The organism is Treponema bryantii (assembly GCF_900113965.1).
Lineage (GTDB): Bacteria > Spirochaetota > Spirochaetia > Treponematales > Treponemataceae > Treponema_D > Treponema_D bryantii_A.
The window spans coordinates 1-230686 of sequence record NZ_FORI01000004.1; the positions used below are offsets into that span (position 1 = coordinate 1).

Annotated in this window: 192 protein-coding genes, 4 tRNA genes and 1 other RNA gene (1 of these 197 cut by a window edge); 124 read left to right on the top strand and 73 right to left on the bottom strand. The window is 38.7% G+C overall.

The window, feature by feature from the left end:
* Positions 1-39 precede the first annotated feature (39 nt).
* Both BM161_RS06065 and BM161_RS06070 read right to left on the bottom strand, forming a co-directional pair.
* A complete protein-coding gene (locus BM161_RS06065; protein WP_083425697.1) occupies positions 40-927 on the bottom strand; it encodes an IS3 family transposase in 888 nt (295 codons plus the stop codon).
* Positions 858-1427 (bottom strand): helix-turn-helix domain-containing protein, encoded by a 570-nt coding sequence (locus BM161_RS06070; RefSeq protein WP_074931124.1) that lies wholly within the window; start codon positions 1425-1427, stop codon positions 858-860. The genes BM161_RS06065 and BM161_RS06070 overlap by 70 nt, the downstream gene beginning before the upstream one ends.
* Positions 1428-1600: 173 nt before the next feature.
* Here BM161_RS06070 and fliF point away from each other — a divergent pair, with 173 nt between their 5' ends.
* From fliF to fliJ, 5 genes are all read left to right on the top strand, one after another.
* Positions 1601-3304: a flagellar basal-body MS-ring/collar protein FliF gene (fliF, locus tag BM161_RS06075; protein WP_074931125.1), complete on the top strand. Its 1704-nt coding sequence runs from the start codon at positions 1601-1603 to the stop codon at positions 3302-3304.
* A 3-nt stretch (positions 3305-3307) separates the two neighbouring features.
* Positions 3308-4420, top strand: coding sequence for a flagellar motor switch protein FliG (gene fliG, locus BM161_RS06080; RefSeq protein WP_022930906.1), 1113 nt, complete (start codon positions 3308-3310; stop codon positions 4418-4420).
* Between the two features lie 20 nt (positions 4421-4440).
* Entirely contained in the window at positions 4441-5373 is a 933-nt protein-coding gene (gene fliH, locus BM161_RS06085; RefSeq protein WP_074931126.1) for a flagellar assembly protein FliH, read from the top strand.
* Positions 5374-5397: 24 nt separating this feature from the next.
* The gene (locus BM161_RS06090) at positions 5398-6816 is read left to right on the top strand and encodes a FliI/YscN family ATPase (RefSeq protein WP_074931127.1); all 1419 of its coding nucleotides are present in this window, start codon (positions 5398-5400) and stop codon (positions 6814-6816) included.
* A gap of 93 nt (positions 6817-6909) precedes the next feature.
* Positions 6910-7326 (top strand): flagellar export protein FliJ, encoded by a 417-nt coding sequence (gene fliJ, locus BM161_RS06095; protein ID WP_074931128.1) that lies wholly within the window; start codon positions 6910-6912, stop codon positions 7324-7326.
* Positions 7327-7359: 33 nt separating this feature from the next.
* On the opposite strand, the gene BM161_RS06100 is transcribed toward fliJ, so the two are convergent.
* On the bottom strand, positions 7360-9027 hold the full coding sequence (locus BM161_RS06100) for a nucleoside kinase (protein WP_074931129.1): 1668 nt from the start codon (positions 9025-9027) through the stop codon (positions 7360-7362).
* Positions 9028-9324: 297 nt separating this feature from the next.
* Between BM161_RS06100 and BM161_RS06105 the strand changes: the two genes are divergently transcribed.
* Positions 9325-10068 carry a YebC/PmpR family DNA-binding transcriptional regulator gene (locus tag BM161_RS06105; protein ID WP_074931130.1) on the top strand — a complete coding sequence of 248 codons (744 nt, stop codon included), beginning with the start codon at positions 9325-9327 and terminating at the stop codon, positions 10066-10068.
* A 181-nt stretch (positions 10069-10249) separates the two neighbouring features.
* Positions 10250-10732 carry a crossover junction endodeoxyribonuclease RuvC gene (gene ruvC, locus BM161_RS06110; protein WP_074931323.1) on the top strand — a complete coding sequence of 161 codons (483 nt, stop codon included), beginning with the start codon at positions 10250-10252 and terminating at the stop codon, positions 10730-10732.
* Positions 10733-10745: 13 nt separating this feature from the next.
* On the opposite strand, the gene truB is transcribed toward ruvC, so the two are convergent.
* From truB to BM161_RS06135, 5 genes are all read right to left on the bottom strand, one after another.
* Complete coding sequence (gene truB, locus BM161_RS06115; RefSeq protein ID WP_074931131.1) at positions 10746-11771, bottom strand: tRNA pseudouridine(55) synthase TruB; 1026 nt, start codon at positions 11769-11771, stop codon at positions 10746-10748.
* Between the two features lie 122 nt (positions 11772-11893).
* Positions 11894-12949 carry a metal ABC transporter substrate-binding protein gene (locus tag BM161_RS06120; protein WP_074931132.1) on the bottom strand — a complete coding sequence of 352 codons (1056 nt, stop codon included), beginning with the start codon at positions 12947-12949 and terminating at the stop codon, positions 11894-11896.
* A gap of 85 nt (positions 12950-13034) precedes the next feature.
* Complete coding sequence (locus BM161_RS06125; RefSeq protein WP_074931133.1) at positions 13035-13334, bottom strand: hypothetical protein; 300 nt, start codon at positions 13332-13334, stop codon at positions 13035-13037.
* Positions 13327-13758: a Fur family transcriptional regulator gene (locus BM161_RS06130; RefSeq protein ID WP_074931134.1), complete on the bottom strand. Its 432-nt coding sequence runs from the start codon at positions 13756-13758 to the stop codon at positions 13327-13329. The genes BM161_RS06125 and BM161_RS06130 overlap by 8 nt, the downstream gene beginning before the upstream one ends.
* Before the next feature lie 94 nt (positions 13759-13852).
* Positions 13853-15238 carry a FliM/FliN family flagellar motor switch protein gene (locus tag BM161_RS06135; protein WP_074931135.1) on the bottom strand — a complete coding sequence of 462 codons (1386 nt, stop codon included), beginning with the start codon at positions 15236-15238 and terminating at the stop codon, positions 13853-13855.
* A gap of 281 nt (positions 15239-15519) precedes the next feature.
* On the opposite strand from BM161_RS06135, the gene ruvA reads away from it, so the two are divergent.
* Positions 15520-16137 carry a Holliday junction branch migration protein RuvA gene (gene ruvA / locus BM161_RS06140; RefSeq protein ID WP_074931324.1) on the top strand — a complete coding sequence of 206 codons (618 nt, stop codon included), beginning with the start codon at positions 15520-15522 and terminating at the stop codon, positions 16135-16137.
* An 18-nt stretch (positions 16138-16155) separates the two neighbouring features.
* Here ruvA and BM161_RS06145 read toward each other — a convergent pair whose 3' ends face one another.
* The gene (locus BM161_RS06145; RefSeq protein ID WP_074931136.1) at positions 16156-17049 is read right to left on the bottom strand and encodes a YkvA family protein; all 894 of its coding nucleotides are present in this window, start codon (positions 17047-17049) and stop codon (positions 16156-16158) included.
* A gap of 54 nt (positions 17050-17103) precedes the next feature.
* On the opposite strand from BM161_RS06145, the gene ruvB reads away from it, so the two are divergent.
* Positions 17104-18153: a Holliday junction branch migration DNA helicase RuvB gene (gene ruvB, locus BM161_RS06150; protein ID WP_074931137.1), complete on the top strand. Its 1050-nt coding sequence runs from the start codon at positions 17104-17106 to the stop codon at positions 18151-18153.
* On the opposite strand, the gene BM161_RS06155 is transcribed toward ruvB, so the two are convergent.
* Positions 18150-19373 carry a metallopeptidase TldD-related protein gene (locus BM161_RS06155; protein WP_074931138.1) on the bottom strand — a complete coding sequence of 408 codons (1224 nt, stop codon included), beginning with the start codon at positions 19371-19373 and terminating at the stop codon, positions 18150-18152. The genes ruvB and BM161_RS06155 overlap by 4 nt on opposite strands.
* 12 nt (positions 19374-19385) lie before the next feature.
* A complete protein-coding gene (locus tag BM161_RS06160) occupies positions 19386-20732 on the bottom strand; it encodes a TldD/PmbA family protein (RefSeq protein WP_074931139.1) in 1347 nt (448 codons plus the stop codon).
* 85 nt (positions 20733-20817) lie between these two features.
* Here BM161_RS06160 and queA point away from each other — a divergent pair, with 85 nt between their 5' ends.
* A complete protein-coding gene (gene queA / locus BM161_RS06165; RefSeq protein WP_074931140.1) occupies positions 20818-21891 on the top strand; it encodes a tRNA preQ1(34) S-adenosylmethionine ribosyltransferase-isomerase QueA in 1074 nt (357 codons plus the stop codon).
* Here the strand turns inward: queA and BM161_RS06170 are convergent.
* Genes BM161_RS06170 through BM161_RS06190 form a run of 5 tightly spaced genes read right to left on the bottom strand, consistent with a single transcriptional unit; the run spans position 21884 to position 28256 of the window.
* Positions 21884-22681: an FAD binding domain-containing protein gene (locus tag BM161_RS06170; protein ID WP_074931141.1), complete on the bottom strand. Its 798-nt coding sequence runs from the start codon at positions 22679-22681 to the stop codon at positions 21884-21886. The two genes, queA and BM161_RS06170, sit on opposite strands and share 8 nt — an antisense overlap.
* A gap of 21 nt (positions 22682-22702) precedes the next feature.
* The gene (locus BM161_RS06175; protein ID WP_074931142.1) at positions 22703-23179 is read right to left on the bottom strand and encodes a (2Fe-2S)-binding protein; all 477 of its coding nucleotides are present in this window, start codon (positions 23177-23179) and stop codon (positions 22703-22705) included.
* The gene (locus tag BM161_RS06180) at positions 23176-25467 is read right to left on the bottom strand and encodes a xanthine dehydrogenase family protein (protein WP_074931143.1); all 2292 of its coding nucleotides are present in this window, start codon (positions 25465-25467) and stop codon (positions 23176-23178) included. The genes BM161_RS06175 and BM161_RS06180 overlap by 4 nt, the downstream gene beginning before the upstream one ends.
* A gap of 3 nt (positions 25468-25470) precedes the next feature.
* Positions 25471-26718 (bottom strand): DegT/DnrJ/EryC1/StrS family aminotransferase, encoded by a 1248-nt coding sequence (locus BM161_RS06185; RefSeq protein WP_083425700.1) that lies wholly within the window; start codon positions 26716-26718, stop codon positions 25471-25473.
* 20 nt (positions 26719-26738) lie between these two features.
* Entirely contained in the window at positions 26739-28256 is a 1518-nt protein-coding gene (locus tag BM161_RS06190) for a polysaccharide biosynthesis protein (protein WP_074931145.1), read from the bottom strand.
* Positions 28257-28380: 124 nt separating this feature from the next.
* On the opposite strand from BM161_RS06190, the gene BM161_RS06195 reads away from it, so the two are divergent.
* Together BM161_RS06195 and BM161_RS06200 are read left to right on the top strand one after the other, a co-directional pair.
* Positions 28381-28887, top strand: coding sequence for a hypothetical protein (locus BM161_RS06195; protein WP_074931146.1), 507 nt, complete (start codon positions 28381-28383; stop codon positions 28885-28887).
* A gap of 14 nt (positions 28888-28901) precedes the next feature.
* The gene (locus tag BM161_RS06200) at positions 28902-30578 is read left to right on the top strand and encodes a hypothetical protein (protein WP_074931147.1); all 1677 of its coding nucleotides are present in this window, start codon (positions 28902-28904) and stop codon (positions 30576-30578) included.
* Between the two features lie 80 nt (positions 30579-30658).
* Here the strand turns inward: BM161_RS06200 and BM161_RS06205 are convergent, their stop codons facing one another.
* The gene (locus tag BM161_RS06205; RefSeq protein ID WP_074931148.1) at positions 30659-31681 is read right to left on the bottom strand and encodes a branched-chain amino acid aminotransferase; all 1023 of its coding nucleotides are present in this window, start codon (positions 31679-31681) and stop codon (positions 30659-30661) included.
* 93 nt (positions 31682-31774) lie between these two features.
* On the opposite strand from BM161_RS06205, the gene BM161_RS06210 reads away from it, so the two are divergent.
* Entirely contained in the window at positions 31775-32536 is a 762-nt protein-coding gene (locus tag BM161_RS06210) for an FAD synthetase family protein (RefSeq protein ID WP_074931149.1), read from the top strand.
* Between the two features lie 76 nt (positions 32537-32612).
* Here the strand turns inward: BM161_RS06210 and BM161_RS06215 are convergent, their stop codons facing one another.
* The gene (locus BM161_RS06215) at positions 32613-34280 is read right to left on the bottom strand and encodes a putative bifunctional diguanylate cyclase/phosphodiesterase (protein ID WP_083425701.1); all 1668 of its coding nucleotides are present in this window, start codon (positions 34278-34280) and stop codon (positions 32613-32615) included.
* A 350-nt stretch (positions 34281-34630) separates the two neighbouring features.
* Between BM161_RS06215 and rpsO the strand changes: the two genes are divergently transcribed.
* On the top strand, positions 34631-34900 hold the full coding sequence (gene rpsO, locus BM161_RS06220; protein ID WP_074931151.1) for a 30S ribosomal protein S15: 270 nt from the start codon (positions 34631-34633) through the stop codon (positions 34898-34900).
* A gap of 233 nt (positions 34901-35133) precedes the next feature.
* Entirely contained in the window at positions 35134-35571 is a 438-nt protein-coding gene (locus tag BM161_RS06225) for a hypothetical protein (protein ID WP_074931152.1), read from the top strand.
* Between the two features lie 63 nt (positions 35572-35634).
* Here the strand turns inward: BM161_RS06225 and BM161_RS06230 are convergent, their stop codons facing one another.
* Positions 35635-36483, bottom strand: coding sequence for a hypothetical protein (locus tag BM161_RS06230; RefSeq protein ID WP_074931153.1), 849 nt, complete (start codon positions 36481-36483; stop codon positions 35635-35637).
* Positions 36484-37326: 843 nt separating this feature from the next.
* On the opposite strand from BM161_RS06230, the gene pnp reads away from it, so the two are divergent.
* From pnp to BM161_RS06270, 8 genes are all read left to right on the top strand, one after another.
* Positions 37327-39432, top strand: a complete 2106-nt coding sequence (gene pnp, locus BM161_RS06235; protein ID WP_074931154.1) for a polyribonucleotide nucleotidyltransferase — start codon at positions 37327-37329, stop codon at positions 39430-39432.
* An 81-nt stretch (positions 39433-39513) separates the two neighbouring features.
* Complete coding sequence (locus BM161_RS06240; RefSeq protein WP_074931155.1) at positions 39514-39933, top strand: hypothetical protein; 420 nt, start codon at positions 39514-39516, stop codon at positions 39931-39933.
* 98 nt (positions 39934-40031) lie between these two features.
* The gene (gene dut, locus BM161_RS06245; protein ID WP_425319047.1) at positions 40032-40475 is read left to right on the top strand and encodes a dUTP diphosphatase; all 444 of its coding nucleotides are present in this window, start codon (positions 40032-40034) and stop codon (positions 40473-40475) included.
* The gene (locus BM161_RS06250) at positions 40476-41699 is read left to right on the top strand and encodes an LptF/LptG family permease (RefSeq protein WP_083425702.1); all 1224 of its coding nucleotides are present in this window, start codon (positions 40476-40478) and stop codon (positions 41697-41699) included.
* A gap of 20 nt (positions 41700-41719) precedes the next feature.
* On the top strand, positions 41720-42796 hold the full coding sequence (locus tag BM161_RS06255) for an LptF/LptG family permease (protein WP_074931156.1): 1077 nt from the start codon (positions 41720-41722) through the stop codon (positions 42794-42796).
* Between the two features lie 9 nt (positions 42797-42805).
* Positions 42806-43945, top strand: coding sequence for a tRNA guanosine(34) transglycosylase Tgt (tgt, locus tag BM161_RS06260; protein ID WP_074931157.1), 1140 nt, complete (start codon positions 42806-42808; stop codon positions 43943-43945).
* A 3-nt stretch (positions 43946-43948) separates the two neighbouring features.
* A complete protein-coding gene (locus BM161_RS06265) occupies positions 43949-45451 on the top strand; it encodes a HEAT repeat domain-containing protein (RefSeq protein ID WP_074931158.1) in 1503 nt (500 codons plus the stop codon).
* The gene (locus tag BM161_RS06270) at positions 45417-46796 is read left to right on the top strand and encodes a PP2C family protein-serine/threonine phosphatase (protein WP_074931159.1); all 1380 of its coding nucleotides are present in this window, start codon (positions 45417-45419) and stop codon (positions 46794-46796) included. Before BM161_RS06265 ends, BM161_RS06270 begins: the two co-directional genes overlap by 35 nt.
* A gap of 25 nt (positions 46797-46821) precedes the next feature.
* On the opposite strand, the gene BM161_RS06275 is transcribed toward BM161_RS06270, so the two are convergent.
* The 3 genes from BM161_RS06275 to purA are packed head-to-tail and all read right to left on the bottom strand — an operon-like array spanning position 46822 to position 51917.
* Complete coding sequence (locus BM161_RS06275; protein ID WP_244882717.1) at positions 46822-49461, bottom strand: helicase-related protein; 2640 nt, start codon at positions 49459-49461, stop codon at positions 46822-46824.
* Positions 49452-50681 carry a CapA family protein gene (locus BM161_RS06280; RefSeq protein WP_074931160.1) on the bottom strand — a complete coding sequence of 410 codons (1230 nt, stop codon included), beginning with the start codon at positions 50679-50681 and terminating at the stop codon, positions 49452-49454. Before BM161_RS06280 ends, BM161_RS06275 begins: the two co-directional genes overlap by 10 nt.
* 12 nt (positions 50682-50693) lie before the next feature.
* Positions 50694-51917 carry an adenylosuccinate synthase gene (gene purA, locus BM161_RS06285; RefSeq protein WP_074931161.1) on the bottom strand — a complete coding sequence of 408 codons (1224 nt, stop codon included), beginning with the start codon at positions 51915-51917 and terminating at the stop codon, positions 50694-50696.
* A 260-nt stretch (positions 51918-52177) separates the two neighbouring features.
* Here purA and BM161_RS06290 point away from each other — a divergent pair, with 260 nt between their 5' ends.
* From BM161_RS06290 to BM161_RS06325, 8 genes are all read left to right on the top strand, one after another.
* Positions 52178-53683, top strand: a complete 1506-nt coding sequence (locus tag BM161_RS06290) for an IMP dehydrogenase (protein WP_074931162.1) — start codon at positions 52178-52180, stop codon at positions 53681-53683.
* Between the two features lie 263 nt (positions 53684-53946).
* On the top strand, positions 53947-56781 hold the full coding sequence (uvrA, locus tag BM161_RS06295; protein WP_074931163.1) for an excinuclease ABC subunit UvrA: 2835 nt from the start codon (positions 53947-53949) through the stop codon (positions 56779-56781).
* 22 nt (positions 56782-56803) lie between these two features.
* On the top strand, positions 56804-60244 hold the full coding sequence (locus tag BM161_RS06300) for an LPS-assembly protein LptD (RefSeq protein ID WP_074931164.1): 3441 nt from the start codon (positions 56804-56806) through the stop codon (positions 60242-60244).
* Between the two features lie 222 nt (positions 60245-60466).
* Positions 60467-61402 (top strand): PhoH family protein, encoded by a 936-nt coding sequence (locus tag BM161_RS06305; protein WP_074931165.1) that lies wholly within the window; start codon positions 60467-60469, stop codon positions 61400-61402.
* Positions 61389-63230 (top strand): HD family phosphohydrolase, encoded by a 1842-nt coding sequence (locus tag BM161_RS06310; protein ID WP_083425703.1) that lies wholly within the window; start codon positions 61389-61391, stop codon positions 63228-63230. The genes BM161_RS06305 and BM161_RS06310 overlap by 14 nt, the downstream gene beginning before the upstream one ends.
* Positions 63227-63703 carry an rRNA maturation RNase YbeY gene (gene ybeY, locus BM161_RS06315; protein ID WP_074931166.1) on the top strand — a complete coding sequence of 159 codons (477 nt, stop codon included), beginning with the start codon at positions 63227-63229 and terminating at the stop codon, positions 63701-63703. The genes BM161_RS06310 and ybeY overlap by 4 nt, the downstream gene beginning before the upstream one ends.
* Entirely contained in the window at positions 63700-64485 is a 786-nt protein-coding gene (locus BM161_RS06320) for a hemolysin family protein (protein ID WP_074931167.1), read from the top strand. The genes ybeY and BM161_RS06320 overlap by 4 nt, the downstream gene beginning before the upstream one ends.
* Positions 64478-66565: a tetratricopeptide repeat protein gene (locus tag BM161_RS06325; protein ID WP_177206213.1), complete on the top strand. Its 2088-nt coding sequence runs from the start codon at positions 64478-64480 to the stop codon at positions 66563-66565. The genes BM161_RS06320 and BM161_RS06325 overlap by 8 nt, the downstream gene beginning before the upstream one ends.
* Positions 66566-66569: 4 nt before the next feature.
* On the opposite strand, the gene BM161_RS06330 is transcribed toward BM161_RS06325, so the two are convergent.
* Positions 66570-67445, bottom strand: a complete 876-nt coding sequence (locus tag BM161_RS06330) for a tetratricopeptide repeat protein (protein WP_143090504.1) — start codon at positions 67443-67445, stop codon at positions 66570-66572.
* Between the two features lie 65 nt (positions 67446-67510).
* On the opposite strand from BM161_RS06330, the gene prfB reads away from it, so the two are divergent.
* The 15 genes from prfB (at position 67511) to BM161_RS06405 (ending at position 84815) form a co-directional block, all read left to right on the top strand.
* A protein-coding gene (prfB, locus tag BM161_RS06335) for a peptide chain release factor 2 (protein ID WP_143090505.1) occupies positions 67511-68648 on the top strand; the annotation gives its coding sequence in 2 pieces (ribosomal slippage) (positions 67511-67579 and positions 67581-68648; 1137 coding nt in all).
* Between the two features lie 16 nt (positions 68649-68664).
* On the top strand, positions 68665-70317 hold the full coding sequence (locus BM161_RS06340) for a hypothetical protein (RefSeq protein WP_074931171.1): 1653 nt from the start codon (positions 68665-68667) through the stop codon (positions 70315-70317).
* Complete coding sequence (gene ftsY, locus BM161_RS06345) at positions 70314-71186, top strand: signal recognition particle-docking protein FtsY (RefSeq protein WP_074931172.1); 873 nt, start codon at positions 70314-70316, stop codon at positions 71184-71186. The genes BM161_RS06340 and ftsY overlap by 4 nt, the downstream gene beginning before the upstream one ends.
* A gap of 133 nt (positions 71187-71319) precedes the next feature.
* Positions 71320-72396 carry a hypothetical protein gene (locus BM161_RS06350; protein ID WP_143090506.1) on the top strand — a complete coding sequence of 359 codons (1077 nt, stop codon included), beginning with the start codon at positions 71320-71322 and terminating at the stop codon, positions 72394-72396.
* Positions 72393-73709 carry an ABC transporter permease gene (locus tag BM161_RS06355; RefSeq protein ID WP_074931174.1) on the top strand — a complete coding sequence of 439 codons (1317 nt, stop codon included), beginning with the start codon at positions 72393-72395 and terminating at the stop codon, positions 73707-73709. The genes BM161_RS06350 and BM161_RS06355 overlap by 4 nt, the downstream gene beginning before the upstream one ends.
* Positions 73699-74373: an ABC transporter ATP-binding protein gene (locus tag BM161_RS06360; protein ID WP_177206217.1), complete on the top strand. Its 675-nt coding sequence runs from the start codon at positions 73699-73701 to the stop codon at positions 74371-74373. The genes BM161_RS06355 and BM161_RS06360 overlap by 11 nt, the downstream gene beginning before the upstream one ends.
* Positions 74370-75683, top strand: a complete 1314-nt coding sequence (locus tag BM161_RS06365; RefSeq protein WP_074931176.1) for an ABC transporter permease — start codon at positions 74370-74372, stop codon at positions 75681-75683. The genes BM161_RS06360 and BM161_RS06365 overlap by 4 nt, the downstream gene beginning before the upstream one ends.
* A complete protein-coding gene (locus BM161_RS06370; protein ID WP_074931177.1) occupies positions 75683-75997 on the top strand; it encodes a UvrB/UvrC motif-containing protein in 315 nt (104 codons plus the stop codon). The genes BM161_RS06365 and BM161_RS06370 overlap by 1 nt, the downstream gene beginning before the upstream one ends.
* Complete coding sequence (locus tag BM161_RS06375; protein WP_074931178.1) at positions 75966-77117, top strand: ATP--guanido phosphotransferase; 1152 nt, start codon at positions 75966-75968, stop codon at positions 77115-77117. The genes BM161_RS06370 and BM161_RS06375 overlap by 32 nt, the downstream gene beginning before the upstream one ends.
* Entirely contained in the window at positions 77098-79710 is a 2613-nt protein-coding gene (locus tag BM161_RS06380; protein WP_074931179.1) for an ATP-dependent Clp protease ATP-binding subunit, read from the top strand. Before BM161_RS06375 ends, BM161_RS06380 begins: the two co-directional genes overlap by 20 nt.
* A 24-nt stretch (positions 79711-79734) precedes the next feature.
* A complete protein-coding gene (locus BM161_RS06385) occupies positions 79735-80718 on the top strand; it encodes an ABC transporter substrate-binding protein (protein ID WP_074931180.1) in 984 nt (327 codons plus the stop codon).
* Positions 80699-81469, top strand: a complete 771-nt coding sequence (locus BM161_RS06390; protein ID WP_083425705.1) for an ABC transporter permease — start codon at positions 80699-80701, stop codon at positions 81467-81469. The genes BM161_RS06385 and BM161_RS06390 overlap by 20 nt, the downstream gene beginning before the upstream one ends.
* A 37-nt stretch (positions 81470-81506) precedes the next feature.
* Positions 81507-82124 carry a phosphoribosyltransferase gene (locus BM161_RS06395; RefSeq protein WP_074931182.1) on the top strand — a complete coding sequence of 206 codons (618 nt, stop codon included), beginning with the start codon at positions 81507-81509 and terminating at the stop codon, positions 82122-82124.
* Between the two features lie 30 nt (positions 82125-82154).
* Positions 82155-84251, top strand: a complete 2097-nt coding sequence (locus BM161_RS06400; protein ID WP_074931183.1) for a right-handed parallel beta-helix repeat-containing protein — start codon at positions 82155-82157, stop codon at positions 84249-84251.
* Between the two features lie 3 nt (positions 84252-84254).
* Positions 84255-84815, top strand: coding sequence for a ribonuclease HII (locus tag BM161_RS06405; protein WP_074931184.1), 561 nt, complete (start codon positions 84255-84257; stop codon positions 84813-84815).
* Here the strand turns inward: BM161_RS06405 and BM161_RS06410 are convergent.
* The 6 genes from BM161_RS06410 to tmk form a co-directional block, all read right to left on the bottom strand.
* The gene (locus BM161_RS06410) at positions 84805-86160 is read right to left on the bottom strand and encodes an MATE family efflux transporter (RefSeq protein ID WP_074931185.1); all 1356 of its coding nucleotides are present in this window, start codon (positions 86158-86160) and stop codon (positions 84805-84807) included. The two genes, BM161_RS06405 and BM161_RS06410, sit on opposite strands and share 11 nt — an antisense overlap.
* A gap of 73 nt (positions 86161-86233) precedes the next feature.
* Entirely contained in the window at positions 86234-86647 is a 414-nt protein-coding gene (locus tag BM161_RS06415) for a PUR family DNA/RNA-binding protein (RefSeq protein WP_074931186.1), read from the bottom strand.
* 182 nt (positions 86648-86829) lie between these two features.
* Positions 86830-87975 (bottom strand): cysteine desulfurase family protein, encoded by a 1146-nt coding sequence (locus tag BM161_RS06420; RefSeq protein ID WP_074931187.1) that lies wholly within the window; start codon positions 87973-87975, stop codon positions 86830-86832.
* Between the two features lie 8 nt (positions 87976-87983).
* A complete protein-coding gene (locus BM161_RS06425; RefSeq protein WP_074931188.1) occupies positions 87984-89108 on the bottom strand; it encodes a 3-dehydroquinate synthase in 1125 nt (374 codons plus the stop codon).
* A gap of 12 nt (positions 89109-89120) precedes the next feature.
* Complete coding sequence (locus tag BM161_RS06430; RefSeq protein WP_074931189.1) at positions 89121-89735, bottom strand: hypothetical protein; 615 nt, start codon at positions 89733-89735, stop codon at positions 89121-89123.
* A 237-nt stretch (positions 89736-89972) separates the two neighbouring features.
* Complete coding sequence (gene tmk / locus BM161_RS06435) at positions 89973-90593, bottom strand: dTMP kinase (RefSeq protein ID WP_074931190.1); 621 nt, start codon at positions 90591-90593, stop codon at positions 89973-89975.
* Between the two features lie 75 nt (positions 90594-90668).
* Between tmk and BM161_RS06440 the strand changes: the two genes are divergently transcribed.
* The 12 genes from BM161_RS06440 to BM161_RS06495 all read left to right on the top strand — a co-directional run bounded on the left by BM161_RS06440 (position 90669) and on the right by BM161_RS06495 (position 108701).
* On the top strand, positions 90669-95036 hold the full coding sequence (locus BM161_RS06440; RefSeq protein WP_074931191.1) for a translocation/assembly module TamB domain-containing protein: 4368 nt from the start codon (positions 90669-90671) through the stop codon (positions 95034-95036).
* A gap of 21 nt (positions 95037-95057) precedes the next feature.
* Positions 95058-97457 carry an outer membrane protein assembly factor BamA gene (gene bamA, locus BM161_RS06445; RefSeq protein WP_074931192.1) on the top strand — a complete coding sequence of 800 codons (2400 nt, stop codon included), beginning with the start codon at positions 95058-95060 and terminating at the stop codon, positions 97455-97457.
* Between the two features lie 68 nt (positions 97458-97525).
* A complete protein-coding gene (locus tag BM161_RS06450; RefSeq protein ID WP_074931193.1) occupies positions 97526-98050 on the top strand; it encodes an OmpH/Skp family outer membrane protein in 525 nt (174 codons plus the stop codon).
* Between the two features lie 21 nt (positions 98051-98071).
* Entirely contained in the window at positions 98072-100693 is a 2622-nt protein-coding gene (gene mutS / locus BM161_RS06455) for a DNA mismatch repair protein MutS (RefSeq protein ID WP_074931194.1), read from the top strand.
* A 272-nt stretch (positions 100694-100965) separates the two neighbouring features.
* Complete coding sequence (locus BM161_RS06460; protein ID WP_074931195.1) at positions 100966-101526, top strand: ComF family protein; 561 nt, start codon at positions 100966-100968, stop codon at positions 101524-101526.
* 72 nt (positions 101527-101598) lie between these two features.
* On the top strand, positions 101599-102072 hold the full coding sequence (locus BM161_RS06465) for a chemotaxis protein CheW (RefSeq protein WP_074931196.1): 474 nt from the start codon (positions 101599-101601) through the stop codon (positions 102070-102072).
* Between the two features lie 5 nt (positions 102073-102077).
* Positions 102078-103133, top strand: coding sequence for a DegT/DnrJ/EryC1/StrS family aminotransferase (locus tag BM161_RS06470; RefSeq protein WP_074931197.1), 1056 nt, complete (start codon positions 102078-102080; stop codon positions 103131-103133).
* A 12-nt stretch (positions 103134-103145) separates the two neighbouring features.
* Entirely contained in the window at positions 103146-103988 is an 843-nt protein-coding gene (locus BM161_RS06475; protein WP_074931198.1) for an NAD(+)/NADH kinase, read from the top strand.
* Positions 103981-105723, top strand: coding sequence for a DNA repair protein RecN (gene recN / locus BM161_RS06480; RefSeq protein ID WP_074931199.1), 1743 nt, complete (start codon positions 103981-103983; stop codon positions 105721-105723). The genes BM161_RS06475 and recN overlap by 8 nt, the downstream gene beginning before the upstream one ends.
* On the top strand, positions 105723-106526 hold the full coding sequence (locus tag BM161_RS06485) for a hypothetical protein (RefSeq protein WP_074931200.1): 804 nt from the start codon (positions 105723-105725) through the stop codon (positions 106524-106526). Before recN ends, BM161_RS06485 begins: the two co-directional genes overlap by 1 nt.
* A gap of 11 nt (positions 106527-106537) precedes the next feature.
* Positions 106538-107761 carry an HD domain-containing protein gene (locus BM161_RS06490; RefSeq protein WP_074931201.1) on the top strand — a complete coding sequence of 408 codons (1224 nt, stop codon included), beginning with the start codon at positions 106538-106540 and terminating at the stop codon, positions 107759-107761.
* Positions 107762-107792: 31 nt separating this feature from the next.
* Entirely contained in the window at positions 107793-108701 is a 909-nt protein-coding gene (locus BM161_RS06495) for a LysM peptidoglycan-binding domain-containing protein (RefSeq protein WP_074931329.1), read from the top strand.
* On the opposite strand, the gene BM161_RS06500 is transcribed toward BM161_RS06495, so the two are convergent.
* The 5 genes from BM161_RS06500 to BM161_RS06520 form a co-directional block, all read right to left on the bottom strand.
* The gene (locus BM161_RS06500; RefSeq protein ID WP_074931202.1) at positions 108698-109258 is read right to left on the bottom strand and encodes a 3'-5' exonuclease; all 561 of its coding nucleotides are present in this window, start codon (positions 109256-109258) and stop codon (positions 108698-108700) included. The two genes, BM161_RS06495 and BM161_RS06500, sit on opposite strands and share 4 nt — an antisense overlap.
* Complete coding sequence (locus BM161_RS06505) at positions 109242-110987, bottom strand: phospho-sugar mutase (RefSeq protein WP_074931203.1); 1746 nt, start codon at positions 110985-110987, stop codon at positions 109242-109244. The genes BM161_RS06500 and BM161_RS06505 overlap by 17 nt, the downstream gene beginning before the upstream one ends.
* Before the next feature lie 50 nt (positions 110988-111037).
* Complete coding sequence (locus BM161_RS06510; RefSeq protein ID WP_074931204.1) at positions 111038-112789, bottom strand: phosphoglucomutase; 1752 nt, start codon at positions 112787-112789, stop codon at positions 111038-111040.
* 118 nt (positions 112790-112907) lie between these two features.
* Positions 112908-113771, bottom strand: a complete 864-nt coding sequence (locus BM161_RS06515) for a peptidoglycan DD-metalloendopeptidase family protein (protein ID WP_074931205.1) — start codon at positions 113769-113771, stop codon at positions 112908-112910.
* Between the two features lie 3 nt (positions 113772-113774).
* Entirely contained in the window at positions 113775-114833 is a 1059-nt protein-coding gene (locus BM161_RS06520; protein ID WP_074931206.1) for a WD40 repeat domain-containing protein, read from the bottom strand.
* Positions 114834-114971: 138 nt separating this feature from the next.
* Between BM161_RS06520 and BM161_RS06525 the strand changes: the two genes are divergently transcribed.
* Positions 114972-115619 carry a PTS sugar transporter subunit IIA gene (locus tag BM161_RS06525; protein WP_074931207.1) on the top strand — a complete coding sequence of 216 codons (648 nt, stop codon included), beginning with the start codon at positions 114972-114974 and terminating at the stop codon, positions 115617-115619.
* 8 nt (positions 115620-115627) lie between these two features.
* On the opposite strand, the gene BM161_RS06530 is transcribed toward BM161_RS06525, so the two are convergent.
* Positions 115628-116824, bottom strand: a complete 1197-nt coding sequence (locus tag BM161_RS06530; protein ID WP_074931208.1) for a hypothetical protein — start codon at positions 116822-116824, stop codon at positions 115628-115630.
* 34 nt (positions 116825-116858) lie between these two features.
* Between BM161_RS06530 and BM161_RS06535 the strand changes: the two genes are divergently transcribed.
* Genes BM161_RS06535 through mtaB form a run of 5 tightly spaced genes read left to right on the top strand, consistent with a single transcriptional unit; the run spans position 116859 to position 121170 of the window.
* The gene (locus BM161_RS06535) at positions 116859-117515 is read left to right on the top strand and encodes an RluA family pseudouridine synthase (protein WP_244882720.1); all 657 of its coding nucleotides are present in this window, start codon (positions 116859-116861) and stop codon (positions 117513-117515) included.
* A gap of 24 nt (positions 117516-117539) precedes the next feature.
* The gene (gene rfbB, locus BM161_RS06540; protein WP_074931210.1) at positions 117540-118673 is read left to right on the top strand and encodes a dTDP-glucose 4,6-dehydratase; all 1134 of its coding nucleotides are present in this window, start codon (positions 117540-117542) and stop codon (positions 118671-118673) included.
* A 60-nt stretch (positions 118674-118733) separates the two neighbouring features.
* The gene (locus BM161_RS06545; protein WP_074931211.1) at positions 118734-119108 is read left to right on the top strand and encodes a bactofilin family protein; all 375 of its coding nucleotides are present in this window, start codon (positions 118734-118736) and stop codon (positions 119106-119108) included.
* Positions 119098-119730 carry a tetratricopeptide repeat protein gene (locus BM161_RS06550; RefSeq protein WP_074931212.1) on the top strand — a complete coding sequence of 211 codons (633 nt, stop codon included), beginning with the start codon at positions 119098-119100 and terminating at the stop codon, positions 119728-119730. The genes BM161_RS06545 and BM161_RS06550 overlap by 11 nt, the downstream gene beginning before the upstream one ends.
* Before the next feature lie 6 nt (positions 119731-119736).
* Positions 119737-121170 (top strand): tRNA (N(6)-L-threonylcarbamoyladenosine(37)-C(2))-methylthiotransferase MtaB, encoded by a 1434-nt coding sequence (gene mtaB / locus BM161_RS06555; RefSeq protein ID WP_074931213.1) that lies wholly within the window; start codon positions 119737-119739, stop codon positions 121168-121170.
* Between the two features lie 264 nt (positions 121171-121434).
* Here the strand turns inward: mtaB and BM161_RS06560 are convergent, their stop codons facing one another.
* The gene (locus BM161_RS06560) at positions 121435-122058 is read right to left on the bottom strand and encodes a helix-turn-helix domain-containing protein (protein WP_074931214.1); all 624 of its coding nucleotides are present in this window, start codon (positions 122056-122058) and stop codon (positions 121435-121437) included.
* Positions 122059-122272: 214 nt separating this feature from the next.
* On the opposite strand from BM161_RS06560, the gene BM161_RS06565 reads away from it, so the two are divergent.
* The 7 genes from BM161_RS06565 (at position 122273) to BM161_RS06600 (ending at position 126610) form a co-directional block, all read left to right on the top strand.
* A complete protein-coding gene (locus BM161_RS06565) occupies positions 122273-122662 on the top strand; it encodes a hypothetical protein (protein WP_074931215.1) in 390 nt (129 codons plus the stop codon).
* A gap of 166 nt (positions 122663-122828) precedes the next feature.
* Positions 122829-123275 (top strand): DNA replication protein, encoded by a 447-nt coding sequence (locus BM161_RS06575; RefSeq protein ID WP_143090507.1) that lies wholly within the window; start codon positions 122829-122831, stop codon positions 123273-123275.
* 29 nt (positions 123276-123304) lie between these two features.
* Positions 123305-124003: a hypothetical protein gene (locus BM161_RS06580; RefSeq protein ID WP_074931218.1), complete on the top strand. Its 699-nt coding sequence runs from the start codon at positions 123305-123307 to the stop codon at positions 124001-124003.
* The gene (locus BM161_RS14355) at positions 124000-125019 is read left to right on the top strand and encodes a hypothetical protein (protein WP_074931219.1); all 1020 of its coding nucleotides are present in this window, start codon (positions 124000-124002) and stop codon (positions 125017-125019) included. Before BM161_RS06580 ends, BM161_RS14355 begins: the two co-directional genes overlap by 4 nt.
* 414 nt (positions 125020-125433) lie before the next feature.
* Positions 125434-125778 (top strand): HU family DNA-binding protein, encoded by a 345-nt coding sequence (locus tag BM161_RS06590; protein ID WP_177206214.1) that lies wholly within the window; start codon positions 125434-125436, stop codon positions 125776-125778.
* Positions 125779-125919: 141 nt separating this feature from the next.
* Entirely contained in the window at positions 125920-126153 is a 234-nt protein-coding gene (locus tag BM161_RS06595) for a hypothetical protein (RefSeq protein ID WP_074931221.1), read from the top strand.
* Between the two features lie 384 nt (positions 126154-126537).
* Positions 126538-126610, top strand: a tRNA-Ala gene (locus tag BM161_RS06600).
* Here the strand turns inward: BM161_RS06600 and BM161_RS06605 are convergent.
* From BM161_RS06605 to BM161_RS06645, 9 genes are read right to left on the bottom strand one after another with little or no spacing between them, the layout of a single operon-like run.
* Complete coding sequence (locus BM161_RS06605; RefSeq protein WP_074931222.1) at positions 126592-128703, bottom strand: KAP family P-loop NTPase fold protein; 2112 nt, start codon at positions 128701-128703, stop codon at positions 126592-126594. The genes BM161_RS06600 and BM161_RS06605 overlap by 19 nt on opposite strands.
* Before the next feature lie 21 nt (positions 128704-128724).
* Positions 128725-129174: a hypothetical protein gene (locus tag BM161_RS06610; protein WP_074931223.1), complete on the bottom strand. Its 450-nt coding sequence runs from the start codon at positions 129172-129174 to the stop codon at positions 128725-128727.
* A gap of 14 nt (positions 129175-129188) precedes the next feature.
* On the bottom strand, positions 129189-130361 hold the full coding sequence (locus BM161_RS06615; RefSeq protein ID WP_074931224.1) for a PDDEXK-like family protein: 1173 nt from the start codon (positions 130359-130361) through the stop codon (positions 129189-129191).
* Positions 130362-130374: 13 nt separating this feature from the next.
* On the bottom strand, positions 130375-131337 hold the full coding sequence (locus BM161_RS06620) for a hypothetical protein (RefSeq protein ID WP_143090509.1): 963 nt from the start codon (positions 131335-131337) through the stop codon (positions 130375-130377).
* A gap of 16 nt (positions 131338-131353) precedes the next feature.
* A complete protein-coding gene (locus BM161_RS06625; protein ID WP_074931226.1) occupies positions 131354-134461 on the bottom strand; it encodes a type I restriction endonuclease subunit R in 3108 nt (1035 codons plus the stop codon).
* Positions 134454-135302: a DUF5677 domain-containing protein gene (locus tag BM161_RS06630; protein WP_074931227.1), complete on the bottom strand. Its 849-nt coding sequence runs from the start codon at positions 135300-135302 to the stop codon at positions 134454-134456. The genes BM161_RS06625 and BM161_RS06630 overlap by 8 nt, the downstream gene beginning before the upstream one ends.
* A gap of 2 nt (positions 135303-135304) precedes the next feature.
* On the bottom strand, positions 135305-136483 hold the full coding sequence (locus tag BM161_RS06635; protein ID WP_074931228.1) for a restriction endonuclease subunit S: 1179 nt from the start codon (positions 136481-136483) through the stop codon (positions 135305-135307).
* Positions 136483-138054, bottom strand: a complete 1572-nt coding sequence (locus BM161_RS06640) for a type I restriction-modification system subunit M (protein ID WP_074931229.1) — start codon at positions 138052-138054, stop codon at positions 136483-136485. Before BM161_RS06640 ends, BM161_RS06635 begins: the two co-directional genes overlap by 1 nt.
* A 47-nt stretch (positions 138055-138101) precedes the next feature.
* Positions 138102-138368, bottom strand: a complete 267-nt coding sequence (locus BM161_RS06645) for a helix-turn-helix domain-containing protein (protein WP_074931230.1) — start codon at positions 138366-138368, stop codon at positions 138102-138104.
* 151 nt (positions 138369-138519) lie between these two features.
* Between BM161_RS06645 and BM161_RS06650 the strand changes: the two genes are divergently transcribed.
* Positions 138520-139026, top strand: coding sequence for an HNH endonuclease (locus BM161_RS06650; RefSeq protein WP_074931231.1), 507 nt, complete (start codon positions 138520-138522; stop codon positions 139024-139026).
* A 122-nt stretch (positions 139027-139148) separates the two neighbouring features.
* Here the strand turns inward: BM161_RS06650 and BM161_RS14360 are convergent, their stop codons facing one another.
* The 7 genes from BM161_RS14360 to thrS form a co-directional block, all read right to left on the bottom strand.
* A complete protein-coding gene (locus BM161_RS14360) occupies positions 139149-139322 on the bottom strand; it encodes a hypothetical protein (protein WP_177206215.1) in 174 nt (57 codons plus the stop codon).
* A gap of 24 nt (positions 139323-139346) precedes the next feature.
* Positions 139347-139667: a helix-turn-helix domain-containing protein gene (locus BM161_RS06655; RefSeq protein WP_074931232.1), complete on the bottom strand. Its 321-nt coding sequence runs from the start codon at positions 139665-139667 to the stop codon at positions 139347-139349.
* Positions 139660-140019 carry a type II toxin-antitoxin system RelE/ParE family toxin gene (locus tag BM161_RS06660; RefSeq protein WP_074931233.1) on the bottom strand — a complete coding sequence of 120 codons (360 nt, stop codon included), beginning with the start codon at positions 140017-140019 and terminating at the stop codon, positions 139660-139662. The genes BM161_RS06655 and BM161_RS06660 overlap by 8 nt, the downstream gene beginning before the upstream one ends.
* Positions 140020-140081: 62 nt before the next feature.
* Positions 140082-141227, bottom strand: coding sequence for a tyrosine-type recombinase/integrase (locus BM161_RS06665; RefSeq protein ID WP_074931234.1), 1146 nt, complete (start codon positions 141225-141227; stop codon positions 140082-140084).
* A 101-nt stretch (positions 141228-141328) separates the two neighbouring features.
* Positions 141329-141401: transfer RNA gene (locus BM161_RS06670), tRNA-Pro, on the bottom strand.
* A gap of 82 nt (positions 141402-141483) precedes the next feature.
* A complete protein-coding gene (locus BM161_RS06675) occupies positions 141484-143301 on the bottom strand; it encodes a methyl-accepting chemotaxis protein (protein ID WP_074931235.1) in 1818 nt (605 codons plus the stop codon).
* 85 nt (positions 143302-143386) lie between these two features.
* Complete coding sequence (gene thrS / locus BM161_RS06680; protein ID WP_074931236.1) at positions 143387-145141, bottom strand: threonine--tRNA ligase; 1755 nt, start codon at positions 145139-145141, stop codon at positions 143387-143389.
* Between the two features lie 83 nt (positions 145142-145224).
* On the opposite strand from thrS, the gene BM161_RS06685 reads away from it, so the two are divergent.
* Entirely contained in the window at positions 145225-146193 is a 969-nt protein-coding gene (locus BM161_RS06685) for an Hsp33 family molecular chaperone HslO (protein ID WP_074931237.1), read from the top strand.
* Between the two features lie 47 nt (positions 146194-146240).
* Positions 146241-146625: a transfer-messenger RNA gene (gene ssrA, locus BM161_RS06690) on the top strand.
* Positions 146626-146655: 30 nt separating this feature from the next.
* On the opposite strand, the gene BM161_RS06695 is transcribed toward ssrA, so the two are convergent.
* The 7 genes from BM161_RS06695 to BM161_RS06725 form a co-directional block, all read right to left on the bottom strand.
* Positions 146656-148650 (bottom strand): PP2C family protein-serine/threonine phosphatase, encoded by a 1995-nt coding sequence (locus BM161_RS06695; RefSeq protein ID WP_074931238.1) that lies wholly within the window; start codon positions 148648-148650, stop codon positions 146656-146658.
* A gap of 99 nt (positions 148651-148749) precedes the next feature.
* On the bottom strand, positions 148750-149304 hold the full coding sequence (locus BM161_RS06700; protein ID WP_022930792.1) for an ATP-binding protein: 555 nt from the start codon (positions 149302-149304) through the stop codon (positions 148750-148752).
* A gap of 60 nt (positions 149305-149364) precedes the next feature.
* On the bottom strand, positions 149365-149703 hold the full coding sequence (locus tag BM161_RS06705; RefSeq protein ID WP_022930791.1) for an anti-sigma factor antagonist: 339 nt from the start codon (positions 149701-149703) through the stop codon (positions 149365-149367).
* 29 nt (positions 149704-149732) lie between these two features.
* On the bottom strand, positions 149733-151406 hold the full coding sequence (locus BM161_RS06710; protein ID WP_074931239.1) for a GAF domain-containing SpoIIE family protein phosphatase: 1674 nt from the start codon (positions 151404-151406) through the stop codon (positions 149733-149735).
* A 135-nt stretch (positions 151407-151541) separates the two neighbouring features.
* Positions 151542-152477, bottom strand: coding sequence for a transcriptional regulator (locus tag BM161_RS06715; RefSeq protein ID WP_074931240.1), 936 nt, complete (start codon positions 152475-152477; stop codon positions 151542-151544).
* A 1-nt stretch (position 152478) separates the two neighbouring features.
* Complete coding sequence (locus BM161_RS06720) at positions 152479-153210, bottom strand: metallophosphoesterase (protein ID WP_074931241.1); 732 nt, start codon at positions 153208-153210, stop codon at positions 152479-152481.
* Complete coding sequence (locus BM161_RS06725; RefSeq protein WP_074931242.1) at positions 153210-154568, bottom strand: tetratricopeptide repeat protein; 1359 nt, start codon at positions 154566-154568, stop codon at positions 153210-153212. Before BM161_RS06725 ends, BM161_RS06720 begins: the two co-directional genes overlap by 1 nt.
* Positions 154569-154669: 101 nt before the next feature.
* Between BM161_RS06725 and BM161_RS06730 the strand changes: the two genes are divergently transcribed.
* Both BM161_RS06730 and BM161_RS06735 read left to right on the top strand, forming a co-directional pair.
* A complete protein-coding gene (locus tag BM161_RS06730; protein ID WP_074931243.1) occupies positions 154670-155884 on the top strand; it encodes a tetratricopeptide repeat protein in 1215 nt (404 codons plus the stop codon).
* A 1-nt stretch (position 155885) separates the two neighbouring features.
* Positions 155886-158006: a tetratricopeptide repeat protein gene (locus BM161_RS06735; protein WP_074931244.1), complete on the top strand. Its 2121-nt coding sequence runs from the start codon at positions 155886-155888 to the stop codon at positions 158004-158006.
* Here BM161_RS06735 and mutL read toward each other — a convergent pair.
* From mutL to xseA, 3 genes are read right to left on the bottom strand one after another with little or no spacing between them, the layout of a single operon-like run.
* Complete coding sequence (gene mutL / locus BM161_RS06740) at positions 158003-159880, bottom strand: DNA mismatch repair endonuclease MutL (protein WP_074931245.1); 1878 nt, start codon at positions 159878-159880, stop codon at positions 158003-158005. The two genes, BM161_RS06735 and mutL, sit on opposite strands and share 4 nt — an antisense overlap.
* Positions 159877-160137 (bottom strand): exodeoxyribonuclease VII small subunit, encoded by a 261-nt coding sequence (gene xseB / locus BM161_RS06745; protein WP_074931246.1) that lies wholly within the window; start codon positions 160135-160137, stop codon positions 159877-159879. Before xseB ends, mutL begins: the two co-directional genes overlap by 4 nt.
* A 23-nt stretch (positions 160138-160160) precedes the next feature.
* Complete coding sequence (gene xseA, locus BM161_RS06750; RefSeq protein ID WP_074931247.1) at positions 160161-161372, bottom strand: exodeoxyribonuclease VII large subunit; 1212 nt, start codon at positions 161370-161372, stop codon at positions 160161-160163.
* Between the two features lie 81 nt (positions 161373-161453).
* Between xseA and BM161_RS06755 the strand changes: the two genes are divergently transcribed.
* From BM161_RS06755 to BM161_RS06805, 11 genes are all read left to right on the top strand, one after another.
* Complete coding sequence (locus tag BM161_RS06755; RefSeq protein ID WP_074931248.1) at positions 161454-162962, top strand: spiro-SPASM protein; 1509 nt, start codon at positions 161454-161456, stop codon at positions 162960-162962.
* Positions 162937-163902: a hypothetical protein gene (locus tag BM161_RS06760; RefSeq protein ID WP_074931249.1), complete on the top strand. Its 966-nt coding sequence runs from the start codon at positions 162937-162939 to the stop codon at positions 163900-163902. The genes BM161_RS06755 and BM161_RS06760 overlap by 26 nt, the downstream gene beginning before the upstream one ends.
* Positions 163886-166363 carry a cytidylyltransferase domain-containing protein gene (locus tag BM161_RS06765; protein ID WP_244882722.1) on the top strand — a complete coding sequence of 826 codons (2478 nt, stop codon included), beginning with the start codon at positions 163886-163888 and terminating at the stop codon, positions 166361-166363. Before BM161_RS06760 ends, BM161_RS06765 begins: the two co-directional genes overlap by 17 nt.
* Positions 166364-166429: 66 nt before the next feature.
* A complete protein-coding gene (locus tag BM161_RS06770; RefSeq protein WP_244882723.1) occupies positions 166430-168076 on the top strand; it encodes an ATP-grasp domain-containing protein in 1647 nt (548 codons plus the stop codon).
* 8 nt (positions 168077-168084) lie between these two features.
* Entirely contained in the window at positions 168085-169116 is a 1032-nt protein-coding gene (locus BM161_RS06775; protein WP_074931251.1) for an N-acetylmuramoyl-L-alanine amidase, read from the top strand.
* Positions 169113-169592, top strand: a complete 480-nt coding sequence (locus BM161_RS06780) for a GerMN domain-containing protein (protein ID WP_074931252.1) — start codon at positions 169113-169115, stop codon at positions 169590-169592. Before BM161_RS06775 ends, BM161_RS06780 begins: the two co-directional genes overlap by 4 nt.
* 84 nt (positions 169593-169676) lie before the next feature.
* Positions 169677-170765, top strand: a complete 1089-nt coding sequence (locus BM161_RS06785) for a flagellar filament outer layer protein FlaA (protein WP_074931253.1) — start codon at positions 169677-169679, stop codon at positions 170763-170765.
* 93 nt (positions 170766-170858) lie between these two features.
* Complete coding sequence (locus tag BM161_RS06790) at positions 170859-172106, top strand: tetratricopeptide repeat protein (RefSeq protein ID WP_074931254.1); 1248 nt, start codon at positions 170859-170861, stop codon at positions 172104-172106.
* Positions 172107-172198: 92 nt separating this feature from the next.
* A tRNA-Glu gene (locus BM161_RS06795) sits at positions 172199-172270 on the top strand.
* Between the two features lie 56 nt (positions 172271-172326).
* A complete protein-coding gene (locus BM161_RS06800) occupies positions 172327-174780 on the top strand; it encodes an ATP-dependent DNA helicase (protein ID WP_074931255.1) in 2454 nt (817 codons plus the stop codon).
* 145 nt (positions 174781-174925) lie between these two features.
* Positions 174926-175591: a lysophospholipid acyltransferase family protein gene (locus BM161_RS06805; RefSeq protein ID WP_244882726.1), complete on the top strand. Its 666-nt coding sequence runs from the start codon at positions 174926-174928 to the stop codon at positions 175589-175591.
* A 74-nt stretch (positions 175592-175665) separates the two neighbouring features.
* Here BM161_RS06805 and BM161_RS14240 read toward each other — a convergent pair whose 3' ends face one another.
* The gene (locus tag BM161_RS14240; protein ID WP_143064140.1) at positions 175666-175839 is read right to left on the bottom strand and encodes a hypothetical protein; all 174 of its coding nucleotides are present in this window, start codon (positions 175837-175839) and stop codon (positions 175666-175668) included.
* Between the two features lie 156 nt (positions 175840-175995).
* Here BM161_RS14240 and rpsT point away from each other — a divergent pair, with 156 nt between their 5' ends.
* The 6 genes from rpsT (at position 175996) to rpmE (ending at position 181135) form a co-directional block, all read left to right on the top strand.
* The gene (gene rpsT / locus BM161_RS06810) at positions 175996-176271 is read left to right on the top strand and encodes a 30S ribosomal protein S20 (RefSeq protein WP_074640283.1); all 276 of its coding nucleotides are present in this window, start codon (positions 175996-175998) and stop codon (positions 176269-176271) included.
* A 118-nt stretch (positions 176272-176389) separates the two neighbouring features.
* A complete protein-coding gene (locus tag BM161_RS06815; RefSeq protein ID WP_074931257.1) occupies positions 176390-176704 on the top strand; it encodes an HU family DNA-binding protein in 315 nt (104 codons plus the stop codon).
* The gene (lnt, locus tag BM161_RS06820; RefSeq protein WP_074931258.1) at positions 176694-178382 is read left to right on the top strand and encodes an apolipoprotein N-acyltransferase; all 1689 of its coding nucleotides are present in this window, start codon (positions 176694-176696) and stop codon (positions 178380-178382) included. The genes BM161_RS06815 and lnt overlap by 11 nt, the downstream gene beginning before the upstream one ends.
* Before the next feature lie 14 nt (positions 178383-178396).
* On the top strand, positions 178397-178828 hold the full coding sequence (locus BM161_RS06825; RefSeq protein WP_074931259.1) for a bactofilin family protein: 432 nt from the start codon (positions 178397-178399) through the stop codon (positions 178826-178828).
* Between the two features lie 155 nt (positions 178829-178983).
* Positions 178984-180747, top strand: coding sequence for a transcription termination factor Rho (gene rho, locus BM161_RS06830; RefSeq protein ID WP_074931260.1), 1764 nt, complete (start codon positions 178984-178986; stop codon positions 180745-180747).
* A gap of 178 nt (positions 180748-180925) precedes the next feature.
* Entirely contained in the window at positions 180926-181135 is a 210-nt protein-coding gene (rpmE, locus tag BM161_RS06835; protein WP_022930765.1) for a 50S ribosomal protein L31, read from the top strand.
* A gap of 48 nt (positions 181136-181183) precedes the next feature.
* Here rpmE and BM161_RS06840 read toward each other — a convergent pair whose 3' ends face one another.
* Positions 181184-182326 (bottom strand): class I SAM-dependent methyltransferase, encoded by a 1143-nt coding sequence (locus tag BM161_RS06840; protein WP_074931261.1) that lies wholly within the window; start codon positions 182324-182326, stop codon positions 181184-181186.
* Positions 182327-182363: 37 nt separating this feature from the next.
* Here BM161_RS06840 and BM161_RS06845 point away from each other — a divergent pair, with 37 nt between their 5' ends.
* From BM161_RS06845 to BM161_RS06855, 4 genes are all read left to right on the top strand, one after another.
* Positions 182364-182567, top strand: a complete 204-nt coding sequence (locus BM161_RS06845; RefSeq protein ID WP_143090510.1) for a hypothetical protein — start codon at positions 182364-182366, stop codon at positions 182565-182567.
* A 71-nt stretch (positions 182568-182638) separates the two neighbouring features.
* The gene (locus tag BM161_RS14365) at positions 182639-182788 is read left to right on the top strand and encodes a hypothetical protein (protein ID WP_177206216.1); all 150 of its coding nucleotides are present in this window, start codon (positions 182639-182641) and stop codon (positions 182786-182788) included.
* Between the two features lie 134 nt (positions 182789-182922).
* Positions 182923-184581 (top strand): DEAD/DEAH box helicase, encoded by a 1659-nt coding sequence (locus tag BM161_RS06850; RefSeq protein ID WP_074931263.1) that lies wholly within the window; start codon positions 182923-182925, stop codon positions 184579-184581.
* 18 nt (positions 184582-184599) lie between these two features.
* On the top strand, positions 184600-186252 hold the full coding sequence (locus BM161_RS06855) for an ABC-F family ATP-binding cassette domain-containing protein (RefSeq protein WP_074931264.1): 1653 nt from the start codon (positions 184600-184602) through the stop codon (positions 186250-186252).
* An 80-nt stretch (positions 186253-186332) separates the two neighbouring features.
* Here BM161_RS06855 and BM161_RS06860 read toward each other — a convergent pair whose 3' ends face one another.
* Positions 186333-188327, bottom strand: a complete 1995-nt coding sequence (locus tag BM161_RS06860) for an ATP-dependent helicase (protein ID WP_425319048.1) — start codon at positions 188325-188327, stop codon at positions 186333-186335.
* Between the two features lie 232 nt (positions 188328-188559).
* On the opposite strand from BM161_RS06860, the gene BM161_RS06865 reads away from it, so the two are divergent.
* The 6 genes from BM161_RS06865 to flgE all read left to right on the top strand — a co-directional run bounded on the left by BM161_RS06865 (position 188560) and on the right by flgE (position 196215).
* Positions 188560-190653, top strand: a complete 2094-nt coding sequence (locus tag BM161_RS06865; RefSeq protein WP_074931266.1) for a methyl-accepting chemotaxis protein — start codon at positions 188560-188562, stop codon at positions 190651-190653.
* 105 nt (positions 190654-190758) lie between these two features.
* Positions 190759-192048, top strand: a complete 1290-nt coding sequence (locus BM161_RS06870; protein ID WP_074931267.1) for a hexokinase family protein — start codon at positions 190759-190761, stop codon at positions 192046-192048.
* An 89-nt stretch (positions 192049-192137) separates the two neighbouring features.
* Positions 192138-192767 (top strand): periplasmic-type flagellar collar protein FlbB, encoded by a 630-nt coding sequence (locus tag BM161_RS06875; protein WP_074931268.1) that lies wholly within the window; start codon positions 192138-192140, stop codon positions 192765-192767.
* Positions 192768-192812: 45 nt separating this feature from the next.
* Positions 192813-194219, top strand: coding sequence for a flagellar hook-length control protein FliK (locus BM161_RS06880; RefSeq protein WP_074931269.1), 1407 nt, complete (start codon positions 192813-192815; stop codon positions 194217-194219).
* A gap of 116 nt (positions 194220-194335) precedes the next feature.
* Entirely contained in the window at positions 194336-194797 is a 462-nt protein-coding gene (gene flgD / locus BM161_RS06885) for a flagellar hook assembly protein FlgD (RefSeq protein WP_074931270.1), read from the top strand.
* A 26-nt stretch (positions 194798-194823) separates the two neighbouring features.
* Complete coding sequence (gene flgE, locus BM161_RS06890; protein WP_074931271.1) at positions 194824-196215, top strand: flagellar hook protein FlgE; 1392 nt, start codon at positions 194824-194826, stop codon at positions 196213-196215.
* 181 nt (positions 196216-196396) lie between these two features.
* Here flgE and BM161_RS06895 read toward each other — a convergent pair whose 3' ends face one another.
* The gene (locus tag BM161_RS06895; protein ID WP_074931272.1) at positions 196397-197305 is read right to left on the bottom strand and encodes an ankyrin repeat domain-containing protein; all 909 of its coding nucleotides are present in this window, start codon (positions 197303-197305) and stop codon (positions 196397-196399) included.
* Positions 197306-197430: 125 nt separating this feature from the next.
* On the opposite strand from BM161_RS06895, the gene BM161_RS06900 reads away from it, so the two are divergent.
* A complete protein-coding gene (locus BM161_RS06900; RefSeq protein ID WP_143090511.1) occupies positions 197431-198090 on the top strand; it encodes a hypothetical protein in 660 nt (219 codons plus the stop codon).
* Between the two features lie 33 nt (positions 198091-198123).
* Positions 198124-198810 carry a hypothetical protein gene (locus tag BM161_RS06905; RefSeq protein ID WP_143090512.1) on the top strand — a complete coding sequence of 229 codons (687 nt, stop codon included), beginning with the start codon at positions 198124-198126 and terminating at the stop codon, positions 198808-198810.
* Between the two features lie 49 nt (positions 198811-198859).
* Here the strand turns inward: BM161_RS06905 and BM161_RS06910 are convergent.
* Positions 198860-198932: transfer RNA gene (locus tag BM161_RS06910), tRNA-Phe, on the bottom strand.
* A gap of 134 nt (positions 198933-199066) precedes the next feature.
* Here BM161_RS06910 and murG point away from each other — a divergent pair.
* From murG to BM161_RS06935, 5 genes are read left to right on the top strand one after another with little or no spacing between them, the layout of a single operon-like run.
* A complete protein-coding gene (murG, locus tag BM161_RS06915) occupies positions 199067-200236 on the top strand; it encodes an undecaprenyldiphospho-muramoylpentapeptide beta-N-acetylglucosaminyltransferase (RefSeq protein WP_074931275.1) in 1170 nt (389 codons plus the stop codon).
* Between the two features lie 9 nt (positions 200237-200245).
* Positions 200246-200725 carry a CvpA family protein gene (locus BM161_RS06920; RefSeq protein ID WP_074931276.1) on the top strand — a complete coding sequence of 160 codons (480 nt, stop codon included), beginning with the start codon at positions 200246-200248 and terminating at the stop codon, positions 200723-200725.
* Positions 200718-201944 carry a DNA polymerase III gene (locus tag BM161_RS06925; RefSeq protein ID WP_074931277.1) on the top strand — a complete coding sequence of 409 codons (1227 nt, stop codon included), beginning with the start codon at positions 200718-200720 and terminating at the stop codon, positions 201942-201944. Before BM161_RS06920 ends, BM161_RS06925 begins: the two co-directional genes overlap by 8 nt.
* Positions 201929-203143: a two-component system sensor histidine kinase NtrB gene (locus tag BM161_RS06930; RefSeq protein WP_074931278.1), complete on the top strand. Its 1215-nt coding sequence runs from the start codon at positions 201929-201931 to the stop codon at positions 203141-203143. Before BM161_RS06925 ends, BM161_RS06930 begins: the two co-directional genes overlap by 16 nt.
* Positions 203144-203172: 29 nt before the next feature.
* Positions 203173-204513 (top strand): sigma-54-dependent transcriptional regulator, encoded by a 1341-nt coding sequence (locus tag BM161_RS06935; RefSeq protein WP_074931279.1) that lies wholly within the window; start codon positions 203173-203175, stop codon positions 204511-204513.
* A 120-nt stretch (positions 204514-204633) separates the two neighbouring features.
* Here the strand turns inward: BM161_RS06935 and BM161_RS06940 are convergent, their stop codons facing one another.
* Both BM161_RS06940 and BM161_RS06945 read right to left on the bottom strand, forming a co-directional pair.
* Positions 204634-205113, bottom strand: a complete 480-nt coding sequence (locus BM161_RS06940) for a J domain-containing protein (RefSeq protein ID WP_074931280.1) — start codon at positions 205111-205113, stop codon at positions 204634-204636.
* A gap of 60 nt (positions 205114-205173) precedes the next feature.
* Entirely contained in the window at positions 205174-206466 is a 1293-nt protein-coding gene (locus tag BM161_RS06945; protein WP_074931281.1) for a glucose-1-phosphate adenylyltransferase, read from the bottom strand.
* A 222-nt stretch (positions 206467-206688) separates the two neighbouring features.
* Here BM161_RS06945 and BM161_RS06950 point away from each other — a divergent pair, with 222 nt between their 5' ends.
* The 4 genes from BM161_RS06950 to BM161_RS06965 all read left to right on the top strand — a co-directional run bounded on the left by BM161_RS06950 (position 206689) and on the right by BM161_RS06965 (position 211276).
* Positions 206689-208770, top strand: a complete 2082-nt coding sequence (locus tag BM161_RS06950) for a SpoIIE family protein phosphatase (protein WP_074931282.1) — start codon at positions 206689-206691, stop codon at positions 208768-208770.
* 177 nt (positions 208771-208947) lie between these two features.
* Positions 208948-209745 carry a flagellar basal-body rod protein FlgF gene (flgF, locus tag BM161_RS06955; protein WP_074640341.1) on the top strand — a complete coding sequence of 266 codons (798 nt, stop codon included), beginning with the start codon at positions 208948-208950 and terminating at the stop codon, positions 209743-209745.
* Positions 209746-209858: 113 nt separating this feature from the next.
* Positions 209859-210653, top strand: coding sequence for a flagellar basal-body rod protein FlgG (flgG, locus tag BM161_RS06960; RefSeq protein ID WP_074931283.1), 795 nt, complete (start codon positions 209859-209861; stop codon positions 210651-210653).
* A gap of 107 nt (positions 210654-210760) precedes the next feature.
* On the top strand, positions 210761-211276 hold the full coding sequence (locus tag BM161_RS06965; protein WP_074931284.1) for a rod-binding protein: 516 nt from the start codon (positions 210761-210763) through the stop codon (positions 211274-211276).
* A 103-nt stretch (positions 211277-211379) separates the two neighbouring features.
* Here BM161_RS06965 and BM161_RS06970 read toward each other — a convergent pair whose 3' ends face one another.
* Entirely contained in the window at positions 211380-212756 is a 1377-nt protein-coding gene (locus BM161_RS06970) for a GGDEF domain-containing protein (protein ID WP_074931285.1), read from the bottom strand.
* A gap of 113 nt (positions 212757-212869) precedes the next feature.
* On the opposite strand from BM161_RS06970, the gene BM161_RS06975 reads away from it, so the two are divergent.
* From BM161_RS06975 to BM161_RS06990, 4 genes are all read left to right on the top strand, one after another.
* Positions 212870-214459, top strand: a complete 1590-nt coding sequence (locus tag BM161_RS06975) for a UDP-N-acetylmuramate--L-alanine ligase (RefSeq protein ID WP_074931286.1) — start codon at positions 212870-212872, stop codon at positions 214457-214459.
* A gap of 1 nt (position 214460) precedes the next feature.
* Positions 214461-215327 carry a YicC/YloC family endoribonuclease gene (locus BM161_RS06980; RefSeq protein ID WP_074931287.1) on the top strand — a complete coding sequence of 289 codons (867 nt, stop codon included), beginning with the start codon at positions 214461-214463 and terminating at the stop codon, positions 215325-215327.
* A gap of 97 nt (positions 215328-215424) precedes the next feature.
* On the top strand, positions 215425-215970 hold the full coding sequence (gene cmk / locus BM161_RS06985) for a (d)CMP kinase (protein ID WP_074931288.1): 546 nt from the start codon (positions 215425-215427) through the stop codon (positions 215968-215970).
* Positions 215971-216045: 75 nt separating this feature from the next.
* Positions 216046-218082, top strand: a complete 2037-nt coding sequence (locus tag BM161_RS06990; RefSeq protein WP_074931289.1) for a glycoside hydrolase family 31 protein — start codon at positions 216046-216048, stop codon at positions 218080-218082.
* Positions 218083-218245: 163 nt separating this feature from the next.
* Here BM161_RS06990 and thrC read toward each other — a convergent pair whose 3' ends face one another.
* Both thrC and BM161_RS07000 read right to left on the bottom strand, forming a co-directional pair.
* Positions 218246-219658, bottom strand: coding sequence for a threonine synthase (thrC, locus tag BM161_RS06995; protein WP_074931290.1), 1413 nt, complete (start codon positions 219656-219658; stop codon positions 218246-218248).
* A gap of 18 nt (positions 219659-219676) precedes the next feature.
* A complete protein-coding gene (locus tag BM161_RS07000) occupies positions 219677-220639 on the bottom strand; it encodes a hypothetical protein (RefSeq protein ID WP_074931291.1) in 963 nt (320 codons plus the stop codon).
* Positions 220640-220778: 139 nt separating this feature from the next.
* Between BM161_RS07000 and alr the strand changes: the two genes are divergently transcribed.
* Both alr and BM161_RS07010 read left to right on the top strand, forming a co-directional pair.
* Positions 220779-221927 carry an alanine racemase gene (alr, locus tag BM161_RS07005; protein WP_074931292.1) on the top strand — a complete coding sequence of 383 codons (1149 nt, stop codon included), beginning with the start codon at positions 220779-220781 and terminating at the stop codon, positions 221925-221927.
* 61 nt (positions 221928-221988) lie between these two features.
* Positions 221989-224514: a DUF1266 domain-containing protein gene (locus tag BM161_RS07010; protein ID WP_083425709.1), complete on the top strand. Its 2526-nt coding sequence runs from the start codon at positions 221989-221991 to the stop codon at positions 224512-224514.
* On the opposite strand, the gene BM161_RS07015 is transcribed toward BM161_RS07010, so the two are convergent.
* Entirely contained in the window at positions 224495-225844 is a 1350-nt protein-coding gene (locus BM161_RS07015; RefSeq protein ID WP_074931294.1) for a bifunctional folylpolyglutamate synthase/dihydrofolate synthase, read from the bottom strand. The genes BM161_RS07010 and BM161_RS07015 overlap by 20 nt on opposite strands.
* Before the next feature lie 160 nt (positions 225845-226004).
* Between BM161_RS07015 and trpS the strand changes: the two genes are divergently transcribed.
* The 4 genes from trpS to BM161_RS07035 form a co-directional block, all read left to right on the top strand.
* Positions 226005-227105 (top strand): tryptophan--tRNA ligase, encoded by a 1101-nt coding sequence (gene trpS / locus BM161_RS07020; RefSeq protein ID WP_074931295.1) that lies wholly within the window; start codon positions 226005-226007, stop codon positions 227103-227105.
* Positions 227106-227198: 93 nt separating this feature from the next.
* Positions 227199-227906, top strand: a complete 708-nt coding sequence (locus BM161_RS07025; protein ID WP_074931296.1) for a LytR/AlgR family response regulator transcription factor — start codon at positions 227199-227201, stop codon at positions 227904-227906.
* Positions 227907-228015: 109 nt separating this feature from the next.
* The gene (locus BM161_RS07030) at positions 228016-230100 is read left to right on the top strand and encodes a methyl-accepting chemotaxis protein (protein ID WP_074931297.1); all 2085 of its coding nucleotides are present in this window, start codon (positions 228016-228018) and stop codon (positions 230098-230100) included.
* A gap of 17 nt (positions 230101-230117) precedes the next feature.
* On the top strand, positions 230118-230686 hold the 5' portion of the coding sequence (locus BM161_RS07035; RefSeq protein ID WP_074931298.1) for a substrate-binding domain-containing protein. 511 nt of this gene lie beyond the right edge of the window; the window shows 569 of its 1080 coding nt (coding positions 1-569); its start codon is at positions 230118-230120; the stop codon falls past the right edge of the window.

The window sequence follows — 230686 nt, forward strand, 5'->3', positions numbered from 1 at the left end:
AAGTGATATGTACCCATAATTCTGGACACATATTATGAATTAGGCCGAATGAATGGATGCTTCCCTGTATTTTGCGGGAGGCATCCATTTTGTTTTAGCCTGTATTCGCTTATTGTTATAATAGTCTATATATTCTGCAACTGCTACAGAAAATTCTTCAAAAGATTTAAAATCCTTTTCATGTCCATAATACAATTCATTTTTCAAACGTCCAAAGAAAGTTTCCATAATGCAATTGTCATAGCAATTTCCTTTACGAGACATAGATTGAATAACGCCATGATTAATCAATCTCGTTCTGTAATAAATATGCTGATACTGCCATCCCTGATCAGAATGAAAAATAAGGCCATTAACTCTTTGGAATTTTTTAAAAGCTTTATCCAACATTCGTTTTACTTGTTCCATGTTTGGACTTAATGATAAATCATAAGAAATTATCTCGTTTGTATGCATATCAAGAATTGGAGAGATGTAGCATTTGCCCCAGGAAAAATTAAACTGTGAAACATCAGTTGTCCATTTCTGAAAGGGCGCAGTTGTACTGAAATCCCTGTTAATTAGATTAGCAGCAATTTTTCCAACTTCCCCTTTGTATGAATGATACTTTTCTTTTGGTCGTTTTCCAAATAGTCCCAGAGAATGCATTATTCTTTGAACTCGTTTGTGGTTTACAGTTTTGCCACGGTTTAGAAGTTCTCTGTAAACACGACGTACGCCATATCTTTCTTTGTTTTCTGTAAAAATCTCCAGTATTTCTTGTGCCATAGCGACATTTTTTTCAGCAATAACATCCTTTTTGCTTATTTCAAAGTAATATGTCGATTTTGACATTTTTGCAGCTTTTAAAAGATACCTTAATCGGTATCCTTTTTCTTGGAGTTCTTTGAGGACTTTTGCTTTTTCGCCTTGAGATGTTCGTCCCATTCTGCGTGTCTCAAGGCTATAGATTTTTTTATTACTTCGTTCTCTGCTTTCAGATATTCATTTTCATTTCGTAACCGTAATAGTTCATCTCGTTCTTCTTCTGTAAGAGGTTTCGTGTTTTTTGATTTTTTTTTCATAACTGGATTTTTCCTTGGACGTCCTATTGAAATGCTCTTTAATCCATCATAACCGTTATCTTTATATTTTTTAACCCATTTATGAAGCAGGCCTGAAGCTATACCTGCATTACATGCCGTTTCTTGAATAGAGTTTCCTGCTAAGACTTTTGAGACAAGATTAAATCGTTCTTCTGGCGTCCATTGTTTTTTATGAGACTTATGATGTAATGCTGTTATTCCTTTATGTTCTTCTATCCTTTTCCATCGACGTATCATCTTATGGAAATCTTGTGGATCTTTTATTCCTTCTGGTGTTTCAACCCAGATTCCTTGTTTGTAAAGTTCAATGCATCTAAGCTTGAACTCTAATGTGTAGCGCATAAAAATACCCCTTTTACTTTTGTCCAGTAAAAGGGGTACATATCACAAGTTCGGGGTGACACTTCAACTAACTAACTTTCGTTAACATTTTTATTGTCAAATTTCTCTTCCTATGTTATACTTAATTAAATTTAGTACAAATTTCTTTAAAATTCGTTCACGGGAGGGGACAGATGAACGAATGGCTTAAAAAGGTAACCGATGGACTAAAAAATATGTGGTCCAAATGGAAGCCGATTCAAAAAGTCATATTAATTGGCATAATCGTAGTAGTAATCATAGTCATTGTTGCGTCCGTGAAGGTATCTTCAAAGCCTTCTACTGTCCGACTCTTTAATGCTCCAGTTACAGATCAGACTGCTCTTACACAGATTCTTGACCGTCTTTCTCAGGAAAATGTAAATGCATATACAAATGATGCAGGTTATATTTCAGTTGATGATGATAAGACAGCACGCCGAATGCGTGAAATCCTCATCAGTGAAAATCTTGTTCCTTCATCAGTTGATCCTTGGGCTGGTTTTTATGATAGAAGCTGGTCTACAACAGATGCAGATCAGAACGTAAAACTCAAGAATACAATTCAGAAACAGCTCAAGCAGCATATTGAATCAATCGCAGAAATTCAGCTTGCAGATGTAAATATTGTTTTGCCAGATAATCAGCTTTTTACAGCAGATCAGAATCCTGTAACAGCAAGTGTAATCATTAAAACAACCCCTCAGAGTAACCTGCTTCAGGATAGAAAACGTGTACTTGGTATTCAGCGCCTTATTCTTTCTGCTGTTGAAGGTCTTAAAGAAGAAAATCTTATCATCACAGATGTGGATGGTAATCAGGTAAATGATTTTGAAGGCATGGCAGAAAGTGACCGTGTAAGCATTATCGAAAAGCAGCAGAAGCTTATCCGCAAACAGGAAGTTGAGCTTCGTGCAAAAATCCTTAAGGCTCTTCAGAAAACTTTCCGCGAAGACCGCTGCCGCGACATGAACGTTGCCATTGAAATGGATATGTCTCAGAAGACAAGTGAGGCAACAGTTTATTCTCCAATCGAAATTAAAGCTGATAACCCTGATACTCCTTATGATGACTCAGAATATCGTGATACACTGCCAATCAGTCAGCAGACTGTAACAAAAGAGTGGCAGGGTACAGGTTATAATCCGGAAGGACCAGCCGGTGTAGAAGGACAGACTCCTCCGGTTTATTCTGATATGTCTAACGTAATCGGAAAATCTACAGAGACTGGCGTTACTCAGAATAACGTAATTAATACAAAACAGACATCAGAAATATCTTCTCCAAAAATCGATAAGATTTCGGTTTCTGTCAACCTCGACGGAAAATGGAAGAAGGTAAAAGATAATAACGGAAATCTCATTATTGAAGACGGTGCAATTAAACGTGAATATACTCCGGTTTCTGCAGAAGAAATGGCAGAGGCTGTTCGTCTTATTCAGGGTGCAATTGGTTATGACAGAACCCGAGGCGACAGAGTAGAAGTAACAAACATTGCTTACGACCGTGATGATGAGTTTGAAGCAGAAGATGCAGAGTACTTTGCAGCTATTCAGCGCAGACGTACAATACTTCTTATTCTTATTGCAATTGTTGTTGTTCTTGTTGGCTTTATTCTCTTCCGTATTATCAGCCGCGAAATGGAACGCCGCCGCCGCGAAAGAGAAGCTCGTCTTCTTGCAGAGCAGCAGGCAGCCCGCGAACGCGCACTTTGGGAGGCGAAGGACGACGGTATGGAAGTTACAATGTCCGTCGAAGAAACCCGCCGTATGGAACTTCAGGAAAATGCAATTTCCATGGCAAAGGAACATCCGGAAGATGTTGCTATGCTCATAAGAACATGGTTGATGGAGGAATAGTTTATGTCAGACGAAGCTACAGAAGCACCGAAATCAAATCCAAAGCCGGTACCAAAGCCTGGGCAGCTTAAGCCAGCAGGTTCTGGTTCATCATCAAAAAAAGGCAATAAGGATTATAAAAGTTTAACAGGTCGCCAGAAGGCTGCCATCTTCCTCATTTCGCTTGGACCTGAGGTTTCTGCCGAAATCATGAAGCACCTTCGCGAAGACGAAGTTGAAACACTTACCTTTGAAATTGCACGTCAGGAAAAAGTAAATCCTGAATTTAAAGACGCCGTACTTGAAGAGTTCCAGGAGCTTATGAATGCTCAGAACTTCATCACGACCGGTGGTATCGACTATGCCCGCGAGCTCCTCGAAAAATCTCTTGGTTCTCAGAAAGCCATCGATATCATCAACCGCCTTACTTCAAGTCTTCAGGTTCGTCCGTTTGACTTTATCCGCCGTACAGACCCGGCACATCTTTTGAACTTTATTCAGCAGGAATATCCGCAGACTATTGCCTTGATTCTTGCTTACCTGGAACCTGGAAAGGCTGCCGTAATCATGCAGAACTTGCCAGAAGATATGCAGGCCGAAGTTTCAAAGCGACTTGCAACAATGGACCGTACATCTCCAGATGTATTGCGCGACGTTGAACGCGTATTGGAAAAGAAACTTTCTACACTGTCTTCAGAAGACTACACTGCTGCCGGTGGTGTTGAAGCAATCGTTGAAATCCTCAACCTTGTTGACCGTTCTTCTGAAAAGTCTATTATCGAATCTCTCGAAGAGGACGATCCGGATTTGGCAGAGGAAATCAAAAAGCGAATGTTCGTATTCGAAGATATCGTTATGCTCGACGACCGTGCTATTCAGAAGGTACTCCGCGATGTCGACCAGCAGGAACTCGCAAAAGCGCTTAAATCGGTTGATACCGAAGTACAGGATAAAATCTTCCGTAACATGTCTAAGCGTGCCGCATCTATGCTTAAGGAAGATATGGAATTCATGGGACCTGTTCGCTTGAAGGACGTTGAAGAGTCTCAGCAGAAGATTGTATCTATCATCCGTCGTCTTGAAGACAATGGTGATATCGTTATTGCTCGTTCTGGTGAAGACGAACTTGTATCATAATTTATCAAAAGGAATAAAGTATGGCAAAGGCAGTATTCAGACCTGGTGAAGCAAAGAATATAGAAGAAAAAGTTATGCTTCCTCTCTACAAGGACTACTCTCCAATTGAAGATGTAGAAGTTCAGGAGGAGGAAGAATATACAGGTCCAACTGCAGAAGATTTACGTCGCGAAGCTGAGGAATACAAGGCTCAGTTTGAAGTTGAAAAACAGCAGATGAAAGCTGATGCTCAGAAAGAAGCAGAGCGCATTATTAAAGCTGCAGAAGATACAGCCTTTGCAGAAGTTAAACGCCAGACAGACCAGGCAGCCGTTATTAAAGCTGATGCAGAAAATGACGCAGCCGCAATCATAGAAAAAGCAAAAGCCGAGGCTGCGCAGATTGTTGCAGAAGCTCAGGCTCAGCATGATAAGCTTGTTTCAGATGCCCGTTCAGAAGGTTTTGAGCAGGGAAGTGCAGAAGGTTACGAAAAGGGTAAGGCCGAAGTAGAACGTCTTATTGAAAGAATGCACAAGGTGCTCGAAGCAGTTATGCAGCGCCGCGAAGAAATCCTTCAGGATACAGAAAGTCAGATTGTTGAACTTGTAATTCTGATGGCTCGAAAGGTTATAAAGATTCTTTCTGAAAATCAGAAGAACGTTATTATGGCAAATACAGTTGCTGCTTTGCGCAAAGTAAAGACACGCGGTAATGTAACTCTCCGTGTTAATATTGAAGATGTAAAGCTTACAACTCAGCACGCAGATGAGTTTATTCAGCATGTTGAAAATGTACAGGGCATTACTGTACAGGAAGACTCTGCAGTTGAGAAGGGCGGCTGTATTGTTGAAACAGACTTTGGTGCTATTGATGCACGTATCTCAAGTCAGCTTACAGAACTCGAAAATAAGATTCTTGAAGTTTCTCCTGTTAAAAATATCAAGCGTCAGGATCCTCTTACTTCGGCTGAATAATTCTGTAAAGGGTGGGGGTGTGCCGTGCGTTCTACATATACCGGTGAATTTGATTTCAATAAATATCTCGAAAAAGTTGTTGATGCAGAAACCATTCTTTATACAGGCCGTGTAACTGCAGTAAAAGGTCTTGAGGTTGAAAGCGAAGGCCCTCGTTCTGTAATCGGTGAAATGTGTACAATTAAACTGCGTGATGGAAAACTTCTTCAGGCAGAGGTTGTTGGTCTTAATGAAAAAATCGTAAAGCTTGCTCCGTTTGGTGAAACAAAGGGAATTGAAGTTGGCTGTGAAGTTGTTGCTTCTGGCCGCAGTCTTATGGTTCCTGTTGGACCAAAGCTTTTAGGAAGAATGATTAACGCAATTGGTCGTCCTTGTGATGATAAGGGCGAGATTGTTCCAGAAACTTACTATCCTGCAGTTGCAAATCCTCCGTCTCCAAATGAGCGTACAGATATTAACCGCCGAATCACAACCGGTGTTCGTGCTATAGACTCTCTGCTTACAGTTGGTAAGGGACAGCGTCTTGGAATCTTTGCAGGTTCAGGTGTTGGTAAGTCAACTCTTCTGAGTATTATTGCGCGTAACACAGATGCTGATATAAATGTTATCGGTTTGATTGGTGAGCGTGGTCGCGAGGTTCTGGACTTCGTAAACCGCGACCTTGGTGAAGAAGGAATGAAGCGTTCTGTCCTCGTTGTTGCAACCAGTGATGAGCCTTCGATCTGCCGTCTCCGTGCCGCCCAGGTTTGTACAGCCATTGCAGAATATTTCCGCGATCAGGGAAAAGACGTTATGCTGATGATGGATTCAGTTACCCGTTTTGCTCATGCTCAGCGCGAAATCGGACTTGCAAATGGTGAGCCTCCTGCACAGAAGGGATATCCGCCAAGTGTATTTGATATGATTCCAAAGCTGCTCGAACGTTCGGGTACAAATCAGAAAGGTTCTATTACAGCTTTCTATACAGTTCTTGTTGATGGTGATGATATGAACGAGCCTATTACAGATAAGGTTCGCGGTACTCTTGATGGACATATCGTTTTGAACCGTAAGCTTGCTCAGTCTTATCATTACCCTGCAATTGATGTGCTGCAGTCTATTTCGCGTTTGTCAAAACGTGTAAGTGGTGCGCAGACCCGCAAGGCTGTAGGACGTCTCCGCACCTGGATGGCAACTTACTCAGAAAATGAAACAATGATTACAGCCGGTATTTATGCGAAGGGTAACTCTCCGGAAATTGATGAAGCAATCGACAAGCATATGGCAATTGAAGAGTTCCTCAAGCAGGAAGAATACGAGCCATGTCCAATGCCAGAAACTTTGAAAAAACTTTCGGCTCTCACAGAAATTGAGATTCCAGAAGAAGAGTACGTTGAAGTACCGGCAATTGGAATTCCAACTACCGCGCAAATTGTTGATGCGAATACTCCGGTGGTTGAGTAGCCCGAAGGGCGTATCGAAACCACCTTATGAGCCGAATTTTGTGGTGGTTTCGATACGCCGCTACGCGGCACTCAACCACCGTATTATAAGTTTATGAAGAAATTTACCTTTGAACTCGAAAAAGTCCTCGAATATCGCAACTTCGAAAAACAGCAGGCCGAAGGTGAACTTGCTAAAGCCATTTCTGTAGAAACTGAAATCAATGACAATCTAAAAAAAATCGCACAGAACTATGCCGCCGTAAAAGCTCAGATGAAAGGCAGCCTGAACTTTCAGGATATGATGGCGCAGAGTCAGTACAATAATCTTTTGGAATATCAGAAAGAAGAACTTCTCAAACAGCTTGCCCAGGCCAAACTCGTAACCGAACAAAAACGCGCAGTACTCCGCGAATGCATGAAAAAAACAACCGCTCTCGAAAAGTTAAAAGAAAAGCAGCTTGCCGAATGGAAGCAAGCTGCTGATTACGAGGAGGCCGAGCTCCTCGATGAAGTTAAGAATAAGTTATAGCGGTGGTTTCGACAGGCTCAACCACCGTATTTTCTAATACTTGAAAGCACTACCGCCGATGAACTCGCGGATGATTGAGCGAGGTGGAACGGCGCTTGGCGAGATTGTTGAAAAGTTCTCGAGGAACTGAAGCAGACGTCTTGCCTCAGCATATTCCTTCTGCATTGGTGTTACCTGGCGAAGCAGTGGAGCTGCATAAACACGCAGAACCGCAAGTTCATAATCCAAAGCTGTATTCAAAACTGCATCCGCATTATTCTGGAACGGGAAGATATGAAGCTCTTCACCGCGGCGAACACTCGGCCACATTTCGATAGTTCCAGCAGCTGGTTTACCGCGGAAATTATTGTCGCGTACGATACGGCGAATCAGGCGGTTGTCAGAAGTAGAAATGCGGTTGTGGTCATCAAGATTTAACTGAGTCAGGGCAGAAAGATAAATCTTAAACTTCAATTCTGGAGCAACCTTTGGTGTGAGCTTATCGTTCAAACCGTGAATTCCTTCAAGAATCAAAATCTCATTTTCTTTCAAAGACAATTTATTTTTGTCTTCAAAATATGAAGTTCCTGTATGGAAATCGTAGCTTGGAATTATAACTTCCTTACCGTTGAACAAATCTACAAGCTGATTATTCAAAAGTTCAATATTGAGCGCTTCAAGACATTCATAGTCTGGCTTACCGTCTGCATCAAGCGGAGTTTTGTCGTGGCCAACATAGTAGCAGTCAAGACTGATTACCTTAGGCTGGTAACCCATAGCCTGAAGTTCGAGTGCTAGCTTTTTAGCAGAAGTTGTTTTTCCAGAAGAAGAAGGACCTGCAATCAAAACTACGCGGACTGTTTTTTTATCAACAATCTGAGACGCAATTTTTGAGATGTTCTTCTGCTGATAGATTTCTGTAATTTCGATGAAGTCATTAATCTTACGGCTTCCAATAAGTTCGTTGAGAGAAGCCGCAGAAGTAACGTTCATACGCTTTCCCCATTCCTTATACTTACTGTAAATCTCAAAGAGCTTTGGCTCATCTACAAATTTTGTAAGCTTGTCTGGATCTGAAGATTTAGGGAAGCGAAGAAGGAAGCCTTCACCATATTTCATAAGTTCAAAGGTCTTTAAAACTCCAGTTGAAAGGACAAGAGGTCCAAAATACAAATCAGAAAAATCACCAATTGTGTTAATTTTGATTGTTGGCGGACAGTTGTATTTTATCTGTTTACGTGTTTCTACAAGATTAAGCTTTTCAAAGAGTTCTGCAGCCTTTACGTATGGAATTGTCTCTGTTGTAATTGGAATATCCTTTTCAACAAGAGCCTTCATTTCATCTGTAAGCTGTTTGATTTCTTTTTCTGTTACCTTTTTAGCGCCTTCCAGAGTGTAGTAATAACCGTAACCAAGGCTGTGTCCTACAAGCAGACGTGCCTTTGGAAAAAGATTATGCGCAGCAGCAGCCAGCAAAAGACAAAGTGAGCGGCGATAAACGGCTGCTCCATCCTTTGATTTTGCAGGAATCGGTTCAAGTACTGCGTCATACGTAAGCGGCATATCAAGTGGGCAGATTTCATTGCTGATTCTTACTGCATAAATTTCTTTATCTGGAATACCAAAGTTTCCTGTAAGTACAGAAACTGGTGTGCCATAAGGTACCAGTTTTTTACTAATTTCATTTCCGTCTTTTATAAATGTAATGCTGATGTCATTCATGATTGTTACCTCTCAGTTGTTAATTTTCTCTCCGTTTCTACTATTATAAGGGGTAAAATCTGATTTGTGAAATAAAATCGTGAACGGTGAGGCGCCCCAAGCGTGGAGCCATGCCGAAGGCAGCCACCGCAGTACCGGTGGTTGAGCTTGTCGAAACTACCGGTGCGAGGAGGCCGACCGAAAGGGAGTGGCGGAAGGCGTGTTGGACGGGGGATTTGGGCCTATAATATTGAATAAATTTTGCTTTTGTGGTATTTTATGTTGATAAACTTGTAAATCAAATTTAAGGAGTTCCTAATGTCAGGACATAGTAAATGGGCCACCATTAAACATGCAAAGGGTTTGGCCGATGCAAAGCGTGGTAAGATTTTCACAAAATTTATTAAGGAAATTTCTATTGCTGCACGTATGGGCGGAGGGGATCCTAACTCTAACCCTCGCTTGAGAACTGTAATTATTAAAGCTCGTGCTGCAAACATGCCTAAAGATAACATTGAACGTGCTATCAAGAAAGGTACTGGTGAAGACGGTGGAGCAGCATACGAAGAGTACCTCTACGAAGGTTATGCTCCAGGCGGAGTTGCTGTAATGGTTGAAGTTCTTTCTGATAACAAGAACCGTGCAGCTGCTGACGTAAAAAACATTTTTGCAAAGAACGGTGGAAACCTTGGAACTTCTGGTTCTGTTTCTCGTATGTTCCAGCGCAAAGGTACAATCGAACTTGATGCTGAAAAGGTAAACGAAGACGAAGTAATGGAAGTTGCTCTTGAAGCAGGTGCTGATGATATCGTAAACGAAGATGGAATCATCACTGTAACAACAACTCCAGATGCATTCTCTGGTGTTGCTGAAGCTCTTCAGGAAAAAGGATTTGAAACACTTTCTGCTGACGTAGGAATGGTTCCAGATGCTTATACTCCAGTTGATAAGGATACTGCTGCTAAGGTTCAGCGCCTCATCGATCGTCTTGAAGACAACGATGATGTTCAGAACGTATACCACACAGCTGAATATCCTGATGACTTCGAGCCTGAGGCTTAAGTAATCGCGGTGGTTGAGCCTGTCGAAACCACCAGCTGTAAGAAATCCGTTCCTCTTAAGGAGCGGATTTTTTTTGTCCGATACTATCTATATGAGTGAAAAGTTTACTTCTCTGCCGGGGAGTGAAAAAGCAGATAATATTAGTTCTCAGAATGCAGCCGTGGGGGTGAGGTCTCATGGAATGAACCGTGTGCGCCGAGTGCTTGGAATTGACCCTGGACTTGCGAATACAGGTTTTGGCCTTGTTGATTTTTGCGATGGACGCTACCGCATGGTGAGCTATGGCTGTATCACAACAAAAGCTGACCAGCCGCATGGGGAGAGACTTCTAACTATATATAGCCGTTTATGTGCGGTGATTGATGAGTTTCAACCGGATGAAGCTGGAATGGAAACTCTGTATTTTGCACGAAACGTAACTTCTGCATTGAGCGTGGCAGAGGCGAGGGGCGTGGTAACGCTTTGTCTTGCGCAGCATAATATAAAACTCGGCGAGTATCAGCCGAACCAGATTAAGCAGGCGGTGACCGGAACGGCCGCTGCGGACAAGGAACTGGTGGAGCGGTATGTTAAGATTCTGCTGGGATTAAAAACTGAGCCCAAGCCGGATCATGCGGCCGATGCACTGGCAGGTGCAATTACTCACTTACATTACTCGAATTAGCCGTGGGCCGGTTTTAATTCAGAACAAAACGGTAGCCCGGGCGGCCTTTTTCGTCTTTGTATATTAATCCTAAGAACTGATTATTTTCGTTGAACACGGCGATCTGTGTGTCGGGTGCGAACTCTCTGATGTTCTGGGTGAACATTGAAGTAGTAATTTTTTTGCCGTTGAAGAAGTCGGCCTGTGCCTGGGCGGACGAGATGGTGATGGACTTGAAGCCGCACTCCGCCGCGGTGGAGTGGTCGAAGGAAAGGAGCTTTGTGCGGATTTCTTCCTGAAGAGCCTGTTCTTCTGGTGTCATTACAAAAGGCTTTTTTTCTGATGGCTCTGCTTTGTAGTTTGACGCTTCTTCAACTGCTGAGTTAATTGTAAATGGCTTTAATGCATTGAGTCCTGCGGCATCTTCTATCTTAAAGTTTCCAACCTTTGTTCTGTAGAGGCCTGTAAGGTGTGCTGCGCTTTTGCATTCGTAAGCAATGTCGCGGGCAAGACTTCTTATATAAGTTCCTTTTGAAACTGAAAAATCTATGAGAGCGTATTCTATGAGGCCTTCCTTGTTGGTTTTGAGTTCTTTAATTTCTGCTTTGTAGATTTTTACTGGGCGTGCAGGGATTTCTGCCTGAGCGCCTTTTCGCGCGAGGTCGCTTGCACGTTCACCGTTGATATGAATTGCACTGAAGGTTGGTGGAACCTGCATTGTCTGCTGGCTGATCTTTTCTACAGCTTGGCGGAGGGCGTCTTCTGTTGGGAGTGCCGCTTCCTTAATAACGTTTCCTGTGTATTCGAGTGTATCTGTCTCTTTTCCAAAGTGGATTACTGCCTGGTATGATTTGTCGAAGGCTGTGATGTTTCCTGCGAGTTTTGTGAGGCGGCCGGTGCACACTACAAGAAGTCCTTGTGCAAAACTGTCGAGGGTGCCGGTGTGTCCGACCTTTGTTGTATTTAATGATTTTTTTACGCTGTTAAGAGATGCAAAGGATGTTGGTCCCGGTCTTTTTGCGAGAAGAACTATGCCGTCTGGTGATGATTTTTTTTCCACGGATATAATATAGCATAAAATGAAAGACTCGGGGAATACGGCAGGCAGTTGAGTCTGCGGTGGTTTCGACCCTTCGACCAGGCTCAGGGACCGCAGGCTCAACCACCGTATTCACAAATTTATCACTTTAATGCTTCTTCGAGTACTGAGAGGTTGGCTTCCATAATCGTAAGATATGTTGCCCCGGCTGCAGCCTGCTTTGCAGTTGTAGACTGAATTGAGTCCATTGTGAGAACCTTTGCGTTTTTGTTCTTGCTGTTCTGGATTATTGTGCGGGCAATTTTTCCGTCACCGCTTTCAATTTTAAGAACGCTGTTGAGTCCAAGCTCGTCTACCTTTTTTGCAAGGAAGATGATTGTTTCAAAACTTGCTTCTGTTTCTGCAGAACATCCTACGAAGGCTGCGTAGTAATCGAGGTTGTAGTCGTCTACGAGGTAGCGGAATGGGAAACGGTCGCCAAAGAGAATTGTATTCTTTGAAGCTGACTTTACTGCGGCTGCGAATTTTGAATCGAGGGAGTCGAGACGGGCAGTGTAGGCAGCGAGGTTTGCTTTGTAAGCTGCGGCGTTGGCTGAATCTTTTTCACAGAGAGCTGAGGCGATTTCTGCACTCAGGATTTTTGCGTTTCGGAGCGAGAGCCATACGTGCTCGTCGTATTCAACTTCTTCTTCATCTTCGTCGTCATCGTGATGATGGTGGTGATGTTCTTCTGCTTCGTCGTGGTCATGCTCATCGTGGTCGCCATCGTGGTGATGATGCTCTTCATCTTCGGCCTGCATACCTTCTTTTACTTCTTCGGCTTTTACTTTGTCGCCGAGAGTTTCGAGAAGGTTGATTACTTTCATGTTTTTGTTCTTTGCATTTTTGAGTGCGTCGGCTACCCATCCGTCGCTTTCGCCGCCTACGTAGATGAAAATGTCGGCGGTGGAAATTTTGGCGATGTCCTGGATTGATGGCTGGTAAGAGTGAAGGTCTACACCGTTTCCGAGAAGAAGGGTGAGTTCAACATTGCTTGCCTTGTCACCGAGGATTTCGCGGGTCCAGTCGTATTCCGGGAAGATTGTTGTTACAACTTTTAATTTGTTTGTATTCTTTTCTGTCTTTTTTGCCTTTGCAAAAACTGATGTTGTGAGTAATGTAAGAATTATTAATCCTAAAAATGTTTTCTTTGCTTTCATTTTTTTATCTCCTTTTTGATTCCTTGTGATAAACGTTTTTTAAATGGGCTTGCCCTTCGACTCTGCTCAGGGACCGCCCGAAAAGCTAAATCACAAGTTTTACTTTCTGCTTAACGAGAGTTGCTGGGGCGAGGAGAAGTGCAGAAAGAATAATTACATTAATAAAGAAGATATTGGTAAACTCTACCGATGTCAGAACTGCATTCTGGCCGATTTTTTCTGTGCTATGAATTATCTGAAGTACAAGGCAGATTGGACAGTCTTCCTCATGGCAGACTGCTTCGTGTCCTGTATAAAAAGCTTCGAAGGTGAGGGCGGCAAAAAGTGAGATTGCTGAAATCAGTGCGACAGTTCGCAGAAGTCGGAAAAATTTTTGATTATTCATCTTCCTTTACCTTTTTGTCTGCACAATCTGTGCAAAGTCCATAGAAAACAGTGCGCAACGGATTAATTACAAAACCGTGTTCTGCCTTTAAGTGACCTCCGAGTTCTTCAAGCTCATCGCATTCAAGGTGAATAAGACGGCCGCAGAGTTCGCACTTCAAATGAAAGTGATGGTCATTTTTACTGCATTCTTCGCCCGAGTACTCAAAACAGGCTGCAGAATGGTCATCTATAAAATACTTCTGGATTTCTCCTTCGTTTACAAGCTTTTCGAGCTGGCGGTAAATTGTTGCAATTCCGATTGAGATATTTTTTGCTTCAAAGTGAGCGCGGACATCTTCTGCAGTAAAATGTTTTCCCTGCATTTCGCGAAGATATGAAAAAAGAAGTTCCTGCTGTTTTGTTTTGTAAGCTGCCTTCTGCATTTTATGAAAAGCTCCAATTTGATAACGATTCTCAAATTATACGAATTGCGTAAAAAATGTCAACTGAATTTGAGAATTATTATCAAATTTGAAATTAATCAATAATCTTTATAGCATACATTTCATCGATAACTAAAACCTCGCCTCGCGCAACACTTACTCCATCTTTGATAATTGAGACTGGTTTACCGGGAGTTGTGTCTAAAGGAATTATGTGACCTTCATGAAGCCTCTGTATCTTTTCTGATGGCAGGTATGTTCCTCCCAGTCTTAGCGCAATATAGTGTTCTTCATCATAAGATATTGCTTCTTCTTTTTTTTCGTCATAGATTCTGATGGCATAATTTTCATCTGCTACACATACTTCACCTGTGAACATCACTTTATTATCAACAACTACATTTAATGGTGTGTTATATTTAATTGAAGTCATCAGAATTGTTCCTGGTTCAAGGTTTACTGAATCAGAAATAAAGCGTCCAAATTCAGCATATACATTGTTTTCGTGGGGACGTGATTTTATATCTGTCAGTTCCTGAAGATTTGTATTATCCTTGCCAAAAAGACCTGCTTTACGACACAGGTGTGAAAAGTACGCATAGTTAAACTGAATGTTCATCATGCCACCATCGTTGTCACTTGTGAGTTCAAGAGTTACAAGAACACACATTTCTTCTGGAATCTGACCTGTGGAACATGGAAACAGTGTGTTTATTTCGCTGCTAAAGCTTTTCTCGAATTCTTCCCATGGAATAGATTTATCTGTGTTCTGATAAATTAACTCCTGCATCATTTTGATGAAATGATCAATGAAAATAAGTTTCATACAGTCACTGTCATTTTGTGTAACTTCTGGAAATTTTTCGGTATCTTGTTTTAATAAGATTTTTCCGAAGTGCGGGTCTACTTCAACTGCAAAGCCAGCATTATTATAATCATAAGTATAGAAAAAAGCTCTCTGTGGCACGCATCTCATAAACTCATCATTTTTAAGCTGATCAACTGATAGAATCTGGATTCTAAGCAAATCTGGTCTGTTATTGAATAATTCATTTTTGATTTTTTCACAGAGTAATTCAAACATATTCCAGATTTTACGAAGCTCGTATTTTCCAAATAAATCAGGACGTTTAAAATCATATAGCTTAATTCTGCAGTTAGGATTTTTTAAAAGACTTCTTGATGTATCGGAGTCTTCTCCTGTACTTATTGCGTGAAGTAACTGTTCTATTTCAGAAGCTGTTAACGATTTGTTAGAATTATCTATTTCTTTTAATTCACCTTTAAGCAGGGAATCAACATCTGTGCCGAGAGCTTCTGCAAGGGCGGGGAGGGTGCCAATATCCGGGCAGCCGTCTCCGCGTTCCCATTTACTTACGGTTTTGTCGCTTACGTTTATCTGCGCGGCAAGTTCTTTTTGTGTGAGCCCTTTTTTTGATCTGAGGTAATTGATGATTTTTCCAGTTCTCTGTGCGTCCATAAGCTTCTCCTTATGATTTAAGTATAAGCGGAGAATTTGAAATTGTCACCCGACTTTTCGTAGGATATAGTAGAATTCTACTGTGTGTAGGTAGAATTCTCTGCGTTAGGCTATGGAGCACCTGCGAAGCAGCCGACCGCAGGAAACGGTGGTTGAGCCTGTCGAAACTACCGTTTTCGAGGACGGTGAGCGTAGCGAAGTGCGGAACAGCCGACCATGCGAAGCATGGGAACGCCCAAAAACTTATTCACGAAAAGAAGATTTTCAACTATAATAAATTTATGTTTAACTCACTCACTGGAATTATTACTGGAAAATTTCCGAAACAGGTTTTTATAGATACGAACGGTGTGGAATGGGATCTCTGCGTGCCGGATTCTAACCTCGATATGCTGCCGCCGGTTGGTAATGAGGCGAAGATTTACACCTGGCTGCAGCACACAGACCAGCTTATGGCTCTGTATGGTTTTGCGAGCGCCGATGAACGCAGTGTTTTTCTTGACCTTCTGAAGGTTGACGGTGTTGGTCCTAAGGGCGCTGTAAAAATTATGAGTGCGGTTTCATCTGCGCGACTTATGGATGTGCTTGAAAAAGGTGACCTTGAAATGCTCGAAAAGATTCCGGGTGTTGGAAAGAAAACTGCCGGCAAACTGCTGCTTACTCTCAAAGGCAAGCTTAAGCTTCGTGAAGAAGAAGGAAGCCTTGCTCGTGTTGCAGCTGCTTCTCCTTATTCTGATGTTGTTACTTCTCTTGTTGGAATGGGCTATGATAAACGCCTTGTTGAACAGAAGGTTGCTCAGCTTGTTGAAGTGCTTACCAACGAGGCTGACTTTGCAGGCAAGTCTCAGAAGGAGCGTGAGGATATTCTCTTCCGCCGTGTTATTGTTGAACTGGCCTAGTGCATGGTGGTTTTTCGTCTATCTGAGCAGAAGGAATTTTGTGAGCCAGATAAGCGCGGTATATAAAGCAAAAAGTATTACAAATAAGAGTACGCGCTTTTTGTAATGCTTTTCAAAAGTTTTGATGATTTGCGGAAGGTCTGGGATTTCCGGCATTTCAGGAACAAAATTTTTTGCAATTTCAATTCCCGCATAGATATAATTGATATAGATATATTCTTCTTTTACAAAATCTGAAAGACCTTTTGAAATGCTGCGGCGATGCCATATTGCTGCGGCAATTTTTTTTGTGGTTGCGCCATACTGAACCAGGTAGCGGATTATGCGGAAAATTGCCCAGGCGGCGGTGAGGCCAAAGACTACATATGCTACATAACGCGAGTAAAGAGTGCCGAAAGGTTTTATTACCAGAATTGCACAGCCGAGTGCGTTTGCAAGGAATGTCCAGAGGGTATTCAGTAAAGTTGTCTTGAAAATCAGAGAGAGTTTTTCGTCTATTTTTTCGTAGCAGGTGTCGTAGATTTTCTGTTCTATTTTCTTTTCGATTTTTGGAAGCACGTATTTTGAGACTTCTCGGAAAACGATGAGGATTACTGAAAGATCATCTACAAGGCCAATGCCTGGAATTACATCCGGTAGCACATCGGCAGGAAGAATAAGATAGAGCAGGGCTCCTACGATTGTGACTTTAAGACGAAGCGGAACTTCGGGAGACTTGAATTTATCCCAGAGAAAAAGAACCTTGTCCCAGACTTTTTTGATTGGCCCACGCTTCATTGAGGGAAGTTTTTCTTCAAGTTCTGCCTGGGCCTGGGGCAGAGAATCTGTGTCTGCTGCCTTCTTGCCGAGTTCTTTTGATCGTTCGAGTGCCTTTTGAGTTGTTGTAATTTCTGGAAGCTTTGTCTTTTTCATTGTTCTTATTCTAACTTACTGTAAATCTACCATAAAATATGCTATAATTAAAGCATGAGTGAAAACGAAGATTTTTCTGCTATTGTACGCGCAGATTTAAAAGACAGATATGATGAACAGGACAACAAGCTGCGCCCGACTATGCTCTCGGATTTTCTTGGTCAGGAGAGTGTAAAGAAAAATCTTTCTACTTTTATTGAGGCAGCAAAGCTCCGCGAAGAGCCACTGGATCACCTTCTTTTGATTGGACCTCCGGGTCTTGGAAAAACCACTCTTGCACAGATTACCGCACATGAACTTGGCGTTGATTTTAAGGTTACCAGCGCTCCGGCTTTGGATAAGCCTAAAGACCTTGCCGGCATCCTTTCAACTATTACTCCGCGAACTGTTTTCTTTATTGATGAGATTCACCGCCTTAAGCCTGCCATTGAAGAAATGCTTTATATTGCAATGGAAGATTTTGAGCTGGACTGGATTATCGGTCAGGGAGCAGCTGCCCGTACGGTTCGTATTCCGATTCCACCGTTTACTCTGGTTGGGGCAACTACAAAGGCCGGTTCAGTTTCAAGTCCTCTGAGAAGTCGCTTTGGCTTTATTCCTCGTTTTGAGTTTTATACACAAAAAGAGCTTTCTTCAATTATTAAGCGTTCTGCAAAGATTCTTGAAATTGGAATTGAAGAGGATGCTTCTATGCTGCTCGCTCAGTGCTGCCGTGGAACTCCTCGTGTTGCTAACCGTGTTCTCCGCCGTATGCGAGACTTTGCTCAGGTAGCAGGAAGTAATGTTATTACTCTTGATATTGTAGATGACGGCTTAAAGCGCCTTGAGATTGACGGCATTGGTCTTGAAAAGTATGACCGTGAAATTCTCCGTTCAATTATTGAGAACTTTGGAGGTGGCCCGGTTGGTGCTGAGACTCTGGCAATTTCTATTGGCGAAAGTATGGATACCCTCGAAGATTATTATGAGCCTTATTTAATTCAGTGCGGCCTGTTACAGAGAACTCCGCGAGGCCGCATGGTAACAGAGAAGGCTTATACACATCTTGGTCTCACACACGCCGCCGACTCAAAAGACGGCGTCGCACAAGGAACCTTGTTCTAGAGTTTTCCTCTTTCCATTTTTACGAGTATCATATTTTTGTTCCAGATTTTTGTGTATTTAGAAACACCAATTAAATCTTTTCCGAACATATCAAACATATTACTTCGCATAGTGAATGGTGGAAGGAGTCCCAGAATCTTTTCTCCGTCTGTAAGGTAAGAGGCCTGGACTGGCATCGCATAAGTTCCGTCTTCCTTAAAACCACCGCCACTGTAAAGTAAAGGAAGAATTGCATACTGCTTGCCGGCTTCTTCAAGTATTTCTTTTGGAGTTTTTCCTGTCTCTTTTAAAGTACAGCTCATCCAGCCATTTTTGGGGATATCCTGAAAATCCTGCCAGGCACTTCCTGTGCACTCAACATTGTATTTATCTGCAATTCTCTTATCTGCGTATCCGCGAAGAATCTTTCCTTTGCTAATGAACGTTAGTTTGTCTCCTTTGTGAACAATTCCGTCTGCATCCCAGAAAGTATTCATCCACATTTTTGAATCAGAAACGTTGTGTGAAACTGTAAGCTTATCTGAAAAAACTTTTTCGCCGACTTTGCCGGAGAGCAGTGATGTTCCAAGAGCAAGATTTTCTGCATTCAGACTTTGTTTAAGCATGCCCGTTAATTCCCAGGTTGGCATCATAATAATGCAGTCCTTTGGAAATTTTACTTTTGTAGAGTAATTTGCAAGATAATTATCTGCAATTTCTTTAATGGTCTTTGTACTCCAGTTTCTTAGATTTACAGAAAAATAACCGTTGTTAATATCCTTGCTTTTTTTGTGCTTAAAACTTATTTCAATTCCATTGTGTCCGTCTGTTGTTGAATAATCCATACCAGCACTGTTTTTCTGAGCATCTGTTTCGTTCTGTGCGTAAACAGTTCCTGAATAAATAAAATCTGGATAAGTCTTTGTAAGATATGCAAGAATACTTTTAGTCTTGCTCATAAGCTCTGCATCTGAAAGAATCTTACGTTTTTTATCGCGGCTTCTTTTACCACCTTCGAGCTTAAATGGATATGGGCGCTGAAGTTCAAGGTTTTTCTCTGCAAGTGCATAGCCTTCCTTGTCACTTATTTTTCCCTGCTGATAATGAACACCAACAAAGCCATCCTTGTAAACACGGAAGCTGGTTGAAGTATGATCCACCTTATTAAAAGAAACAATTTTGCTTTCTTCTATCTTTACTGTTGAATATGTAGTTTGACAAAAATATTTTTCTTTCTGCATTTTTAAATCTCCTTAGTTTATTGTCAGTTTCTTTACGCGAATAGTCGGGCCGCCTGTTGCTGTTGGCATGCTCTGTCCATTCTTGCCGCAGGTACCGCTAAAGAATTCCAGATCAGTTCCAACTGCATCAATATCAAAGAGAGTCTGGAAAACATTTCCTGTAACAACATTTACTAAGAGTGGTTCTGCAAGTTTACCATCTCGGATTCTATAGCACTTCTGAGGCTGAATTGTAAAGGTTGACTGACCAGTTCCATAGTTCCAGTCGTAAACATAAATACCGTCTTTTACACCTTTTATTATGTCTTCCGGTTTGTCATTACCGGCAAGCATATAAGTGTTAGTCATTCGAACCATTGGACCATAATTGAAGTCCTGAGCACGGGCATTACCGGTTGGCTCTTCTCCAAGAGTGGCTGCAGATTTTGCATCGTGAAGTCGTCCGCTTAAAATTCCATCTTTAATCAGATAAACTTCTTTTTTCTTGTTGCCTTCATCATCATATGGACAGTAACCGTGGTGCAGACTATCGCCTTCATCAACAATTGAAACTTTAGGATTTGCAACCTGCTTTCCCATTGTCCATTCTTTCTGAAGAGTTTTATCATTGAGCATAAAATCTGCTTCGCTCTTATGTCCAAAACTTTCGTGAGTGAAAACTGAAGTAACAGTAGGGGCGAGTACACAGACATATTCTCCAGGAACTACAGGAGTATTATTTTTTGCAAAGTCTACTGCGCGGTCTCTTGCTTCTATAATTTCAGCTTCATGTTTTTTTAGTTCATTGAAATTAAAGCCCCAGAGTTGTTTACCTCCGCCATAGGCAACTCCTTCGCGGCCGGTAATTTCATACCAGAGATTAAAACAACAGCGCTGATAATCCTGTTTAAGCTCGGTACCTTTGCTGGTATAAAGCTCTTTGATTTTTGAAAAGTAATAAAAGTTTGGATAAGTAACTTTGATTTCTGGAATTGATTTATCAATACATTTTTTTCTGTAATAATTTACAATGTCTTCTCTGTCTTTTTTAGTGAGATTGCGAAGGTTGTTCTTACCCTGAAATTTTAGGATTTCTGCTTTATTTACAGAAAAGTTCTTTACAATAGGATTATCAAGAATAGCTTTGTCAGGTGTTGCGATTGCTGCTAGTTCATCAATCTTTTTCTGAATTGATTTTGTGTCTGTATCATTGGTCTGGGCTGTATACCAGAGATTTCCATCGAAGACGCGAATCATTGCGCCTTTGATCATTGTTTCACTGTTTGCAAGAACATCATCGTTCTGCATGCTGTAGCAGGCATTTTTTGTATCTTCGATTCGCACTTCTGTATACAAATCTTTTGGAAATTTATACTTCACTTTTTAGCATCTCCTTTTTTATATCTTAATATTATTGTAACACAGGATTTTGAAAAAAGATATTTTTTGTGATAATATAACGCTCATGTTAACATCAGATTTTAATTTTGACCTGCCGGAAGATTTGATTGCGCAGCATCCAAGTGGAGTGCGCGGGCAGGATAAGCTTATGCTTTTGAACCGTGCTACCGGCGAAGTAGAACATCATATGATGGACGACCTTCCAGATTTAATTGAGCCGGGCACCCTCATGATTTTTAATAACAGCCGTGTACGCCGTGCCCGTGTTTACGGAATCAAAGAGACTACCGGCCGTGAAACTGAATTCATGTTCCTCAACACAATCGATAAAGACTGCTGCATCTGGAATACAATGGTAAAGTCTGCAAAAAAGCAGAAGCCTGGAATGCACTATAAATTCCCGGACGGAACTGTTGCAGAAATTGTAGAACACGAAGGAAATGCCGGAACAGAATTCCGTGCACTCAAATTTGATTTTGCAATTGATGAAGACTGGTTTGAAAGAAATGGTCATATTCCTCTTCCTCCATACATTAAGCGTGGAGACACAGAAGAAGATTCAGAACGATATCAGAATGTTTATGCGACAAACACAGGAAGCGCTGCCTGTCCTACTGCAGGCCTTCACTTTACAGAAGACATGCTTGCCCGCCTGGATGCCAAAGGAATTGAGCGCCGCTTTGTAACTCTTCATGTTGGTCTTGGAACCTTCCTTCCTGTTCGCGAAGAGAATATTGAAAATCATAAAATGCACGAAGAATGGTACACTGTTCCAAAAGAAACTGCTGATGCAATTAATAAGGCTAAGGCAGAGGGAAGACCAATTCTTGCGGTAGGTACTACTAGTGTACGTACTCTTGAAAGTGTTGCTCAGAAGATAGAGCAGGATGGCGGTGTTGTTGGAGCTAATAACGAGTGGGTTCGTGCAGGCACAAACTCAACAAGTATCTTTATGTATCCGGGCTTTAAGTTTAAGGTTGTAGATAAGATGTTCACAAACTTCCATACTCCAGAGAGTACACTGATTATGCTCGTTTCTGCCTTTGCCGGCCGTGAGCACATTTTGAATGCCTATAAAACTGCAGTTGAAAACAGATATCGCTTCTTCAGCTATGGTGACTGTATGTTTATTAGGTAAGCTGCTCAAAGCTATATCGTGCCAGATTGAAGAACTGCTGTCGCATAACATCAGTAATCATCTGGTCGGTGGCGGCCTTCTGGAACTGCTCGGAAACTGCTTCTTCTAGCTGAGAAATATCTTTCTGTGAAAGAGGCAGGCGGTGTCCACTAATAAAGTTTTCAAATTCCTTGCTGTGGAAAGTGAATGGTCCTGCAAAGGCAAGGTGTGCATTAAGAAGCGTATTCTTTTCTGTATCAGCAATAAATGCAAAAGATGCCGACTGTTGGGTAATGGAATGTTCTAGTCCAACTCGGCGGAAAATTGAAAGCTCTGCATCTACAAGCGGAATGCGGATATTTGAAAGAATAAAGCCTTCTGGTACAGTCTTAAAAGTTCTGATATTTTCTGTTCTTGTTTCTGTCTGATTTTTGAACTCAAGTTTAGCATCCAGTGCCATAAGCGGAGCAAACAAAGTAAGTTTATGATTTTCAGAACAGATGTTTCCGCCAATAGTTGCAGTGTTTCTGATTAAAGGATTTGCGATACAGTTGAGCGCTTCGAAAAGAATCGGCGGAAGGTGAGTCTGACCAATTGCAAGAATCTCTGAAAGGGTAGCGCCCGGTCCAACATCAATATAGCGTTCGTGGCGGGAAATGTGAGAAAGATCTTTGATTCCATGTGTTGAGATAAATTTGTCCGGCAGAGTTTCAATACGTGTACAGCCGCCAACAACTTTTGTACCCGGATTGTTGTTCAAAATCTTTATGAGTTCAGCCGCATTTTTTGCATATAATATAGTCTTTCCCATTTACTTCCTCATGTATGGCAACTAACTGCGCTTTTGTCTCCTGTTCGAAATCTGAATTGCGTAAATAATTCCGTTTACAAGAGTCTCAATGTCTGTGCAGCATGGTGACAAGGCTTTTACGTAATCTGTAATTTCCTGGCGGGTTGGCATTTTTGTCATCTTTAAAATCTGATAAGCAGAAAAAACTTTTCCGGCTGTGCAGTAGCCGCAGAGTTTTATTCCGGCCTTCTGGAAGCCACCCATTATAGTGTTGTATTCTTCTGTTTTTACAAAGTAGTCTAAAGTTACAATATCACTGTTGCGGACAATGCCTGCAGGAATTTTGCAGGATGCAGCCGGCTTGTCGTCAAGCAGAATTGTGCATGCACCACAGAAGCCTCCGCTGCAACCGCTTTTTACAGATGGGCAGCCGTTTTTGTGAAGCACCTTCATAAGTGATTCGTCTGCATGAGCATCCAGAATTGTTTTTGTTCCATTCAGTGTTACTGGTATTTTCATTCTGCTGCTCCTTTAGATTCTGTTTTTGCTTCGTTCTTCTGTTTTGTACGGTCGCGGATAAGCTGGAAGAGAAGGTCTTCTGTACATGGAATTTCTGTAAGCTGAGTTGTAAGTGCAAGTGAAAGAGCAGAAGAGAAAGCCGCTGGCAGAGAGTTGTGAATGAGTCCGCCAACCTGACCTGAGCGGTTATTCGACTGAATAAAGCTGATGTTAATTGCATCACAAGGAACTGTCTTTCCTTTTACAAGCATTGTCAGTTCCTGCTGAATTTCCAGACGGATAGTTCTGCGTGCGGCAGCTTCATCAAAAAGTTCTCCACAATCAACCGTTACCCAGATTCCTTTAATTTTTTCGTTGTAGGTATAAGTATCAAGTTCAACTTCTACAACAGTTGTGATAAAGGAAGTTGTATAGAAAGGACTTCCGGAGAAGTTTTCCTTATCCCATTTTGTTTTTGTATTTGCAGGGCCGCCGCGTTTTGCTGTAATTGGAAGCGGCTGATGGAAGCGCTTTTTCTGAATGTCGGTACAGCATTTTCTTACAAGCTCATTCATAATACTGATAGAACTGTAAGAGTCTTCCGGTGCTTCTGGAATCTCATCATAAGAAAAATCTGAATTAATCTGAATGTTCTGCTTTGGGATCTGTAAGATTTCTGCAGCCGAAGTTTTCCAGATGTCCTGAATTACGTCTGAAGGTTTTATTGCATGAATAACCAGTTTTTCTTCTGCACTAAGAGTTACTTCAAGTTTTGCGTCATTTGAAAAACTTGTCTGTCCGTAATAACCGGAAGGAATGTAAGCAGTGGCAACTCCAATTCCACGGAGTGGAAGCGCGAAGAACGGCTTACTGTCTTTTTCAGCACGGTCAATCGCATCCATGTGGAACGACGCATACTTTCTGTTAAAGTCGCTTGCGGCAAGTGCTGTTTTTATTACGTTCTGAACATCGCCGGTTGGAATCTCAAAAGGAAACTTTGTGATTTGAGCTTCTTCTTTTGCGGCAGTTTTCTTTGTGCGCTTTGGCTTTGCAGTTTCTTCTGGAACTGCTTCTTCTGCATTAAGAAGTCTTAATTCATCCGGGAAGATAGTAGAAAGATTACTGATTTTCTGAATCTCATTTTCAATTGCAAAGAAAGCCTGTGATTCAATTATCTGCATTGAAATTGAAGTCGGCGGATTTTTTGATGTATGTGCTTTTGCGTAAATATAGAGATTTTCCGGTTTATAATAACTTGCCGCTGCAATTGCAATACGGTCTGTAATTTCCTGAGCAAAAGGGTTCGAACAGCCAATATCAATATCAATTGAAATCTTAAGAGCTTTTAAGCGGCCGTCTTTGTTCAGGGCTGTACGGTAAGTAATTTCTGTAAGAACGCCAGGAACCATAAAGTTTTCCTGCTCGAACTGAGAAAGAACAAGTTTTACCGGTTTTTTAGAGAGCCATGAAGCGGCGGCAATCTGAATTGCAAGCTGAGTTGTGCGCGCAAGTCCTGAAGGGTAGATTCCTGCAGATTTTGTTTTATGAATAAATACAAGAGATTCTTCTATATTTAATGCAGCGGCTACAGACTTTTGTGTAAAGCTCGTCCAGCGGGTTGGAACAAATACATGAATCTTTTCGCCTTCGGTATAAGCAAAGGCACCTTCTGTTTCCTGCCATTTTGGAGTGAGCAGTTTTTCTTTCCAGGTATCTGTAGAGGTGAAGTCTGCACTTTCAAAAATTTTTGAATCGGCCTGTGCAAGTGAAAGCTTATTGTACAAGCCATATTTGATTTCGCGGGTTGCTATAATTACATTCGGATTTTCTTCTACATGAGACTTATCAATTACAGTATCAAGAGAAGGCATTTCATTAATCTGTTCAACGAACTCCTTAAAGTTTGAAGCTTCGTCTGTCTGATTATTGATTACATTGTGAAGGGCAGATTCAAGGTTTTCAACGTCAAAGTTAATGCTTGCTGTATCCAGAAGTTTATAAACTTTTTCTTCATCTGGTCCAAAAAGAATTCCAAGAGGTTCACCGGCATAAGAAACATTCCCGTAGCCGAAAATCTTTATTGTGGTCTTATTTGCAGTAATTGCCTTTATGCCTGGTAAATCCTTACTGGTATATGCAAAATATCCTTCGGGTAAATCCGGCACAGTGACATTTTTGATTTTTCCGGCTGGGGCAGGGCTTCTGATTAAAACTGCATAGAGACAGCCATCTTTTTCAAAATCACTGTAAAAACCTGAGGCTTCAAGAGAACGTAAACTATTTTTTGAACTTGTTTTCTTTACTGCCATATTTTATTTATCGCTCCGGTTCTCGTTTCCTATTGAAGTAACTGTATCAATTACAAGCTGTGCCTGTTCGTCTGTCATATCAGGGAAGAGAGGAATAGAAATTGTTGTGCAGTACTGATGTTCTGCATTAGGATAATTTTCTGCAGTAAAATCAGGATAGAGTTCTTTCCAGTAAGTAAAATGGAAGATTGGAATAAAATGAACTGAGATTCCAAGTCCCGCTGCCTGCATTTTTTTAGCAAACTCGTCGCGACTGATTTTCAGTTTTTCTGGCACAATGCGCATAAGGTACAAGTGCCATGAGTTTCCTTCGCCGTCTGGCGGAAGTTTTATAAAGTCGAGCTTTGAGAATGCCTTGTTATACATATCTACAATGCGTTTTCTCTGTTCGTAGAAAAGCTGTGCGCGGTCTACCTGGCAGCAGCCGATTGCGGCAAGTACATCTGGAAGATTAAACTTATAGCCTGGGGCTACAATGTCGTATTCCCAGCTTGCACGTGGACTTGTGTAGCGGTCCCAGGTGGTGCGGTCCATTCCATGCATTCGCATAACTGTCATGCGGCGGGCAAGCTCTGGATCTCTTGTGCAGACCATACCGCCTTCTGCTGTTGTAATTGTCTTAGTTACATAGAAAGAAAATACACCGGCATCTCCAATTACTCCGGCGTATCCGAGTGAGGTTGGAGAAGGGAAGGAATGTGCTGCATCTTCAATTACACGAATGCGGTTATCGGGAGTTGAATATTTTTCTGCCAGTTCAAGAATGCGCTTCATGTTACAGATATTTCCTGCAATATGCACCGGAACAATTGCGCGGACACGGTGTGCCCCCTTGCCGTCATAACCTCCCGGCTGGCTGTCTTTCTTCAGGATTTCTTCTATCTTATCTGGATCAATACTGTAGGTGTCTTTTTCAACATCTGCAAAGAAAACGTCTGCATTAAGATGGCGTGCACAGGCAGCAGTTGAGACAAAGGTATATGGAGTTGTAATTACGGCAGTTCCTTCGTGAACTCCGCAGGCTTCCATGGCAAGAATCATTCCGCTTGTGTTTGAGTTTACGGCAAGGCTGATAACCGGAGCTCGGCCAGCGGCTTCATCTCCGGCACTTACAGCAGCGCTGAATTTTTTTTCAAACTCCAGTGCATAACGACCGGTAGTTAGCCAGCCGCTGCGAAGTACATCAAGAACTGCATCTTCTTCATCTTTTGTAATTGCCGCTCTGTGGAACGGAACCTTTATTTCTGCCATTTGTTGCCTCTTGTAGAAATCTATAGTAAATCAGTGCGTAACTGATTGTCATTTTTTATTTCTTCATAAAAGTCGCGAAGGCTTTCACAGTCATCGCATAAAAGTTTTACAAGCAGAGCCTTGTCGCGGAACTTGTCTTCTTCACCTTCAGTCCAGAAACAGATTGGGTGCAGGGCTTCCAGAAGTTTTTCAAGCCGCTCGCTTTCATATTCTTTATTATCAAGCTGTAAAAGTTTTTTGTACTTTGTTGGAGTTGGATTTTCTTCTTCGAGCCAGAGCGGTTCAATAAGGCGTTCTCCCTTGCGTGCTCCGACAATCTTAATATCAATATCTTTATATGGTTCAAGGCCAGAGAACTTAATAATCTGTTTTGCAAGGTCTATGATTTTTACAGGCTCTCCCATATCAAGAAGATATGATTTTCCGTTTTCGCCAACACCGCCGGTCTGCAAAACAAGAGAACAGGCTTCCGGAATAGTCATAAAGAAGCGTTCCATTTTGTCATCGGTAACTGTAATAGGACCACCGGTTTTAATCTGATCCTGGAAGAGAGGGAGAATAGAACCGCGGCTTCCAAGTACGTTACCAAAGCGAACGAACATAAAGGACTGTGCCGTGCCGTCTGCAGTCTTTCCGGTTTTCTTAGCGGCATCAAGTACAAGCTTTTCACAAAGCATTTTCGAAACACCGTAAACACTGACAGGAGCAACAGCCTTATCAGTTGAAATTAAAACAAAACGGTCTACCTTATGTTTAAGAGCTGCGTCCAGAAGATTCTTTGTCCCGAATACATTGTTTTCAACAGCAGCAACCTGATTTTCTTCCATCATTGGAACGTGCTTATATGCAGCACAATGGAAAATTACGTTACAGTGAGTCTGGCGGATAATGTAATCAACATATTCACGGTCGCGCATATCACCAATAATCGGGACAATGGTAGCCTTTTCACCAACGCCTTCTGCCTGCAAAAGACGAAGCTCGCGGTAAATACTGCAGATTGAGTTTTCGCCATGACCAAAAAGGTAAAGACGCTCGGCACCACCGCTTAAGAGCTGGCGTGCAAGTTCCGAACCGATAGAACCACCGGCACCTGTAATAAATACACGCTTTCCGCGAAGGTAGCCAAGACTTTCCTTAAGGGAAATGGTAACCGGAGTACGGCCAAGAATATCAAGAGGATCAATTTCACGTGTTTGAACAAGATGTGCAGTTCCTTCTATTACCTGGCTTATTCCCGGAAGGATTTTGATATGATTAAAACCGTTTTGAGTAAGGGTTTCGTAAATTTCACGGATTCTTTCGGTTGGGGCGGAAGGAATAGCAATAATTGCTTCGTCTAAATCTGAATTGGAAAGAATGGAAGTAACACCGCTGATAGGACCAAGAACAGGAACTCCATCAATTACAGTTCCTATGATGTCTTTATTATCATCAATAAATGCGTTTACTTTTCCAAATATCTTTTTTCGCTTGATATCATCGGCAATAGTTTGTCCGGCAAAGCCTGCTCCGATGATGTATATACGTTTATCCATTATCCCAACCCTTTTGATTATTTTATCACATGCAGGGCAATTTCGCAACGTTCGAAAAAAACGCTAAACCCAAATCTTTTTTTTTCCGATGAATGAAATGATAGTCGATATACGGGGTGTAATAATGGGGAACCTTAAAAGACTTAGTATTCTTGCCGTTCTGTTGATTGGCAGTTCACTTTGTTTTGCAAATCAGATTTCGTTTCAGATTGTACAGCATGATGACTGCCTGGACAGCGTTTCAGAAGACTCTCTTACAATCGAAGATTCTGTACTCAACAACTTTTTTGAGTATGGTTTTATTGTAACAAACTCTGATGCCGCAATTTCAGAATCTGCAGCGCAGGATGAAAAGCTTTATAAAATCGGACAGGGCGATGCCTTCAATGGATTTTCTGATTATTTTATTCAGATAAGGCTCTATTACGAACGTACAGATGAGACTACAAGTGCAAATGCAGATCTTTGCGAAATTGGTTTTTCAATTACTTCCGTAAAGACCGGCAAAAAGATAGCGGACAAAACTATGAAGAATATCAAGATTGACCGCACAAAGAAAAACAATCTGGTGAAAATCTCATCAGATCTTGTTGATGAAATAAGTAAAGCATTAAGAGCATATAAAGCCTAAGGATGGGTAGGGGTATGAAAAATAAATTAAAGAACATTGTTAAGATTCTGGTTGTTACTGCAGGATGTCTTATGTTTGCATCTTTCAGTCCTTCTTTAGACGGAAGGGCTGTAGTTGTTGATGAAGGAGTTTTTCCTCAGGGACTTTTCGCTAAAACTGTAGGTTATCTTCCTGGTGATATTATCAGTGTGACAAATATTGCCGGCGATACAACAATCGACCTGCTTGTAATTGGTGCTCTTGATCCTTCTGAAGGCGTTGCAATTATGCTTTCACCTGAAGCAGCCCAGGCAATGGGAATTGATAAGGGTGCAAATAATATCGTAAAAATCACAAAACGTTCCGGCCAGGACGAACGCGTTTACGGCAATGCAGTGATTTCAAAATCTGCTGCAGAAATTAATGACTGGGACGACAGCAGCTTTGAAAATATCAGTGCTGAAGAAAATACAGAAGCTTTTGATGAAGAAGAGAAAGCAGAATTGCCTGAAGATTCTTTTGATACAGAGGCTGAGGATGAAGCTTTAGACGAAGAAGCCTTTGACGAAGAGGATTCTGAAGATTTCGAAGAAGCTGAAGACTTTGAGGAAGCTGAGGAGTTCAAAGATTCTGAAGAGGCAGAAGACTTTGAAGAGTCTGAGGAAGCTGCAGATTTCGAAGAGGCTGATGAAGAGTTTGATGATGAAGAAGCCTTCGATGAAGAGTTTGAAGAAGATGCTGATTTTGAAGATGAAGAATCAGATGAATCAGAAGCCTTTGAAGACGAAGAATTCGATGATGAAGAATACATAGAAGAAACTCCTGCAGAAGATGATTCTGAAGAAGAGTTCACAGACGAAGCTCCAGATGCTCTTGAAGAAGATGCAGAAGAAGAAGCTTTTGATGAAGAAGAACTTGACGCACTTCCAGCTGAGGAAGAAGAAACAGAAGAGTTTGATGAGGAAGCAGAAGATTTCGATGAAGAATTAGAAACTGAAGCTGAAGAGGAAGAGGAAACTCCTGCAGAAGAGAGTTTTGATGAAGAAGCTTTCGATGCAGAAACTCCAGATGAACTTCCTGCCGAAGAGGCTGAAGAAACAGAAGAACCTGAAGATGAAGCTCCAGCAGAAGAAGCCTTTGAAGAAGATGAACTTGATGCTCTTCCAGAAGAAACAGCTCCTGAAACTGAAGAGTTTGCAGAAGAGACTTCAGAAGAGTCTGAAACAGAAGAATATGAAGCAATCGTACTTGTTCCTGTAGATTCTAATCCTCCAGAGAACAATGAAGATGAAGTAGAAGATGTTGTTGAAGCAGACGAACTTGAATCAATTGATGAGCCAATAATTCTTACACCAATTGCTTCTTCAAGTAAATCAGCTACTACACCTGTTACCGTAACACCGGTTACTCCGGTAGAAACAAAGAAACCTGGTACAAGTGCTACATCTTACGATAAGTACATTGTTCCAAGCCTTAAAGACCTTGAAGCTGGAAAGTATTACATTCAGATTGCAGTTTATGCTTCTGATGATAATATTCTTGAAGTTATCAACAAGTATGGAAGCAACTATCCAATTACTATCGTGCCAATGGCAGGTGGAAATAAAAAGCAGGTTCTCGTAGGACCTGTTACAATGGATGAATATAAGGTTGTTCTTGAAAGATTTAAGTCGTATGGATTTAAAGATTCATTCTTGCGTAAGGTAAAATAGGCTGGGGATATACAAACAAAACTATAATATAAAAAAACTGGCGGAGTTCCGACTCCGCCAGTTTTTTTTGTTATGGTGTATTAAATGGTGTAAACCCAACCCTCTGGAGCTGGAAGTCTTCCCATCTGAATACCAGTCAAAGTGTCGTAAATCTCCTTCAACTTAGGACCCATTTCCTGTTTTCCTTCGTTATAGATAATCTGCTTTCCGTGATCGTCAATTTCGCCAACAGGTGAAATTACAGCTGCAGTACCACAAAGACCGCATTCTACGAAGTCACCAAGTTCAGATTTATTAATCTTTCTCTCTTCAACTTCCATGTGGAGGTATTCTTTTGCAACAATTACAAGCGAGCGGCGTGTAATTGAAGGCAAGATAGAGTCAGATTTTGGAGTAACAAGCTTTCCATCCTTTGTGATGAAGAGGATGTTTGCTCCACCTGTTTCCTCAAGGTAAGTGTGAGTAGCAGGATCAAGATACATATTTTCTGCGTAGCCGTTGTTATGAGCGTCTACGATGTTGTGCAAAGACATAGCATAGTTCAAACCAGCCTTAATATCACCAGTTCCGTGAGGAGCTGCGCGGTCGAGGTCTGAAAGGCGAACCTTAATAGGTTTTACTCCGCCCTTGAAATATGGTCCTACAGGAGTTACGAGAATGCGGAACTGATATTCCTCAGCTGGCTTTACACCAATAACTGCGCTAGAACCGAACATATATGGACGGATGTAAAGAGTAGCACCGCTTCCATATGGTGGAACCCAGTCCTTGTTTGCTTCAATAGTCTGAAGAACAGCTTCAATAAAGCGCTCTTTTGGGAAAACCGGCATTTCAAGACGCTTACAAGAGTTTTCCATACGCTCAGCGTTTAAGTCTGGGCGGAAAGTTACGATATCACCGTGTTCAGTTGTATATGCTTTAAGGCCTTCAAAACAGGTCTGTGCGTACTGCAATACGCCTGCACATTCGTTGATTTTGACTGTATGGTCAGAAGTCAATTTTCCTTCATCCCATTCACCGTTTTTCCAGTTTGCTACATAACTTTTTGATGTTTCCATGTAGCCGAAAGGCAAGTTGCCCCAGTCCAATTTTTTAGTTGCCATATTATTGCTCCTTTAATTATATTAAAGTTCTTTATTATTACTAAATTATTATATAACTATTTTATTTATTAGTAAAGTGTTATAATATAAATTATGAAAATTTACACATGGAACGATATTCTTGCAATATTAAACGGTGACTCAAACGAAAATTTTCCGAAAACCGGAATCTCTACGGGCTGTTTTGACGGCCTGCATAAGGGACATCGTAAGCTGCTGTCTGCGCTTATTGATGCCTGCCGTGCTAAGGGGCTTTCGGCCGGGGTTGTAACTTTTGCGCGCCCGCTGCCAGGTATAAAACATAGTAATGATTATAAGGGCGATCTCACAACTTTGAATCAGCGCCTTAACCTTTTTGAGCAGCTTGGAATTGATTTTGCCATTATTGTAGATTTTGATGATTCTTTTGCCAGCATGATGGGGGCTGATTATCTGAATATCCTTTTGAATGTGTGTAATATGGAGCTTTTAGCCGAAGGAATTGATTTCCGCTGCGGTTTTAAGGGCGCTACAGATGCTCAGGCTATCCGTTATTGGGCAGAAAAGAATAATGTAGAAACTATTTTTGTTGACCCGGTATATTTTAAGGAAGGAACTGATGAAGAAGAAAGAATCAGCTCTTCATACATCAGAACAATGCTGAGCCGCGGCTTTTTTACCACTGCATGTGAACTTCTGGAACGTCCATACGAAATTGATATTGCAGCCCTTCGCCGCGACCCTCAAAGTGCGCAGCTTCTCCCACCTGACGGCCTTTACCGCACCGAAAACGAGAAGGGGGAACTGGTAAGGCTGAAAATAGAAAACGGCCGCATCAAAGAACTTCCCGTTTGTGAAAGAGTAAGGTTTATATAAAATGTGGTTTCGATACACTCGCTTCGCGAGCACTCAACCACCGTGGTGATTGAGTAAGCCGAAGGCTGTATCGAAATCATATCCCAAACTCTTCCTGCGAGCACATATTCTTTGCGTCTTCAAAATCAATCGGCTTGCCCCAGACAAAGCCCTGAATAAAGTCGCATTTATGTTCGCGCAGAATATCAAGCTGAGCTTCTTTTTCAACGCCTTCGGAAATAACTTCGCAGTTCATAACATGGCCCATGTAAATTACTGAATCAACAACATCGCGCATGCTCTGGCTGGTTTCAATATCATCAATAAGACTCTTATCAATCTTAAGAAGGTTGATAGGAAGAGTCATTAGAGTTTTGATAGAAGTATAGCCCGTTCCAAAATCATCAAGCGCAATCTTAACACCAAGATCTCTCAGTTGCTTAATATTTGAAATGGTGGTTTCCATAGATTCAGAGAAGGAGTATTCAGTAATTTCTAGTTCAAGTTTTTCTGGCGGGAACTGAGTTTCTTCAAGAATCTTTGTGAGTCTGGAAATAAAGTCGCGGCTGCTCATTGTTTTGGCAGATATATTTATAGAAATAATTATATCATTTTCATCATTTTCAAGAACTGGCTTAAACTCTGTCATTGCAGTCTGAAGAACAAAATCATCAATCTTCATAATGAGGTTAGAGCGTTCAGCGGCAGGAATAAACTCCACTGGGCTTACAATTGAACAGTCAGGCTTTCTGCAGCGGATTAAAGTTTCAAATCCACGGAGCTTTTTATCATCAGTTGTAAACTGTGGCTGATAAACAAGATAAAAATACTTGTGTATAAGCGCTTCTTTTACAAGGAATTCTGCTTCACGCTGTTTTTCATCTGTATTCTGCATATTTTCATTGAAAATACAGATTTTGTGGTCGGCAAGGTTACGCGTTGCGGCAAGAGCTGTTTCGGCATTTCGCAAAATTGAAGAAGCGGTTTTTGTGTAATTATAAGGAGGATGTGAATAAACAAGCCCCGCACCAAGATTTACAGTGCAGGTAATTTCAGTTTTTCCATCATCAGATGGAACAATGATTGTATCGGACATAATTACACTTTTAAGGCGCTCTTCTGGAGATTCGCCGGGTTCAAAAAGAATTGCAAGCTTTGAACCGGTAATTCGGAACATCTTGTCCTTTTTATCAAGAATTGAGGAAATCTTTTCGGCAGTTTTTTTGATGAGGTAATCACCAGTCTGAATGCCGTAAACATCATTTGTGTGCTTAAAATCTTCAAGCTCAATATAGGCGAGGGTAAAAGACTTTTTTGCTTCTATATGTTCATTGATTTCTTTTACATAACTACGGCGGTTACCCTGTTTTGTAATATAGTCGGTCATGTTGCTGACAGAAAGGCGGCTATAAAACGAATAAATTGTCAGAAGAGTTACGATTGAAACGATGTTTGTTACCATTCCAGGCATAGAAACAATGGAGTGGGACATAATCATTGTAAACAAAAGGTAGACTGTAGCAATAATATTCATTCCCAGTCCAATTCTGAAACCTATTTTATAATCTGTAAAAATAAGAAGAATATAGATTAAAGAAAGTATACCCGAAAGAATTCCACTTTTTGTAGAAGACGGGATTCTAAGTGCGCCAATCTGAAAAAATGGTTCAGCCTTCATTCCAGATGAGCGGAGCGCCCAGAAGCAGACAAAGCCCAGCAAGGTCAGGATAATCAATCGTATGTTTTTTCTAGTTATGTGCCGCATCTACCACTCCCGAATGAAAGTTCAATATGTTAAAAGTATAAGTCATGAACTGCCCGTTGTAAATCAAAAAATAGGCAGTGCTAAATATCTCAAAAATTGAGAGTGCTTGAGAATTCACTAGTGCTTGTATAACCGGTTGCAGTGGTGGTACTGCATCTTACGAGGTAGCTTATGGTTGGTATGAAAAATAAATAGTTGATTAACTTAAACTTTTTATATAATATATTTAAATCTGTTTTACGAACTTTCTGTGATTACTTCCTAGAAACCCAGGATTTGACCTGCAGAGTTTTCGCTCAGACAGAGTTTTCGGCCTGGCCGGAAATCATAATTTTTTAAGGGGTTCCAATATGGCACTTTCTAAAGAAACTACTTCTGCAACAGTAAAGAAGTACGGAGCAAAAGATACTGATACAGGTAATGTAAAGGTACAGATTGCTATCATGACACAGCGTGTTCAGCAGCTCACAGAGCACAACAAGCAGTTCCCAAAGGACGCTAACGCTAAGCGTGCTCTCCTCAAGGTTGTAGGACAGCGCCGCAAGATGCTCCGCTATTTTGAACGCACAGACCTCGAAGGCTACCGTGCATTCATCAAAGAGCTCGGACTTCGTAAGTAGAGCCACGATGGTTGAGTGCCTGCAAAGCAGGTGTATCGAAACCATCATTACAAATCCCGCCAGTTTCGCACTGCGCGGGATTTTTTTTGCCCGGCGTAAATTCACTACCATGAATTTGGTTGGTTATAACGCTATTTGCATTTTATTCGCGTCCATAGTATAATAACAAAATGTTATATAATAAAATAAACACTGAGTTATAAGCTCTATGTTTATTATAAAGGAGATTTTTTATGAAAAAACTATTAGGTATCTTGTTTGGGCTTGCTGTTTTGGGAATGACAAGTGTGTTTGCTGCAGAAGGAAAGAAGATTGCTGATTTGAAAACTCTTTATCCTGATACTGATGTGACTTATACTTTTAATATTAATAATAAGTCAGCAAATGATGTATCTTTCTTTTTGATTAAATTTGTTGGTAATACAAAAACAGAAGTATATGAATATGTAGTTTCTGCAAAATCAAAAGATGTAATCGATTTTTCTACCAAGATTGATAATGTTGCAGGTGACTGGTGGGGCTTTGGCTGGGTAAATGAGAATGGCGGCGTTGGAAATGGCGGTGCTGAATGGTGGTCTCAGCAGAAAGAAATTGTAATTGATAAAGATGGCTGGCTTACATATAAAGATAACGGTTCAACCCAAAAAATGGCAAAGATTAAGAAGTTTTAATCTTATCAGATAATGAAGCAACTCCCGCATAGCCAGGTGCCGTGCGGGAGTTTTTTTTATAAATTACAATAAGAATTCTTCGATAAGTTTTTCAAGAGACTTAATGGAAGGCGGCTCGGTCTGTGTTTCCATGGTGATGATGAGATTGCGGCCGGCGAGAATTCCGTTTTCGGTGTAGAGGCGGAGCTTGCCGGCCGCATTGTTTGAGTATTCGTTGGAGTCCATGAGGCCAAAGTGTTCCCAGAAGAACTCGGTACGGGTGCGCGTGTTGAGGCAGAGGAAGTCGGGGTAGAGGGTGATGGAGCTGCCGAAGTTGCCTCGAATGTCGTCAGGGTTGATGCGTTTCAGTGTAATCGGGAACTCGTAACGATAAGGTATGTTGTAGCGGAAAAGTGTATCTGCGATTATTACTTCGGATTTTGAGCGCACCCGTTCGCCATGGGCAGTACAGATGTAAGGTGCATCCGGCGCGAAGGGCCGGCCCGTCCAGGAGATTTCCTGCCAGTGGGCTGCGTACTCTTCATTTGTGAGTGTCGCCGGAGTAATGAGGTCTCGGCGGGCCGGGCAGAGGTTTTCGTAGAGTTCAGGAATGGCGCGGCCATTGTCTGTCTGCTTCAGATAATTTTGAAGGGCGGAAATTTCTTTTTGCAGTTGCTTAATAAGGCGGGCGTCGTAGTCCTTTTGTGCCAGCTGGCGGGCAAGAGTTTCTTTAGAGTGAGGCAGATATTTTCCTCTTAAGCTTCCGCGCTCAGTTATCAGATAAAATTCCGGGTGTCCGCCATTTTGAGAGATGCGGATGCGCCCCTGAGGGGATTTTTCATAAGACTTCTTTTTGGAGTCCAGTAACTTTTGCAGCTCTGTGAGTCTCTTTTCTATAAGGTGCGTAATTAGATTTGGAGACAGTTCTTCCATAATAACTCCTCGTGGCTTTTGTGAGCTTCTTTTATGTGTTTTTATCCAACTTAACTGAGAGTATGTTTTGTTAAGTCGGACGTTTTGGAGATTTTTTAGCTATGGGGCCGCTTTTTATTGGAATGGAGTCCGACTTAACCTGGAAAAGTCGTTGTTAAGTCGGACAAAATCACTGCTTTCGGCGCTTGGCGGACCTGTTTTTACCAATTTCCCTTTTGAGGCGTCCGACTTTACGCGGCAGTTTTGTTGTTAAGTCGGAGACTGAAAGGTTGTAGCCCCACAATTTATAATTCTCCACATATAATATAGGTGCGAACTGCACATTTTTGACAAAAATCCCAGAAAATTTATAGATAATTCCGGCGCAAATCCATTACCAAATATACATTCTTTGTGAAGTAGTTTATGAAAAAACTATTTATGATCTTGGGAACTCTAGCTGTTTTAGCTGTATTTGTCGGATGTTCAAATTCAAGTAATTCCTTTTGATATAAATAGAATAATCCCGCGCAGCCAGTCTCTGAGCGGGATTTTTTTATTTGAATCTTCTATATATTAACATTGATTATTCTCCTGTTATGGATTAAAATTAATCATTATTATTTTTTATTAGCCAGCGCGCCGGGGAATTGGGGCCTTGCGGGGGTTTGCCCTGGGAATAATGCGATGTCTTTTAATTTTTGTGACTGGCGATGATTTACCCCGCTGGGTGGGGTAGCCGAAAACACCGAAGGTGGTTGAGGCGTAGGGCGGGGCTCCGCCCTCCTTAATTAAGTATATTAGTTTTACTAATAAATAGATAAAAACATGCGTCGGATGTAGTGACGTGTGTAGGAGAAAATTATGTCTGTAGAAAGAGTAACCTACAAACTTGGAGATGCCGATCTCATCTTGGAAACAGGAAAAATCGGTAAGCAGGCTAATGGTTGTGTTTACGCTCAGTGGGGCGGAGCAGCTATTATTGCAACAATTTGTGCTTCATCTTCTGTTACAGAAGGTCAGGATTTCGTTCCTGTTACTGTAGAGTACAACGAAAAATTCTATGCTGCCGGAAAAATCCCTGGTGGCTTTGTTAAGCGCGAAGGACGCCCTAAGGATAAAGAGATTTTGGTATCTCGTCTTATCGACCGCCCTATGCGTCCACTTTTTGAGCCGTCTTTTGGTCATGAACTTCAGATTGTTCCAACTTGTGTTTCTTGCGACGGTGTTCATACTCAGGATATTCTTGCTGTTATTGCCGCTTCAGCTGCTACTTGTATTTCTGATATTCCATTCCACGGACCAGTTGCTGCTTGTCGTGTTGGATACTTGAACGGTGAATACATTATCAACCCAACTTTCGAACAGATTGAAAAGGGTGAACTTGAAATCGTTGTTGCCGGAACTAAAGACGGCTTTACAATGGTAGAAGGTGGTGCTAACGAAGTTTCTGAAGAGCTTATGCTCGGAGCTTTGGAACGCGCTCAGAAGTTCATCACTGATATGTGTCTTCTTCAGGAAGAACTTGTTAAGAAGGCTGGTAAGGAAAAGCTTCCTTTGAACCCTCTTGATGTAACTCTTGATAACGCTGAAGCTATCGAAGCTGAAGCAACTCCACTTCTTAAGGAAGCATGCTTCAAGGGTAGCAAGATTGAACGCGGTAAGGCAATTTCTCAGGTTCAGAGAGACCTCGCTGCAAAATATGCTGAACAGCTTTCTGACCCTATTCAGGCAAAGCTTTTCTGTACTTTGATGGACGACATCCAGTACAAGCTTCTCCGCAAGTCTATTCTTGACGATGGAGTTCGTGTTGACGGACGTAAGGTTGACGAAATCCGCCCAATCACTTGTGAAGTAAACGTATTGCCAACTCCACACGGAAGCGCACTTTTCACTCGTGGTGAAACTCAGTCTCTTGCTGTATGTACTCTTGGTACTGCAATGGACGAACAGTCTTATGATGATATCGATGGAGACCGCTCAGAGCACTTCATCCTTCACTATAACTTCCCACCATACTCAGTTGGTGAAACTGGTAAACTTACAACAGGTCGTCGTGAAATTGGTCACGGAAACCTGGCTCGCCGCTCACTCGCTGCTATGGTTCCAAGTCGCGAAGAGTTCCCTTACACAATCCGCGTAGTTTCAGAAATCATGGAATCTAACGGTTCATCATCACAGGCTTCTACTTGTGGTGGTACTCTTTGTATGCTCGCTGCCGGTGTTCCAATGAAGAAGATGGTAGCAGGTATTGCTATGGGTCTTATCACAGAACCAGAGGGAGACAATCCTTATGGCCGCTATAAGATTTTGAGCGATATTCTTGGTGAAGAAGACCACCTTGGTGATATGGACTTTAAGGTAGCCGGAACAAAAGACGGTATTACCGGATTCCAGATGGATATTAAGATTGCCGGTGTAACAACTGAAATCATGAAGAAGGCTATGGAACAGGCTCGCCAGGGTCGTCTCCACATCCTCTCAATCATGGAGAAGTGCATCGACAAGCCGGCACCTCTTGCTAAGAACGCTCCACAGATCCTCACTATGAAGATTCCTGTAGACAAGATTGGCGCTCTCATTGGACCAGGTGGAAAGAATGTTAAAGCTCTCTGCGCTCAGTATGATGTAACAATCAACACTGAAGACGACGGAACTGTAACAATCTACTCAAAGAATGGCTTGAATGCAGAAGCAGCAAAGAAGGCTGTTAAGGGCATTACAGAGGATCCAGAGGTTGGAACAATCTATCAGGGTACTGTAAAGCGCATTATGGACTTTGGTGCATTCGTAGAAATCCTTCCAGGAAAAGAAGGACTCTGCCACATTTCAAAGCTTTCAAAACAGCGCGTAAACAAGGTAACTGACGTTCTTACAGAAGGTCAGGTAATTCCTGTTAAGCTGCTCGAAGTAGACAAGCAGGGAAGATTGAACCTTTCTTACATTGACGCTCTTGATGAGCAGAAATAATTATTTATTTATACAGTAAATAAGATGGTGGTGGTTGAGCCTGTCGAAACTACCACCATTTTTTTATAGGAGGAAAGATTTATGGCAACAAAAACTAACAGAGGACTCGGTGCATTATTCCTGCGAATAGCACTGGCTTGTTATTTCATTATCACCGGACTTTGTATGCTAGGAGTTGGTGGTTCAATCAAGTCTAGCGAAGCAGGCGCTGCAATTTATGAAATCTTTAGTGGTGACCTTGCAAAAATCGTTGCAATTATTGTTGCAATTGTTCTGCTTATTGGCGGTGTTTGCATTGCAATCACAATTTTCCGCGACCTTGGAAGCTGGGACAATACAGTAATGCTCATTCTTACTATCATCTGGATTATTATTGCTGTTGTTGCAGATGTTTTCAGTCGTTCTTTCGGTGTAAACAAACTCGACGGTGATGCGATGTTCTGGATTTTGAATGTTGCAAAAGATCTCTTGATTATTGGTGGGCTTCTTTCTATTCGATAAAAGAAAGACAGTTAATGTTTTAAAAGCGGTGTCTGGCAATGTTCTGGGCACCGCTTTTTTTATTTGTATACTTCTGCTATAATAGAAGAATGAATACTGTGAATATTAAATGCGTAGCTTCTAAGGGGTCTACGATTCCAGAATATAAAACTAAGGGCGCGGCAGGTGCAGACCTCTGCGCCCTGCTTAATGAACCTCTCACAATTCCTGCCGGTAAGTTTGCAATGGTGCCGACAGGACTTTTCTTTGAGATTCCCGAAGGGTATGAAGTGCAGGTGCGTCCTCGCTCAGGCCTTGCGGCAAAGAACGGTGTAACTGTTTTAAATACACCGGGAACTATAGACAGCGATTACCGTGGCGAAATCAAAGTAATCCTTATAAATCTTGGTGATGCAGATTTTACGATTAATTCGGGAGACCGCATTGCTCAGATGATCATTGCACCTGTAACACAGGCAAAGTTTACAATTACAGAAAGTCTTAGTGAGACAGAACGTGGAACCGGCGGGTTCGGCTCTACTGGAGTTTCGGCAGGCAAGTAAATGAATGTAAAACCCGTGATTGCAAAAATCAGACAAAGCCGCCTTGTAAAAACAATCTGGCCTTTTATCAGGAAAATTAAAGAATACAACGATCGTAGAAAAAGTGTTCTTCGAAATCATATCCTCATTAAATATCTGTTTAAGGATTTGTTTCTTTATTTTCTTGTATCCTTCTTTTTCTTCTTTATGATTTTCTTTGTAAATCAGATTCTGCTGGATGTAGAAAAACTGCTTGCTAAGTCTGCACCTTTTGTAGATGTAATGCACATTATGATTTACAGTCTTCCGTTCATCATTGCGCAGTCGGCGCCTTTTGCAACGCTTGTAGGTTTCCTTATGAGCCTTGGCGGAATGATGAGCAGTAATGAGATTTTGATTTTCAGAGCAGCCGGACTTTCTTTCTTTAAGATTTTTGTTCCTGTTGCTCTGCTTGGAATTATTATTTCCATTGGTTCGTTTTTTGTGAACGACTATCTGCTTCCACTTGGAACAATCAAATATAATCAGCTGATGCGAAAAATTGTAAACTCAACTCCGTCTATTGAGCTTGAGTCGAACAGTGTTAAGCATCTTGATTCAGCAAATATTGTTTTTGGAAATGTAGAAGGAAACACAGTTTCTGATATTGTAATTATAGATCCAAAAGAAGGAGAAGACCGTCTTATTGTTGCTGGCGAGTCTGTTTTAATTGGTGCCAAGGAAGAGGGCGTTCTTATGCAGTTTGATATGAATGATGCAACCGTCCTCACAATTAAATCTAATAATAGAAACAATTATGATATTCTGCGCTCGGCAAGAACTGTTATGAACGTTTTTGATTCTACGTTCCTTGGTTCTAATTCTCAGAACCCGCGCGAGATGACAACTTATGACCTTACAAAAAGACTTAATGAGATGAAGTCTGAGCATTCAGAAAATCCAAGTACAATCCGCAAAATCAATTTATGGGGAATGGAATGGCACAAGAAATTTGCAATTCCGTTTGGTTCAATCTTTTTTGCGCTGCTTGCTTTTTCAATGGCCTTTCTGTTTGGTAAAAACAACGGACAGATGATTGGACTTTTCCTTGGTCTTGTCATCTGCGTTTTATACTGGGCCGTTCAGATTGTAGGCCAGCTGCTTGTAACAAAAGTTGGTCTGAATGCGTTTTGGTGTATATGGACGCCAAACTTTTTGATTGGTGGTTTTGGTTTAATTTTCTTAACGAGACTTATAAAGAAGTAGTGGTAAAGAAGTAGGAAATTATGAAACTTATAATTTATCTGTTGAAAAAAGTACTTCCTCTTTTTTTTGGCGCAATGTTCTTTTTTGCGCTTGTACTCAATCTCGTTGACCTTTTTATGAATATTGCAAATTATCTTCAGAATAACTGCGCGGCAAAAGATATTCTTATGGTTATGGCATATTATGTTCCAAAAACTATATGGTATGCGGTTCCGGTAGCTATTCTGTTTTCAACATCTTATGCGCTCAGCGAAATGTATGCGGCAAACGAGATTCAGGCGCTGCTTGCGTCTGGTGTTTCGCTTTTCCGTTTTACACTTCCGCTTCTCGTAATTAGTCTTGCAATGGCTTACGGACTTTTCGTGTTTGAAAATAAATTTGTTGTTCAGACTTACGAAAAGAAAACAACCATGCAGGAAACTCTTCTTCAGAAAAAGAAAAATGAAAATAACACAAATGTAATTGTACTTTCGGATAACGGAAGAATTATTTATTCTGCGGCACGTTATCTGGAAAGCCAGAAAAAGCTTCGTACCTGTTATTTTGTTTTTCGTGGAGAGGAGCGCGAACTGCTTGCAATAATTTACAGTAAGCAGGCTGTGTGGAACACTGAGCGGCAGGTTTGGGAGCTGGAGGAGCCGGTGCAGTATGAGCCGGTAGAAGATACACTCAAGGTTACAAACGTAAATTATGATTATGTTAATTCGCTTACCGAGTCGTATGAAATCTTCCGTAAAACAAACGTAGATGTTCAGTCAGTTTCGGCAGAAGAGGCAAAGCTTTATATACAGCATCTTAAAAAAGCTGGACTTCCGTATAATGAAGAGCTTTCAGAATACTATAAGAAGTTTGCGTTCCCATTTATTGTGTTTATCGTTGTGTTCCTTTCAATCGGGCTCACAGGTAAAACACGAAAGAATGTGCTTCTTATAAGTCTTGCATCTTGTATTGGTGCATCAGTTCTGTTTTATGTTACAATGATGGTAACTATGGTTCTTGCAAAGCATGGTTATATTTCTGCTTTTGCTGGAGCCTGGTCGCCGGTTATTTTCTTTACAGTTATCAGTGTTGTGCTTCTAAGATTTGCACGCACATAAGAGGTTAGAATGAGTGAAGTTTTAAAGATTTTTGATATTAAACACAAGAATAAAGACAGCCGTGCAAGAACAGGAACAGTACATCTTCCACATGGAGATGTAAGAACTCCTGTTTTTATGCCTGTAGGAACAAACGCTACAGTAAAGGCAATGCCAAAAGATTTTCTTGAAGAAATTGATTTTGATATCATCCTTGCAAATACCTATCATCTTTTCTTAAGACCAGGTCCGGATCTGATTAAAGAAGCCGGCGGACTTCACGGATTTTCTCAGTGGAAGAAAAACTTCCTTACAGATTCCGGCGGGTTCCAGGTTTTCTCTTTGAGCAAGCTCCGCAAGATTACAGATGAGGGCGTACGCTTTCAGAGCCACATTGACGGAAGTTATCATATGTTTACTCCGGAAAATGTTGTTCAGACTCAGACAAAATTTAATTCAGATATTCAGATGCAGCTTGATGTATGTTCGGGCTGGGGTGTAGAACGCAAAGAAGCTGAACGTGCACTTAAAATTACAAGCGACTGGCTGCTACGTGCAAAAGGCGAGTGGGAAAAACAGCGCGAGGCCGGTTATGAAGGAATGCTCTTCCCGATTGTTCAGGGAAACTTTTTTGAAGACCTCCGACAGAAGAGTGCAGAATTTGTAAGCTCTCTTGATATGCCGGGAATTGCAATTGGTGGTCTTAGCGTAGGTGAGCCTCCTGCAGAGTTTACAAAATATTTGAACTATACAGTGCAGTATCTGCCGGAAGATAAACCAAAGTATGTAATGGGAATTGGTACTCCAGAATATATTCTTGATGCAGTACAGGCTGGAATTGATATGTTCGACTGTGTACTGCCAACAAGAAATGCGCGCAACGGCTCATACTTTACTCGCCGTGGAATGCTCAGTATTAAACAGGAAAGATGGATCCATGACTTTGGTCCGATTGATCCTGAATGTAACTGTAAAGTTTGCCGCACTTATTCCCGAAGTTATTTAAGACATCTTTTTAAAGAACAGGAAATCTTAAGCAGTATTCTTGCAAGCTATCATAATCTTTATTTCCTGAACAATATGCTCAAGGAAATAAGAGTTGCAATTGATGAAGACAGATTTGAAGAATATAGAAAAGAGTTCCTTGAAAAGTTTCATACAGGAGTCTGATTTATGAGAAAGGTAGTTTTATTTTTATTAATTCTTGCATCAGTGAATTTCTGTTTTGCTCAGGAAGAAGATTCTGAAAAAGAAACTCAGAGTATTTCCGCATCAAAGGGCGGCATTTCTGAAGTACCTGCTTCAAAACGTCCAAAAGCAATAGATAAGGAAAAGGCCGAGAAAGCAGCAGAAAAAGATGAAAGCGAAAAGGATTACGAAAATAAATCTAATACCATCAAGTATGGGGTTCCTTCAGAAATCTCAACTCTCATAGATGAGCTCATTAAAAATGATGATCCTCGTTTTACAGAAGAGATCTACGATGTTTTTCAGGTAACAAAAAATACCGTAATTAAACAGAAGGTTCTCAATTATTTTAAGCAGCTTGAGGATCCGTGTCTTGAAGATTATGCAGTAGAAACTCTCAATGATCCTTATGAAGAAAAAAATGATTTAGTAAAAGCCTGCTTTCAGTATATTTCTGCAGTCAAAACTAAAGAAGCAATTCCGGCCGTGCTTGCACTCATCGAATCAGAAAATGAGTCTTATTTCAATGATGCTATTGCAACCATTGGTGAAATTGGTGGACCGGAAGAGGCAATGTTCCTTGTTGAATATCTTGAACGCGAAGACTTAAGCGATGCTCAGCGTCAGACTCTTATGCGCACCTGCGGAAAGATGCATGCTGTTCAGACCTGGGATAAGGTTGTAGAAGTTGCAGAAGATGAAGATGAAAACCTTTACGTAAGAATGTACGCAGCCGAATCTCTTGGCCTTATGGAAAAGAAAGAATCTGTTCCGATTCTCGTAGAGCTGTTTTCAGAAAATGATCCTAACCTCAGACAGTATGTAATAAAAGGTCTGTCTCATTTCCCTGGTGTTGTTGAAGCAGAAGAAACAATTATGCAGGGAATCCGTGATGAGCACTGGCGTGTAAGACAGGAATCAATCAAAACTGCAAAAGAAATGAAGCTTAAAGATGGAGTTCCTTATCTTATTTACCGCGCAAAAAATGACAGCGAAAAAGTAATTAAAGATGAAGCTTATACAACTCTTGCTGCTCTCAATACAGATGAAGCAAATGATTTTCTTATTGCTCAGCTTCAGGAGAAAAAACTTGGAGATGCAACAAAGAAGAAAATTGTTGAAGTTCTTTTGAAGGAAGGACATGCCGGAGAAAAAGAGATTCTTGAACTTGCAGATGAGTGTCTTAAAGATGACAAGAGAAAAGACCTCCGTTATGCGATTGGAAAAGAACTTGCGAAGTATGAAAATTCGGCTTATGATGAAATATGTATAAAGTATTTGAGTTCAAAGGATTCTACAACACAGAGCCTTGGACTTGATATGTATAAAACAAACAAGTTTTCATCAGCAGTATCTGTAATGAGAACAATTTATGCAGATAAGAAAGCCAACACTAGTGTGAAAAACCGCATTAAGACAATGCTTTCAATTGAGGACGAAGAAGAGTTTAAGAATGAAAAATCTAATGGAGATGCTGACGCCAAATAAACAAGGATCTGCAGAATATATTTCAAAAAATAATTATTCAATGACATGTTTTATCTGCCTTGTGATTGTCGCGCAGGGCACGATACTCGCCTTAATTTCTTTAATCGATTCAAATTACGCAGTTGTATTTTCAACATTAGCATATACACTGTTAATGCTTGCAACCTTCATTTATACAAAAATCACAAAGAAGCTGAATTTCTTTTACGTTTCTGCTTCTATTATGGTAACCTGCCTTACTTTGTGGTTTTTATATTCCGGTGGAACAGAGGGCTTTGGAATTATCTGGATTGCCGTGGTTCCTCTTTTTACAGTTTATCTGATTCCGTATACAGAGTTTATAATTCTTAATTTCTGCGTGCTTTTGCTTCTTATGCTGGGCTTGTGGACACCTCTGTGGCAGACTGAATTTATTTATGATTTTACTCAGGTGTTCAGAACACGCTTTCCGCTTGTGTATCTTTTTGAATTAATTTTTTCTGTTTTCCTTAAGCATAGAATTATGAAAACAGAAAATGAACTTATTGAGCAGAAAGATCTTCTTTCGTCTGAAAACAAAATGGCAGCGCTGATTCAAAAATCATTTTTCAGACATGAGGTAAGTAAGTTCAAAAGATGGGATATCGCAAGTACAATTATTCCTCTCGAAGGCATTTCTGGAGATTTGTATGATTTGTATCCAGTAGTAAAAGAAGATGCGAATGGAAAGGGAAAATCTACAGATGAAATTTCTGAAATAAAAGGACTTGGAATTTTTGATTCTTCGGGGCATGGAATTACAACCGGTATTATCACTATGCTTGCAAAAAATATTTTCAAGCAGGAGTTTTATGAGGGAGATAATAAAGAGCTTCCAGAACTGATTGAAAAAATCAACACACGTTTTAATGTTGAAAAAGGCGAGGTTGATACCTTCCTTACTGGAATTTTCCTTCGTATGAAAGGAACTGATGAATATGGAAACGGGCAGATTGAATTTGTAAATGCCGGCCATCAGACTCCTGTAATCTATAGAAAACGAGATGAATCTTTTACAGTGATTAATAATTCAACACTTTCTGTTGGAGCAATCGGGCTTACGGTAATTGAGCCTTATTATGATGCAATCAATGTTACAATGGAAAAAGGTGATGAACTGATTCTTTATACCGACGGCGTTATTAACTGCTGTGCGCCTGGCGGAAGACGGCTTGGTCAGCAGGGCTTAATCAACATACTTGCTGCAAATATTGATAAGCCTGTAGATGACCAGTTGAATGATGTAATTTCTGATATTGCATCCTTTAAAGGTATGGAGCCTTCAAAGGATGATATGACAATTATGCTGCTGAGATATCACGGTTAGCTTAGAGCGTGGCAAACTGCCTGCTTTATTTGTACAGGTTATTAACCAGTGCCAGTGCTTTGTTGATTGCGGCTTCTTCTTCTTTACTGAACTCAACGTTTTCTTCAATCAGAGTTTCAAGACTTGAATGACTTTCCATAAGCGCAGTTGAGAAACCTCTTGATACTTTAAACCAGTAGCTTCCGTTTCCGTTGTTGTAAAGAGTGATGAATCCATATTCGCGGCCTTTCTGTTTTGCAATTGCAGTGCGCAGAATAAAGCTTAAGGAATCAATAAGCTGTTCTTTCTGAATAGGATCATTCACATTTACGTTCATGTGGCGGTTCCATTTCTTTTCTGGAACAGGGCGGAGTTCTACAGAGTTTGCAATATCAAAAATCAAAGAAAGCTTTTCGCCGTTGAGCATTGAACCGTTGTCACTTGTGATGACAGAGCCTTTCATCTGACCGGCGTTGTTCAGCTTGTTTTTATTCTTTTCAACTTTGAGAGCTTCAAGCAGTTGTTCGAGTGGGAGCAGGGCAGTTTTCTTTCCTTTGATTTTCTTTGTAGGGAAGAGGAAGCCGCCGAGTGAAAGTGAATCCTCTGGAACTGGGCTTTCTTCACTGTCGCCGGCTTTTCCTTTTTTGCCTTTCTTTTTCTGCTGTTCTGCTTCCTGACGGCGCAGCGCTTTTGCGTTGCGGTTTCGCTCCTGCTCAAGCATGCGGGCTTCTCGGGAACTGTCGCGTTCTTTCTTACATGCCATAAGGCGCTCAAACAAATCTGGATTAATTGTGTCGAGCATAGGGCGGGTAAGAGGAGAAACGCTTGAAGCAAAAATACGGCTTGTGCGGATAATTTCTCCGGCAACAATAAAGACAGGATCTTTCTTGAACATTACGCTGCCAGGGTGAATTGAGATATGGTCTGCTGTGAGTGAGCGGTAGCTTTCGCGGCCGGTGCGGATACATACAAACTGCATCATACCAGCGGCAATACAGCAAAGATAATCCTGCATGCTGCCTTTTCCTTCAACAACAGGAATACCCATTTTTTCACTTACAATTTCTATAAGCTGTTCGTTAATGTTTTCTATTTCAGCCATTACGCGTTCATCAAGATAATTTTTCTTGCAGAACTTTTCACGGTTATCTGTGTCTTTAAATGCCTTGAGAATATTGAGATAGGTACAGAAGTCGCCCTGAATATCCTGAAAGCGGTGGTGTGCCTTGCGGGCTTCCATCTCTTCATTAGGCGGAAGAACAAAAGGTGAGTTTGCACTAAGGAACGCAGCGGCAATGAGCGCCTTATCAAGAACGTCCGGAAATCGCATAATTGCCTCGACAATAATACGGCTGATGCGCGGCTCCAGCGGAAACTTAACCATCATCTGACCAATTGCAGAAAGTGTATTGTCTTCTTCAAGTGCGCCGAGAATGTGCAGTGTATCAACCGCACCGATAATTCCTTCACGGCCCGGGTTCGCAATAAAATCAAAGTCGTAGAAATCTGTAATGCCAAGCTCGCTCATGCGCAGTACAACTTCACTGAGGTCTGTGCGGTAAATTTCTTCTGTTGTATATTCCGGACGGGTGTCGAAATCTTTGCGAGAGTAGAGACGGTAGCAGGTACCCGGCTGAGTACGTCCGGCACGTCCTTTTCTCTGATTGCACGAAGCACGCGAAACTGCAGACTCAATAAGACTTGAAGTAAAGTTTTTTGGATTGTAAAAGTTCAGCTTACAAAGTCCTGAGTCAATTACAGTTGTAACGTCGCTGATGGTAACCGAAGTCTCTGCAATATTCGTAGAAATTACAACCTTGCGTTTTCCTTCCGGCGCTTTTTCAAAAACGCGTTCCTGTTCTTCTTTTGGAAGGCGGCCGTACAGCGGAAGAATATGGAGCTTTCTGCCAATAGGCGAGTAGTAAAGTTTATCCATACAATCTTTGATGATTTTTTCACCTGGAAGGAAGATGAGGATAGCACCACCGCCGTCTTTTTCGTCTTCGTCGTTGTCCAGAACGCGGTCTACAGTATTGTAAATCTTGTTGAGAATCTGGTCGCAGCCGCTATCTGTAGTTGTAGTTGAACCGCCCGGAACAGGATCATATACCAGCGCTACCGGGTAAGTAACTGTATCAATTGAAACGATAGGCGCATTATCAAAATACTCGCTGAAAACCTGAGTGTTCATTGTTGCAGAACTTACGATAACACGGAAGTCGCTGCGCTCTTTAAGAACTCGTTTTACAAGTCCGAGTACAAAGTCAATGTTCAGGCTTCGCTCATGTGCTTCATCAATCATAAGAACACTGTATTTTGAAAGCCACGGATCAAGCTTCATTTCCTGAAGAAGAATTCCGTCAGTCATGATTTTGATTCTTGTGTCCTGATTTGTGTAATCTTCAAAACGCATTTTGTAGCCGACAAGACCAGGGTACGAAGTTCCAAGCTGTTTTGAAATAAACTCGCTTACGCTGAGGGCTGCAATACGGCGTGGCTGAGTAACGCCAATCATTCCGTTTGTGGCATAACCGGCTTCATACAAAATAACCGGAATCTGAGTTGTCTTACCAGAGCCTGTAGGGCTTTCTACAATTACTACCTGATTGTTTTCGAGGCAGTCCAATATTTTCTGTTTCTGTGCGTAAACTGGAAGTGATTTGTAATCAATCTGATTTATTGCCATTCTATTAAATCCTTTGTTGCTTCCTTATTGATTTTGATGCGGCGTTCAATATACTTTGCCCAGTTTGTTCGGGGAACGTCGTAAAGATAATCTACAAATTCCTGATTGAGCGGTTTTACTACATACTCATTTGCAGTATTAATGTAGGTTGTTATAAACTGCGGTTCACATTTTTTGATTTTGATTGAACCGTCTTTTTCTTTGTGGAAAGTTACGTTGTAAAAAAGTCCGTCTCCTGTGTTGTCGCGCTCTCCGTTCGGATTCTTTGAAGTAAGCTCAGGCTTTGTGCGCTGTCCGCTGATTGTGTTTCCGTTGGCGTACATAATCAGCTTGTCGTGGCCGGTCTGTGTATTAACAACGATTTTTCTGTCTTTGATGATGTGAGCATGATTTGCCCAGACAACGTCTGCACCAGAATCCAGAAGGTTCATATAAAACTCGTTCTGTTTATCTGTGATAACGCGGGTATATTCAGGCTCGCTTGTGTGAACTGAAATTATAAAAAGGTCACAGGGATTAGCCGCGCGAAGGTCTGCTACATATTTCTGAAAGGCTTTGCGCGAGTCATCATCAGGTTTTATAAAATTGATATAGTCTGAAGCATCTGGTCTGTTCAATAATTCTGTAATTGGCAGAAATAGAATTTTCCAGGAATTGGCTTCAAAATAATTATAGGTAAGGGACGCTTGTGGAGAATCTTTCAGACCAGAAAAATAAACCTGATTTCCAGTTTGGTCCAGAGTGTCCTGAGTAATTGCCTTAGTTGTTTTTATGGTTTCAAGAATTCCGTTTTTATACTGGTCATTCGAGTGATTGTTGCAAAGTGAAAATACATCAAAGCCTGCGTCTACTGCGGCCTGAACGTATTTTTGAGTCATATTAAAGTTCGGGTAAGATGAGGCTTCCCGAGTTGTGTCTATCGGCGCTTCAATATTTGCAAAGGCAAGATCTGGTTCTTCAATCAGATATTTTACATCGCGCCAGATTTTTGAATAAGTAGTGATATAGTAATTTACCGAGTGCGCCATAATGTCACCGGCAAAAAGAAGATTGATTGTATTTTTATCGTGATTTTTGTGCTGCGGCTCAGTTTCTGGAGCCTGTGCGGTGGGCTGGTTTTCTGCGGGTTCAGCTATGATTTTAGATGTAGTCCCGCAGGCAGTAAGGAGCACAGTGAAAAGAATGGTGAAGAAAACTGTGATGTATTTTATTCTTTTCACTGCGGCCTCGTGTTAGCGCCAGATCTTCTCGCGAACAAAAGTCTGATTGCGGTCTGCACCTACAGAAACGATTCCAACTTTTGTACCTGTGAAGTCTTCAATAAATTCAACGTATTCGCGGGCAGCCTTTGGAAGCTTCTTGTAAGAAGTACACTTTGTAATGTCTGCCTTCCATCCTTCAAACTTCTGAAGAACTGGTTTTGCGCGGTTGAGTTCTGGAATTGAAGCAGGGAAGTCTGTTACGATTTTTCCGTCGATGTTGTAAGCAACACAAGCTTCAATTTCATTCATATCATCATAAATATCAAGGTGAGTAAGAACAAGGTTGTCGATTGAGTTTACGTGACATGCATAGCGGAGAGCTACGAGGTCGAGGTAACCACAGCGGCGTGGACGTCCTGTTGTTACACCGAATTCGTTACCTGTGTTACGAACGTAATCACAAAGTTCTCCTTCTGTATCTGCATCAAACTCAGATGGCATAGGACCGTTTCCTACACGAGTTTCATAAGCCTTGAATACACCGTAAATCTTGTCGAGGGCCTTAGGACCAATTCCAGAACCTGTAGCAGCACCAGCTGAACATGAAGCTCCAGAAGATACATATGGATATGTACCTGAATCGAGGTCGAGCATAGCACCCTGAGCACCTTCGAAAAGAATGTTGTCGTTGCGGAACTCATACATCTTTGCAGCGATATTTACGCGCATAGAAAGGAGCTTGTCTTTGAACTGTTCAAGGAATTTCTTGTCTGCATCGTCGAGGTCATTCCACTTTTCATCCCAGTCAAGGTCTGCAAGACGGATACCATCACGTTCAGATTTCATAGAATAAGTTGTTCCGATTCCGCGGCCTGTTGTACCGATAGGGCGCTTACGAGCTGCGTCGCGAGCCTTATCCATTTCGCGGTATCCAGGAAGTGTAAGGTGAGCACGGTCAGAAATGAATACACGACCTTCCCAGTTAATTCCGTTGTCCTTGAGCATCTGGAGTTCCTTGAAAAGAGCTTCAGGGTCAATTACCATACCACTACCGAGGAAAACTGATTTTTCAGGGTAGAGGATTCCAGACGGAACCTGATGGAGAGCATACTTCTTTCCATCTACTACAATTGTGTGACCTGCATTAGCGCCGCCCGCAAAACGAACAACGTATTTAGCATCCTGTGCAAGGTAGTCAACGATTTTTCCCTTGCCTTCATCGCCCCACTGGGCACCCATAACAACAACGTTCATGGTTTTCTCCTTTCCGCAGAGTCATCGCGGAAATCAGATAATGTGTCATCCCGAACTCGATTCGGGATCTGAATGCAAAAATGCCGACGAATCATCTCAGCAGTTTTTACTATAGCAATATATCACAAAAGAGATTTTGTGTGTAGCGGTGGTTGAGTGCGCGAAGCGCGTATCGAAACCACACGTACTTCCATAATTTTCAATTCTATAGTATAATTCTCGATTAATATTTTTATTCAGATTTTATTAAGGAGAACCAAATGGCTTACATTTTTGAAGAACCATCACACACTTTTGATGAGTACCTTTTAGTTCCGGGCTACACCGGTCCTGACTGCATTCCTGCTAATGTTACTCTGCAGACACCTGTTGTCCGCTATAACAAGAAAGCTGGCGAAAAATGTCCGCTTACGATGAACATTCCAATGACATCGGCTGTTATGCAGGCGGTTTCTGATGACAAGCTTGCTGTTGCTCTTGCAAAGGAAGGTGGCATTTCTTTTATCTTTGGTTCTCAGACTATAGAAAATCAGGCAGCAATGGTTGCCCGTGTAAAAGCTTACAAGGCAGGTTTTGTTTCTTCTGATACAAATATCCGTCCTGAGCAGACACTCGGTGAACTGGTTGAAGCAATCGAAAAAACAGGTCACTCAACAGTTGCAGTAACAGAAGATGGTACAGCAAACGGTAAACTTGTTGGAATCATCACAGAACGCGACTTCCGTATTGGTCACTGCGAAATGAGCGAAAAGGTTAGCACTTATATGACACCTCTCAGCTCACTCGTTATGGGAAAAGAAGGAATCACACTTGATGAAGCAAATGATTTAATCTGGGAAAAGAAGGTTAATCAGCTTCCAGTTGTTGATAAAGACGGAAAACTCCTTTACCTCGTATTCCGTAAGGATGCTGCAAGCCACGAAGAGCATCCTCTTGAGCTCCTCGACAGCCAGAAGCGCTATATTGTAGGTGCCGGAATCAACACACGCGACTACATGGACCGCGTTCCAGCATTGCTTGCTGCCGGAGTAGATGTAATGACACTCGACTCATCAGAAGGCTTTACAGAATGGCAGCGCCGTGCTTTGCACGATATTCACGAAAAATGGCCAAATGCAAAGATCGGTGCCGGTAACGTAGTAGATGCAGACGGCTTCAACTTCCTTGCAGATGCCGGTGCAGACTTTGTTAAGATTGGTATTGGCGGTGGTTCAATCTGTATTACACGTGAACAGAAGGGTATTGGCCGCGGTCAGGCTACAGCTACAATCGAAGTTGCTAAGGCACGCGACGCTTACTATGAAAAAACAGGTATCTATATTCCAATCTGTTCAGACGGTGGTATTGTTTACGATCATCACGTTACTCTTGCTCTTGCAATGGGTGCAGATTTCGTAATGCTCGGCCGCTACTTTGCACGCTTTGATGAGTCTCCTACAAACAAACTCATTGTAAACGGCAACTACGTTAAGGAATACTGGGGTGAAGGTTCAAACCGCGCCCGCAACTGGCAGCGCTACGACCTCGGTGGAAAGAAAGGTATGGCATTTGAAGAGGGTGTAGACTCTTACGTTCCATACGCTGGAAGTCTCCACGACAACGTAACTCTTACAACAAGCAAGGTAATACACGCAATGTGTAACTGTGGTGTTACAAACATTCCAGACCTCCAGAAAAACGCAAAGATTACCCTCGTAAGTGCAGCTTCACTCCGCGAAGGCGGCGCTCACGACGTTATTGTAAAAAATACAGTTAAAGCTAATTAATTTACCGTTCATATAAAAACACGGATTAAAATTGCGGGTCCCAGCGACGGCAAAACCGAAAAAGTAATCCAATTAGGTAAAGCTAAAAAATGCTTTCGCATTTTTTTTAACGCTTTGCTATCAAACACCGGCCGCCAGCGGCCTTACACACCTTTTTCGTTTTGCCTGCGTCCCACAATTTTAATCCGTGTTTTTTATTTCACCGATATCCTTAGCCTCAATTGCTTTCAATAAACATCTTATTCTGATATAATCATTAAAATATGAACGACAACATGATTGTAATCCGCGGGGCGAGGGAACATAATCTTAAAAATATTAATGTTACTATGCCGAGGGATAAGCTGGTTGTAATTTCTGGTTTGTCTGGTTCGGGCAAGTCTTCGCTGGCTTTTGATACGCTTTTTGCTGAAGGCCAGCGTCGCTATATGGAAAGTCTTTCAAGCTATGCACGTCAATTTCTTGGCCGAATGGATAAGCCTGATGTTGATATCATAGAAGGTCTTTCTCCTGCAATTTCTATCGAACAGAAATCTACAAATAAGAATCCCCGCTCAACCGTTGGTACAATTACTGAAATATATGACTTTTACCGCCTGCTTTACGCGCGCTGCGGACATGCGCATTGTCCGGAATGCGGTCGCGAAATCCGTGAGCAGTCTGTTGACCAGATTATTGATACTGTAATGTCGTGGGAAGACGGCACTAAGATGCAGATTCTCGCTCCTGTTATCCGCGGTAAGAAAGGTGAACATCAGAAGATTTTAGATGATGCAAAGGCATCCGGCTTTGTCCGCGCCAGAATTGACGGCGTTATGGCAGAACTTGATGACGCAATCAAACTTGATAAGCAGAAAAAACATACAATCGAAATTGTTGTAGACCGAATCATCAAAAGTGACGAGGTTAGAAGCCGTCTTGCAGATTCTATCGAAATCGCACTGAAAAACGCAAACGGTATTGTAATTGTTACCCGCCGTGTTGAAGATAAGGACGAAGAGGTTTTCTTCAGCCAGAAGAATGCCTGCCCGGACTGCGGTATTTCTATCCCGGATCTTCAGCCGCGTCTTTTCTCATTCAATAACCCATTTGGTGCCTGCCCGGAATGTACAGGTCTTGGCGAAAAGATGGAATGGGACTTCAATAAGATTCTCCCGGACCGCTCTTTGTCTTTCAACGAGCGTGCATTCCCATTTTTTAATCCGGACAGTGAATGGAATCATACAATGTTCCAGGCTGTTGCCGAAGCAGAAGGCTTTACTCTGGATACACCAATCAGCCGTCTGACTGCCGAGCAGTTTGATTACTTATGGAACGGAGACCCGGAGCGCAAAATCCACTGGGTATACAAAAAGCAGAGCGGGGAAGGCTACAGCGAATATAACCGCCCATGGCCTGGAGTATTAAACGAAATGAAGCGCCGCCACGCAGAAGCCTGGGGCGATTCAATGCGTGCTAATATAGAAGAAAAGTTTATGAAGGTTGGTCACTGTTCCTGCTGTAACGGTCAGCGCCTTCGTAAAGAAGCCCTTGGTGTTACTGTGGGCGGTAAAAACATCTGGGAACTCTGTTGTCTTTCTGTTGCAGATTCCATCACTTTCTTTGATGAACTAGAACTTACCGAAAACGAGCAGCAGATTGCAGTTCAGATTCTTAAGGAAATCCGTGCCCGCCTTCGCTTCCTCCGTGATGTAGGACTCGACTATCTTACAATGGAACGCGCTGCTGAAACCCTCAGTGGTGGTGAAGCACAGCGTATCCGTCTTGCAACTCAGATTGGTTCAGCTCTCTGCGGCGTTATGTATATTCTTGATGAGCCTAGTATCGGACTTCATCAGCGTGATAATCAGCGCCTTATTGATACACTGCTCAGTCTTCGTGATAACGGAAACACTGTAATTGTAGTAGAACACGACGAACAGACTCTGCGTACTGCGGACTATCTTATAGATATCGGTCCGGGCGCGGGTGTCAATGGTGGGCAGGTTGTAGCTGCCGGAACTCCGGAAGAGGTTGCCAAGGTAAAAGAAAGTCTTACAGGTCAGTATCTTGCCGGTACTCTCCGCATGGATGTGCCTAAGACCCGCCGCCCTGGTAACGGAAATTTTATCAAGGTAAATGGTGTTACTGAACATAACCTCAAAAATGTAAGCATTCAGATTCCTCTTGGAACTTTTACCTGTATAACCGGTGTAAGTGGAAGCGGTAAATCTACCCTTATGAGCGATGTTCTTTACCCGGCTCTCAGCAACCGCATTATGAGAACAAATTATGATGTAGGTGAATGCGAAAGCATTGAAGGCGAAAAGTTTATTGATAAGGTAATCAATATTGACCAGAGCCCGATTGGACGTACTCCTCGTTCTAACCCTGCAACTTATATTGGCGTATTTGATGCAATCCGTGATCTTTTTGCGAGCCTTCCAGAAAGTAAAGCCCGTGGCTACCTAAAAGGCCGTTTCTCTTTCAACGTAAAAGGCGGCCGCTGTGAAGCCTGTCAGGGTGCTGGTGAAAATGTAATCGAAATGAACTTCCTGCCGGACGTTTATGTTCAGTGTGAAGTCTGCGGCGGTAAGCGTTTTAATAAAGAAACTCTTGAAGTAACTTATAAAGGAAAGTCTATTAACGACGTTCTTAATATGAGTATTGATGAAGCCTGCGATTTCTTTGCAAGTATTCCTCATCTTTCACGTAAGCTGGAAACAATGAAGTCTGTAGGACTTGGTTATATCCAGCTTGGTCAGAATGCGCTTACTCTCAGTGGTGGTGAAGCACAGCGCGTAAAACTTGCAAACGAGCTTGCCCGTGTTTCTACAGGTAAAACTCTCTATATAATGGATGAGCCTACAACAGGTCTTCACTTTGCAGATGTTAAACAACTGATGACTGTAATTCAGCGCCTTGTAGACCAGGGAAATACCGTTGTTATGATCGAACATAACCTTGATGTAATCTGCCAGGCGGATTATATAATTGACCTTGGACCTGAAGGCGGCTTCCGTGGCGGTAACATAATTGCTACGGGAACTCCGGAAGAGGTTGCAAAAGTGCCGGGAAGTTATACCGGACAGTTTATTAAGCAGCAGCTGGGTATTTAGGCAACAGGTGTCAGGTTTTTAGATGACAAAACGTTTATTAATTGCAACATTTTTATTCAGTCTCTTTACAACGACAGTTTTTGCACAGAATAATGGAGAAACTGAGAAAAAAGAGCCTGAAGTTACAATAATCACAATTAATAACGCACGCCAGTCGGCGTATAAAAAGAACGAAGATACCGGCAACGACTGTATTATTCTGGAAGGTTCAGTTTCGCTGACTGTTGAAAAAGGTAAAACTACAAACGAAATTAAAGCAGATAAAATCGTCTACGACCGCAATACAGAAATGCTTTATGCAGACGGTAACGTAGAGATCCTTATGAAAGGCGGTTCTTCTGGTAATGATGCTGCTACGGCAACTTCACTTATCATGAACACTTCTACACTTGAAGGCATTTTTGATAATGGCCGTATTGTACAAAAACAGTCTGATGCCTTAAATCTTCCTTCCGGCTCAACCCTGATTGTATTTTCAGAGATTTTCGGAAAAGGTAATGAAAACGTAATTACCTTTAAAAACTCAAGCCTTACTTTCTGTGATGAAGATCCTCCACACTGGCATATTGATGCAACCAGAACCTGGCTTCTTCCTGGCGGTGAGTTTGCCTTTTTTAATGCCTTGCTTTATGTAGGTGTTATTCCGGTTCTGTATTTTCCGGCCTTTTATTATCCAAAAGACGAGCTGATATTTAATCCTGTTTTTAATTATACAAAACGCGGCGGTTATTCCATTCAGACAACAACTTATCTGTGGGGCCGTAAGCCTCTGGATAATACAGATACAAGTTCTTCAAGCTCAAGTGATTCTAGTCAGAAAGACAGTACCTCTGCAGAATCTTTAAGAGCTGTTTATAATTTTATTAAGCCTAGTACATTAAAGGAACAGGTTCGCGAAGGTATTGTGCTTCATAATCTTGATGAGGATTTTACCGGTGACTCTTCTCATTACGTAAAGTTTATTGCAGACTGGTATTCAAATCTTGGTTATATGATTGGTGTGGACGGAATTATTAATCCGCTTCCAGCTTATATTTCTAAACTCAATTTTAATACTTACCTTGGTTTTAGTAATACCGTGTTCAAGGCAACCGGAAGCGAGCTTAATTATCATCCATATTCTTCAAATGGTATTACTTATAAAGATGAATCATCATTTTTAGGACTTAAGCTTCCATTCAGATATGCGGCTAATTTTGATATTCAGGTTTCAAAGCCTTTTCAGTTCAGTCTTTCGTTTCCGGTTTATTCAGATCCTTTTTTCTCAAATGATTTTCTGTCTGACCGCCATGAAACAATGGACTGGATTTCTTATCTTCTTGATAGTGCAAACAGAGATGATGAAGATACCACAACAGATTCTACAACTACAGCTAACACAGTTTCATCATACCAGTGGAGATCTTCGGCTTCTTATTCTCCGTCACTTCCATCTGTGTTAAAGCCATATCTTTCATCAGTATCTTTTTCTATGACAAACTCGGTTAGTATTTCTTCTAAAGATACAGTTTTTAGTTATAAAGATGATAATCAGGAAGAACAGTACACTTATGATCGGAATCTCTACGAGGAAGAATGGACAAAATATACTCCAATGCGCCGCTTCTACTATCCATCCCTTGTAACTCCAATTCAGACAAATATTTCTGCAAGCGGTACAATCTTTTCATGGCCTTTTAAAAAGGAATCTTCTTCGGGGTCAAAGCAGTTTGTAATTTCACTTAATAAACCAGATGAATTAAAGACAGACAAGCAGCTGGAAGAAGACCGTAAAAAGAAAGAGGAAGAAGAAAAGAAAGAAGCTGGAGAAGAGGGTAAAGCTCCAGAAGAAAAAGCTGTTGCAGAAGCACCGGATAAAAAAGAAGATGAAGCTCAGAAGGAAGGGCTTTTTGATTATTATCTTCCAGAACTTGATTACACCGCTACAAAAGAAACTATTGATGACGGAATATCTTATAAGCTTACCTATAATGTAGGCTTAAATCTTACTACCCAGATGTCATATTCAGACACAAATCTTAGAAACTCTGATGATTTTGACTGGAATAATATCCGTTCTTCTATGTATAACATGAAGATTCCGCTTTCTATTTCGAGCCTGTTCAATTATGGCGGAAACTTCTTCTCTGTTGAAAATAAGTTTGCATATTCTCCGGTTTTCCAGGATCACCCGTATATTTCTGAAAATGAAGATTATGGTTATACAAGTGAACTGGAAATCAAAAAAATCAAACTTGCTGACTTAAAAACAGAATCACGGGATGTTACAAATACAAATACGGTAACTTTTAAACCGCTTTTGTTCTATCCAGTTTTCAGTGATACAAGTCTTGCATGGAATTCTTCTATCAGATTGTACCGTCGCTCTTATATTGGAGATGCGGATACTCCGGACTGGGAAGAGCATTATGCAGACTGGACAGATGAAGACAGCGTTACAGTAAACTCGCTTGCTGCGGATATCAAGGCAAAGGAATTTAATAATAAGCTTACTCAGTCTATGCGCCTTGAAATGATAATGCCTCCGCAGAAGAAAAAGTACACAACAACCTTTACTCTTGGCGTTCCGTATGCCAGTGCTTCAGTTAGTACTGGTTTTGAAGAAATCCGTGATAAAGATTATGAGAAAATGAGTGAAAAGGATAAGGAAAAGTATGAAAATGTAAAGTGGAAAAAAACTCCGCTTACACAAAACTTTACCTTAAATCTTTTTGATTCAAAACTTAAGCTTTCTGAATCATTTACTTATAACATGGAAGATGATAATCCGGACAATCTTAAGCTTACAGCTTCTTTGTTCGATGTTCAGATTTCTTATGTTCAGTCTTATGTTTTAGGCTATGAGTTTGATCCTGTAAAAGGCTGGTATATTCCGGAAGATAAAAAGGAAAATGAGGAAAAGGAATTCCTACCATATTCATTCTCGCTTTCTTATTCGCTTCCGGGAACTACTTATTACAAATGGTTTAACAGAGTTTCATATTCGTTTGGCCTGAATACAAGTATTGTTGCAGACCTTTTGCGTCCTACAAACAGTTATTTCCTGTTTACTCCGTCAATTAAATTTAAGGTTTTTGAATTCTGTGAAATTACCTTCTCGGCTTCATCAAGAAACTCAATTCTTTACTGGTACTTCCATAATGAAGCGGGTGATATGTACAGCGACTGGGGCGGCTTCCCGGGCAATATTCTTAAAGACTTAATTGATTCTTTCAGATTTGATGATGAAGAAAAGCGCCAGAATTCAGGCTTTAAGCTGAAATCCTTTAATATGACAGTTTCCCACGACCTCCACGACTGGAAAGCAAACATGACAATGAAGATTGAGCCAAGAATCATCACAGAAAACGGCAAAAAAATGTACGACTTTAAGCCATATATCACTATTGGAGTTGTATGGAACCCAATGGAGAGTATGAAGACTACGATTATTGATGATTATGGAGAGTGGAAACTCGAATAAACTTAAGCGTAACACCTTAAAAAGGCTCCCGTAGAAAACATCCCTTGTAACCGAGGTGCCTCGACGCTTCGCTCTGTATTGTATGCGAGGACAGATTTTCAGTATCGGCACCAAATGTTACAAGGGCGTGTTTTCTACTCCGCTTTTTTAAGGTGTATATACTATAATTTGTTCTAATTGACATTTGCCCATTGATAATCAATAATATAAACAGAGGTATTTTTGAACGAATATACAATAGTAGTTCCAGACAATGACGTGCTTTCTTGTGTTTGCGGAACTAATGATAAAAATTTACAGCTCATTGAAGAACATCTGGGGGTTCCTGTATTTACTAAGGGCAACGAGCTTTCTGTGGAAAATGCAGCACCCGAAATCTGTCAGAAATTCCAGTTTATTGTAGACCGCATTGTAGATGAAGTTCAGTCTGGCGGAAAAAACAGTGATGATATTATTCTTACTGTTTTAAATACAAAACGAAAAATTAATGCAGATGAAATGGTTATAATGGTGCCCGGCGCGGTTCGTCGTGTTTATCCGCGTACTCAGGGACAGGCAGAATACGTAGATCTTCTTCAAAACCGAGACATGGTATTCTGTACAGGTTCAGCTGGTAGTGGAAAAACCTACCTTGCAGTTGCAGAAGCACTCCGTCTCATCCTCACACATAAAAAAACAAAGTTAATAATAACACGCCCTGTTGTAGAAGCCGGCGAAAGTCTTGGTTTTCTTCCGGGTGACTTGGAAGATAAAATAGACCCGTATCTGCGCCCACTTCGTGATGCTATGGAAACAATTCTGCCTACAGAATCTGTAAAAAGACTTTTTGAGGCAGGAATTGTTGAGGTTGCGCCTCTTGCTTATATGCGCGGCCGTACACTTAATAACGCAGTTGTTATTCTTGATGAAGCTCAGAATACAACCTGTGCGCAGATGAAAATGTTCCTTACCCGTATGGGAGAAAACACTAAGGTCTTTGTTACAGGAGATCCGTCTCAGATAGATCTTCCTAAAAAGATAACTTCGGGTCTTATGCATTCAATCAGCATTTTAAGAAAAATAGAAGATATTGGATTTATGGAGCTTACTGCAGAAGATGTTGTAAGAAATCCATTGGTTAAGAAAATTGTAAAGGCGTATGAAAATGAAGAAGAATAATTCTGAAAAAGAAAACAATAAGCCTGGAACCGCCAAATTTGTAATGAAGGGCATAGGCGAGTACATGAGACACAACTATCCGTTTCTCATTCTCTTTTTCGCAGGATTACTTGCTGTTTCTGCATTGAACTTTGTAAAAATCAGTACCGCAGAAACAATCGCAAACTTTTCTCTCGAGGATTTTGAAATTGGTCAGATTGCAGACCGTACAATTATTGCAGACAGAAGCCTTCCTCCAGATAATATTGATCCTGTTTCTGTAACAAAAGGTGAAAAAATTATTAAGAAGGGATTTGCCATCACAGAAGAAGGTTTTGCAAAGCTCAAGAAAATGTCTGCTTCTCCGCTTTATATTGATTACCGTGCATTTGCAAACAGTGAGCTTTATCTTCTGCTTCTTTCTATTATGTGGTATCTTCTGTTTACGTTTATTTCTGTAAACAGAAAACTCTTGTTTAAAGAGCCGCTGCTGCAGGTAATTTTCTTTCTCGCAGTTTATGCGGTAACAGCGTTCTGTGGAAAGCTTTCTCTTTTCTCAAGTCCTTACAGCATCTGTATTGCAATTCCTTCTGCCTTGTTCATTATGATTGTAACAATCCTTTACGGAAATCTTTCTGCATTGCTTCTTTCAATCGTATTGTCTATCGGAGTTTTGTGTGCAACTAACTGGCAGATTCCAACCTTCCTTTTGACACTTGCATCTTCACTTACAGCTGCCGCAATTGTTCGTAAAATTGAACGCCGTCTGGACCTTGTTTTTGCAGGTCTTATGATTGCTGTTTTCAATATTGTTTACGTTCTTTTGTTCTCTGTAATCTTTAATGAAACTTTTGAAGAGCTTCCAAAGCTGATGATTGGCCTTGCCATCAATGGCTTCCTTTCTGGTATTTTAACTTTAGGTTTCCTGACACCGCTCGAAATCATGCTTAATACAGCTTCTGTTTTCCGTCTTATGGATTTGAGTGATACAAATACTCCTATCTTTAAGCAGATGCAGATTCAGGCAAATGGAACTTACAATCACTCTATGATGGTTGCACAGCTTGCAGAAGTCGGTTGTCGTGAAATTGGCGCTAACTCACTTCTTGCCCGTGTTGGTGCTTACTATCATGATATTGGAAAGATGGATCAGAGCGAGTACTTTGTAGAAAATCAGGTAAACGGAATGGAAAATAAACATAACGACCTGAACCCGACTCTTTCTGCATCTGTTATTAAAAGCCATGTTCGTAAGGGAGTTGAAAAAGCACGCCAGCTTCATCTTCCACAGGCTGTAATTGATATTATCGCTGAACACCACGGAAACAGTATCATCACTTATTTCTATAATAATGCGAAAGAAAAAGATCCTTCTCTTGATGAAGATGATTTCAGATACCCGGGCATTCCACCTGTTACAAAAGAGTCTGCAGTTGTAATGCTTGCAGATACTGTTGAAGCTGCCTGCCATACTCTTGAAAATCCGACATCTCCACGCCTTGAGAAATTCATCACAATTCTTATTAATCAGAAAATGGAATTGAAACAGCTTGATAACTGTGACCTTACCTTCCATGATATTTCAAGAATTAAGGCTGCGTTTGTAAACCTTCTTACAGGTTACTATCACAATAGAATTAAATATCAGAATCAACAGGATCCTGATGAAGCTCCGGCAAAAACAGAAGAAGCTCCTGCAGCAGAAGCACCAAAGGCTGCCGCTAAAGAGCCTGCAAAACCTGCTGTAAAAGAAGCTCCAAAGGCTCCTGCAAAAGAAGCCGCTGCTCCAAAAGCCACTGCTGAGAAAAAGGCATCGGCCGCAGCAAAAACAGTAAAGGAAAAGAAATGAACAGAGTATATGTAGCAATGCAGGACGGTGTAGAAGAGCCCGACTGGTTAAACAATGTAGAACCTTTTGTTCAGAAGGCACTTTCTGAATTTAAGTTTGATGGTGAAGAAATCTCTATGCTTTTGTGCAACGACACATATATGCAGGAGCTCAATAAAACTTACCGCAACATTGACAGCACAACAGACGTGCTTTCTTTTGAAAATGATGAAGAATATGAGGATGAAGAAGGCAAGTGGAAATGTGTAGGTGATATTGTAATCAGCCTTGATACTTTGCCTGTAAATGCCGATTATTTTGAAGAGAGCAGAAACGATGAACTTAAACGTCTTATTGTTCACGGACTTCTGCACCTGAACGGAATGGACCACGGCGAAGAGCATATTGAAAAAGGTGCTGAGCCGGTTTGTGAAATGCTCGTTCTTCAGGAAAAAGTTTTAAATAAATTAAAGGATGAAAAAATAATAAAATGAGTTTTTTTAAGAAAAAGAAAAAGAATGCTGCAGAAGAAGCTGAAAGTATACAACAGGAAATATTAAACGAAGAAAAAAAAGACATGATTCAGGGTGTAGAGGATTTGTCAAAAACTTCTGTAAAAGAAGTTATGATTCCCCGCATCGACGTAGATTTTATTTCAAGCGATACACCACAGGAAGAACTCTTTACTAAAATAGTTGCCAGCGGACATTCACGCTTTCCGCTTTATACAGATTCCATTGATAATGTAATTGGTGTTCTTTATGTAAAGGACATCATTAAATGTCTTGCCGAGAAAAAAGAAATCAATCTTACACAGATGGCCCGCAAGGCTTACTTTGTTCCAGAAAGCAAACGCATTGACTCGCTTCTTCGTGAGTTCCGCCGTCATCATCTTCATATTGCAATTGCAATTGATGAATACGGTGGAGTTTCTGGTATTGTAACAATGGAAGATATTATTGAGGAAATTGTCGGCGATATTCAGGACGAGTTCGATAAAGAGCAGGAAGACATCTTAAAGGTAAGCGACAACGTATGGCTTTGTGATGCCCGCGTTGACCTTGATGATTTAAATGAAAGCCTTGAAGCAGAATTCCCTAACGAAGATTTTGATTCGCTCGGCGGTTTTGTATTTGATTTATTTGGTAAAGTTCCTGTAAAATATGAAAAGGTGAGCTGGAATGACTACGACTTTATTGTTCAGGACATGGAAGGTCACCGAATCAACATGGTTAAAATTATAAAAAATACAGATGACGGAAAGGATGATGAGTAAAAAATTAGCAGGGGTTTTATTATCGTTGATTTTTGGATTTGTGGCAGGAGGTCTTTCGCCTCTGGCTGCTGCAGAATCAAAAAATGTTCTCAAGCTTTATAATGAGGCAGTAGAACTTCAGAACGAAGAAAACTGGTATACTGCTTCTCAGTATTTTATTGAGGTTGTAAACTCAAACCCCGCTTTCAGTGATGCATGGTTCCGCCTTGCAGACTGTTCTTATCATCTTGGAGAATTTGACCTTGCCTTTCAGTATCTTGAGAGCGCAGAAAAATACGAAAAAGACAGAAGTGAAATTAAGAACCTTAAGGGAATGATTCTTCTGGCACTTGGCCGTACAGATGAAGCCCGACAGATTTTCAACGAGGTTCTAAAAAAATACCCTAACGACATTGATGCACATTTTGGTCTTGCAGAAATTGAACTTTACGACGGAAAGTTTTCCGGAGCAGAAAATCAGTATGCAGAGGCTTTAAAGCGCCAGAATACTAACAGAAAAGCTTTGCTTTCGCTTGCTCTCGTATGTGCAGAAACAAAACGCTATACACAGTCAGAAAAATATTTGCGTCAGGCAATGCAGTATTATTCTGGAGAACCGGAAGTTCATTATCTTGCTGCAATAATATACACAATGAAAGGCGACTATAAGAGTGCTGAAAAGCATGCCCGCATTGCTGTTGAGATTCGTGGTGGTTATGAACAGGCTTACGAGCTTCTTGCTCAGATTGTTTACCTGCAGCACCGTTATAGCGAAGTAATTGACCTTTGTGATTTTATTATCAGCCGCAACCGCAATGCTTCTTCTGCCTGGTATCTTAAAGGTACAGCTCAGGCAAAACTTGGAAATGCAGAAGATGCAATTTCTACCTGGGATACCGGTTTGAATATAAATCCGCAGGATGAGCTTATGCGCATGATGCTTGAGCTTACTGCAAAGAACGAACTTGATTTCGATGATGCCCGCAGAAAGCAGTGGGCTTCTTATCATCTTAATAATGCACGCCAGTACGACAGCCGTTATGACAAGGCAGGAAGTACTTATGAATATCAGCGTGCCCTTATGCTCGATCCTTCAAATACAGCGGCTCGTCTTGCTTATGCAGATATTCTTGAATTGAACGGAATGCATGAGCTTTATCTTGATCAGTTAAAGTTTGTAAAGGAAAATTCTGAATCAGGCATTTCAACATCTCTTAGTGATACAATTGAAGCTTATGATTCTCTTCTAAATAATACTCTTGCAAAAAGATGGAAGGTGGATGCGTTCTATCTGGATAAAATAAGATGGAACATTGCCGTATTCTACACAGAAAATACTTCTACCTTTAATCATGCAGATTCAGACAGACTTACAGCTCTTGCTTGCGGTGATGTGTTCAGTGGTGTTGCTATTACTTCTGTAAAAACTCAGGTAACTCCTGTTTCTGGTTATGGCGAAGCCTTTAAGAATGCCCGTGCAAATAATTTTGATTACTTTATTATGGTTTCGCTTAGTGAAGGAGAAGATGATGTAAGCCTCAGCGCTACCATGTATTCTGGAAGAACCGGAACAGAAACCTTCAATGAAAAATATTACGCTACAGGAAACAACCGTTTTTCAACAGTACTCAGACGTTTCCGTAATTCAGTTCTGGAAAAGCTTACAGTACGCGGAAAAATTCTTCAGCGAAACGGTAAGACTGTACTTATAGATCTTGGCCGCTCTGAAAATATTATTAAAGACGCAGAGTTTAAGATTGTTCGCAAGGGCGGTGTAAAAACTGCTGATGCGGGAAGCGGTCTTTTCTTTAGAGATGATGATGTTGTTGGTATGCTCGTTGTTACAGAAGCCGGAGAAGAGGTTTCTGAAGCAGTTATTACAAGCCATGGTTTTTATGACAGAATAAATGAAAATGATGAGCTTGTACTTGTAAGCATGCCTGCTCAAAATACAGAAGCTGGAATGGATACTGTTCCAAATGCAGATGAAGAAGGTAACCCTGTTGTTAATAACAGCGTAAAGGGTGAGGAACTTGTCGCAGAAATCAAAAAGGCAGTAGAGAGACCGGCAATTATTGATTTATTGAGAAAGATAAGATAGAAAATTAGATTCTATCCAGCGACGCTTCCAGCCATTTCTGAGAAAGGGTTGGGAAAGCCTGCTGAACTTTTACAAAACTCTTAACAGCTTCTTCATAATCATGATTAAAATACTGTGACTCGCCAAGGTAGAAATAAGCACGGTTTCTTGTTTCATCACTGATATTTGTTCCAATCAGATTATTGAGCTTATCAACTGTTTCCTTGTATTTTTTTGTAACAAAGGAAGTTTTAAGAATCTCAAAAAGAAGGTATGCATCTCCTCCATCTGGAGAAACTAAATCTTCTTCAAAAATATATGGAGTAAGAACGGCTGCTTTAGAAGGCTTTCTGTTTCCGCCGGTAAGACTTGAAACCTTTGATGCTGTATTGTCCGAAACAAGAGGTTCTGCGCCAACACCTTCAATAATATCAAGATAAGGAAGAGGAGTTTTACGCAAAGTTCCGTCAGGGTAAACAGTTTCGTAATCCTTTTTTGCAGGCGGTTCAGAAGCGGATTTTTTTGCATTTAGATGAACGCCGGTTACTGTAGAATTGAAAGAAAGTAAAACTACATCATAAGGGCCTTTATCTGTTTCTGAAATTACGGTGTAAAAATAGTCGCGGAGGTCTTCTACCTGGTCGGTGTAGCCCGAGCGGTCTGGAGTAAGGGTTGCAACCGGTTCAAGATCTTTAAGCTGGCTGTATGAAGTAATCTGCTCTGTTGTTCTGTAAAGAAGAAGATTGTATAAAGAAGGCTCTGGAGACTGTGGAAGCTGCCATGTTATACGGATTTTCTTGCCGTTTCCTGAGCGGGCCTGAATATCGCGAACAAGTGGGCGTTCTGCAAAGGCAAGAGCTGCAATGAGAGTCAAAAAAATCGAGCAAATAGTTTTCTTCATATATATAATAATAGCACGTAAAACACGGCAATGACAAGTTTTGAAATTCATGCTATTCTAAGCGTATGTTAGAAGAAATTAAGTTACCGATTGAACAGTTGAGAGAAGAAATCATGAACGTTTGGGGGCGTCTTTGACTCTGCCGCAATTGAAAAAGCAATAGCAGAAAAAGAAAAGCTTACCGAAGCAGACGGCTTTTGGGATGATCATGAAGCCGCAGAAAAGGTGATGAGCCAGATCAGAAAGCTCAAGAACCGAATAGAACCCTGGAAAAAAATCATTGCAGATATGGATGACCTCGAAGCCATGTATGAACTTGCTTCAGAATCTGGAGAAGCCAGTGACGAAGATGAAGTTCGCACAATGTATGAGGCCGCAAAACAGCAGTTTGACAAACTGAATGTATTAAATCTTCTTTCTGGCGAAGTTGACCAGAACGATGCCTTCCTTACAGTACATGCAGGAGCTGGTGGTACAGAAGCCTGTGACTGGGCATTTATGCTCAGCCGTATGTATTTAAGATGGGCAGAACGCCACGGATATAAAACAGAAGTTGTTGATGAACTTGAAGCAGAAGGTGGAATCAAATCAATCACAATTCAGATTTGCGGAGACTTTGTTTACGGTTATCTGAAGGGCGAAGGTGGTATTCACCGCCTGGTACGTATTTCGCCGTTCGACGCTAATGCGCGCCGTCACACAAGTTTTGCATCGGTTTACGTTTATCCTGTTCTGGATGATACAATTGAAGTTGACATTAAACCTGAAGACCTCCGTGTAGATACTTACCGTGCCGGTGGAAAGGGCGGACAGCACGTAAACAAAACAGACTCTGCCGTTCGCTTTACTCATATTCCAACCGGTATTGTTGTTGCCTGCCAGACAGAACGCAGCCAGCTGATGAATCGTCAGACCTGTATGAACATGCTTAAGGCAAGGCTTTACGAATACTACCGCGAACAGAAGGAAAAAGAGAACTCAAAGTTCATGGCAGAAAAAAAGGATATTTCTTTTGGAAGCCAGATCCGCTCTTATGTTTTCTGTCCTTATACAATGGTAAAAGATCACCGCACCCGTTTCTCTGTTGGAAACATTCAGGCAGTAATGGACGGCGACCTCGATGATTTTATGAACGCATACCTTGTTGCAAAATGGAAGGGCCTTCCTATGGACGGCTCGGGGGATGATGACGAAGAGGTTTAGTGCGTTAATCCTTTATATGCTTCTCTGCAGTTCCTGCCTCTGCTTACCACTCTTTTGCGAGAGCGGTAAGTGGGTTATTGCCGCACAGAAATTTACAGCAGACGCAGGAACCCAGAAAGACGCTGTAAACGACACAACCGGAGAACTCTTACCTTCTGATATTCTTGAGAAGATTGGTACTTCGGTTGTGCGTAACGTATTTCCAGAAGAACAGTTTGAACGTACAAAATATAAACTGCGTACTGAACGCCAGTCTTTGTTTTTGCAGCTGGCCGCAGAATATAAAAAAAGAGATTCCCTTGTTCTGAGTAATTATTCAGATTTTAAGCTTAAATCAGCGCTTTCTGATTCAAACAAAAAGATTAAAGATATTCAGAAAAAAATTGATGCTAATCTGGAATCCTTAAAAAAGGCTGAAGAAGAAAATCAGAAAAAGATGGCAGAAGTAGAAGCCGGAAACTTTTCTGAGAATAATCAGGATTCTGAACTTTTACGCTTCAAGAATCTTTTTAAGAATATTTTTAAGAAGGATGAAAGTTTAATCCAGAAAGAACAGATTGCTTTTTACAAGGATAATTTTACAGAACTTTACCGTCCTTCAGAAGATATAAAAGATCTGGAAGTAACTGATCCTGTATTTTCTAAAAAGATTTCTGATGCTGGCATTAATACACTGCTTACAGGACACTTTTCTAAATACGGAGATTACATTTCTGTTTATGTAGATATGTATTCATTTCCAGGTGGAAGGAAAATCGGTTCAGTTGCAGAAGTTGGAATTGTTCAGGATCTAGAAATCTTAACTACAAGCATTGCAATGCAGCTCGTTCCACTGATTTCAAATTCTTTCCCTGTAAAATTACAGCTTACAATTACACCGGAAGAAGCCGTTGCTAAAACAGACATTTATATTGATGATGCGCTTCAGAAGGTTGAAGGCGGAAATATAATTATTGATTCGGGCATTCATACAATTCAGTTTATTAGTGAAGGTTATAAAAACGCCGGAACAACTTATTCCTTTGAAGGAAACAGATCTTATAAGATCGAAGTAAATTTTGAAAAACCAAAATCAGGCTTTATTCAGGTGGGGTTAAGAAAACCTCTTGAAGGAGACATTCTGATGAACGGTGAACGTGCTTTAGAGATAGACGGAAAAAAATCTCAGATTGCAATTAACGGAAAAGAGATTCTTGGAGAGTTTGTTTCTGAAAATGGTGAGACTGCATTTTTTTATATTCCAAAAAAACTTACCTTTGACGGCAGTTATGTGACAATCAAACCAAAACCAATGGACAGAATGTCTTACATAGATAAACGCCGCAAAATAATGTATGCGTCTTACAGTGCATTTATGGTTTCTTTAATTCCAACTTTTTATACTTACGGAAATTATTTGAACTATGTAGATTTGTATAAAAATTATCAGGTGGATTATGAAACTGCAAAACAGTGGCAGAACGCAACAAATATCACCAGAGCAATTTCAATAGGGCTTGGAGTTTTCTGGGGCTATGAGCTTGTAAGATATCTGATTGCAGCTAACTCAGTTCTTCCGCAGAATGCTCGACCTGGAGATTTATCACAATTTGAATTATACGTGCCTCCAGAACCTGGAGATGACTCTAACGATAATACAGAAAATAAAAATGGAGAAACAGAAAAATGAAACAGTCGTTTGGTGAAAAATTAAAAGCTTTGTTTTCGAAAAGCAGCTCAATTAATGAAGACTTTTTTGAAGACCTTACAGATATGCTTGTTGAAGGAGATATCGGTGCAAAAACAGCCTTTGAGGTTGTAGATGAACTTGAATCAATCTGCGATAAAGAAAAAATAAATGATCAGGCTGGAATTGTTGCAAAACTGAAAGAGCTTTTGTTAAGAGATGTACGCGCAGTTTCTCTTGCACCTGAAGCTGGAAAGCAGAATGTATGGATGATGCTTGGAGTTAACGGAGTTGGTAAAACTACAACTGCTGCTAAGCTTGCAAAATATTTTAAGAATAACGGCACTGAAAATATTGTACTTGCAAGTGCAGATACTTTCCGCGCAGCTGCAATTGAACAGCTTGCTTTACACGGAGAGCGTCTTGGTGTTCGTGTTGTAAGCCATCAGCATGGATCAGATCCTTCTGCTGTTGTTTATGATGCAGCAGATGCTTTGAGAGCCAGTGGTCCTGGAATGGTAATTGCAGATACTGCAGGCCGTCTTCACAACAAAGAAAATCTTGTTCGTGAACTTCAGAAAATTGACCGTACCTGTTCGCTCAAGGCTGATGAAGGCTGTTATAAAAAGATTCTTGTAATCGATGCAACCACAGGACAGAATGCTTTGCGCCAGGCAGAAGTGTTTAATGAAGCAGTAAAGATTGACGCAATCATAATGACAAAATATGACTCAACAGCAAAGGGCGGAGTTGCAGTTTCAATTGGCCGTGAACTTGGACTTCCTGTTGCTTTTGTATGTACCGGCGAAGCTTATGAAAACATTCAGCCGTTTAATGCAGAGTCATATATAGACGATTTTCTTACAATGTAACGGGTAAGGTAGCAAGGCTGTTTTATTAAAGATGACAGGACACTTTATTTCCAGAATCAGATTTTCTCTTTTTTTCTTTGTGGCAGTAATATTGTCTTTGTCTTTGATTTCCTGTAAGAAAAAAAATCCTCTTGTGGACGAAATAAATTCAGATACAGCGAAAACTACAGAACCATCTGATGAAGAGCTTTATAATTTTTACAGTCCCGCAGAAGATGATGCTTCGTGGGTAGAAAGCCTTTTGATGCAGATAGAAGAAGAGCGAATTGCAGAAGAACTTTCTAAAATGGAAAGCACCCTTGAAGATTATCAGGTAGAAGATAATCAAAGTGGAAGTGAAGCTGCTGTCTCAGATAATACAGAGCCGCAGGAAGAATTAAATCCTGTTGAAAAGTTTTTTGAAGAAGCAAAAGAAGGAAAAGTAATAACCGGAAAAAATAACGAGCTTCGTTTTTATGAGTTTGATAAAGAGATTCTTGCACCACAATTTACAGCTGACGGGCTTGTTGTAGTTCATTCAAATGACAGCAGCGTAACAAGAAACTTTTATGATTTAAAATATCAGCTGGTAAAAAAAGAAGAATGGACTATCAAATCTGCAAGCGATGCAAAGAAACTAAAATCAGAAGAGTTTGAATATTCAGAAGAAAACGGAAAGGTTATAAAAAAAGATATTGTTACAGAAAAAACTCGAGAGTCAGTTTTGTATAACGCCGAAGGTTTACCATCAGCTTCGAAAAAATATGCTGTTGCAGATGATAAGAATTATATTCTGATGGAGAGAGTGTGGACTTATAACGAACAGAATAAAGTAATTAAAGATGTTCAAAATGAATATCTTTATAAGACTAATGATTATTCAGATAAGCCTGAGCTTTTTAGCAGACGTTATGAATATACATTTAATGATACAGTAAATCAAAATGAAGAAGGTGAAACAGAAGAAAATGAGATTCCACCTGATTCAAAATATTATGAGAATAATGTCCTTAAGATGAAAAAGATTTATACCGCACAAAAGGGAGCCTATTATACCTGGGTATATTTTGATGAAAACCTTGCGGTAAAAACTTATTATGAAGATGATATAAGAGTTCGGGATGAGTTCTATAATAACGGAAAACTGTTCAGAATTAAGACTTATGAAAAACTTCAGACTCAGGAAGAACAGACTGACGGACAGACTGTAGTGCAGGGGGAGCAAAGATGAAAGACGGATTTATAAAAAATCTAAGATGGATTTCTGCAGTCTCAAGAAGGTTTGCCCGTGTAGACAGAAAGGGGCGCTCTGCCGTAACTTCAACTCTCGCTACTCTTGGAATCTGTTTTGGCGTTATGACCCTTACAGTTGTAATGAGTGTTATGAACGGCTTTCAGATGAGTTTTATAGATGCAATTCTTGAAGTGTCTTCATATCATATTCGTGCAGTTGATGTTCCATCAAATGAAGAGCCTTCGTTAATAGCTGCCTGTAAAGAAAACAAATATGTTTCTGCATGCGTGCCCTTTTATGAAGCGCAGGCTTTGATGACTGGCGATAAGGGCGGGGCAGTTGCCGTAAATGTTCGTGCTGCAGACGAATCAATTTATTACGAAGATCCTGGTTTTCAGAAACAGCTTAAAATGGTTTCTGGAAGTTTTGATTTTTCTGATGCGGATTCAATTGTGCTGGGAAGTACCCTTGCAAGAAATCTTGGAGTGCGAGTAGGAAGTACTGTAAATCTTCTTGTTATGAGCGGCGGAAGTGATGTTGATTTATTTTCGTCAGACAGAATCTTTACAGTCAGAGGAATTTTTTCTACCGGCTATGCAGAAATAAACAGCGGTTATGCGTTTGTTGGAACTCAGGCAGCAGAAAAATATTTTGGAAACTCTGCAAAAAAAATCTGGGGAATCAAACTTAAAAAGTATGATGATGACTTAAGGGCAGTGTCTTCTCTTAATAAACAATTACAGTGGTCTGAAGGAGCGAAATCACAATTAATCTCCTGGCGTAATTTCAACCGAACCTTCTTTGGTGCACTCAGAATTGAAAAGAACATGCTTCTCTTTCTTGTTGCCTTAATCTTTGTTGTTGTTGCAATAAATATTTATAACGGTATGCGCCGCCTTGTGTTTGAACGCCGTACAGAAATTGCAGTACTCTCTGCGCTTGGAGCCCGAAAGTCTGGAATCAAATCAATCTTTATAATGCGCGGACTTATAATGGGAACAGTCGGAGCCCTTACAGGCGTTGTGCTTGGTATTTTAATCAGCTTAAATACAGATGCAGTTTTCCTTGTTGCGGCAAAACTGATGTATGGAATTCAATATCTTGTTACAGCAATTACAGATCGGCAGAATCTTCAGTATGTTCAGGTCAATTCTTCTTATACACTTTACGCTACAATTCCAGCCCGAGTATTTCCGGGTGAAGTTGCAGCAATCACACTCTTTGGAATTTTCTCTCCGCTTATTGCATCACTTGCGGCCAGCAGAAATGTTTTAAAGATGACAGTTTCGGAGGTACTTCATAATGAGTAATATCCTTACAATAAAAAATCTTGAAAAAGTTTATGTAACAGACAGCGAAAAACTTACCGTTTTAAAAGACCTGAACCTCAGTGTTGAGGAAGGTTCAAAAATTGCAGTAGTAGGTGAGAGCGGTAGTGGAAAAAGTACACTCCTTAATATTATTGGTGGAATTGATTCTGCAACCAGTGGAACTGTAAAGGCTGGTGAATGGGAAGTTACTTCTTTGAATGAAGCAAAAATGTCTGAATATCGTTCTCATTTTCTTGGCCTCATTTTCCAGTTTCATTATCTGCTCAAAGATTTTACTGCTCTGGAAAATGTTTATATGCCGGCTTTAATTGCTGGTGCTTCAAAGAAAGAAGCAATTGAAAGAGCAACCGGTCTGCTGGAAGATGTAGGAGTTGCAGACAGAATCAATCATCTTCCTTCTCAGCTTTCTGGTGGTGAGCGACAGAGAGTTGCTGTTGCACGCGCCCTTGTAAATGACCCGAGCCTTATTCTGGCCGATGAACCGACTGGAAACCTTGATCCTGCAAATGCAGAAAAAATTGGTTCATTGCTTTTTTCAATGGCAGACAAATATAAAAAGACTCTGATTCTTGTAACTCATGATATGAAGCTTGCGGCAAACGGAGACAGACAGTTTAGTATTGTTGAGGGGCGGCTTAAATGACTTTTTCATATTCTCTGAAATTTGCAAAAAGCCTCATCTTCCCAAAATCTGAAAAGAAGTCTATCGCGCGAAAAAGTCTTTTCGGAGCTGTGCTCTGCATTGGTCTTAGTATTGTTCCTCTGATTGTTGTTACCTCAGTTACAAACGGAATGATAGATGGAATGACAGAAAGAATCATAGGGCTTTCTTCTTCACACATACAGGCCTATGTTTCTCCGAATATCAGCAAGGTAAAAACTGTAGAAGAGTTTATTGAATATGCAAATGATACAGCGTCAGTTAAAGGCATTACTGGTATTTATCCTGAGGTGGATATTTCTGCAATTGCCGCCGGTAAAAAAGGCCGAAGCGGAATTGAAATCAGAGCTGTAGAAAAAGATATTTTTGTACGCAATCAATCCTTTGCAAAGCTTTTTGAAGTTTCAGAAGGTGAAATTGATTCATTTGTAAATCCTGGTGAGGACAGCAGAGCCGGTGCAGTAATCGGAAAAAAACTTGCAGAAGATCTTGAACTTCATGCAGGGGATAATTTTAGAATAATTACGACAAAAACTTCCGGTGAAAAAATGGTTCCAAAGCTTACAACCTTCCGCATTGCCGCCGTAGTTTCTTCGGGCTATCAGGAGCTTGATCAGTTCTGGGTATTTGTTCCTATTGAAGCAGCCTATTCTTCGCTTTCAATGGAAAGTGCAACTTATAATGTCATGCTCGAAACTGAAGATGCTTTTGCACCGGAACTGGTTGCAATTCAAAGACGGGTTGGAGAACGATTCGGCCGTTACGCAAATGTTTACCGCTGGGATCAGATTCATACCGCAGAGTTTGAAAACTTTTCTTCAACAAAGGTAATGCTTGTTTTTGTTATGATGCTGATTGTTCTGGTTGCTACAGTAAATATTTCTTCTGCAATCGTAATGCTTGTAATGGAACGCCAGAAAGAAATTGCAATTTTGAAGAGTATAGGTGCAAAGCCTCGTGGAATCACCTTTGCTTTTTTGACTGCCGCTTTTGCATGTGGGGCTGGGGGGCTTGTATTAGGACTGCCAATCGGTATAATTCTTACAGTTTTTTCAAATCAGATTGTACATGGGCTTGAAAAACTGATAAATATGTTTGCTGTTATGGGTGGGCACGCAGAAGTACATCTTATGGATCCGGCTTATTATTTAGCTGAAATTCCAGTTGAAATTCCTGTAATTCAGATTATCCTTATAGCAGTGTCAGTTTTGATTTTATCAGTGCTGGTTTCTTATATTCCTTCCAGAAAAGCAGGACGTGAGAAGCCGCTGGAGATTTTGAGGAAAAATTAATGAAATGCTGTAGTGTGTGCGGATGCACCTTTGATCAGATTGTAAAGTCTCAGAGAATTGGTTGTGCGGAATGTTATTATACTTTTGCAGAAGAATTCCGCGCAACTCTTGAAACATACGGAATATCTGGTGAATATAAGGGCTCTCTTCCAAAACGCCTCAAAGGTTACCGCTCAACTCTCGTAGACCGCATGACAATGCAGATCAAACTAGAGGAAGCCGTGGCGGCCGAAGACTACGAAAAAGCAGCATTGTATAGAGACTATCTTAAGGTATTGAATCATGGCACGGAAACCAAAGACGGACAACAATAAAATAGACGATGCGGGGACATCGGGAAAGTCAGGGATATCGACACCGTCGGCCACAGCCGGTGAAAATGTCTGGTTTTCCTTACCTGGTAACAACGACGATGTTGTTATTTCAACCAGAGCCCGCATAGTAAGAAATCTTGCAGATTTTCCTTTTCCCTCAAAAATGTCTGATGATGACAGACGCCGCGTTCAGTCGCTGGTTTATGACGCTTTTTCGGGCGTTGAAAACTGGCGTTTTATTGAAATGAGTGGTATTTCAGAGCCGGGAAAGGAAATTCTCCGCGATAAAAATGTTTTAGATGAGGAATGCGGGGCTGTTGTAATTAATTATGGTGATGAAAGCTCTTCCTGCCTTGTAAACGGTACCGACCATATTAAGCTTTCTTCTTTTGTAGCGGGCCTGGACTGCGAAAAAGCAATGAAAAAGGTCTACCATACAGACGAAATGCTTCAGGAAAAGCTGCAGTTTGCGGCAAGTATAGACTTTGGCTACCTTACTTCCATGGTAAAAGACTGCGGAACCGGCTTAAAGTTCAGCGTAAGAATGTTCCTTCCGTCTATTGTGCTCTCGGGGCAGTTTGAATCGGTTGTTTCTCTTGTACATTCAAAAAAAATGTCTATAAAACCGGTATTTAAGAGCGATCAGATTGCGGATTTCTCAAACTGCCTGTTTGATGTGAGTACGGTCAGTTGTGCCGAAGGCACCGAACTCGATCAGATGGCTGGAATTCACTCAATTGTAAGTGTTATTTTAAAAAAGGAACGCAAGATTCGGTCAAATTTTGCCGATAATAATCCTACAGTAGTCTTGAATTTTTTTAAGCAGAGCTACGCGCGGGCAATGTATTCACTGCTGCTTTCTTATGAAGAGGCAGTGAGCATTATATCAGCGGTAAAATGGGGCTTGCAGCTCAAGCTCATCAAGGGCATTTCAGAGTGCGAATTGAACGGATTATATTACCGGGTAAAAGACGGTCATCTGAAATATCTTTGCGATAACTATGCGTTTACCTTCGAAGATGATGTAAAGTCCAGCCTGCAGCTTCAGATTAAAAGACTCAGAACTATTGTAATTCAGCAGGCCTTTGAGGGAATTGTTAATGAAAAACCTGTCTCCTAGAGCAAAAAAAATCTTAATGGTACTGGCACAGGATGAAGCCAGAAAAATTGGAAGCAGTCAGTTATTACCTGAACATGTGCTTCTTGCAATCCTGAAATCAAAGGAAGGACTCGGATACGCAGCAATTTCAGAACTCGGATTAGATACCTCTAAACTTGAATCTGCAATTGAAACCTTTTTCCGTGATGACATTCATTCACCGACTCTGGACGCTATTCCAAAGAGCCGTCGTTATCAGTTTATGATTGATATTGCAGATATTGAATCGTCTGCATTGCATAATAATTATATTGGTACAGAACATCTTCTGCTTGCGGCTATCCGCGATGAAGGAAGTGTAACAGCAAAGTTCTTTGCAAATGAAGGATACACAATTATGGATGCCCGCTTTACTGTTATGGAACTTCAGGCAGATGGTGGTTCTTCTATCCGTCAGCAGAACGCAGAAAGTCTAGTAGATTCTGTATTCCGTTCGCTTTTGAATGACGATGCGGGCGGCGGACTTTTCGGAGTCTTTGAAGAAAAGAAATCAGAAAAACGCCAGCCTATAGATAAATCAAATTCAGGTCAAAAGCAGTCTTTCCTTGCAGAATACAGCCGTGACCTTACAAAGCTGGCCCGCGAAAATAAGGATGACCCTGTTGTTGGCCGCGATAAAGAAATTCACCGCGTAATTCAGATTCTCTCCCGCCGCACAAAAAATAATCCTGTACTCACAGGTGAACCTGGCGTTGGTAAAACTGCAATTGTAGAAGGTCTTGCTCAGCACATTGCCGCAGGTAAGGTTCCTGAAGGTCTTTTGAACAAGCGCATATTGTCTTTGGATTTGGCTGCCATTGTTGCTGGTACAAAGTACCGCGGTGAGTTTGAAGAGCGCATGAAAAAAATGATGAAGGAACTCCAGGATAATAAGGACATCATCCTCTTTATCGACGAACTTCATACAATCATTGGTGCCGGTGGTCCTGAAGGAACAATGGACGCTTCTAACATAATGAAGCCTGCTCTTTCACGCGGAGAAATCCAGATTATCGGTGCAACAACAACTAAAGAATATACCCGCCATATTGAAAAGGATCTGGCACTTGAGCGCCGCTTCCAGGTTGTTAAGGTTGAAGAGCCTGGTGACGAAGAAACAGAAGAGATTCTCAACGGAATCAAAACTAAATACGAAAACTATCACAGAGTAATTTATGATGATGCAGTAATTCCTGCCATTGTAAAACTCAGCCGCCGCTATATCCCGGAGAAGGTTTTGCCGGATAAAGCAATTGATATTCTTGATGAAGCAGGAGCTGCAAAAAAGATTCAGGAAGAAGCAAGACCAACAGAGCTTGCAGAGCTTGAGCAGAATATCAGCCAGCTGATTGAAGAAAAAACTGCCCTGGTAAAAAATCAGGATTATGAAAGTGCGGCCCTGGTTCGCGACAAGGTAATTGACCTCAAGCGCCGCCTCAACGTTTACAGCGATCTTTGGAAGCAGAACGGAAACAGCGGAACAAAACGCGTTACAGTTTCTGATGTTGAACATATTATTTCTGAGATGACCGGAGTTCCTGTAGAGCGCCTTTCTTCTTCAGAAGCAGAACGTATTGTTCATATGGAAGACGAGCTTCACAATACTGTAATCGGCCAGAATGCCGCAGTAAGTGTGATTTCCGGCGCAATCCGCCGGGCCCGCGCAGGCATTTCTTCTCCAAAACATCCGGTCGGTAGTTTTATATTCCTGGGCCCTACAGGCGTGGGTAAAACTCAGCTTGCTAAGGCTCTGGCAAAATATCTTTTCGGCAGTGAAGATTCATTGATCCGAATTGATATGTCGGACTATATGGAAAAGCATACTGCCAGCCGCTTAGTTGGAGCGCCACCGGGATACGTCGGTTACGAAGAGGGTGGTGTACTTACAGAAAAGGTCCGCCGCCATCCATACTCGGTTGTTTTGTTAGACGAAATTGAAAAGGCACATCCGGATATTTTCAACCTCCTGCTTCAGTTGCTTGAAGAAGGAGAGCTTTCTGATAATCTTGGCCACACTGTAAACTTCCGCAACACTGTCATCATAATGACAAGTAATGCCGGTGCCCGCCAGATTACAAACGAAGGTCGCGTAGGCTTTGGAATACTTGCAAATGCCGACGGCGTTATGCCTTACGAAGAAATCAAGGCTGGTGCTATGAATGAGCTTAAAAAACTCCTCAGCCCTGAGCTTATAAACCGCATTGACGACGTAATTGTATTCGATGCCCTTTCTAAAAAAGAGGTTGCAAAGATTCTGGATATTCAGCTTGCAGAGCTCGAAGAACGTCTTAAGGAAAAAGGCCTTACAATCAGCCTTAAGCCAAAGGCAAAAGAATACCTTATTGAAAACGGATATAACCCTGCAATGGGAGCCCGCCCAATGAAGCGCCTCCTTCGTAAGGAAATTGAAGATCCTCTTTCTATGGAGCTTCTTTCAAATGCCGGAAAAGATTTCAATACAGTATCAATCGAATGCAATTCCGGAAAGATAAAGGTTCATCTGGAAAAGATTGAAGAAGAAAAAACGATGGTTTCGATACGCCCTTCAGGCTACTCAACCACCGGAAAAAATTAATAAAAAACAATCAGGAGAGATATAATGAAACGTATTACAACTTTTGTAATTGCACTTTTAATCGCCACCGCTGCCTTTGCTGAATCAATTCACGTAGGCGTATTGAACGGCCCAACATGTATTCCAGCAGCTTATATGATCGAAAACAACAAGACCATATCTGCTGGTGACACTACTGCAGACGTTACATACGAAAAGTTTGCAGACCCGCAGGCACTTCTTCCAAAACTGATTAAGAAGGAAGTAGACATCGGTTTTATGCCTGTAAATGTTGCCGCAAAGGTTTACAACTCTGGTAACAAGTCACTTTTGCTTTGTGCAGTTACAGGTCTTGGAAATCTCAGTCTTATTACAACTGATGAATCAGTAAAAAGTTTTTCAGACCTTAAAGGAAAAACAGTTTATGTAGCAGGACAGGGAGCAACTCCTGAATATATGTTCCGCTATATTCTTGATGAAAATAAAATCTCCTATTCAACTGACGGAAGTTCTGCCGACGTTCAGATTGATTTTTCAATTCCAACAGCACAGATTGCCGCTCAGATGATTTCTGGAAAAATCCAGTATGCTGTAGTTCCAGAGCCATTTGCAACAATTGCGCAAACAAAATCTGAATCTGTAAAAAGAACCTTAAATCTTCAGAATGAATATCTTGCTTTAAGTGGTGCAAAAGAAATATATCCGCTTTCAGTAATGGTTGTTCGTGCAGACTTTACAAAAGAAAATAAAGAGCTTTTCGAAGCATTCCTTTCAGAATATGAAAAGTCTGCTGCATGGACAGTTGCTAATCCTGCAGAAGCTGGAAAACTCACAGAAAAGGCAGAGCTTGGTCTTGCAGCCGGTGTAGTTACAAAAGCAATTCCTGTTTCAAATTATGTATACATCCCAGCTGACAAAGCAAAAAAACAGATTGAAGCAATGCTTTCAATTTTCCTGAAGTGTGACAAAACTTCAATCGGTGGAAAGCTCCCGGACAAAAACTTTTATTATGGATCAAAAAAGAAATAATATTTTCAGTAGAGTATTATCACCTTTTCTTCTTTTATTAATATGGTATGCGGTTGCCTTAATCATGAAGGCTCCGCTTATTCTGCCATATCCACATACTGTTCTTGTAAGACTTTGCGAGCTTGCAGGAACAGCTCTTTTCTGGAAAAGTTTTTGCATAACTTTACTTCGTGTAATCCTTGCCTTTATAATTTCAGTTCTTGCAGGTTTTTGTCTTGGACTTTTATCTGCAGATTATAAGCTTTTTAATTCGTTTTTACAGTTTCCATTAAACGTTATAAGAGTTACTCCAATTATTGCGTTCATTCTGATTGCTTTATTCTGGTTTAAATCTGGAACTGTGCCTGTAGTTATTGCCACAGTGATGTCACTCCCTGTAATGGTTACTGCCTGCGAAAAAGGTTTTGAAAGAAATGCAGAAAATATAGAAAAATTATTTAAGGCAAACAGTTATGGTTTTACAGGTTTCTATGCATTCAGATATATCAGATTTCCCTCAGCTCTGCCTGCCATTTTAAGTGGAGCGGAATCTTCTTTCGGCTTGTGTTGGAAAGTTGTCGCTGCCGGTGAAGTTTTGAGTGTTCCAAGATTTGCAGCCGGAACTCTTATGCAGAAAGCTCAAGTCCATCTTGATACAGCAGATGTACTTGCTGTTACAGCTGTTCTGGTAATTGTAAGCAGCCTTTGTCAGTGGTTTTTGAAAATCCTGATTAATAAATTCAGTAGTAAAAAAGGCGAAAAAGCATTATAATTTCTTGATATATAAGGTGTTATAATCGAGGTTTTAAATGATTAAAGAATTTCTTCCATACGACGTTGTTAGAAATGATGCGCTCAAACTGGCACATAAAATCTATAAAGATGGTTTTATTCCAGATGTAATTTACTGTTCACTTCGTGGCGGCGCATACATGGCAAACGTTATCAGTGAGTACTTTAAAATTATCAGTAAGAGAGAGAAATTTCATCCTGTTTTGTATGCGGGAGTTGTTGCACGTTCATATTCTGATGTTGCTCAGCACACTAAGGTTTTTATTGACGGCTGGACTTATCCGCCGGAGAATCTCAGACCGGGAGATAAGATTCTTCTTGTCGATGATATTTTCGACTCAGGACGTACAATCAATTCCCTTGTTGAAACTCTTATCAACAGCCGTGGTATGCCACGCGAAGATATTAAGGTAGTTGTACACGACTACAAATATTTTACTTATCAGGAAGAGCAGCTTCCAATTCAGCCGGATTATTACTGCCGTAAATTTGTAATCAATACTCCGGATGAAAACCGTTGGATTCACTATATGAGCCATGAGCTCGTAGGTCTTTCAAAAGAAGAACTGGAGAAGAATTATTATTCACAGGATCCAGAGCTTCGTGATATTCTTGGACCTTTCCTTGAAGCATAGTTTACTGAAAAATACAAATTAGGACGGGATATGAAAAAAAAGTTTCTTACAAGTTTTATCTTTTTATTTGCGCTGATTCCGCTTATTGCCGAAATTAATCTGCTAAGTCCTGCCGAAGGTGTGTGGGCCAACAGACAGATGCTTGTAATTGATAATTCTTCTGGGGGAGACTTTTTTTATTCAATTGATGGAGCAGATCCGGAGACTTTCGGTTTTGCTTATGATGGTCCTGTTCTTCTGGATGTTGAAGGTGACGTTCAGCTCTTTGTAACACGAATTGCTGACGGTGGAAAAAAAGAAAAAGCTTCTGTTTCTTATACAGTAAAAGAAGATGATGCTGCTGGTACTTCATATAAAGATTTTATTCAGACCTTCTATGAAGGAGGAATTTTAAATTACAGCGCCGGAAGCGAATTAGAAATTCCTTCTGATTTTTCTTTCTATCTTGGCCTTCCTCCTGAAAATTATATGCCGGCCCGTACACTCAAACTTTCTGCTGCGAGTGTACTTTCACGATACATCCCTTGTACAATTTTTGACAGCAAACGAGATGTAAAGTACCGTTTTATTATTAAAACATATCCCCAGTCTGCAGGCGTTTACAGCCGCCGTGATGTTCCTTTCGAAATTACAGATTGGGAAACTATCAGTTTTCTTGATGATAATCTGATTTATAAAGTTGATTCAGAATACTGGGAGCTCCCAAAAGAGCCACGCAAGATTGACCGTACAACAAGTCATATGATTTCATGGCAGCCACTTGAATATGATGCTGGAAATCCTATTGAATTCTTTGTTCTGCCACCAAGACCAGAAATTATAAAAGATGAGTTTGAAGACGGTAGTATTGTTTATTCACTTCGCGGTGATGATGCTTATGCACTTAGCGTTTTAAATGAAACAGACGGAACTTATTCAGAACTTTTCAACCAGATTGGTATTGATGCTTTTTATGGTGATGGCGTTTCTGGAAATCTGACTCTTGGAGTTTTTGCAAACTCTGTTTATCAGGGAAAACTTTCTGTTTCCTATAATATCAATAGACGTCCACCTCAGATTCCTGTAATCAAAACAAATGCAGAAGGCTTTGTTTCAAGAGGTACAGTTGATGTAAGAATTACCGGTACAAAGGGTGCAGATTTATACATTGCACTCAGTGAACCTGTAAACTTAGATGAATCTGAATATTCCTACACACCTGATAATGAAATCTTTAAGGATATTCCGCTTGGTCAGTACAAAAAAGTAAAGGGAGAAAGCTTTACAATAAAATGGTCTCAGAATGGACTAAAGCCTGTTTATTATAAGGTTGCCGCATATTCTAAGACAGAAGAAAATGCAAGCAGCCCCGTAGAGTTTGCAGTTGTCATTGACCAGTCAAATTATTATTTTGATGCAGAAGCTGATTCAGAACTTGCAGACGGAACTTCTTCTCATCCTTTTACAGATTTTAAGCAGCTTACAGATGCACTTACAAGACAGCGAGTTGTTAAATTATGCGTTAAGGGTGAAATGCAGATTAATCAGCCTTATAATGTTTCTGCAAATTTCGAAATCATAAATAGTGGTGATGCACGTCTGAGCTTTGGACCGAATGGCTCTCTTTCTATTAAGGCTTCTACCTTTGAGATTTCAGACTGTCGAATTCACAATCTTGCAGATATAAACAAAAAATCTATTGTTCCAATTATAAAACTTGAGAATTCTGTTTTGACAATGAGTAATTGTGTGATTGGAGCAGAGTTTTCTCGTAACGGAACTGTAATAGATGCAAACAATGCAATAATAAATATTTCAGATACAATTGCTTCTGCAAATGCTGTTTCTTATATTTCATTTATTTCTGCTGTAAAATCAAGGATGTCTATCCGTAATTCTTCAATCAGTACAAACGCAGAAACTTGTGTTGTCATTTCTGCTAATGGTGGAAATCTTACAGCTCAGAAAAATGATTTTACTGTAATTGGCGGAAGCGGACGAATAGCAGAACTTTTTGGAGTAACTGCAAACTTAAAAGAAAATATTTTTAAGGCTCAGCTAACAAATACTACAAGTAAGAATCAGCCGATTTACACAAACAAGACAAGTAAACTTACGGAAGAAAAAAATTCCGTTCAAGGCTTTTAATTTATGCTGCTTGTTGGTTTTGATGAAGCGGGCAGAGGCCCTTTAGCAGGACCGGTCTGTGCCGCCGCCGTAATTCTCCCGGCCGACTTTCCTATTGAAATCTTAAACGACTCTAAAAAACTTTCCGAAAAAAAACGAGCGGCGGCCGAAGTCGTAATCAAAGAAAAAGCGTATTGGGGAATTGCCCTTGTTGATCATAAAAAAATCGACGAAATAAATATTCTCGAAGCAAGCATGCTTGCAATGAAACTTGCCTTTGAAAATATGCTGAAAAAAGCGCCGGAGCTGAAACTGGACGAAATCTCTGGAATCACCGACGGTACCCGTTGTCCGGACGTCCTGATTGAATGCCGCTGTGAGCCTAAGGCCGACGGAAAATATCCCTGTGTTATGGCGGCAAGCATTCTTGCGAAAACCTGCCGTGACCGTTTAATGCTTGAAATGGACAAAAAATATCCCGAATACGGTTATGCAAAACACAAAGGGTATCCTACAAAAGCACATCGGGAAATCTGTCATAAGCTTGGACCATCACCAATCCAGAGACTTACGTTTAAGTATTAAGATCGCGGGTAATATTTCTTAACCAGCCTTTCTTAAAGTAATGTCTGATTACAAAAGGCAGCTTTTCAAACTCATCAAGATACAAAATAAAATATACCCAGAGAGGTGGAAGCTTAAAAACAAAGGCTGCAAGTAGTCCGAGCGGAACTGAAACTGCCCACATGTTGATGCAGTCTGCAACAAAGCCGAACTTTGAATCTCCACCGGCACGGAAAATTCCACAAATCAAAACAGTATTGATTGAAGCGCCAATCAAAGATACTGAATTGATAAACAGAAGGACGTTTCTGTAATGGGCTGCAGTTTCGTTAAGGTCTGCAATAAAGGGAAGAACAGGGTAGAGACAAATCAGAAGTAGGGCACCAAGCAGACCAGAAAGAATTGTAACTCTGGCAAGGCGGCTGGCATTGCGTTCTGCAACTTCCATATCACCAGCTCCCATATATTTTCCGAGTACAATTGCTCCACCATAGGCCATACCAAAACAAAGAACTGAACCGAGCTGACGTACAGTGTTTACAACAGAGTTTGCCGCAACAATGTCTTCTCCAAGATGTCCCATAATTACAGAGTACATTGCAAATGCCGACCCCCATACAAGCTCGTTGCCAACGGCCGGCAGCGAATAACGGAAAAAGTCTCTGGTAAGAACTGCATTACGGCGGAACATACAGGTAACAGAAAAACGTACATCCTTCTGCCGGCCTGCATAAATAAAGCAGATTACCATTTCGATAAAGCGTGCAATGGAAGTCGCTATACCAACTCCGGTAATTCCCATTTTAGGAACTCCGAAAAGTCCAAAGATGAAAACTGCATTTAAACCGATGTTCAAAAAAAGACTTGTTGTAGAAGTGATAGTTACGATTTTTACACGTTCAATACTCTTAAAGCCTGCCTGGAACATCTGTGAAAATGAAAGACAGACATAAGAAAAACTTGCGGCTCTCAGGTATTTACAGCCTTCGATAATAAGAGTTTCTTCCTGAGTAAAGATGAGCATTAAGATTCGCGGGTAAAAGGCTGCTATAAGAGCTACAATAATTTCGACTGTACAGCAGATTCTAAGGCCAATTCCAAGCAGGGTTTTGATTGATTCGGTATCTTTCTTTCCCCAGTATTGGGCTCCTAGCATAACAAGACCAGAGGAAAGTCCTGTAGAAACCATAAAAAGAATAAAAGCAACGTTTCCGGCTAAGGAAGACGCTGCGATTGCCGTCTGTCCAATGTAACCAAGCATGATTACATCGGCAGAGTTTACGGCTGCGGAAATAAGATTCTGAATCGCCATCGGTTGAACGACGTTTCGTAAATCTTTATAAAATGTTTTTGCTTCGTTATTCATGTTTAATCGTCATCCCGAACTTGTTTCGGGATCTTGTTTATAGATGCTGAAACAAGTTCAGCATGACGGTGCTCTATTCAGAGTCAGCCGTTTTCTTACTTACGATGTGAATTACTTTTCCTGTTCTTTTAATTCCATCGTCAGCGCGTTTTTCAACTTTTTCGCCTTTGTCTGATTTTACACGGTAAACTTTTTTACCGGCACCATATTTAGCATCTTTTTCAGCTCTCTTTTCTTTAGCTGCTTTCTGACGCTGTTTTCTGTCTTTTTCAACGTAATCAAGAGATTTTTCGAGCCCCTGAAGGAACTTCTGCATATCATCAGCAAAAATTGCAATCTGATGACGATCTGCCTCAACTCCGTCTCGGTTCTTGCTTTCTACAATCTGCAGAAATACATCACCTGTACGGTTTTCTTTTACATTGAAAAAATATGAACGATTTTCAAGATAGATTTGTGTTGTGAAAAGTTCTCCACGTGCTCCCATAATAAAACTCCTTATAAAAAAAATCTAAAAGGGGAGAGCCCTTAAAAACAAACGTAAAGAACCTTCCCTTGTAATTTTATGAATTGTGTCGCATTTAGTGCGATTTCTTGTAATTTATCACAATCTAAAGAAAATGTCTATAAATATCGTCTCGTCATTGCGAGCACGAAGTGCGAAGCAATCTATTTATTAAACTGCCCGTTTACTTCCGAAACAGCCGCCAGCAAGTCTTCCACGCCTTTATCTGTTGTATGTGGTCCAAAACTAAAACGTACTGCATTTTCACGAAGCTTTGCATCCACATGCATTGCTTCAAGAACAGGACGTTTGTTTTTCTTTGCTGAACATGCGCTGCCAGTACTGATTGAAAAACCTTTAGAGTCGAGTGCACGAAGCATTACATTGCCTGGAATATTCTTGAAGGCTGCCTGAACAACGTATGGTGAAAACAAATCCTTCTTTTCAAGACGGCTTGGTGGAACTACAGTACAACCGGGAAGGGCTGCAAGTTTTTCAACAAAAGTATTTGTGCGATCTGCGTCAGAAGTTTTTGCCTTGTTGTAATAGCGCTCAAGACATTTTGAAAAAGCTACTGCGCCATAAACATTTTCTGTTCCGCTGCGAAGTCCTTTTTCCTGTCCGCCACCGCGCAAGAAAGGCTCACAGGCATCCTTCATATAAAGAATACCGATTCCGCGTGGACCGCAGATTTTATGAGAACTAAGGGCTGCGCTGTCTATTCCCTTGTATGAAAGATTAAGATTGATTTTACCTGCTGCCTGAACACAGTCTACATGGAACTTAGGACGTCGTTTTCCTTCACTGGCTTTTGTGATTGCATCAGCAATTTCGTAGATTGGCTGAATAACACCAGTCTCGTTATTTACTGCCATAATGCAGATAAGAACTGTATCGCTTGTGATGAGGCCTGCAACAGTTTCTGGCTTAATGATTCCATCAGAATCAGCTGGAATCTGAACAACCTTCCATCCGCAATTTTTCAAAGCTTCTGACTGTTCACGAATTGCCGGGTGCTCGATTGAACTTACAAGCACAGTGCCTTTCATAGGTTTTGTTAAAACTGAAAGAAGAGGAATTTGATCGCTTTCTGTTCCGCCGGAAGTAAAATAAACGGTTTCTGGTTTTACACCAAGAGCAGCAGCGGCACGAGAGCGGGCAGCTTCAAAAACTTCGCGGGCTTTTTTTCCAACATCGTGAGTGCTTGAAGGGTTTCCCCAGAACTGTAAAGTTTCTTCAAGAGATTCTCTTAAAATATCTTCGTCTGCGGGGCTGGTTGCAGCCCAGTCAAAATAATGTTCTTTATCCATACGTCGATTTAAGCCTTCAAGACAGAAGAAATCAGTTTTTCATCAACTTCTTCAATTTGAATATCAGTGATTGCCTTGCAGATTATTAATCTGATTTTTTCTGAAATGTTTTTCTTGTCTGTACGCATGATTGTAATGAGACGCTCGCTAAAGCCACCGCCTTTTACAAATGATGGTACAGGATCTGTGTCCCAATTGTAGGCTTTAAGAATATCAAAAACTTCATCGCGGAATGCCTGCATGCAGTATTCTTTTTTATATGCAAGTTCAACAGCACGGCCAATTCCCCAGGCAACAGCAGCACCGTGAGTAATTGAACCAAGTCCTGCTACTGTTTCCAGAGCGTGACCAAAAGTATGACCAAGATTCAGATAAGCGCGAATTCCCTGTTCTGTAAAATCCTGTTCAACAATGCTTCCTTTTGCTTTTACGCATTTGTGAATGATTGTTTCAAGAGTTTTACTGTCACGGGCATTAATCTTATCTGCTTCATTCTTAAATAAATCATAAAGTTCTTTATCAAAGAGAAGGGCAGTTTTAAATGCTTCTGCAAGACCTGAGTTATACTGATTTTCTGGAAGATACTGAACAAATTCCGGGAAGTAGAAAAGCTTTGTTGCAGGGAAGAAGGTTCCAATGATATTCTTGTAATTTTCAAAATCACAGCCAGCCTTTCCACCAATAGATGCATCTACCATAGCAAGAAGGGTTGTAGGTACAAACTGAACGGAAGTTCCACGCTTGTAAATAGAAGCTGCGAATGCTGTGGTATCACAAATTACACCACCGCCAATACCAATGAAAATATCCTTGCGGGTAAAGTTAGCGTCAAAAGCAGCGCGTACAATATTCAATACGCTTTCAATTGTTTTATATGGTTCTCCTGAACCAAGAATCAAAAGACAGTCCTTTCCGCATACTCCATCATCAAACTTAGAAATAAAAGACTGCATGCATTCAAGGCTTGCAACTGTAGCATCGGTTACGAAAAAGCGGCGTCGTGTTTCTTTAGCTTCTTCTCCTTCAAAAAAGAGAGCAGCCAGATCCGGCCTTCCTGAAATGAAATTGATAAGAGATTTGTCGGTGCCCGAATGAAGGGCTGGATAAGAAATAGTGAAACTGTTTTGACTCATAATGAGCCTATTTTAGTATTTTTTATCCATTTCGTTAAGTTCTTTTATGTTTTTTTCCAGACGTTCTATTTCACGGTTGAGCATTTTCTCATAATCAAGCTTACCTTCTGCAATGCGCTCGCGCTCATCTTCCCAGTTCTGCTTTGCTGTTATAAATAAAAAGTTGAAAGAAGCCGAGTTAGCCTTTTCCTGCCAGACTTTAGCTTCCTGCCAGTAGTAAAGCCCAGCCTTATAGCAGGATAAAGCTTTTTCCATATTGCGAAGATATTCGTCTTTCCATGGTGCATCGTAAAAATAAATACACTTTTTGTCGTAGGTACGGCCAAGACGAAGGTGCTGTTCTATGAGTTTGAGATTTATATGCATCTGGAAAAGATATCTGTATTTTTCCCATTCTTTTTCAGTTGTGATTTTTGCGTCGGTAAACTGAGGATTGCAAAAATCTGCCTGAGCAGCTTTTTCAAGCCAGTAGATGTTTTCAATACAGTCGTCAGGATACTGCTGGTAATGAACGTGATAAAGCTTATACCAGTCTTCCTTGAATTTCACCATATAGGCGAATGTCGGAGTGGTGTGGATGAAGATAATGATAGATGTCAGAAGAATTGCAAATAAACGCTTTTTCACGATTAAATTATCGGAAAATATGAAAAATAGTTTAATAAACAGATTCTACGGAAAATACAGAAAAAAAGGGCGTAGTGGGAAAACATATTGCGCTGCCTCGAGGAGTTTTGGCGTTTAGCCATCGAAAACAATCCGAGGATTTTTGCGTGCAAAAACCGCAGGATTGTTAACACAAAAAACTAGCTCGCGAGCAGCACAATGTGTTTTCCCACGGGAGCCCGTTTTTTCTGTAAGATTTCAGTTTTTAATATATTCCCAGATTATTTTTGCAATATTCTCAATCGTATCTGCGGCATTAATTCTAACAATTTTCATACCAGTTTCGCCTGCAGTTTTTTCATATTCAGAAATCACTTTCTCATACTGTGCCGCAATAGCTTTCTGCTTTTCAATTGTTTCGTAGATTTCCTTATTTTCACCACGTGCATTAACACGTCCCAGCGAAATCTCAGGATTAATCTCAAAATAAAACAGAATTTCCGGCAATGGGAAAGGTGAGTTCAGCAGTCTTGGTAACTCATCACCACATGAAACTGACTGATAAGCCATGCTGGAAAAGAAATATCTGTCGCTTACAACGATTTTTCCGCTTTCGCATAGTTCTTTTACGCCCTTTTTGCCAAAAATGTGTTCACAGCGGTCTGCGGCAAAGAGATATGCGTTGGTTTTTTCATCAACACTGAACTCGCCACCAAGCATACGACGCAAAAAACGGCCGGTTTCACTGCCTGTTGGTTCTGCAGTAGCTACAAAACGGCCTTCGCAACAGCTGTTCCCGCGTTCTACAAGTTTTTTTATCTGTGTCGAGGTTCCAGCCCCGTCTATTCCCTCAAATACAATAAAGTTTTTCAAAATCATAACATTCATTATAAAGGGTTGTTTGTTTTTATACTATATTATAAACAAAAATTCCGATATAATAGATAGGCTAAAATGGGCTCATTATACAAAAACGGCCGTGTCCGCAGTTACATTATGATTCTCCTCGTCCTTGCAGCACTGCTGATTTCTGCCCCGGTAAAGAAAATCATTACCAGTGGCGTAAATGAAAGAATTAACGGCTTTACAACTCTGCTTCACGAAAAAACTGGGCTCAGCATCTCTTATGAAAAGCTTTCTCCATCTCTTCTTTCCAACTTTTATATTCACAATATCAAGGTTTTTGATGATGATGGAAATCAGCTGCTGTCTGTAAATAAAACAAGGATAACCTACAGTATTTTTAATCTGCTTAAAAAGGATTTACAGAAGGGGATTTCCAGCGTAGTTATTGATGGTATTAATCTTGATGTTGATGAACTTGTAAAACTGGCAGAAAAGTTCAGTACTTCAGGGGAGTCTTCACAGGGGCTTGCGGAAATCAAAAAGATTATTCCGGGTAATATCAAGCTTAAAAATATCTATCTTGAATATAACGATGAGAATGTCAGCGCGCTTTTGAACCTCAAAAATATTGGCGTAAGCAATTCTCTGAAAAAAAATACAATTGATATTCAGGCTGATGCGGTTTTGAATACCAAGATTGCGGCAATTAAGCGCAATATTTCCGGTAAACTTGCGCTTTCGGGCTCTGTAACTGATGTTTTTGACGGTTCTCAGCTTAATCTTAAGCTCCGCGACTTTACAGACGGTGATTTCAGGCTTAATAAACTGAATCTACACGCTTCTTACACCGGCGGCACTGTGGAAATGCACACTATTCAAGCGGTAAATCCTATTTCGCTTGGTGTTTTTTATGATTTTAATAAGGGCGACGTAAATGCTCAGCTTCGCCTTGAAAAGCTTAAGCCTCTTTCGCTGCTTACAATTAACTCTAAACAGATGGAACTCAGAAAGTTTCGCGACCTTACTGTCACAACAAACACTATCGTAAAGTGTAATATAAATAATAAAACTCTGAACTTTATTACAGACACAAATGCTTTAGTGCCTGACGAAGTTTTCCCTGGCGGAGCAGAGCTTAGTCTTTCACTTTATGGAGACGAAAAAAAGGCTGAATTAACTAAACTGTCTGTAAATGGAGAACGCTGTTCTGCCGCGGCCAAGCTTTCGCTGGTATATGATACTGCGCAGATTTCGGGATACATTGAAGTTCCGGAATATCAGCTTCCAAACGGAAATATCATTTCTACAGAAGTTTATTTTGACCCTCTTGATAAGGGCTTTATGGCTTTTTCTCCTCAGCTTTTTGTGGGTAACCGCTCTTTGTCTGCGCTTCAGCTTAAGGTTCTGCCTCAGTCAGACTCCTATGATTTTACCTTTGAGATTTATGATTACTCACATCTGGAAGAACTTGAGCCTGGAATGATTAAGGTTGACGGAAGTTATCTTAATGCTTCAAGTTATTTCCAGACAAATATCACTTTGAGCAGTCTTTATCTGGACAGTATGGCAGCACTTGCGGCTCAGTTCCTGCCGGAAGATGATGCTCAAACCGTTACTTCAATTCAGAAAAATCTTGAGCCGTATCTTTTATCTGGTGATATTTATGCATCAACAGACTTAAAGACCTTCTCGTATAATATTCCGTACGTTCTGCTTGCTAACACACAGGCCGATAACCAGGCGCTTATGTTTGCGCTCAACGGTACAGATTCAAGCATTCAGCTTAATCAGCTTTCCCTTATCGTTGGAAACTTTGCCCTTGAAGCCTCAGCTTCCCTGGACAGCGCACCGGATTCTTCAGATAAGTTCTTTACTGCAGATATTAATATAGATTCCATTCCATATCATTTCTCCGGAACAATCATGCCAGAAATCATAACAGTTACAGGCGATTACGGAACTGATATAGAAATGCGAATTAAGGAAAATAATGCCTTTGACGGACATCTTTTATTTAAGAGCATTCCGGTAAAGTTTCTGGATAAATCAATAATCTTTTCTACAGCTGCAAACTTTGCTTATGATAAGGAAAACGGCCCCTCTCTTCAGATATCTCAGCTGGAAGTTGAACTTGCAGATGGCAATGTTTCTGTAAATCCAAAGCTTGTAGTGTCGGGTAGTGCAACTAAATATGGCGCTCGAATGGACACAATTGCCTATTCAGACTTTTATTCAGTGCTTGAAGGTACAGCAGACGCCATTTTGAATATAAATGAAGATGTTTTTGATTCTATTGGTCTTGCAATGAATCTTCATAATCCTATTACTGATGAAATGATTATTATTGATGGAAGTATTTCGAACCCTGAACATCTTCCAATGACAAAGGATAATATCCTTAAATATATCTATCTGAATCTTCAGATGCAGCTTAAAAACTTCAGCCTCAGCCGCTTTGTAGAGCAGAGTAACGATAATAATATAATTTCTGGAATGCTTTTTACATCGGGAACGCTTGAACATCCTTACATCGCATTAAATGTAGATTCCCTCTCAGTTCTTGTCGCCGCTGAAATGCTTACAGGAAAAGGAAACATAGTAGTAGAAGACCGCGATATCACAATTTCAGATTTGAGCATTAATTATGATGGAATGGATTTCTCTAATATTCAGGCAACTGCATCACTTACAGATATGACTGTAAACGCAACCGGTGAGTTTAATTATGGAGTAATGGATAAAACTCTGTATGCACCGCTTACTTTGACAATGGATAATGCAATTGTTCCAGAGGGAAAACTGCTTCCAGATTCGTTTACAGTAACTCTTACAACGCCGGCGTTCGGCGGTTCTCTGATCAAAAAGCCGTTCCCGCTTTCATTCTCATTCCTTTATGCTAATGATATTTTCTCTATTTATTCTTCAGATAACTGCGGCCTTTATGGAACTTATACAAAAGACGGACTTCTTGAGCTGAACCTTGATAATAAGAACTTTATCTCTGCAAAAATGGATGGACTTGTAGACCTCAGGGTAATGAATCTTGAGATGTACGATATTTTAGTAGATATTCCGAAAGCCTGTGCAAATCTTAATATTGATGATCTTTTGGTTGCCGAAAGCGGTCTGTTTGCCGGAGACTTTGTAATTACCGGAACAATCAATGATCCGGAGCTTAACGGAAGTGCAAATATTGTTTCTCCGGTAATTAAATGCCCTATGGTATTCAATAAACAGAAAATATCTGCTCCTCAAATTTCAATGAATATCATAAGTAATGAAATTCAGATTCCAGAGACCATACTTTCATTAAAGAATAATCAGCGGCTCCTTGCGGCTCTTACTATATATCTTAATAAGTGGAATCTTGACCATCTGGAAGGCACCTTCAGTTCATATAAAACAGACCTCATTCCTGTCAACTTTAAGACAGACGTAGTTTCTCTCAACGGAAATGTTTCTTTGAATGTTGATATGTATATGGAAAATGATGTTGTTGAACTGACGGGTAATATTGCCGGTGAAAATGTAGACCTTGCCGTCCAGTTGTTCGCGCTTGCTAATCTTTCTTCGGGCGCGGAAGATATGGCAATGCCGGTACAGGTAGTTACAGACCTCGATATTACTCTTGGAACCCATGCTTCGGTACGTCTGGATCCAGTTTTGAGATGTGTTTTTGTTCCGAATACAACTATGAAGGTGGTTGTAAATCAGCCGGAAGATTTGTATATGATAGACGGAGAGCTTAAATTCAAGTCCGGAGACATTGCATATCTGAACAGAAGCTTCTATATAAAATCTGGAAATATTAAATTCAATAAAGATGATATTGCAAACCCGACAATTACTGTAAACGCAGAAACTCGCGAAAAAGATGACCGCGGACAGACAGTAAAAATCGTTATGGCTGTAGAAGAGCAGGAACTTCTGGATATGCAGCCTCGATTCTCATCAATTCCTGCAAAATCTGAAAACGAAATTCGTTCACTTTTAGGTCAGATTGTTATGGCAGATTCAGATACAGCCGGTGACTTCCTGTTTGCCGCATCAGACTATGCAATCCAGTCTACCGTAGTTCGCCAGGCAGAAAACAAGTTGCGGGATTTGCTTAATTTTGATATATTCTCTTTACGAACAAATGTATTGCAAAATACATATAACTATAGTATTGAAAGAAATTCTACAAAAGAAAAGATTTCTATTGGTAACTTTCTTGATAATACAACTGTTTATATAGGTAAATACCTCGGCAGTTCATTATATGTTGACGCCATGCTTCATGTATCTTTTGAAGATGGTGATGCAAATAATATTGCAGCTGCTGGTAAAATGTTGTTCCAGCCAGAATTTGGTATGGAACTGGAGTCTCCATTTGCAAATATACGTGTAAATATGGCTCCTGATATTAATGCTTTATTAAAAAATCAATTTGTTCCTTCTACGTCAGTAACGCTTTCATGGAAATACGCTTTTTGATGTGGGAAGTAGGAGTTTTTAATGTATCGAAAAGTTTTAGCAGCTCTTTTCTTAATGTTTGTATCTGTATTTGCACTTTCGGCACAGAGTGATGAATGGTATTGGAATCAGCCAATTTCAAAGATTGATTTCAATGGACTTAAGAATGTAAAAAAATCAGATTTGAATGGTGTTGTAAGTTCATATATTGATTCACCTTTTACAGATGAAGTTTATAACGATATTCTTGACCGTCTTTACAGTCTTGAATTCTTTGAGGATATTACTCCTTACGCAAAGCATGCTTCTAGTGATAAGTCAGATGTACTTCTCGTTTTTGAAGTAGTTGAAAGACCAACAATTAAAGACATTAACTTCCTCGGAAACCATAAAATCAGAAATGGTGAACTCCGCGAAACAATCAAAAATAAAACAAGTGATATTTATATTGAATCAAAAGTTCTTATTGATGAACGACTTATCCGTAACTTCTATCTTAAGAAGGGATATAACGCTTCATACGTAACTCATAGTATTGAAGAAACTCCTGAAGGAATTATCATCAACTTTGAGATTTCAGAAGGAAGCAGTTCTGTAATCCGCGAAATTCAGTTCTCAGGAAATACAATTGTTTCAAGCCGTGCTCTTAAAAGAAAGCTTGCCTTAAAGGAAGTTGGTCTTTTTAAGGACGGTGCATATCAGCCTTCTACAATGGAGCAGGATAAGCAGACTATTATTAAATACTATCAGGAACATGGTTATGCAGATGCCAATATTCTTGATGTAAAAATCGATACAACCTTCAATGAAGAAAAGCAGAGAGATGAACTTACAGTTCTCTTTGTAATTCAGGAAGGTGCTCAGTATACCTATTCAGGACTCAGAATTTCTGGAAATGAAGTTTTCTCAGAAAAAGAACTCCTCAAAAATAAAAAGCTCAAGGAAGGACAGATTTACAACGGAACAAAGTTCCAGGAAGATTTGCAGAATATCCAGAGCGTTTATCATGAAAATGGTTACATGATGAATGAGTTCTATACAGTTCCTGTAAAAGATTCTGACCGTCATGAAATTTCTTATGACATTACAATCAAAGAACATTCCCGCAGCCACATTGAAAACATCATTGTTAAGGGAAATACAAAAACAAAAGACTTTGTAATTAAACGTGAAATTCCTATTGAGCCGGGTGATACATTCTCTAATGATAAAATCATCAACGGTATGAGAAACCTTATGAACCTGCGCTACTTCTCAAGTATTGTTCCAGAAGCAAAGCAGGGTACAGAAGAAAACCTTGTAGATTTGATCTTCTCTGTAGAAGAGCAGTCTACTTCTTCGGTTCAGTTTGGTTTGACTTTCTCTGGTGCTACAGAGCAGGCGGGAAGCGCACTTCCAATCTCTTTGTTTGCAAAACTTGAAAACTCAAACCTCTTTGGTGAAGGTCGTACAATTGCAGCTGCTACAACAATTGCAACTGGTGAACAGTCAATTGACTTCTCTTATTCACAGAACTGGATTGGTAAATATCCTATTGCTTTCCATTCTGCAATTTCATTCAGCCATGCAAAAACAGCAAGCCTTGTAAACTTCTGGTCTCCTAATCTGGAACTGGTTCAAAACAGATACTATATGTCTTACCACGATTGGAGTACAACATTCAGTACAGGTCTTTCAAGAAGATGGACTCCTGACTATGCTGTAATTACTCTTGCCGGTGGTCTTTCAACTTCTTTGCAGCGCAATGTATTTGATGAATCTGTTTATGTTCCTGTTGAAACTACAGTTTCTTCTTATGCTAACCGCTGGGGTGTTTCTAACTCAGTTTATGGAAGTTTGTCTATCGATAACCGTGATTTGAACTATGACCCAACTAAGGGATGGTTCTTAAATGAAAGAGTTACCTGGTACGGTCTTATTCCAAACCTTGAAAAAGAATTCTTTATGAGATCAGATACAAAGCTTGAAGGATATCTTAAGCTCATTGATCTTCCTGTAACTGAAAACTGGAGCTTTAAGCTTGTTCTTGCAGGTTATACTGGTTTGTCTACAATCATTCCTGTTCAGAATGGTATTAATACTAAGAATGCACTTTATATCGATGGTCTTATTAATGGTCGTGGATGGAGTGAGGCCTATTCAGATGCAACTGGTCTTGCTATGCTTTCAAACAGACTTGAGCTTAGAATTCCAATTGTTCCTGGAATTGTAGGAATTGACGGTTTCTGGGATGCAGCTGCAGTAACTCCAAAACTTCAGGATATGAAGAACCTTGGTATTGATGACTTCTATTACAGCTTTGGACCTGGAATCCGCTTCCTTATTCCACAGCTTCCATTGCATCTCCTGTTTGCATGGAGATACAGAGTTGAAGACGGAAAGCCAAAGTTTGCTGATCAGCCATTCAACTTTGTACTTTCATTTAATATTGTGAACTATTAAATTTTGTTATAATATAACAGTAACGACGGTGGTTGAGCTTGTCGAAACCACCAGAAAAGGATTACGAAATGAAAAAAAATTTTAAGATAATTATTTCTCTTTGTATTTTTGCTCTTTGCAGTCTTCCTGCATTCTCTCAGCAGATTACAAAGTTTGGAGTAGTAGATACAGCAAAGGTTTACCAGGCTTATTTTACAAGTTCAGCTCCTATCAGAAGCTATGAAAAAAAGAAAGCTGAATTCCAGGAAGAAATTAACAATCAGGTTGAGCAGATTAAAAAGCTTCAGCAGAAAAAGGTTGAATTAACAAATTCCGGTAATGAAGCACAGGCTTTAAAGATTGAAGCAGAAATCACCAAGAAAACAGACTATCTCACTGAATATACAAACGCAAAAAACTTTGAGCTTGAATCTATGCAGAAAACTCTGCAGAACTCAGATGAATTTTACAAAAAGCTTTATAACACACTCGCTAAAATTGCAGAGAGTGGAAGCTACAGTATGATTTTGAGTCTGCAGGAATCAAATGCAATTCTATGGTATTCTTCTTCTGTAGATATTACCAATCAGGTTATTCAAGAGTTAGGATACTAAAATCAGGCCAGGATAAAGGAAATGGCTGACGAAGAAAATCTCACCCCGATGATGATTCAGTATCGGGGAATTAAAGAAAAATATAAAACCGAGATTGTGTTTTTTCGCCTCGGTGATTTTTATGAAATGTTCGATGAAGATGCGGTAGAAGTATCGCGTCTTTTGAATTTAACATTAACACACCGCGCTTCCAGACCTATGTGCGGTATTCCTTATCATGCAGCAAAAATCTATATTGCACGCTTACTCCGTCTTGGGAAAAAGATTGTTATCTGTGAACAGGTAGGTGAAATTCCAAAGGGCGGAAAAGGCATTACTGAACGCAAGGTAGTAGAAATAATTACTCCTGGAACTGCAGTAGAAGCTGAATATCTTGACGGTAACCGTGCAAATTATCTTGCAGCTCTTTCAATCTCAAAAGCAAAAGCAGGTTTCGCATTTATTGATGTAACTACCTCAAGCTTCCGTGCAACCTCATGGCCAGCTTCTAAGATGGCAGAAAACTTTGGAAAGGAATTAAACAGAGCAGCTCCAAGAGAACTTCTTCTTCCAGCTTCACTAAAAAATAATGAAGCAATAAAAACTGTTCTTTCTGCTTACGGTTCAATTTCTGTTTCTTATTATCCAGACTGGGATTTTTCTGCAGAGGTTTCATACAAAAAACTTATAGCTCAGTTTAAGACTGCTAATCTTAAAGCCTATGGTCTTGAAGAAGACAGCCCTGAAGTTGTTCCTGCTGGCTTCCTTCTTGATTATCTTGAAAAGACAACAAATGCCGCTCTTCCTCACGTAAGTTCAATACGTGTTTACAGTGACAGCGAATTTTTAATTATGGATGATTCTTCACGCCGCAATCTTGAAGTTATTTCAAATATGCGTGATGGAACTTCCCAGTATACACTTTTAGAATGCGTGGACTTTACAAAGACTGCTATGGGAGGAAGACTTCTCCGTAACTGGCTTTTGTTCCCGCTTACAAATCTTCGTCAGATAGAAGACCGTCAGAGCAAGGTTGCAAGCTTTGTAGAAAACCGTCAGCTGCTGGACAAAGTAAAAGCTGATTTAAGCGGTATCCTTGATGTTGAACGTCTTGCCGGCCGCATTGCAATGGAACGTGCTCATGCAAAAGATCTGCAGGCACTTCGTTTCAGTCTTGAAAGCTGGAGTCGCGTAAAAGAATATCTTGGTCAGTATGATTTTTCTTTTGTGTCTGATGAAAACAGTCATGCAATCTGTTCTCTGATTGAAAAAGCAATTCTCGATGATCCTGCAACTTCTTTAACTGACGGCGGAATTATTAAGGCAGGCTGGTCAGAAGAACTTGATCACTGGCGTGGTGTACACGATAACTTTAATCAGATTCTTGCAGAATACGAAGCAGAAGAAAAACAGAAAACTGGTATCTCAACACTTCGTGTAAAATATACAAACGCTGCAGGCTATTTTATAGAAGTCAGCAAGGGAAAGCTTTCAAGTGTGCCTTCGCATTTTATTATGAGACGCGCTCTTGTAAACGGTGACCGCTATACTACTGAACGTCTTCAGCAGCTTGAACAGGAACTCAACGAATCCTCAACAAAAATTCTTGAACTGGAGCGAGACCTTTTTGTTGAAATCAGAACTTCTCTTGCAAAATACATTCCTTATCTTCTTCAGATTGCAGATGAAATTGCAAATACTGATGCAGCCTGTTCTTTTGCACAGGCTGCAATTGAACATAACTGGGTAAGACCAGAAATTGAAGATACTCCATATTTTGATATTAAAGATGGCCGCCATCCGGTTGTTGAAAATCATCTTCCTACCGGAGAGTTTGTTCCTAATGATGCGCTGCTTTCTGCTAAAGATGAGGCGGTTCCTTCCTTCGCTTTGATTACTGGTCCAAATATGGCCGGTAAGAGTACTTACCTAAGACAGAATGCTCTTATAGCGCTTCTTGCACAGACAGGTTCTTATGTTCCTGCAAAATCTGCAAGACTTGGAATTGTTGACCGTATTTTCTGCCGTGTAGGTGCTTCAGATAACCTTGCAAAGGGTGAATCTACCTTCCTTGTAGAAATGACCGAAACTGCAAATATTCTTCATGCTGCAACCTCACGTTCTCTTGTAATTATGGATGAAGTAGGGCGTGGTACTTCTACAGAAGATGGTCTTGCAATTGCCCGTGCGGTTTCTGAATATCTGCTTGATACAATCGGCTGTAAAACTTTCTTTGCGACACATTACCACGAACTTTCAAGAATGGAACATCCTCAGCTCAAAATGCTTTGTATGGACGTTCTTGAAAAGAATGGTTCGGTTGTATTCCTTCGTAAGGTAAAAGAGGGTGTTACAGAAAACTCATATGGTATTCATGTAGCAAAGCTTGCTGGTATTCCGCAGAATGTTATAGACCGTGCCAATGTAATCCTTGCTCATATCCAGGAAATGGCAGCGGATAATCCTATCCTTCTTGATGATCTTCCAAAAAATACAAAGACAGGTGGAGCACAGGCTGCGCAGCCGGCACCTGTAACACCAGGACTTTTCAGCGATGAAGAAATTATTATTTCAGAGATTCTTTCAACTGATACAGATAACCTTACTCCGCTGAACGCCCTTCAGGCTATTGCCCGCTGGAAAAAAGCACTCTCCGGCCTTTAATATTTTTCATTTTTTTCTCAAAAAACTTCCGTTTTTCTTAATGTTTGCACCATAGTATATATGTGAGAAAAATATTTTTCGAAGTAAAACAATTCTTTGTTTCAGCATTACGACTCCTTTATGTTTTCATAAGCGGCGGGCGAAAATGTGCGGTATGCGGTTCTCTTGTGTTCTTAAGACCAGTCTGCAGTTCCTGCATGAAAAAGCATTTTTCTGTAAGTCGACTTCTTGAAAAAGAGCGGTGTGAATGCTGCGGCAGGGAGTTAATCAGCATGAAAGACAAATGCATGATTTGTCGTGAAAACCCGGTACTTAAAAATACCGACAGGGTTATTCCGCTTTTTTCTTACAGACTATGGAACAGAGAACTTATGTTCAGATGGAAAATGTCTGAAGAAAGAGAGTTTTCACCAATCTTTGCAAAGCTTTTATGTGAAGTACTTAGAAAAACAGACAACAGAGTAATTGTACCTGTTCCGCCAAGAAAGGGAAAAATCCGGAAAAATGGCTGGGATCAGATAGATGAACTTTGTTCTTTTCTCGAAAAACGCTATGGCTTTAAGGTACTGAAAATCCTTGAAAGAAATTCTTCGAAGCAGCAGAAAAAATTATCCCGCATTCAAAGATTGGAATCGATAAAGTCTGCTTATTCCCTATGTTCTTCTAAGGTAATTGACCGTGCCCTAAAGCCTTTTTCCGGCCGCCTGCCGAGTTCTGTATGCATTATCGATGATGTTTGTACTACAGGTTCTACTTTGGAAAGCTGTGCCGAGATCTTAAAAAAGGAGGGTATAACAGTTGTAAATGCGGTGACGCTTTTTACTGTGGATTGAAGAATTGCATTGCAAAACCTTGATTTTAGGAGTATTATTATAAGGATAGGTTTTATTATCTTGGAGGATCGCATGGCTAATGATGTACAGTATCAAATGGTAACGTTTCATCTTGGAGAAGAATTATATGGTGTTAACATCATGGATGTTAAAGAGATTGTAAGACTCCAGAATGTCCGCGTTATTCCTAATGCCCCATATTATGTTGAGGGTATTATCAATCTTCGTGGTGAGATTATTCCTATTATAGATTTGCATAAACGCTTCAAGATTCAGGCTTCTACAAAGTCTGAAGACATAGAAATGGAAGGTGGTTTTATTATCCTTAATATAGATGGTAGCAAAATCGGTATTATTATCGATAAAGTTGAGCGCGTTGTTACCGTAAAAGGTGAGGATGTAAAGGACCCTCCACAGATGTTAAGCGGAATCGGAACAGAGTATATCGAAGGCGTTGTACGCGAGGAAACAGGCTATCTTATTATGCTGAACACCCGCAAGCTCTTCAACGCTAAAGAATTACAGAAAATTATCGATATCCAGTAAATTAAATGATACAGACTTACAGTACAACTATTCGTAGAAAAGAAATGGATGCGGTTTTAACCTGCATGGTAGACGAAAAAATTGGTCCCGGCGAGTTAAACGCAAGATTGATCCAGACGGTAAAGGAATTTACTAAATGTGACGGCGCAGTAGCTCTCAGAAGCCCTGCAATCGCTTTAAAATATGCTTTACAGGCCCTTGATTTTGAAAAGGGCGGAAAGATTATGATTTCGGCTCTGGCTCCAGCCTGGCAGTATCAGACTGTTGAAAGCCTTGGATATGAGCCTCTCGTACTTGATGTAGACGAGGTTTCTGGCCTTGTAACTGCAGAAATTGTTTCCAAAGGAATCCAGGCTGGTGGACGTCTTCTTATTCTTCATGAAACAGAAGGTATTCTCCCAGATTTCGAAGGCATTATGGCTCTTGGTATTCCTGTAATCGAAGATATTTCACAGAGCGCAGGTGCATCAGTTCCAGTAAAGAATGCTGAAGGTGTACCAACAGAAGAACGTAAGCTTGCTGGTTCTTTTGGTATTTACACAATTATGGGACTTGAAGAACGCGATGTTCTTACAGCCGGTGGTGGAGCTGTGCTTATGGCACCTGGCCGCCGTGAATGGATTGTTCTTAAGAAGTTCTCTGATGCAGCACCTCTGACAGACCTTTTACCTGATATTAACTGTGCACTTGCATGGGTTCAGGTTCGTGAATATCCTCGTAACGAAAAGACAAGAAAGGAACTGTTTTCTATGTTCCATCAGGCTTGTCTTATTGGCCGTCATAAAATGTATGCACGCGAAATGGAAGAGGGCTCTACTATGAGCTGTTTCCCATTAATTCTTGCAAGTTCATTTAAGGACGTTAAGCAGTATGCTTCAAGAAAAGAAATTGAAGTTCAGCTTGCATATGATAACTCTGTAATTGCCTTAAAGGATGAATTGTCTGAATCCTGCATTCATGCAAAATCGCTTTATCTGCGCTGTGTTCATATTCCGCTTTATCCGCGTTTGACTCACGCAGAGAGTGCAAAAATTGTTAAGGTTTTGAGCTCCCTGCCATAAAAAAAGGAACGAATGAAAAAGGCTCTTTTAATTATAAATGTAAGCAAAGATGAATCGATGACTCTGGCACAGGAAATTGCAGAATACCTTTCTAAAAAAGGTATTGAACATGATTTTCTGAGCTTTGACGGCTTTGTTGATAATACAGATTTTAAGGGCTATGATTTTGTAATTTCTCTTGGCGGCGATGGAACTGTTCTTTACGCTGCCAGAAATGCCTCTAAATACGGGCTTCCTGTTTTTCCTGTAAATCTTGGTGAATTCGGCTTTATTGCTTCTGTACAGCCAGATGAATGGAAGAAAGAACTCAAAGTTTTCCTGGACGGTAAATCCTCTTTTGAAAAGAGATCAATGCTTAAGGTTGAAGTTCTTAGAGAAGGAAAGAAAATCTATTCTTCTCTAAGTCTTAATGACGCTGTTATTTCAACTCAAAGAGGAGTATCTACTGTTATGCTTTCTGTAAAACGTAATTCACTTCCTCTTTGCCGCTTAAAGGCAGACGGCCTTATTTTAGCAACACCAACAGGTTCTACAGCTTATTCTGCAGCTGCGGGGGGACCAATTGTTTCTCCTGATCTGGAAGCATTTGTTCTTACTCCGCTTAATTCATTTTCACTTTCAAGCCGCCCGGTTGTATTAAGCCCGGACAGCGTTCTTGAAGTAACTGTAGAAAAAAGCCGTGCAAAAGATATGTTTTTCACAGTAGACGGACAGGAACCTTTCCCAATTAAATGCGGAGATATTATTTCGGTAGTTTTGAATAAAAAGAAAGCAATGCTTGTAGCAGGCTCCGCAGAAAAATTCTATAACGCGCTCAGATCAAAATTAAACTGGTCGGGGGTACCTCATGCTTGAAGATTTAACCATTAAAGATTTTGCACTTATAGATTCAGACTATCTGGAATTTACAAAAGGTTTTACAGTTTTATCTGGTGAAACAGGTGCTGGTAAATCCATTTTGATTGGAGCGCTTTCATTTTTGCTTGGCGGTAAGGCAGATGTTCAGCAGATTCGAGCCGGAAAAAAAGAGGCTAGTGTAAGCGGAACCTTTTTGATTCCTTCAGGACTTCCAGTCCGCACTGAATATACAGATGAAGATGAGCCACGCAATGCACTTGAATGGCTTTCTTTCCACGGTATTGAAATTGAAAATGACCGTGTTCTCTTACGCCGTATAATCCGCGATACAGGAAAAAATGGTGCCTGGATTAATGATACACCGGTAACCCGCGGAGACCTTGCACAGTTTTCAGCTTTTCTTGTAGATATTCACGGCCAGCATGAGCATCAGTCGCTCATGAAAGTTGCTGAGCACAGAAAATATCTTGATGCCCGAGCCGGAATTACAGCAGAAGTTGAAGCCTTTACTCAAAAATATGCAGAACTTGTACAGAAGAGAAAACAGCTTGCTCAGTACAATATGTCTGACAGTGAGCGTCTTCGTAAGCTTGATATGATGACCTTTGCTGTTCAGGAAATTACAGAGGCTAAACTAAAGCCACATGAAGATGCCGATCTTGAAGACGAACAGGCTCGTCTTGCTTCATATGAAAAGATTTATTCAGATGTAGATTCAATCAACCAGCTTCTTTCAGATGATGAAAATGGTGTAATTGGTCTTTTGAAAAAGATTCGCAGAGACTCAAATCACGTTACAGATCTTGATAAATCTCTTGCAACTCTTGATGACCGTGTTGAATCTGCCTTTTATGAGCTTTCAGATATCGCCCAGGAGTTTTCTTCATATCAGAATGCCCTGGTTTATGATCCTTCAAGACTTGCTGTTGTAGAAGAAAGACTTTCACTTATCTACAACCTTAAGAAAAAATATGCAGAGTCTGTAAACTCTTCTCTTAGTCAGGTGTTTGCATATCTTGAACAGGCCCAGAAGTTTATTGAAGAAAATGCTGATGGAAACAGTCGTCGCGAAGCCCTCATGGCAGAAATCAAAGTGCTTGAAAAAGAAGTGCTTGAAGATGCAGAAAAGCTTTCAAAAGCCCGCAAGGCAGCAGCTTCTACAATGAATGAAGAAGTTGATCAGATTCTTGCAAAGCTTGGAATGAAGGGAACAACCTTTGCCGTACAGATTAATCAGAAGGCTGGCAGCGATGTTGAACAGCTTTGTGGTCCGTATGGTAAAGATGATATAGAGTTTATGATTAGCGCAAATCCAGGAAATCCTCCGCTTCCTCTTGCAAAAATTGCTTCTGGTGGTGAACTTTCCCGAGTTATGCTTGCGCTCAAAACAATTTTTGCCCGTACAGACAGCGTAGAAACTCTTGTATTTGATGAGATAGATACAGGTATTGGTGGAGAAGTTGCCGTTGCAGTAGGTGCTCATATGAAGAATTTGTCTAAAAACAGACAAATTTTCTGCATTACACATCTAGCGAGCATCGCAGTTTATGCCGATAATCAGATTAAGATAGAGAAGAGTGTCTCTGGAGAAATTACCTCTTCAAATGTTTATCCAGTGGAAGGCGAAGCTCGTGTGGCTGAAATTGCACGTATGCTTTCCGGTGATTCTGATACATCGCAGTCTCTGGAGCATGCACGTTCTCTTCTTGCTAAATATAGCGGAGGTAACTGATGTCAAAGATCTCAGAAGAAACAAGACTTCATTTCAGCGAGGCAATTCAGCCTTACAAGGGAAAAATTACTGCAACTCTCGAAAAAGAAAAGACCATGCTCAATGGTATGCATAAGGGTGATATTGATTACGAAAATAAAAAACTCCTCTTATGTGAAGATATGATTTATGCAGCATCTCTTTATATGGCACAGAACAGTCTTTCACTTCGTCTTATGGAAGTAAAGAACAATGATGCCCTTAATGATGCGCGTAAGCTTTTATATAAGGCAATTATTTATCTTGAAGAGATTGTTTCTGATACTATTGATGTTCCTTATGCTGATCTTACACCTCTTCTGGAACCAATTCATAATGTACCTATTATCCGCCGTTATACAATTATCCGTAAGCTCGGACTTGCAATTACCATGCTTAAAGATGCTTTCGGTGATAACAGTAAATGGAAATGGTCATTTGTAGAACTTGAAGGACGTTTCGCAACAGTTTCAAAGAACTTTATTGATATGAAGGCTGCATACAAGGATTATTTTGATCCTTCATGTGGTGAGTATGAAACAACAGTCCTCTATATCAGAATGATTCAAAAACAGCTGAATGATTCTGCAACTGCATACCGTGATAAATACGAGCTTTCGACACGTCGTATTGATGACATGCGAAATGCTATTAAATATCTGCTTGCACTCCGCAAGCTTTATATCGCTATAGGCGACTCAAATCAGGCAGAAGAAGTAAAGAAAAAGGCTGTTGTCTGGAAAGATAAGATGGACGCAGACCATAAGGCCGGCTTGAGTAACTAACGGAATTTAACATGAATAAGAAACTCGCACTGAAAATCTTCGAAGGATTCTCAATTCAACGATGGAATGATTTAATCCGTCCTTTTGACCTTGTAGAAATGGACAAAGCAGCGGAAAAAATGGTTCTTGCATACATCATTGGAAAATACGAAGAAAACAAAGGAAACTACATCGACTGGAAATGGATGATTTATGCTTCTTTGTTTGACCTTCTGCGTAAGATTTCTCTGTGTGACATTAAGGCTCCTGTTCAGCAGATGCTGCGCCGTCAGTTCCCGAATGAATACATGCATCTGAATGAATGGGTTTTGAATCAGTACAAACAGATTATGCCTGATGAACAGTTGTTCTCTGAATTTACAATTTACGTAGGACGACAGGCAGGATCTTTCCCTGTTCCAGAAGAATTAAAAACTTCAATGGATGTTTACCGTGCTGCTCACAAATATTCAACAATGCGAGAGCTTGAAATGCTTGCTGTTGTAAACGAAAAAGAGCGTCTTAAGAATATCCGTAATGATCTTGAAGCTGAGATTCAGCCTTATCTTTATCTTGAAGGATTGCAGAAGTTAGTAACACATCAGAAAGCTTTTGATTTTATCCTTAAAATTGAACAGCTTCGTTTCCAGACAAGATGGAATCAGACTCCGCGTATTCCTGCGACTTCTGTATTAGGACACTGTTTCTACGTTGCAATCATGACTCTTTTACTTGGCCGTGAATCAAATCCAGATATGTGCGACCGCCGTGTAATCAATAATTATTTCAGTGCATTATTCCACGATCTTCCAGAATCTGTTACCCGTGATATTATTTCGCCTGTAAAGACTGCTACAGATGATTTACCAAATATCGTAAAGAAGATTGAAGATGAAATTGTAAGCAAAGAACTTGTTCCGTTGATGGAGCCGTTCTTTGCAGATGAATTGATTTATTACACAAGTGATGAGTTTACAGACCGCATTCTCGATAAGAAGGGTAAAATAGTTCACGTTTCCTGGGAAGATTTGAACAAGAAGTATAATGCAGCAGAGTTTGAGCCAATTGACGGACGTCTGGTTAGAATCTGTGATCATTTTTCTGCGCTTATGGAAGCTGATATTTCTATTAAGCATGGTATTACTTCGGAGCATCTTACTAAGGGACGTGACGGTACGCTTGCGCATTATAAAGAAAATGAAATTATCAGCGGTATTAATGTAAATAAATTATTTACAGAAATAGTTAGTGATTAACTATGTAAATAAATTTGCCGATAATAAAAATATGAAAACATCTTTTAGTAAATTATTCTCGCTTATTTCAATCTTTTTTATCATGCTTACAACTCTTTATGCAGACATTACATACAAGGTTGAAAAGGGCGATACTCTATATTCAATCAGCCGTAAATATCAGATTACAGTAGCAGAACTTCGTACGGCTAATAACCTTTCTGAAAATGACGTTATCAAAGTTGGACAGAAGCTCATCATTCCAGATGCTGATATCGGAACAGCAGCGGCTCTTTCTTCAACTAAGAACTCAGCTTCTTCAGCACCTGCCGGAAAAACTGTTGAATATGTAGTTGCTAAAGGTGATACTCTTTACGGAATTGCACGTAAAAACGGAATGTCTGTGGCAGACCTTATGTCCTTGAATAATCTTGATTCTTCTGCAGTTATTAAGGTTGGACAGAAACTTAAAGTTACTGTTGGTACTCCTGCAAGTTCAGATAATACAAAGAAAACTGAACCTGCAAAGTCTGGTGAGACAGTAATTAAGGTTAATGAGCCTGCTCCGGATACACGCACTTATGGTACTACAGTAAATGCTGATGCCAATACAAAATGGCCTGTTGCTTCTCCAAAAATTACTCAGGTAAAGGGTAAGATTTCTGGTGTACAGCTTTCCGCAAAAACAAACGAGCCGGTTCTTTGTATTCATGAAGGAACTGTAATGTATGTTGGTGTTTACCGCGGATTTGGTCAGGTTGTTTTTGTACAATCTAAAACAGGTTTAATTTATGCTTATACAGGTCTTGGTTCTGTAAAAGTTCGTAAGGGTGAATATGCAATTTCAGGAAGCGAGCTTGGAACTGCCGGACTTGATTCATTAAGTCAGAAATATCAGATTACCTTTATGGTATTCCAGAACGGCCAGCCTATTGATCCTGCAAAGGCTCCTAGAAACTAGCGTTCCATACACTTCTTAAAAAGTTCCATACAGGTTACCGCATCGTCAAAGGCTCTGTGAGAAGAGCCTTTATCTATTCCAAAATAATCTGCAAGAAAATCTAATTTATGTGATTCAGTTTCGGGAAAAATAATTCTTGAAAGCTGAAGTGTATCTACTGCATGATTTTTTGTTACAGGCATGTGACAGAGTTCGCATTCTGCATTCAGAAAATTAAGATCAAATTGTGCGTTGTGGGCAACGAGAATTGTATCTTTAATAAAATCAATGAAAGAAGGAAGATGCATTGAAATAGGATCTTCTGCATCAACCATTTCCTGTGTTATATGAGTAAGTCCGATTATAAAAGGTGAGAGTATCTGATCCGGATCAAATAAATGAGTCCATTTAGAAAGAATGCCGTCCTTTGTAAAGCGGACGGCACCTATTTCCATTATCCTGCTGTTTGTCGGAGACACACCTGTTGTCTCCGTATCAAAGGCAGTGAAGACTGCGCCGTCTTCGTAAAGCTTGCGCAGTCTTCTTAAATCAGTAATTTTCTTATTTGGATGCTGCATCGATAATCTTCTGAATATCAGCAGTAATTCCGTCGCAGAGAGCTCCTGCCTTCTTCTTTGCATCAGCGAACCATGCATCAGAACCGTCTCCGGCTGGAACCATAGAGTTGATGTAGAACTTAATCTTAGGCTCTGTTCCAGATGGACGTGCACTTACGATTGTACCGCTTTCAAGATAGAACTGGAGAACGTTGCTCTTTGGAAGATCTGGATCGCACATAAGGTCGCGAACCTTAACTACCTTCTGTCCGCCGAGAGTTGCTGGTGGGGTGCTTCTCATGTTAGCCATCATAGCCTTCATTGTCTGGCCACCCTGTGCTCCTGGGAAGTTCTGTGAAATAGCGCGGTCTTCAAAGTAACCGTACTCTTTGTACATATCATCGAGGTGCTCGAGGAGGCTCTTTCCCTGGCTTCTCCAGTAAAGAATCATTTCTGCACACATAGCAGCAGCAGAAACACCGTCCTTATCCATTACTTCGCGTTCAATCTTGTAACCGTAGCTCTCTTCAAGACCGAATACATATTCGTGTGTTCCAGCCTTTTCGAACTCTGCTTCTTTAGCAGCAATCCACTTAAAGCCTGTAAGACAGTCGAACATTGTTACGCCGTATTTCTTACAGATGTAGTCACCAAATGGAGATGTTACGATTGAGCGTACACATCCAGGATTCTTTGGCATTTTTCCAAGTTCTGTGCGTGAGCGGAGAACATAGTCCATAAGGAGGGCACCCATCTGGTTTCCGCTGAGAAGAACGAAGTTTCCGTCCTTGTCTGGGAATGCTGTACCAAAGCGGTCTGCATCTGGGTCAGTTGCCATTACACCGTCTGCCTTTTCTTTCTTTGCAAGTTCAACTGCAAGAGTAAGAGCAGGCTTTTCTTCTGGGTTTGGCTTTTCAACAGTAGGGAAGTTTCCGTCCGGCTTTCTCTGTTCTGGAACAGTAATAATGTTCAAGCCGAGGTCACCGAGAACCTTTTCAACATGCATAGCACCAGTTCCGTGGAGTGGTGTGTATACAATGCGAACGTCCTTAGCCTTTTCCTTGATGAGGTCAGGGCGGAAGAGCTGTGCCTTACACATAGCCCAGAACTGTTCGTCGATTTCTTTATCAATCATTACAAGCTTACCAGATTTGATAGCCTCGTCCTTAGACATAGACTTTACTTCTGTAACCTTGTTTACTTCTTCAATAATTCCAACATCATGTGGCTCAATTACCTGCGCACCGTCGTCCCAGTATGCTTTGTAACCGTTATACATTCTTGGGTTGTGAGATGCTGTAACAACAACACCAGTCTGTGCACCAAGCTTGCGGATTGCAAATGAAAGTTCTGGAGTTGGGCGGAGACCACTGAAAAGGTATGCCTTAATTCCGTTAGCAGCAAAAATGAGGGCTGTAGCTTCAGCAAATACATCTGAGTTCAATCGGCTGTCGTAAGCAACAACTGCGCTCAATGTGCCGTCTTTTGCCTTTTCTGGGAATGCCTTAAGAACATAGTTAGCAAGTCCCTGTGTAGCCATGTTGATTTCGAGGGTGTTCATACGGTTTGTACCACCACCCATAATTCCGCGGAGTCCACCAGTACCAAACTCAAGTGTCTGATAGAAGCGGTCTTCAAGTTCCTTATAATCTTCTTTTGCGATAAGCTCTTCAACTTCCTTGCGGAATCTTTCATCTTTTTCAGCGGCGATATAATCTTTTGCACGCTTCAAGATTTCTTCTTTTTCCATATATTAAACTCCTGTATTAAAAGGTATTATATACTTTTATCTGTTTTTTGTCATTTATCAGACTTTTTAATCAAATCTGTTTCCCACTCAAGCAGTGCCTTTTCCATTTCAGCATTGTCGCCTTTTACATCACACATGATGCGGAAAACAGGTTCTGTACCGCTGCCTCTCATCCAGATAAAGGCAAGTGGCTTTTTATCTTTATCCTTAAAGATAACTTTAAGTCCGCCTTTTCCTGATTCTGAGAAATCCTTTACATCGCGGGTTTCTTTTGTACCCTTTGTGATTACTGCTTCCCAGCTTTCAATACCGTATTTCTTTTTAAGGTCAGAAGACTTTTTCTTCCAGTCTGCTTCAAAGGCTTTCTGGAAAGCGGCCTTAAGTTTTGTATGGTCGGTTGTCTTTACTTTAAGTACGGCACGTGGTTCTGAAACTCCGGTTGTAGTATAAACCGGCAGAGATGCAATAATATCTGTAAGAGTAAAATCTTCTTTATATTTATGACCAGATTTATTGCACCACATTTCATAAAGACCGCCTTCTCTCATCATAAGAAGCTTTAGAAGTGCAAAGATTGTATTAAGAGGATCGCGAACTGCAGCAGGGTAAGTAATTGTACCGCCGTTTGAACCTTCACCAAGAATACGAACTGTATAGCCTTCCTCGCGTTTTTCACGTGCAAGATTTACTACATTTGCTTCACCAACTTCTGCGCGGAAAACCTGTGCTCCGAGTGCCTGTGCAATTTCTTCAATACGCATTGAAGTAGGGCAGTTTACAGCAACTGCAGCCTTAAAGTCTTTTTCATCACTGTGCTGCCAGATTGAATAGGTAAGTTCAGCAAGAACAGAAAGACTGAAAACTTCCTGTGCCTTAAGAATTACTGCCTTACTGGCTTTTTCATCCCAGTAAACAATATTACCGCGATCGCCGTCGCAGTCCGGCATGTAGCCGAGAACAACTTCGTTGTAGCCTTCCTTATGGAGACGCTCCATTTCAGCTGCTACGTGTACAAGGTTCTCTGCTTCCGGAATGATTTCATGGGCAATTTCAAAATCATTTATAGAATAGAAATTGATATGGCGCTCTTTAAAATAATCACGGTCAATACTCTGATATCTTGAGCTGCCATTAAAGTCGCAGACAACTCCAAGAGGATGAGCAGTAATATAACTATCCAGCATTCCAAAGAAATCTGTCTGATATTCTTTGTTATCTGTACCAGTAATAGTCTCGTTGATAAAGTTTTTATATGCGGCAAGGGCATTGTGTTTTGAACTGTCCTTTACATCATATACAGACTTAAGTTCTGAAGTTGTACATGAGTAGGCTTTTTTTACAGCTTCTGCAACACCTGCATCATCAGAAAGTCGTTTCAGAAAATCTTCAACGAGTTTTGCATTTTCCTGAGCACAGAGAACTCCGCCGTCATTGGTACCGAATTTAATACCATTATGACCAACAGGATTATGACTTGCAGAAATGTAAATAAAGCCGTCAAGCTTCTTTGCATAAGCCATAATTTCTGGTGCTGAGGTAACTGCTGAATACTGGATTATTGCACCCTTTTTGATAAGGGCGTGAATCATTGCATCTGCAATTGCTGGACCTGTTGGACGTGCGTCAATTCCAAGGGCAATTACAGGACTCTCCTGACCGGCTTGTTTGCTGATATAATCAAAAAAAACATCTGCCGCAATTACGGCAATGCTTCTGTCAGTTTCTGTAATTTCAGGACTTTTATCCTGCTCGTCTCCGGATGCTGCAAATACCTTACGCCAGCCGGATGCTGACAAAATCATATTATGTTCCAAGTTTATACTCCCATTAAACTTTGATTTTATAATTTTAACACGGAATTCTGTATTTTACAAATTAAATATGGAGAACCAGAAAAATGCTTCTTTGCGGACTTACACTTTATTTAATTACAATGTTGTAATTAAGCTGCTTCACATTACCAAGAACATCTGAAATAGAGAGTCCAAGAGTTGCGCGGCCCGGAGTAAACATTACTTCTCCAAGCAGCTGAAGCTCGTCATTTGGATAAATATCTGCATCTGTGTATTTCTTTTTACCGATGATACAAAGCTTATTATTTTCCTGAATAATCATGTCATAAGAAAGCTGGTCTACAATTACACCGTTAATTGAAACTGAAGTTTTATAAGGTGCAGCAATAGGATTTCTTTTTGAATAAACTTTATACAAACCTGATGAATAAGTTTTGTAAACGTTAATATCATAATAATCATTATTTTTATTAACAATCATAATGCCTGAAAGAGAAAGTGGGATTTCTTCTTCTGCACGTGGCATAAGAACTGTAGGATTAATTGCAGATTTGTTTTTAGCATCAATGATTTTAAATTCAAGGTTACCGTTGTTTTCCTGATAGCCTGAGTTACCGCTGGAAGCGATAATGGCTCCTGCATCAATTGTATGTTCATTTTCATTTTTGATTGTAAGAGTGTCTGCATCAAGATTGCCATATACAGAAACCAAATCATCATTATGAGCAAGAATTACTGCTGTACCAAGAGTAGAAGGGAAGAAGGCAGAATCATCTGAGTTCTCTGTTAGAATGGCTGTAATAAAACCTTCATCTGCAGCTTTTACTTCTTCCGGCTCAGAAAAGATTACAGAAGTGCTTAATATACCACCTCTGTTCTGGCCAAAATAAGAATTAAAAGAATTCTTAGATATTTCTGTTTGAGGCCAGTCAAAAGCAAAGCCGCTAAAAACTGAAAAAATAACTGCTGTAGTTAAAATTGTTTTTTTCATATATTATTCCCTTGAGATTGAAAGCTTAGAAATTGAATTATCTTTTCCAAGATAAATATTGTTGTCTGCGGCATGTATAAATGCTGAATCAGCGGTGAAAGAGAAAGAACCTTCAAGTGTATCTGTATTATCAATTATTGAAACTGTATAAGTATTCTTTTCTTTCCCAATCAAAACTGTAAGATCGTCGGTTTCTTCAATATTTAAAAGCTTATCTTTTAAATCAAGTGTTTTTTCTTCTTTTGTATCAAGATTGTAGATTCCAAGGCCTTTATAGAAGTTATAGAAAACCCGTTTTCCATCTTTGCTGAAGTGAACAATTGTGCGGTATGGAGAATCATGCTCAAAGAATCTGTGGTAAATTATTTTCTGCTGATTTTCTTCGCGATGAGATAAAACAAAACGCTGCTGTTTATGTCCTGAAATAGAAGCAATGTACTGTCCATCTTCTGAAATATCAATTCCAAGAATTATAGGATAGTCACTTCCGCCAGGAGCAAAATCAATTTCTGTAGAACCATTTTCATTATTCAGCACTTTGATGCTTCCGTTTGAAAGTCCTACAGCAGTATATTTTTCTTTTGCAACAAATGCTGTAATAGGGAAAGTACCTTCAAAAGTCCACAAAACCTTACCTGTATCATCACACTTTGAGAATGAACAGCCGCCTGGTAAAAATACATACACTAAAGAATCGCAGAAATAAGGAAAACCATTTGCTTCAATTGTACCGGCTTTTGTACCATCTGCTTTAAAAAAATCTGTATTTTTTGCTTCAGAATTGTAAGTTGCAAAATAAGAATCTGAAATTGAAACTTTAGAAGGGAAGGTCTTATAAAGGGAGATGTTTCCATCTTCATCAAAATAACCGAGAGTCTGTCCAAGGTGGAAATAAGACTGTGCCTTAGAAGATTCTTTTATAACAGGATTTGCTGTACTGATTTTCCATACAGGAGTTAAACTATATTCTTTATTTAAGGGTTTTGCTGTCAAAAGTATATAAATGATTGAAATTAACAGAATTAAAAATAATGCAAGGCCAATGTGTTTTTTTGCTTTCATAATTAAATAATATAGTATAAACGTTATAATTTCAATTAATTGATAACCGCTAATCTTGACAAAATACCGTAAAGTATGCAAAATATTCTAAAGATTTCAAGGGAAATGATTAAAAAATAGTCAAGCGAGGTAAATCAAATGGAAGACGATATCCTTACAATTGAGGAAGTAGCAAAATATCTGCGTGTATCAGACAGAACTGTATATGATTGGGCTCAGAAAGGTGAGATTCCAGCTGGAAAAATTGGAACTGTATGGCGTTTTAAGAAATCAGAAGTAGAAAACTGGGTAAATGCACGCCTTTCTTCAGATTCTGCAAAGCAGGCTGAACAGACTGTTCAGGTTAGAAATATTCTTTCTCCAGATAGAATTGTCTTCATTAATCAAACTTCAAAACATGATTCTCTTGTAGAGCTTGCTGATGTTCTCGCTACTGCACCACAGGTAAAAGATGGTGCTGAGCTTACTCAGGAAATCCTTAAGCGTGAAGAACTTATGTCTACTGCTATTGGCCGTGGAATTGCTATTCCTCACGTACGACTTTCTTCTGTAACTGATCTTGTTATGGCAGTTGGTGTTTGCCGTAAGCCTATTGCAGATTTCCAGACTATTGATGATCAGCCTGTAAATCTTCTTTTTATGATTGCTGCAGCTTATAACCAGCACTCATATTACCTTAAGACTATTTCTCACTTCAGTGCTAAGTTCAAGGATAAGGATTTGCGTGATGCAATGCTTTCTTCTTTGAATGAAAAAGAAGTTTACGACCTTTTGATGAAGGCATAAACCGGCTTCTATTCATTAAAAGTCACCGGAATCCATTTTGTTCTGTCGGCGTGGTCTTGTGAGATCATGCCCCAGGTAACTTTGGCCGTGGTTTCACCAATCAGGTATTCACGGCCATTTTCCATTGTGTATGTCTGGCCTGGGGCAGGGATATCAGTTACAACCACGGCGTGAGAATATTCCTGGGAAATTAAAATCGCTGTATCTATTCCTGTATAATTTATTAGTGCACTTATCAGCATACTGCGGCTGTCACAATCATTTCCTTTTCCACAAAGTACACCAGGAAGGCTTGTAAAATCTGATTCATTTTTACTTTTAGCACGTTCATAACTAAAGGTCTGTACCCAGCTAAGAAGGGCTTGAGCATATTTTATATCTGCATCATGTGGATATGATTTTTTAAGTTCCGGGTAAAGTGCTTTGTAGATGTCTGCGGCAGACTGCTGAATTCTTCCGGCATTATCGCGGTAAATCATTCTATAATAACGCTGCCATGCTTCCTTCCAGAGTTTGTGTTTTCCGTATAAAGTCAAAACTGCATATTCAAGGTCTACAACAAATTTAGCTGCATCTTCATCACTTTTATCGACAGAAGTTTTAATCTGCTTTCCTCCAATGTTTAAGGAAATGGCTTTACGGCCTTCTGGAGGAAATGCATAACTTGTGATTATTCCCGGTGTGTTATAAAACTCATCATTTATACAAAGCGAGTTCACAGTAGATATAATAAACTGCTCGCAGGCTCTCTGCGCTTCTGGTGCATAACAGAGCAAAAGAACATAATAATTCTTTTCTCTTAATGGAGCGGTTACTGCCCAGCCAAAATAATTATCATCAAGAGTCATAGTAAAGGTGCTGATTCCGCATTCTGCTTTATTCCACAAAAATGAATCTGTATCACCTGTGGCACTAAGCTTTGTAAGATTTTTCTTGAGAACCTCTGCAGATGTTTTTGCATCCGGTTCTTCAGTTATTTTCATAACAAGGGTAACGGGGAGGTTAGGATGGGAAAAAACGTAAGACATTCCATCCTGTGTATAATCTGCAATTTCAAAGCCTTCCGGAATATCAAGTGAAAAGCCAAAATCCCTGTCTGTTATTTTTTCTGCAAAAGAAAAGCCTGAAAATAATACAAATGTGATTAAGAGAAAAAATATGCGGTGCAAGGTATTGTGAGTCATTTTATTGTAAAATCTTGTCATTTTGGAAAGCCTCCGTTATGATTATCGGATGAATATGATTCCTATTATATATGAGAATGACGAAATAATAATTATAAATAAACCGGCAGGGCTTGCTGTTCAAGGCGGGCAGGGGGTTGTTCACTCTGTAGACCGGGACTTTGCCGAGCAGGTTGGATATAAAATTTATCTTGTACATCGTCTTGATAAAGACACCGCAGGCCTTATGGTAGTTACAAAAAATCCTGTTGCTGCCGGAAAATGGACAAAACTTATCGGTTCAAAAATCGTAAAAAAAGAATATTTAGCTTTATGTGCCGGAAAAATGCCTGCAAATAAAGGTATAATTCATGAAGATATTGTGCAGCATGGAGATCAGAAGTCTGCTGTTACACATTATCAGGTAGAACAGGAAACTGATGTTGCCATTGATAATGAGGCTTCTGAAATAAAATCTGTTCATTTATCTTTAGTACGCCTGGTTCTCGAAACTGGTCGTATGCATCAGATTCGTATTCACCTTGCAAAAAACAACTGCCCGATTGCCGGAGATGACCAGCACGGAAACTTTAAGGTAAACAAGATCCTCAAAAAAGCCTGCGGTATAAAACGTCTTCAGCTTGCGGCCGTACGGCTTACTGTTCCACTTGATGGAAAAGAACGAATCTTCGAGATTCCAAATCCCTTGAATTTCTCTGCCTTCCAAAATTAATAAAATAATGCTATAATAGAAGATATGAGAAAACTTCAAAACATACTTATCACTGGTGGAGCCGGATTCATCGGTTCAAATTTCATTCATTATCTTTTTGGACAATCTTCCGCAGAAGGAAATCTTTTTAATGATGCTAATTTCACGGGTAAAATAGTAAACGTTGACTGCCTTACATATGCAGGTAACCTTGAAAGCCTTGCAGATATAGAAGCAAAGTTTGGAAGCGGAGTAGCAGAAGCAGACCGCCGATATTTCTTTGAAAAAGTTGATATCTGCGACCGCCCTCAGATTGAGCGTATTTTCAAGCAGTATGATATTGATACAGTAATTCACTTTGCTGCAGAAAGCCATGTAGACCGTTCTATTCTTGGTCCAGAAGCTTTTATGAAAACAAACGTAATGGGTACATTCACTCTGCTTGATGTTGCCCGCAATTACTGGAAGAAGGAAGACGGTAGCCTTCGTGACGATGTTCTTTTCCATCATATCTCAACTGATGAAGTTTATGGTTCTCTTGGAGAAACAGGATATTTCCGTGAGGATACACCTTATGATCCAAGAAGTCCTTATTCATCTTCAAAGGCTTCGTCTGACCACGTTGTAATGGCATATTTCCATACTTACGGTCTTCCAATCACACTTTCAAACTGTACAAATAACTATGGTCCATATCAGTTCCCGGAAAAACTTCTTCCTTTGATGATCAGCAATATCCGTGATGGAAAGAATCTTCCTGTTTACGGAAAAGGCGACAATATTCGCGACTGGATTTATGTAGAAGATCACAACCGCGCAGTATGGCTCATTGTAAACAAGGGCGTAACTGGTGAAAAATACAATATTGGCGGTGAAAATGAATGGCAGAACATCAAACTGCTTCATAAGGTAATTGAACTCACTGCAGCTCAGACTGGTAAAAAGGTTGAAGATGTTGAAAAGACAATTACTTACGTTAAAGACCGCCCTGGCCACGACAAGCGTTATGCAATTGACTGTACAAAAATTAAGACTCAGCTTGGCTGGGAAAGAAAGATGACTTTTGAAGAAGGTCTTTTGGAAACAGTTAAGTGGTATCTTAAGAACAGCGAATGGATTAATAATATCCTTAATGGTTCTTATAAACAGTGGGTTGAAAAGAACTACGCCAACCGCTAACACTGAAACTGCAGTTTTGGATTTATTGATAAAAACAAGGTAAAAAGGTAAACTAAGAATATGTTTGATGTAAAAGATACTGATTTTTTTGACATGGAAGATGAAGCTTTTGATACAATTGTAGAAAAAGACATTTCATTTACCGGTTCAATTAAAATGAAAAAAGCATTTATGATTCGTGGAAAAGTAAATGGTAAAATAGATTCAACAAGTGATCTTGTAATAGATTCTGATGCTGTTGTAAATGCTGATATTACAGCAGAACGTGTTCTTATTCGCGGTAAAGTAAAAGGAAATGTAATTGGTAATAAACTGATTTTCATTACTGCTTCAGGTGCACTTGATGGTGATATTACAACTGGTAAAGTTGTGCTCGAACCTGGCTGTATTTTTACTGGAAAATGTTCAATGGTGAGAAGCGAAAATGAAAAATAAAATAGTTTTTTGTGTTGTTTTTTTGATGTCTTTTACAGGCCTGTTTGCACAGACTACAGCTGCAAAACAGGATGCCCTTGTTTTATATCATAACGGAAAATATCGTGAAGCTGTTCAGGTTTGTGAAGAAGAGCTTGCTAATAATCCAAACCGTATTGAGTCATATGTTGTAATGTGCTGGGCTCTTGTAAAAAACAAGCAGTACGCAGAAGCAGAAGAGCGTGCATCAGAAGGTCTTGAAGTAAGTCCTTATGATTTACGACTTATTGAAGTTCTTGGTGAAGCAAAATATTATCTTGGTAAAAATACAGGTGCAATGGCACAGTTCCAGAAATATGTTGCCAGTGCTCCGGAAAGCGGTTCCAGAGTAGGTGTAGCCTATTATTACATGGGTGAAATTTTTATCCGTCAGGCACGTTATCAGCATGCAGATATTGCTCTTTCTTCTGCTGTAAAAAAAGAACCTCTTCTTGATACCTGGTGGGTAAGACTTGGTTATGCACGCGAAATGGCTGGAAATTATTACGAAGCTGTTGCTGCATATGATGAAGCATTAAGATTGAATTCTTCTTCTGTAGATGCGTCTCGCGGAAGAGAACGCGTAAACGCAAAATTACAATAGAATATCGTGAGTGAAATTCATATAGAAACACTGGGCTGCAGGCTGAATCAAATTGAAAGTGAAGCTACAGCCCGTTTTTTTACAGATGATGATTTTTCAGTAGGCATGGAAGGCCTAACTTCTTCTTCTGAAACAAATAATCAGATTCTGATTGGTATAATCAATACATGTACAGTTACTCAAAAAGCAGAGCAAAAGGCAAGACGCTTAATCCGCCTTATGCTCAAAAAATATCCACAGGCTTTAATAATTGTAACTGGCTGTTACGCTCAGATTTCTGCAAAGGAAATTGAAGCTATAGATCCAAGAATTTGTGCAATCGGCGGACAGATGAAAAGCAGACTTTCTGCAATTCCTTCATTACTTAATGATTTCAAAAACAAAAACAAATGGAATGCTGTTGATTTTGCAGAAGTTATTAAGAATAACGTTACTTCGCAGCCTCAGGTAAAACCAGGCTTCCCGGAAGATTCATTTAAATTATCTGCCTCTTCATTTCTTTCTCACAGCAGAGCAAGCCTTAAGATTCAGGACGGCTGTAATAATAACTGTGCTTTTTGTGCCATTCATATTGCACGAGGTCACAGCGTTTCTCTTGATGTACAGTCTGCTATTGATCGTGTTCGTGAGCTTGAAGAAAAAGGGCATGATGAAGTAGTTCTTACTTCGGTAAACATAGGACAATACAAAGCTCAGTACAAAGGTGAATATTACAACTTTACAGAGCTTCTGGCTTTGCTACTTGCGAATACCAAAAAGATACATTTTAGAATTTCAAGTTTGTATCCAGATGTTGTAGATGAAAAATTCTGCAGAGTAATTTCAGATGAAAGGGTACAGCCTCATTTTCATATTTCAGTTCAGAGCGGAAGTTCAAAAATTCTTGAAGCAATGAACCGACCATACAGTGCTAAGTCTGTATTGGATGCCTGCAACAGATTAAAGAAAGCAAAGAAAAATCCATTCCTTGCATGTGATATTATTACAGGTTTTCCAGGCGAAACAGACGAAGACTTTGAACAGACAATGAAGCTTTGTAATGAGTGTGATTTTGCCTGGGTACATGCTTTTCCATATTCAGAAAGACCTGGTACAGCCGCTGCAGTTATGAAAAATAAGGTTCCGCAGTCAGTTTCAGGAGAACGAGCAAAAAGAATTACTGAATGGGCTGTTGCACAGAAAATTAAATATGTAGAAAGCTTTATAGATACAGAACATGAAGCTGTTCTTGAAACTGTAAAAAGACCGTTAGCTCTTGCAGCCGGCGGAAAGTCTGGAAGAATAATCTATCACGCCGTAACAGATAATTTTATCCACTGCGAAATAATCTCAGAAAATCAGATGCCTGCAAATCAAATGGTAAAAATAAAAATCACAGGCGTCCTCTCCGAAAGAATCAAAAAAGGCGGTGACATAGAAGCCGCTGCAATGTTTATTTAATTCCAAAAAATTACAGAGCGAGGCGACAACCGAAGGAATTCGGTGATAAGAAATCTGTGGTTAAATAAAAAAGACTCTCGATATTGAGAGTCTTTTATCGGGCAAGAGGGATTTGAACCCCCGACATCCTGGTCCCAAACGGCATATATGTTCTATTTGTTATGTTTTGTCACTATTTACTGCCTAAAACATACCTTTTAAGGCTTTTTATGTCAATGTTTTGGTGGGGATTGTTGAAAACATTAACAATTTATTAACAATGATTTATTTCTTTTCATTCTGATTTATTTGTTCATTAAAATACAAAATTGCAATATGCTCTAAAATATCTTTTTTATCTTTTCCTAAACATGAGAATGTTCTATAGAAATTAGCATCTTCACTTTCTTTATTACCAAAATATTTTTCTGTATATTCTGCTTTTGAGATATGAGCCCCTGTAATTAAATATTGTACACTCTCTCCTAATCTATCTGCAATTTTTGTAATTTTTGTAATATCAATATTCTGGCGGTGATCTCTCCAGTCATTTAACTCATATGGTTTTACAATATCCTTAATACGTTCATAGAATCCAGGCATCCAAGATCCTTCCAGTTTTGGGTTATCTTTTTTTAATAAGGCTTCAATCCTATCAACTATACGATATGGTTCTGTTGGACTCAAAGTATCTTGTTCATTTATTCCCGTTAATAACCAATCTAATGAAACATTTAATTCTTCTTTTATCAAAAATAAAACATCAGCAGAAGGTAAACTACCAGCTTTCCATTTAGATAAGTTTTGTCTAGTTATGCCTATCTTATCGTAAAAATCATTGGTCTTTATTCCGTGAAGTTCTATCATTTGTATAATTCGTTTATAAATATCGGTTCCATTAATTTCCATACATTTAGTATACATCATATAACAAAAAATATTAACAAAAAAATAAGAAACTATTTTCTATTTTGTTGTAGAATTTTGTTGCTTTAAAACAATAATGACGTTATAGTATTAATAACAAAAGATATACAAGGTTATCGCCGGATGATAAGGGGCAGTCTCATTACCAGCTACGTCGACTGCAAGTCATCATATAAATTATTAAAGGAGGTCATCAATGAATGATGAACTAATTATTTCTCGAATTAACGAACTAGAGTCTCTCATTCTGAAATTAAGTCGAGATTTAAAAGAATCAACGCCCAAGAGCAACGATTCTTTATCTAAACAACGTTTCTTTAGTCTCAAAGAGGCGGTCGAGTTAAAGTATGGAAACTCGCAAAGTTATACGACGATTTCCACCAATTATGCACTTATTCCGTGTGGGAATACAAATTATGAAATTGTGGGTGGTGTCCGTAGATGGAAGTCTGAATTAATTCTGGAATGGCTTAATGTAACAGACAAAGATATTATTCCATATTTAGAAAAATATCATGTACCACTTACAGGTCGTATAGGTGAAAAATACTTAAAGAAATACGGAAAAAAGGAGGAATCTGTATGAGTAGAAACAAAAAAGTGCCTCTGAATTGTAGTTCAGAGGACACAAGCAAAATGTTTATGATTGCCGTCAAAAACATAAATGCAATTTCTTTATACACCAAAAATTGTCTTATTTCTAGTCATGGTCTAAAGCATTGCATTTCTAATCGAATAACAAGGAGTGCAGAATGGCTAGATGTAGAATGATTAATAAAGCACTTATAAGTAGGGATTGCTTTCTACAATTATCATGCGCTACTCAACTGCTTTATTTCCATTTGTGTCTTAATGCAGATGACGATGGTTTTGTAGATAATGTAATTACTCTTATCCGACAATTACCAGTTGGAAGTGAAGATCTTAAAACATTAATTGAGAAAGGTTATGTATTAATATTGGATGATTATCTATACGTAATTACTCATTGGCGTCAGCATAATAGAATCGATAAGAACCATTATGTTCCAACTACTTATATTGACTACCTGAAGAAAATTTTTATCGATGATACAAAGGCTTATACACTTAGTGGAAAAGGAATTAATCTTTTTGATTATCAGTTTAAGCGTGGTTTCATTGCTGGATTACCCTCTTCGGATATAACAACTATCGAAGATAATTTAAAAAAAAACTGAACTCGAATAGTATTCAAAATGAGCTCAAAATGAGTGCAAAATGTGCTCAAAATGAGCTCAAAATGAGTGCAAAATGCGCTCAAAATGAGCTCGAAATGAGTGCAAAATGTGCTCAAAATGAGCTCGAAATGAGTGCAAAATGTGCTCAAAATGAGCTCGAAATGAGTGCAAAATGCGCTCAAAATGCGCCACAGAATAGTATAGATAAGGATAGTATAGATAAGGAAAGTAAAGGTAAGTTAAGTCAAGCGAAAATGACATTACGTTACTTCTTAGATACTCATAATTTAAGTTCTATAGATGATCGTTTTGAACGGAAATTGACACACTTCTTTTATGAAAAAAACAAAGATATATCGGACCAACTAAATTATTGTGAATATGTCTATAAATATATAAACATAACCCACAGTATTGTAGATGCAAAACTTTTCTTTTACTTATGTTTTCGACCAGATGTTTTACTTCGATTTTTTAACAGTCGGAATAATACAAAAAGTACAGAAGAAAACTCCTTATCACATTGGCCGAAACGTTGTCCAATATGTAATGAATATCATGATCTTACAGGTTGTGATGATGTCTGTCCTCTAGATATGTCAAAAGGAGATTTTTCTGAGATTGAATTAGAAAATGCACAGAAAACAATTGATAAACATTGGGAATTTGTAGGATTAAACTTTTCTCAATTTTTACAAAAATCAAAAACACAAGGAGCAAATCTATGAAACATGTAATATTTTTAAGTCTTTTCAAAAAATATAAAGAAGGAGACATAATCAAAATCAATCCGGCTGAAATCAAGAAGATTCCAGAATTACAAAATGTATTTAGAATTGATATGGATGTTAAAAATCGAATAAAAGATGACATGCGTATCAATGGATTTTCCAAAGCCCACCCTGTCCATATATTTAAATGGATCATTGATGAAAAAGAAGTTTTTGTGCTTTGCGACGGATACACTCGTTTCACAGCCGCCAAGGAATTGGAGCTGGATTTTATATATGCGCAGATACATAACTTCAAGAGTATAGACGAAGCTGTACTCTACTCCATGAAGGAACAATTTAATAGGAGGAACTGTGTGGACTCTCAACTTTTAAAAACCTATGAACTTCTTCGACAACAAGAAATTGATGGGCATAAGCTAACTGCTGCAGAAATGAGCGAAAGACTTCAAAAGTCAAAACGCCATATCTTCAAACTTCAAGAAGTTTTTTCTAAGTCTACTAAAGAACAACTCAATAAAATTCGCAATGGAGAAGCTTCGATAAACCAAGTCTACAACGAAATAAAAAAACAAGAAATTAAAGAAACAGAAAAACATGATGAAGAACTTTTGAAAGCTGAAAAAAAACAAACTGAAATTGGTGCCGCAAACCTTATTGAGGATCCTACAGAAACAGAGTTAGAACAAACTGTTCAGCCCGAAACAAATGAAGTAAATCTTCCCGAATGTCAATCTGAAATAACAAATCAAATTACAATAAAAGAAGATATTCAAACTAATCAACAGAAATTGCCTGCAAATGCAGATGTGGCTAAGCGAAAAGATACAAGTTTTTCTAAACATCTTTCCGATAAACAGATTCTACTCATTGGTGCAAAGTATGCTCTTATAGAAAAAGCAAAAGGAAAATCAGTTGCAGAGATTCTTGATACTAATGCTTTTCCAGATTCAGTAAAAGCAACTGATATTACTTTCGACGACACAGTAATTGATATATTAGAAGCTATGTAATTCATTAACATATAAACGGTGAAATATTACTTCGCCGTTTATATGTTGAATTGAAAAACTTGTAATCAGCTTCCAAACTCTCTCCGTATAGTTTCAGAATATATCAAGTTTATAGGAGTTCAGGTTAGTAAAAAAGTACGAATCTGATAAAAGTGCAACCTTGCACTATGAGAAAAATCAATAAATTTAGGAACTTGGCAAGTTTATATCTAAAAGTATATGAAAATTGAGTTTTTATGTACTAACAGCAAGATAAAGGTCGTATACATAGACTTTATAAGTCTAGCGTATATGCGAGACTTATGCCGTAGACAAACGGAGGGTATGTTTACAGTACAGGTCATAAGTTCAGCATTTATCCAATACTTATGGCGTATACAGATTTTATAACTAATAGAGGTGTTTATTATGATCATGACTAAAAAGAAAAAAATAATAAAAAAGAATTTAATTTCCTTTATGGATTATTACTTAAAAAAAAATAATGTCAAATTGAGTAAAAATGAAATTTTAATTCCAGTTGTTAATGCTTTTATTTATAGCATTAATTATTGTCTTGAGAGAGGTATTGAAATTGAAATACGTGGGTTTGGAAAATTCATCATTAAAGATATAAAAAAAGATAAATGTATTATAGGCGGTAAAGAATATCAAATTAAGAATAAGAAGAAAGTTATTTTTAATTGGAGCAAAAAAACCGGAATAATTAGCAAAAGACAACCAAACTCAACAGATAATTCAAATCCTAACACAAAATAAAAAGTGCAAGGTTGCACAAAATATTTCAAGAAGTTTTTTCTTTTATTTTTCTTGTGCAACCTTGCATCTTAAAACATTGACAATGTATTTTTCACAGTCTACTATTGTAGATAGAAAAAGATTCTTTATAGGAGCTATAAAATGACAAATGAAAATCCTTTGAAAAAAGTTTTACAAACAAGAGAAGATGTAAAATACTGTGTAAAGCATAAGGATGAATACTTAAATGAACCTGCTCTTCAGGATTTAGTTTTTGTAAAGATTCTTCAAATTGCAGCTAAGTATAATTTAAGTGATGAAGATACTGAAGCAATTATATTAAATGCATTATTTATGGCAAATAATATGAGCTTACAAAATGAGTTAAACAAATAAAATGTTTGTTCGACAAACATTTCTTGCAAATATGCTTGGTTATTTATATGAGTGCAACCTTGCACTTTTGGCTATAACACTCTTTTCTGTTTCTTATGCCAATGGTGCTTGGCAGAACGTAGCCTTTTGACGTTTGTCTTACAGTTTCCTCGCTGTATGTTAATTTACAATAAATCATCCAAAAAAACTATTGCAAAAAAACAGCTGTATGGTATTGGAATAAATTCACCGTCTCTTGCCACAGTCAGGGTGCAGTCTTTACCCTGTAATCTCATGCTTACAGTGTAAGACTGAACACTATTAACCATGTGTTTGAATGTGTGAAGATATGATTAATAACCGATAGGATTTTTTCTAACTTTATGATACATTATAAAAATCTTAGGGGCTGTAGCTCACCTGGTAGAGCGCTACAATGGCATTGTATAGGTAGTCGTTTCAAGTCCGATCAGCTCCACTTTTTATTTTTTTTGTATAATATGTAATTCTTTTTAAATTTGTAATTTTTACATATTGTTGTAATGTTAGTTTTAATGAATCTCCAAAAAGAGATTCCAAATTATTGTATTTTTCATATTTCAGAAATGAAAGTACAGTTTTATCATAATATTTCATAAACAGTAAGTTTCCGTTACAAATTCTCTTCCAAAAATCTTCTGATTTTAAAATTGGTATATTATTTAAATTAATTTGTATATTTGTGTCATATTTTTGGAAAATTTCAAAAATTAGAAAAACACAATGATCTTTATAAACATTTAAATATTGTTCTAATTCTTTATATAAATTATGTTTTAATAGTAAAGCAACAAAAACATTTGCAGAAGAATATGATAAGCTTTTTTTACTTTCAATAATATTTGAAATAAATAATTGTGACATTTGAATACACATATTATCAGATATACATTTTTTTATAATTTCATTATTACCTGTTGTAAGCAAATATATAAAAGTTTCATGAATTTTTACAATATTTGATCCAATTAATATATGTAGTATTAGTGTTTCAAAGGTTTCTCTATCTAAACTATCTAGAATTGGTTTTATAAGAAATTTATACCAATCTTTGTATTCTGGTTTATCATTAAAAAATATTAAAATTCCAAGCAAAATATTTTTCAATGGGTCTAAGTTATAATCTAAATATTTCCAACAGAATAATAAGTATTCAATTTTTCTAGATATTATATTATTGTCTTTTTTATAATATTTATTTAAGTAATTTAATATTTTATTTTCATTGTCAGCTGTAACAAATTCTATTATTTTTTGTGTATTTTCCAGCTGATAATCTATTTTTCCAAAGTAAAAATCAAACCAATCTTCAGTCCTTATTAAATTTCTCATAAAGGCATCTAAATCAACATAAGTGTTATCAACACCACAATTTAAATCAAAATCCGGGAATAAACAGCTTAATACATCTTTTGCATAATTAGTTCCACAAGTGATATTTTTTAATTTACTATCAAAATATTCTTTATTTTTCTGCTTATTATCATCTGATATTCCAGAATCAAAGCTAGTTAATATTTTTTTGTTTTCTTTTATAAAAATATAAAAATCAGGATAAAATAATTGAAAAAAAAGAATAACTAAGTAGTCAACAAAATTTACATAATACTCATTTCGTTTATAACTTGTTTTATATTGATTAATTAATAAAATAAGTTTTCTTGGTGTATTAATTTTATTCCTAAAACATTTTTTGTATACTAAATCAAAATAGTATTTTTCATATTCAAATTTTTCATTTCCAATGAAATCTCTAATTTCATTATAAATTATTTTTTCAAAATCATAATTATTTATTATTGGAATAGGTCGTTCCAGTTGAATAAATTTTTCTAAATAATTATAAGCTTTATTTGTGTCTTGATATTTATAGTGAGAATTTATTGCACTTATAACGTGATTTTTATCCATTGAGATTAAATAGATTATTTTTGGAAAATCTGCTATTTCTTTAATTAATTTTAATACTATACATATTTCTTCGTCTGTTAATCTATCTAAATCATCAATACAGATTACAATTTTTTTACCTTTATAATTATTTTCTAAATAATTAATTATTTCATTTTTTATATCAAAAATTGATTTTTTATTAAAAAAATTTGAACATAGTTTTTGAAAAAAATCAATTATAAAATTTTTTTTTGAAATATATTTTATACCTTCTATTATTAAAGAATAATATTCTTCTATCATTCTTCTTATCTTAAGATTTTTATCTTCTTTGTATAAACAATTTTGTAAAGTTATAAAATATGATTTTAGTAAAGTCTGTTTATCAATAATATTCCAAGGGGAAAAATCTATTATAGAAAAATCTGATTCATTACCCTTTTTTACACATTTTTCTTTTAGAAAATTTATTATTGTAGACTTTCCAGATCCCCAGTCTCCGTTTAAAGAAACTACAAAACCTCTGTCTGGATGAATATTATTTAATAAATCATAAAGGGATTCTACAAAATTTGAAAAATTAAATAGATCATCTTCGATATAGTTTCTTGGTGTATTTTGAATTAATTGTTCTGCCATTTTTTACTTTCCATATTATAATTATTCAGAAAGATCTGAACTTTCTTTGCCTGTAGTTTCTTTTTTTTCCTTAAACACAGAATACATTTCTTCAATTTTTGTATTTAGTTCTTTAATTTCAGATTCAGTTAAAATGTTTTCTTCTATCTTTTTATTTATAATTTGAATTTGCATTGATTTATTAAAAATGTAAAATAATACATCAGCAAATATAGCAATAATAAATAAAAAAAATATACAAATTATAACTTTAGAAACAGTAATTCTTTTTCTATCGTCTTTTTTTATTGTTTCTTTTGTTATATTTATTATATCTTTTGTGCTAACTTTATCATCTAATAATTTATCAATTTTTTTTTCAAGATTAGTAAGATGTTCATCTAATTGTTTATAATTTATATTTTCCTCAATTGATAAATAGTTGTTATCTTGTTCATTTGTTACATTAAGTTTTTTTTCTTCTTTTTTCATATTTACCTCTTTATTTAATTCATATTATTTATTTTTATTATTAAATCATTTTCAAATTTTAAAATTTCATTCAATAATTTATCTAACTGAGTTTTTATAGCGTCTTCGTCAATCTCTTCAATATCTTTTATACGACCTGTTGAGAAATGTGTTCGCCATTGCCAGTTTTCTTTTTGCATTTTTGAAGGACTAATTTTATTTATTTTTTCAAATAATTCTTTTTGTTCAGGAGTTGCATTATCTGAATTTAAAACAAACTTCATAGAAATTTCTTTTCCTTCACTATTTTGTATTTCATAAAAATAATGATTTTTTGACTTCCAGCCACTATTAGGTTTTTCAGATTCTGGAATCAATTTATCCATTTTCTCTGTTCTAAAACGAGATATAGATTTAGTTGTAAAATCTCTACAGAAAATTATTTTATTTTCAGCTTCTTTTTCTGCAGCCCATTTTGTTATTATTTCAAATAAACCAGAGGCTTTGTCAGGTCTATTTTCATATATTAAGTCTAAAGCTTTCTGATGCTTAAAATAAATATCTCTACATATTTTTGCTAATTCTTCGTCTTTCAAAATATCCCTCTTTATGATTTCAATGTAATTTTCAACAAGTATCTTAATATCAGAAGATACTTCCAACTGATTTTTATTTTTTTCAATAATATCAAGTACATCCTGGTATGACATTGGTATCCAATATTCTGGTTCACTAGATTCAATTCCATTTGGAGAAAGAAAAATATAGTACTGTTTATAACTTGGATAATGCTCTTCAATTATTTTTCTATATCTATTTAATTGATCATCGTGTTCTCCTGAATCAATTTTATTTTCAATACATAAAATAAATTTTGATTCATCTGAAATAGCAAGCATATCTATATTATGCCATTCTCTTTGAATAATAAAATCATGATAATCCATTAAAAGGGTCGAGAAAATATCTTCATCATCAGAATTATTCTTTATTACAAACTGTACAAAACCTTTTAATATTTTATCTCCGAATCCATGATTTTCATCAGGATTAAGAAACCAAGCTAACATATTACTATGACGTATTTCAGTTCTTGAAATTTTCAAAACATCAAAAAGATTAAACTTTTCGGACCATTTCGAAAGAGCTTCTAAACAATCTATATCAAGGAGAAATTCTTTTATTGCTGTTTCATTATCTTTATTCATCTCATCTCCATAATTATTTTAATTTATATATATAATTAATTAATAATCCATTATCTCTAACTTCGTCTGTTAATAATTCTTCTCTTAAAATTTTTGTATTAATAATTTTCTTAAAAATAGTATTGTCAGGGTAAGAACTAATATCATATGCGATAAATATTTTTTGTTCTAATGTTAATTGTGAAAAATAAACTGTTAAACCTTCTGGATAATTAATTAAATGTTTTATTGTATATCTACTTGTATTCAAGAAACTATAAAACGAATAAGGAAATGTTATTTTTGAATCTTTCTTTATTGTTAGTAGTTCATTAATTAATTTAGGATTATATGGAAGATTACATCTCTGAATAATATCAAAGTTATTACTAATTGAAGATGTGTCTATTAATGTTTTTTCTTTATCTCCTTCATCGTTTATTATATCAAATGTTTTTAATACAGCATTTTTTATACTTTGCATTTTCCAATTATCTGATAATTCATTATCAAAGGTATTAGCGTCTATTGATTTATCTGTTTTTCTCGAAATTTGATAACCAAAACAAATATATTCTTGAATATCTTTTTCACAATTAGCTAATTTTTGATTTGTTAAATAATTAAACACTGTGTAATTTAAATAACAATCAACAATATTTTTATTATAATTCATAAATACTTCATCAACCGGTGATTCTGTATAACCGCCACTGACAAAATGCTTTGTAATCATGTCATTTTGCCTAAATAAGAATTCAATAAATTGATTTGTTTTCTTTTCATAAGAATCACTTTTTCTATCTAATAAAAGAATAAATAAGGTAATAGCACTTATTCCAGTACCTAAGGAAGCACCCCATACATAAGAAAAGGTATTCCATGTTTCCTTGTCACTTGAAAGAGTATTTCCATGAAATGGAATAAAATACAAAACAGCTGGTAATAAAATAATACCAATTAATATGCAAAATAAAATCTTTAATATACGTTTCATTTTTTTATACCTTTTTTTATACTCCAAAATATCTCTCAAAGAATTCCGTTAATCTTTGAATTACAGTTTTCTTAACTTCACTTCGATTTCCACCACCAAAACGTGATGTAGGCGGAAGAATCTTATCGATATCAATTCCTGTTGTTCGCAATGTTCCATCACGGAAAGCATTTTCAATAAAGACTTTTGTTTCTTCAGGTTTAAGTTTTAATTCTTCTGTGATGGCAGCAAGTTCTTCAACCTTCTTTTTCTTGATGTATTCCAGCCAGTCTTTCTGAATATCTGTGGATGTATTGATTTTTGAAATGAAGTCTTCAATAAGGTCCTTCTTACTTCTAAGCTCAATACTTCCGCCGATTGCTTTTCGGATGTCCACAAGAATAGTTGCATCCTGGCAATTTGATTCATGGTATTTTGCTACGAGCATAAGAATGTAATCAATGTTGATGTCGACCTGTTTAATGAGCTCCATTTCAAAGACGATATCATCGTTGATGTTTTCTTTTTCGGCTTCTTCACCTGGTCTGATTTCTGAGTGAATATCAAGATAATGGCTCTGGTAATCCTGCAGGTCATTTATCGGTAGTAGGTTATCGCCCTCAAACTGATCGAATGTTGTAAGGATATTTCGCATGCGAAGAATCGCACCATAAAGCATTACGAACTCTTTCTTTGCTTCCTGTGTAATTACACTTTCTCTGAATGAATCCAGAGGGAACTTAGTAAGAAGTTCATCAACAAGTTCTGTATATCCTTTGTGGTATTTATTCTTTTCATCAGTAAAGCCGTTGTAGTAATCATCAAAGCTGCGTAAGAGAATTGTTCCCTTTGCATCTTTATCGCCAAAGAGGGCAATGGCTTCGTCTGTCTGTTCTGACAAATCTCTAAAGCAGACAATGTTTCCAAAGGTTTTGATTGAATTCAAAATACGGTTAGTACGGCTGTATGCCTGAATAAGTCCGTGCATTTTGAGGTTCTTATCTACCCAAAGAGTATTCAAGGTTGTTGCATCAAAACCTGTAAGGAACATATTTACAACAATCAGAATATCAAGTTCTTTATTCTTCATTCGGAGAGAAACATCTTTGTAGTAGTTCTGGAACTTGTCTGCAGATGTATCATAATCAGTTTTGAAATAAGCATTGTAATCTTTAATTGCACTTTCAAGATAGTCACGACTTACAACATCAAGTCCGCTTGTATCATCTGAGTTTTCGTCATCAACAAAACCGTTTTCATCTTCAGCTTCGTTTGCTCCAAAGCTGTAAATCATTCCAACTTTGAGGTCTACTTCTGGATGTTCTGCAAACTGTCGTTTGAATTCATTGTAATATTTGATTGCAGTTTCAATGGACTGAACGCAGAACATTGAGTTAAAGCCAGATAGATGTTTCAGAGATTTTTCTTCCTGGACGCTGTTTCTGTCGCGGGCTTTTGCAACTTCTTTAATATTTGTAAGTGCTCTGAAGTCATATTTCCCGCTGTTGGTATTTCGTTTTGTTTTCTGATCAAAGTGTTCAATGATGTATGAAACAACCTGTTCTATACGTTCCTTTGCAGAAAGAGCATTTTCCTTATCAATGGCCGCAACATCTTTATCTTTGATTCCATCCTTCATTTTGATTGTCTTAATATAATCAATACGGAATGGAAGAACGTTATGGTCGTTAATTGCATCAACAATTGTGTATGTATGAAGCTTTTCACCGAATGCCTGGTCTGTAGTTCTAATACCGCCAGCTCCATTTGCACCTGCATTTTTCTGGAATATTGGAGTTCCTGTAAAACCGAACAGATGGAATTTCTTAAAGTTCTTAACAATTTCCTTGTGAAGTTCCCCGAACTGTGAGCGGTGACATTCATCAAAGATCATTACAAGATGTTTCTGGAAAATCGAATGTCCTTTATTACTCTTAATAAAAATTCCAAGTTTTTGAATTGTTGTAATAATGATTTTACAGTTATCATCTTCCAGTTGTTTTTTAAGAACAGCTACAGACTTATTTGAATTGGCAGCATCTTTTTGGAAGCGGTCATATTCCTTCATTGTCTGATAGTCCAGGTCTTTACGGTCAACAACAAACAAAACTTTATCTATGCAATCAAGCATACTTGCAAGAATTGCGGTTTTAAAAGATGTAAGAGTTTTACCAGAACCTGTTGTATGCCAGACAAATCCGCCTGCTTCTATAGTTCCTTCTTTATGATAATTTGTTGAAATAATAATCTTGTTCAATATTCTTTCAGTAGCCGCAATCTGATATGGTCGCATTACCAAAAGATTATGAGAAGTATCAAACACACAATACTTTGTAAGAATATTTAAGATAGTATGCTTTGCCAGGAAAGTGCGGGCGAAATCTTCAAGGTCATTAATAATCTTATTGTTTGCATCTGCCCAGTAAGAAGTAAACTCATAAGAGTTACTTGTCTTTTTGCCACTACCTTTTTTTGTAGAGACTTCTTTAATATGATTTTCGCGTGTAGTATTAGAAAAATATTTTGTATTAGTTCCATTAGAAATTACAAAAATTTGTATAAACTGAAACAGTCCAGCACCAGCCCAGAAGCTGTCACGCTGATATCGTTTTATCTGATTAAAAGCTTCACGTATATTAACACCACGCCGCTTTAATTCACAGTGAACAAGTGGAAGACCGTTTACAAGAATTGTAACATCATAACGGTTGGCATAGCGGCCACCTTCCGGAGTAAATTGATTTATAACCTGCAGAGAATTGTTATGAATATTTTCTTTGTCTAAAAGGTAAATGTTTTTTGTAGAGCCATCATCACGTCCAAGAACCTTTATATAATCACTTTGAATTGTAAAAGTCTTTTCTTCAATTCCTTCATTTTGATTTGCAAGATACTGTCCGTAAAAGCGAAGCCATTCAGTTTCACTAAAAGTTATGTGATTAAGTTTTTCAAGTTTTACCTTTAAATTTTCTACAAGCTCATCTTCTGTTTTTATTTCAAGATACTCATAGCCCTGTTCAACAAGATCCTGAATAAATGTTTTTTCAAGTTCTGCTTCGCTCTGGTAATCTGCACGACGTTTTCTTATTGGAGTATATTCTGTAACAACAGTAGCTTCGTTGGTTTCTAAGACTATGTTATACATTTTCGCTCTCCTCATTATTGAATAATTCAGGTGAAAGCATTGAAATTAAAATTAAATATGGTTGTTGTTCTTCTTCAGACATAGTGTAAGATAAAACTAATTTAATAAAATTAAATAAACATCTTCGGGTAATACGAATTAAAAAAGCATATGGAATTGGGAAAAAGTGATCTTCAGCATTTGATATTTCAATCAAAGAATATGGTGATGCATGAATATAATTGCAAGTTAGTCGGTAGTAATCTAATAATATTGGAGATTTCAATCTTTCAATAAGTTTTGTTCCATTCATTTTTTCTTCTGAACACCAGCCATAAGGAATATAATAAAAACTATTATCAGGAATTTTTTCCCCATATTCATTTATTAATTCTGGAGTAAGGGGAAGTTTCCTATCAAGTAATTGCTGATAGTATCCAAAATCCATAAATCTTTTTGCTTCGTTATCACCTTTATCAAGTATATATTTAGTTATTGCAAAAGATTCCATAAACAAACGTACATTAGAAATTGCAGAAAGGCCAACATTATTAGATAACAAAAATAGAGTTTCTTTTGTTTGCATAAGAAATCTTCCAAGCATTTTACCTAATATAATTCCACATTTATCGTCTTTCTTGATTTTAGGTAAAATTATTTCATCCCATAAATCTTTTGCAAAATCAATTAACAGAATGATTTCATCGTAATCATGATATTGCTTCTGTTTCTTAGTTAGCCTTAATTCATTACTTTTGAATGTTACAAGAAATTTATCTAATTTCTTCAAAAGCAGTTCTTTTGAATCTTCATAATTGCTAACTTTATTTGTTATATCTATCAATGCTTGGAAGACAGCCATACTTATCCCTCTTTACGATTAAAAGTTAAAAGCTTATCTCGATAATATTCGTACTGCTTATGACGTGCTTCGATTTCTGCAGGAAGACCGGTGGTGATGTCGTTACAGATAGAATCGAAGCGGTTGAGGATCGAGACAATGCGTTGTTGTTCTTCTAGAGTAGGTACAGGTATTTTTACTTTTTGTAAATCACTAATATGTAAAGCTACATTTGCACCACCTTTCATCAATGGTGTTAAAAGAATATCTTTCATATAAAATAAGTAATACTGTAAATATTTTGCATTCAAAATTTTTTCATCTTTTGGAATCATGGCACATAAAATATTTCCTAATGCAAATTTTCCTTCTTGATAAAATATTCTACTAATTTGTGCCACTCCATGACCTCTTGCAGATACTAAAGAAAGACAAACGGCCTTACAATCAAATTGATAATCTATACAAGAACTTCTTTTATCGGTAGTTACAACCAATGGGTATTCTCCAGGAATTGCTTTCTGAATTGGAGTTTTTCCTTTTTCAATATTGCAAAGTTCTTGCAGTTCAAATAATTTTTCTTTCTTTATATTAAGTAATTGTTGTTTTGCCCATTCGTACTGTTTGCGACGAACTTCTAATTCTGTTTCTAACTCTGTTTTTAGCGTAATGAATTTATCAAGGATACGGACAATTTCATTCTGCACTTCAAGAGGGGGAACAGGGATTTCATATTTTGAAATTGAATCAGATGAAACGGAACAAATTTTTCCTTCTGCTACATATTTTTTAAGAAATTGATGGTATTCATGTGTCCTAAAAATATAAGAAAGATATACAGGATTTTGTTTATGTCGATAAATATAACAAGCGTCATGGATTGCTACTTTTTCATCACCTAACCATGCAACAGCAATTCCGATATCTATTTTGTTTTCACCAGCTGCAACAATGATAACATCATTTTTTTCCGCATAGCGAAGTTTTGTTGTTATTTCAGAGTTTATATGAGTTTTTACTTCTTTTGCATAAACTCCATAATGCGTATATAACTCACCATAGTGTATACACGGTATACCATCTTCTCTATCATCAGCATGAACAAATCTTCTGCCTCTTTCAAATGTACCGATATCACCAAGTGTTTTGTATTCCACACCATTTGGGCAAAGCTCTTTTATTAAATCATCAAGTTTACTCATTAACCTTCAATCTCCCTGATGATTTTATCTATCTCTGTTCGGAGTATATTTTCCTTTGCAACAATTTCATCAATCTTTTTATTCAAAATTTGAATATCGATTACTTCTCTTGTATCTTCTGCTTCTACATAACTTGAAACAGTCAGATTATATTCATTCTGAGCAATTTCGGAATTATCTACAAGTCGGCTCACGTAATCAATTTTATCTTTTCGTTCTGTAAAAACTTTCAGGATATTATCAATATTCTGCGCAGTAAGCTTATTTGAATTCGGAGCCTTTACACATTCTTTTGATGCATCAATAAAGAGAGTTTTGTTTTCGGCTTTTCCTTTTTTAAGAACCATAATACAGGTTGCAATAGTTGTCCCAAAGAAAAGATTTTCCGGCAGCTGTATGATACAGTCTATGTAGTTGTTATCAATAAGATACTTTCTGATTTTCTGTTCTGCACCGCCACGGTACATAATGCCAGGGAAACAAACAATAGCCGCAGTTCCGTTTGTTGCAAGCCAGCTTAAAGAATGCATGATAAATGCAAGGTCTGCTTTTCCTTTTGGAGCAAGAACTCCTGCAGGACTAAAGCGCTGGTCGTTTATAAGAATAGGATTATCATCACCTTCCCACTTAATTGAGTAAGGCGGATTCGAAACGATAGCCTCGAAAGGTTCATCATCCCAGTGTTTTGGATCTGTTAATGTGTCTCCAAGTTTGATGTTGAACTTATCATAACTTACATCGTGCAGGAACATATTGATTCGGCAGAGGTTGTAAGTTGTTATATTTATTTCCTGGCCATAAAAGCCAAGACGAACATTGTCTGCACCCAAGATTTTTGCAAACTTCAAAAGAAGAGAGCCTGAACCACAGGCTGGGTCGTAAACTTTGTTTACAGTCTTTTTACCAACAATTGTGATTTTTGTAAGAAGCTCAGAAACTTCCTGAGGTGTGTAATATTCACCACCAGACTTTCCTGCATTGGAAGCATACATACCCATAAGGTATTCGTAAGCATCACCAAAGGCATCAATAGAATTATCTGAATAATCTGAGTTTCCAAGATTCATGCTTGCAATACCGTTCATAAGTTTTACAAGCATTTCGTTTCGCTTATCTACTGTTGCACCAAGCTTGTTTGAGTTTACATCGATATCATCAAAAAGGCCTTTGAAATCATCTTCACTTTCTGTACCTGTTGCAGAGGCTTCTATTTCCTTAAAGATTTTTTCGAGCTTTTCGTTAAGGTCTTTTTTATCTTTATTTGCTCTTTCAAGAACGTTTCCAAAAAGCTTTGAAGGAAGAATAAAGAATCCTTTTTCTTTTACAATATCATCTTTTGCTGTAAGAGCTTCTTTATCTGAAAGCTTTGCATAACTAAAAACTTTGTTGCCTGCTTCAATTTCGCCTTTAGAAATATAGCGGTCAAGGTTTTCTGAAATATATCTGTAAAAGAGCATTCCAAGAACATACTGCTTAAAATCCCAGCCATCTACGCTGCCACGAAGGTCGTTTGCAATTCCCCAGATTGTACGGTGGAGTTCTGCTCTTTCCGTTTCTTTTTTGTTATCCATTTATTGCCTCAAAACAATTATTTGAAATTATATAATTTTGTTGTTTATTAGATTGAACCTATAATGCTATTAAGCTGCTGTTTTACTTCGTTCAATTTCTTTTCTGCAGGATGCTCGGGCTTTCCTGAAACCAACTGATCCACAGTTGTATTCAATTCCTTTGAAATCTTATAAGCAATATCAACAGGTGGCTGCACTTTCTTAGATACCCAACCTCTAAAAGTATTGATAGAAATACCTATTGCATCACAAAGCTCAATCTGAGTCATATTGTTTTTTTGCAACTCATTTAAAACATTATTCATGAAATCCATATAAATCTATTTTAACACATAAATATATTTATTTCGACATTTTTTTACTTGACAACATATCTATATGGATAGTATTTTATAATTAACATATCTAATTGGATATTATTATTATAATTTTATGTCCAAATAGAATACAAAAGGAGAAAAAATCATGAAGAATCAATCTACTACAATTACTTTTAGAATCTCAGAAGACATTAAAAATGAGTTTTGGAAATTTGCACTTGTAAATCATACAACCCCAAAAGCACTATTAACTGATTATATTTGTGAGTTATTAAACATAACAATTGAAAATCAAACAAAAAGAATTGCTTGTGAATTTTGCGGACGCCATTTTTTTACAAATAATAATATAAGAAAATTTTGTAGTGCCGAATGTCGAAAGAATTATAACACAGCACTTAGAAAAGCCTGGGCTCATAATAACCGAGCAAAGAATGAACAACTATTAACACCTAAAGATGTACTTGAACTTCGTAAAGAGACAAAGTGTTTTTATTGTGGATGTGAATTAAATGATTCTAACAGAACGCTAGACCATTTCATTCCACTAAGTAGGGGTGGATCAAACACTAGAGATAATATGGTAGCCTGTTGTTTTGGATGTAATAATAAAAAAGGAACTAAGACTTATGAGGAATTTATGAAGTTATAATACTTGTGTCATTCCATCGTCATTACGTATTCTTTACTTGTTTTGGTATATAAAAAAGACGGAATACATTATTTGTAATCCGTCTTCTTACAGAATTAATTATGTTAGAAAACCTGAGAACTTTATGCCTCTACAGGTACCTTTTTAGCAATCTTTTTAACTTCAGCTACAGAAATTTTAAGAAGGCTTGCTATCTGCTCTGGAGTTACCAGATTGGCATCAAGCATTTTCTTGATAAGTTCTTCTCTTTCTTTTTCTCTTCCTTCATCTACAAATCCCTGAACAATATCGCACATAAGTAATTCATCCTTATTATCTGCTTATCTAATCGCAACTTTCTTTACAAAAGGAAGAGATTCAAAAGTCTTATTTTCAAGCATACTGATTAATCTGCAGGCAGTACCAGTTGGATGATTTGTACCTTTTTCCCATGCTTCTACAGTCTTACTTGAAACGCCCATATAGTCAGCAAAAAGAACCTGTGTCATTCCAACTGAATTACGTATTGCACGAATCTGATTATTATCATAAGTCTTTACAGGCTGAATTTCATAAACTGTCTTACGGCCTTTTAATTCACCACGTTCAATAGCAACAGCTTCATTCAGACCTGTCATTAATTCATCAAAAAATTCACTCATGTTCTTTCCTCCAGTTTTCAGCTGCTTCTTTCTTCAAGGTTTGCACAAGGGTCTTTACGGCCTTTTTTTCAGCATCAGTCAGATTCGATTTCTCGTCTTTTGAAAATACCTGAATCAGATAATTCTTTTCAAATGCTGCAAAATCTACATAGCAAACTCTGGCACTACCGCTTTTTCCTCTGCCTTCAAAAGCATAACGAATCTTTCTGAGGCCTCCGGTTCCAACCATTGTATCGCCTGCATCGGGATTTTTAATAAGGTATTGCTGCAATTCAGCTAAATCATCCTCATTAAAACCAAGTGCATACCATCTTTTTGTAAAAGATGGAGTTTCTATGAATATTCTTTTCATTTACAACCTCTTATAATATACCCTATATTATAGGGTATTGTCAAATATAATGAATCAATATTTTACGCTTCCTTAAACAACATATTTACAGCCTGACGTGCAGGATTCAAACCTTCAACCATTTCTGGAATTGCTGCTCTTGTGTAATATTCAGTCATTTCGACAGAACTATGACCAACCATCTTCTGAACAGTTTCTGCATCCAAATTTCTTCTCATTCTAGTTACATATGTAAATCTGAATGAATGAGGGCACAGTTTTCTATTAGCAATCTCAATTCCGGCTCTTTCAATTACTCTATGAAATACAGATTCAAGATATTCCTGACGCAATGGTCTCCCATCATCTCTTTGAAAAATGAATTCATTTTCAGTAAGGTAATGAGAATCAATGTATTTCTGAACAAGATTCATAGTATCATCAGGAACTAAAGTAACTCTTAATTTCTGATCTTCATCGCTACCTTTTTTATTATAATTTGTTCTGTTTCCATTACGCTCACAGAATCCATCAATTACAAGAGCATGACTTTCTACAATGAACTGCTTAACTCTTAATCCTCTTGCTTCACCTAATCGCAGGCCGCAACTTGCCATTACAAGAAACAAGAGGTATTCACGCAATCCATCTACCCAATTAGTTCCATCAAAGAAGCGGACCAATTCATCAGAAGTGAAAATATCAGCTTTTTTTGAGTTTCTGGCGAAACGAGGATAATCGGGTTTTATTACAGGATATTTACAATGCCATGGAGCCTCTTTATAAATATGATTCAATGCTTCAAGGAAAGAATTTTTCCAACTGCCGGATTTATCAGTGAGATTCATGAGATAACCATTCACCATAGGAATAGTCAAATCTTCAATAAAGCAATCACCAAACTGTTTTGTGATTTCCTTTATGAAGCCTCTGTAATTATCCAAAGTACGAGAGCTTAATTTTTTTCCTAACTGATTAAGCCTTTGTACATGCTCACTGTCAGGCAGAAACATTTTCGCTGCAATCTCATTAACAGTAATTCTTCTTTGTGTGTTTGTAGGGTCAGGCAATTTAGAAACGTAAACGTATGCTTCAGACTGGTTCGAAACATTCGGAATAAGCTTCTGATGCTGAATTCCAGTTATTGGATCTTTCCACCAATAATACCAACGCTTAGTTGTTTTACCTGCTTTTGACTTTACGGTCTTTTTGAAAGGGTGATAAAACATTAATGGCCTCCGTGAATTTTATTAACAAGACATTAACAAAAGACACAAAGGTCATCTGGGTTAAAAAAAAATAAGTCCTTATAATACAAGGACTTACAAAGTCGGGCAAGAGGGATTTGAACCCCCGACATCCTGGTCCCAAACCAGACGCGCTACCAGCTGCGCTATTGCCCGTTACGTGAGTATTAATATATACTTTTTATCAAAGTTAATCAATACCAAAAACGGCTTTTTTTTGAAAATTTATTATTTTTTTTTATTTGCTTGTCGCAAAACCATTAATCATATCTGAAACCTTGCTGGTAGCAGAAAGGTTCCTGTCAGAGGCAGTAACAGCTGCTTCAGCAGTTGCTTTCATTTCGTCCATACGCATAGTTACATTATTTGATTTATTCATAGTGCTTTCTGAAATGGTACTGAGTGCCCGGATACCTTCAAATACGTGTTCGCTTTCGCCTTTCATATGAGCTGAGGCAGAGGTAATATCTTTTGTAGTTCCTTCAAGAGTGAGCATTGCATTAAGGATATTTTCTGCACCAATACGTTCTTCGTTCATACCACCTTGAACCTCATCAATCAGCTGCTGCAAGTGTGTAATTTTTTGAGTAACACTTGCAAAATTATTAGCAGATTTTGTAGAGGATTCAACAATACCATTAATTGCTTCTGAAATACTTTGAAGCAGCTGTGAAATAGAATCAGACTGTTTAGCAGATGTTTCGGCAAGTGTACGGATTTCTCCGGCTACTACAGCAAAACCTTTTCCGGCTTCTCCTGCATGTGAAGCTTCAATAGCAGCATTCATAGCAAGAAGATTTGTTTTACTTGCGATAGACGCAATTGATTCATTTGCTGCAAGAAGATGCTCTCTTTGCTGTGCGATATTTCCAATCTGTACTGTAACACTTTTCTGCTGGTTCTGACCTTCAGTAGCTTCTGTTACAAGATGTTTATATTCTTCAAGAATCTCATTGACATTATTATCAACAGATTTAATATTTGCAGTAATTTCTTCAATAACAGAAGATGATTGCTGAATTGCCTCAGACTGCTGCGTTAGTTTCTGATCAAGACTCTTGATTTCTGTTTCTACAGACTGCATGCCAATAGTAATGGATTCAACTTTATCAGACTGTTCGGTAATACTTGCAGAGATTTCTGAAATATCGTTGGTTGCTGCTGAAAGAACGTTTATATGGTCAGACATTTTAGAGGAAAGTTCGTTTCCAGTTTCATTAAGAATACCAGTTTCTCCCTGTAATCGTATTATAAGCTGATTAAGACTTGCAATAACTGCATTACAATTATAGGCAAGATATGAAAGTTCATTTTTACCTTGTGCTGGAATAGTAAATGTAAGATCTGCTTTTCCTGAAGAAATTTGTTCCATTGCTGCAGAAATTGTTTTCATTGTTCCAAAAATTCTAGAGGTAAATAAGCATACAAGGATAATTCCAATTATAAGGAAAAAAATACTTACAATTGAAATATAAAGTACTCTTCTATATAGCATCTGAAGAATTGTTTCTACATTAAAATCAACACCAATAAAACCGACAACTTGTCCTCTGGAATTTTTTATACCCTGATATGTTGAAATTGTATATCCCCATTGTTCCTGTTTTTCAATTCCAGAAGAATGTGCTCCTCCATCTTTCATTGCAAGAAAAGGCCCGTCACCATAATCTGAAATATCTTCTTCCGTGCCAATCGGAGAAAAATTTATTTCATCGCTTGGATCACAGGAACCGTCAATAACAAAACGGTAAATATTTCCTTTGACTGGTGCCATAGTATATAGATACTGACAGTTTGCTGTTTCTTTAATATTAAAAAGGGCAATGCGAACTTCTTCATAATAAGGATCATTATCATTTAGGCTGTGACTTAAAGCCTCGAACTTATCACCGTCAATAACATTTAATGCTTTTTTTGCAATTGGGGTTGCCTGTTCGGCACAGAGGGCTTCTCCCGTTTTTATTATACTGAGACCTGAAAAAACAGCCATAGTAACGCTTGAAAGAAGAATGAAAAATCCAAAGAAAAAAATAAAACGAGCTCGTAAAGAAAACATAAAAAATCCCCAAATCAGAAGTATTAATATGATTTTACTACTGAAATGGGGTTTTTACAAATTATTTATATATTCAAGAAGAGAATTAGATTGTTGTTCCTTTTTCTTCGTTCTTTTTCTGAACGTAAGCAATGAACTCTTCAATCTTCATTGTCTTCTGTTCAAGACCGCTAGACTGGCGGAAGCGTACTGTTACAGTTCCGTCTTTCTTTTCGTTTTCGCCGACAATCAGGATGTAAGGAGTTTTGTGTTCCTTAGTGATTGTCTTAATCTTATTTCTCATGTTCTCTGAAGAAAGATATGCGTTAGCGCGGATATCTGCACCGATAAGTGCTTCATAAACCTGCTTAGCATAATCATCAAAATCATTTGTTACAGGAACGATTGCAGCCTGCTCAAATGCGAGCCATGTTGGGAATGCACCTGCAAAGTTTTCAATGAGAATACCAAGGAAGCGTTCGAAAGAACCAAGAATAGCGCGGTGAAGCATAACAGGGTGATGCTTCTGGTTATCTGCTCCAATGTATGTAGCGTCAAGGCGTTCTGCAGAAGGAAGCTGATAGTCTACCTGAATTGTACCACACTGCCATTCACGGCCAATGCAGTCATAGAGCTTAAACTCAAGTTTTGGACCGTAGAAAGCACCTTCACCAGGCTGAATCTCATATGTAAGACCTGCTGCTGTACATGCATCAGCAAGAGCCTTTTCTGCACGTTCCCATGTAGCAAGGTCACCAACGTGATCTTCTGGCATTGTAGAGAATTTAACTACAAGGTCATTAAAACCAAAGTCATGGTAAACTCTTTTAAGAAGCTTACAGAACTTTGCAACTTCTGGACCAATCTGTTCTTCTGTACAAAGAATATGAGCATCATCCTGAACAAAGCCGCGAACACGCATTACACCGTGAAGTGTTCCACTTGCTTCGTTTCTTACGTCATGACCAAACTCTGCAAGGCGGAGTGGAAGATCTTTGTAAGAACGCTGGCGGTTCTTGAAAATCTCAAGTGCTCCAGGACAGTTCATAGGTTTAATAGCAAACATACGTTTTTCAGATTCAGTGATAAACATATTCTGCTGATAGTGTCCCCAGTGACCAGAACGCTCCCAGAGAGTACGTGGCATGATAGCAGGAGTATTAACTTCCTGATATCCGTCGCGGCGAACCATCTTTCTCATGTAATCCTGCATTACAGTGTAAATTGTCCATCCGTTTGGATGCCAGAAAATCTGACCTGGATCTTCAGGATCAAGGTGGAAGAGATCCATTTCCTGACCAAGCTTACGGTGATCGCGTTTTTCTGCTTCTGCGAGCATAGCAAGATAATCTTTCAGATCATTTGGCTTTGCAAAACAGAGTGCATAAACACGAGTAAGCATTGTGCGGTTTGCATCGCCTCTCCAGTAAGCACCTGCAACACGGTCAAGCTTGAAAGCCTGTCCATTGATTTCTTTTGTTGATGCTACGTGAGGTCCACGACAAAGATCAAGGAATCCGTCCTGTTCGTATGTAGAGATAGTTTCACCTTCCGGCAAATCGTTAATAAGTTCAATCTTATAAGGCTGGTCTGCAAAAAGCTTGAGAGCCTCTTCCTTAGAAACTTCCTTGCGTACGAATTCTGCATTGCTTGCAAGGATACGTCTCATTTCCTTTTCTACGGTAGCAAAATCGGTCTCGGTGAACTTGGTGTCGGTTGGGAATTCAAAGTCGTAGTAAAATCCGTTTTCGATAGCAGGGCCAATAGCAATCTTTGTGCCCGGGTAAAGCTTCAAAATAGCTTCTGCCATCACATGTGCGCAGCTGTGTCTAACAATCTGCAAGTTTTCATCAATAGCCATTTTTGTACCTCTTTTATGTAAAAATGTTTATCTATTATATCGCTTTGATTGTAAGTATTCAATAAATCTACTATATTATGTGTATGATTAAAGCAGAAATTACAGATAAAACTCTTTCAGAGCACCTTTCAAAAATAGAAGAAGATAAATTACGCATTTTTACAATGGCAGATGGCCGTATCCGCGGTGCACTTTTTCATGGCACACGTTTTATAAATCAGATGCGTGCCCAGCATAATCTTGGTATTCTTGAAACTTATATTCTTGGACAGGCAAGCCTTTGCGGTGCTCTCACAATTCCTATGATGAAGGATATGGAGCACACACTGATTCGTTTTGAAGGAACAGGCTCTGCAGACGGCTACACCGTAGAAGCTGACTCAACCGGCAGTGTAAGAAGCTATCTTGAACAGGAACATATCCCATTAGACAAGCCTCTTGAAAACTGGAATCTCAAACCTTTCCTTGGAGCTGGAAACCTTACTTTTTCCCGCATTCATAAAGATGATAAATATCCTCAGAGCTCAACAGTAGATGTAGACGGCGAAAATATAGCCCATGATTTTGCAAGCTACTTTGCTCAGTCTGAGCAGATTAATACTGCTTTTAATTCAAGCATTCAGTTTGATAGAGAGGGAAGAGTAGTTGGAGCCGGTGCAATGTACATTCAGGTAATGCCAAAGACCGGTGGTACAGCTGAACTCGGTTCACAGGTAGACAGCCATGCCGAAGAAGATGCAGATGAAGAGGAACTGTTGCGAAAGGTAGAAAATGCTTTCAAAGCATGTCCAAGCATCGGCCTCCTTTACAGTGAAAGTGAAGTTGACTCAGAAGATATTATCTTAGGTCTTTTCCGCGAGTTCCAGCCAACTATTACAATGAAGCGAGACATTATCTACGACTGTCCATGCAGTAAAGATTATTTCTTAAATCACATCCGCGGCCTCCCACAAAAAGACCTGGAAGATATTCGCAAAAACGGCCCGGACCCATTGGAAATTACCTGCAGAAAGTGTGGCAGCGTATACCACATCCCGGTAAGTGAAATTTAATTTACTTGACGACAGGTCATTTTATATATATATTTGATAATGCATTTGGGGGTGTCCCGGTTTCGACGGAATTGGGAAATCTTGTATTGCAGGTAGGGGTGAAGGTCCCTTAAACTGACGACAAAATAACTGCAATTTTCGCAAGAAAAGAAGAAGAAGCTGATGAGGCTTCTTTCGAAGCAGAAGCACTCGCTGCGTAAGTAGCCGTGCAGGAACCCAGGCGGCCCTGTTCCGCGTTGCCTGACGTTCTTTTACCTTATCGGGACTTGCTGCGTATTGTGTCTGGTCTTTACGCAGGACATTTAATCAGAATACGGAGGCGACGCTTGTTATGCTGCTACCGGCTCCCGACAATCACCTCGCATAACTAAACTTGTAGATGTACCTGGTTTACTTTTTCGGACGGGAGTTCAATTCTCCCCACCTCCATAAAAAATGCTTCGTGAGAACACGAAGCATTTTTTATTTAACAAGTTTCTTCAGAATAATATAGGTAATGTCGTCTCCAAGATTTTTTGTTCCTGAAAACTTAAATAATGCTTCCGGTAATGCATTTACCTGTTTTTCAAGATCTTTTGAAATATTGTCTTTAATTACAGACATAATTCCATCAATTCCGAAATATCTTTTTTCCTCATTAATACATTCAGTGATTCCATCCGTATATAAAATCAATTCATCATTTTCTTTCATATCAAAATGAACAGTCTGGAAATTAACAGGAAGGTCTGGAATACCAATTGCTCCAAACTGATTGATTCCATCATTTTCTATCAAATGTAAATCTTTAGTATCTGCGCTGTAAAGAATTGCTTTTGGATGTCCTGCATTTACAAGTTCATAGCCGTCTTTATTAAAGCGTATTAACATTCCAGTCAGATAGTTTTCAATATTTCCTTTTTCAATAATAATGCGGTTATTAATTCTGCTCATAACTTCATACAGAGGCTTTTTGAGTCCTTTTTTAAACTCCTGTTCAATGATGTTTTTTACAAGCATTGTAACAAGACCTGAGGCAATTCCATGTCCGGAAATATCAAAGATACCAAAGCCTTCAAGATGATTGTCATTGAGGAAAGCCATGTAAAGGTCACCGGAAACTCCTGCCATTGGCTTGGAAGTAAGTTTAATATCCCAGTCTTTAATTTCCGTGGTGTCTAATCTATAAAAGCTTCTCTGCACAAAACCTGCAAGATCAATTTCTTTTAAGGCTCTGTTCTTTTCTTTTTCAAGTGCATCTGTACGTTCTGTAACAAGCCGTTCAAGGTTACGGTTCATATATTCAACTTCATTTGCAAGACGTACAAAATGAATAATGAGAATGCCAAGAAATAAGAAGATTACCGCAATCCAGCTGATGGCAAGGAGCAATGTATCAATCTTTTGATTAAAGAAAAGTTTTGCAATCAGCTGAGAAGAGAAAGCAAGTATAAATGGAATTAAACAGAGTACATAGTGATTAAACTTTCTGTCTTTTTTACGGATTGAAATAATAATTATCTTTGTCAGGAAAATAAATTGAACTATGATAAACAAAAAACTAATACGAAGTCTGAAACGGAAATCTGGAATATTGTCTGCTGTTAAAGGAATAATTGCTGCAATCAAAGTTAATAAAAATCTGATTAATTTTCCATGTCCAGATTCTTTATAATGAAGAAAATCTCTTGTAAAACAGACAATAAGATATCCTGTAATTAAAGCCGTAACTCCTTTAAATATCTTTTCAAACTGAAGATATGTAATATGAGCTCCACCGATGAATGAATATTCGCCGTAATAGAATACACTCAGATAAAGTCCGGTAAATAAACATAATAAACCAAATGTAAGATTTTCAGATTCAGAGCGTCTTAATAAATACAAGAATATATAAATTAAGAAGATGATAAACAGAATTACTGTGAAAATCAGGTACATTTTGGAATAAATGAGTGAATCGTAATCTGCTTTAGTAACTACATCATAATTATCAGAAATAAACGGCATGGAATCAATTGAGCCGTAACCATGACACCATAAAGCAATAGTTATTGTATTTTTTTCGCCGTAGTTTAAATATCTTTTTGGAAGCTGTAATGCAAAAGATTTATTTCCTTCTGTAAATTCATGAGGGGGCATTTGTCCGGTTGTTCCAATTAAGTGACCATTAACATAGATTCTGGAAGCAATTTTAATTCGGCCAATATATAAAGCAGAATCTTTTTGTTTAAAATTTAAAGGAATTATAAAATTTGATTTAAGATAAATGTAGCCGTACTGGTTATCCAGATAATCTGAAAGATTAGAAAGATTTTTTTCTTTAAGGTCGTAGAATGGGTAAGGATCTCCGGCAGTAGAATATTCCCAGTTTTCCAGATAAATACGGGAAGTGGAATTAGATTTTGTTTTACAGGATAAAAACAAAAAAGAAAAAATGAGAAGCAGTAATGTCAGAAACTGGCTTTTCTTTATCAATCTAATTTCTCCAAAAAAAAAGCCTGCAATAGTGAAAACTTAAAACAAGAATTCATATTGCAGACTTTATTAAAAAATAAATATAAAAATCAGAAAGTATTATTCACCATCATGATTTGCATTGTGGAATTTCTGCTGATACTTTTTAAGCATAGCAACAGCGTTTCTCTTTCCGTTGTAAACAAAACCGCCGTTCCAATATTCCAATGCAGCAAACAAAGCGTTACCACCGTCCTGGCTGTCTGATTCTTTAGTTCTGAATGAAACGTAGTTTGACAGCTCCATAAAATCATTGTTGTGGAGACACTCAAGACGCTTTTTATTGAACTCATTCCACTTTTCGAGATCCTGGAATCCTTCTCCTTCGTCCTGTACGATAATGTGTGCGTGTGTTGGGCTGAATGAATACCAAACAGTTACCTTCTTGTTGATATCACAGTGATTACCATGCTTAACAGCGTTCTTGATTACCTCACTAATCTGCTGTTCAAGAAGATTCAGCTCTTTAATTTCAGTAGGTGCTGACTGAACAATCAGCAATGTAAAATAACGAATCTGTCTGAAGTCAGAAGGGAATTCCTTCTTCAGCATATTGGTTTTATCAAACAATGGGTCATTCTCATCCGATCTGAGTTCTTTTAATTCTTGAACCATCTCAGTTCCTCCTGCAGTTATTCACTTAATTAAATAATTGAATATTTTTTAATAAATGAATTATTCTTTTACCATCAAAAGGGCTTCTTCAATACTGTTTGCAATAGGGAAGTAACCCATAAGCTTAGTAAGTTCAATTACCTTTTTAACAGAACCGTGAATATTTGCAATTGCAAGATTCAGATTCATCTTTTTGATAGTAGAACAGATATAAATGAGCGCACCAATTCCAGATGAGTCGATGTAGTCTACCTGTTCAAGGTTGATGACGAAGTTCTTTACATTCTTTTCGAGCATTTTCATAACCAGCTCTTTAAGCTTGTATGAATTGTAAAGATCCATCTCACCGGTTACGTCAATGATGTAGACATCACCATTTTTTCGTATTTTAAGTTCCATAACGAATCTCCTTTTAAATTCCTATTAAATTATTGTATTTTAATAACCAAAAGGCTCTGATCATCATACTGCTGTGCAGTACCACAATATTTTTTCAAATCGTCTTTTACGCGGTTTGAAATATCTTTTGCTGCAGCACCGGCATTCTTTACAATAACCTTCTTAAGATTCTCAATAGAATATTGTACACCATTTTCATTGAGAGATTCAAGTAAGCCGTCGGTACATGTAGCTATAATATCACCTGAGTTAAGTTTAAGTGGAAGATTTGTGAAAACTGTATCTTTAGCAACACCCATTGGTTCGCTTGGTACAGAAATCTGCTTAATTGTTCCTTCTGAAGCTGAATAGTGGAATACTGGGTTATTACCACAAGTACTTATTTCTGCTTCTTTAGTTGTAGCATCATAATTAATAAGTGCAATACTAGCAAAGTGGTCAATTTTTGAGCTTTCAAGACAAATGCCTCTGTTTGCCCAAGACATAATTGTTGATGCAGACTGTGCTGTATGAACTGCAAGGCGGAGAATTGCACGAATCATAATCATTACGATAAGTGAGTTCATGCCTTTTCCGGCAATATCAGCCATAACAAATGAAATGCGGTCTTTTCTTGAAACAAGAATATCATAATAGTCACCGCAGACATTTTCTGCAGGCAATGAATAACAGCCGATTGAAAGTCCTGGAATAACAGGAAGTTTTGCAGGAAGCATATCCTTCTGATACTTAGAAGCGATACTACCACCCTTATTCAATTCTGTGTGTTCTGCATAATCAAGGAAGCTGTAAAGCGGTTTAATAGCTGTTGATACAGATTCTGCAAGCATAACAGCAATATCAAAATCATCTTTTGTGAACTTTTCGCTTTCTGGTTTACGCGCAAGACCAACAAGTCCGACAACTGAATCAACCTGTTTAATTGGTGCGAAGATGTAGCTTCCACAACGGAGGAACTCTTCTGGTCCATTCTGATAAACACGTGGGTCTTTTACAGAGTCTGTAATAAGAACTGGCTGACCTTCTGTGAAAATCTGTCCGAAGATGTTGTCCTGAAGTGGGAACTGAGCGAAACGAAGGTTTGTTTCAACACGAATTGGCTTGTGAGGAAGATCTTCCGGAAGTTTATATGGAGGAGGGAAAGCTCCCTTAAATGATTTTACGGCAAGAGTATTATCATAATCATCTGCAATAAGGAAAATACAACCATCTGCTTTTACCTTTTCTGTCATAAGGTCGTTACAGTATTCAAGGAAGTTTTCCATACTGTTGTTATTTGTAAAGAATGTTGAAAGTTTAGCAATAAGATTGCGGTTAATTTCAATATACTTCTGATTTTTCTCTTCAATCTGCTGAATAACAGCTCTGTTTACCATATCATTGTCGCGAGATGCATTGATTTCAGCAGCCTTCTTTGCAGCTTTTTTCTCTTCAATTTTCTGAGGGTTAATAAATGCTTTAATAATCAGATAAGGAAGAAGAATAAGTTCTGATAATATGATTGTGAATACAATATATGAGTAAAAGCCTTTGAATGTACTGTAAATTAAGCCCAGTAACATGATTCCTGTTGAAATAAGGAATATGAGACTGATCTTCGCCTTGTTTCTTAGCTTAATAACCAGAAGAAAGATGAAAAGCAGGGCACTAATTCCAGCAGCAATGTAGAGCGGTACATTTATAAATGAATCAATGGTAAACAAAATTTTCTCCTAACAAATATAGTATTACTATATTATCGGCATTATCTTAGATTTTAGCATTGAAATTTTTAGTCGTCAAGGAATAAGTTTGCTCTAAACCTCCCCTGACGACAACATTAAGAAACTTCCCTTAGCCTAAAGTGGCTCATTTACAGAATCTGTCATAGCACGGCGTAAGATTATGCATTTAATTCTGTTGAGGAAGCGTTTTGCTATAGGAATTTTATATTTTTTCTTGAAATCTATTACGGCGGCGTCCATTGGAATATCGTCGCCGAATTTTTTCTTCAAATCATCCCAATATCGCACTGTCCATACATAAAGGTCTCCAAGGGTACGGCCCGGAAAGTCTCTTAATATGTATTTTTCGCGGATAATTGATGCGAGAGGGAAATAAACATTAAAGAACCATGATTTTACAGCTTCTTCCATAGTAACTTCAGTTGCCTTATCCTGATTCATATAATATTTATGAGTAAGAATATGGTTATAAATTACATCGTAACGGCCGGCGCTTGAGAAATCGAGACACCAGTAATCTGTAATATCACCAAAGTTTGTTTCGCTATAGAAAACTCTTTTTTCGTAGTTGATAATCTGTTTCTGGATTTCTTTTAGAGATTCTGCCTTCTTAAGCTTAATTTCGCTTTGAAGTGATACTACCTCTGCATCGATAAACTCTGTTCCTCTGGCTTTTGCAACTGAAACACGGTGGTTTCCGTCTCTTACAAAGTAAAGTCCTGCAATTTCATATACTTTGATAGGAGGAAGTGTAATATCGTTTAAGGCTGCTTCATCTACATGCTGCCAGCGGTTTTTGAGGTGTGTGCTTTTAGGGAAGAAGTGGTTATCAAAATCATTATAACGGCCTTCGCTTCCAATGATTTTATCTATAGGGATAACCTTCATTCCAACATAAGTTTCTGCACTTGATTTAATCATCTGCTTTACATCATTTAATGAGATAAGATTTGCTTCTTCTGGAGAAAGCAGATGCTGAATTTCATTTATAAAGGCTTTAGTATGTGCTTTGTTAAAATCTTCTTCTGATTTTGCTCTTGAAAAATTCATGTTAGTAGTCCTTCTTTTCTGTAGTTTTCATTGGCAGTTCAATTACATAATGTGCATATGCATTAACTACGGTTGAATCGTAATATTGACCTATGCGTTCTTCACGTAAATCATAAAGATGAATGTGTCCATGTACCATATAAGTTGGTTTGAAACGTTCCAGAAACCAATTATAACATTCGAATCCAAGATGGCATGGGTCTTCATGATCATGAATGTGGCGTGGCGAAGCATGGGTCATAAAAATATCAAGATATCGACCATACTTTATTTTATTGTAAATCAATCTAGGAACCATTTTCAGAAGTTTGAACTTCATCTGTGAGTCTGTAAACTGACATAGACCATTGTTATAGCGTACAGTGCCTGAAGCACCTGCAATTAGAAGCGGTGTCTTCATACCTGTTTCCGGGTCTTCAAAAGTAAGGTTTTCGTTAATAAAAGACTTAAAACCGAGATAGGTTGCTCCGTGTCCGTGAAATCCCTGGTCAAAATTTCTGTTAAAATGGGAATTTTCCATTCGGCTTTCTTTATGGTAAAGATGATATTCTTTAAGATCGTGGTTTCCGAAGACAAAATAAGTAGGCTTATTAAATACGGATACTATAAAGTCTATGTAGTCCATTGGGAGGTCTCCGGCACAAAGAATTAAATCAATGTCCGAAAAAACTTCCTTTACATTCTGATTGTAAATAAGAGGGTCTACATAATCGGAAACACATAAAATTTTCATTAAGCACCAGCTTTTGAAAGCAAAGCTTCCAGTTTCTGCTTGTCAATAAGCTCAATAGGTCTGTTTTCTGCATAGCGTTTTGCTGCAGTATTGAAACCAGAGCTTGAGAAAAGGAAGGCTTTTACGCTGTTCATAGATTTCATTGTATCAAGTGATTCGTGAATCTGTGCTTCTTCAACTGGTTCTGGTTCACGATAGAATCTGATAAAGATAACCTGTTTACGAACAGACATCCATGATTCATCACTCTTATTAACAGCTGTAATCTGACATCCCCATTTTTTCTGGTCGCAGGTAAGAACCTGAAGACTCATCCCTTTTATTGTTGCATTGCGGCAGATAATAGGGAACTCTTCGTTACTGCAGGTAAGGTAATCTTTAAGATAATCGTTTGCCTGAAGGTCTTTATATTCAGAAAGTTTTGCAGAAACATCGCGGAAACCTTTGTTTCTCTTGTAAATCATTTCCCACTGCTCAATAGCCTTGTCAATTTTGCGGCTTTTTTCATAGCAGGCAGCAAGGAAGTATCTTGCATAAAGTGTTTCCTGAAGAGAGTTTTCTTTATCAAGTTCAATTGCTCTCTGGAAATCTACAATGGCATTATCATTTCTTCCGGCGATCATATAGCATGAACCGTGTTCAATAATAGCTTTCTGTTTTACTTCTGGATCACGCTGTGCTTTTTCAAAGGCTTTAATGGCTCCCTGAAGGTCTTTTGCATCTTTCAGAATCTTTCCAAGGTAATAATATGAGGAATAGGTTTCAGGACTGAGTTTAATGGCCATATCAATTTCTTTTTTAGCTTCATTAAACTGCTTTGTACGGTAGAGCATAAGTCCAATTTCTGCATGGGCTTTTGCATGTTTTTTATCGAGCATTGCACATTTCTGCATAAAACCAAGGGCTAAATCATAGCGGTTCTGCTGCTCGTAGATTCTACCAACCTGATAGAAGTTTTCTGCATTCTGTGGATCAAGCTTTGTAAGCAAAAGGAAGTTTTTAAGGGCTTCATTCTGCTGGTTATATTTCAAAAGAAGCTGTGAATATTCAGAACGGAAGGTTAATTCATTAATATCCTCTCCAAAAAGAGCATTGTCATTTACGTTCTTATATTCAATTACAGCAAGTTCTGTACGGTTTTCCTTTATATATGATTTTCCAAGATAATAGTGAGCAAGGTAATTCTTTGGATCTTTTGCGAGAATCTGTTTTGCAATCTTAATTGCATTCTGTGTTTTGCCCTGTTTTAATAAACGGGGAATAGCATCCATCTTCTTTGGAGATACAAAATTTTTTATTATAATGATAAGAAGTGATATGATTACGACTGCAAAAATAGCTATAATGATAATAAGCATTTGATACTCCGAATTTTGAAAGCAGATTAAGTCTTTCCAGAATCTCTCGATAATAAGAGTATTAAATTTATGTCGATATGTCAAACACGAAGGTATAATATATGAAAATTAAATTGAAGGGATTTTTAATCATTTTATTGATTTTTGCAGGTTCATCTCTTTATTCCCAGATTTCCTCTGTTACTAATTCGGGGCTTTCCAGAGGAGAAACTCTTTTTAAGGAAAATAACGCAAAAGACGCTGTTCAGGTTCTTGAATACGAAATAATAAACGGTCAGATTTCAGAAAATACCTATAACTTTCTTGGTTTGGGGTATTATCAGCTTGGCGAATATGATAAATCTCTGGATGCCTTTAAAAGAGGCTTAAAGGCTCAGCCAGATAATGCAAAACTTCTTTCATATAATATGGGTAATACTTATTATGCCCTAAAGGATTATTCTTCTGCGGTAACCAGTTATTCAAATGCACTTAAGGCAGATCCTCTTTTTTATGATGCAATTTTGAACAGGGCAAATGCACTTTTGATGAGCGGACAGCTTGTAAGTGCAAAAGATGAATATTCTGATTTTATTACAAAGGCGCCAGATAATCCTCAGAGAGAACGCATTGAACTTTTGATTAAAGCGCTTGAAGAAGAAATTGCAAGAAGAGAAGAAGAAGCAAGACTTCTTGCAGAACAGAATAAAGCTCAGTGGGAAGAGTATGATGGAAATCTTAATGAAAAGAAAAAAGATTCCTTTACTCCAGACTGGGAACAGATTGAAAGAGATCTTGCAGACGGAAAGGCTGTAAATGAAAATCCTGAATGGGAGAGAATTAACGGGGAATCTCCAGAGCCTGTAGCAGATGCTTCAGTTATGCAGAAGGTTGATGAAACAAATGATAAAACAGAGGGCTCTGCATATTGGGAAGAGTTTGAACACGAAAATAATACTTCTTTTGCATTTGCAGAAGAACAGATAACAGATGAACAGGACTGGCTTACTTTCAGCGATGAAGAACTTGATGAAATGAAGGAACTGGAAAAGCAGTCTCGCGAAGAGCATGAAAAGTGGCTTGAAAACGAACGCAGGCGTGCTGAAGAACTTGCAAGAAATGAAGCTTTGACAAGACAGAAACAGCAGGAGCAGGCTCTTGAAGAAGAAAGAAGACTTAGAGAACAGCTGCTTGAAGAAATGAGAAAATCAGAAGATGACAGAAGAAAAAAGCTTCTTGAAGATGTTGCAAATTCGCTTCAGGGAAGTGACTCTACTAATTTGACCTCTGGCGCGGAAGATTTAATCGACTACGATCTGGAAGGAGAGCTTGATTAATATGAAACTCAAATTCTGGAAGGACTTATCTAAAGAACAGAAAGAAAAGATCTTAAAAAGAGTATGCGCAGGCGCGGCTGTTATTTTTGTTGTAATTCTTCTTCTTTTATTGATGAAGTGTGAAGGCTGCAGTTCTGCAAGCAGACGTAAGATCCGTGATTTTTCAGATGGGCGCGGTCATTCATATGGAGAAAAACTTAATGGCGCGGAGCTTTTTGATAATGAATATGGTGAAGGCGAGGAAGATTTAGAACGTTTAGATTCAGAAGCCGAAGCTGCAGAAAAAGCTCGTAAGGCAGAAGAAGAAGCAAAGCTCGCGGAAGAAGAAAGAGCCAGACTTGCCGAACAAGAAAAACTTGCAGCAGAAAAGGAAGCTGCGGAACAGGCAAGAAAAGCAGAGGAATTAAAGAAAACAGAAAACGCAAAAAAAGCGGATGAAGCTAAAAAAGCCGAGGCTGCAAAAGAAGCATCTGAAAAAGCCAAGAAGGCAGAAGCAAAAAAAGCCGCAGAAGAAGAAAAGAAGCGTAAAGCCGAAGAAGAGAAAAAACGTAAAGCTGAAGAAGCAGCTAAAAAAGCAGAGGAAGCAGCCCGTAAGGAAAAAGAAGCGGCTGCGCGAAAGGCAGAAGAAGCTGCACGTAAAAAAGCAGAAGAAGATAAAAAGAAAGCTGAAGTAGAAGCTCAGAAAAAGAAAGAAGCAGAGGAAGCAGCCCGCAAAGCAGAAGCCGCTCGTAAAGCCGAAGAAGAAAAAGCTGCCGCAGAGTCAAAGAAGACTGCTCAAAATTCTAATGATCAAAAATTAATTGCCAAGCTTGATGAAATCGCAAAAAAACTGAGTCAGGCAACTTCAGATTCGGAAAAGCAGAAACTTCTGGATGAAGGTGTTGCTCTTGCAGCCCAGCTTGCCGAAAGCGGAAAAGACAGTGACGCTTCTCACTATATTCTTGCTCAGGATGCACAAAAAAGAAAAGATTACTATACGGCCTTAAGCGAGCTTGAAAAAGCAATAGCACTCAACGAATCAAATTATCTTTATCATTATGATATTGGTAAACTTCAGTACCTTTTGAGAAGATATTCAGATGCAAAAAGTTCTTTTATTCGTTCCTGCGAATTAAATGATAAGTTTTCTCCTAGTGTTTATAACCTTGGACTTACTTATGTAAAACTGAATGATGAAAACAGCGCACTTACCTCATTCAAAAAATCTGTAGCAATAAATCCTGAATATGAAAAAGGCTATATTGAACAGGCCCGCGTTTATAACCGTCTTGGAAAACTAGCTGAATGTGTAAAAGCCTATGACACTCTGATAAAATTATTCCCGGACAATAATGCTGCTATAATGGAACTTGGTTCAGTTTATTATCAGTATGGAAAATATGAAGAATCAGAAGCTCAGTATAAAAAGGTATTAGGAGTGCTTCCAAAGAGCGAAGAAAAAACTCTTACTGCCTATAATCTTTCAAAAGTTTTATATGATGATGTAAAATATTCTGAAGCTTCTTACTATGGCCGCATTGCATACGATGAAAAAGATTTTCTTATGAATGATGTTCAGCAGGCAAATATCGTTTATAACTTTGCCTTGATTCAGGAAAAGAATAATAAGGATGAAGAAGCAAAGCGTTTATATAATGAGGCCTTAAAATTAAATCCTTCACATGTTAAATCAAAAATCAATCTTAGTGCATTATATATGGCAGGAGAAAATACAAATGCAGACAAAGCGCTTGAACTTCTGCTTGATGCCTATAAAACAGATAAAAATGATTTCAGCGTAAACAACAATCTTGGAACTGCATATATGCTTAAAGAAGATTATTCGTCTGCTGAAAAATATTATGAAGCAGCACTCAGTATCAAAAAAGATGATGAAGATGCTCTCTTAAACCTAGCTAATGCGCAGGCTAAATCTGGAAAACTCAACGAAGCTATAGAAAATTTTAAGAAAGTAACTGCAATGGATTCTGAAAATCTTGAAGCTTATGTTGGTCTTGCAAAGGTTCAGATTCAGACTGGGGATGCAACAGGTGCTTACAAAAATCTGATTTATGTAAAAAATAAAAATCCTGATTTTAGAAAAGCAGAAGTTGCAAGTCTTATTGCGGTTCTCAGCGACTAGGTTCTTTTCACAAGTTCAAATAATTTTTCACGGCTGATTACTGTATAAATAGGGCGGCCGTGAGGGCAGTGAGGGTCTTCCAGAGTAAAGGCCTGCTCTACAAGACGGCTTGCCGTAATATCATCAAGAACATAACCATCTTTGACAGCTGCTTTACAGGCAGTCATTGCGGCAATTGAGCGGATAATCTGTGCCGGTTCAACCTGTTTTACAAATAAAAGAGTTCTAAGGTCGTATTCTGTTCCAGTCCAGCGTTCTGGGATTGTTTTGATTTCCCAGTATCCGTCAGAAACATGTTCAGTTTCAAAACCAATTCTGTTAAGTTCAGCCTTTAATTTTTCCAGCTGATTATCCTGAGATTTGGATTCAGTTTTAATCTTATAAGGAATAAGAAGCGGCTGTCGTCCTGCATCTCCCTGAGAATTCATAAGTCTGTCAAAAAGAATACGTTCGTGAACAGCATGCTGGTCAATTATATAGAGGCTATTGTTTTTCTCTGCAAGAAGGAAGGTTCCAAGACAAGGTCCGATGTAGCGGACTTTTGGCTGTGGTTCTGAAACAGAAGGTGAGTCTGAGTTTTGTGCTACGGAGAGAGCCTGTTCTGCGAGGGACTTTGTGCTAAAAGAAGCTGCATGTTCTGAGCGGGGCCAACCACCATTACTTTTTATTCCAAGGAACTTCGAGCGGAAATCAGAAAGAGATTCAGATTTTGTTTCAGAAGGTTTATATGAAATATGTTTTTCATAAACAGAATCTGAGAAAGATGAGGTTGTCGGAGCCGTTGAGCTGGAAAGTGGTGCTGAAGGAACTTCAGGTTCAAAATTAAATTCCTGATTTCGTGCTTGGTCCGCAGGTTTATCTTCTGCAAAGTTAGAGTAGGTATACTGATGGAAGAACGAGCGGATAGTACTGCTAAGCCCATGATGCAAAGCTGAAATATCAGAAAAACGTGCTTCGCGTTTTGCCGGGTGAATATTAAAATCTATTAAGTCCGGACGAACCTGTGCAAAAACAGCGGCAACCGGGTAAGTGCCGTTTGGGAAAAATCCCTGTCCGCCGTACTCAACCGCCTGTACCAGTGAATATTCCTGGATACGGCGTCCATTAGCATAAATAAAGATTTCTTTTTTATTTGAGCGAGAAACAGCCGGTTCACCAATTACCACAGTAAAAGACCATTCGGGATTCTCCCCGCCGGAAGACTGAGCGAATTCATAAAACAATTCCGGCGCTTCGCTATAGCTGTTTGCTCCAACAAAACGGTCTTTCAAAGACTGCCCGGCCGGCAGGTCAATTTTAGTTTCGCCGTCTGAAACAAAGCGGAACGCAATGTCCGGTCGGGCGAGTGCTTTTTCTATGAAAGTGTTGCGGCACATAATGCCTTCTGTTGCAGGGCGTTTAAGGAACTGGCGGCGTGCCGGAAAATTTTCAAAAAGTCCTTCAGACTGTACGATAGTGCCCACAAGTTCTGCCGCAGGTTCAATAAGATGATCTTCTGTAAGGCTGGCGCGCATTTTGTAGCCGCCGCTTTGAATTGAAAGTCTTGAAACAGCTGCAATGGAAGCAAGGGCTTCTCCGCGGAAACCTAAAGTAGAAAGATTCATAAGGTCTACTTCGGTTGTGATTTTACTGGTTGCATGAGGACGCGCACAGTTTTCAAGGTCGTCGCGGGTCATGCCGTTACCATTATCAATGATTCTGATCCTGTCTATTCCACCACCAGAAATTTCAACAGTAATGCTGGTAGCTCCCGCATCAATTGCGTTGTCCATGAGTTCGCGCACAATGGCATTAGGCCGGTCAATTACTTCACCGGCGGCAATTTTTCGGGCAACTTCGGGGTTGAGGGTACGGACAGGTCTTTCTAAGCTCATTTTCTAGTTCCGTTTACTTCGCCTTCATCAGAAAACATGTCCAGCTGCGGTGGATTGTCCTTTGACATTGGGGACGGTTCGTTCATAAGAATCTGGATTTTTCCTTCAATTTCATCCAGCTGTTTTTCCATGCCCGAAGCAAGCTTAATTCCTTCTTCAAAGTCTTTAAGTGCTTCTTCAAGGGAAATGTCACTGCGTTTTATATCTGAGGTAAGTTTTTCAAGTTTTGCAAGATTTTCTTCAAATGTCTGTGTCATAGCGGTTATATCCTCCGGAATTATTATGATTTATTGACGACGTTTGCTTCGATTTTTCCTTTTGCAGGGGTGATAACAAGTTTGTCACCGATATTGAGTGCAGCAGTATCGCGTACAACTTTGCCGTCTGGCCCGGTTACCATTGAGTAGCCGCGGTCAAAAATTGTCTGCGGACTTGCGTTTTCCAGAATGGTGACGTTGGACTGGAGCCGCACGCGAAGGTCGCGGATTTTGTCCTGAAGGTTTTTCGGCAGATTTTCGCGTGCGGTGGCGAAGCGGTTTAACAGCGGCTGCTGGATGTTTCTGAAACGAACCTCAAGGCTTTCTGGATTAAACTGTCTTACAAGAAGACGGGTTTTCTCTGTATTTCGCTTTACGCTGTCATAGAGGCTGTTTTTATAGTTAGCGATATTTTGTTTGAGGTCGGCCAGCAGCGGCACGGCCATTTCTGCTGCGGCGGATGGGGTTGGAGCGCGGCGGTCTGCGGCATAATCACACAAAGCCCAGTCAATTTCATGACCAACGGCACTTATTGTTGGAATTTTAGATGCAGCAACAGCTCTTACAACACTTTCTTCGCTGAAAGGTAAAAGGTCTTCAAGAGAACCACCACCACGTCCTACAATCAGAACATCACAAAGCTCATAAAAGTTTGCAATTTCAATCATCTTACAGATTGTCTGAGCCGCACCTTCGCCCTGAACAATCGCTGGAAGCACAATAATATTTACTCCCGGGTTACGACGTTTTGTTACATTAAGAATATCTCGGATAGCAGCGCCAGTTGGACTTGTAACAACTCCAATTGTTGAGGGAAGAACAGGAAGTGTTTTTTTGCAGCTATCGTCAAAAAGGCCTTCAGCAGCAAGCTTTCGTTTTCGCTCTTCAAGCATTTGAAGAATGTTTCCAGCTCCTGCAATTTCCATTGTATTTACTATTATCTGATAATTTCCCTGAGGTGCATAAACAGAAAGATTTCCTGTACAGCGAACCTTATCTCCGTCTTTCGGGCGGAAATTCAGTTTCATTGCAGCACCGCGGAAAATTACTGCCTTAATCTGAGCATTATTGTCTTTTAATGTGAAATAAATGTGTCCTGCAGCGCTCGGTCTCCAGTTAGAGATTTCTCCTTCAATTATAATGCTTCTGAAAGAAGTTTCTAAAATCTCTTTGATAAGATCTGTAATCTGCGAAACGCTGAAAACAAAGTTTTCGGGTAATCCCGGTGCGTTCATTTTTCCCCTCTTATGTACATCTCTGATTGTAACTTATCGTATTTTATTAACTTATTCAATGAAATGCCGATAAAGAATTTGATGAAAACCATAGTAATTTTTTATGATAATGACTCTTCATATGCAAACGAAAAAGTTTTTAACGGTAAATCTGCGGTTGAACTTTCTTCAGAATGGGCAAAAAGTCTCAATCTTTCAGCTTTTACTGTTAAATCAGACACTCTCAGTCAGCTTCTTTGCGATATGAAAGAGATTTGTACTAAAGAAAACGCCGATACAGCAGTATTTTCATATATAGATCTTCCATTTATTGATAAATCGCTTTCTGAAAAGATCATAGATTCTCATATTACATATAAATCTGAATATACTTTTGCAGATGGATATCCTTATGGTTTTGCTCCAGAAGCTTTAAATGCCGGAACAATTGGTATTCTTGCAGAACTTTCTAAAAATACCCAGAAATCTCTTGGTGATCAGAGAGTAAGCCGCGATGGAATTTATAATCTTATAAAAACAGATATAAATGCCTTTGATGTAGAAACTGTAATTGCAGATTCAGACTGGCGCCTTTTGCGTCTTTCTTTCCACTGTGGTACAAAAGATAACTTTATGCAGTGTAAGGCATTAAGTAAGGCTGCCGGAAATAAAAACGGAGTAGAGGAGCTTTCCGAAATCGCTTCTAAAACTCTGGGCTGCCTTAAAACAATTCCTGGCTTCTATAATATTCAGATTTCAGGAAAATCTTCTTATGAATCTGTATATCTTCCGTGTACAGTGCCGGTTAATGAAGATATGCCTTTTGATAAATGTTCTTCTCTTATAGAAAAGATTGCAGAATTCAGTGAAAACGCAGTAATCAGCCTTTCTGCCTGGGGAGAACCTTTATACCATCCAGATTTCTTAAAAATTGTAGAAAAAATCCTTTCATACCCGGGACTTTCTGTTTTCTTTGAAACAGACGGCCTTTTAGTAACAGAAGATTTGTGTAATTCCCTTGCAAAAATCTCAAATGCTGCAGCACCTCGTACTCATCAGTGGCAGAAAATTATGGTTGCAGTAAATTTAGATGCCGCAACAGAACAGACATATCAGAAACTTCATAAAAACAGCCCTCAGGGAGCTTTCCAGAAAGCCGTAAATGCTGTTTCATTGCTTCAAAATGCGCTTCCAGGTCAGATTTATCCTCAGTTTGTCCGTATGAATGATAATGAAGCAGAACTTGAAGCCTTTTTCAGATACTGGAATGAAAAATCAAATCCTTCTGGTGGTAATCTGATTATTCAGAAATATGATGATTTTGCAGGTCTTTTACCAGAATGTAAACCTGCTGATCTTTCTCCTCTTGAAAGAGACCCTTGCTGGCACCTCCGCCGCGACCTCACCATCCTTTCCAACGGAGACACCCCAGCGTGCCGCGCCTGCGTAAATGGCGGAAGCCCTTGCGGAACAATTAAGAGCGGAAACGTGTTTAATGAAAGCTTAGAAGAAGTATGGCACAAGACAAACTCCCTGCTTCTTAATCATATAAATAAAAACTACTGTCAAAAATGTGAGAAATGCGATGAATGGTATACCTTTAACTTTTAGTGAGCATCAGATAAACAGAACTATTCTCGGCGGACCGAAGGTAACAGATCCTTCGGCATTAAATATTTCCGTAATTCTCTTAAACAGCAGTGGAAGCCATTTTAAGCTCCATGTTTTTGAAAATCTTTTAAAGTGCGGTTTTCAGACAATAGTTTCGGTAGAACATGATTCAAGTAACTTTACCGACGATGTTTCAAAGCGCTTTCCAATGATTAAGTTTCTTGTTCCGCTTGAAAAAACTTCGGACGGAGACCTCATAAACCTTGCAATGAGCGAAGTACAGTCAGATTATGTGCTTGTAATCAGAGACAGTCTGAACATTCCGGCAAATTTTATCCCACCACATCTTGCAGAACGTCTTACAGCCGACTCTCCATACTGTATTGTACCGCGCTTACTTGATAAAGATCATTTTGCCTTGCCGTGCGCCTTTTCTCCAAGCGCAGAAAAAACACATTTTGTAATAGATTCTTCATCAGAAATAGCAAACGGAAAGAAAACTCTTTTTCCTTTTGATTACGTAGCCCTATATAATAGAAAAAAGTTCATAGAACTTGGCGGTTTTGACTGGACAATCGCTTCTCCTTACTGGCAGAACCTTGATTTAGCTTTGCGTTCATGGCTTTGGGGCGAACAGACAATCCTTACATCCCATTTACAGTTTTCTTATATAGAAGAGCCGCCGGTAAACGATACAACTTATAATCTTGATTATCTCAGATATTATCTTAAAAACGAGTTACCAAAAATAAAAATGGAGCAGGGGTATCTTAAAAAAACATCATTTATGGCCTTCCTTGGTCATTCTTCTTGTGGAATTATGGAAGCCCGCAGACAGTTTAATGCAGCCAGAGTGTGGGTAGAAAAAAACAAGTTCCGATTCAAAATGGATTTGCAGACCCTTGTCCAGAACTGGAGTTTGAATGATGAAGACAAATAGAACAGTTATAGTACAGTGCAGATTGTCCTCTACAAGACTTCCCGGAAAGGCTTTAAAAGATCTTTGCGGTAAGCCCGTTCTTGCATATGTTCTTGAATCAATGCACAAGGTAAAAGCAGACCATTATTTTGTAGCTACAGATGAAGCATCTTATGAACAGCTTCTTCCGGTTTGTAAAGAATATGGTTTTGAATGTTTTGCAGGCAGTCTTGATGATGTACTTGGCCGTTTTATTTCCTTACTCGATACAATCAAAACAAAAACTGTAATTCGAGCTACAGCAGATAATCCTTTCCTGTTTTATGAAGCAGCCGAAGAATCCGCACAGCTTTTTGAAGAAAAAAACAGCGGAAAAACTCACTGCGACTACCTTACATACTCAGGTCTTCCTCATGGAAGCGGAGTAGAAGTTTTCAGTGCGGAATCTCTTAAAAAAGCAGCCTCAGAAACTACAGATCCTTATGATCATGAACATGTTGGACCTGCTTTTTATAATCATAAAGATAAATACGTTTGTGACTTTGTTCCAGCACCAAGACGGTTTAATTATCCTGAGCTTAGAACTACAATTGATACTTATACAGATTTTCTGCGTGCAGTTTCTATGCTTAATTATCTTAAATCTCATAATTATGAAGGCCCTTTTACTACAGAGCAGATCTTAGAAGCCTGTCAGTCTAACAGTGTAAAATATCCTGTTGTTCTTGTTCCTTCAGTTGTAAAAGGTCATGGAACTGGTCACTTGCGACGCTGTTTGACTGCAGCTTCGCAGGGCGGCTTTTTTGTTTATGTTCCTGAAGATAAAACTCTAAAAGAAGCAGATTCACTTATTGAAGAATATATTGCACAAGGACTTTCAAAAAATCAGATTATCACTTCAATTCCGGATGAATCATACCTTCCTGCAATCATTACAGATACTTTTGAACTTACTCAAAATCAGCTTAAGGAACTTGCAAAAAACAGAAGCCTTATTTCTATTGATGAAGGTTCAAAGTATACAGATTATTGTGATTATCTTTTAGATATTATTCCTTCATATAAATGTGAGCGTCGTGCAAATATAACAAACTCTGGTTTTATTACATTGCCGGAAAATGTTCGTTCAGATTCAGATGCTGAAGAAAGAAATATAGAAAAGGTTTTGATTTGCCTTGGTGGAGAAGATCCTTCAAATCTTACAATGCCAGCCGCACAGGCTTTCCGCAGAAAATTCCCGGATGCAAAAATTACAGCAATCATTTCGAATGAAGATAATCCATATGTTGATTATGCGGGTGGCACAAATATTGAGTTTATAAAACCAGTTGCTGGCCTTCGTGAAAAACTTTTTGAATATGATATTGTTGTAACTCATTATGGACTTACAGCTTTTGAAGCAGTGTATGCGGGCTGTGGAGTAATTCTTTTGCCAACAACAAATCTTCATAAAAAACTTGCAGAAAAATATAATTTTGCTTATGTAGGCGATAAGTCAATTTCTGATTCTGCACTTCAGACAGCACTTTCTTCTGAAAATCTTTATGCAAAAAAAATCCTTTGCGGTGAAAAGAAATCTCTTGGAGAATTTCTGCGCCATCTTTCTGCAGGAAAACGCATGTGCTGTCCAGTCTGTGGAAAAGTTCCTTCTCAGCCTGATGAAGTTATTTCTCGTAATGAGACAAGAACTTACCGCCGCTGTTCAACCTGTGGAATGGTTTATATGGCCTTTACCACAATTGAAGATAAAAAATATAAGAAAGAATACTTTTTTGAAGAATATAAAAAGCAGTATGGTAAAACCTACGAAGAAGATTTTGATTCAATAAAAGCTCAGGGAATGAGACGTGCTGCCATCATAAAAAGCCTTAGTGGAGTAGGTGGTGCTGCAACAGAGAAAAATCTTTTGGATATAGGTTGTGCTTATGGTCCGTTCCTTGCCGCAGCCAGTGAAAGCAGTTTTAATCCTTTTGGAACTGATATTGCAGAAGACGCTGTGAGCTATGTTCAGCAAAAATTAAAATATCCAGCAGTATGTTCAGCTTTCCCGGATATTGATACAGCAGAAGAGTTTGGAATTACTCAGTTTGATGTTGTAACAATGTGGTATGTTATTGAACACTTTAAGGATCTTGGAAAGGTTTTGCGAAAGGTTTCTACACTTGTTCGTAAGGGCGGACTTTTTGCATTCTCAACTCCTTCTGGAGAAGGTATTTCTGCAGTGAGTGATAAAGATCATTTTTATGAAATCAGTCCTACAGATCATTATACAATCTGGGAACCAAGCCGGGCAGATTCTATATTGCGGATTTTTGGTTTCCGTGTAGAGAGAATTGTTTCAACTGGACATCATCCTGAGCGCTTCCCGTCTATCAAAAAGAGCGGAGCACAAAAAGGAAGCTTAAAGTGGAATCTTGTTGATGCTATAAGTCATGCCCGTGGGCTTGGCGATACAGTAGAAATTTACTGCAGAAAAATATAAAAATATATTGCAACGGTGGTTGAGTAGGCCGAAGGTCGTATCGAAACCATCATTTAGAGGTGGGTCTTGAAAAACATTTTAATTCTCGGTGCAGGCCTCATGCAAAAGCCTGCCATCCTAAGCGCAAAGGAAGAGGGCTTTACAGTAAATGTTATTGATGCTGATGATAAAGCTGTTGCAATTCCTTACGCAGATACTTTCCGAAAAATTGATTTAAAAGATAAAGAAGGAATCCTTGAATACGCAAAAGAACTTAAGGCTTCTAAAGATGGTCTTGCTGCAGTTTTTACAGCAGGAACAGATTTTTCTGCAAGCGTAAGTTATGTTTGTGAAGCACTTGGATTACCGGCTCATAACTACCAGTCGGCAGTCAACGCAAGCGTAAAAACCGTTATGCGTGAATGCTTTAAGAAATCTGGAGTTCCATCTCCTGAGTTTTTGAGAGTAGGTAAAGCTGATGTTACAGACAGCCTCTTAAACACAGTTCTTTCAAAAATGGACTTTCCTTTAGTTATAAAACCTGTAGATAATATGGGCGCCCGCGGCTGCCGAATGGTTCGTAATGAAACCGAGTTTTTGCCAGCCCTTAAGGTTGCTGTGGAATGCTCTCGCACAGGCTACGCAATCGTAGAAGAATATATGGAAGGCCCTGAGTATTCAATTGATGCTCTTGTGCAAAACGGCACATTTACTGTAACAGGCTTTGCCGTGCGGCATATAAAGTATGAGCCGTACTTTATAGAAGTCGGTCATACAATGCCAGCCGTACTCGATAAAAAAATCCACGATGAACTTATCTCAGTTTTTGCACTTGGTGCAAAGGCTTTAGGACTTACAACCGGAGCTGCAAAAGCAGATATCAAATATACAAAGAAAGGTCCTATGATTGGTGAAATTGCAGGACGTCTTTCGGGCGGTTATATGTCTGGCTGGACTTATCCTTATGCATCAGATTTAAATCTCACAAAGCAGGGAATCCTCATTGCAGCCGGCCGTGAACCAAAAGACCTTATCAACAGACGTAAGCCCGTAGATTACACTCCATCAGAGCTTTGCAAAAATGCCGTAAAGCCTTATGAACTTTTTGAAGTTGAATGTCTTCGTACTTCAGCAGAGCGTGCCTGGATGAGTATTCCTGGAACTGTAAAATATATAGAAAACATAAAAGATTATTCAGATCGTGCAGTATTTGATGTTCTTCCACGTGCCACTGTTCAGCTTGGCAGCGAAGTAGATTTTCCACGCAACAATGTAGAAAAATGCGGAAACGTAATTGCAGTGAGTCATAGCCGTGAAGCAGCAATTGCAGTTGCTGAAGACGCCGTATCAGATGTTTTTATCACTCTTGAACCGGATAACCAAAAAACAGAAAAATATCTTAATGGGGAAGAGTTGGATGATGAAAATGCGTTCCCTCCAGACGCCTTTGGAAAACTAACAGAAAAACAACTCAAATCTCTTAATGAAGCAAGTCCAATTCCTGCAGATTCTACAGTTATCAATTATATTCCAGATGTCCTTAAAACTGCCGAATATATTAATAAGACAGACTGGAACTATAACACAATCCAGAAAACTGCAGAAAAGTTTGATATTCTGAGACCAAAGCATCCGGCCCTTAATCAGGAAAGATTCTGGAAGGCTGTGATGCGTGGCGGAATACAGGCTGCAGTTTATGTATCTGATACAACTGAAAAGAATAACGGAAAATAGGAAAGAATATGAAGCTTAAAAAAATTGCATCAGTAATCAGTTTGATTTTTCTCTGTGCCACAGTTTTTGCTGCAAATGATATAGACCTTCTTGAAACCGGTAAAAAATCAGGAATGACAATTTACTGGGATTCACTTTCTGAAAGCGGAATGATAGAAAAAAACGGACATCAGCTTTCTTTCAGAAATGGAGAAAAGGTTGTTCTTCTAGACAGCATGCTTATGAAAATTACTGATGCTCCTGAACTTCGTAATAATCAGCTTTATGTTTCAAAAAAGTTTCTTGATGATTCAGAAGAGTTTTTCAATCAGAAATCAGAACTCCCATTTAAGGTTGGTGCAATTCTGATTGATGCAGGACACGGTGGAAAAGACCCTGGTGCCCTCAAAACTTATAAAATCAACGGTAAAAACGTAACAATCCAGGAAAAAGATATTACGCTTAAGGTTGCAAAAATGCTCGCAGAACGCCTTAAAGCTGCATACCCTGGAAAACAGATTATTCTTACCCGTGATAAAGATGTATTCCTTTCACTTGGAGAAAGAACCGACATCGCCAACAGCGTAAAAGCCGGCGAAAACGAAGCTGTGCTTTTTATCTCAGTACATGTCAATTCATCATTGAATAAAACTTCATCTGGTTACGAAGTGTGGTACCTTTCACCAGGCTACAGACGTAACGTACTTGATAAGTCTGCTGTGGATGGTGATGAAAATCTCTTCCCGATTTTAAACTCAATGCTCGAAGAAGAGTACACCACAGAAAGTATAATGATTGCCAAGTTTATTATGGATGGACTTCAAGCTCAGATTGGAAAAGAATCTACCGCTCGTGGAATCAAAGCTGAAGAATGGTTTGTTGTAAAGAATTCAAATATGCCTAGTGTTCTTATAGAACTTGGTTTTGTTTCAAACGAAAAAGAAGCTCTGCTTTTAAATGATGAAAGATACTTGAAAAAAGCTACCCTGGGAATATATAATGGAATTGCAGCGTTTATTACTCACTTTGAACGTTCTCAAGGATTTACTACGATAAAATGACAGCTAAAGCTACAATCAATATGTTAAAACAAAAGAATCTTGCAATATTTATAACTTCTCTTGTAATCGCAGGCTTATTCGTTTTTTCATTATTCTGTTACATAGTTTCAAAGAATACCAGCAGACGTTCTTTTATTTTCCCGTCTGCAGAAACCGGTAAATATATCATTGAATACAGAAATCTTACAGAAAAACCACATCAGGGAGATATTAATCTTTATATAGATGAAATCCTTCTTGGTTCAACTGTAGAACGTACAAAAATGCTTTTTACTCCCGGAACAAAACTGCTTTCCTGCTTTGAAAGAGATCATGTTCTTTATGTAAACCTTTCTCAGGATCTTTTGCAGATGGGAGACGGTGTAATTGAAATCAGAGAGGGGACAGAGCTCCTCAAAAAAAATATAATGAATAATTTTTCAAAAATTGACTCGATAGAAATTTTTATCGAAGGAAAATCTGCTTTTGAAAAATAAAAAACATTGACAAAATGATGTACTTGTTAGATAATTAATTTAAATACAAGGCTACATCGAATTAGTATAAAAAAGGAGCTTCAAATGAAGAAGACTTTTGGTTTAATTGCAGCTGCTATGCTGCTTGTTGGTGGCGTTGCTTTCGCTGATGAAGCTATGCTCATCGATTTTACTCAGCTGGATGCTGACTGCTGTGCTGATGACAATGGAAATGCAACACAGAACAGTCGCACAGTTATGGACTACTCTGTAAGCGCTGGTGCAACTTTCACAGAAGACCAGAAGGGTCTCATGAAAACTTCATTGGCACTGCCAGAATGGGAAGTTAAACTGAACTCATCTGCAAAGACAGTTTCAAGTTTGGCTGATTCAACAGTTGTTGCTGCTCCTGTAAAGGGTGAAGCAGATGTTCCTTTCGCTGGAAAGAACGTAATGGGTGTACGCATCGTATTCCCTACATGGAATTCAAATGCAAATGCTCGTATCGAACCACCATTCGATATTCCTGCTTATGAACCACTTGCTCAGGCAGATGAAAATGGTACTCGCCAGGAACCAACTGATGAAGAAAAAGCAAGCGGAAAAACACTTTTCGAAGATGGATTTGGTATTGTAAAGAACGTTGGAACAGTAAAGGCTATTTCCGTAACAACAATGGGTATGAACTATCCACACGGACTTTATGTTCTTATGTCAGATAACGACGGTGTTGAAAGACGTTACTTCATGGGTTACCTTGGTTTCGACGGATGGAAAGAACTTCGCTGGAACAACCCACAGTACATTTCTGAGATTCGTAACCGCGAAATCCGCGTTTACCCAATCTATCCACGTGGACTTCCTTTCGTAAAGTTTGAAGGTTTCCAGATTACTCGTGACGCTGCTCACATTGGTGGCGACTTCATCGGATACTTCAAAGACGTAAAGATTATTTACGACAAGGCTCTCCTTACTAGCGACCGCGACATTGCTGATGAAGACCTCTGGGGAATCATTGGTAAGAAAGAAAAGGCTCGCCAGAATGCAGAGATGCAGAAGTTCGGTAACAAGCAGGTTAACCGCTACCTCGAAAAGGCTAAGCTCGCTTCAGAAGACGAATTCACTTCTAGCTTGAACGAAGGATCAGGATCTAACGCTCAGAGCAACGGTGGACAGTCTGCAGATGCAAAATAATTAGCCTATTGAGCTAATAAACGCCCTGGAAGTTATTTGTAAATGGTAATTTTCCAGGGCGTATTTTTTTAACTTCAACGGATTTTTTTATCTATGGAAACTGCTAATTTAATATCTAAGAAACAGATTCGACAAATCTATGAATCTTATACAGATTATTTCAATGAAATAATGGCACAGGTAATTACACGTCTTCAGCAGAATGTAAAGCTTTCTGCTCAGCCAACCTACAAGAGCCGTGTAAAAAGCTTTGACAGCTATTTTAAAAAGGTTCTCAGATTAAAACCCGAACAGATGGAAGAAACAAAATCACTTATTTACCTCACAGACATGATGGGAATAAGAATGATCTGTGCCTTCCTTGAAGATATTAATATTGGTCTTGAACAGATTAAAAAACTCTTTGAAATAAAGGAAGTTGAAGTAAAAGGTGCAGAGAAAAAGTTTTCTGAGTTTGGTTATGAATCTATTCATGTACTTGTAAAGATTCCTAAAGAGTTCCTGCCACCATTAACTGGAAAATACGAAGGCTTAGCTCCAATTTCTGATGAACTTGTTTGTGAAATTCAGATCCGTACAATTCTTCAGGACGCATGGGCAGAAGTTGAACACGAGCTTATTTATAAGATTGAGTTTAATCCTTTTGATATTCCATTGCGCCGTAAGCTTGCATCTATTAATGCATCCCTTACACTTGCAGATATTACTTTCCAGGAAATCCGTGATTATCAGAATAAACTTCAGCGGGAGCTTGATGAACGTCGTCGTTCATTTTACAGTCTTGCTGATGGCTTCTTAAACGAAAAAACTGATAAGAAAGAGGAAGATATTAACCGTGTAAGTCCATTTGTTCAGGGAACAATTGATGATCTTCTACTTAAGGCAATTGAAGCTCACAATGACGGACATCTTTCTGAGGCTGTTGATATTTACACAAGAATCCTTGAAGCAGTTCCTGATACAGACAAAAACGTACTTGCTGTAATTCATAAGCACAGAGGTATGGCATTCTTTGCAATGAACAAACTTGATGATGCTCTTGATGATTTTCAGAAAAGTATTGATGCTGATAATACAGCTTTCCGTTCTTATTACTACAAGGGAATTGTTTATTCAATTCTTAAAAAGTATAAAGAAGCAATTGAATGTTACACTAAGTCACTTGAAATTAATGAGTTCCAGGCTCATACAAATTTCCGTCGTGCAATGGCATACTATGAACTTGGTGAATATGAGAAATCTATGAATGACCTGGACGTTGCACTTAAACTTGGAATGAATCCGGATGAATGCAAGCCTTTACAGGAAAAGCTTGTTAAAAAATTCGGTATGAATATGTAAAAAAAATTATAAAAATTTTAAAAAATAGGGTTTTAGTTCTTGACTAAAATTAGCGAGTCTGATATATTATTCAAAGTCAGCGAATGACATATGTCTCCTTCGTCTAGTGGTTAGGACATCGGGTTTTCATCCCGACAACAGCAGTTCAATTCTGCTAGGAGATGTACAGGCCTTGTAACATTAGTTGCAAGGCTTTTTTTTTTACCTTGGGTGGCGGGGAATGGAAATATCAAAATATTTATCTGATTCAGTTAGACAAAAAATCAAAGCTGCCATTAAAGAAGCTGGCGGAAACGAAGTTTTCTTTACCGGAAATATTGAAAAGACCGGTCTTGTAGAAAATGTAAAAGTCGGCTCCAGAGGTAATTTACATACTGTACCTGTAAACTTTTCAGATGCCCGTAATACTTCAGTTTTAATTCATAATCACCCAAGTGGAAATCTTCTTCCTTCAGATGCAGATTTAAATGTTGCAGCCGGTGCTTCAGAAAATGGATGTGGTTTTTATATCATAAATAATTCAGCTACAGAGATTTATGTTGTTGTTGAACCTGTTCTTCCTAAAACTATCAAACAGCTGGATGTAGAAGATTCCGGAAAATATATTTCAGAAGGCGGACCTCTTTCAAAAATCTCAGAATCATTTGAAGAAAGACCTGTTCAGGTAGAGCTCTTAAAAAGTATTGTTACCGCTTTTAATGATAATAAAATTGCAGTTTTTGAAGCGGGAACAGGTGTTGGTAAATCTTATTCATATTTGATTCCTTCTGCGTTGTGGGCTTTAGAAAATAATGAGAGAGTAATTGTTTCAACCGGAACTATAAACCTTCAGCAGCAGCTTTGTGAAAAAGATGTTCCTGCCGTAGAAAAAATCATTGGAAAGAAAATCAAATATGTTTTGATGAAAGGCCGACAGAATTATGTCTGCCTTAGACGTTTGAATGATGCAGCTTCAATTCTGGATTTATTTGAAGGGGAGAGTGAAGAGCTTAAGAAAATAGCAGAATGGGCTCAGACATCTCCTACTGGAAGTAAAAGTGATCTTTCATTTATGCCTTCTGAAAATACCTGGACAAAGGTTAATTCCGAAAGTGATGCCTGCATGGGAATGCGCTGTCCGTTTCATAACGATTGTTTTGTAATGAAGGTACGTAAAGAAGCGGCAGGGGCAAATCTTATTATTGTTAATCATCATCTTTTGTTTGCAGATATTCAGTCACGTCTTACAGGGGCTGGTTATGATGATGCTGCAGTATTGCCTCCGTACAAGCATATAATTTTTGATGAGGCTCATGGAATTGAAAATGCCGCTACAAGTTTTTTCAGTGAAAGTGTAAACCGTTTTAAATTGAACAAGCTGATTAATCAGATGTACCGCCACAGAAAGAATTCTGAATCAGGTCATTTATGTAGTCTTGCAATTCTTTCATCAAATGAAGAAAAAGCGGGAGACGCTTCTGAGCTTACAAATAAAATCAAAATGGCTCTTACAAACGTAGAAATTGCGGCAAAAGATCTTCTTATGGATGATTATACAAAACGTCTTTATGAAAACACTGCACGCGATTTTGGACCATTCCTTGTTGCTGTTGGCGAACTGACCCGTGCGCTCGGAACCTTTGCAGATTTAATCCGTATTGTAATGGATGGAGTTGCAGATGAAGATAAGGATGCACCGTGCTTCTGGGAGTCAAAAATCATTCTGCGCCATCTGGACAGCTATGTAGTTCTTCTTAAAAACTTTTCTGTCTGGGATGAAAAAAAAGATGATGTATTCTGGATTCAAAAGAAAAGACTTCCTCCGGATATGATCCGTGATAATGGTGATGCAGAATACGTAATATTAACTCAAACTCCGCTTGATATATCACATCTTATGAATGAAGGTGTATTTGAGCCTATGGATAGCGTTGTCTGTACATCTGCTACCTTAAAGACCGGCCGAGATTTTACTTACTGGATGCGCCGTACCGGAGTTACTCTTACAGGGGAAGACAGAATCATAAAAGGGGAGTTTCCTTCTCCTTTCCCTTATCATAAAAATATGCTTTTTGCCGTTCCTAGTGATGCGCCTCTTCCAGATAATATGCAGTACCAGCAGTATATAGAAATGGCTTTGCCAAGGCTCATAGAAGCAGCTGCCGGTCGTACCCTTGTTTTGTTTACTTCTTATGAATCTTTGAAGAGTGCACATCGTACAGTTGTTGCAAGTATGCGTGGATTCCCTGGAAGAATAATGAAACAGGGGGATGATGATAATTCTAAATTACTGGAAGCCTTTAAGAAGGAAAATGAAAGTGTTCTTTTTGCGACAGATTCTTTCTGGCAGGGAGTTGATATTCCAGGTGAATCTCTTTCTCAGGTAATAATTGTAAAACTTCCGTTTACTGTACCAAATGATCCTGTTTTTGTTGCCCGTTCTGAAGCAATTGAAAAACGTGGTGGCAGTTCATTTATGGAATTAAGTGTTCCGGAGGCTGTAATAAAATTCAGACAGGGAATAGGACGCCTTATCCGCCGTTCAGATGATAAGGGCGTTGTTGTTGTTCTTGACCGCCGTATTTATGAAAAACGTTATGGAAGCTGGTTTGTTGCAAGTATGCCTGAATGTAAAAAAATGTATGAACCTTTATCTGTTATTACAGATAGAATAAATTCCTTTATTTTTAATTGAAAATGAATTATAATTATTTCTAAATTCAAAATATTCATCTGGAGCTTATATGTCTCACTTTCTGACTATTCTTTGCTTATTTTCTATGGTAATACCTGCCAGTATTGCAAATATTTTTGCATACCCTATAAGCAGAAAACTTAGTGTGAGAATTTCAGATTATATTGTAAATGTTTTAGCCCGCCGTCTTTTTGCAATCTGTTATACCTACAGACATTTTCATTTCTGGGGATATGATGATAAAAAAGACACTCTTCCTGAAAACTTCATTTTGATTTCAAACCACCAGAGTCTTCTTGATATTCCGGTTTTTATGAATTTCTTAAGAGACCGCGAAATGCGTTTTATTGCTAAAGATACTCTTGGAAGACATATCCCGCTTGTTTCAGAAATGCTTCGTGCTCAGGAACATTGTCTTGTTCCTCGTAAGGCAAAGCCAATGGAAGCAATGCGATACATTTCTGATTTTGGAAAACGTGTTGTAGAAAGAAAGCAGATTCCAATTCTTTTTCCGGAAGGCTCACGTACAAGAAACGGTGATGTAGGAAAGTTCTTTTCTGCAGGCTTCCGTCAGCTTTCAGAATCTACAGGGCTTCCTGTTGTAGTGTGCGCACTCGATGGCGGCTGGCAGCTCCGTGATTTACGTAAGCTTGTTACAAATCTTAAAAACGGCTGTTACCGTGTAAAGATTCTTCGAATATACGATTCACCAAAAACAAAGGAAGATTGTAATCAGATTCTTGAAGAATCAAGAACTTTAATGCAGCAGCAGATTGAATACTGGCGTCAGCTGCCAACTAATAAGAAATAGATAAGCAAAAAAAAGACCGTACGTTTCATGATTACGTACGGTCTTTTCATTGATAGTAAAATTACCAGTAAGGATTACTTGAAATCCTTTGGTCTTCTTTCAACACGTTTGCATTTCTGGCATTCTGCCTGATTCTTAAGTCTACCATTTTCGATCATGGTTTTCATTATGATTTCGCCACCACAGTCAGGGCAAATGAATTTTTGTGTTGCAACAGTTGTACGAGAGTTTTTACTAGCTCCAGCCATTATGTGCCTCCAATCGAATATTCGTATCAAATATAATAATGAGATACGGCTCTAGTGTCAATAATTCAAGTAATAAAATTCGAAACTTTCATTGACACAATATATGTAATTTGATAGTATGAACAACAGTTAACTATATTTTTTGGGGGTCTCCAATTGGCAGGCAAAAAATCATCTGCAGAAAAAAGACACGCACAGAGCGAAGTTCGCAGACTTCATAATAAAGCAATCAAGAGTACTTGCAGAACTTATGCAAAGCAGTTTGTAGAAGCAGTTCAGGCTAAAGACCAGAAACTCGCTGAAGAAAAATACAAGCAGCTCCAGAAGGAACTTGATACTGCTCGCAGCAAGGGTGTTTTGAAGAGAAATGCTGTGTCTCGCAAGAAGTCAAGAATGATGAATCTTTATAATGCTACATTCGCAGCAAAATAACATTTTTGATTAATGCATTAGGGAAAACCAGTTGGAAGAATTTTCAACTGGTTTTTTTTTAATATTTTGAATTTTTGTGATATAATAACTGAAATTAAAAAAAAGCAGGAGTTAAGAAATGTCAGAATCAAAAATAACAAAAGGCGATTTAGTCGATGCTGTTTATAAATCTACCGATGTAGAAAAGCAGATTATTCAAAAGATTATTGACAGTTTTTTACTTCACACAAGAGAGTCATTGGAAACTGGTGCTACAATAGAATTAAGAGGTTTTGGAACTTTTGAAGCAAGACTCAGAAAAGGCCGTTCAGAAGCAAGAAATCCTAAAACCGGTGAAAAGCTGAGTGTTGAACCTCATTATGTAGCAGCCTTCCGCGCTGGTCAGCTGTTAAAAGAAAAACTCTGGAATCTCAAAAAAGAAGATGAAAAATAAAAAGAATGACTCTAAAAATCTAAAAGGTCTTTTTCAGAAAATATTTCTTGTAATTATTTCTGCATTATTATTCTGGCTTTCTAATCCAAATGTTTTTTTTGAAAACGGACTTGGCTGGCTTGGCTGGTTTAATTATTTTCCAATTTTCTATCTGATTAAAAAATCACGTCTGAGTGAGTCTACAATATTTGGGGCAATCTTTGGAGTCCTTGCATATGGACTTTACGGTTACTGGCTTAAAGCTTTTCATCCGCTTGGACTTATAATTGTCTGTATTGGTTATCTTGTAATCTGTTCATTATTATTTACAGTATTAAAAATTGCAGATCTTGTGTGTAAGAAAAACGGCTGGCTGCTTCAGTTTATTTGTGTATGTGGTTATGAATATATTAAAACACTTGGTTTTTTTGGAATCAGCTATGGAGTTACAGCTTATACCCAATGGAACTTTTTATATCTGATTCAGATTTGCGCTATCATAGGTGTTTTTGGTTTGAATCTGATTGTAATATTTCCTTCTGCCTTTTTATTCAGTTTTATCACAAAAACAATTCAACGAAAAAGACTTTTAGAGCATGTTGATCATGCAAGAAAATCTCATATATCAGCTTATGTAAAAAAAGAACAGGCACTTGCAATTAATTCGCTACAGCTTACTTACGTCTGCGGAATTCTCTGGATCATACTTTTCTCAGCGTCCCTATGCTACGGCTATTCCGTTATGCGAAAACCTGAACCGGAAAAACATGTAACTGTAGCGGCAATTCAGAATAATGAAAGTCCGTGGAAAAATGGAATAGAAGAATATTCAAAGAACGTAAAGAATCTTATTCAGCTTACAGAAGAAGCCCAGTATCTTTCTACAGATATTGATTTTATTATCTGGCCGGAAACAGCTGTTGCACCATCAATCATATATAACTACGACTACGGAACTGATGTTCGCCGCTTTATGCTCATTTCCCAGCTTTTGAATTTCCTTGATGAAAACAATGCCGTATTTGTAATTGGAAACTCTCATGAAGTAGAAATGAAAGGGGCGGAAAAAGAGCATTACAACAGCGCGCTTGTGTTTGAGTCTGGAAAAAATGTTCATCCGCCAGAACCTGGAATTTATTCGAAGATAAAGCTTGTTCCGTTTACAGAAAGTTTTCCGTGGAAGCATACTTTTTCTTCACTGTATGTAAAGCTGTTAAACGGAAGTCCTCATATGTGGGAAAAAGGTGAGGAGTATACAGTGTTTAATTACAGGGGCTTAAAGTTTTCCACTCCAATCTGTTTTGAAGATACCTTCAGTACGATCTGCCGTCAGATGGTTTTGAATGGTTCAAGATGCTTTTTTAATCTGAGTAATGATTCATGGTCAAACAGTATTCCGTGCCAGAGGCAGCATCTTGCAATGGCAGTTTTCAGATCTGTAGAAAATCATGTTCCTTCGGTAAGAAGTACCGCAAGCGGAGTTACCTGTATAATCAGTCAAAACGGAAAAATTGTGAAAGCAGCTCCGGAATTCTGTGAAGCGTATATTATTGGAGAGATTCCTGTTATGAGTGAAAATGAGCAGACCTTCTTTACAAAAACCGGTGACATAGCGGGAAAGGCAGAAGCCGGGCTTGCTATGCTAATATTGATAATACAAACAATTGTTGTTATAATTAATAAACTTACAAACAGATAATTACAGGTGAATTGATGGCTGATAAAAACGAAATTGAAAAAAGAAATATAACAGTTTTTGGTGAAGAAACAGAATTCGACGGAGTTTTGGAATTCAGTGACCGTCTTGTTATTACTGGAAAATTCAGCGGAAAAATCAATGCTCCTGCAGGAGATCTTGAAATTGCAAAGAATGCAGTTTGTAAGGTTGATAAGATTGATGCAAATTCTATTATCGTTGCCGGTGGCGATGTAAATGGTGATATGAATGCTGCTGAGCGGGTAGAAATCTGTTCTGGAAGTAAGGTTATTGGAAATATCACAACTGCAAGAATCAGAATTGCAAACAACGTAGAGTTCAGTGGTGATGTAAACATGCTCGACAAAGAACCAGAGGTAGACTTATTCTCAGTAGCTTCATCTGAATATAAACAGGCAATGATTATTCACTCTGATGTGATAAAATAATTTAATTGACAGAATCGTTAAAAAAATATAATAATATAGATGTAGGGAATATTTTTCATTTCTTGTCCCGCAAAAAATCAAATCAAATTGGGTTTATTTAATTTTTTTACTATATATAAAATCAAAGAAAATTTAATTATTTATGAGGATTTTTAATGGCAGCATTAAGAAGGCATCGTGCAGATGATGCAAATGTTTCAGAGCCTGTAGATGAAGCACAGGCAACACTCGATTTTGGTTCAACAGATGAACCTGCAGAAACTTCAGAGCAGACAACCCCAGTTGAAAACAGTGCAGAAGAATCAGAAGCCCCTGCATCAGAAACTACAGAACAGACAGAAGATTCTGCCTCAGAAACACCAGCAGAAGGAGAAGGCTCTGATTCAAGCCGAGTAGTTGTAAAACGACGAAGAGTTGTAAAGAAAACTGAAGAATCAGAAAGTGCTAATCAATCTTCAGAAGAACGTCCTAATAATCACCGATATCAGAATAATCAGAACAAATATAATAACAACAATAACAGAAGAGGACAGGGAATGCGTAAGCCTTATGGCCGCAATTCTTATACACCTCCTAGTCCTGAAATGGCAGAAATGCTTGCAGCTGAATCTGCCGCTGCCGCTGAAGAAAATGCAAATAAACCACGTCTTTTAATTAATGATCTTACAATCAAATCAATGCCAGAACTTCGTGAACTTGCTATGAATTATGGCTTTACAGCAGATGACCTTGCTCCAATGAAAAAGCAGGATTTGATTTTTGTAATTCTTAAAGCTCATACAGAACACGGTGGAATTATTTTTGCTTCTGGATCTCTTGAGATTCTTCCAGACGGCTACGGATTCCTCCGCTCACCACAGAACAGCTATCTTCCAGGTCCAGATGATATTTACATCAGCCCAAGTCAGATCAGACTTTTCAACCTTAAGACTGGTGATACTGTTTACGGACAGACTCGTTCTCCAAAAGAGGGTGAACGCTTCTTTGCTTTACTTCGCATTGAAACAGTAAACTTTGACGAACCACGCATTGCACAGACTCGTGTTCCTTTTGAAAACCTTACACCGCTTTATCCAGATGAAAAGCTTCGTCTTGAAACAGTTTCAACTGAGGTTTCTACACGTATCGTTGACCTGTTTGCACCAATCGGTAAAGGTCAGCGTCTTTTGATTGTTGCGCCACCAAAAGCCGGTAAGACAATCCTTATGCAGAAAATTGCAAACGCAATCACAACAAATAACCCTGAGGTATATCTCATCGTTCTTTTGATTGATGAGCGTCCTGAGGAAGTTACAGAAATGGAACGCGCTATCAAAGGTGAAGTTATTTCTTCTACTTTTGATGAGCAGGCAACACGTCACGTTCAGGTTGCAGAAATGGTTCTTGAAAAGGCAAAACGCCTTGTTGAACATAAGCGTGATGTTGTAATTCTTCTTGACTCTATTACACGTCTTGCACGTGCTTATAACCAGACAGTTCAGACTTCCGGAAAGGTTCTTTCTGGTGGTGTAGATTCAAACGCACTCTTTAAGCCAAAGAGATTCTTTGGTGCAGCACGTAACGTAGAAGAGGGTGGATCTCTTACAATCATTTCTACAGCTTTGATTGAAACTGGTAGCCGTATGGATGAGGTTATATTTGAAGAGTTCAAGGGAACTGGAAACTCTGAAATTGACCTTGACCGCAAGCTTGCAGAACGTCGTCTCTTCCCGGCAATCAACATCAAGAAATCTGGTACTCGTAAAGAGGAACTTCTTCTTACTGAAAATGAACTTCAGAAGATCTGGATTCTCCGTAAGGTACTCAACCCAATGGAAGATGTTGATGTTACAGAGCTCATTCTTGATCGCATGAAGAAGAGTAAGACTAACGAAGCTTTCCTTGCCAGCATGAACGCTGGAACTGCAGGTCTTGAGTAAGTGATTTCATTATCGGGGTTGACCCGATAATCTGATTTTAATATAATAGTAAAATCAATTTTTTATCTTGTGATATTATTTATATTTTTGGCTGACAGTGGCGAAATGATAGAAGTGCTTAAGGTACAAGCTAGAGGCTGCTGGGCGTAATATCGGGCAAGAATATAGGAGTTATACAATGAAAAAGGGAATTCACCCAGACTACCAGCTTACAAAAATTACCTGCGTTTGCGGTAATGTAATCGAAACACGTTCAACTGTAAAAGACATTCACGTTGAAATTTGTTCAGCTTGCCACCCATTCTATACTGGTAAGCAGAAACTCGTTGATACTGCAGGTCGTATCGACCGCTTCAATAAGAGATACGGTATCAAGGACAACAAATAGTTCTTATAAGAATACAGAAAAGGCTTCCGAAAATCGGAAGCCTTTTTTTTATTTCAAGATGAACTCCCACACCTTATGTGGCTTTTTTCCTGCAAAGTCTACCGGGATTGTCTGCTCTGTTATTTCCTTCCAGGTGAACTCTGAACCGGCAGCGGTTTTTGGCGGAATCTTACTGATGTCGAACTTTATTCTTTCAGAGTTTGTTGAAAAATAAAGGCTGCCGCCAGGGGCTAGAATGTTCAGACAGTCCTTTACCAGCTGTGGCCAGTCGCGGTTAATATCCAGAACATCTGTTGTAGCCTTGCTGTTTGAGAAAGTTGGCGGGTCAAGAATAATCAGATCATAAAGTTCTTCTGGTGAAAGTTTTCCACCTTTTGCATTAACAGCTTTTTCCTGTAAAAATCTCATACAGTCTGCACGAGTAAACTCATAACGTTTTTTATCTGTAAAGCCGTTAAGTTTCATATTATCTTTTGCCCATGAAAGATATGTGTTTGAAAGGTCTACAGATTCTACAAAGCTGGCATTTCCCTGTGCTGAGTATACAGAAAAACTTCCTGTGTAGCAGAAGAGATTGAGTACACGTTCTTTACTGCAGGTATCGCGGACAACTGAACGTAACGGTCTGTGGTCAAAAAACAATCCTGTATCAAGATAACTTGTAAGATCCAGACGGAAAAGCTGGCCCTGTTCCTGAACAATTCCACTTACTGTCTGTACACTGTCATTTTTCTGATACTGTTCATCATCTTTGTGGCTTTTGTGTCCACGTGATTTTTTTACAATATGAGAAAGTTCAATGCCAAGTACTTCACTTGCAGCTGCAGACATTGCGTCGAGCCATGCAGCCTCATCTTCATCAGATTTTTCGTAAGGACGTTCGTAAAGATAAAGTACAGCGTAAGTTCTTTCTTTAATTTCGTGTTCAACAGCAGGATCATTTGCACTAAGACGGGCATTCTGGTCGCTCATTAAACGTGCGGCTTCAATTACAGAATCAACTCCATCTGGAAGGAATTCGTAAAGGTCCAGGCTTACAGGAATTTCCGGAATATCCCGGTCGTAAAGTCTGTAGCAGGAAACACGGCTTTTGCGTGCCCATTTACGTAATTCTTTATATTTTTTTTTAAGGCGGTTAGAAAAAAGCTCCGCCTGGTATTCAGTCTTTTTCTGAGTGTCTTCAATGTTCATGTGGCAAGTTTACCACATATCTGTTATAATTAAAACCATGACAGCGACTGAAAAATATCTTGCAATGAATAATGAATTCTGTAAACTCCGTGATGCAATTTACGAAAGTAATGTTGTAGAAGCAGATGAAGACGAAAATGTTCAGCAGAGTGTACAGATGGCTCTCGGCGTTTTATGTCAGTATCTTGATTACTACAAAGAATTGAACAAGGTAAAGAGCCGCGAAAAAAAAAGTAAATAATCGTTATAACTACCGTACTTCCTTGTCATAATTAAAGAATGTAGATTTTTATGACGATAATTTAAGATAGAATGGATAATCAGCAGATTAGGGAAGTATTGGAAGGTCTCATGAAAGAGAGGAAAGAACATCCTCCTGTTAAACTTATTTCCCAGGAAAAACTTGATCAGCTGCTTAATTCATATTACAAGAAACTAGCCACTAAAGAGAAAAAAAACTAAAATCTCTTCTTATATACATAATCTCCAAAAAACATTATAATTGTAGTCTCATAATTTGCATTTATCCCACAACCTGTGTGTATGTGCGGTAAAAATATATTTGTGTGCCCCTGTGTGGGCAGTGAAGGAATCTTATGGATTTTACAGAATTTGGTCTTGATGAAAGACTTTTGAAGGGAATTGAAGCCGCCGGTTATGTTACATGTACACCGGTTCAGGAACAGGTGATTAAGGCTTCTAAATCAGCAGAAGGGGCTAAGGGCCCGGATTTGTATGTTCAGTCTCAGACTGGAACTGGTAAGACCTGCGCATATCTTGTTGCAGTAATTGGTGAAATGCTTAAAGAGCAGAATGCAGGTAAAAAGTGTTTGATTCTTGCTCCTACACGTGAGCTTGCAGTTCAGATTGAAGAAGAAGCAAAGGTTCTTGTTGGAACAAGTGGTCTTAAAGCTTTTTCTGTTTATGGTGGTGTTGGTTACGAAAAGCAGATTGCAACTTTGAAAAAAGGTGTTGATATTGTAATTGGTACACCTGGTCGTGTAATTGATTTGAATGAGGGGGGAAACCTTGACCTCAGCAATTCTTACTTCTGCGTAATTGATGAAGCTGACCGCATGTTTGATATGGGATTCTACGATGATCTTCGTAAAATCTTAAAGTGTCTTCCAGAAGCAGAATCTCGCCAGACAATGCTTTTCTCTGCAACTCTCAATACTTACGTAAAGAATCTTGCATGGGAATATACACGTGATCCTGTAGAAATTACAATCGAAGCAGAAAACATTACAGTAAGCGAAATTCAGCAGGAACTTCTTCATGTTTCATCTGATGAGAAGATGAAGCTTCTTGTTGGAATCCTCAAGCATGAAAACCCAGAATCAGCAATTATCTTCTGTAATACAAAACGTTCCTGCGAAGTTATTGCAAAGCGTCTTGTTATTAACGAAATTCAGGCTGAATTTATGATTGGTGACTTGCCTCAGTCTAAGCGTCTTGCAATTTTGAAGAAGTTCAAGGCCGGAGAAATTAAGATTCTCGTTGCAACAGATGTTGCTGCACGCGGTATTGATGTTGATGATCTTGCAATGGTAATTAACTACGACCTTCCTGTTGAAGCTGAAAACTACGTTCACCGTATTGGCCGTACAGCACGTGCAGGTAAATCTGGAAAGGCATATACTTTCTGTTCTGAACAGGATGTTTATAACCTTCCTGCAATTGAGCGCTATATCGAAATGTCTATTCCTGCAACTGTTGCTTATCCAGATCAGATGGAAGAAGACAAGTCTGCCGGTATGTATATTAAGACAGAAAACTGGCGTGGTGATGATGATTATGATAACCGCGGCGGATACCGTAAGGGTAAGGATGGCGATATTCATAACCGCCGTCGTGATGACCGCGATGGACGTGGACACGGAAAACGTAACGGTCACGGACGTGATGATAAGCGTGATGACCGTCGCCATGACGGATATAAGAAAGACGGCTACAAGAAAGGTGGAAAGGGACGCGATGGTGGAAAGCGACCTTACATTGACCCAGCTAAACTTGCCGGTCTTTCATACGAAGAGCGCATGAAGATGTATAAGGATGCTTATGCTTCTGGTTCTGTTTCTAAGGGAGCAAAAGACATCTACAAGAAGGGCGGTTATAAGAAGAGTGATTACAAGAAAGGCGATTACAAGAAGAACGGTAAGAAGTCTTACAATAATAACCGTCCACAGCAGAAGGCTGCACCTGAGCAGAAGAAGACATTCTGGCAGAAAGTTAAGAGCTTCTTTGGCCGTTAATTTTTTAGGGGATAATAAATGATTACAGTTAGTGATGTTAGTGTTTCGTTCAGTGAAAAACCTCTTTTCAAGGACGTAAACCTTAAGTTTAATAAAGGAAACTGTTATGGAATTACCGGTGCAAATGGTGCCGGTAAATCTACATTCTTAAAGCTTCTTAGTGGAGAGCTCGAAAAGGATTCCGGAGAAATCTTTATGACTCCGGGCGAGCGTATGGCTGTTTTGAAGCAGGACCACTTTGCTTTTGATGAATACTCAGTAAAAGATACCGTTATGATGGGCTTTCCTCGCCTGTATGAGGTTTCAAAGGCTCGTGATGAGATTTATGCAAAGGCTGATTTTACTGAAGAAGACGGAATTAAGTCTGCAGAACTTGAAGCTGAGTTTGGAGAACTCGGTGGATACGAAGCTGAAAATCAGATTGAACAGATGCTTTCTGGTCTTGGTCTTGAAGAAGAACACCATGATAAGATGATGAGTGAACTCGACGAATCTCAGAAGGTTCGCGTACTTCTTGCACAGGCAATTTACGGTAACCCAGACGCATTGATTCTCGATGAGCCTACAAACGGTTTGGACATTGAATCAATCACATGGCTTGAAAACTTCCTTCTTGATTTTGAAAACACAGTAATCGTAGTATCACATGACCGTCACTTCTTGAATACAGTTTGTACATTCATCTGTGATATTGACTATGGTAAGATTACACAGTTCAGCGGTAACTATGACTTCTGGTATCAGATGACTCAGGTTATGCAGCGCCAGGCTCACGACCAGCAGAAGAAGACAGAAGAAAAGATGAAGGATTTGCGCGAGTTCATTCTCCGCTTCTCTTCAAACGCTTCTAAGGCTAAGCAGGCTACCAGCCGTAAAAAGATTTACGACAAACTTGCAGACTCTCTTGAAGAAATCCCAATTTCTACACGTAAGTTCCCTTATGTAAACTTTAAGGCAGATCGTGAAATTGGTAACAATGTTCTTGAGATTAAAAACTTGAACTATAAGGATGCTGATGGAACTCAGCTTCTTAAAGATTTCTCTTTGACTGTAAACCGCACAGACAAAATTGCCTTTGTTGGTATTGAGCATAACTCAGTAACAGCACTTTTTGATATTGTAAACGGTGTTAAGCAGCCAGACAGCGGTGAGTTTTTCTGGGGACAGACAACTTCGCAAGCCTATCTTCCACGTGATAACTCAGAAAACTTCAATAATGACTTGAACATTACAGAATGGCTTAAGCAGTATTCTAAGGAACAGGACGATGCTTACGTTCGCGGCTTCCTTGGACGTATGCTCTTTACTGGTGATGAATCTTTGAAAAAGGTAAAGGTTCTTTCCGGAGGTGAAAAGGTTCGCTGTATGCTTTCAAAGCTTATGCTTAGCGGTGCTAACTGTATCACTATGGATGATCCTACAAACCACCTTGACCTTGAAGCAATTCAGTCTTTGAACGAAGGTTTGATTGCATTCCCTGGTGTACTTCTTTTCAGTTCACACGACCACGAATTCATTCAGTCTATCGCAAACCGCATTGTGGAAATTACTCCAAACGGAATTATTGACCGCATGATGAGTTTTGATGATTATATCTCAGACCCACAGGTTAGCGAACTCCGTGCAAAAATGTACGAGGGAACTGGTAAGAAGATTAAGTATCGAGTTTAAATTACAGGTGGTTTCGATACGCCCTGCGGGCACTCAACCACCGGTGGTTGAGTAGGCGAAGCCGTATCGAAACCACATTGTTACATCTTTGATTTCAGCGTACTTAAAAAGTCGCTGAACATCGCTCCGGTTTCTTCCTCGGTGAGCTGCTTTGGCTCGTGGTATTCTACGAGGTTTGCAGGGATTTCATCGAGGAAGCGGCTTGGTTCAGTTTCCACAGTCATCTGCATATGACGGCGCTTGCGGCAGGCAGAGATAAAAAGCTTGTCGCGGGCACGGGTAATTGCTACATAAAAGAGTCGGCGCTCTTCTTCTACATCGCCGCCATTTTCTTCTACAGAACGGGCATGAGGAATCAAACCTTCTTCTGCTCCTGCAATAAATACAACCGGGAACTCCAGACCCTTTGAAGCATGAATTGTCATAAGGTTTACTTTTCCCTTATCTCCTTCATCATCTCCATTATCCCGGCTCATAAGTGTAATTCTGTTGAGGTAGTTATAAAGATTTGGATTAGGATTATCCGGATCATTTTCCCAGATTTCCATAAATCGAATTAAATCTTCTATATTCTTAAGCTTAAAGCGAACAGCTTTTTCTGATTTTGAAAATTCAGTAAGCAGATGATCTTTGTAGTTAATCTCTTCAACCATCTGACGAACCTTGTTTGCAAGACCACGGCCGCTTAAAAGTTTCTGTCTTTGGCCTTCTATCAAATCAACGAAAGTCTGCAAATCTTCTTTAAGGACGTCACTGGCCTGAGAGGCTTCTGCGTGAATAAGATAATCAATAGCGTTCCAGAGGGTACAGCCGTTAAGTTCTGCCGCATCATTCATCAGCTGAATTGCGGCACGGCCAATACCTCGGCGAGGAGTATTAATAATTCGCAAAAGGTTAATATCATCATCATGATTAGAAATCAAACGAAGGTAACTGATAATATCCTTGATTTCCTTACGTTCAAAGAAAGAAGTACCGCCGCTCATAGTATATGGAATATTATTCTGCAAAAAGGCTTCTTCTATAAAACGGCTCTGTGTGTTGGCACGCATCAGAACGCCAAAATCATCATATTTACGTTTTTCTTCTACAGCAATTCCAAGTATTGATTCTGCAATAAAGTCTGCTTCGTCGGTTTCGTTTTCCGGCATAAAGATTTCGATGGGCTTTCCAGCTCCTTTACCGCTCCAAAGCTTTTTATCTTTACGGTTTGTATTATGAGAAATTACACCGTTTGCGGCTTCGAGAATTGTACCGGTAGAACGGTAATTCTGTTCAAGTCGGATTTCTGTAACATCAAAATCTTTTTCAAAATTTACAATATTCTGATAGTCGGCACCACGCCAGCTGTAGATTGACTGGTCATCGTCACCAACGACAGCAACGTTTTTATCTGCCAGAAGGTGCATCATTTCATACTGCTGATGACTTGTATCCTGGAACTCATCTACCATTAAATACTTATAGCGTTCGCGGTAACGGGCAAGAACCTCCGGATACTCGCGGAAAAGCTTAATTGGCAGAACAATAAGATCATCAAAATCTACTGCGTTATAAAGCTTAAGTCCTTCCTGATAAAGCTCATAAAGAGGGCGGTACATGTCATTTGCAGTTTCCCAGTTCTTACGGCCTGTTTTGATATTGGAAATAAGGTTTCCGATTGTGTAAATATCCATTGCTTCTGGTGAAAATTTAAGTTCACGGCCGCATTCTTTAATAAGAGCAACACGGTCTGTTTCATCATAAATTGAAAAGTTTTCACGCCAGCCAAGCTTGTCTATGTCCTGACGAAGAATCTTTACGCCAAAGGCATGGAAGGTAGAAACTGTAAGGTTTTGAAGTTTCTTTTCTGTAAGAGTTTTAATTCGGTCTGCCATTTCCTTTGCTGCTTTATTAGTAAAGGTTAGGGCAAGAATTGAACTCTGAGGAATACCCTTATCAAGCATGTGTGCAATTCTGAAAGTGATTACACGGGTTTTACCGCTGCCGGCACCTGCAATAATAAGAATTGCGCCTTCTGTTGTAGTTACAGCGCGGTACTGCTGAGGATTAAGTTCTTTTTTAAGGGATTCCAGGTCAAGCATAGGGTTTTATAATACGCAGATAAGAATAATGGGTCAATACGAATAATAATAAAATATTATAGAAAAAAAAATTGATTTTTTCATAAAATTTGTTGATTTATTAGAATTTAGTATTAGACTATTAGAAAGCTCTATTTAAGATTATTTAAGAATATCATTTATGAAAATCATTTAAAAAATACTGTGTACAAAATAATTTTGCTTAACTTTAGAGAGGTATTTCATGAGTGAAGGGAAAAAAAGATCTAGCCTTGTTGTAACTGTGTTAGTAGCAGTTGGTATAGTTTTTTTATCATTGACTGCTTTACAGATTTTTGCTATATCAAGACTTGCAAAAACAAGATCACGTGCAGATCATGTTGAAAGTTATATAATGTTCACAAAATCAATCAATTTATCCCTTGAACGAACAATTGACAGTTATTTTAAGGAACTTGATGCATATGTAAATGCGGACATTATGGATCAGGGTGATTTTGACCTTGCCGGAAAATGGCTTCAGGAGCATCCGGAGATCCGAAGTAATGATTTTGATTATATTATGCTATGTGATCAAAACGGATTGTCTTATAACGATAATGGAACCCGTACAAATATTTCAGAAAGAGATTATTTCCAGGCAATTATGTTTGGCGGTAAACTACGTTATATAGATAATCCTGTTATTTCTAAAACGACCGGTAATAAAGTAATACATATTACAAGAGCTGTTTATGATAAAAAGGGTAGGCTTTTTGCAATGCTTGCCGGTGTTATTAATATTGATGTTCTTATTAGACCTATAAAGAGTATTGAACTTCCAGAAGAAGTATGGATGTTTGTACTTGATCATAATGGTGGAATTATTTATCACCCTTTTGCAACAGAAGATGCCAATTTGATAAAAAATCCTGGTGAAGGACATGAAGATTATGGTGAACTCTGTCAGAAAATGGTAAATGGTGAAGAAGGTTATGGATGGATTAATTCTTTTGCAGGAAGTAAGGAAGATCTTTTTGTTTACAGCGGAATTAGTGGAACTCCATGGGGCTTTGGTTTTTCTGTACCAGGTAAAATTGTAGATTCACTTGGCGCTAAAATTGCAAATACTTCAGTCGTTTTTGCACTCATTTCAATAATTGTAATTATTCTTGTTGGGGTTATTATTCTTGGAGTATCGTTTAAACCTCTTACTATTGTTACAAAGGCAATTATTGGAATATCTCAGGGTAATGCAGATCTTACTCAGCGTATCCAAATAAAATCAAATAATGAAATTGGTTTGGTAGTACAAGGATTTAACGATTTTACGGCAAAGCTGCAGAATATTATTTCTGATGTAAAAGAGTCAAAAAATGAACTTGGGGTTGCCGGAGAGGACATGTCTTCAAGTGCTCAGGATACCGCAACTTCTATTCATCAGATTCTTGCAAATATTGAGAGCTTCCGTCAGCAGCTTGATAATCAGAAAACCTGTGTTGATCAGACTGCGGGTGCAGTAGATGAAATTTCTGCAAATATTAATTCTCTTAATCAGATGATTGAAACACAGTCATCTGGAGTAACAGAAGCTTCTTCTGCTGTTGAAGAGATGATTGGAAATATTAATGCTGTAAGTTCGTCTATGGAAAAGATGAATGAATCTTTTGGTGTACTTCAGACACACTCAACCGAAGGATTTGAAAAACTTGAGGCTGTAAGTATGAAGGTTCAGGCAATTGAAAATCAGTCTGAATCCTTGAAAGATGCAAACCTTGCCATTGCAAATATTGCAGAACAGACAAACCTTCTTGCCATGAATGCGGCAATTGAGGCGGCTCATGCGGGTGACGCAGGTAAGGGATTTGCTGTCGTTGCAGATGAAATTCGTAAGCTTTCAGAAACTTCTTCTCAGCAGTCAACTCAGATTTCTAACCAGTTGAATCAGATTATGGAAGCTATTGCCGAAGTAGTTGGTGCTTCTTCTGATGCAAGTAAAACTTTCTCTCTGGTATCTCATGAGCTTGCAGATACAGATCAGCTTGTTATGCAGATTCGTACTGCAATGGAAGAACAGACTGAAGGTTCTAAACAGATTCTTGAAGCCCTAAAACTGATGAATGACAGTACACAGGAAGTTCGCAGTGCTTCTGATGAAATGCAGGAAGGAAATAAACTTATTCTTTCTGAAGTACAGCAGCTGCAGGACGTAACAGTTGAAATGAAGGGCAGTATGGACGAAATGTCTGTAGGTGCCCAGAAAATCAATGAAACTGGTGCTGTTCTTACAGAGGTTTCAGACCGTATGAAGGATTCAATCGTTAAGATTGGTAAGCAGATTGATGAGTTTAAGGTCTAACTGATTAGTTCAGACACTTTGATATAAGCACTTACCCGATATTTGCCATAATAGGTAAAACACTGTATAATAGAATAACTCTAAAAAATACAGGAAAAAACTATTATGAATAATCAGGTAAGTGCTTTTCTTTCAGCACATAATTTTGTAAATCATGTCGATGTATTAACTGTCGCTCAGGCTATTCTGGACGATATGAAAAAGGGACTCAAAAAAGAAGGTGCAGATCAGGATATGATTCGTACTTTCTGTAATCCTCCTGCAACTTCTGCAAAAGGTAAGTCTGTTATCGTAATTGACGCAGGTGGAACAAACTTCCGTTCCTGCCTTGTTACTTTTGATGACGCTGGCGTTCCATCAATTTCTGATATGGAAAAAACACGTATGCCTGGCGTTGAAAAAGAACTTTCACGCAAAGACTTCTTTGAACAGATTGCAAATAATCTTGAACATCTTAAGAATAAATCAGACAGAATTGGTTTCTGTTTCTCATATCCAATGGAAATTCAGGAAGATGGAGACGGTGTTCTTCTTGGTTTCTCTAAGGAAGTTAAAGCTCCTGAGGTTGTAGGCTCAAAAGTTGGAGCATGCCTTAAGGAAGCATTAGCTGCACACGGCTGGAACAGCATTAAACGCATTACACTTTGTAACGATACAGTAGCAGCTCTTCTTGCAGGTGCTGCATGTGCAGAAGACGGTGACCGCTATTCTTCAAACATCGGTTTCATTCTTGGAACTGGTATGAACGCTGCTTACATTCAGCCAGACTGCGACTGCTGCAACATCAAACAGCAGATTGTAGTTTGTGAAAGCGGTAAGTTCCTTAAAGTAAACCGCTCAGACTTTGATGTTGATTTTGATAAAACAACTGTAAAGCCTGGTACTTTCTATCTTGAAAAGCTTTGTTCTGGTGCTTATCTTGGACCTGTTTCTTGGTTCGCTCTTAAGGCAGCAGCTAAAGAAGGTCTCTTTACAGAAAAAACAGCTGCTGCAATCAATGCGCTTGAAACTCTTACCCTTATTGAAATGGATAAGTTCCTTCATCATCCATATGATGCAAACTGTGTACTTGGAAAGATTGCAAGTGAAGTTGCAACTGATGAAGATGTAGATAAGATGTTCCAGATTCTGGATGCAATTGCAGAGCGTTCAGCTCGTTATTCTGCTGCTATCCTTACTGCCTGTGCTGTAAAAACAGGAGAAGGAAAGAATTCAGCAAAACCAATCTGTATTTTGTGTGACGGTACAACATTCTTTAAGACTTACAAGGTTCGTGAACGTGTTTACGGATATCTTGATGAAGTACTTACACGTCAGCTTGGAATTTACTGGAACATTGTATCTTGCGAGAATGATATTACTCTCGGTGCTGCAATTTCGGGACTAATCGATTAAAGTTTGATTGATTGAACTTTATGTGATATAATTTTTTAATGATTCTGAAATAAATTCAGAATGACACTTGGGTGGGGTGGAAAAAAACTATGTCTTTCAAAAAGTCTTTAGGTAAGTCTTTTGTTCTGTTGATTATAATTCTCATTCTTTTAGCCGGTGGGCTTTTATGGTTTGATTATCTTGGTGTTGTACATGTTAAATCAATCTTCTCACCGGTTTATAAGATAATGAAAAAATCACCACAAACTTCAACAACTACCACCCAGTCTCGTCCTCTTGTAGCAAATCTTGATGAAGATCGACTCAGAAAACAGCGTGAAGCTCTTGATATTTTCAAAGAAGAGCTTGATAAGCGTGAATCTGACATTGAAGCTGTAGAAAAACAGAATGAACAGGTGAGTGCAGAGCTTGCTGAGCGTGAAAAAAATCAGGAAGAACGAGAAAAAACATTTAACCTCAAAGTAAAAAAATACGATGATAAGAATATAAACGTTGAACAGATTGCAAGAAATCTGAATGGTATGAGACCTCAAGCTGCGGTTGACATTCTTGTTGCGATGGATGATCAGACAGTAATTGACGTCCTTCGCAAAGTCGAAGAGATTGCAGCCGCCGAAGGTTCTTCATCTATGGGTTCGTATTGGCTTTCTTTAATGCCATCTGACCGGGCTGCAGAAATACAGCGGAAGATGCTTAGTAAGCCTGAGTCCCTGGACTAGCATTCAGAACTGGCAAATCTTCAACGGATTAAGGAGATTTGCCAAGTGTCATATCAGGCAATCACAGATATCATCGTAAATCCGACTCAACTTCAGGAATTACAGTTATCTAATACAGTAAAAGATTCTCCTATTCAGCCATCAGTAAGCTTTTCTGATTATCTTGCATCATTTAATAATGCAGAAATCTCAAAGCCTGAGTCTAATTCTGCACAGACAGAACATCCAGTTTCTGAAGTTTCTGATGCAGCAAAGACTGAAAAAACTGATGTAGCAGAGAAAAATTCTGAAAAAAAGGCTTTAGATGAAAAAGAGCCAGAGAAAATTTCAGAAAAAACTGTAGAAAAAACTGATTCCCAGGAAAAATCTGACAAAAAGGTCTCTGAAAAATCTGATTCAAAAGGAAAAGCAGTAAAAAAATCTGATTTTGAAGTTAAAAATTCATCAGATGAAAAGAAAACTGCCAAGGCTGAATCAAAAGAAGCTAAAGATTCTAAGAATAAAAAGCTTTCTGATAAAGATTTTTCACGTCTGGATGAAATTACTAAAAATGTTGAAACAGACGACAACTCTGCAAAACTCGCTGCAGCTGCACAGAACTCAATTAAATCTGAAGAAAATGCCAAAATAAAGGTCTCTGCTGATGAAAATGATGCTTCTGAACTTACTGTAAATGTTGAGTCAAGTGCAGAGATGGCTGTAAATAACCTTCAGACTAAAGAAAGCAGTTCAGATACAGAATTTAATTTTTCTGAAAATCAGGATAAAACTAAAAAACAGTTTACTCTTGATAAAGAAGGAAAAATCACAGTTGAAGATGAACGTACAAAAGTTGTTGCAGAAGCTGAGGACGGCAAAAAATCTTCAATCAAAACTTCTGATATAAAACTTACAAATGATAACACAGCAGTAATGTCTGTTGAATTAAATCCAAATGCAGAAGCAGATGTACTTTCTTTGAATACTCAGACTGCCGCTTCAAACGGATCTAATTTCCAGGCAATGCTTTCTAACCAGCTTCATAATGTTGCATCTGAGTTTGTAAAGGCTGGTAACCTCGTTCTTAAAGATAACAACCAGGGAACAATTAATCTTGTACTGCATCCGGATGATCTTGGAAATGTAAAGATTCATCTTTCTCTGGATGGAAAAACTTTGAGCGGACATATTACTGTAGCAACTAAGGAAGCTCTTCAGGTTTTCAAAGATAATGCAGAAACATTACGTGAAGCATTTATTAAGAACGGATTTGATGCTGCGAACTTTGACGTTGCAATGAACAACGGTGGTTCGTTCAATCAGAATATGGGATTTAATGGTCAGGATGATGGAAGAAATCTCTTTGCACAGAGAGTGTACGGAAGTTCAGCAGAGGGGCTTAGCGCTGAATTAGATGACATTTTTGATAATGCAGAAGATATTTCGAATTATTCTGTAAACATCGTTGCTTAAGGTGACGATATAAAAATGGTTGGTGGTTGAGCACGTCGAAACCACCTTTAGCGATAATGCGGTAGTTTCGACAGGCTCAACCACCGCATAAAAAAAAGTGTAAATTGAGGAGAATGATGGAACTACTTAATACACAAAACAGCATTAACACTAAAATGAGTGCAAGCGATATGTTTGCCGTTGAAAATGCGGTAAACAACTATAACAAAACGCTTGTTGTGGAAGGAAGAAAAACTTCCAACGAATTGGGAAAGGATGATTTTCTGAAGCTGCTTATTACCCAGCTGCAGAACCAGGATCCAACAAGCCCTATGGAAAATACAGAGTTTATTTCCCAGATGGCTCAGTTCAGTTCCCTGGAACAGATGACAAATATGAGTACATCCTTTTCGAGAATGGCTTCATATATTAACAGCTCAGAAGCTGCAGCCACATTAGGTAAGACAGTTGAACTGGAAATAGGTGATACATCAGTTCAGGGTGTTGTGGAAGGGGCAACCCGCGGGGAAAATCCACAGATCATTGTGAACGGCATGTATTACAGCATGGATAAAATTAAAGCGGTATACGCTGACTAATCGGGTAGGAAGGAAGGAATTAGCATATGATGAGATCACTTTATTCTGGAGTTTCAGGACTTCAGAATCACCAGACACGAATGGACGTAATTGGTAACAACATTTCCAACGTTAATACAAACGGCTTTAAACGTGGCCGAGTAAACTTCCAGGATATGATCAGCCAGCAGATGAGTGGTGCCGCAAAACCTACTGACGAGCTTGGTGGTGTAAACCCTAAGGAAGTTGGACTTGGTATGACTGTTGCCTCAATTGATAACATCTTTACACAGGGTAACCTTCAGTCAACAGGTGTTTCAACTGACCTTGCTATTCAGGGAAATGGGTTCTTCCTGCTCAAGAGTGGTGAAGAATCTTTCTACACACGTAATGGTTCTTTCGGACTCGATCGCGACGGTACACTTGTAAACCCGGCTAATGGTATGCGTGTACAAGGATGGATGGCAGAAGAAGTAAACGGACAGATGCTCGTTTCTACTGCTGCAACTCCAGAAGACCTTATTATTCCTGTAGGATCAAAAGATCCTGCTAAGGAAACTACAAACGTAAACTTTGCCTGCAACTTGAACAAGAACACTCCAGAAATTGCTGAAGGTGCAAGTGCAGACGATATCTATAAAGGAACATGGGGAACTGAGCAGAAGATTTACGATAGCTTTGGTAACGAACACATGCTTTCAGTTTCTTTCCGCCGTGTAGTTGGTAATCCAAATCAGTGGGAAGCTACTGTTCTTGTTGATGCTGATAATGCAGACTACACACAGACACGCGTTGGTCTTGGAACAACAGACGGTATGGGAAATACTTTCCTTGTAAACTTTGATAACTACGGCGCTCTTGAGTCTGTAACAGACACAGCTGGAAATATCACAAATCCTGAAGGTCAGATTGTAATTCAGACTTCTTTCGCAGTTGCTGAATCAAATCCAGATGCAGAAGGAAATCCTTATCGCCAGACAATGAACATCAACCTTGGAACAATCGGTTCTTTCAAGGATACAATTACACAGTCTGCTTCAAAGTCTACAACAAAGGCTTTCTATCAGGACGGATATACAATGGGTTATCTTGATAACTTCAAGATTGACTCAAGCGGAATTATCACTGGTGTGTACTCAAATGGTACAAACCGTACAATCGGTCAGATTGCTCTTGCAAGCTTTGCTAACGACCGCGGTCTTGAAAAAGCCGGAGACAACACTTACGTAGAGTCTAACAACTCTGGTATGGCACGCATTGGTGAATCAGGAGTTGCCGGTAAAGGTACTTTGATGGCTGGTGCATTGGAAATGTCAAACGTAGACCTTTCTGAACAGATGACTGATATGATCGTAACACAGCGTGGATTCCAGTCTAATGCTAAGACAATTCAGACTGCTGATACACTGCTTGAAACAGTATTGAGCTTGAAGCGATAAATCAGGTTATAGGTTTTAGGTTCTAAGCAAACGGGAGGGTGTTTAGGACCAGACAGATAATAAATTTTTAATTGAAAAAAAACTAAGGCCCGGAAGATAATCCATCAATCTTCCGGGCCTTTTTTTTATAGATCCTGAAACAAGTTCAGGATGACGTTGTTTAGAATTTCGTCTAACTGTTTTATTGTGCTTTGTGATAAGGTTCCAGGATTTCTACAAGGCGCTGCTTTTTGAACAGAACTGCGTAGTTATATGCACTCATTCCCATCATATCTTTTACATCTGGGTCTGCACCGTTTTCTGCAAGGAGTTTTACAAGAGACTCTCTGTTTGCACCAACTGCAAGAATCAGATTATTCTGACCTTCCTTATTGATTGTATTAAGATCTGCACCCTTTGAAATAAGATACTTAGTAATCTTCTCATTACCACGCCATACAGCATCCATGACAGCTGTGTATCCACGATCTTCAGAAACTGCATTAAGTTCAGCACCAAGATCAAAAATCATTTCAACAAATTCAAAGTTGTCGTTGCGGCAGGCAATGTTGAGCATTGGAGTTCCTGTGTCATCACGTGCATTAATGCTCATTCCAGCTTCAAGGAATTCATGAACAATTTCAGGTTTATTCTTTGCAATATAAGTACCAAAGCAGTCTGCTGTGTATGGAATACCACGGTCAAGAAGTTTCTGCTTTGCAAGACGCATACTGGCTTCATCAGAAATTGTATTGTAGTCCTGCGTAAACTTTTCATAGAGCTCGTCTACATTCTCACAACCAACACCATTATCCTTTCCAAAAACAGGATCATCAAAAAGTAATTTTACGTTAGTATATACTTTGATTCCATCACTTGCGAAAAATCCAAAGATTGAAGAAAGACTTGCACCTAAAGGAGCATCAATAGACTTTTCATCTGTAGCATAGATAATGCAGGCACCAAGCTCCTTAAAGCTTTTTTTGTGTTCTTTAATACCTTTTAAGGTAAGAGGAGAAACGAGTAATTTATTTTTTTTATTGGCTGAGTTAATAAAATCAGTACATTTAGTTTCGATGTCTTTGTTGTCGGTTATAATAAGCCATTTCATAGTTACTCTATTATAAAGGACGAAGTCACATTTTACAAGAAAAATGAGAACGCTATTAAAATAAGTAGGAATAAAGGATGTTTTTAGGTTTATTTTTCTATAAAACAGGTATATAATATTAAGTGGTGAGTATTATCAATATTTCTGATTTTTATGATTTCTCTAAAATTGAAGCTTCAATAACTGAAAACAAGCCCTACGAAACTTTGCTGCAAGGCCCTACCGACGCGAGCAGAGAATTTATCAATAAATCCCTTGAAATGTACTTAAAATCAATTAATCGTGAAAATGTTCATAATCTTCTTTGCTTGTGTATGGAAGAAATAATTTCAAATTGTGTAAAAGCAAACATCAAACGTGCATATTTTATTCATAATGAGCTTGATATCAATGTACATGAGCAATACGAGCTTGGAATGAAGAACTTTAGGGAAATGGGTGTGAGCCAGGTAAAACATCTGGAACTTATACAGTGTGCACAGGATCTTGGATTTTATGTTAAAATCCGTTATGCAGTTGAAAATAAAACTTTTATAATCACAACCAGAAACAATTCTATTATTTCAAAAGAAGAACTTAAAAGAATCAGTAATAAAATTGAACTTTCAAAGAATAAAACTTCAGAAGAAATCTTTATGAACTCAGTAGATATGACTGAAGGCTGCGGACTTGGTATTATAATGATCAAAAAGATTATGGAACAGATTTCTAATCTTGAAAATAGTTTTTCAATTTATGCTGATGATCAGGATACTATCACTGAATTGCGTATAAATATGATGTAAATATAATCATCAATAAAAATAATCAAAAATCTTATGAAAAAGTTATATCTATTGTTGTTATTGTCGCTATCTATTTATGTAAATGCATTTTCTTTGGAGAAGAAAATTGTTCATTCTTACAAATCAGATTATCGTCTTTTCCCAGAAATACAATATAAAAACAATTATATAAAAAAACTTTCTGAAAAATATGAAGTAAAATACTGTGTTCAGTCTAATCTAAAAATTCCGAGACAGGAAGCTAAAGGTTATGACTGTTCAATGATATTAAAAAAACTGGATCAGCTTGGTGGTCTTGATAAAGAGTGTTACGGTGTAAGTTATATAGATGCAAATACAAAAGAACGTAAGCCTATCTTCAAGAAATCAATTTATGATAAAGAGAATGGTACTTTATATGTAAAAGATAAGGCTGCCGGCGGTCTTAATTTTGATGTAAATATAGATACCTATAAAAATAATGGTAACGTGTACGCAGTAAATGCAATTATAAATAAAAAGCCTGATAACATTTTTGTACGCGGAATCAAAAAAAGAGAAGCAGAAATATTTGTTCTTATGCAGGAAGATGAATCTGATATAAATGTATATGCACTTATTCAGTGCTCTTATTCGCCAATTGAGCATAAGTTTTTGAAGTCTTATGTAGAGAATGCTGTAACTGCAAGAGTAAATGAACTTCAGAACTGGTTTTACAGAATGCTTTGTGAAGCTAAATAAAAAAGAAATGTGTATAAAAAAAGCTTCTAACCGAAGTTAGAAGCTTTAGTGCCACAAGTTAGAATCGAACTAACGACATACGGATTTTCAGTCCGGCGCTCTACCAACTGAGCTATTGCGGCGTTGATGTATGTTAATATATATGAAACATGATTTTATGTCAATAGAAGATGAGGCAAATTTTAAGAAATTTTATTATTTTAAATTCAGTTCTTAGTATTTAAAAAATACCGGTAGTGTGTTAAAATGACACACTATGAAATTAAATCAAAATAAAATTGTTTTTACAGGCGGCGGTACTGGCGGTCATATTTACCCGGGCCTTGCTGTTGCAGACGAATTAAAAGCTATATCAAAATCAAACAATCATCAAATTGAAATATGCTGGATTGGCTGTTCTAAAGGAATGGACAAAAACATAGTTGAAAAAGCTACAGGACCTGATGGAAATCCAACTGTTGATAAGTTTTACGGAATCCCTTCTGGAAAGCTTAGAAGATATTTTTCTATGAAAAACTTTTCAGATCTGTTTAGAATTGCCGGTGGATTTTTTTCAGCTTATCATATTTTAAGAAAAGAAAAGCCTGCAGTTTTGTTTTCTAAGGGTGGATTTGTAAGTGTACCACCTTGTCTGGCTGCAAGGTTTCTGCATATTCCAGTTTTTACTCATGAATGTGATTTTACTTTAGGTCTTGCAAACAGAATTAATTTTAAATCTGCAGACTGTATGTTTGTTTCATATGAAGACACAAAAGCAAAACTTTCTGAAGCTGACAAGAAAAGGGTAGTTGTAACCGGAAACCCGGTACGTCCTGTTTTCTATAACACCGATGCTCTTAAAGGTAAAGCTTTTCTTGGAATAAAAGATGCAGAAAAAAAGCCTGTGCTTCTTGTACTTGGCGGAAGTTCAGGTGCCAGACAAATTAATGAGCTGGTATATGAAAACATAGATTTTTTATGTGAAAACTATATTGTTGTTCATCAGACAGGACTTTTGAATTCAGATGACAATCGTTCAAATCAGCTGGCACAAAAATATCCAGAGTCATATAAACCATATAATTTTATTTATCAGGAAATGCCGGATGTTGTTTCTGCAGCAGATGTAATTTTGAGCCGTGCAGGTGCAAACTCAATTTGGGAGGCTGCAGTACTTAATAAGCCGATGGTTCTTGTTCCGTTGTGCGGAAGTGGTACCAGAGGTGACCAGGTTGATAATGCAGAATTCTTCAAAAACAGAGGAGCTGCAGAAATGCTTTTAGGAGCAGAAGCTGATTCAGAACATCTTAAAGAGTCTCTTACCAAAATGCTTGATGCAGAAAAGAGAGCAGAATATTCAAAGGCAGTTGAAAAACTTACACATGGAGAAGTTCCTGCAAAGAAAATTGCCCAGATTCTTTTTGATAAAATAGGACAGAACCAGTAGGAGAGGGAAATGACTTTTACAGTGGTAGACTGGATTTTTAGTGCAATAATTCTTGTATTTGCAATTTCAGGAGTAATCAAAGGTTTTATTGACAATGTGTTTGGAAAGATTGCCTTTGTTGCAGGAATTCTTCTGGCATATCTTTTTTATAAAGATATCGCTGAAAAACTTTTGAAAGACGTAAAGGTTGCATATGCCGCTAATATTATTGCCTTTCTTTTAATCTTTGTTGTTACTTTTCTTGTTATAAAAATTGTTCAGATGATTGTAGCAAAAGTTTTTGAATGGAGTATATTAAAAAGTCTGGATCGTACCTTAGGCTTTATCTTTGGAATTGTTGAAGGTGGTGCTGTTGTGAGCCTTATTATTTTCCTTCTTATTGCACAGCCTTTTTTTAGTGTACAGACAATTTTTGAAGGAAGCTTTTTTGTAAACCTTGTAACAAGTCTTTTTAATTCTACTAAAGAGGAGTTAGGAACTCATGTTTGAAAATCTTGTAAATCAGTCTGCTGGAAAACTTCTTATTTCAGATATTAAACATAATAAACTTCCTGGAGCTGTTTTATTTGCAGGTCCAGAGGCAAGCGGAAAACTCACTGCGGCTCTAGAGACTGCTCGTATACTTTCATGCCATGAACAGAAACAGGGTGAATGGCTTTGTGAATGTCCATCTTGTTTACAGCATAAAGCTTTGATTTGTTCGAACCTTATGCTTTTAGGTCCAAGAGACTGTTCTTTGGAAATTGCTGCAGCGTCAAAAACTTTTACAGAAGCACATTTTATTCAGGCAAAATATATTGATGCTGTGCGTTATTTATTTTTGCGAAGCGTTAGAAAATTAACTTTACGTTTTAATGGAATCCTTTGGGAAGGGGATTCTAACTTAAACAAAATTGGAAGCATTATTGAAGAGATAAATGAAAATCTTGAGCAGCTGGATTTTCCAAGAGAGCTTCCTGATAATTCGACTGTAAAAAAGCTTTGTGATGATATTGCAAAACAGTGTATGAAGCTTGAAGATGAATATCTTTATGATTCTATTCCTGTAAATCAAATTAGAAATATGGAAGCGTGGGCTCACATTAAATCTGAAGAAGGGCGTAAAACTGTTATTATTGAAAATGCAGACAGAATGCAGACCAGTGTACGCAATGCTTTACTGAAAATTCTTGAAGAGCCTCCTGCAGATGTTGTATTTATTCTTCTTTCTTCAAAAAGAAATGCAATAATGCAGACAATTCTTTCTCGTGTAAGAACTTATAACTTTACAGACCGCACTGTAGATCAGCAGAAAGATGTTATTCAGCGCGTTTTCCATAATATGGATTTTAACGGAAGTCTTAATGATTATCTTTTAACTTATTTGCCGGTAACTCCATCTGAAATAAAAGCACAGGCAAGAAGCTTTTATAATTCAATTGTTCACAGACAGATTTGTAATGTTGATGAGATTGTTAAAAAGTGTGATAAGTTTAATCCACGAATTGAGCTTAGACTTTTCCTCTCAAATATTGCCATGTTTATGAAGCCAATGATGAAAACACAGTCTGGAAGTGAAGCTGTTGCACAGGCAATCGGACTTCTTAGAAACTGCAGTGACAATATTATTCTTTACAACCAGTCTCCTGTTTCTGCTTTGGAAATTCTTTTGCGTGATATGTCTGCTTTGAACATTAAGTTTGGAGGTGTATTTTGCGAAGCTATGTAAAGAGAGTAAAGCAGAAGGCTGAAAAACTTTCTAAAGAACAGGTTCTCTCACTTCTTGAAGATGTTGTTGATGAAAACGAAAATCTTTATTCAGTTCTGGAATCTCTCTCAACTGGACTCTTGATTATTGATGATGATTTCAGACTGCTCCGTTATAACACAATTGCAGAAAGCTGGCTTCCATTTTCTGAGAGACTTGAAGATATTCTTGGAAGTGAAAATGCTATCTGGGAATATGTAGAAGACGAAGATGTTTCAAAGTTCCTTCGTAATTGTATGGAAACAAATGTTACAAACTGTTCAGAAGATTTTTCAACCGTTACCTCGGGCGGTTCTGTACGTTTCCTTACAATCACAATTTCTCCATTGGTAAATGAAGGTGAATTAAACGGTAAGGTTATTCTTGTCCGCGATATTACAGAAAAGAAAAATCAGGATATTCTGCTTCATCGAATGGAAAATCTTGCAAATCTTACAAACCTTGCAGCAGGTATGGCTCATGAAATTAAAAATCCGCTGGGTGCAATAAGCATACATATTCAGCTGATTCAAAAAGCACTTGCTAAGGCTCGTGAGAATGAAGATAAACTTCCAGCACCAAAGTTTGTTGAAGATCATATTGATGTTGTTAATGAAGAAATTGATCACCTTAATAAACTGGTAATGGATTTTCTTCTTGCTGTTCGTCCTGTTAAGGCTCAGCTTGAACTTAAAGATCCGGATAAACTTATTGAAAATCTTATAAACTTTTTTAAGCCGGAATTTAACCGGGAAGGAATTGAAGTTCTATATAAGGCATCTGAAAGCAACAAGAGAATTCTTCTTGATGAAAAACTTTTCCGCGATGTAATAATGAACATTTCGCAGAACTCTCTTGCTGCCATCAAATCAAAATATAATGACAAAAGAAATGGTGCAAAATTCTGTATTTCCAATACCGTACGTGATAATAAATTTATTATTACAATTGCGGACAACGGATGCGGAATGTCTGAAGAATCATTGTCTAAAATTTTTGAGCCTTATTATACAACAAAGGCAAACGGAACCGGACTTGGAATGACAATGGTTTATAAAATCATAAAAGAATTTTCAGGTGAAATAATTGTTGATTCAAAGGAAGGCGAGGGTACTGCATTTACAATTACCTTCCCGATTCCACAGAAAGACACAAAGTTGTTGAGTTCTGAAAGCAGATAAAAGACCGGGTATCAGGAGAAAAAACTGTCATGACTATTTTAACAATTGATGATGAAGAGAATATTCGTAACGGACTTGCTGATAATTTTGAGCTTGAAGGCTATGATGTAAAACAGGCAGCAAATGGTGCAGACGGTCTGGAGCTGATTGCTCAGGGCGGAATTGATCTTGTTATTACAGACCTTCGAATGGATGGAATCAGCGGAAGTGAAGTTGTAAAGAGAGTAACTTCTGAGCACCCTGGAATTCCAATTATTGTACTTACCGGTCATGGTAGTATTGATGATGCAACTGCTGCACTTAAAGCCGGCGCCTTTGATTTTCTTACCAAGCCGCTTGATCTTGATCACTTAAATAAAATTGTAAAAAATGCTCTTCAGGGAAAAATACTTGCCGAACAGAACAGAGAACTCAAAGCCAAACTTTTGAAGTCTGAAAGTTCTGATGAGATGATTGGTAAGAGTGATTCGCTGAACCGAGTTCGTCAGATGATTTCAAAGGCTGCTCCTGCAAAGGCAAGTGTACTTATTACCGGCGAAAGCGGTGTTGGTAAAGAGCTTGTCGCCAAGGCAATTCATGCGCAGTCAGACAGAGCGGACAAGCCTTTTATTGTCGTGCACTGTGCAGCACTTTCAGAAACGTTGATTGAGAGTGAACTCTTTGGATATGAGAAGGGCGCGTTTACCGGTGCTGAAACGGTCCATAAGGGACGCTTTGAACTTGCGGATGGTGGCACTGTTTTCCTTGATGAAATTGGTGAAGTCAATCTTGCGACTCAGGTAAAGCTGCTCCGAGTTTTGCAGGAGCATAAGTTTGAAAGAGTTGGCGGTGAAAAGTCGATTGAGGTTGATGTAAGAGTTGTAGCTGCTACAAACAGAAATCTTGAAGATGAGGTAAAGGCAGACCGCTTCCGTGAAGATTTGTTTTACCGATTGAATGTTGTGCGGATTGAGATGCCGTCTCTCAGAGAGCGTATGGATGATATACCTCTTTTGATGCATTCGTTTTTAAGAGAGTTCAATATTGAGAATAAGAAAAATATTAAAGGTTTTGACAAAGCTTCAAAATCTGCAATGATAAAATATAGCTGGCCTGGAAATATTCGAGAGCTTAAGAATGCTGTTGAAAGTGCTGTTGTAATGTGTACTGGTGATGAAATTAAAATGGAAGATTTACCGAGAGCTCTGAGAGCGCAGGGTGAAGAAAAGGTAATTACAATTCCAATCGGTATTACAATGGATGAAGCAGAGAAGATTATTATTCAGGAAAATCTTGCAGCGAACAACGGAAACAAATCCAGAACAGCAGACGTTTTAGGAATTGGAAGAAAGACGTTGCATAGAAAACTGGAAGAGCTGAATATTGAGTAGCCGAAAATCGAAGAACCGCTAAAAAGCAAGCCGAAGAAATTGTGTATAAAATTATATACAGAAAATAGGTGTATATAATTTTATACAATTATTACTGTCTAATAAATTATACTACTATTTCTACTTAATTCCAAAGAAATCACACAGAATCTGGTATGAATTCTTTATCTCATCTATACTTAATTGTCTAAAATTGTTGACACTATTGGAATTGTGTATAGTATTTTTAGTATCCGGGTGGGTTTCTTTTAGTTTTTTATGATATGCAGTCAAGATATCTTTTTGTGTAAATGGGTACACTATATCTAGTGTGGTTAGTGCATTTTGAATTTGTGGCGGAAATTGCATATTGTATGTATATTTATGCAATTTTATTACTTGGCCGGTTGCAAAAGCGGTTTTTGAGTCATTTTTAGCTGATTTCTTGTTATTTTCGGTAGATTTTTGAGTATTTTTAATAAAATCAGAAGAGGAACCGGTAGTTTCGACAGGCTCAACCACCGATTCCTCTTCTGTTTCGTGTTTTTTATCTTGTGGAATTTTGCCTGATTCTAAAGCTTCATTGAGCATTTCGCCCAGCTTGTCGTACATATCAGGCATAATCACTCCAATACAGGTGGTTTCGATACGGCCTTCGGCCTACTCAACCACCGTAATTAATTAAATCTCTGTTCCAGAAGAAATAACTGCACCCTTTCGGATAACGATAATTCCGTCTGCACTGTAGAAGCTGCCGTGATCACCGTCTTCGTATTTCTTTCCGCTTACGCCGATTTTACAGTTATCACCAATTTTTGCGTTCTTATCAATGATTGTATTGGCAATTTTACAGTTTTTACCGATTCCAGTGCTTGGTTTTCCTTCTTTTTTGTTTGCAGCCTTTTCTTCTTCTGTGTCGTAATAGTCTGCACCCATCATAATTACGCCGTCAAATTCGGTTCCTTCATTGATGATTGAGCGTACACCGACAACAGATTTGTTGAATTTTGCATCTGTAATGATACATCCTTCAGAAATAAGTGATGCGTTAATATCAGCCTTGTTGATTTTTGAAGGTGGCAGGTTACGCATGTGTGTATAAATTGGCTGTGTCTGTCCAAAGAAGTCGAAAGTTGGATATGGTTCACAAAGTGCAATGTTTGCATCATAGAAGCTGCGGATAGTTCCGATGTCTTCCCAGTATCCGTCAAATACATAAGAATTAATCTTTTTCTTACCGATGGCAAGCGGCAGAATTTCTTTACCAAAGTCTGTGTATTTTTCGTTTTCACCGCCGAGCATTTCTTCCATTGTGTCGGCATTGAAGATATAAATACCCATTGAAGCAAGGTATTCTTTCTCTGGAGGAAGGCTTCCGCGTGCTTCTGCAGGAATTTTCCAGTCGTCAATGTTCAGATCTGGCTTTGGCTTTTCCATAAAAGCTTTTACATGATTCTGGTCATCAATCTGCATGATACCAAAACCTGAAGCGTCGTGGCGGTTTACGGCAGTTGTAGCGATTGTGATTTCAGCACCAGATTTGATGTGGGCATCCATAAATGCTCTCAAATCCATCTTGTAAAGCTGGTCGCCTGAAAGAATGATATAGTGTGTTGGTTTCTGTGTCTTAAAGTGAATGAAGTTCTTACGAACGGCATCTGCGGTTCCTTCATACCATCCTGAATGCTCAAGAGTCTGTTCTGCAGCAAGAATTTCTACGAATCCGCCAGAGAAACGGTCAAAATTATAAGAGTTTGAGATGTGAAGGTGAAGTGAAGCAGAGTTGAACTGAGTCAAAAGATAAATCTTTTTATAACCTGAGTTGATACAGTTTGAAATAGGAATATCAACAATTCTGTATTTTCCGCCGAATGAAACAGCTGGTTTTGAGCGTTCCTTTGTAAGTGGGTAAAGTCTTGTTCCCTTACCACCGCCCAGAATGATAGAAAGAACTCTTGGTTCTGTGTTTGCCATAGAAAAACTCCTTGTGATGATGCAATTTTGCAATAGTATTTATGCTATAAAATAAATTATAAGTCTGAAAATCTGTATTTGCAAATTATTTCTATTGAATTCCTTCATAATAAACTTTTTATAAATGAACTATTTACTTATGATATAACTGTATGTTATACTAATGATAGTATAACTATCATAGATATTGCATTGCTATCACTTAACAAAACAGAGGTTTTAATGAAATCAGAATTATTAAAAATCAAATGTCTTACAGTGAGTTTTATGCTTGTTCTTGTTTCAACACTTTTCTTTTCTTCATGTAAGACTTCAAACCCAGATGCAAAAATCGATCTTACAACCGGCTGGACTTATACACTGGATGAAAACGCAAAGCCGGAAGATTATGTAGCTTTCGACAATTCAATTCTTGGTAACCTTGAGACTCTTGTCCCAGAACAGTATGGTTTTATCTGGCTCAAAAAGACTTTTACAATTCCAGAAAGCCTTAAAAATCAGAATCTTGGTGTTTACTTTGGCCGTATTTCAATTGCAGATGAAACTTATGTAAATGGAGCGTTCATTGGTGGTGAGGGAACTTGTCCTCCAAATGAATTCAGTGCATGGAATACAGCACGTTTTTATACAATTCCAGAAGCTATTTTGAACAGTGGCAGCAACGAGATTCTCGTTAAAATCTGGGTTGATGCAGAAGGTTCAATTGTTTCTAATCCTTTTATCAGCACAATTCCAGTTGCACGTAAAGCTGCTTCCCGTGAGGCATTCTGGAACAGCAAAATCAATCTGATTTTTGCCTTCATCATGGTTGTAATTGCCTGCTATCATCTTATGCTTTATTTTAAGAACCGTAATGAAAAAGAAAATCTGATGTTTGCTCTTATCAATCTTCTTTCAGCTCTCTATCTTTCTGTATTTTTCTACGGTGAGCTTTCGTTTGCTTTTGGAACACATGTTTCTTTCCTTGTTTTCCAGAAGATTTTCTCTAATTCAATGCCTTTCTTTATCTGCTATATGGTTATTTCCTTTATCATTAGCTTTGTTCATTCATCAGAAAAGAAGGGCGTTAAATATATCAGACTTGGATTTTTGATTATTCCGGTTGTAATTGTTCTTTTCGCGCAAGATTACAGAGTTTTGCGTGCTATGCGCTGGACATTTATGATGCTCATTCCGCCTATGATTTATCTGATTTGTATAATCATCAGGGCTCTTGTAAAAAAGGAAAAGGATGCTGTTACTCTGCTTTTTGGTTTCTCACCACTTCTGGGAACCTTCCTTATCGATATCATAGTTCATAATATTTTGAAGAATTACAGCTTCCCGTATATCACTTCTATCGGCTGGCAGCTTGTAATTGTAAGTTTGCTTTTTATTCTTGCAAACCGCTTTGTAAAATCAAGACGCCAGGTAGAAGAATTAAACAGAACTCTTGAGAATAAGGTTGAAGCACGTACAAGAGAACTTTCTCTGTCTAACTCAAAGCTTTCAGAAGCTAACAGCCAGCTTGAGCTTACAAATAATCAGCTTACCGAAGCAAAGAAAAAGGCAGACCGTGATCTTAAACTTGCGGCAAATGTTCAGAACAGCTTCTTTAATCCATCTCTTCCAAACTTTAAGAACTGGGATGTTGTTTACAAGTTTAAGCCTGCAGCCGGTGTTTCTGGTGATTTTTATGACTTCTTCCATAACGGAACTGATTTGCAGGGGGTTGGTCTTTTTGATGTTTCAGGACATGGAATTGCTTCTGGTCTTGTAACTATGCTTGCAAAGACTGTAATTGACAGAAAATTCCGCGAATGTGCAAATCTTCCATTCTCAAGAGTTGTTTCTGAAATTGACAGACAGATTACAGAAGATAAAGGTGACATTGAAAACTATCTTACCGGAGTTCTTTTACGCATTGAAGGAAATCAGGTTGAATTGATTAATGCGGGACATCCTAAGGTATTTATCCGTACAGCTAAAAATGGAAGATGTTATCCGGTTGAACCAAAAGAAACCAGTGAGAAAAACGGAATTATTGGTTTTGGAGATATTAAGCAGGAATTTCGCGCAGTTAAGTTTAAGATGCAGAAGGGCGACAGCATTATTCTGTACACGGACTGTCTTAATGAGTCTGTAAATAAAAACGGCGAACAGTTTACAGAAGAACGCATAGCTGCAGCTTTGGAAGATGCTGGAATTGGAAGTGCAAAGAGTAAGCTTGATTATGTACTCAACCGCTTCTACAAGTTTACAGAAGGCAGTGAAATAAAAGACGACCTTACTGTGATTGTCCTGCAGTATAATCCACAAAACTAATAAGAAGAAAGTTGATGTAAATCAAATTTCCCCCTAAACAATTTTTTTACAAAACCGATGATAAAGGTAGATGTAAATAAATTCAGAATGGTAAAGCTAAAAAATGCTTTCGCATTTTTCTTAACGCTTTGCTATTAAGCACCGCCCGCCAGCGGGCTTACACAGGGGGAATAAATAATGATTCGAGGCTGGTATACCGGAGCTTCTGGTATGAATGCACAGCAGAACAGGCTTGATGCAATTGCCAACAATCTTGCGAATGTAGACACAACTGGCTACAAACGTGATGTTGTTGCAAGTAAGAGCTTTCCTGAACTGCTGATCCGCCGTACAAATCTTGACGGTGTTTATCACACAACCGAAGGTTCTGCAGATGCAGCACCTGTAATCGGTAAGCTTGGTCTTGGTGTAGAAACAAATGAGAACTACATTGATTTCGCACAGGGCTCTTTCAAAATCACAAATACAAAGACAGATACAGCTCTCAGTGGAGAAGGTTTTTATGTAATCGATACTCCGCTTGGAGAGCGCTATACACGCAACGGAAACTTCTTCATAGGTAAAGAAGGTATTCTTGAGACTAAGGACGGATATCCAGTTCTTGGTGAAAAAGGATATATCTATGTTGAAGATGACAAGTTCAATGTAAATGAAGACGGAATTATCGCTCACGAAGAAAACGGTGAAGAAATTGACCGCTTTAAGGTTGTTCGCTTTGATAACGAGCGCTATCTCAAAAAGATGGGCGAAAGTTTTTATGCTACAAACGACATTGCTGGCCCAGCTCACATTGCAGAAGGTAATGAGCGTCCACGCTTCCTTCAGGGCTATACAGAAACAAGCAATGTAAATGTTGTAAATGAAATGGTTCAGATGATTGAAGTAAACCGTGCTTACGAAGCTAATCAGAAAACAATTCAGTCTGAAGATTCTATGATGAGCACACTCTGGCAGAAGGTTGCCGTTCTGCAGTAGGAGTGTTCAAAAAATTACATCCATGTAATTTTTTGAACAGCAGTTTTTGAAAAAACTGCGATTTCGCACATCCTGTGCGACCGCTAACGCGGTGTTTTAGGAGAAGTAAGTAAATGGTAAGATCACTTTGGACAGCAGCTACCGGAATGAACGGTCAGCAGTCAAATATTGATGCAATTTCGAACAATCTTTCAAATGTAAATACTACTGGATATAAGCAGCAGCGCGTTGAGTTTGAAGACCTGGTTTATCAGAACCTTAAGCTCGCAGGAACTCCTGCAACTGAAGATACTGTTACTCCGGTTGGAATTCAGCAGGGTACTGGTGTTAAGGTTGGAGCTACTCAGAGAATTATGAGTCAGGGCTCTCTCCAGAACACTGGTGTTGATACTGATGTGGCTATCGTTGGTGAAGGTTTCTTCCGCGTTCAGAAATATGACGGAAGCTATGCTTACACCCGCGACGGTTCTTTCAAGGTAGATTCAGCTGGTCAGCTTGTAACAAACAACGGTCTTAGAGTAATCCCGGAAATCATTCTTCCTGAAGGATACGACGTTTCAACTTTGAACGTAACTCAGACAGGTCTTGTTTCTGTAAAAATCAACGGAGAAAATGATCCTGTAGAAGTTGGACAGCTTGAGCTTTACAGATTCCCTAACGCTGTAGGTCTTCAGGCTGAAGGTGATAACCTTTTCAAAGTAACTGCAGCAAGTGGTGAAGCAATTGCCGGCCGCCCTGGTTATGATGGATTTGGTGATGTTCGCCACAAGTTCCTTGAAATGTCGAACGTTTCGGTTGTAAACGAAATGGTTCAGATGATTGTTGCACAGCGTGCTTATGAGTTTAACAGTAAGGCTATCCAGACTTCGGATACTATGTTGTCTACAGCGGTAAATCTTAAGAGATAGTAAATGTGATTAAACGGTGGTTGAGCCTGTCGAAACTACCGTTTAATCGAACTCTGCGGTGATTTCGACAAGCTCAATCACCGTATTGTACAAAAGAGATGGAGATTATGAACGTAGGATTAGTTTCTAATACATATAGCGGAATCACAGGTGGACAGGGCGCATTGCAGAGTGCACGTCAGTCTGCAGATACTGCAAAATTTTCAGAACTCGTAGAACGCTTCAAAAATCAGAATGAAGGACGTGGAACTGTTTCTTCAAGTCAGATTGCTGAAAATGGCCGTCTTAATGGTGAATATACAACTGGTTTTGCAGGAACTTATACTTCTGAAGCAGATAAGAATGCACGTCCGACCGGTGCCGCTGCTAATCAGGCTAATATCCACGTTCAGCAGAAAAATATTGATAGAACTTCTGAGCTGTATGAAAAATCAATGCAGCTGGAAAGTTATTTTGTAAAACAGATGCTTTCTGAAATGAGAAAGACAGTACATAAAAGCGGTGAGTCTGACTTTGCCCGCCAGACTTACGAAGACATGCTCTATGATGAGTATGCAGATTCAATGACTAAAAATGCGGGCTTTGGTCTGGCTGATCAGATTTATCTTTCACTGGTCGGCTGATTTACTAAACATTGCTTAGCTTTCAGAGACCCTCTCTGATTTTGTTTACATCTACCCCCTGGCGTCGTTGGCGTACAGGGGATTTTTATTTTAGAGAGAAAGTTTATCTAGCGATGTCGGGATGCTTTCTGTAGTATTCTTTTTTATCTGCATACATTGCTTCGTCTGCAATGTGCATACAGTAACGGAGTTCCTTACCATCAGTTGTCCAGCTGGTACCAATTGCAAGACAAACGTCTGAGCCGTAACCACTTTCTGCACGGAGTTCTTCAGTTTTCTTTTCGAACTCTTCTTTAGGACACTGCTGAACTATGACAACAAATTCATCGCCACCGGAACGGTAAATTTCATATTTGCCAAAATGCTTGGTCAAAAGTTTAGCTGCGTTAATTAAAAGTTTATCGCCGGCTTCGTGACCGCCGTTATCGTTGCATTGTTTTAATCCGTTTAAATCTGCAAAAATAATACCGAACGGAGTTTTTACCGAATAGCTGTTGTTTACATGCCAGTCTACACGGGCATTCATTGAGTTTCGGTTTTTTACGCCTGTAAGAGTATCAATATTACTCATGTATTCAAGGCGTTCCATAAGATTATTATTATTGATTTCTGCAGAAAGAAAGAAGGCTGTAAGCTCAATAAAATCCTTAAGCTGAATAATCTGTTCAATATTAAAATTGGTGATGAAAAGAACACCTGTCATTTTCTTTCCCTGCATAAGAGGGGCGAGAATGAGACTTTTTACATTTGCGCTTTTAAGACTCTTTACCCAAACCGGATTTATCTTTTCAAGATTATCCATATCAAAATCATCTTTTACAATAACACAATCTGTAGTCTTTAAAGTTTCTTCCCAGGAGAATACAACTTCTGGAGTAAGGTAAGGCATGAAATCATTCATTGTAAGATTTGGATCTGAAAGCTTTGAGCATAAAGGTGCATATTTATTTCGTTCTTTATCAATCATAATGATACAGCTGCAGAACGATTCGGTTTTAGCCTGAATGTCTGAGATTACTGTATTCATAGCTTCGTAGAAATTAGTTGCACCACGAAGATTAAGACAGGTCTGAATTACAAAAGGAGCAGTTTCAAGAGAAATGTTTGAAAGTCTTTCTGCATCAGGTGCCTTTGTAAATTCAAAATGGAAAAGAAAATAGCTTAATTTTTCTGTATCAAATTCAGTTGAAAGCGGAATGTAGGTGGCATCTGTCCACAAGTCCATTGCTTTTGTATCAACATAAGAATGAAGGTGCTGTTTTTGAACTGCACAGCGGAAACAGAAATCTTCGAAATTGTGTTCTGCAGGAATGAGCTCTGAATAAATCATATCATCATGGTAGTTTGGTCCCATGATTTGTTTATATTGAGTATTTGCACAGACAATACGAATTTCGCCCCAGTGTCCATCCGGAGTTTTTTCAACAGAAAGGACTGCGGCTGCCATTTCATACATGTCAACCAGATTTTGAAAATCCATATAACACATTGTAATAGTGAATTTTGGATTTTTCAATAAAAAGAAAAAACTTTAAATCAAACTGTATTTTGCCATTCATTGTCTTAAAAAGATGATTGTGGTAAAATGCTTTTATGCAGAATAATGTTGTTTCTTTGCCGGAAGATTTTCACGGCGTTCATATACATTTTGTTGGAATTAAGGGAACCGGAATGGCGGCTCTTGTTGAGATTTTGTTTCACAAGGGAGCTGTTATTACCGGTTCTGATGTTTCTGAGCGTTTTTATACTGATGAAGTATTGGAAAACCTTGGACTTCATGCGGTGGAATTCGCTGCGTCTAATATTACTGATGATGTTCAGTATGTAATTTATTCTTCTGCCTACAAGCTTGATAAAAATCCAGATTTGATTGAAGCGGTTCGCCGTGGAGTACCTTGTCTTTTGTACACTCAGGCTTTGGGTGCTTACAGTGAACGGGCTTTTTCATGTGGTGTAAGCGGTGTTCACGGAAAAACTTCTACAACAGGTCTTGTAGGTACTATTCTTAAAGAGATTGATTTACCGAGCCAGGTGCTTGCGGGCAGTGTGATTAATTCTTTTGGCGGAACTTGTACGTATACTTCGCCTACGGTGGTTGAGTGTTCGCGAAGCGAACGTATCGAAACCACCGAAGATCTCGAAAAAGATGGTTTCGATACGCCCGAAGGGCTACTCAACCACCGCAGTATCTTCGTTGCAGAAACCTGCGAGTACCAGCGACATTTTATGAGTTTCTGTCCGCAGAAGATTATTCTTACTTCTGTTGAAAGTGACCATGAAGATTATTACCCGACTTATGAAGATATTCGTAATGCCTTTGTTGATTTTGTATGCAAATTGCCTGAAGGCGGTGAAGTAATTTACTGTGCAGACGATAAGGGCGCGTGCGAGACTGTTGCGCTTGCCCGCGAGAAACGTCCGGATATTGTTGCGCTGCCGTATGGAGAAAAGGCCCAGAGCGTGGGGGGCGGCGAGTTTACCGTTAAGTTCGGTGCAGTTGCAAACGAACGCAATTGCTTTACACTCGGCCTGTTCGCAGAAAAAGGCGAGTTTGCTTTGAGTATGCCCGGCCGCCACGAGGTGCTGGATGCGGCTGCGGCTGTTGCTTTAGTATGCCGCCTGCTTGTTGCTTACGGAAAAAATCCATTAGATTACTATGAAAATATTAAAGCCGGGCTGTTGAAATTCAGTGGTGGAAAACGCCGCAGCGAAATAGTAGGGCGCTTTACAAATAAAAATGGTGCGGATGTAATTGTACTTGATGATTACGGTCACCATCCAACTGCCGTAAAGACAACTCTTGAAGGTTACCGCGAGTTCTACAAAGGCCGCAAAATCATAATTGATTTTATGAGCCACACTTATTCAAGAACTCAGGCGCTTTTGAATGAGTTTGCACGTTGTTTTACAGCAGCCGACGAAGTAATTTTACATAAGATTTACAGTTCTGCACGTGAAAATCCTGCAGATTTTGATATTACAGGACGCACCTTGTATGAGGCAGTTCTTGTAACCGGACAGAAGAACGTTCATTATTATGAAGAGATTCTGGATGCGGCAGATTTCGCAAAGGCTGAACTTGAAAAGCCGCTTGGGGCCGAATACCCTGACGGATATCTGTTTGTTACAATGGGCGCCGGCGATAACTGGAAACTTGGAAAAGCAATTTTGGAGTGTAAATAATATGACATCAATGACAGGCTATGCCTACGAAGAAAAATCAACTGAGGAAGCAACAGTTTCAGTTGAAATAAAATCTGTAAACTCACGTTTTTTAGATCTTGCAATAAATCTTCCTCCATATCTGAATCCGCTTGAAAGCTATTTCCGTGCCAAGATTACAGAAAAGGTTCTTCGCGGAAAGGTAGATGTTTATATCAGAGTGCGTGAAAATGAAAGTGATTCTGAAGTAATTCCTGACACAAATGCGGCAGTTGCATATATGAACGCCATCAAAAAGATTGCTGAGGCTACTGGTTTTGCTGATGATGTTTCTTTGGGACTGATTATCAGCCAGCCAGGTGTTTTGAATGTAAACCGAAAATATGATGTAGAAAAATATAAGGCTATGATTGAGCCTGTTTTTGAAGCTGTTCTTACACGTTTTATGGAAGACCGTAAGCGTGAAGGCGAAAACATGAAGGCTGATCTGGAGAAAAAGTTAGAAAAACTCTCAGAGTGTGCAAAATTCTTTACAGAATGGCAGCCAAAAATGGAGCAATACTTTAAGGAACAGATTACAACTAAGTTCCGCGAGCTTCTGGAAGATAAGGCAGATGAAAACCGCATTATGACTGAGACTGCGGCAATGCTGGTGAAATATACAATCAACGAAGAAATCGTACGTTTGAACAGCCACATTGCAGCAATGCGCGACGAACTTGCAAAAAATCCAGCTCCTGGAAAACGTCTGGATTTTATCTGCCAGGAAATGAACCGCGAAATCAACACAATCGGCAGCAAGAATCAGTTTGCTGAGGTTGGTGCCATGGTTATTACTGCAAAGGATAGTCTGGAAAATATCCGTGAGCAATCAAAAAATGTTGAATAAGCCAACGTCATTGCGAGCGTAGCGAAGCAATCTATATGTATGGATTGCCACGTCGCTTTGCTCCTCGCAATGACGTATACATAAACTGGAGGAAATTATGAAACTAAACAAAGATGTAAGAGTAGCAATCAGCGGAAAATCTGGATGTGGAAATACAACTGTGAGCGGTCTGCTCTCAAAAACTCTGGGTGTTACACTAATTAACTATACTTTCCGTCAGCTTGCGGCTGAAAAAGGTATGACTTTGCCTGAGGTTATTGAAGCTGCTAAGACAGATGACTCTTACGACAAATATGTAGATAAGCATCAGGTAGAACTTGCGCTTGCTGAGCCTTGTGTTCTTGGAAGCCGTCTTGCAATCTGGATGCTCAAAGAAGCAGATCTTAAGGTTTATCTTTTTGCAAGTGATGATACCCGTGCACGCCGTGTTTTCAACCGTGAAGGCGGCGATCTTCAGCAGATTAAAGACTTTACTGCCATGCGCGACAGCGAAGACACCCGCCGTTACAAGGAATTCTACGGCATTGACAATAATGACTACGCATTCTGCGACCTTATCATTGATGTAAATGAAAAAACTCCAGATGAAATTGTTGAAGTAATTCTGAACAAACTCGTAGAAAAAGGGCTGATTGAAAGATAATTATCACACTTTTTTTATGTTTTTAGTGAAAATCGGCAATATTGTTTTGATGCCGGCGGTATTATAATCAAAAGTATGATTAGGAAATATATTTTTGGTTCGCCGGTTCAAACGGGAGCCGTAATTGAGAATATTCCTGTTTCTAAGGAACATCCGGATTTTGGAAATATTGTAACTATGACTCCGTTCTGCTGGAAATACACCATGCAGCACGACACACGCATTTTCGGGCTCGGTGAGTCTGTTCGCGGAATGAATAAGCGGGGCTATCTTTATGAAAGCTGGTGCAGCGATGTTCCGCGCCAGGATGAAGGCACTAAGTCTATGTACGGTGCCCATAACTTCTTTATTGTAAAGGAAAGTTCCCTTCACGAGACTTTCGGTGTGTTCTTTGATACCGGCTCTCGTGTTTCTTTTGATTTCGGCTATTCAGATTATTCTGAAATTTCAGTTTCCTGCCAGGATACAGGCGTAGTTCTTTATGTAATTACTGCCGACGCAAATCGTGGAAAGGAATCAACTCTTAATAACATTACCCGTCAGTTCCGTAAAATCATTGGTATGAGTTATGTGCCACCTATGTGGGGCTTTGGATATCAGCAGAGCCGCTGGGGCTATAAGACAGAAGATGATGTACGCGAAATTGTAAACAAACATAAACAGTACGGACTTCCTCTTGAAGCAGTTTGTCTTGATATTGATTACATGGAAGATTATAAGGATTTTTCTGTTGATAAAAAGAAATTCCCAGATCTCAAGGCTTTTTCTCAGGAGCTTAAAAACGACGGTGTGCGCCTGGTTCCAATTATTGATGCGGGCGTTAAGCTTCTTGACGGCTACGAAGTTTATGATGAAGGAAAGGAAAATAACTATTTCTGTAAAAAAGAAGATGGAAAAGCTGATTATGTTGCCGGCGTTTGGCCTGGACGTTCCTGCTTTCCGGATTTCCTTCGTTCAGATGTAAGAGCTTGGTTTGGTTCTAAGTATAAAAATCTTACAGATTTGGGGATTGAAGGCTTCTGGAATGATATGAATGAACCTGCAATGTTCTATTCTGATGAAAGTCTTGCAGCAGCTTTTGAGAAACTCGAAACCTTTAAGGGAAAAAATCTTGATATCAATACTTTCTTTGATTTTTCTGCGGTTTCTGGTTCAACTTTCAATCGTCTTGATGACTATCAGAGATTCTATAACCGCGCCGAAACTCTTGAAGGCGAGCAGAAACCTCACCGCCACGACACAGTTCATAACCTTTTTGGCGGTAAGATGACTCAGGCTGCAAGCGAAGGCCTTAAATCCCTTATGCCGGAAAAACGCTGTCTCTTGTACAGTCGTGCTTCATGTATTGGTTCTCACCGTTACGGCGGTATCTGGACTGGCGATAACAATGCCCGCTGGAATCACATGGAACAGGAAATCAAAATGCTTCCTGGTCTTAATATGTGCGGTTACCTTTACAGTGGTGCAGATATCGGTGGTTTTGCAGAGCAGACTACAGAAGACCTTATGCTTCGCTGGATGTCTCTTGGAATCTTTACACCTCTTATGAGAAACCATGCTGCATGGGATGCCCGTGAAAAAGAGCTTTACCGCTTCAGTAAAGAAGCTACCGACAGCTTTAGAAGTATTTTGAAGCTTCGTTATGCACTTTTGCCATATATTTACAGCGAATATGTTAAGGCTGCCGTAAACAGTGAAATGTTTATCCGCCCGCTTTGTTTTGATTTTGAAAACGATCGCCGTGCCCTTGAGATTCAGGATCAGCTTTTTGTTGGTGAAGGAATTATGATTGCGCCGGTTTGCAGACAGAATGAAAACGGCCGTATGGTATACTTCCCAGAACCAATGATTCAGGTAACCTGGAAAGACGGCAAAACAAAGTGCAAGAACATTAAGGCCGGAGATTCATACATCGAAATGCCGCTAGACAGCGTTGTATTCTTTGTTAGAAAAGGCAAGATTGTTCCACTTTTTGAACCAGTAATGAACACATCTCAGATGAAAAACAATAAATATGATTTAGTTGGAAAAGGTAAGTCATACGAGTTGTATGAAGATGATGGCTTTACATCAGACATCCATCTGGAAGGAAGAATTAGAATTCTTCGTTAGATAGGAATGGAAAAGATAATAATCAATGAAGTGATTATTAGTAACTTCATTGAAGCATAAAAACCGCGGAGTCGAAAAAAACACCCAAAAACATTCTGCACAAGCGAAGCGCGGAAGCCGTTTTTGGGTGTTTTTTCCGACGGGAGCGGTTTTTATAAGATTTCTAGAGATTTGCTAATAACCAGTCCTTAAACTGATTATAATCATTTTCCATTGGAATAGCGTTGTCTGGAAGTCTCATAACAGCTTCAAGACGATCCGGCATAGGTGGTTCCTTTCCAATTGCATCAGTTACAATTGAACCAAACTTAGCAGGAGAAGCTGTTTCAAGAATTACACCGACAGCATTCTTATTTACAATCTGGTTGCCCCATGAAGGAACATTTGGTGTAAGACCAGGCTTATTCCAGTCATTCTTTTCGCCGGCAATGAGTTTTTCCATAGCACCGCTGCGGATATCATCCCATGCCTGCCATCCGATTGCTCCGTGTGGATCAATGATGTAGCCGGTCTTATCGTTACAACTGCGGATAGCAGCCTTAATTCCGTCGTTATCAAGCCAGTAAGAAGCAAAGAGTTCACGAACCTGATCAAGAGTGTACATAGCCTTAATGCGTTCGTAGTTACTTGGAGCACCAACGTCCATAGCATTAGCATATGTTTCAACTGAAGCACGGGCATTGTAATCACCAGTGGCAATCCAGTCTGGAATAGTCTTATTTGTGTTAGTTGCAGCAACAAAACCTGCAATTGGAGCACCCATTTCGCGGGCAATCAGACCAGAAGTAAGGTTACCAAAGTTTCCAGAAGGAACAACCATAATGATTGCTGGATCCTGAATCTTGTTATCCATTGGGCTTCTGTTGCGTACTGTAAGAGCACTGTACATGTAGTAGAAACTCTGTGGCAAAAGACGTGCAATATTGATTGAGTTTGCAGAAGAAAGACGAAGCTTTCCGCGAAGTTCGTTATCTGTGAAAGCTGTTTTTACAAGTTTCTGACAGTCATCAAAAGTACCTTTTACCTTGAGGGCGCGAACGTTTCCTGTGAAGGTAGAAAGCTGTTTTTCCTGAAGTGGGGAAATTTTTCCATCAGGATAAAGAATTGTAACGTCGAGACCAGGAACACCGTGGAAAGCGCTTCCTACAGCAGAACCTGTATCACCAGAAGTTGCAACAAGAATGTGGAGTGGTGTGTCTTCATTTCTGTTGAAGTAAGACATTGTGCGGGCCATAAAACGTGCACCGAAATCTTTGAAGGCACAAGTTGGACCGTGGAAAAGCTCCATGATATAAGAGATTGAATCTGCTGGAACAACCTTTGGCTGGAAAGGATAAGCATCTGCAATAATTGAAGCCAGATCGTTATCTGGAATCTCACCTTCAACATAAGGTTTTGCCATATTAAAGGCAACATCACGGAAAGAAGGGGCAGGATCTTTATTCAAAAGAGCCTTATCGAGCTTTGGAAACTCTACAGGAATGTAAAGTCCTCCTGTAGCCTGGTTCATTCCCCCCATAACGGCAGTTCTAAAATCTGCTTTTACGCTGCTGTCTCTTGTATCTGTATAAATCATTTTTCCATCCTTTACCTGTTACAGACCATACATAATATCATCTACAACAAGCTGTGAAAGTTTATCTTTTCCAACTGAAACACATTCATTCCAGTTTTTACCTTTTGCTTCATAAGTAATTATAGAAGAATAAATCTGATTACCGTTCTTCATATTAAGGGCACCAATTTCTGCCTTAAGAATACAGTAATAACCAGTGCCATCTTCCAGTGCAGTTACCGGCTGTTCAAACTTAATTGTTCCGAAAAGTAAATAGCCGTATACGCTGGTGCCAATAATGTCGTAAGTATCTTTATAAAGTGATTTGATTTTTCCAATGTAAGATGATTCATTTACAGGACCGTTACCTACGTTTGTAATGCCGCGGCCTCTGAATTCTGCCTGAATGTTATAAGAATTGTTTACAGGACGGTCTTTTTCATTAAAATCCCATACAAAAAGGGCTGCACCCTTAGTCGCAATATCAGATTTTACCTTCCAGTCTGCAGTTGCTGTGTAGTTTTTGAGCTGTTCTGAAAGAGCTTCATCTTCGCTAACTGGAGTTGGATAAACGCTTACAAGAGTTTTTGCAGAGAAGGCTGGTTTTTCAGCAGTAAAACTAATTTTTCCTTCTGCATCAGAAATCAATTCAAGCTTTTCAAAACTGATTACGCCTTCTGCTTTTGCAGCAGGATAAGAAAGGGTAAGGCTGAAGTTTTCTGCAGGTGTTCCGTCTGCTTTTGTTACTTCAAAAACATAAGGGGCTGCAAAAGTTCTTCCTAAAGTGATTTCTTTTGGAGAAGAAACCTTTTTTACAGAGTAGCCTTCAATTGATTCAAGAAAGAGCTCTTCTGGTGTTTTTTGAACTGTGATTATTGCTTTTGGGGATGATTTATCGTTAGAAGAATGATGTTCTTCGGAAGTTGTCTGTGATGTTGTTGCACAAGATGTAAGAACTAAAGGTAAAATTGCACTTATTAGAATAATGTTTGTTTTTTTCATTTTGTTTTTTTTGTACACTCTCTTTGATTTTATTTTAATAGTTTATTGTATTATTAAAAGACTTTTTTTACAATAACGTATTGCCGAAAATTTACTATAAATTGTATAATTATACGTTATAGGATAATGGTGGGAAAAAATGGAACGCTGTACTAAAGCAACTATCTACAAAGACAATCTTGAATATAATCTTAATCAAATCAGAAAATACGTAAAACCAGATGTAAAACTTTGTGTTGCAGTAAAGGCAGACGGCTATGGTCATAATGCTGTTCTTACAGCACAGATTGCAGAAAAAGTGGGAGCTTCTTTTGTTGCTGTTGCCACTGTAGAAGAAGGTATTGAACTTCGCGATAACGGAATTAATTGTGGAATTCTGCTTTTGAGCCTGTGTACTCCGCCAGAAATGCCGGCTCTTTTTGAATATAAAATCACTCCTCTTGTTTTTGGAGAGGATTACATTAAATTGATTGGCGATACTGCAAAGCGTGAAGGTTATTCTGATTATAAAGTACACCTTGCGGTTGATACCGGAATGGGCCGCATAGGCTGTTATCCGGAAGAAGCTGGAGATCAGGCTCAGTTGATTGAGTCGTCTGGCCTTAAACTTGGCGGAATGATTACTCATTTTGCAGTTTCTGACAGCCTGAGCCCGGAAAATATTGACTTTACCAAAGAGCAGTTTGCGGCATTTAAGGCTGCTGTTGCCGGAGTAAAGGCTCGCGGAATTGAACCTGGTATTTGTTCATGCGGTGCTAGTGCTGCTCTTTTGAATGATGAAGAAATGCAGTTTGATATGGTGCGCCCGGGAATTATTACCTACGGCTATTATCCTGATGAAATTACTAAGGAATATCTTGAAAAGACCGGCCGCCATTTTGATATTAAGCCCGTTTTGTCTCTGGAAACAAAGGTTGTGGCTATAAGACGTTTCCCGGCAGGTAAGTCTGTTTCTTATGGACGTACCTGGGTAGCTCCGGAAGAGACGGACATTGCAGTTCTTCCGATTGGTTATGCTGATGGACTGCTCCGCCGTTTTTCTCCAGGCCTTGAAGTTACAATTAATGGCAAAAATTACCCGGTGCGCGGCAGAATCTGTATGGATCAATGCATGGTAGAAATTGGAAAAGATAATCCTGATGTAAAGGTTTGGGATACAGCAGTGATTTTTGGACCAAAAGAAAGCGGTGCGCTGAACACAGCAGAGGATCTTGCCCGCCTTGGACACACAATTTCTTACGAAGTTTTGACAGCGCTGAGCAAACGCGTACGCCGTGAGATTAAATAGCTTTAGATGTTATCATAATCATTTTCTTTTCAAAACAATTTTTTCATACTATACTTAAAATATGAAAAAATTGTTTTTTTTATTATCGTTTTGTTTTATTTGTTTTTTTGTAACTGCTGAACAGCCTTTTTTTCTGAAACACTGGATTATCCCTGAAACTATAGAATGGGGAGAACAGAATCAGATTCCGGAAATTCAAGGAAAAAACTTTACTCAAATTATTACAGAAGAAAATGGTCTAAATGAGTTAAAGGTTGGACCCACAGAAATTTCTAATGTAGATATTCCACCATATTTATCTGAGAATAAGCTTTTTAACTGGGATATGACTTATTCTCAGATTCTTTCTGCCTTTGAAAAATGTAATGATTTTAAAACATTTGAATATTTAGGAGAAATCTCAAGTGATTATTTTTCTCCAATTAAAGTACATTATGAAATAATGGCTGTCGCAGGTAAGTATCAGTTAGAAATAGTTTTTCCAGATTATGTAAATGATGATCAGAGAGATTCTTCGAAGCCTGTCAGTTTTCAAATCAATTACAATAAAGATGGAAAAGGATTTGTTCCTAAAGAATTTTTTGAAAACGAACATCGCAGCGAGTGGAATGCTTTATCAGAAGATGAGAAAAAGATTGTTGCAATTACCTGTAATGAATTAACAGGATTTGGAGATTATAATTTTAGTTGTACAAGGCCAATTGGAGAGGGCGCAAATGCGGAAGAAGTTTTAAGTAAAGATTACAATATTAACTCGAAGGATGAACTGCTTACTTGTCTGGACAATTCTCATCAAAAAAAGCTTGTATATGAATATAAAAACTTTTTAGAGCTTTTAAATTCTGATCTTGAAAAAAATCCTGTTGAAATAGGACTTAAACATAATTTATCAAGACCAGAAATTTCAAAATTATTTCTTGTAAAAGATATGTCAGAACGATTAGGCGAAAATGGAATTTCAGTGCTGGAAGAAATTTATAAGCTTATTCTGCTAAGACTTGGAATTGGAGCTGGATATTTAACTTATGAAGAATCAATGAATATAGCGGTTCCGATTGCAGATAGAGTTCTTGGTTCTTATGCTTCTTATGAAGATTTTTATTCACACTATATTGCAGGCCGAATGTATGACAATATCTGTTATAATATCCATGTGTTAATAGCTGGTGCAGATCTGGTTATTTATGGAATTACAGATTACCGTATTCCTGTTGATGAAATTAAATTCATCGGAAAAACACAAGATGCTTTGCAGATCGAATACTCGTTTTATAATCCTGCTGAAGATTCAATGGATATAATCTGGTTAAAAACTTTTAAGATTGAAGACAGAAAAGTTGATGTAGAAGAAGGGCTGGAAATAATCAATTCATATATCAATACTTTTAATGACAGAACTTTAGTAGAAGGGTTATATCAAAAGATCAGGCCTGTTCAGCCGGATTATACTATTATTGATAATATAATAAATACTCAGCAGGAGCCTTATGCTTCTGTAAATATGAAAAAATATTTTGAAGATAATTATAAAAAGTATTGGGACAAACTTGATGATTTTGAAAAACATGCAATTGCTTTCTCTAGCAATATATTTCAGACCAATCATATGTTTCATTTAGATTTTTGTAATAGAATAAGATTTGAAAACTGGAGCAGTGGAAAAGCAATTTTAAAAAATGACTGGGATGTTATTGATTATGAAAGTCTTATAAAAGCCTTTAATGAACTTGAAGAAGGTGGTCATAATGGCAGCTATATGGAATTACTGGAACTACTTGAAAAGTATCCGGATAAAACTCCAATAGAAATTGGCAAACTGGAAGAGCTTAGTGTTCTTAGTGTAACTCGACTTTTTTTTGTAGATGCCAAAAAAGATGTTCTAGGAAAGAATGGTATTCGTGCTTGGGATGATGGCCGTGAAATTGCACTTTTAAGATGGGGCATTGGTGCCGGATTTATTTCCGAAGAAGAAGCGAAAGTATTGATGACTCCTGTTGTTAAGAGAATCCAGGAATCGTATGTTAGCTGGGATGATTATATTTACCATTACATAGCTGGCCGGGGATTTTTTGGTTTGTCTGATTCTTCATATAGTTCCAGAGTCGATTTAGCAAGATATTTCATGAAGTGTTCAAAGGCTTTTATTTGTGTTGATGATTTAAAATTTTATGGAAAAAAGTCAAATAAAGAAATAATGAGTTATGGAGACTGCGCTTATTATCCTACAAAAGAAGCAAAGGAATGGGAAAAACTTCAGAATATTTATAATCAAGATGAAACAGAAGAAACTTTTGAAAAGCTTATTGAATATGAAAATAACCACCCGGAAGCAAAAAGTTTTGTGTTCATCTGGCATATTAGAATGCTCTGTAAATATAGAATTCAAAATTATGATGAGCTGATTTCTTACATTGAAGAGTCGTTTGATTTAATTGATGCAGTTGATCATGAAAGTAACTTTTATTTTGAGGTTCAGATTGTTTATCTTATGGCACTGGGATACAGTGGTCAGAGTGAAAAGTTCTTTGAATACTATCAGTCTTTACCGGAAGATATAAGATACAAAATCAACAATTACAAGAACTAAGATATTGTTTTACTTCTGAAACAAGATAGAAAGAGCCTGTAACGAGGAGGATGTTGCCGTTGGCGGCAGACTCTTCGAAGGCTTTTTTTATCATCATATTATAGTCTGCGTCTGCGGTAAACTTGATTTCTGCGTGGGTGAAGGCTTCAATTTCACCTGCAAGATTTGATTCTTTTTTCTCGCCTGGGCGGGTAACGTAAACGTGCTCAAAACGGTATCGGAAGAGCATGGAAATATCTTTTACATCTTTGTCTGCGGCGCAGGCAAAAAGCAATGAAACTTTTCTTTCGCCAAAAAGCTTGTTCAAAGTATCAATTGTGAGGCGGATGCTGTTTAAAGTATGTGCACCGTCGAGAATTACAGCAGGAATTTCTGTATAGCCTTTTACATTTTCAAGAATCTCAAAACGCCCCGGCAGCTTTGCCTTTGCAAGTCCGCGTTCAATAATTCCTTCATCAAGATTTGGAAGAAGTTTTTTGATTGCAATTGCGGCCATTGCGGCATTCTGGGCCTGCATTTTACCCAGCAGCTGCATCTGTGTTTCTATTGGACGATTAAATAGTTCGCTTTCAAAGTGGACTGTCATTTTTTTGTTGCCGCCATTGAAATGATAGAAGGAAGATGTAATCAAGTCATCTACAAAATAATATGGCGCATGGCGGGTAATTGCTTTTTCACGGAGTACAATCTTGATTGATTCGGTTTGCTGTGGTGCAATAACAACTGGTGTACAGTTCTTGATGATTCCAGCTTTTTCCGCAGCAATTTTTTCAAGGGTGTCGCCAAGGAACTCGGTATGTTCAAGTTCGATTGGAGTGATACAACAGAGTTTTGGACGGATTACATTTGTAGCGTCTAAGCGACCGCCAAGTCCTACTTCAAAAACAGACCAGTCTACATCTGCATTACGGAAAGTAAGGAATGCATAGAGAGTAACAAGTTCAAACCAGGTAAGAGGACGCTCTGCAGGAAGATTTTCCGGGATGATTGAATCAATATTCGGCATGAGCTCTTTTACAGTTTTTTCATAAATCTCTTCTGAAAAAAATCCTGTAGGAGTGCAGATGCGTTCGCGGAAGTCTGTAATGTGTGGAGAAGTGTAAAGTCCAACCTTGTAGCCGGCTTCGTCGAGAATGCAGGAAATGAGGCGTGAAACTGAACCTTTTCCCTTTGAGCCGGCAACGTGAATACAAGGGGCATAATCCTGTGGGTTATCAAAGCGTTTGCAGAGGTAATCGATGGTGTCGAGCCAGAAGATTTCTTTTTTTGGAGTATGTTCAAAATTCAGGTAATCGTTTAACCATTCCTGAAATACGTCTATTGCATTCACGGAGTGTATTATAGTTATTTTATGGAATTATGTCATTATAAAAAAAAGAACACTTTGTTATAGAAGGTCTTTATTGATATAAAGAGTGTTTCTCTTTATAATAACTATTCAATAGATGCTGAAACAAGTTCAGCATGACGTTAGAAATGAGGAATAAAAAATGAGTGAAGAAATTCAGTACACAGACATAAACAAGAGCTTTGAGGCAGCTTTGGAACGCAGCCGCAAAATCGAAGAAGATTTAACAAAGAATCCTAAAAAATATCGTGTTTTGACTGGTGACCGTCCAACTGGACTTTTGCATATCGGCCACTATTTTGGTTCTCTGCAGAATCGTGTTCGCCTTGCAAATATGGGTGTTCCTACAATGATTCTTATTGCGGACTATCAGGTTCTTACAGACCACGATGCTTTTGATAAAATCAGCCAGAATACAAAGCAGCTTGTAATTGACTATCTTGCTGCGGGAATCAATCCTGAAAAGCAGGATGTAATTATTTACCCTCACAGCTATGTGCCAGAGTGTAATCAGCTGATGATTCCTTTTCTTACACTTGTAAGCAATGCTGAGTTGTCACGCAACCCAACTGTAAAAGAAGAAATTGAATCTGCCGGTCTTAAAAACGTAAATGCCGGAATGTATACCTATCCTGTTCATCAGGCTTGTGATATTCTTTTCTGTAAGGGAAATGTTGTTCCTGTAGGAAAAGACCAGCTTCCACACCTTGAAATGACCCGTACAATTGCAAGCCGCTTCAACAAAAAGTTCTGTACAGATATGGGTAAGGAACCTGTATTCCCTGAGCCACAGGCCCTGCTTTCTAAGACTCCTATGATTCTCGGCCTTGACGGAAGTCAGAAGATGTCTAAGAGCCGCGGAAATGCTGTAATGCTGAGCGCAACAGAGGATGAAACTGCAAAGCTTATCAAAAAGGCAAAGACAGACCAGGACCGCAACATCACTTATGATCCTGTAAACCGCCCGGAAGTTGCAAACCTTCTTATGCTTATCAGCCTTTGTACTGGTGAAGAGCCAGCTGCAATTGCTGCACGTATCGGTGATGGCGGTGGCGGAATGCTCAAGGCAACTCTTACAGAAGCACTCAACGAAAAGCTCCGCCCATTGCGCGAAGAACGTGCCCGTCTTGAAAAAGATCCGGAGTATATCAGAAAGGTACTGCTTGATGGTGCTGCTAAAGCCCGCGAGATTGGTATTAAGACCCTGGAAGAAGTACGTTCTTGCATGAACATGCTCATATAGAGAATCCGTTAAAAACGACAGTCCATCGGGACTGTCGTTTAGGATTATCCAAAGAAATGCTCGCGAGATTTATCGAGCGGATGATTTAATGCCATGCACATTGCGATTTGTGAAGATGAAAAAGTTGTATTAGATTTTGAAACTTCTCTCATAAATAAGTGGGCAGCCGCTCGTGGTTGCCCACTTGAATTAGATACTTATATATCAGCCGAACAGTTTATTTTTGAAAGTGAAGATAAAGCTCCCTATGACCTTTTGATTTTTGATATTCAGATGAAGAATATGAACGGTATGGAGCTGGCAAAAAAACTCCGCGCCCGAGGCTGTGATTCAGTCATCATTTTTATAACAGGTGTTCCAGACTATGCAATTGAAGGCTATGAGGTTGGGGCAGTGCGCTATATTTTAAAGCCGGTCAAAGAGGATCTGCTTTTTAAGCTGCTTGATGATATTTTTACTGAGTGTCAAAAAAAATGCGAAGACTTCTTTATGCTTGGCCAGGGGGCAGATCTTGAAAAAATCAACTTTGAGAAAATCATTTACATTGAAGCTCGCGGTCACTATGTCTTTTTGAAGGGAACTAATTTTGAACGCGAATGGAAGGCAGGCTTTAGTGAAACTGCGGCAGCCTTTGAGGGACGGGGATTTTTCTGTCTTAGACGGGGGCTTTTAGTAAATCTTTCTCATGTAGCAAAAATTACCCGCACAGACTGTATACTTGATGAAGGCGAGTCTCTGCCGGTTGCCCGCGGGGTATATAAAGAATTAAACCAGGCCTTTATCGACTTCTTTAAGAAATAAAATTTCACAGATCTAATCCTTATTTTATTCTTTTTCTCAATAATTTTCGGAATATTTGCATTATTACAAAAAGGCATGTAATATAAATATTAAGGAGTAGTTATATCTAATGGCAAAAAAACGCTTTAAGATTTCAGTAATTTTGTGTTGGGTACTTGTCGGGCTTATTTTTGTTATGAATGTAATTCAAGGTATACTGATTTCTTCTTTTACAAAAAAATCAACAGCAGAAAGTTATGCTATGGACTGTACTCAGATTACCAACGCATATTCTCTGGCGATTGCAAACAAAATCAGTGAATACATGAATCAAATGACATTTTATTCAAACGCAGATGTTGTTACTACAGCAGATGATCAGCAGATTATAAACTGGCTGAGAGAGCATAACGGAAACAGAAAAACTTATTTTTCTTCAGTTTTGTATGCGGGAAAAAATGGTATAGCTTATAACGATATTGGCGAAAGTGAAAATATAGCCGATCTGGATTTCTATAAAGAGATTATGAGAAATGGAAAAACAAGCTATATTGATAATCCTGTAAAAGATAAAAACGGAAAAATTGTTTTCCACATTGCCTGTGCTGCAAAACTTCATGGAGAAATATTTGGACTTTTTGCTGCAGTCGTTCCACTGGAAAATCTTGAAAATATGGTTGAATATATCCGGCTTGGAGAAAGCGGTCAAACCTGGATTATTGCAGATAATGGTATGCTGGTTGCAAATGCAAATCATTCTATCGTAATGAATCATAATTTTCTTGATGCTTCAAATGATTCTTCTGTAATTGAGATTATGAAAAAAGCTGCAAACGGAGGAATTGGTACCGGCTGGGCAAAAGACTGGGGAAAGATAAAAGGAAATACTTTTGTAGCCTATACACCAATTGCTTATACTCCATGGATTCTTGTTTTCTCAGTTTCTGAAGCTCAGGTATACAAAACTGGAAATTCATTAAGAAATTCAAATGCTGTAATATCCCTCCTTACAATTATAATTCTTGCAATTTTTACTCTTCTTGTTTCAGGAGTGATGCTCAAACCTCTTGGCGTTGTAGAAAAATCAATCAATGAAATTGCTTCGGGGCATGCAGATTTAAGTCAGCGAATTCAGATTGATTCAAAAACAGAAATCGGCTCTGTAGTTGACGGCTTTAATAAATTTTCAGAAAAACTTCAGAATATTGTCCGTGAGCTGAAAAAGTCAAAAGACCAGCTTGCTGCTGCTGGTGAAGAAATGCATGTCTGCTCAGAGGAAACTGCAAATTCTAATAATCAGATTCTCTCTAATATTGAAACAGTTTCCGAGCGTATTTCTAATCAGTCGGCTTCTGTAGACCAGACTGCCGGAGCCGTTAACGAAATTGCTTCTAACATTCAGTCTCTTGAACACATGATTGAACAGATGGTTACCAGTGTTTCCCAGGCTTCTGCTGCTGTAGAAGAAATGATTGGCAATATTGATTCAGTAAATGGCTCTGTGCGAAAAATGGCAGATCAGTTTGTGGAACTGGAAGAAACCTCGGCTGTTGGAACAGAAAGACAGCATGATGTAAATGAAAAAATCAGCCAGATTGAACAGCAGTCTGTTATGCTTCAGGAAGCCAATGAAGCAATCGCAAGCATTGCAGAACAGACAAATCTCCTTGCCATGAATGCTGCAATAGAAGCTGCCCACGCTGGTGATGCAGGAAAAGGCTTTGCCGTAGTTGCAGATGAAATCAGAAAGCTTTCAGAAACTTCTACCGACCAGTCAAAGACAATCGGTAATCAGCTTAAAATAATTCTTGATTCAATCAAAAGCGTAGTTTCTGCTTCTCAGGCTTCAAGCGAGGCCTTTACTTCTGTTACAGATAAAATCCAGAGTACTGATGAACTTGTAAATCATATTAAAAGTGCAATGGAAGAACAGGCCGAAGGTTCCCGTCAGATTGGTAATGCCCTCAGCGTTATGAATGATTCTACTCTTGAAGTAAGAACCGCTTCCAGAGAAATGTCAGAAGGAAATCAGGCAATACTTACAGAAATCCGACAGTTGCAGACAGCAACCTTTGCAATCAAAGAAAGCATGGATATTATTTCCAGCACAACAGAACAGATTACTGAAACAGGCCAGTCTTTGGATAAGATTACAAAGATTATGTATGACTCAATTCTTGAAATCGGTAATCAGGTAGATCAGTTTAAGGTTTAAGATTCAGGGGGCTTGGAATGAAAAAATTATTTAATCTTACAGCAACCATACTGCTTGCTTTTTCTTTGATTTCTTTTACTGCATGTCAAAAATCAGCTTCAGACCAGGAAGTAATTGGAGTTCTTTTGCGAAACGACAGCGATGTTTTTTTAAGTGCCTACAAAAAGGGAATTGAAGATTTTGCTAAAAAGAATGATATCAAGGTTCAAATATATTCTGCTAACAATGATGCTGCAATTCAAATTGATCAGTTGAAAACCCTTTTGTTGAATGGTGTAAAAAACTTTGTATTTGTTGCCTATAACTCAGATCTAACCGAACAGATTACAAAAATTATAAGTTCTCAGGGAGGCTCTGCCGCTTTTTCAAATATTATTCCTACAGTAGAAGCCTTAAAAGCCGGCGGAAACTTCTTCTATGCCTCATCTCCGGAAACAGATGCCGGTAAATTTCAGGCAGAGATTATAGACGGCTACTTCAAAAAAAATCCCGGCAAATTACAGGGCAAAAATCTTCGGGTTTTATATTTTAATGGAGAATACGGACATCCTGCACAAATTTACAGAAAAGTTGGTGTTATGGAAGA

Excerpts from the sequence above, each read along its gene's own strand:
- mutL (WP_074931245.1), bottom strand. The coding sequence starts at position 159,880 with ATGAGCTTAGAAAGACCTGTCCGTACCCTCAACCCCGAAGTTGCCCGA.
- BM161_RS06130 (WP_074931134.1), bottom strand. The coding sequence starts at position 13,758 with ATGCAGAAGGCAGCTTACAAAACAAAACAGCAGGAACTTCTTTTTTCA.
- BM161_RS06615 (WP_074931224.1), bottom strand. The coding sequence starts at position 130,361 with ATGAATAAAGATAATGAAACAGCAATAAAAGAATTTCTCCTTGATATA.
- mutS (WP_074931194.1), top strand. The coding sequence starts at position 98,072 with ATGGCTGACGAAGAAAATCTCACCCCGATGATGATTCAGTATCGGGGA.
- flgF (WP_074640341.1), top strand. The coding sequence starts at position 208,948 with ATGATTCGAGGCTGGTATACCGGAGCTTCTGGTATGAATGCACAGCAG.
- ruvC (WP_074931323.1), top strand. The coding sequence starts at position 10,250 with ATGAACCGTGTGCGCCGAGTGCTTGGAATTGACCCTGGACTTGCGAAT.
- pnp (WP_074931154.1), top strand. The coding sequence starts at position 37,327 with ATGTCTGTAGAAAGAGTAACCTACAAACTTGGAGATGCCGATCTCATC.
- BM161_RS06635 (WP_074931228.1), bottom strand. The coding sequence starts at position 136,483 with ATGAGTAAACTTGATGATTTAATAAAAGAGCTTTGCCCAAATGGTGTG.
- BM161_RS06275 (WP_244882717.1), bottom strand. The coding sequence starts at position 49,461 with ATGGCAATAAATCAGATTGATTACAAATCACTTCCAGTTTACGCACAG.
- BM161_RS06100 (WP_074931129.1), bottom strand. The coding sequence starts at position 9,027 with ATGAATGACATCAGCATTACATTTATAAAAGACGGAAATGAAATTAGT.
- BM161_RS06105 (WP_074931130.1), top strand. The coding sequence starts at position 9,325 with ATGTCAGGACATAGTAAATGGGCCACCATTAAACATGCAAAGGGTTTG.
- BM161_RS06550 (WP_074931212.1), top strand. The coding sequence starts at position 119,098 with ATGAAAAATAAAATAGTTTTTTGTGTTGTTTTTTTGATGTCTTTTACA.
- BM161_RS07030 (WP_074931297.1), top strand. The coding sequence starts at position 228,016 with ATGGCAAAAAAACGCTTTAAGATTTCAGTAATTTTGTGTTGGGTACTT.
- BM161_RS06605 (WP_074931222.1), bottom strand. The coding sequence starts at position 128,703 with ATGGCAGAACAATTAATTCAAAATACACCAAGAAACTATATCGAAGAT.
- BM161_RS06865 (WP_074931266.1), top strand. The coding sequence starts at position 188,560 with ATGAGTGAAGGGAAAAAAAGATCTAGCCTTGTTGTAACTGTGTTAGTA.
- BM161_RS06730 (WP_074931243.1), top strand. The coding sequence starts at position 154,670 with ATGAAAATTAAATTGAAGGGATTTTTAATCATTTTATTGATTTTTGCA.
- uvrA (WP_074931163.1), top strand. The coding sequence starts at position 53,947 with ATGAACGACAACATGATTGTAATCCGCGGGGCGAGGGAACATAATCTT.
- BM161_RS06840 (WP_074931261.1), bottom strand. The coding sequence starts at position 182,326 with ATGAACATTGAAGACACTCAGAAAAAGACTGAATACCAGGCGGAGCTT.
- BM161_RS06210 (WP_074931149.1), top strand. The coding sequence starts at position 31,775 with ATGAAAATTTACACATGGAACGATATTCTTGCAATATTAAACGGTGAC.
- fliF (WP_074931125.1), top strand. The coding sequence starts at position 1,601 with ATGAACGAATGGCTTAAAAAGGTAACCGATGGACTAAAAAATATGTGG.
- xseA (WP_074931247.1), bottom strand. The coding sequence starts at position 161,372 with ATGAACGCACCGGGATTACCCGAAAACTTTGTTTTCAGCGTTTCGCAG.
- BM161_RS06950 (WP_074931282.1), top strand. The coding sequence starts at position 206,689 with ATGAAATCAGAATTATTAAAAATCAAATGTCTTACAGTGAGTTTTATG.
- BM161_RS06495 (WP_074931329.1), top strand. The coding sequence starts at position 107,793 with ATGAAAACATCTTTTAGTAAATTATTCTCGCTTATTTCAATCTTTTTT.
- BM161_RS06715 (WP_074931240.1), bottom strand. The coding sequence starts at position 152,477 with ATGAATTTTTCAAGAGCAAAATCAGAAGAAGATTTTAACAAAGCACAT.
- BM161_RS06575 (WP_143090507.1), top strand. The coding sequence starts at position 122,829 with ATGGCTAGATGTAGAATGATTAATAAAGCACTTATAAGTAGGGATTGC.
- BM161_RS06850 (WP_074931263.1), top strand. The coding sequence starts at position 182,923 with ATGGATTTTACAGAATTTGGTCTTGATGAAAGACTTTTGAAGGGAATT.
- BM161_RS06965 (WP_074931284.1), top strand. The coding sequence starts at position 210,761 with ATGAACGTAGGATTAGTTTCTAATACATATAGCGGAATCACAGGTGGA.
- BM161_RS06990 (WP_074931289.1), top strand. The coding sequence starts at position 216,046 with ATGATTAGGAAATATATTTTTGGTTCGCCGGTTCAAACGGGAGCCGTA.
- BM161_RS06410 (WP_074931185.1), bottom strand. The coding sequence starts at position 86,160 with ATGAATAACGAAGCAAAAACATTTTATAAAGATTTACGAAACGTCGTT.
- BM161_RS06705 (WP_022930791.1), bottom strand. The coding sequence starts at position 149,703 with ATGGAACTTAAAATACGAAAAAATGGTGATGTCTACATCATTGACGTA.
- ybeY (WP_074931166.1), top strand. The coding sequence starts at position 63,227 with ATGAACAGAGTATATGTAGCAATGCAGGACGGTGTAGAAGAGCCCGAC.
- BM161_RS06545 (WP_074931211.1), top strand. The coding sequence starts at position 118,734 with ATGTTTGATGTAAAAGATACTGATTTTTTTGACATGGAAGATGAAGCT.
- BM161_RS06270 (WP_074931159.1), top strand. The coding sequence starts at position 45,417 with ATGAAAAATCTAATGGAGATGCTGACGCCAAATAAACAAGGATCTGCA.
- BM161_RS06765 (WP_244882722.1), top strand. The coding sequence starts at position 163,886 with ATGATGAAGACAAATAGAACAGTTATAGTACAGTGCAGATTGTCCTCT.
- BM161_RS14360 (WP_177206215.1), bottom strand. The coding sequence starts at position 139,322 with ATGTGCGATATTGTTCAGGGATTTGTAGATGAAGGAAGAGAAAAAGAA.
- BM161_RS06145 (WP_074931136.1), bottom strand. The coding sequence starts at position 17,049 with ATGAAAAAGACAAAGCTTCCAGAAATTACAACAACTCAAAAGGCACTC.
- rfbB (WP_074931210.1), top strand. The coding sequence starts at position 117,540 with ATGAGAAAACTTCAAAACATACTTATCACTGGTGGAGCCGGATTCATC.
- BM161_RS06905 (WP_143090512.1), top strand. The coding sequence starts at position 198,124 with ATGAAAAAGTTATATCTATTGTTGTTATTGTCGCTATCTATTTATGTA.
- BM161_RS06330 (WP_143090504.1), bottom strand. The coding sequence starts at position 67,445 with ATGAAGAAAACTATTTGCTCGATTTTTTTGACTCTCATTGCAGCTCTT.
- murG (WP_074931275.1), top strand. The coding sequence starts at position 199,067 with ATGAAATTAAATCAAAATAAAATTGTTTTTACAGGCGGCGGTACTGGC.
- BM161_RS06580 (WP_074931218.1), top strand. The coding sequence starts at position 123,305 with ATGAGTGCAAAATGTGCTCAAAATGAGCTCAAAATGAGTGCAAAATGC.
- BM161_RS07025 (WP_074931296.1), top strand. The coding sequence starts at position 227,199 with ATGCACATTGCGATTTGTGAAGATGAAAAAGTTGTATTAGATTTTGAA.
- tmk (WP_074931190.1), bottom strand. The coding sequence starts at position 90,593 with ATGATTTTGAAAAACTTTATTGTATTTGAGGGAATAGACGGGGCTGGA.
- BM161_RS06685 (WP_074931237.1), top strand. The coding sequence starts at position 145,225 with ATGATTAAAGCAGAAATTACAGATAAAACTCTTTCAGAGCACCTTTCA.
- lnt (WP_074931258.1), top strand. The coding sequence starts at position 176,694 with ATGAAAAATAAAAAGAATGACTCTAAAAATCTAAAAGGTCTTTTTCAG.
- cmk (WP_074931288.1), top strand. The coding sequence starts at position 215,425 with ATGAAACTAAACAAAGATGTAAGAGTAGCAATCAGCGGAAAATCTGGA.
- xseB (WP_074931246.1), bottom strand. The coding sequence starts at position 160,137 with ATGACACAGACATTTGAAGAAAATCTTGCAAAACTTGAAAAACTTACC.
- BM161_RS06460 (WP_074931195.1), top strand. The coding sequence starts at position 100,966 with ATGAAAGACAAATGCATGATTTGTCGTGAAAACCCGGTACTTAAAAAT.
- BM161_RS06135 (WP_074931135.1), bottom strand. The coding sequence starts at position 15,238 with ATGGACGCACAGAGAACTGGAAAAATCATCAATTACCTCAGATCAAAA.
- BM161_RS06975 (WP_074931286.1), top strand. The coding sequence starts at position 212,870 with ATGCAGAATAATGTTGTTTCTTTGCCGGAAGATTTTCACGGCGTTCAT.
- BM161_RS06515 (WP_074931205.1), bottom strand. The coding sequence starts at position 113,771 with ATGAAAAAAACAATTTTAACTACAGCAGTTATTTTTTCAGTTTTTAGC.
- BM161_RS06415 (WP_074931186.1), bottom strand. The coding sequence starts at position 86,647 with ATGGGAGCACGTGGAGAACTTTTCACAACACAAATCTATCTTGAAAAT.
- BM161_RS06505 (WP_074931203.1), bottom strand. The coding sequence starts at position 110,987 with ATGGAAAAAGAAGAAATCTTGAAGCGTGCAAAAGATTATATCGCCGCT.
- BM161_RS06755 (WP_074931248.1), top strand. The coding sequence starts at position 161,454 with ATGAAAACCATAGTAATTTTTTATGATAATGACTCTTCATATGCAAAC.
- BM161_RS14365 (WP_177206216.1), top strand. The coding sequence starts at position 182,639 with ATGGATAATCAGCAGATTAGGGAAGTATTGGAAGGTCTCATGAAAGAG.
- BM161_RS14355 (WP_074931219.1), top strand. The coding sequence starts at position 124,000 with ATGAAACATGTAATATTTTTAAGTCTTTTCAAAAAATATAAAGAAGGA.
- BM161_RS06815 (WP_074931257.1), top strand. The coding sequence starts at position 176,390 with ATGTCAGAATCAAAAATAACAAAAGGCGATTTAGTCGATGCTGTTTAT.
- BM161_RS06125 (WP_074931133.1), bottom strand. The coding sequence starts at position 13,334 with ATGAATAATCAAAAATTTTTCCGACTTCTGCGAACTGTCGCACTGATT.
- rpmE (WP_022930765.1), top strand. The coding sequence starts at position 180,926 with ATGAAAAAGGGAATTCACCCAGACTACCAGCTTACAAAAATTACCTGC.
- BM161_RS06290 (WP_074931162.1), top strand. The coding sequence starts at position 52,178 with ATGGCTTACATTTTTGAAGAACCATCACACACTTTTGATGAGTACCTT.
- thrS (WP_074931236.1), bottom strand. The coding sequence starts at position 145,141 with ATGGCTATTGATGAAAACTTGCAGATTGTTAGACACAGCTGCGCACAT.
- BM161_RS06720 (WP_074931241.1), bottom strand. The coding sequence starts at position 153,210 with ATGAAAATTTTATGTGTTTCCGATTATGTAGACCCTCTTATTTACAAT.
- BM161_RS06300 (WP_074931164.1), top strand. The coding sequence starts at position 56,804 with ATGACAAAACGTTTATTAATTGCAACATTTTTATTCAGTCTCTTTACA.
- BM161_RS06560 (WP_074931214.1), bottom strand. The coding sequence starts at position 122,058 with ATGGAAATTAATGGAACCGATATTTATAAACGAATTATACAAATGATA.
- BM161_RS06375 (WP_074931178.1), top strand. The coding sequence starts at position 75,966 with ATGGCACGGAAACCAAAGACGGACAACAATAAAATAGACGATGCGGGG.
- BM161_RS06625 (WP_074931226.1), bottom strand. The coding sequence starts at position 134,461 with ATGTATAACATAGTCTTAGAAACCAACGAAGCTACTGTTGTTACAGAA.
- BM161_RS06940 (WP_074931280.1), bottom strand. The coding sequence starts at position 205,113 with ATGCCTGATATGTACGACAAGCTGGGCGAAATGCTCAATGAAGCTTTA.
- BM161_RS06205 (WP_074931148.1), bottom strand. The coding sequence starts at position 31,681 with ATGGCAACTAAAAAATTGGACTGGGGCAACTTGCCTTTCGGCTACATG.
- BM161_RS06230 (WP_074931153.1), bottom strand. The coding sequence starts at position 36,483 with ATGGAAGAACTGTCTCCAAATCTAATTACGCACCTTATAGAAAAGAGA.
- BM161_RS06320 (WP_074931167.1), top strand. The coding sequence starts at position 63,700 with ATGAGTTTTTTTAAGAAAAAGAAAAAGAATGCTGCAGAAGAAGCTGAA.
- BM161_RS06590 (WP_177206214.1), top strand. The coding sequence starts at position 125,434 with ATGACTAAAAAGAAAAAAATAATAAAAAAGAATTTAATTTCCTTTATG.
- BM161_RS06510 (WP_074931204.1), bottom strand. The coding sequence starts at position 112,789 with ATGATTTTGTCAGCATCCGGCTGGCGTAAGGTATTTGCAGCATCCGGA.
- BM161_RS06265 (WP_074931158.1), top strand. The coding sequence starts at position 43,949 with ATGAGAAAGGTAGTTTTATTTTTATTAATTCTTGCATCAGTGAATTTC.
- BM161_RS06395 (WP_074931182.1), top strand. The coding sequence starts at position 81,507 with ATGATTAAAGAATTTCTTCCATACGACGTTGTTAGAAATGATGCGCTC.
- BM161_RS06640 (WP_074931229.1), bottom strand. The coding sequence starts at position 138,054 with ATGGATAACAAAAAAGAAACGGAAAGAGCAGAACTCCACCGTACAATC.
- BM161_RS06370 (WP_074931177.1), top strand. The coding sequence starts at position 75,683 with ATGAAATGCTGTAGTGTGTGCGGATGCACCTTTGATCAGATTGTAAAG.
- alr (WP_074931292.1), top strand. The coding sequence starts at position 220,779 with ATGGAACGCTGTACTAAAGCAACTATCTACAAAGACAATCTTGAATAT.
- flgE (WP_074931271.1), top strand. The coding sequence starts at position 194,824 with ATGATGAGATCACTTTATTCTGGAGTTTCAGGACTTCAGAATCACCAG.
- BM161_RS06180 (WP_074931143.1), bottom strand. The coding sequence starts at position 25,467 with ATGGCAGTAAAGAAAACAAGTTCAAAAAATAGTTTACGTTCTCTTGAA.
- rho (WP_074931260.1), top strand. The coding sequence starts at position 178,984 with ATGGCAGCATTAAGAAGGCATCGTGCAGATGATGCAAATGTTTCAGAG.
- trpS (WP_074931295.1), top strand. The coding sequence starts at position 226,005 with ATGAGTGAAGAAATTCAGTACACAGACATAAACAAGAGCTTTGAGGCA.
- fliG (WP_022930906.1), top strand. The coding sequence starts at position 3,308 with ATGTCAGACGAAGCTACAGAAGCACCGAAATCAAATCCAAAGCCGGTA.
- BM161_RS07010 (WP_083425709.1), top strand. The coding sequence starts at position 221,989 with ATGAAAAAATTGTTTTTTTTATTATCGTTTTGTTTTATTTGTTTTTTT.
- BM161_RS06485 (WP_074931200.1), top strand. The coding sequence starts at position 105,723 with ATGTCAAAGATCTCAGAAGAAACAAGACTTCATTTCAGCGAGGCAATT.
- BM161_RS06310 (WP_083425703.1), top strand. The coding sequence starts at position 61,389 with ATGAAGAAGAATAATTCTGAAAAAGAAAACAATAAGCCTGGAACCGCC.
- ftsY (WP_074931172.1), top strand. The coding sequence starts at position 70,314 with ATGAAACAGTCGTTTGGTGAAAAATTAAAAGCTTTGTTTTCGAAAAGC.
- BM161_RS06920 (WP_074931276.1), top strand. The coding sequence starts at position 200,246 with ATGACTTTTACAGTGGTAGACTGGATTTTTAGTGCAATAATTCTTGTA.
- BM161_RS06155 (WP_074931138.1), bottom strand. The coding sequence starts at position 19,373 with ATGCAGAAAGAAAAATATTTTTGTCAAACTACATATTCAACAGTAAAG.
- BM161_RS06440 (WP_074931191.1), top strand. The coding sequence starts at position 90,669 with ATGGGCTCATTATACAAAAACGGCCGTGTCCGCAGTTACATTATGATT.
- BM161_RS06970 (WP_074931285.1), bottom strand. The coding sequence starts at position 212,756 with ATGGATTTTCAAAATCTGGTTGACATGTATGAAATGGCAGCCGCAGTC.
- BM161_RS06200 (WP_074931147.1), top strand. The coding sequence starts at position 28,902 with ATGAAAAATAAATTAAAGAACATTGTTAAGATTCTGGTTGTTACTGCA.
- BM161_RS06365 (WP_074931176.1), top strand. The coding sequence starts at position 74,370 with ATGACTTTTTCATATTCTCTGAAATTTGCAAAAAGCCTCATCTTCCCA.
- BM161_RS06925 (WP_074931277.1), top strand. The coding sequence starts at position 200,718 with ATGTTTGAAAATCTTGTAAATCAGTCTGCTGGAAAACTTCTTATTTCA.
- BM161_RS06825 (WP_074931259.1), top strand. The coding sequence starts at position 178,397 with ATGGCTGATAAAAACGAAATTGAAAAAAGAAATATAACAGTTTTTGGT.
- fliJ (WP_074931128.1), top strand. The coding sequence starts at position 6,910 with ATGAAGAAATTTACCTTTGAACTCGAAAAAGTCCTCGAATATCGCAAC.
- BM161_RS06790 (WP_074931254.1), top strand. The coding sequence starts at position 170,859 with ATGGAAACTGCTAATTTAATATCTAAGAAACAGATTCGACAAATCTAT.
- BM161_RS14240 (WP_143064140.1), bottom strand. The coding sequence starts at position 175,839 with ATGGCTGGAGCTAGTAAAAACTCTCGTACAACTGTTGCAACACAAAAA.
- BM161_RS06535 (WP_244882720.1), top strand. The coding sequence starts at position 116,859 with ATGATTCCTATTATATATGAGAATGACGAAATAATAATTATAAATAAA.
- BM161_RS06935 (WP_074931279.1), top strand. The coding sequence starts at position 203,173 with ATGACTATTTTAACAATTGATGATGAAGAGAATATTCGTAACGGACTT.
- BM161_RS06620 (WP_143090509.1), bottom strand. The coding sequence starts at position 131,337 with ATGAAACGTATATTAAAGATTTTATTTTGCATATTAATTGGTATTATT.
- BM161_RS06895 (WP_074931272.1), bottom strand. The coding sequence starts at position 197,305 with ATGAAATGGCTTATTATAACCGACAACAAAGACATCGAAACTAAATGT.
- BM161_RS06500 (WP_074931202.1), bottom strand. The coding sequence starts at position 109,258 with ATGCAGCATCCAAATAAGAAAATTACTGATTTAAGAAGACTGCGCAAG.
- BM161_RS06870 (WP_074931267.1), top strand. The coding sequence starts at position 190,759 with ATGAATAATCAGGTAAGTGCTTTTCTTTCAGCACATAATTTTGTAAAT.
- BM161_RS06980 (WP_074931287.1), top strand. The coding sequence starts at position 214,461 with ATGACATCAATGACAGGCTATGCCTACGAAGAAAAATCAACTGAGGAA.
- flgD (WP_074931270.1), top strand. The coding sequence starts at position 194,336 with ATGGAACTACTTAATACACAAAACAGCATTAACACTAAAATGAGTGCA.
- fliH (WP_074931126.1), top strand. The coding sequence starts at position 4,441 with ATGGCAAAGGCAGTATTCAGACCTGGTGAAGCAAAGAATATAGAAGAA.
- BM161_RS06675 (WP_074931235.1), bottom strand. The coding sequence starts at position 143,301 with ATGTTTTCTTTACGAGCTCGTTTTATTTTTTTCTTTGGATTTTTCATT.
- ruvB (WP_074931137.1), top strand. The coding sequence starts at position 17,104 with ATGAGTGAAAACGAAGATTTTTCTGCTATTGTACGCGCAGATTTAAAA.
- BM161_RS06255 (WP_074931156.1), top strand. The coding sequence starts at position 41,720 with ATGAAACTTATAATTTATCTGTTGAAAAAAGTACTTCCTCTTTTTTTT.
- BM161_RS06650 (WP_074931231.1), top strand. The coding sequence starts at position 138,520 with ATGAAGAATCAATCTACTACAATTACTTTTAGAATCTCAGAAGACATT.
- ruvA (WP_074931324.1), top strand. The coding sequence starts at position 15,520 with ATGTTTAACTCACTCACTGGAATTATTACTGGAAAATTTCCGAAACAG.
- BM161_RS06355 (WP_074931174.1), top strand. The coding sequence starts at position 72,393 with ATGAAAGACGGATTTATAAAAAATCTAAGATGGATTTCTGCAGTCTCA.
- BM161_RS06470 (WP_074931197.1), top strand. The coding sequence starts at position 102,078 with ATGATACAGACTTACAGTACAACTATTCGTAGAAAAGAAATGGATGCG.
- BM161_RS06065 (WP_083425697.1), bottom strand. The coding sequence starts at position 927 with ATGGGACGAACATCTCAAGGCGAAAAAGCAAAAGTCCTCAAAGAACTC.
- BM161_RS06660 (WP_074931233.1), bottom strand. The coding sequence starts at position 140,019 with ATGAAAAGAATATTCATAGAAACTCCATCTTTTACAAAAAGATGGTAT.
- BM161_RS06420 (WP_074931187.1), bottom strand. The coding sequence starts at position 87,975 with ATGGATAAAGAACATTATTTTGACTGGGCTGCAACCAGCCCCGCAGAC.
- BM161_RS06250 (WP_083425702.1), top strand. The coding sequence starts at position 40,476 with ATGAATGTAAAACCCGTGATTGCAAAAATCAGACAAAGCCGCCTTGTA.
- BM161_RS06630 (WP_074931227.1), bottom strand. The coding sequence starts at position 135,302 with ATGGCTGTCTTCCAAGCATTGATAGATATAACAAATAAAGTTAGCAAT.
- rpsO (WP_074931151.1), top strand. The coding sequence starts at position 34,631 with ATGGCACTTTCTAAAGAAACTACTTCTGCAACAGTAAAGAAGTACGGA.
- BM161_RS06945 (WP_074931281.1), bottom strand. The coding sequence starts at position 206,466 with ATGGCAAACACAGAACCAAGAGTTCTTTCTATCATTCTGGGCGGTGGT.
- BM161_RS06325 (WP_177206213.1), top strand. The coding sequence starts at position 64,478 with ATGAGTAAAAAATTAGCAGGGGTTTTATTATCGTTGATTTTTGGATTT.
- BM161_RS06195 (WP_074931146.1), top strand. The coding sequence starts at position 28,381 with ATGGGGAACCTTAAAAGACTTAGTATTCTTGCCGTTCTGTTGATTGGC.
- BM161_RS06645 (WP_074931230.1), bottom strand. The coding sequence starts at position 138,368 with ATGGATTTCATGAATAATGTTTTAAATGAGTTGCAAAAAAACAATATG.
- BM161_RS06490 (WP_074931201.1), top strand. The coding sequence starts at position 106,538 with ATGAATAAGAAACTCGCACTGAAAATCTTCGAAGGATTCTCAATTCAA.
- BM161_RS06775 (WP_074931251.1), top strand. The coding sequence starts at position 168,085 with ATGAAGCTTAAAAAAATTGCATCAGTAATCAGTTTGATTTTTCTCTGT.
- BM161_RS06225 (WP_074931152.1), top strand. The coding sequence starts at position 35,134 with ATGAAAAAACTATTAGGTATCTTGTTTGGGCTTGCTGTTTTGGGAATG.
- BM161_RS06215 (WP_083425701.1), bottom strand. The coding sequence starts at position 34,280 with ATGCGGCACATAACTAGAAAAAACATACGATTGATTATCCTGACCTTG.
- BM161_RS06185 (WP_083425700.1), bottom strand. The coding sequence starts at position 26,718 with ATGGCAGAAATAAAGGTTCCGTTCCACAGAGCGGCAATTACAAAAGAT.
- BM161_RS06725 (WP_074931242.1), bottom strand. The coding sequence starts at position 154,568 with ATGCTTATTATCATTATAGCTATTTTTGCAGTCGTAATCATATCACTT.
- queA (WP_074931140.1), top strand. The coding sequence starts at position 20,818 with ATGTTAACATCAGATTTTAATTTTGACCTGCCGGAAGATTTGATTGCG.
- purA (WP_074931161.1), bottom strand. The coding sequence starts at position 51,917 with ATGAACGTTGTTGTTATGGGTGCCCAGTGGGGCGATGAAGGCAAGGGA.
- tgt (WP_074931157.1), top strand. The coding sequence starts at position 42,806 with ATGAGTGAAGTTTTAAAGATTTTTGATATTAAACACAAGAATAAAGAC.
- BM161_RS06735 (WP_074931244.1), top strand. The coding sequence starts at position 155,886 with ATGAAACTCAAATTCTGGAAGGACTTATCTAAAGAACAGAAAGAAAAG.
- flgG (WP_074931283.1), top strand. The coding sequence starts at position 209,859 with ATGGTAAGATCACTTTGGACAGCAGCTACCGGAATGAACGGTCAGCAG.
- BM161_RS06875 (WP_074931268.1), top strand. The coding sequence starts at position 192,138 with ATGTCTTTCAAAAAGTCTTTAGGTAAGTCTTTTGTTCTGTTGATTATA.
- BM161_RS06780 (WP_074931252.1), top strand. The coding sequence starts at position 169,113 with ATGACAGCTAAAGCTACAATCAATATGTTAAAACAAAAGAATCTTGCA.
- BM161_RS06400 (WP_074931183.1), top strand. The coding sequence starts at position 82,155 with ATGAAAAAAAAGTTTCTTACAAGTTTTATCTTTTTATTTGCGCTGATT.
- BM161_RS06405 (WP_074931184.1), top strand. The coding sequence starts at position 84,255 with ATGCTGCTTGTTGGTTTTGATGAAGCGGGCAGAGGCCCTTTAGCAGGA.
- BM161_RS06610 (WP_074931223.1), bottom strand. The coding sequence starts at position 129,174 with ATGAAAAAAGAAGAAAAAAAACTTAATGTAACAAATGAACAAGATAAC.
- BM161_RS06520 (WP_074931206.1), bottom strand. The coding sequence starts at position 114,833 with ATGAAAGCAAAAAAACACATTGGCCTTGCATTATTTTTAATTCTGTTA.
- recN (WP_074931199.1), top strand. The coding sequence starts at position 103,981 with ATGCTTGAAGATTTAACCATTAAAGATTTTGCACTTATAGATTCAGAC.
- BM161_RS06530 (WP_074931208.1), bottom strand. The coding sequence starts at position 116,824 with ATGACAAGATTTTACAATAAAATGACTCACAATACCTTGCACCGCATA.
- BM161_RS06845 (WP_143090510.1), top strand. The coding sequence starts at position 182,364 with ATGACAGCGACTGAAAAATATCTTGCAATGAATAATGAATTCTGTAAA.
- BM161_RS06425 (WP_074931188.1), bottom strand. The coding sequence starts at position 89,108 with ATGAGTCAAAACAGTTTCACTATTTCTTATCCAGCCCTTCATTCGGGC.
- BM161_RS06760 (WP_074931249.1), top strand. The coding sequence starts at position 162,937 with ATGAATGGTATACCTTTAACTTTTAGTGAGCATCAGATAAACAGAACT.
- BM161_RS06340 (WP_074931171.1), top strand. The coding sequence starts at position 68,665 with ATGCTTCTCTGCAGTTCCTGCCTCTGCTTACCACTCTTTTGCGAGAGC.
- bamA (WP_074931192.1), top strand. The coding sequence starts at position 95,058 with ATGTATCGAAAAGTTTTAGCAGCTCTTTTCTTAATGTTTGTATCTGTA.
- BM161_RS06465 (WP_074931196.1), top strand. The coding sequence starts at position 101,599 with ATGGCTAATGATGTACAGTATCAAATGGTAACGTTTCATCTTGGAGAA.
- BM161_RS06450 (WP_074931193.1), top strand. The coding sequence starts at position 97,526 with ATGAAAAAAAATTTTAAGATAATTATTTCTCTTTGTATTTTTGCTCTT.
- BM161_RS06120 (WP_074931132.1), bottom strand. The coding sequence starts at position 12,949 with ATGAAAGCAAAGAAAACATTTTTAGGATTAATAATTCTTACATTACTC.
- BM161_RS06565 (WP_074931215.1), top strand. The coding sequence starts at position 122,273 with ATGAATGATGAACTAATTATTTCTCGAATTAACGAACTAGAGTCTCTC.
- BM161_RS06800 (WP_074931255.1), top strand. The coding sequence starts at position 172,327 with ATGGAAATATCAAAATATTTATCTGATTCAGTTAGACAAAAAATCAAA.
- thrC (WP_074931290.1), bottom strand. The coding sequence starts at position 219,658 with ATGATTTATACAGATACAAGAGACAGCAGCGTAAAAGCAGATTTTAGA.
- BM161_RS06190 (WP_074931145.1), bottom strand. The coding sequence starts at position 28,256 with ATGGATAAACGTATATACATCATCGGAGCAGGCTTTGCCGGACAAACT.
- BM161_RS06525 (WP_074931207.1), top strand. The coding sequence starts at position 114,972 with ATGGAAGACGATATCCTTACAATTGAGGAAGTAGCAAAATATCTGCGT.
- BM161_RS07000 (WP_074931291.1), bottom strand. The coding sequence starts at position 220,639 with ATGAAAAAAACAAACATTATTCTAATAAGTGCAATTTTACCTTTAGTT.
- BM161_RS06855 (WP_074931264.1), top strand. The coding sequence starts at position 184,600 with ATGATTACAGTTAGTGATGTTAGTGTTTCGTTCAGTGAAAAACCTCTT.
- BM161_RS06785 (WP_074931253.1), top strand. The coding sequence starts at position 169,677 with ATGAAGAAGACTTTTGGTTTAATTGCAGCTGCTATGCTGCTTGTTGGT.
- BM161_RS06595 (WP_074931221.1), top strand. The coding sequence starts at position 125,920 with ATGACAAATGAAAATCCTTTGAAAAAAGTTTTACAAACAAGAGAAGAT.
- BM161_RS06665 (WP_074931234.1), bottom strand. The coding sequence starts at position 141,227 with ATGTTTTATCACCCTTTCAAAAAGACCGTAAAGTCAAAAGCAGGTAAA.
- BM161_RS06070 (WP_074931124.1), bottom strand. The coding sequence starts at position 1,427 with ATGCGCTACACATTAGAGTTCAAGCTTAGATGCATTGAACTTTACAAA.
- BM161_RS06175 (WP_074931142.1), bottom strand. The coding sequence starts at position 23,179 with ATGAAAATACCAGTAACACTGAATGGAACAAAAACAATTCTGGATGCT.
- BM161_RS06380 (WP_074931179.1), top strand. The coding sequence starts at position 77,098 with ATGAAAAACCTGTCTCCTAGAGCAAAAAAAATCTTAATGGTACTGGCA.
- BM161_RS06655 (WP_074931232.1), bottom strand. The coding sequence starts at position 139,667 with ATGAGTGAATTTTTTGATGAATTAATGACAGGTCTGAATGAAGCTGTT.
- BM161_RS06170 (WP_074931141.1), bottom strand. The coding sequence starts at position 22,681 with ATGGGAAAGACTATATTATATGCAAAAAATGCGGCTGAACTCATAAAG.
- BM161_RS06700 (WP_022930792.1), bottom strand. The coding sequence starts at position 149,304 with ATGGTTCAAGAATTAAAAGAACTCAGATCGGATGAGAATGACCCATTG.
- BM161_RS06385 (WP_074931180.1), top strand. The coding sequence starts at position 79,735 with ATGAAACGTATTACAACTTTTGTAATTGCACTTTTAATCGCCACCGCT.
- BM161_RS06475 (WP_074931198.1), top strand. The coding sequence starts at position 103,146 with ATGAAAAAGGCTCTTTTAATTATAAATGTAAGCAAAGATGAATCGATG.
- BM161_RS06240 (WP_074931155.1), top strand. The coding sequence starts at position 39,514 with ATGGCAACAAAAACTAACAGAGGACTCGGTGCATTATTCCTGCGAATA.
- BM161_RS06390 (WP_083425705.1), top strand. The coding sequence starts at position 80,699 with ATGGATCAAAAAAGAAATAATATTTTCAGTAGAGTATTATCACCTTTT.